We start from the raw sequence: 230,686 nt of genomic DNA, 5'->3' as shown, positions 1-230,686 counted from the left end.
CCCAGCCCGACCACAGCGGCGCCATGCAGGTCACCCTGCACCAACGCAAACGCCTGATTGCGGCGCAGCTGGGCATTGCGCCCGAAACCTTCTCGCGCGTGCTGCGCCACCTGCGCGAGCTGGGCCTGATCCACGGCACCGGCAATGTGCTGGCGCTGCCCCAGCCACGGGCATTGCAGTCGATGGCGGGCTGCTGACACAGCGTTCTTGACACCGCGCTCTTGACGCCCTGCGGCGGCTGTCAGGTTGCGCCTGCCGGCAGCCACGGACTGCCATTGCGTTGCATTTGCTGACAAGCCTGCACCCCGGGGCGATGCGCCTTGGGTGGTGGCACGTTCTGCTTGGCCGTGGGAGGTGGTACCGCGCTGCGGGGCCCTTGCCGCAGTCCGCTTTCATCCCTCCACACACCCTTCCCGTACCTTTCCCGCACCCCGACGGGCTCAGGGTTTTTCCTTGGCTTTACCCAAGGGTTCCACCCAAGCCCCCGGGCACAGGCCCTGCGTATATTTGTTGGGACATGTCTGCCATGACCCGTCCCCATGCCGAACTTTGAGCGTGCCCATCAGCCTGCAGGGGGGAAGCGTCCATGACGCCGCCGCCCGGCCCCAAGGCAGCCCCGGACCTTGATCCGGGCTGGCTGGTGCCCGGCGCCCTGGTGCTGCGGCTGATGCTGGTGGCGGCGCTGGCGGTGGCGCTGTCGGGGGCGGTGGCCGCCTGGCTGGTGACTCGGGCCTCCGGGCAGGAGGCCATGCGCCGGGTGGTGAGCCAGCAGACCGACGAGGTCGAGGTGGTGGCCCGGCTGCTGGCCAGCAAGATCGAACAAAGCCAGAAGGTGCTGCGCACCGTGGCCGCAGGCATCACACCGGCGATGCTGGAGTCACCCTCGTCGCTGGAATGGCTGCTGCAGCAGGGCCTGCCTGCGGTGCAATTCTTCGACACCATGCAGGTCGCCCGCGACAACGGCGAACTGCGCCTGAATTTGCGCGCCGGTCAGATCGAAAAGGCTGCAGACCTGGACCCCACCGAACGCGATGCCCTGCGCCGCACCCTGGTGGATGGCAAGCCCCTGGTGTCCGAGCTGATCGCCGGCCGCAGGGGCGAGGCGCGGGTCATGTTCACCATGCCGCTGCACCGCGAAGACGGCACGGTGGTGGGCGTGGTGGCAGGGGCGTTGCGCCTGCAATCCCAAAGCCTGCTGCCACCGTCGATGACGCTGCCTGCGCGCGATGACTCGCAGCTCATCGTCTTCACCCGCGACGGCACCATCCTGTCGCACTCCGACCCCACCCGCGTGCTGGGCCAGGTGCGTGACGAAGTGGGCCTGGCCCCGGTGTACACGCGCTGGCAAAGCCAGGCCCAGCCGGTGGTGGGGCGGGGCATGACCCATGTGCAGTCCGACCACATCGTGAGCATGGCGGGCATGCCTCTGCCGCAGTGGATCGTGGCGCGCGTGAGCCAGTCGCAGGCGCTGCTGGCACCGCTGCGCGGCGCCCAGCGCGAAGCCTGGTGGCTGGCGGTGGCCAGCATGGTGCTGTGCATGCTGCTGGCGGTGGCGCTGATGGGCTGGATGGCCCAGCCGCTGGCGCAGCTGACCTTCAAGGCGCGCCAGTTGCTCAGGACCAGCGCGCGCCAGCAGCCTGCGCAAGACGTGCATTGGCCCCGTGCGGGCGGCGAGGTGGGCGAACTGGTGCGGGTGTTCCAGGGCCTGGTGCAGCAGGGCAGCCTGCAGCAGTCGCGCAAGGACACGGTGGTCGGCCAGTTCCAGGCCGTGCTGGACAGCGCCCCGGTGGGCATCGTCATCACCCGCCACGGCATGCTGGAGGTGGTGAGCCACCAGGCCTGCGTGATGCTGGGCTACAGCGCGCAGGAGCTGCAGGGCCGCCCCGCGCGCATCCTGTACGCCAGCGACGCCGACTATGCCCAGGTGGGCGATCGTGTGCGCGCCGAGGTGGCGGCGCATGGCGCGTTCGACGGCGATGTCTGCTTTTTGCGCAAGGACGGCACCCCCGTGTGGGCTCGCGTGCAGGGTCAGGGCGTGCGCCCCGAGGAGGTGCACGGTGGCACCGTGTGGATTCTGGAAGACATCACCGCCGCGCGCGAGGCCCAGGTGCAGCAGTCCTGGGGCCGCGCGCACGACGCGCTGACGCAGCTGTACAACCGCGCCGCGTTTGACGAGCGCCTGGGTCAGCTGATGGCGGAGCGCTCTGCCCGTCAGCGCCCTGTGGCACCCGCCGCCGATGAGGAGGGCGGTGAGACCCAGGGCGATGGGGTGGTGCTGTTCCTCGACCTGGACCATTTCACCGTGGTCAACGACATTGCGGGCCACGACGCGGGCGACGATGTGCTGCGCCACGTGGCCCGGCTGTTGGCGTCCCATGTGCGCCAGATCGGCTGGGCGGCGCGCCTGGGGGGGGACGAGTTTGCGGTGGTGTTGCCCGGCTGTGCACTGGCACGCGGGCAGGCCGTGGCCGAGCAGTTGCGTGCGGCAGTGCGTGCGTGGGAGCCGTCGTACCAGGGGCGCAGTTTTACGCTGGGGGTGAGCATCGGGCTGGTGGTGCTGGACGCCAGCTTGCAGGATGTGCCGTCGGTGTTGTATGCGGCGGACATGGCTTGTTATGACGCGAAGCGGGCGGGGCGCAACCGGGTGGAGACGCGGCATGCGAGGGATGCGTCGGTGACTTCTTCGGGGCGGATGGCTTTGGGGCCTGTTTGAGGGCTTTTGGGCTGGATGCGCCAGTGGTATATGCGGTGGTAGCTATTGATTTTGTAGTGTTGGTTCTTGTGCGCTGATTGGGTGGCGTGCCTTTGTTGAGGTCGGAGGCCGGGAGTCGCCCCGGCGGGCGAGGTACTTTTCTTTGCTTCGCCAAAGAAAAGTACCCAAAAGAAAGGCGACCCCCAGTCTGCGACCCCTGCGCTGCGCTACGGGGCAAACCTGCGGTGGGGCGGTTGCGGGGTGCGCCGTGGAACTCGCTTTGCGCTGCGCGCGCCGCTCAGACATCCACGGCGAGTCAGTTGACGAGGCATGGGCGCTCCGACGCCCATGCCACCCCGCAACCGCCCCGCCGCAGGCGCAGCCAGCAGGGGTGGGGAGCCAAACAGCCAAGCAGCCGAACAGCCGAACAGCCGAACAGCCGAACAGCCGAACGGGCCATTGCTGCGCTCGGCCCCACCTCGCGGGCGCAAGCGCCACGCGCTGCGCAGCCTGGGCCGAGCGAAGCAATGGCCCGTGTGGATGTTCTGTCCCCCGTGCCCCTGTGGATGCGCCGAGGAGCGCAGGGTTTGGCGGATCAGGGCTCGCGTGTGTCTGAGCGACGCGCAGCGGCGCGAGTTGAGCGAGACCCCGCCAAACCCGAGCACCGCAGGTTGCCCCGTAGCGAAGCGCAGGGGACGCAGACAGTGGGGTCGCCCTTTCTTTGGTTCCTTTCTTTCGGCGACGCGAAAGAAAGGGACTCGCCTGCCGGGCGACTCCCGGCCTCCGCCCTCAACCCAGGCATGCAGTCACACCGGCACACCAACCTCCGAATAACGACGTTGATACAAAACGATAGCTGCCAGCGCATATCCCACTAGCGCCAGCAGCCCAAAACATCACTCTCCCAACCGTCCCAACGCCCTGAGCACATTCTCCGCAGTCGCCGGCGCCGTCAACACCACTGGCGCCGCAGCATCCACGCCGCTACGCCCTGCTGCCACCGCATTGCGCAGCGCCTCATACACACTGATCGCCAGCATGAACGGTGGCTCCCCCACCGCCTTGCTACCACCCACGTTGTCTTCCCGATTCGCCTCGGGCCACAGGTGGACGTTGAAGTGCGCCGGGATGTCGCCCGTGGCGGGAATCTTGTAGGTGCTGGGCGCGTGGGTGGCGAGGGTGCCCTTGTCGTTCCATACCAGCTGCTCGGTCGTCAGCCAGCCCATGCCCTGCACAAACCCGCCCTCGATCTGGCCGATGTCGATGGCCGGGTTGATGCTGTGGCCCACATCGTGAAGGATGTCCACCTTCAGCACGCGGCTCTCGCCGGTCAGGGTGTCGATGGCCACCTCCGTGCAGGCGGCGCCGTAGGCAAAGTAGTAGAACGGGCGACCGGTGAGGGTAGTCTTGTCGTAGTGGATCTTGGGCGTGCGGTAAAAGCCGTCGCTCCACAGCTGGATGCGGTTGGCATAGGCGGCCTGCACCACCTCTTCAAAACTGCGCACCGTCTTGGGCGAGATCACCTGGCCGCCCGCAAACCGGATCGCGCCTGCGCCGCAGCCGTCCAGCCCGCACACGAACGAGGCCAGGTTGTCGCGCACGTTGCGCGCAGCGTACTGGGCGGCGCGGCCGTTCAGGTCGGTGCCGCTGCTGGCCGCCGTGGCGCTGGCGTTGGGCACCTTGCTGGTGTCGCTGGCCGTGACCAGCACGCGGTGCAGGGGCACGCCCAGCTCGTCGGCCACGATCTGCGCCACCTTGGTGTGCAGGCCCTGGCCCATTTCGGTGCCGCCATGGTTCACCTGCACGCTGCCATCGGTGTACACGTGCACCAGCGCGCCCGCCTGGTTGAACAGCGTCGCCGTGAAGCTGATGCCGAACTTGACGGGCGTGATGGCCAGGCCGCGCCTGATGACGGTGTTGTGCGCGTTCCAGTCCGCAATCTCGGCCTGGCGCTGGCGGTAGTGCGAGGTCTGCTCCAGCGTGGGCAGCAGCTCGTGCAGGATGTTGTCTTCCACCGCCATCTGGTAGTGGGTGACGTGGCGGCCGCTGCTTGCGTCCTTGCCATACAGGTTGGCCAGGCGCACGTCCTGCGCATCGCGGCCCAGCGCGCGGGCAATGTCGCCCAGGATGGCCTCGATCACGATCACGCCCTGCGGGCCGCCAAAGCCGCGGAAGGCGGTGTGGCTTTGCGTGTTCGTCTTGCAGCGATACGACGCGATCTCGACATCGCTCAGGTAGTACGCGTTGTCGGCATGGAACACCGCGCGGTCGGCCACGGGGCCCGACAGGTCGGCGCTGAAGCCGCAGTTGGCGGCCATCTGGAGCTTCAGGCCCGTGATGCGGCCCGTGTCGTCAAAGCCCACGTCGTATTCGTACGCAAACGGGTGGCGCTTGCCGGTGACCATGAAGTCCTCGTCCCGGTCCAGCCGCAGCTTGATGGGGCGGCCCAGCTTGTTGGCGGCCACGGCGGCCCACACAGCCAGGTGCCCGGCCTGGGTCTCCTTGCCGCCAAAGCCACCGCCCATGCGGCGGCATTCCACCTTGACCGCATGGTTGTCGATGCCCAGCGCGTGCGCCACCCAGTGCTGCACCTCGCCGGGGTGCTGGGTGCTGGAGTAGATCCACCACTGCTTCTGCTCCAACGGCATGGCGTAGGCGATCTGGCCCTCCAGGTAGAAATGTTCCTGGCCGCCGACTTCAAACGCTCCCTGCATGCGGTGCGCCGATTGCGCGAGTCCCGTGGCTGCATCGCCCCGGCGCACAAACACCGGCGGCAGCACATAGCTTTGCGCTTTGAGCGCGTCCTGCACCGTCAGCACGGCGGGCAGAGGGGTGATGTCGAGCTTCACGGCGCGCACCGCGCGGCGCGCCTGCATGACCGAGTCGGCCACCACCAGGCCGATCACCTGGCCGACGAACTGCACGCTGTCCAGCGCAAACACGGGCTCGTCGTGCCCGAACGCGGCCAGGATCTTGTCGCCGGGCACATCACTGGCCAGCACTACGCCGCGCACGCCGGGTAGGGCCAGTGCAGCGGTGGCATCCACACTGTTCAGGGTGCCGTGGGCCACGGTCGAGAGGATGGGCGCTGCGTACAGCGTGCCCTTCACCTCCGGCAGGTCGTCGATGTAGTGCGCAGCGCCGGCCACCTGGGCGCGGGCGCTCTCGTGGATGTGCGACTGGCCCATGGCGGCGTGGGTGGGCGCGGGCAGGGTGGTCTCTGCGATGGTGTGGGGGGCGTTCATACGGCGGCCTCCAGCGTCAAGGTGTCCAGGCTGACCGAAGGTCGGCCCTGGCTCTCCAGCCAGTAGCGCTGCAGCAGGCTGCCCAGCACCTCGCGGCGGTAGGCGCCGCTGGCGCGCATGTCGGAGATGGGGCTGAACTCGGCCTGCAGCACCGCAGCGGCGCGCAGCGCGGTGGCTTCGGTCCAGGGCTGGCCGGTCAGAGCCGCTTCAGTCTGCCGCGCACGGGCCGGGGTGGCAGCCACGCCGCCCGCGCCAATGCTGGCGCGTTGCACGGTGCCGCCCGCGATGTCGAGGTTGAGCACCAGGCAGACGGCTGAGATATCGTCGTCAAACCGCTTGGAGATCTTGTACGCCCGCAGCTGTTCTTGAGCAGAAGGGCGGGGTACCACGATGCGCACCAGCAGCTCATCCGGCGCCATCACGTTTTGCCGGTAGCCGGTGTACAGGTCTTCGAGCGGCAGCTGGCGCTCGCCCCGGGCCTGGCTGGCCAGCACCACCTGGGCGCGCAGCGCGATCAAGAGGGGCATGGAGTCGCCAATCGGCGAGCCGTTGGCCACATTGCCGCCCAGCGTGCCCGAGTTGCGCACGGGCAGCCCCGCAAACCGCGTGGCAAAACGGTGCAGCTGCGGCCACTGTGCGGTGAGGGCTGCAAACGCGTCGGTCAGCGTGACGGCAGCGCCGATGTGGATGGCGTCGGCGTGCTGTGCCACCTGCCGCAACTCGGCCGCGCGGGTCACGTCCAGCACCTGGGTGTACTGCTTGTGCTGCTTGGTCACCCACAGCCCCACATCGGTACAGCCCGCCACCACCTGGGCGCCCGGGTGGGCGGCGCGGGCTGCGAGCAGCTCCGGGAGTGTGGAGGGTGCGATATAGGCCGAATCGGCCGCATGCGCCAGTGCATCATGCCTCAGCAGCTTCAGTTTTTGTAGCACTTCGGATTCATTGACCGCCATGCCGGGCAGTGACGCCATCTGCTGGGCGGCATCGAGGATGGGGCGGTAGCCGGTGCAGCGGCACAGGTTGCCCGAGAGTTCTTCCTGGGCCAGTTCGCGGGTGATGGGTTGGCCGTGGCAGACATGGTTCTGGTACATGCCGAAGAGGCTCATCACGAAGCCCGGCGTGCAGAAGCCGCACTGCGAGCCGTGGCACTGGACCATCGCCTCCTGTGCTGGATGGAGCGTGATGGTTTGTTGTGCAGCGGGTGCTGTGTCGCCCACGGGCTGGATCAGCGGATCTTCCGCCAGGTCTTCCACCGTCCACAGCGCCATGCCATCCACCGAACGGGCCAGGCGGATACAGCTGTTCACGGCGCTGTAGTGCAGCTGGCCGTCGCGTTCTTCACCCAGCACCACGGTGCAGGCGCCGCAGTCGCCTTCGCCACAGCCTTCCTTGGTGCCGGTGTTGCCCAGGTCTTCGCGCAGCACCTCCAGGAGGGTGCGGTCGGGTGGTACATTGCCCAGCGCCACGGGCTGGCCTCGGCGCAGGAATTGCAAGGGTCTTGTTGTCATGACAAACGCCACTTCGATCTTTGATGGAAAGGTTCAGCAGAGGGTAGAACGCAGTACCGTTACCGGCATATGCGCAAGCTTATGGCACCCATGCCCCCACCGCTATGAGAGACCACGCCCTTTTCGACAAGATAGACCTCCATCTCATAAGGGTCTTGCACACCGTGCTCACAGAACGCAGCGTATCGAGGGCCGCCGTCCGCCTGGGCATGCACCAGCCGGCGGTGTCGGCTGCGCTCAAAAGGCTGCGCGACCTGTCGGGCGACCCTCTGCTGGTGCGCTCCGGCGCCAGCATGATGCCCACCGACGCCGCGCTGCGCATGGTGGAGCCCGCCGGGGCCATCCTGCGGGCGGCGGAGGCCCTGTTTTCGGATGCGCGTGGGTTTGACCCGCGCACGGCCACCCGCACCTTCCGCGTGGCCGCCAGCGATTACCTCGACCCCCTTTTTCTACCCCAGCTCGTGGCCCGCATCAAGGTCGAAGCGCCCTTGTGCCCCATCGAAATCCTGCCCCTGTCGGCCGACACGCACTACCACGCCCATCTCGCGCAGGGCGAGGTGGATGTGGTGATTGGCAACTGGCCCCAGCCGCCGGACGACCTGCACATGGGCCGCCTGTTTGGTGACGAGGTGGTGTGCCTGGTCGGCAAAGACCACCCCGCCGTGCGGCGCGGCTGGGACGTGGAAAGCTGGCTGGCCGCCGAACACATCGCGCCCACGCCCACCCACCCCGGCGCGCGCGGCGTGATCGACGCCCACCTGGACAGCCTGGGCATGCAGCGCCACATCACGGCGCGCTGCGCACATTTCAGCCTCATCCCCAGCATCGTGGCATCGAGCTTGCTTGTGCTGACCACCGGCCGCCAGTACTGCGAGCGGTATGTGGAGCAACTTCCGCTGGCTATATTGCCGTGCCCGGTGCCGTTTCCTCGGCTCATGTACTACCAGCTGTGGCACGCCCGCACGCACCACTCGGCGGCGGCCGCCTGGCTGCGAGATTGCGTGAAAACCGTGGCTGCTTCGCTACGAAAAGAATAGCTGCTTGAGCATGCTGAACAAGCGCCATGAGGTATTTTCATTCTTATAACAAGTTGTAAAACTGAGAGACAATCCCCGCATGAGTTCTCCCCCCAATCCTTCAGCGCCTGGTGCGGCGCCGCCACGGCTGCAGCTGGTGGGCATCACCAAGCGCTACCCGGCCGTGGTGGCCAACAGCGGCGTGTCGCTCACGGTGCTGCCGGGTGAAATCCACGCCGTGCTGGGCGAAAACGGCGCGGGCAAGTCCACGCTGATGAAAATCATCTACGGCTCGGTCAAGCCCGATGAAGGCAGCGTGTTCTTCAACGGCCAGGCCGTGCAGGTGCGCAACCCGCAAGAAGCGCGGGCCCTGGGCATCGCCATGGTGTTCCAGCATTTCAGCCTGTTCGACACCCTCACGGTGGCCGAGAACGTGTGGCTGGGCCTGGACAAGAGCCTGACGCTGGCCGAAGTGACCGGCCGCATCACCGCCAAGGCCGCCGAATACGGCCTTGACATCGACCCCCTGCGCCCCGTGCACACGTTGAGCGTGGGCGAAATGCAGCGGGTGGAAATCATCCGCGCGCTGCTCACCAACCCCAAGGTGCTGATCCTGGACGAGCCCACTTCGGTGCTCACGCCCCAGGCGGTCGAAAAGCTTTTTGTGGTGCTGCGCAAGCTGGCCAGCGAGGGTTGCAGCATCCTCTACATCAGCCACAAGCTGCACGAAATCCGCGCGCTGTGCACTGCCTGCACCGTGCTGCGTGGCGGCAAGGTGACGGGCGTGTGCAACCCGGCCGAGGAATCCAATGCATCGCTGTCGCGGCTGATGATCGGCGCCGAGCCGCCGGCGCTGGAACACCGTGCCGTGCAGACTGGCGCCACGGTGCTGCGCGTGCAGGGCCTGTCGCTGCCGCGCGCCGACCAGTTCGGGGTGGATTTGATCGACCTGCAGTTCGAGGTCAAGGCGGGCGAGGTGGTGGGCATTGCCGGGGTGTCGGGCAACGGGCAAAAAGAATTGCTCTATGCGCTGTCGGGCGAAGACCAGCGGGCTGACGCGGCCTGCATCCAGGTGTCCGGCCAGAACGCGGGCCGCATGGGTCCCGGCCAGCGCCGTGCACTGGGCCTGCATTTTGTGCCCGAAGAGCGCCTGGGCCGGGGCGCCGTGCCCACCATGGGGCTGGCGCACAACCTGCTGCTCACCCGCACCAATTCGGTCGGCGGCAGCGGCTGGATCAAGGTGGGCGCGCTGCAGAAACATGCCGAGGACATTATCCGGCGCTTCAATGTGAAGGCGGGTGGACCCAACGCAGCGGCCAAGTCGCTGTCGGGTGGCAACCTGCAGAAGTTCATCGTGGGGCGCGAGATTGACGCCAACCCCAAGCTGCTCATCGTCTCGCAGCCCACCTGGGGCGTGGACGTGGGTGCCGCCGCACAGATCCGGGGCTCCATCCTGGCCCTGCGTGACGCAGGCTGCGCCGTGCTGGTGGTGAGTGAGGAGCTGGACGAATTGTTTGAAATCTGCGACCGGCTGCATGTGGTGGCCAAGGGGCACCTGTCGCCTTCGGTGCCGCGCGCCGAGGCCACGGTGGAACGCATCGGTGAATGGATGAGCGGGCTGTGGCATGCCGATGTCCAAGCGCACCTCGCACAACAGGCCAAGGCAGCGGAGGTGCAGCATGCTTAAGCTGGAACCACGCCCCCAGGCTTCCAAGCTCTGGACCTACGGTTCGCCCCTGCTGGCGCTGGCCTTTACCGTGTTGATCGGTGTGGCCTTGTTCATTGCGCTGGGCAAAGACCCGGTGCGCGGGCTGCAGGTGTTCTTCTGGGAGCCCATCAAGACGCAGTACGCCATTGGCGAACTCATGGTCAAGGCCACGCCCCTGTTGCTGATTGCGCTGGGGCTGGCCGTGTGTTTCCGCTCCAACGTGTGGAACATCGGTGCCGAAGGCCAGTTTGTCATCGGCGCCGTGGTGGCGGGTGGCGTGGCGCTGCTGGCCGACAAGACCACGGGCCCCTGGATCGTGCCCGCCATCCTGCTCGCCGGGGTGCTGGGTGGCATGGCCTGGGCGGGGCTCACGGCGCTGCTGCGCGACAAGTTCAATGCCAACGAAATCCTGGTCAGCCTGATGCTGGTCTATGTGGCCACGCTGGTGCTGGGCTACCTGGTCTATGGCCCGTGGAAGGACCCCATGGGCTACAACTTTCCGCAGACCAAGACGTTCGAGAAGGTCACGCAGATCCCGCGCCTGATGCAGGGCTCGCGCGTGTCCATCGGGTTGCTGCTGGCGCTCGCAGGCGCTGGGGCCTTGTGGGTGTTCCTGTTCCGCACGCGGGCGGGCTTTGCACAGCAGGTGGGCGGGCTGGCACCGGCAGCGGCGCGTTACGCGGGCTTTTCGTCGCGCCGCGCGCTGTGGACGGCGCTGCTGATCTCGGGCGGTGCCGCTGGCCTGGCCGGTGCGTTGGAGGTGGCAGGGCCCATCGGCCAGCTCACCCCCTATGTGCCTGCGGGCTACGGCTTCGCGGCCATCATCGTGGCCTTCGTCGGACGGCTGCACCCGGTGGGCATGATCCTCTCCGCCATCCTCATGAGCATGTTCTACATCGGTGGTGAACTGGCGCAGTCGCGCCTGGGCCTGCCCAAGTCGCTCACCGGCGTGTTCCAGGGCCTGCTGCTGTTCACGCTGCTGGCCTGTGACACGCTGATTGCCTACCGCATCCGCTGGGTCGGCAGCAAGAAAGGAGGTGTCTGATGGAGTCTTATGCACTGCTCATCGGCGCCACGCTCAGCGCGGGCACCGTGCTGGCCATTGCGGCCCTGGGCCTGCTCATCAACGAAAAGGCGGGCATCGTCAACCTGGGGGCCGAGGGCATGATGCTCTGCGCCGCCATTGCAGGCTTTGCCACCGTGGTGCACACGGGCAACACCTGGCTGGGCTTTGCGGCAGGCATGGCGGCCGGTGCCGTGCTGGCCGCCATCTTTGGTGTGCTGGTGATCTGGCTCAACACCAACCAGTACGCCACGGGGCTGGCGCTCAGTCTGTTCGGCGTGGGCTTCTCCGCGTTTGCGGGCATCAGCTATGTGCAGGCCAAGCTGCCCGAGCTGCCCAAGTACGCCGTCCCGGTGCTGGGCGATGTGCCGCTCCTCGGGCCAGCGCTGTTCCAGCAGCACCCGCTGGTGTATCTCACCATGCTGCTGGTGGCGGGGTTGATCTGGTTTCTGTACCGCTCGCGCGCCGGGCTGGTGCTGCGGTCGGTGGGCGAATCGCCTGAGTCAGCCCATGCGTTGGGCTACCCGGTGCGGCGCATCCGGCTGGCGGCCGTGGTGGTGGGCGGGGCGCTGTGCGGGCTGGCCGGGGCTTACATCTCCACCGTCTACACGCCGCTGTGGGTCGAGGGCATGGTGGCCGGGCGCGGCTGGATCGCGCTGGCGCTCACCACCTTCGCCACCTGGCGCCCGGCACGGGTGTTGCTTGGTGCTTATCTGTTCGGCGGCGTGACCATGCTGCAGTTCCATTTGCAGGCCACGGGCGTGCAGGTGGCCAGCCAGTTGCTGAGCATGCTGCCGTATGTGGCCACCATCGTGGTGCTGGCGCTGATCTCGCGCAATCCGGCGTGGATCCGCATCAACATGCCGGCCTCGCTGGGCAAACCGTTTTATCCGGGCTCCTGAAAGGGCTAGCCCACCGGAAAATCTGGTTACCCTGCGGTAGATCGCACCATAATCATTGTTTTCGTCCCCCAACCTTTGCAAGTCCTACTTCTTCGATAAGGAAACCGACATGACTGATCTGCAGAAACGCTCCCTGCTCAAGGTGGCAGCGCTCTCCGCTGTGGCTGCTGCTGCCCTGGTGGGCTGTGGCAAGAAGGAAGAACCGGCACCGGCCCCTGCGCCTGCACCGGCCCCTGCCGCAGAAGCACCGGCACCCAAGCCCGAGCCACTGAAGATCGCGTTTGCCTATGTCGGCCCGGTGGGCGACGGCGGCTGGTCGTTCGCGCACGACAACGGTCGCAAGGCCATCGAGAAGGAATTTGGCGACAAGGTCGTGACGAGCTTTGTGGAAAGCGTGCCCGAGTCTGCTGACGCAGAGCGCGTGCTGCGCGATCTGGCCGGCCAGGGCAACAAGCTGATCTTCGGCACCACCTTCGGCTACATGGAGTCCATGCTCAAGGTCGCGGAAGACAACAAGGGTGTGAAGTTCGAACACGCCACCGGCTACAAGACGGCCGAAAACCTGCGCACCTATGACAGCCGCACCTACGAAGGCGCGTACATGGCCGGCATCATCGCTGGCGCCATGACCAAGTCCAACACGCTGGGCGTGGTGGGCTCGGTGCCGATCCCTGAAGTGATCCGCAACATCAACAGCTTCACGCTGGGTGCGCAGTCGGTCAATCCCAAGATCAAGACCAAGGTGGTGTGGGTGAATGAATGGTTCAGCCCACCGAAGGAAACCGAAGCCGCGACCAGCCTGATCAACGGTGGCGCCGACATCCTGTTCCAGAACACCGACTCTCCCGCCGTGCTCAAGACCGCCCAGGAAAAGGGCAAGCGCGCCTTCGGCTGGGACAGCGACATGACCGCCTACGGCCCCAAGGCCCACCTGGCATCGGCGGTGATCAACTGGGGTCCGTACTACGTCAAGGCCACCAAGGACGTGCTGGACGGCACCTGGGCTTCGGGCCAAAGCTGGTGGGGTGTGAAGGAAGGCGCTATCGACATCGTCTCCATCGCCGAAGACGTGCCTGCTGACACCAAGGCCAAGGTCGAAGCCGTGAAGAAGGGCCTGGCCGACGGCAGCTTCAGCATCTGGAAGGGCCCCATCGTGGGTCAGGACGGCAAGCCCGTGCTGGAAAAGGACGCTGTGGCTGACGACAAGTTCCTGGGCGGCATCAACTTCTACGTCAAGGGCGTGGAAGGCAAGATCCCTGGCGGCGACAAGAAGTAATTCGCACCGCGTTCATCAGCAGTTCTTGCGAGCTGCTGTGACAAAGGGCCGCCCTGGGGTGGCCCTTTTGTTTTGCAGGGGCATTTTGTGACCTGCAGTCTTTTGAGGAGCAGGGACGATGGTGGAATCAACTTTGTGGCATCCGGTGGCCCTGTCAGGGGCCGTGGCTGGGCAGGCACCGCTGGCGGTGCAATTGCTGGAGCAACCCGTGGTGTTGTGGCGCGACAGCGAAGGCGCCGTGCTCGCGCTGGCCGACCAGTGCCCGCACCGGGGCGCCCGCTTGTCGCTGGGCCGCGTGACGCCCCAGGGCCAGTTGGAGTGCCCCTACCATGGCTGGCAGTTTGCGGCCGGTGGGCAATGCACGCACGTGCCTGCACTACCCACCTTTGTGCCCCCGGCCACGCACTGCGCCCGCCATTTCGAGGTGCAGGAGGCCTATGGCCTTGTGTGGGTGCGCATCGCACCAGGCGAGCAGGGACTGCCCGTGTTTGCGGCGGAGGGGGATGCTCGCCTGCGCAAGCTCAACTGCGGTCCCTACGACGTGGCGGCCAGCGCGCCGCGCATCGTCGAGAACTTTCTGGACATGTCGCATTTCGGCTTTGTGCACGAAGGCTGGCTCGGCAGCTGTGAGGCAACGGCCATCGACGATTACCGCGTGGAGCCCACGCCCACGGGCCTCCTGGCCACGGGCTGCAAGGCCTGGCAACCGCAATCCAACCTGCATTCCACGGCGGCCGCCCAGGTCGAATACACCTACGAAGTCACCGCCCCCTATGCAGCCGTGCTGACCAAGGTGCCCGAGGCGGGCACCACGGCGGTCGATGGCTGGCGCGAGTCCATTGCGCTGTTCATCTGTCCGGTGACGCCGGTGCGCAGCCGGGTGTGGTTCCGCCTGGCCGTGGCGGATTTCGATTCGCCGAACGAGAAACTGCAGGCCTTCCAGCACACCATCTTCACGCAGGATCAACCCGTGCTGGAGTCGCAGACGCCACAGTGCCTGCCGCTCGACCTGCGCGCGGAGTTGCATACCGCTGCCGACAAGGCATCATCTGCGTATCGCCGCTTTCTGCGCCAGAGTGGCATCACCTTTGGAGTCTGCTGATGTTCAAGATCCCCCCCATCTCCGCCGAGCGCCTTCCCAGCCTGCTGCGTGCCATGCCCAAGGCCGAGCTGCATATCCACATCGAGGGCTCGCTGGAGCCCGAGCTGATCTTTGCGCTGGCGCAGCGCAATGGGCTGACGCTGCCCTATGCCAGCGTGGACGCCTTGCGCAGCGCCTACGCATTCACCAATCTGCAGAGTTTTCTGGACATCTACTACGCCGGTGCGAGTGTGCTGCTGCATGAGCAGGATTTTTACGACATGGCGCGCGCATACCTGGGCCGTGCGGCGCGCGACAACGTGCTGCACACCGAACTCTTCTTCGACCCGCAAACCCATACCGCACGTGGCGTGGCGATGGAGACCGTCATCAACGGTCTGCACCGTGCCTGCCAGGATGCCCGCGCCGAACTCGGAATCAGCGCCACGCTGATCCTGTGCTTCCTGCGCCACCTGAGCGAGGAGTCGGCATTCGAAACGCTGGAGCAGGCCATGCCGCTGCTCGACAAGATGGTGGGTGTGGGTCTGGACTCCAGCGAACTGGGGCACCCGCCCGAGAAGTTTGCCCGCGTGTTCGCCCGCTGCCGCGAGCTGGGCCTGCACCTGGTGGCCCATGCGGGCGAGGAGGGCCCCCCCGCCTACATCTGGAGTGCACTCGATGTGCTCAAGGTCGAGCGCATCGACCATGGCGTACAGGCCGTGCACGATGCCGCGCTGATGCAACGCCTGGCGCAAGACCGCATTGCGCTCACGGTGTGCCCGCTGTCCAACCAGAAGCTGTGCGTCTTCCCCAACCTTGCGGACCACAACCTCGGCAAGCTGCTTGATGCCGGGCTGGCTGCCACCGTGAATTCGGACGACCCTGCCTACTTTGGCGGCTACATCAACGAGAACTTCACCCAGGTGTTTGCGGCCACGGGGCTCACGGCCAAACATGCCTACCAGTTGGCTTTCAACAGTTTTGAAGCCAGCTTTGCAGGCAATGCTGACAAGCGGGTGTGGGAGCACAAGCTCAAGGAAGCGTTTGAGCGGTGCGTGGAGCACGACTACTGAGCTTCGGGTAGCGCGCGCAGTGGGCTTGGGAAATGGCGCCAGAGGGACTGTCGCCAGTGCGGCAGGGGCCTGATCTGGGTAAACCCTTAAAATAGTAAGTATTCGTTCGAATTGCGTCCGGCCCAGGCCCAAGGGGTGATCCACCACCATGGCCCTTACCCTGCGCTCCCCTGTGGAGTGCACGGGTGCCGTGTTGCCCCCTTTTTTGGAGCCTTCCATGTTTCTCAGTCAAATCTCCATTGGCAAGCGCCTGACCCTGGTGCTTGGCCTCATCCTGGCGCTGTTTTTTGCCAGCAGCGTGGTGGCCGTGGTCAAGCTCAGCCAGCTGGGCAGGGAGATCGACGCCATGGTCAACGACAACATCAAGACCGAGCGCGCGGGCTCGGACTGGCTGCGCCACACCACATCGGGCGTGCAGCGCGCGGCAGCCATTGCCAAGAGCAGCGACGCGAGCCTGATCCCCTACTTTGCGCCCGCCACGGCCGCGTCGATCCGCGATACCAACGAGCTGCAGAAATTCATCGAGTCCAAGATGGACACGGCGGAGAAGAAGCAGCTTTTTGCCAAGGTGGGAGACTTGCGCAAGGACTACCTGGCGGCCCGCGAGGAAGTGAGCAAGTTCAAGCAGGCGGGCGATGCCGAGAACGCCAACAAGGTTTTCACCGAGCGGTTTGAGCCCACCTCCCGCAGCTATCTGGCGGGTGTGCAGCAGATGGTGGATGGCCAACGCGCCGAGCTCGATGCGGCCGGCAAGCGCAGCGAAGAACTGCGTGCCCAGACCACGCTGCTGCTGCAGATCTGCACCGGCGTGTCGCTGCTGCTAGGCGCCTTGCTGGCCTGGCTGCTGACCACCAGCATCACGCGCCCGCTGCGCAAGGCCGAGGCCATTGCAGAGACCATCGCCAACATGGACCTGACGGGTGCCCCCCAGGCGAGCTATGCCAACGATGAAACCGGCCACCTGCTGCGCGCGCTGGATGCCATGCGCAGTGCGCTGCACCGGTCGCTGCAGCAAGTGCGGGGCGTGGTGGACAGCATCTCCACCGCCAGCACCCAGATCGCGATCGGCAACCAGGACCTGAGCGCACGCACCGAGCAGACGGCCAGCAGCCTGCAGGAGACCGCCAGCTCGATGGAAGAGCTGACCAGCACCGTGCGCCAGAGCGCCGATTCGGCCGTGCAGGCCAACCAATTGGCCGTGTCGGCGGCGCAGGTGGCCCAGCGCGGTGGCGATGTGGTGGCACAGGTGGTGACCACCATGGACGAGATCAACACCAGCAGCAAGAAGATTGCCGACATCATCGGCACCATCGACGGCATCGCGTTCCAGACCAACATCCTGGCCCTCAACGCCGCCGTGGAAGCCGCCCGTGCGGGCGAGCAGGGTCGTGGCTTTGCCGTGGTGGCCAGCGAAGTGCGCTCGCTGGCCCAGCGCTCGGCCCAGGCGGCCAAGGAAATCAAGACGCTGATCGGCGTGTCGGTGGAAAAGGTTGAGTCGGGTGCTGCCCTGGTGCAGAACGCCGGCACCACCATGGGCGAGATCGTGAGCTCGGTGCGCCGCGTGACCGACATCATTGGAGAGATCAGCGCAGCCGCTTCGGAGCAGAGCCAGGGCATTGGCCAGGTGAATGTGGCGGTGACCCAGCTGGACCAGATGACCCAGCAAAATGCAGCCTTGGTGGAAGAGTCCACCGCTGCCGCGGAAAGCCTGAAGGACCAGGCTTCGCGCCTGGCCGAAGTCGTCGGTGCCTTCCGCCTGGGCGCAGGCCCGCAGGCGCTGCGGCTGAACTGAAAATTGCTCACGGGGCTCTGCGCGCTGCCGCAACGCCCCTCCCGTGCTTGAAAGCGCTTTTTTTCCGACAATCTTTGCAACATCGCTTCATGTAGTTTTCGCACAGTCTGACCTTCCCGGTGGCACCGTCGTCCTGCGGTGCTTCCGGTCCATTTCATCAGGGCCATGTAGAGGAACACCATGTACAAAAACCTCGCTGCCACGCTCGTGGCCGCCTGTTTTTTCTCCCCCGCTTTTTCCCAGACCACGTCCGCCAAGGGCAGCGTCGCCGAGCCCGTCAAAGCCGGTTTTGTCTATGTCTCGCCCATCACCGAGGCAGGCTGGACGCGCCAGCATGACGAAGGCCGTAAGGCCGTCGAGGCCGCGCTGGGCAACCAGGTGAAGACCACGTTTGTCGAGAACGTGGCCGAAGGCGCCGATGCCGAACGCGTGATCCGCGACCTGGCCGCCACCGGCCACCAGATCATCTTCACCCCCAGCTTTGGCTACATGGAGCCCACGCTCAAGGTGGCGCAGGACTACCCGCAGGTGAAGTTCGAGTCCATCACCGGCTACAAGACCACACCCAATGTGGCCGCCGCCAATGCGCGCTACTACGAGGGGCGTTACCTGGCGGGCATCGCCGCGGGCCGCATGAGCAAGACTGGCGTGGCAGGGTTCGTGGCCGGGTTTCCCATCCCCGAAGTGCTGCAGGGCATCAACGCCTTCACGCTGGGCATGCGCTCGGTCAACCCCAAGGCCACTGTCAAGGTGGTGTGGCTCAACGTATGGTTCGATCCACCGAAGGAGCGGGATGCCGCCATGGCACTGTTCAACCAGGACGTGGATGTGATTGCTTTCCATACTGGCTCCACCGCCGTGATGGCGGCTGCGCAAGAGCGCGGCAAGATGGCAGTGGCCTATCACTCGGACATGCGCAAGACGGGCCCGGACGCGCAGATCGTGGCCGTGACGCACCAGTGGGGCAGCTACTACACCGAGCGCGTGCGCGCCGTGCAAAACGGCACCTGGAAAAGTGCCAATGTGTGGGGCGGCGTGCGCGAGGGCATGATCCGCGTCGGTGACTTTGGCACCCGGGTGCCAGCGGCCGTCCAGCAGGAGGTGCTGAATGCCCAAAAGGCCGTGGGCGCGGGCAAGCTCCTGCCCTTCCGTGCGGGCAAAGTGCCGGTGCGCGACAACGAAGGGCAGGAGCGCATTGCTGCTGGCCAGGCACTGCCGGATGCCCAGATATTGCAGATGAACTGGCTGGTGGAAGGCGTGGTGGGCAAGGTGTCCCGCTGATCCTGCAGGGCATATCGCCCATCGTTTCCACTGATCGGCGCTCCCCGAACCCCATAGCCACTATGGGGTGCTGCATATACAAACGGCGCCCCCTGCCGCTAAGCTTGGCGCCATGCCTGTTTACCGTTCCGCTCTTTTGCGTTTTGCCGACGACGGCAGCGCCCTCTATGACGAAGATGGCCTGCTGGCCGTTGGCCCTGACGCTCAGGGCTGCCAGCGTGTGCTGGCGGCAGGCGCTTGGCAGACTCTCGCGCCACAATTTGCCGGGGAGCCTGTAGTGCATCTGCCGGGGCGCATCCTGGCGCCGGGGTTTGTGGACATGCACATCCACTTCCCGCAGACGGACGTGATCGGCTCGCCAGCCGATGGCCTGCTGCCCTGGCTGGAGAACTACACCTTTCCCCACGAATCCCGATTTGTAGACCCCGGCTACAGCGCACAGGTGGCCGAATTTTTTGTGGCCGAGCTGCTGCGCAACGGCGTGACCACAGCCCTGGCGTTTTCGACCTCACACCCCGCATCGGTGGATGCCCTGTTCACCGAGGCCCAGCGCCAGCGGATGCGCCTCATCACCGGCAAGGTGCTGCAGGACCGCCACTCGCCCGATGGCGTTCGCGACGACACCGAGCAGAGCCTCCTCGACACCGAGGCGCTGATCCAGCGCTGGCACGGCGTGGACCGCCTGGGGTATGCCATCACCCCGCGTTTTGCGCCCACCAGCACGCATGAACAATTGCGCGGCGCGGGCGAGCTGGCTGCGCGCTACCCCGATGTGTGGATCCAGTCCCACGTGGCCGAGAACCGCGACGAGATCCGCTGGGCGCGCGAGCTGTTCCCCGCCGCGCGCAGCTACCTGGGCGTGTACGACGACTTTGGCCTGATGCGCGAACGTGCGGTGTATGCGCACTGCATCCACTTCGATGACGACGACCGCGCGCTGATGCGTGACACCGGCGCGGTGGCGGCGGTCAGCCCCACCAGCAATCTCTTTCTGGGCAGCGGGTTCTTCGACTACGCCGGTGCCGACCGCGTGGGGTTTGGCTATGGCCTGGCCAGCGACGTGGGCGGAGGCACCAGCTTCAGCCCGTTCCACACCATGCTGGCCGCGTACTACGTGGGGCGGGAGGGGCAGACCAAACAGGGCCTGAGTCTGTCACCCCAGCAACTGTGGTGGCAACACACCGCCGGTGCTGCGAAGGCCCTGGGTCTGGCGGGTGTGGTGGGCAATCTGCAGCCGGGCTGCGAGGCCGATTTTGTGGTGCTGAACCCCGAGGCCACGCCGCTTTTGGCGCGCAAGACCCGCCAGGCGCGCAACCTCGATGAGCTTTTGTTTGCGCTGATCGTGCTCGGCGACGACCGTGTGGTGCAGCAAACGGTGATTTCTCAAGCAAAATACGGCTCTAGCGCTTGATATTCATGCGCTACCAGCTACGTATTTAATAGCGCCCGGCAGTCCACCACTGAGCGGGCCACAGCGCAGGGAGTTCTGCTATGAGCATCAAGAGCGACAAATGGATCCGCCGCATGGCGGCCGAGCACGGAATGATCGAGCCCTTCGAGCCCGGCCAGGTTCGCGAGGTCGAAGGCCGCAAGATCATCAGCTACGGCACCAGCAGCTACGGCTACGACATCCGCTGTGCGCCCGAATTCAAGGTGTTCACCAACATCCACAGCACGGTGGTGGACCCGAAGAACTTCGATGAAAAGAGCTTTGTCGATTTCGAGGGTGACAGCTGCATCATCCCGCCCAACAGCTTCGCGCTGGCCCGCACGGTCGAATACTTCCGCATCCCGCGCAATGTGCTCACCATCTGCCTGGGCAAGAGCACCTATGCGCGCTGCGGCATCATCGTCAACGTGACGCCGTTCGAGCCCGAGTGGGAAGGCTATGTGACGCTGGAGTTCAGCAACACCACGCCGCTGCCAGCGCGCATCTACGCAGGCGAGGGCTGCGCACAAGTGCTGTTCTTCGAGAGCGACAAGGACGACGTGTGCGAGGTCAGCTACCGAGACCGGGGCGGCAAGTACCAGGGCCAGGTGGGAGTGACACTGCCCAAGGCCTGACCAAGCGCACATGGCCGGCGGTGGCAGGGGTTGTGTCCTACACGCGCCATGCGCCTTGGCTGAAATGCAAGCATCGGTAAGTTTTCTAGCATCGGTGACACGCCTCCCGGGAGATGGAGGCTGATGGAGTTTCACCATGCTGATGTCCGCTGCCGCCTCAACCTTGTTCTTTGCGCCCATCCGCGTTCTGGCGCCAGCGCTGGCCGATCCCGCTCCAGCCCCTGCGCCTTCTGTCATCCCGCCGCCCCGGCGCCCAGACGCTGCGCCGCATTCCGCCGACGCCGACTGCCAGGCACACCACACCTACTGGCCCTGTGAGTTGCTCAATGCCTTTGTGCTGCGCATGGCAGCACACGGCCACTGCGTGAACATGTCGATGATGCTGGGCCACCGGCCCTATGCCCTGGAGCGATTGGCGTTGGCGGCTGGCGCTCCGGACGCTGGCCTGCAAGAGCTGTCAGCCCAGCTGCAGCCGTATTTTGAGGCACCCGTGCTGCAAGCCTAAAGCCCGGAGCCACGGCCCGCAACACCGGGGGACGGCGCCAATGCGGGCTCGGGCAGCCCTCACGCCTCCACGCAGACCCTGTTGCGTCCCTGGCCCTTGGCCTCGTAGAGCGCTGCATCGCCCCGACGCAGCATGGCGGCGCCGTTGTCGTCTGCGCTGCGCATGGTTGCGACACCCGCGCTGACGGTGATGGTGCCCACGACCGGGTTCTGTTGCTCTGCCATGGCGGTGACAAGGGCCTGCGCAATGGACTGGGCGCCCTCCAGGTCGGTGTCGGGCAGCAACGCCACGAACTCTTCTCCCCCCAGTCGCGCCACCACATCGGAGCCACGCAGGCGGGACTCCAGCGTGCGTGCCAGGCGCCGCAGGACCTCGTCTCCGGCTTCATGCCCGTAGGTGTCGTTCACCCGCTTGAAGTGGTCCACGTCCACGGTGATCAGGCTCAGCGGACGGCTGCTGCGCCGCGCCAGCGCCACCGCAAAGGCCATTTGTGTCTCGAAGCCGCGCCGGTTCAGCAACCCGGTGAGGGCGTCGGTGCGCGCCTGCAGGTCCAGCGCGCGGTTCGCGGCCTCCAGCTCCAGCGTACGCAGGCGCACTTTTTCTTCCATCGCCTCGCGGGCGGCCAGCAGGCGGTGCGTCATGCGGCCCAGAGACTGAGACAGCTGTTGTACTTCGCGGCTGCTTTGCATGGTCGGAATGTCGCTGCCGGGGCGCCCGGCCTCCACCGCGCTGGCCGCGTCGGCCAGTGCATACAGGTCCACGCTCAGGCGCCGGGCGGCCAGCCAGGCCAGGGCCGATGCCAGCAGCGCGGCCGTCAGGCCAATCACCAGTGCCAGTTGCACGGTGTTGTCTGCCTCCGCGAAAGCCAGCTCCACAGGCTGGCGTGCCACGATGCGCCAGCCCAGATCGCTGGCCGCGTTGCGCGGTTGCAGCTGCGTGGCAGCGGTCAGGTAGCGCTTGCCATCCCTCCACCGGACCACGGTGGTCTGCGTGCGGTCGCCATCACGGTTGTTGTTGACACTGATGTCCTCGGGCAGTCGCTGCCCGGCAGACCGCATCGCCTCGGTCTGTCCGCCAGGCGCAAAAATCAACTGGCCTTCGCGGTCAAAGATGAACAGTTCCAGCGCGCTTTCATCGGATGACGCAGGGGTCAGACTCTCCAGTACCTCGCGTGTCCACTGCCAGCTGCCGTGGATGCCCAGCACGCCCACCGTGGTGGGGCCGACGCGAATGGGCGCTGCAAAGTCCACAAACCGGTGTGGTTCACCAGTGGCGGTGGGGGGCAGCAGGGACTCCAGCAGCTTGGCGGGGTGGACGTCGCCCACATGCACCCCTTCGAGTCCGTGTTGAAACCAGGGCCGCTGGGCCACGCTCTGGCCCACCAGCAGGCCGCGTGTGGCATTGCGCACTACGCCTTGCGCATCGGCCACACCGATCCAGATGTTGGTGGGCTGCATGGCCTGGCTGCGGGCCAGCATGTGCTGGGCCTCGGCAGAGTCGAGCCCCTTGGACCACACCACTTCGGCACTGGCCATCACCTCGGCCTCCAGGCTGCGCTGCATGAGGCCCAGGGCCAGAAGCTTGCCTGCGTTTTCGGCGACCACCTGCAAGGAACTGCCTGCATCGCGCTGAATGCGGTGCTTGAGCAACTCGCCAAACCCCAGCGACAGCAGCACTGACAGGGTCACGACCAGCGTGCCAAACACCAGCGCGATCTGCATGCGCAGGCTGTGGTCTGAAAAACGTGTGATGAGCATCATGCGGAAGGGTCTGCCAAGTGTGCCGTCGCGGCCGGTGCCGGGCTGGCGCGGCGCAGGGCCAGCCGGGCTGCTGCCAAGTCCCAGCCTGCCCAGCCGCAACTCTTGAACAGCACCGGGCCCGAACGCCGCTCGGGGGCTGTGGCACCGAGGCTGCGGACCATCTCACCCAGCGTCGGCAGCGCTGCCACATCCAGGCCTGCCTGCAGCAGGTCACCTGCCTCATGGAGTGCATCGCTGGTGTCCACCACGATGCGTCCGTGCCGCGCCACATGCTGGCAAAGGGCAGGGGCCAGCTCTGCCATGGCGGGCGTGAAAGCGCCCACGGCCGCCAAAAATGCGTCGGGCCGGGGCGGGGCGCTCAGCACCAGTGCGCTGGCCGTGGTGCAGGTCGCTATCAGCGGGCAGTGGGGCACGGCGGCATCGGCATCGGCCACCACCTGCACGTCGACGCCCAGGTCGCGAACCTGCGCTGCCAGGGCCTGGGCGCTGGCGCTGCTGCGCGAGGCAATCCACACCTCGCGCACGCCCAGGCCGTGGATGAATGCCTCGGCATGTGCCAGGCCCTGCACCCCTGCGCCGACGATGAGCAAAGGGCCCTGTGGCACCTGCGCCAGATGCCGGGCGGCCAGCAGAGAGACCGCGGCGGTACGCCGTGCGGTGACAGTGGGCCCGTCCAGCACCAGCCGACGCTCGCCCGTGGCGATGTCAAACACCACCACATCGCCCTGGATCGACGGGCGTCCTGTGCCCGCGTTGCCCGGGGTAAAGGTGATGAGCTTGGTCATGGCCACCGATTGATCCGTGGCGGGCATCACAAACAAGCTGCCGCCTTGCGCCAGCGGCAGCACGGCGCGTTGCGGCACCACGACTGTGGAGTCCTTCAGCAAGGCCGCTATTTCGTCAGCCAGATCTGACCAGGGCAACCGCGCAGCGGTGGCTGCTGCATCCAGCACGCCCGAGGGGGCTGAAGAGGGGGCAAAAAGCATAGGCGGACTGTACACAGCATGCCGCTCTCGTGGGAGCGGAGAAGCCCTCACCTGTGCAGTGACCAAGGTCACCCAGCGTGTGATGCGCGCGGGATCAGGTTCGCCATGGCTGCCATGCCCATCAATGCGTGGCCCCCGCCTGCAGCGCGATGTCCTGCGGCGTCAGCACCGCAGCCCACAGGGCGGCATGGATGCCGCGCACCATGTCGCGCAGGGGCAGATGGGGGTCCCCTTGGCCACTGAGCCAGGGCACATGCACAAAACCACCCCGTGCGCCCTCTGGGCCTATGCCTTGTGCCAGCAGATGCATGAGGCCGTACAGCACATGGTTGCAGACAAAGGTGCCAGCGGTTTGCGACACCTCGCAGGGCACGCCTGCGCGTTGCACGGCGCGCAGCATGGCCTTGATGGGCAGGCTGGCAAAGTAGGCGGCAGGTCCGCCGGGTTGCACCGGGGTGTCTATGGGCTGTGCGCCACCGTTGTCTGGAATGCGCGCGTCGTTGATGTTGATGCCGATGCGCTCGATGGACAGCGCTGCCCGACCGCCTGCCAGGCCCAGGCACAGCGTGGCGGTGGGCCGGTGTTCTAGCAACAGCGACTGCAGCCGCTGCAACGACTGCCCGAACACCGTGGGCAATTGCGCAGCCACCACCTGGTGTCCTGCGATGCGCTGCCCGTGCAGCGCTTGCGCAATGAGCCAGCTGGGGTTGTGCGCGCCACCACCAAACGGATCAAAACCGGTCAGAAGAATGGTTGGCCCGGCATGGGGCGCGCCATGGTGTGCGGCAGATGTCATGAAAGGTAAGCAAAAGCGGGGTGGAACACATCGTAAATCGTCCGCACCAGGGCGCCCCCGCGCGTAACATGCAGGCTTGGCCGCCCCACCTGGAGGGCGCTGGAGAGACGCAATGAAATGGGAAGGCAATCGCGAGTCCGACAACGTGGAAGACCGCCGTGACGAGGGCGGCGGCGGTGGATCGCCGGTGTTTGGTGGGCGCAGCATCGGCATTGGCACCATCGTGATCGCGCTGGTGGGGGGCTGGGTGCTGGGCATCAACCCCTTGACCATCCTGGGGCTGCTCAGCGGCGGCGGCCCGGCGCCCCAGGTACAGACGCAGCCCCATGCCCCGGCCCACCGCCCACCAGCCGATGACACCATGGCACGTTTTGTGTCCACGGTGCTTGCCGACACGGAGGACGTGTGGGGCGAGGTGTTCCGCCAGGGCGGCGGGCGCTACCAGGACCCGCGGCTGGTGTTGTTCCGGGGCGCTACGCCCACCGCATGTGGTACGGGGCAGGCAGCCATGGGGCCGTTCTATTGCCCCGCTGACCAGAAGGTCTACATCGACCTGGGGTTCTACGAGACTCTCAAGACCCGGCTGGGTGCCCCGGGCGACTTTGCCCAGGCCTACGTGATTGCCCATGAGGTGGGACACCACGTGCAGAACCAGCTGGGCATCAGCGCCAAGGTGGACCAGATGCGGGGCCGTGTGAGCAAGGTGGAATACAACGCGCTGTCGGTGCGGCTGGAGCTGCAGGCCGACTGCTTTGCGGGGGTGTGGGCCCACCACGCCCAGAAGTCCCGTCAGATCCTGGAGCAGGGCGATGTGGAAGAAGCCATGAACGCCGCCGCCAAGATTGGTGACGATGCGCTGCAGCGGGCCAATGGCGGCGCGGTGGTGCCCGAGAGCTTCACGCATGGCACGAGCGCCCAGCGGCAGCGCTGGTTCAACAGCGGCCTGCAAAGTGGCAGTGTCAAGACCTGCGACACCTTTGCGGCGCGCAGCCTGTAGGCGCGCAATGTCCGGGGCTTATTAGACCTTCTCCATGCCGCCGACCGCACCCGTGACTGCCTCGCTGCATCGCCGTGCCGGGCCTTCGGCGGGGGCTGAGGTCGGGCCTTCGGCGCCGCAGCCCTCGGGCGCAGCGGCGGCGTGGTCTGCGGCAGCGGTCACCGTGCCCCACGCCGTGGGGCTGGGGCTGCTGGCATTTGCGCCGCTGGCGGGCGAACATTCGCTGGCCGCGCTGGCTTTGTGGTCGGCTGCATTGCCCGGCCTGCTGCTGACCCTGGCGACACCCCGTGCCGGGGTGGTGTATGCACCGACCACGGTGGTGGCCCTGCTGTTTGCCGCCGTGCTGGCGACTGCCCACGGTGCGGCCCCGAGCCTGGGCCTGAGCGCGCGCCAGGTGCTGGCGGTCAGCGGTGCCACGGTGGCTTTGGCCTTTGTGTTCCAGTGGCTGCTGGGGGTGTTGCGGCTGGCGTCGGTGGCGCGGTTTCTTCCCATCTCGGTCACCCACGGGTTTGCAGCGGGTGTGGGCTTGTCGATGGTGGTGGGACAGGTGCGCAATGGCTTTGGTGCGGGTGCCGATGCGCTGTGGGACGCACGCACCGGCTGGCACCTGCTGGCTGCGCTGGCCGTGGTGGGGCTGGCCTGGGGGCTGCGCCGGCGCTGGCCCCGCATGCCAGGGCTGCTGTCGGCCGTGGCCCTGGTGGCACTGGCCGTGGCGCTGGCGGGGGTATGGGGTGTGGGGCTGGGCAGTGTGTTCGTGCCGGCCGTGCCGCCCAGCGTGTTTGCCTGGCCCATGCTGCCCGACTGGACGGGCATCCCCTGGATGGCCCTGGCCCGGCAGCAGGGCTCCGCTCTGGTGGTGTTGGCGGTGCTGATGGCGCTGGTCAACAGCCTGGAGATTCTGGTATTCAACCAGGAGTTGGAGCTGGACCATGGCCTGCGTGGCAATGCCAACCTGGCGCTGCGCCGCGAGAGTTTGCTGGGTGCGCTGTGTGGGCTGATGGGCATGATTCCCGCATCCACCAGCGCGTCGCGTTCGCGCATTGTGCTGGCGCAGGCGGGAGCCTCGCGAGATGCCCCGCGCTGGCACGCCGCCATCATGCTGGGGGTGGCGGTCACCGGGGCGTGGTGGCTGCACTGGGTGCCCATGGCCTGTCTTGCCGGGGGGCTGGTGCTGGCGGGGCTGATGCAGGTGCCGGGCCTCATGTGGTCGTTGGGCTATGCCCGCCGGTCCCGGGTGACCTGGGCGCAAAGCTGGCTGGTGGCGCTGGTGTTTGCCGTGATGGGGGGCTTGGGGGCGCTGGTGGCTGGCCTGGTCGTCGCCACGTTTGTGCTGCTGCACGACTCTGCCGCCACGGTGCTGCGCCATGTGCGTCTGGATGGCGAGCTGCGCTCGCGGCGCTTGCGCCGTGCCGGGTCGGACAGCTGGCTGACGCCGCGCATGAACCAGGTGGCGGTGTTTGAACTGCAAGGCGTGATGTCTTTTGGCGTGGCTGCCCACCTGGCCGAGCAGGTGCGCATGCTGCTGCTGCCGCGCCATCGCTGGGTCATTCTGGACGCGGGCCGCGTGCCCGCGTGGGACAGCACGGCAATGGCCCAACTGCGGGCGCTGGTGCGTGACCTGGACCAGCAGGGCATCGCCGCGGCCGTGGCAGCCCTGGACCCCATGGCCGCCGAGCATGCGGGGGAGCATGTGCGCGCCTTTGCCGACCTGGACCGGGCGCTGGAATGGGCCGAGGTGGGTATCTTGTCGCAGCGGCCCATCGAGCAACGCCCCGCGCACCCCGAGCGCGATGTGCTGGGCGAGGTGGGCGAGGGCGTGCTCAAGGCCGCTGCCGAGGCCTTGCAGGCGCTGCTGGTGTCCCAGGCCGTCCCGCCCCACGGCGTGGTGTTCCATGCGGGGGATACGGACCATGACCTCCTCGTGGTCAAGTCCGGCCACATCACGCTGGTCACCCAGTGGCCGCCCGACAAGGGCTTGCGCCTGGCCACCGTAGGCCCCGGCATGGCGTTTGGCGAAATGGCCTTCCTCAATGGTGCGGCCCGCAGTGCCTGCGCGGGCGCCGAACGTGGCCCGGCGCATCTGGTGCGTTTGTCGCGCGCACATTTTGATGCCTGGGCAAGGCAGTACCCCGAGGCGGCCCTCACGGTGATGAACAATCTGGCCCAGATCGGCGCCCGGCGCTTGGCGGTGACCACGCGGCAACTGCGGGCGGTGCTGGAGTAGCAGGGCAGGGCATCGGGTGTCGGAGTGCGGCTGTCCCAAGGTCCCACAAGGCGAATGAAAGGCCCTTGATTTCTATAATCAAAAGCTTCCCGACACCGCCTGGCAACCTCTCCTTGCCAACCCCATGGAATCCACCCCCTCGTCCTCCGCCGCAGATGCCCCCGTGGCCACCACCCCTTTTGAATGGATCGGCGGCGAAGAACGCGTGCGCGCCTTGACCGAGCGCTTCTATGACCTGATGGACCTGGAGCCCGGCTACACCGAGCTGCGTGCCGCCCATGGCAGCGACCTCGGCCAGGCGCGGCAAAAGCTGTTCATGTTTCTGTGCGGATGGCTGGGTGGCCCCTCGTACTACACCGACCAGTTTGGCCATCCGCGCCTGCGCGCGCGCCACATGCCGTTTGCGATCGGCATCAAGGAGCGCGACCAATGGGTGGCCTGCATGGACCAGGCCATGGGCGAGACCGGCGTGCCCGCCGACCTGCGCGTGCGGCTGAAAGAAAGCTTCATGGGCACGGCGGACTGGATGCGCAACAAAGGGGTGTAGCCCGCCCGCGAGGTGGTGCCCGTTTGCGCCGTTGAATCGCGCCCTGGTATGTTTCCTGGGGCCGCCTCCACAGGCTCTAAGATGCTCCCTCCAACAAATACAGGAGGTGGGGTATGTCGGCAACTGCATGGGTCGTGGTCGTTGTGCTGGTCGCGTTGGGCTTGTGGGCGGTGGCGGTCTACAACCGGCTGGTGCAGTTGCGTAACCGCATTGCCAACGCGTTTGGCCAGATCGACGTGCAGCTCAAGCGCCGTTATGACCTGATCCCCAACCTGGTAGAGGTGGCGCGTGGCTATCTGGCGCACGAGGCCGCCACGCTGGAAGCCGTGATCAAGGCCCGCAGCCAGGCGCAGGGCGCGGCTGCGGCGGTGCGTGCCGCACCGCAAAGCGCCAGCGCCATGGGCGCGCTGGCGGCGGCAGAGGGTGTACTCGGCGGCAGCTTGGGCCGCCTGATGGTGGTGGCCGAGAGCTACCCTGAACTCAAGGCCGACGCCTCCATGCAGTCGCTGTCCGAAGAGATCACCAGCACCGAAAACCGCCTGGGGTTTGCACGTCAGGCCTACAACGACCAGGCGCTGGAGTTCAACGACGCGGCGGCGCAGTTCCCGGACCTCATCGTCGCGCGCCTGCTCGGTTTTGCGCCCGCGCCCATGCTGGCATCCACGCAGTCCGATGAAGAGCGCGCCGCACCCCGGGTGAAGTTCTGACCCTTCCGCTTCCATTCGCATGAAGTTCTGGGATCACCAGCACAACGCGCGCAGCGAGACGCGTCGCTTGCTGCTGGGTTTTGCCTTCGCTGTGGTCGTTCTGGTAGCGGCTGTGCACGCTGCCCTGGCGTTGGCCTGGTGGCTGATGGTGGCGGTGTTGCCCGTGCACTTGCCCTTTCCACAAGGGTTTCTGGCCGCCAATGTGGGTGTCTCGCTGATGCTGGTGCTGGGCGGCTGGTGGGTGGAGACGTCCAACTTGCGTGCAGGCGGTGTCAAGCTGGCGCAGCGTGTGGGCGCGCGCGAGTTGCGCCCGTCGCTGTCGCACGCCGAGCAGCGGCTGTCCAACATCGTGGACGAGCTGTGCATTGCCGCGCACATGCCGCGCCCGCAGATCATGGTCATGCCGCGCACCGATGCCATCAACGCGTTCGCTGCCGGGTGGGACGAGAGCGACGCCGTCATTGCCGTGACGCAGGGTGCGCTGGACTACCTCACCCGCGAAGAGATGCAGGGCATGGTGGCGCACGAACTGAGCCATCTGCACGAGGGCGACACGCGCCTGAAGATGCGGCTGGCGGGCATGGTGTTCGGGCTGGAGCTGGTCTACAACTTTGGCGACACGATGCGCGAGCGCCGCGGCCTGGCCTGGTGGTTCGGCTCGGCCATCATGGCGGCGGGCTTTGCGGGCTGGCTCACCGGCCGCATGCTCAAGGCCGCCGTATCACGCCAGCGCGAATACCTGGCCGATGCACGCGCGGTGCAGTGGACCCGCAGCCGCGATGGCCTGGGTGGCGTGCTGCGCAAGGTCATGGCCCAGCGTCGTGACACCCTGGCCGGGTATGCCGAGAACCCCGTCCACACCGGCCTGGCCCACCCGGCCGTGCAACACATGCTGCTGGTGGACGTACCCGGCCGCAGCCGCATGGAGCGCTGGCTGGATACCCACCCCACGCTCGACGACCGCGTGCAGCGCCTGTATGGCCGCCGCATGCAGCCTTTGCCCGCCGTGCCCGTGCATGCAGGGCATGAATCGGCGCGGCGTGACGAGGGTGGGGCGCCCGGCACCGTGTCGATCGCCTCGCTGGTAGACCCTTTTGCGCGCTTCATGTAGCCCGCTGCGAAGGCCGCAGTTTTTTCAGGAGACCCATGTCCATGTCACGCGACGCGAGATTTCAGGAACAAGCCCAGGTACTGGGCTACTGCTTTGATGGCGAGATCAAGATTGGTGGCAACTACGTCCCGCTCGTGCGGGACGGCCACCACATCTACCTGAGCGGGCAGATCCCGCGCGTGGGCGACACCGTGGTGGTCACGGGCGCTGCCGGGGCGGTCGCCGCGCTGGCCGATGCGCAAAAAGCCGCGAAGGTGTGTGTGATGCGGGCGCTGGCCCTGCTGCAGCGTTCGCTGGGTTCGCTTGATGCCGTGCAATCCATTTTGCGCATCACTGTGTACGTGCAGTCGGCGCCCACCTTCACGCAGCAAAGCGAGGTGGCCGATGGTGCCTCCGAGGTGCTGTTTGCCGTGCTGGGCGAGGCTGGTGCCCACACCCGCACCTCGGTGGGTGTGCTGCAGCTGCCCAAGAACGCGACGGTGGAGGTGGACTTGATCGCGTCGGTGGCGCCATGACGACGGCTGCTGCTGTGCACCGAGGCAGTTGCCTGTGTGGTGGCGTGCGTTACGAAACCACGGCGCCATTGCAGGGTGCATCGCACTGCCACTGTTCGATGTGCCGCAAGGCGCATGGTGCGGCGTTTGGCAGCTATGGCAGCGTGTTGCGTGTGCACCATCGCTTCGTGTCTGGGCAAGGGCTGACGCGCACCTACCGGTCTTCGCCCTCGGTCACGCGCACGTTTTGCTCGGTGTGTGGCTCGCCCTTGCTGTGGCACAGCGAAGGCCCCTATGCCGAGTGGGTGGCAGTGCCGCTGGGTACCTTGGACACCGCCTACGAGACCCCGCCCCAAAAGCACATCCATGTGGCCTCCAAAGCCGCATGGGTAGTGACCTGTGATGGTTTTCGGCAAGAGGCCGAAGGATAGATCGGTACCCCATGGCAGCACCGTTGAACGCTCACCCCCGTTTTAATGTTTTCGGTCGCATCGTCGAAGTGCGCCGCGAAGGTGCGCTGTGGCAGGCCTACCGAGTGGGCGCAGATGGCAAGCGCTCGCCGTCGGGCTTTGTGATCCCCGACTTTGTCGAAGAGCATGAGCTGGCACAGTTTCTGGAAGACCTGTTCCACGAAAGCGCCTCGCCGCACAACGGCGACGTGTACCGTATCGATTGACTCGCTGCAAGGCGCGCTGACCGCAGCACGAGACACAAGTGTTGCGGCCACGTTGCCGCGTCACACCGCTGTCAAACCCGGCCCAGACACTCGGTCCCTTGTTTCCAACAGGGACTGTTCATGTCTGAACGTATTCTGGGTTTTCTGATTTTTCCTTCGCAGGTTTCACGCCGTGTCGCCACACTGGGTGTGGTGGCGCTCGCTGCGTCGCTGGCCGCCTGCGGCGGCAGTAGCGACAACGCCAGCAGCAACGCGGGCGCCACGGCCACGCTGGCTGTGCTGGAGACCACCGACCTGCACTTCAACGTGCGCAGCTACGACTACTTCAAGCTGGCCGAAGACAAAAGCTACGGCTTTGAGCGCACGGCCACGCTGGTGCGCGCGGCCCGCAAGGAGTTTGCCAACACGCTGCTGGTGGACAACGGCGACACCATCCAGGGCACTGCGCTGGCCGACTACGAGGCCAGCATCAGCCCTATCCCGTGCACGCAGCAGCTGTCCATGTACAAGGCTATGGGCGCGCTGGGCTTTGATGCGGGCACGCTGGGCAACCACGAGTTCAACTACGGCCTGCCCTTCCTGAACCAGGTGCTGGGCGGCGGGCTGGATGTGGACGGCGTGGACCCCTCCAAGAAATGCGCAGGCGCTGGCTACCCCGCCGTGCTGGCCAACGTGTACAGCAATAAGACCAAGAAGCCGCTGGTGCAGCCCTACACGCTGCTGGAGCGCACGCTGGTGGCCAAGGGTACGGATGGCAAGGAAGTGAAGCTGCCGATCAAGATCGGCGTGATCGGCTTTACCACCCCCGGCATCATGAACTGGGACAAGCGCTACCTGGAAGGCAAGGTCTACACCGAAGGCGCCGTTGAGTCCGCCAACAAGTACGTGCCCGAGCTGCGCGCCAAGGGGGCTGACATCGTGGTGGCTTTGTTGCACGGCGGGCTCGACAGTGCCGCCTACTCGGCCACCATGGAGAACCCGGGCCTGTACCTGTCGAAGGTGGCAGGTATCGACGCGATGGTGATGGGCCACCAGCATGGCGTGTTCCCCGACACGGCCGCCACGCCCAGCTTCAACCTGGCCGGTGTGGACCACAAGGCGGGCACCATCAACGGCGTGCCTGCCGTCATGGCCAGCTCCTGGGGCAAGGCCCTGGGTGTGGTGCAACTGGCGCTGCAATGGGACGGCAGCAAGTGGGTGGTCAACAAGTCCGCCAGCAAGAGCGAGCTGCGCAACATCCAGAACAAGAATGCCGCAGGCGCCACGGTGACCGTGGACGCCGACCCCGCCATCGCCCCGCTGATCGAGACCCAGCACCAGGCCGCGATCCAGTACGTGAAGACACCCATCGGCCAGACCGACTTCCGCATGAGCACGTTGTTTGCCGACGTGGGCGACCCCGGCGCGATCCAGATCGTGAACCAGGCGCAGCAGGCTTATGTGGCGGCCTACATCAAGGCCAGCCTGCCGCAGTATGCGCAGCTGCCGGTGTTGTCGGTGAGCGCACCGTTCAAGAGCGGCTTTCAGGGCGGGGCCGACTACACCGACGTGGCCGTGGGCCCGCTGGCCATCAACAACGCGGCCGACCTGTACCTGTACCCCAACACCGTCTACGCGGTGAAGGTCAACGGTGGCGACATCAAGAACTGGCTCGAAGCCGCCGCCAAGCGCTTCAACCAGATCGACCCGGCCAAGACCACCGAGCAACAGCTCATCAGCACCTTCCCTGGGTACAACTTCGACATGTTCACCACGGCGGACATGCAGTACGAGATCGACGTGACCCAGCCCGTGGGCAGCCGCATCAAGAACCTGACGTACCTGGGCAAGCCCATCGATGTGGCGCATGAGTTCGTGATCGCCACCAACAACTACCGCGCCACCAGCGGCAAGAGCTTCATCGACAAGCTCGACGGCTCGGGCACCATCTGGGCCTCGCCCGACGCCAACCGCGACGTGGTGATCGACTACATCCGCAAGAACCCGGCAGTGACGCGCGCGGCCAACGGCGCTGCCAAGAGCTGGCGCTTTGCCAAGGCCACGGTGGCGGGTCCGGTGGTGTTCAGCTCAGGCGCCAATGCCCTCAGCGTGGCGCAGGCGGCCGGGCTGGGCAATGTGTCGCTGCTGGCGGCCGATGACGGCTCGGGCAAGGGCACGTCTAAGTACGGGATCGACCTCTCGAAGTAATGCGGGAGTGAAGGAGCGGGCGCTCTCCCCAGTTCCCGCTTTCCGGTTTGGCCGAGGGCGGGGCTGTTCTGCGACTGCCTACGGGTGGCCGAACGGCAGTTTCGGTGCACGGAATCTCCTTGACGGTGTTGTCAGCGGCGGCTCATGATGGGCACAAACACCGTCTCTTGGAGACAAAGTGTTACGTGTTAGAGTGACCGTCATGGGCGAACCATGGCTCCCCATCGGGGCCCATCTCCCGCAATTCTCTTTTGGAGTCACTATGAACCAAATCGCCATCCGCCAATCGGCCTGCGCAGGGTTGGGGCTGTTTTCCTCGTTTGCGGTGCTGGCCCAGCCGGCTTCCGGCGGAGTCATCAGCTTCGGATTGGGTTCCTCCATTCCCACCTTGTCGGATTGGGGGATGATGGCTTTGGTCGGTGCCTTGGGACTGTTTGCCTGGAATGCCTTCCGCCGTGCGGGGCACGGAGCCAAGTTCTACTCTCTGTTGGCTGCGGCGGTGGCGGTGACCCTGGTATTGGGTAGTGTCTTTGGCGCACGCAATGCCTACTCTAATGGCAGCATCAATGCTGCCAACTACATTGGGTCTTCGTACAACTTCCCGGCCAATATTGACGAGGTGGTCTACAACGCCGGGGATAAAGATGTGTTTATCCTGAGCATTCAGGCGACTCCCGGTTATACGGTCGTGACGCCCAATACCCTGCCCCAATGCCAGGTAGGAATGAAGATCCCAGCCCATAGCGCCATTCCCTTTTGCTACGTCCGGGTTCAGGGTGGTCCGGTTTGAGCGGAAGCTTTACGGTCAAATCTTCGAAGAGTATCGTGCGGGTGATGCCGTACGGTTGCTCTGAAATATATAGCGATCAGTGCTTTTCTGGCAAGCGCTAGGGCCTATTTCGCAGCATCTTCCGCGCTGAGCGTAGCAGCACCACCAACGCACCTGCTCCACCTTCATCCCCCCGGGCTTGCACAAAGGCCAGGACTTCGTTTTTCTGCACCAGCCAGCTGTGTACCCGACCTTTGAGCACCGGACTTTTCCCCGGTGAACCAAGGCCTTTGCCGTGCACCACGCGCACGCAGCGCTTGCCTTGCTTTTGCGCGTCGCGCAGGAACTGGCCCAGGGCCTCGCGGGCTTCATCGGTGCGCAGCCCGTGCAGGTCCAGCTGGGCCTGCAGTGTCCACTCTCCCTTGCGCAGCCGCCGCGTGATGTCCGGCCCCACGCCGGGGCGGCGAAAGCTCAGGGCCTCGTCAGTTTCGAGCAGAGAGCTCACATCAAAGTCGTCGCTGATGGATTCGAGCAGCACGCGCTGTTCGTCCAACTGGTGTTGCACGGGGATGGGAGGGGGCAACTTGGGCTCATGCTCCACGGTGCCGGGGGGGCGCATGCGGTGCACCGGGCCCACAGCCAGTTCGAAGAAGCGGTGGGCATCGCGGGCGCGGCGATCGGCCTCCTGACGGGCCTTCTCGTGTGCGGCGGCCTCGGCGCGGTCTTGTTCCAGTTGCTTGCGGATCTGCTTCAGGTCTTGCAGCGAATGTATGACATTGGCAGCATTGGCCACCGAGGTGTCAGCGATGGAGGAACGAGATGGCCGAGGGCTCATACCAAGCCCTTTTCTGCCATCGACAGCGCCTGGCCCGGCGCCACGATCACATGGTCGAGCACGCGCACATCCACCAGGGCCAGCGTGGTCTTCAGGGTCTGGGTCAGCGCCTCGTCGGCGCGGCTGGGTTGCACGCTGCCGCTGGGGTGGTTGTGGGCCAGCACCACAGCGGCGGCCTGGTGGTGCAGGGCGCGCAGCACCACCTCGCGCGGGTACACACTGGTCTGCGTGAGAGTGCCGCGAAACAGCTCTTCCAGCGCCAACAGGCGGTTTTGTGCGTCCAGAAACAGCACCGCAAACACCTCGTGCCCCTTGGCGGCCAGGTGCAGTTGCAAATAGTGCTTGACGGTATCGGGCGAGTCGAACACCTCGCGTTCGCGCAGCTGCTGGGCCAGGGCGCGGCGGGCCAGCTCCAGCACCGCCACCAGCTCGGCGCGTTTGGCGGGGCCCAGGCCCTTGATGCGTTCCAGGTCGGCCGCGCTGGTGTGCAACAGCCCGGCAATGCCGCCAAAGCCGCCGGTGACGGCGCCCGTGTCCGGGTCAATGCCGGGCGGGTCCAGCAGCTCCTGCGCCATCTGCAGCACGCCCTTGCCCACGATGCCCGTGCGCAGCAGGATGGCCAGCAGCTCGGCATCGGCCAGGGCGGTGGGGCCGCGTGCCAGCAGTTTTTCGCGGGGCTGGGCGTCGGCGGGCAGGTCTTTGATGGCCATGGAAGAGGAGGTGGGATGCGCCAGCAGCGGTGGCTGCGGTAGGGGTTTGCCCGGTTTTCTACAATCGCGGCAGTTTATCGGGACTCTCATGACCTCTATTTCCACCTCCCTTCCCACTGTTCAGCCGGGCTCCTTCCTCACGCTGCACTACCGCCTGGCCGGCCCGGCGGGGGATGTGATCAACACTTTTACCGACAAACCCGCCACCCTGTCGCTGGGCACGGGCGAGCTGTCGCCCGCCATGGAGCAGCGCCTGTTGGGCCTGGCCGAGGGCACGCGCACCACGTTCGAGCTGCCTGCGGGCGAGGCTTTTGGCGAGCGCAACCCCGACATGCAGCAGTGGGTAGCCCGCAAGCTGATGAACGAACTGGGCGATCCCGACGAGAAGTACAACGTGGGCGATGTGGTGCAGTTCCCTACGCCCGACGGCCAGGGCAGCTATGCCGGTGCCGTGATGCAGGTGCGCGAAGACGGCGCCGTGCTGTTTGACTTCAACCACCCGCTGGCGGGCCAGCCCGTGACCTTTGAAGTGCAGCTGATCGGGATCCTGTGATGCTGGCGCCGAAAGAAATCCTGCTGGCCGAGCCGCGTGGCTTTTGCGCCGGTGTGGACCGCGCCATCGAGATCGTGGAGCGCGCCATCCAGAAGTTTGGCGCCCCCATCTATGTGCGCCACGAAATCGTGCACAACACCTACGTGGTGAACGACCTCAAGGCCAAGGGCGCGATCTTCATCGAAGAGCTGTCGGACGTGCCCCCGGGGGCCACGCTGGTCTTCAGCGCCCACGGCGTGAGCAAGGCGGTGCAGCAAGAGGCCGAGGCGCGTGGCTTCAGCATCTTCGACGCCACCTGCCCGCTGGTGACCAAGGTACACGTCGAAGTGGCCAAGCTCGCCAAAGAGGGCTACGAGTTCATCATGATCGGCCACAAGGGCCACCCCGAGGTGGAGGGCACTATGGGCCAGCTGGACCACGGCATCCACCTGGTGGAAGACGTGGAAGACGTGGCACGCGTGCAGCCTGCGCAGACCGAAAAGTTGGCCGTGGTCACACAGACCACGCTCTCGGTGGACGATGCGGCCGAAATCTCTGCCGCCGTGCGCGCGCGCTTCCCCAGTGTGCGCGAGCCCAAGCAGCAGGACATCTGCTACGCCACGCAAAACCGGCAGGACGCCGTGAAGGTGCTGAGCCCGCAGGTGGATGTGGTGATCGTGGTGGGCAGCCCCACCAGCTCCAACAGCAACCGCCTGCGCGAGTTGGCGGCCAAGCTGGGCACCACCGCCTACATGGTGGACAGTGCTGACGAGCTGCAGGGCGAGTGGTTCAAGGGCCGTTCGCGCGTGGGGCTCACGGCGGGCGCATCGGCGCCTGAAATCCTGGTACAGCAGGTCATCGACCGCATCAAGGCGCTGGGCGCTGTGTCGGTCCGCACCATGGCGGGCATCGAGGAAACCATCAAGTTCCCGCTGCCCAAGGGGCTCAAGATCGACGCGGCCACGGGGCTGGAGATTCGTGAGCGCACGCCAGAGACAGGTCCATCGGCCCACTGACGGTGGCGTGAAGGGCCGCCGGTGATCGTGCAAGGGCGCTAACAGGCGCCCTTTTTACTAACTCCTGAATTGATAGCGGCTGGCGCATATTCTTCTAGCGCCAGCGGCCATTTTTATTCAAATATCCCTTTACAAGGGCACGGCGGGCCCGCTCCACAGGTCCAGCGGCGGGTCGGCTGCCACGGCGCGCAGGATGTCGGTGCGCGAAATAAAGCCCGACAGCACGCCCGCCTCGTCCGTCACCGGCAGGCCGGGCAGGCCCGTGTCCAGCAGCACGGCAGCCACGCGGCGCAGCTCGGTGTCAGGGGACACCGTGGGCACGGGGCTCACCATCACCTCGGCCACCGGGCGGCGGGCCAGGTCGATGGCCTGTTTGACGGCGCCGGGCTCGGGCAGCAAGTCCAGTGGCGCCATGTCGGCCCTCAGCAGCAGTCCGATCACGCGGCCCAGCACATCGACGACGGGCGCCTGCGCCACTTTGTGCTCGGCCAGGGTCTGCCAGGCATCGTTCACACGCACGTCGGGCGCCACACTCACGCCGCCGGTGGTCATCACATCGCTCACCTTGGTCAACGGCTGGCGGGTGCTGGCCTGGGGGCCTTGCTCGGTCTGTGCGTAGGCGCTCACCGCGTCGTGCATGCGCAGGTTGACGATGGCTGCAGGCGCAGCAGCGTTGGTGTCGGCCGCAGTGGGGCGGGGCGGGGCCGTGAAGACGGGCCCTGGCTGGCCATCTTGTGCGTCCATGGCCCGCGTGCGCAGGGCCTGCGGGCGCTGCACGCTGCGCACCGCAGAAATACGTGCCAGGTTTTCGGGGCCGCCCCGGTACATCTGGCCTGACGGGCCGAACACAAAGAACATGGTTTTTCTCCTGCGCGCAGGCCGGCCAGCGCGGTGGGGTGCGGACTGCTCTGCCCATGTTATCGGCAGTTGTGCGGCGCGCGCGCAGTCAGCGTTGTGTCTGCATGTTGCGGGCAGCCCCTACACTGCCCCCTTCTTCTGACATCACCTGCCATTCGGAGCCCCTGCATGATCGACCGCGCCGCCATTGCCGCTGCCCGCCGCCAACTGGCCACCCAGCCCGACTTTCTGCGCACCACGCCGCTGATGCGCCTGTCCGGCAAGTCCTTGGGCGTGGACTGTGCCGAGGTCTGGCTCAAGCTGGAGCATTTGCAGGTGGGCGGCAGCTTCAAGGCGCGCGGCATGTTGTACCGCCTGCTGGCCAACCCGGTGCCCCAGAGCGGCGTGATCATTGCCTCCGGCGGCAACGCCGGCATTGCTGTGGCGGCGGCCGCTCAGGCCCTAGGGGTGCGCTGCGAGGTCTTTGTGCCTGAGGTCTCGCCCGAGGCCAAACGTGCCCGCCTGCGCGCGCTGGGGGCCGAGGTGGTTGTCACTGGCGCCGCATATTCCGAAGCGTTTGAAGCCTGCGTGGCCCGCCGGAAGGCCACGGGTGCGCTGCAGGCCCATGCCTACGACCAGCCCGAAGTGGTATCGGGTGCGGGCACGCTGGCGCTGGAGATGGAAGAGCAGGGTGGCCGCCTGCCCGACTCGGTGCTGGTCAGCGTGGGTGGTGGCGGCCTCATTGGCGGTGTGGCCGCGTGGGTGGAGAGTCGCGCCCATGTGGTGGCACTGGAGCCCGAACGCGCGCCCACGCTGTACGCCGCGCGGGCTGCTGGCCAGCCGGTGGATGTGGGGGTGGGCGGCGTGGCTGCCGACTCGCTGGGCGCGAAGCGCATCGGCGCCATTGGCTGGGAGGTGAGCCAGCGCCATGTGCACGATGCACTGCTGCTGCCCGACGATGCCATCCGCGCGGCCCAGCTGTGGCTGTGGAAAGAGTTGAAACTGGCTGTGGAACCCGCCGCCGCGCTGGGCCTGGCCGCACTGCAAACCGGCGCCTACAAGCCCCAGCCACAAGAAACGGTGGCCCTGATTCTCTGCGGCGCCAACTTTGATCCGGCAAATCTGTAGCCCCCTGAGCCGCTGCGCGTCTTCCCCGTCAAGGGGGACGCCCTCTGCGCGGTGGGGCGGCACTTGCGCGGGGGTCCTGCTCTGGTGCGTGCCAGTTGCCAGGGCTCTGCACGACAGCTGTGCCGTTGCTCTGAACTTGGCTTTTCTGCCAGCCCTCTAAAATCGACCCCATGCTTGACATTCTTCTCCTCCGCAAAGACCTCGACACCGCCATCGCGCGGCTGGAAACCCGCAAAAAGCCCCAGGCCTTCCTGGACGTCTCCGCTTTCCAGGCCCTGGAGTCCGAGCGCAAGACGCTGCAGACCCGCACCGAAGAGCTGCAGGCCCAGCGCAACCAGCTGTCCAAGCAGGTCGGCATGCTGATGAGCCGGGGTGACAAGGACGGCGCCGAAGCCGTCAAGGCCCAGGTGGCTGCAGGCAAGGTGGAGCTGGAGCAATCCGCCGCACGCCTGGAGCAGATCCAATCCGAATTGTTGGCCATGCTGGTGGCCGTGCCCAACCTGCCGCACGAATCGGTGCCCGTGGGCAGTGACGAAGCTGGCAATGTCGAAGTGCGCCGCTGGGGCACGCCTGCCAAGTTCGATTTCGAAGTGAAGGACCATGTCGATGTCGGCACCCCGCTGGGCCTCGATTTCGACATGGGCGTCAAGCTCTCAGGTTCGCGCTTCACCGTGATGAAGGGCCCCATCGCCCGCCTGCACCGCGCATTGAGCCAGTTCATGCTGGACGTGCAGACGCAAGAGCACGGCTACACCGAGTGCTACGTGCCCTATGCCGTGAACGCCGACTCGCTCAAGGGCACCGGCCAGTTGCCCAAGTTCGAAGGCGACCTGTTCGCTGCCAAGAAGGGTGGCCAGGATGGCGAGCCCGTGCCCGACAACGCGGCCCTCTACCTCATCCCCACCAGCGAAGTGCCGCTGACCAACTTTGTGCGCGACGTGGTGGTGGCCGAGTCCGACCTGCCCATCAAGCTCACGGCCCACACGCCATGCTTCCGCTCTGAAGCGGGCAGCTACGGCCGCGACACGCGCGGCATGATCCGCCAGCACCAGTTCGACAAGGTCGAGATGGTGCAGATCGTGCACCCCGACAAGAGCTACGAAGCGCTGGAAGAAATGACCCGCCACGCAGAAGCCGTGCTGCAAAAGCTGGGCCTGCCCTACCGCGTGATGAGCCTGTGCACCGGCGACATGGGCTTTGGCGCCGCCAAGACCTACGACCTGGAAGTGTGGCTGCCCGCGCAGAACACCTACCGTGAGATCAGCTCGGTGAGCAACTGCGAAGCCTTCCAGGCCCGCCGCCTGCAAGCCCGCTTCAAGAATGCCCAAGGCAAGAACGAACTGCTGCACACCCTGAACGGCTCGGGCCTGGCCGTGGGCCGCACGCTGGTAGCGGTGCTCGAAAACTACCAGCAGGCTGACGGCAGCGTGACGGTGCCCGAGGTGCTGCGCCCCTACCTGGGCGGCACCGCTGTGCTCAAGCCCTGAAAATCTGGCTATAATCGAAGGCTTCGACACACAGGAGAGGTGGCAGAGTGGTCGAATGTACCTGACTCGAAATCAGGCGTAGTGGCAACACTACCGTGGGTTCGAATCCCACCCTCTCCGCCAGCATCAAGGCCCTGTAGCTATCTAATCAATAGCACAGGGCCTTTTTCTTTGGGTCTGTTGGAACAATTCAGGCGGCTCGCTGACCCGCTTCGCATGCTTCAGGTGAAGCGGCTCGCAGATTCGCCATGGTGTTCGTATCGCTGTGCGGACGCAGGACGGGTAGGGTATTCGTTGCAATGCATGGCCGCGTTCCGCGCAGCGCCAGAATACGGGTAGCGCGCCCCGCGCCTGACGCCACGAAAGAACCTCGCATGCTTCCTGAGACCCTGACAACATCCCCCATCCGCCTGACCCAGTACAGCCACGGCGCGGGCTGTGGCTGCAAAATCAGCCCCAAGGTGCTGGACGTGATCCTGGCGGGCAGTGGGGCGCAGCACCTGGACCCCAGGCTCTGGGTGGGCAACACCTCGCGGGACGATGCGGCGGTGTATGCCCTGGATGCAGAGCGCGGCGTGGTGTCCACCACCGATTTCTTCATGCCCATCGTGGATGACCCGTACGACTTCGGGCGCATTGCTGCCACCAATGCGATCAGCGACATCTACGCCATGGGTGCCGATCCGCTGATGGCCATTGCCATCCTGGGGTGGCCGGTGAATGTGCTGCCGCCGGAGGTCGCGCGTGAGGTGGTGCGCGGTGGGCGTGCGGTGTGCGATGCGGCAGGTATTCCGCTCGCGGGCGGTCACTCCATCGATGCGCCGGAGCCCATTTTCGGCCTGGCGGTGACGGGCATCGTCGAAAAGCGCCATCTCAAACGCAACGACATGGCCACGGCGGGTTGCCGCCTGTATCTGACCAAGCCCCTTGGGATCGGCATCCTGACCACCGCAGAAAAAAAGGCCAAGCTGCGGCCCGAGGATGTGGGCGTGGCGCGCGACCTGATGTGCACGCTCAACCGGCCAGGGAGCCGATTCGGCCGGCTGGCAGGCGTGGCAGCCATGACGGATGTGACCGGCTTCGGCCTGTTGGGGCATCTGGTCGAAATGGCGGAGGGCAGCGGCTTGAGCGCTGTGATTGACTACGCGACAGTACCCCGCCTGGAGGGGGTGGACTACTACATGGACCAGGGCTGTGTGCCTGGAGGCACGCTGCGCAACTTTGACAGCTACGGCGCGAAGATTGCGCCCCTGACGGAGGTGCAAAAGCACCTGCTGTGCGACCCTCAGACCAGCGGGGGGCTGCTGGTGGCCGTGAGTCCGGAGGGCGAGGCCGAGTTCCTGCAGGTGGCCGCGGAACTGGGCCTGGCGCTGCAGCCCATCGGCCAGCTCACCCCGCGACAGGCCTTTGCCGTCGAGTTGCGCTGATGCCCGACAACCTGACGGACTACCGGCACATCTTCCTGAACGATGTGCCCATGATGGATGTGCGCGCGCCGGTGGAATTTGGGCAGGGCGCGTTTCCTGGGGTTGCCAACTTTCCCCTGATGGACGATGGCGAGCGTCAGCAGGTGGGCACCTGCTACAAGCACAAGGGCCAGGAGGCCGCGATTGCGCTGGGGCACCAGCTGGTATCTGGCGGCATCAAGCGCCAGCGCATTGAGGCGTGGGCGCAGTTTGCGCAGGCGCATCCACAAGGCGTGCTGTATTGCTTTCGTGGCGGGCTGCGCTCGCAGATCGTGCAGCAATGGTTGCTGAACGAAGCGGGCATGGACTACCCCCGGGTGGTGGGGGGCTACAAGGCCATGCGGGGTTTCCTCATCGGCACCACGCAGGCTGCGGCGGCGGAGTGTGGGTTTGTGGTGCTCAGTGGCCTGACCGGCACCGGCAAGACCGAGGTGATTGCGCAACTGGCCAACGGCTTGGACCTGGAAGGTCATGCCAACCACCGTGGCTCCAGTTTTGGTCAGCGCGTGAGCGGCCAGCCGACGCAGATCGATTTTGAGAACCGGCTGGCCATCGACGTGCTGAAGAAACGAGCACGGGGCCATGCGACTTTTGTGCTGGAGGACGAGGGACGCCATGTGGGCAGCTGCTCGGTGCCCCTGGAGCTGCGGCAGCGGCTGGAGCAGGTGCCCATCGTCTGCCTGGAGGACGCTTTCGATGCCCGTGTAGAGCGCATCTTGCGCGACTATGTGTGGCAGCAGTGCGCAGATTTTGTGGCCTGCCATGGCGAGGTAGCGGGTCTCGACCTGTTTGCAGCGCGTTTGCTCGACAGCCTCGGCAAACTCGCCAAGCGCCTTGGGGGCGACCGCTACCAGGCGCTTCGTGGGTCAATGCAGGCTGCGCTGGTACAGCAACGCAATCAGGGTGACCTGTCTCTGCACCGCGGCTGGATTGCTGCACTCATGCGCGACTATTACGACCCGATGTATGCCTACCAGCGGCAAAGCCGGGCTGATCGCATCGTTTTCCAGGGCGACCACCGGGCGGTGCTCGATTTCCTGCAGTCGCAGTCAGCCCCTCGCCGCTAGCTATTGCTCGTCGTCGTCCGACAGCGCATCCAGCCGCTGCGGCAGCACCAGCCGGAACTCGGCCCCCCGCCCTACGTCGCTGTCCACCTCCAGCGCACCGCCGTGGCGCAGCACGACGGTCTGCACCAGTGCCAGGCCCAGGCCGACCCCTGCGATGGCCGGGTGGCTGTGGTCGTGCAACCGCTGGTAGGGCGTGAACAGGCGGCCTTGCTGCTCGGGGGCAATGCCCGGGCCCTGGTCCCGTACCGACACCACCCAGTGCGTACCCCGTGCCACGATGGCGCATTGCACCGTGCCGCCATCGGGGCTGAACTTGATGGCGTTGTGGATCACGTTGGTCAGCGCGCGGGACAGCAGGGCGCGGTCGCCCAGGCAGGGCGCAGTGTCTGGGGTGGACACCGTGCGCACGTCCACGTTGCGGTCACGGGCCAGGGTCCAGAGGTCGTCGGTGGTTTCGGATAGCAGGGCAGCCAGGTCCAGCGGCGCCATGCGGTATTCCTGCGTCTGCGCGCTGGCCAGTTGCACAAAACTTTCGGCCATGCCCAGCGAAGCCTGTGCATAACGTTCGATGCGCTCCAGCAACTCGTGGTCCGACAGGCGGCCGGGGTAGGCACGCTGCATCTCCAGCAGCGTCAGGATGGACGCGTTGGGCGCGCGGATGTCGTGCGAGATGAAGTGCATCGCCTGGTCGCGTTGCTGCAGCGCACGGCGCATCTCGGTCAGGTCCACCAGGGTCAGCAGCCAGCCTGCATTGGCCAGGTTGGTGAAAGGCTTGCACTGCACCAGCAGACTGCGGCCCCGGGCGTCGGTGCCCTCGGTCTGTTCTGGCAAGGCAGCATGGTGCAAGGCTGCCTGGGTAACGATCGGCTCTTGAGTCCCTGTCTGCACCAGGTCGGCCAGCAAGTCCATCACGGACAGGCCCTGCAAGGAGGGCTGGGCGGGCCCACCCAGGTGTTGGCGGGCCGCCTGGTTGGCCAGCAGGATTTCACCGTCGGGGGCGCAGACGATGGTGGGTGAGGGCAACTGCTGCAGGCTTTCGCTCACGAACTGGTGCAGGTCACGCAGCTGGCGGGATGCGCGCTCCACGGCGTTGATGCGGCGTTCCAGAAAGTCGGCGGAGTCTCCGGGCCGTCTGCGCAAGCGCATGGCCAGGCCTTGGCGTTGCAGGTTCTCCATCTCCAGCCGCAGAAAGTGCGCAGCCGCGCTCAGGCGCCGCCAGCTCCACAGCGGGTAGGCCAGCGCCAGGCCCAGCAAGGCGGCGGCCGGAGCGAACTGCAGACCTGCCCACCAGGGCAGGGCCATGCTCAGCAGCAAGGTGGCCAGGGCCAGCCCGGCGCTGGTCAGCAAGGCGGTCAGGGGGCCGATGAGCAGCAAGGCCACCAGCGCACAGGCCACAGGCACCAGGTTGAAGGCGATGTTCAAGGCCTGCGGTGCGCGCACGAAGTGTTCGCCGGCCAGGCGGGCATCCAGCACATGGGCAACCACCTCCACGCCCGGCATCAGGCGCGACTGCTGGCTGACGGGCGTGGCAAACATGTCGCCCAGCCCCGACGCTGCAGCGCCGACCAGCACGTACTTGCCCTCCAGTGCTCCGGCTGGCACCTGACCACGCAGCACATCAATGTAGGAGTAGGTGGTGAAGGGCGATGGCCCGGCGGCGTAGGCGATGAGCGTGGGGTCATTGCGTTGCCAGGGGCTGGTATCCGATACGCTGGCAGGCGAGGGCGCGCAGGCGGCCACAGATTGACGGTCTGCCACGCACTGCAGCGCCATGCTGAAGTGGTGCCAGGGGGCGGCTGCCGGGCCTTCCTGCAGGTACAGGCTGCGCACCACGCCATCGCTGTCGGGCGCCACATGCACATGGCCCAGGCCGGCGGCAGCCTCGGCAAAGGCGGGCCAGGGCAGGTCGGTCTGGTTGCTGACCGGGCCATAGCCGCGTCGCAGCACGGGCAGCACCACACGGGCGCTGCGCCGGATGGCGTCGGTGAGCAACAGGTCATCCTCGGGATAGTCCAGGTCGGCTTCGTTGAACAGCACGTCCATGCCGATGGCACGGGGGTTCTGGGCGGTCAGGCGCGAGATCAGCTCGGCATGCAGCGCCCGGCGCCAGGGCCAGCGGCCGATGGCAGCAATGCTGGCGTCGTCGATGGCCACGATCACGATGTCGGGGTGTGCGGGCCGCGAGACCAGTCGCATGCCTGCATCCTGCACCAGGTGGTTGACGCGGCTCAGGCTATCAGCGGTGCCGAGCCAGGCCACCAGCGCCATCAGCGCGCAGGCCAGCAGCGCCCATTCCAGGCGGCGTCGGCGGCGGCGCAGGTGGGCGATGGTCAGCATGAAAGGGGTGGTGGGATGCGGGGCGTCTGCTCAGCGCATGCCAGGGCCGCTGCGCGCGCTGGTGCGACCCGCAGGGCTGGGCTGGACGGGCTCCATGCCCCGCTCAAGGGCGCCCCACGGGCGTGCCGCTGCTGGTGGATACCGGCAAACCCGCACCGGTGCGGATGCCAGTGCCCACGCGGATCTTGCGCGGGGGGGAGAAATCGCTCTCCAGCCCACTGGCGTCCAGCACCTGGATGCGCACCAGGTACTCGCCGGCAGCGAGGTTGCTGGCCGTCCAGGTCGGAGCGTCGAGCACGGTGTCCTCTGCGACCTTGGCAAAGTCCAGATCGGTAGCCACAGTGCGCTGCAGCCGGAAGCGCTGGCCCGCCTGGGCAGGCCAGTGCAGGCGCACGGTCGGGTCTCCGTCCTCCGCCTGCAGAGCTTGCAGGGACAAGGCGGTCGGCCGGTCGGCCACCGTGAAAGGCTGTGGCGGTGCAAACGGTCCCTGGTCTGCTTGCCCGTCGGGCAGCGCCAGCAGGCTGGCGATGCGCCAGAAGTAGCTGCCTGCGGGCAGCGCCCCCAGGGGCAGGCGGCATTCGGTCAGGCGCTGCTCGTCGCGCAGGGGCTGGGTGAACTGGGCGTCGGCGGCCACCTGCACGCGGTACCAGCGCACGCCGGGGACTTCCGTGCAGCGCAGCTCGGCCGCGCCGCTGGGGACCACCGCGCCGGGTGCAGGGTGCTGGTACAGCGGTGCGACCGGGCGTGTCTTGACGGTGAACGGCTGCACGGCGGGCAGGCCCGCGATGCCTGCATCGTCCAGTGCCCGAACGGCCAGGTAGTAGCGCCCATCGTCCAGCGCCTTCCAGCGCAGACGGCCGTCGGGGAAGCTGCCATGGCGCAGCACCTGGGTGAACGCCGGGTCCTGTGCCACCTGCGCCACATACCGGGTGGCCCCGGAGGCCATGGGCAGGTCGATGGCCAGCAGTCCCGCATCGCCCAGTGTGGTGGGCATGCCGGAGGTATCGGGGGCGGGCAGCAAAGGACGGGGGGCGCCCACCGTGCCATCCGTGGCCACTGCCAGACCCTGGCCCGGAGCCAGCAGCGCGGTCGGCGCCTTGAGTGCAGCGCCGGGCTCGCTGTCAGTGTCGCGCCGCGATTGCACCGCGACCGAGCCATGCTCTACCGACGCCGTGGTCTGGCCCGAATCGGCCAGTGCCACGCTGAACTGCGTGCCCCGCACGCTGGTCACTGCCAGCGGTGTGCGGATCTCCATGCGCCGCAGGGGCTCGGCGCTGGGGGGCACGGTCGATTCCACGCCGCCCTTGTGCATCTCCAGCACTGACTGCACGCTGCCTGCGCGCCCCCGCCGACGCAGCTGGCGCAGCTGCAGCTCGGACTGCGCTTGTACCCGCACCACCGTGCCATCGGCCAGCTGCACTGCCACGAACGACTCGGGGCCCACCTTCAGCTCGGTGCCTTCTTCCAGCTTGCTGCCGGTCGCAATGGGGGCGGGCGTGCCGCTGCCCCGCGCCTGCGCCGTGACCTCACCCTGCACAAACTGTACGGTGGCCGATTCGTTGGGCTGCAGCCGCACGGGGATGAAGATCAACGAGCCTGGCTGCAGACGCTTGGGGTCGGCCACCTTGTTGCGAGCTTGCAGCAACGGCCACTGGCGCGGGTTGGCGAGGTAGCTGCGGGCCAGTCCTTCCAGGGTGTCACCCTCTTTCACGGCGTGGGCAATTTCATCGCCTTGTTGGGGGGCTGCCGGGGCAGCGACCGGCTGGGCCGAGAAGGCGGTGGTTGCTGCCAGACACAACAGGGCTGCAGCACTTGAGTGCATGCGAAATGGCAGGGGGGTGATCAAGTCATGTCTCCTTCATGGGGCACGGTACGGGCAGGCTTGCTGGTGGCAGAGCCCGCCGGACTCTATCGCGGCCTTCAGCCTTTGTGCTGGGCTTCGACGGCTTCAAAACGGTAGCCCACGCCATACACCGCTGTCACGATGAAACCGTTGGCGGGGCGCAGGTCGAGCAGGGTGCGCAGGCGCGAGATGTGGGTGTCCAGCGAGCGCGACATCACATCGGCCACCTGGCCCCAGACGACTTCCTTGAGGTGGTCGCGCGACAGCAGTCGCCCCATGTTCTGGAACAGGAACAGGGCGAGGTCGTATTCGCGGTTCTTCAGCTCCACCGCCACTCCGTCCATTTCGATGGACCGGGTGTCGGGCAGGAAGCGGTAGCGGCCAAACTCCATAACGCCGCCGGTGTTGTCGGGGTAGGCGCGGCGCAGCAGGGCGGCCACGCGGGCATTGAGTTCGCCGATGCGCACGGGCTTGACCATGAAGTCATCCGCCCCACTGCCCAGGCCTTCCACAATATCGCGCTCCTCCTGGCGGTGCGTGACGAACAGGATGGGCACGCGGGCCGCAACGTTCTGGCGCACCCAGCGCACCACCTCGGGCCCGGTGGTGTCGGGCAGGTGCCAGTCCACGATCAGCAGATCAAAGGTTTCGCGGCGCAGCGTACGCATCAGCTCCGCACCGGTCAGGTGGGTATGGCACACATGGCCCATCGCCTCCGTGGCCTGCTTGATCAGATCCAGCTGAAGCGCATCGTCGTCCAAAGCGGCTATGCGCATGGTTCTCCCCATCCAAAATCGAACTGCGGATTATTGGCCATAACTACCACGGCGCGGGCTCGCGCCGAGCGGAGCGAGAGGGGATTTGACATTTGTTAACCCTCTCGGCCCCTGGTGGTCACCGCGCGGGGGGCTCTGCCGCAATCTCACGCACCAGTCGCATGCCGACCAGCGTGTAGCGGGTCTCCGGGCTGTTCCAGTTGCGGTAGCCGCAGCGTGCATAGAGCGCCCAGGTGTGCCACGAGCCGCCCCGGCGCACACGCACACTGCCCTCGGCCGGACCGGTGGGGTCATTGCGTGGAGACTCTGCGTAGTAGGTGTCGCCATGCCAATCGCCCGTCCACTCCCAGGCGTTGCCCAGCATGTCGTACAGCCCGAAGGCATTGGGGGCAAAGCGGCCTACCGGTGCGGTAAACGCGTATCCGTCGTTGCCCGCCAGCGCATGCTGGCGCCAGCGTGACCACTGAGGGGCTGCGGCCTGGTCGAAGGTGTTGCCTGCGGAGACCAGCTCTTGCGGGTTGTCCCCATGCGGGTACAGGCTGCGGCTGCCCGCACGGCAGGCGTATTCCCACTCCGCCTCAGTGGGCAGCCGGTAGCGGTGGCCCTCGGTGCGGCTGAGCCACTGGGCCATGGCCTGCGCGTCGTTCCAGGTCACGTTCACCACCGGATGATCCGGCCCTTGCGCAAAGCCGGGGTTGCGCCACGAGTAGCGCGGGTCGCGCCCCTCGAATGCATCGCCGCGCCGCGTGGTGGCCGGGTCGTAGGCGGGGTTGTAGCCATAACCCCCGGTGCCGTCGGCCTCAGACTCCGGCCGGTAGCCGGACGCCTCCAGGAAGCGCTGGAACTGCCCCACCGTGACCTCGTGCTGGCCGAGGTAGAAATCACGGGTGATCTGCACCTCGTGCGCTGGCGATTCATCTGCCAGGTCGGTCAGGCGCTTGCGCTCCAGCAGCGGGAAGTTCTTTTCCAGCGTTTCGACGGGAGGCACGCCCCCCATCCAGAAGGTGCCCGCAGGCACACGGACAAAGGCCATGCCCAGGCTGTTGACCCAGGGCGATGTGGCCGTGCCCGCCTGGGTGGACGGTGTGTGCTGGCAGCCTGCCAGCAGCGCGGACAGCGCCAGCAAGGCCGCACCGCTCGCCCAGCGGCGGCACGCTGGTGGGGCGGCTGGCCTCAAGGCTTGTCCTGCAACTCGCTCACGCATTCAAACACCAGACGCGAGCCATCGTTGCGCAACAGTTTGGCGTGCAAGGCCATGCGCTGGCATTCGCGGCTGGCCGCCGCATACGCCTGGGAAGTGTCGGGCCCGTAGACCGGCACGCTGAAGGTGCGGTCGCGGCCCGAGGCCATGGGGCCTGACGGGCCGTAGGGGTTGGTGGCATTGCAGCCGGCCAGCAGGGCCAGCACTGACATCGAGGCACACAGCAGTTTCATGGGAGTCTCCCGAGCAGATCAGGGAACCCAGTTTACGCACATGCCCTGCACGCCGGGCATGCTGCGCGCCCTTCAGAGTCGATGTACGACGCGATTTTTGCCATTTCAGGCCAGAGGCGCAATCAGTATATGTCTTCTTTGCTATCGAAAAATGAGCGTGTGCGTGCAGGGCGCTGGCGCGGGCCACGTGCCTGGTTTATGCCGCTGCCTCGGCCAGCGCCTGCAGGGCGGCCGTCACTTCGGCAGCTTCCACGCCTTCCACTGGCGCCAAACGCGGGGCCAGGGTCTGGAGGGCTGCGCTGTCCTTCTGCAACTGGGCAATCGCCTGGCCGGCCTCCTTGGGGGCGTCAAAGCCCGTGCTCTGCAGCAGCAGGCGGCCGTCGGCGGCCACGAGCTTGAAGTAGAACTTGCCGTCGGCCTCGCGGTACTGCTTGAAAGCGGGCAGTGCGGCCTTGGCGGCCTTGGCCGGTTTGGCGGCTGTGCTGGCCTGCACCAGGCTGCGCAGGCCCACGGCGCTGCGCAGTTCGCGGATGAACGGCGTGGCCAGAGCGCGGGCGCGCTCGGCTCCAGCCAGCAGGGTCTGTTCGATGCGGGCGGGGTTGTGGATGAGTTCTTCGTACTGCGCGCGCATGGGGGCGATCACCTGGTCCACGCGCTCCAGCAGCAGGTGCTTGGCGTCGCCCCAGGCAATGCCGTCGGCATAGGCCCTGCGCAGGGCCTCGGTCTCTTCGGGCGTGGCAAAGGCCTGGTAGATCTGGAACAGGGCCGAGCCTTCGACCTCTTTGGCCTCGCCGGGCGCGCGCGAGTCGGTCAGGATGCCACCGATGAGCTTTTGCAGCTGCGCGCGCGAGCTGAACAGCGGGATGGTGTTGTCGTAGCTCTTGCTCATCTTGCGGCCGTCCAGCCCGGGCAGTGTGGCCACGTGGTCGTCGATGGCCGCCTCGGGCAGCACAAAGTGCTCGCCGTACAGGTGGTTGAAGCTGGCCGCCATGTCGCGGGCCATCTCGATATGCTGGATCTGGTCGCGGCCCACCGGCACCTTGTGGGCCTTAAACATCAGAATGTCCGCGCCCATCAGTACCGGGTACATGAACAGGCCTGCGGTGACACCGTCGTCATGCTCGCGCCCGGCGGCGGTGTTCTTGTCCACGCTGGCCTTGTAGGCGTGGGCACGGTTCAGCACGCCCTTGCCGGTCACGCAGGTCAGCAGCCAGGTCAGCTCGGGAATCTCGGGGATGTCGGACTGGCGGTAGAAGGTGACCTTTTCAGGGTTGAGCCCTGCGGCCAGCCAGCTGGCCGCGATCTCCAGCGTGGAGCGCTGGATGCGCACCGGGTCTTCGCACTTGATGAGCGCGTGGTAGTCGGCCAGAAAGTAAAAGCTCTGCACGCCGGGCGTGAGGCTGGCCGCCACCGACGGGCGGATGGAGCCGACGAAGTTGCCCAGGTGGGGGGTGCCGGTGGTGGTGATGCCGGTGAGAAAACGGGTGGTGCTCATGGGAAACAAAAACTCAGCAGATCAAATGAACAGGAAGTGGCGGGCTTCTGCTGCGCTCAGCGCAGCAAGGCCGTCAGCGGGGTGAGCAACAGGTTGATGGCGGTGTAACCCACGGCCATCAGGGGGCGCAGCCACAGCGTGCCCACCACCCCGGCGATCACCAGGCCCATCACGATGAAAAAGCCCCAGGGCTCGATGCGCGACACCATATGGGCCTGTTTCCAGGGCAGCAGGCCCACCAGAATGCGCCCGCCATCGAGCGGCGGCAGCGGAAACAGGTTGAAGGCCCACATCACCAGGTTGACCATGACCCCGGCGCGTGCCATTTCCAGGAAGAAGCGCTCCTCAATCCCCGTGCCCACAAGCACTACCAGCAGCACGGCCCAGGCGATGGCCTGGATGAAGTTCGACGCGGGCCCCGCCAGGGCCACCCACACCATGTGCTTCTTGGGGTTGCGCAGATTGCCGAAGTTGACCGGCACCGGCTTGGCGTAGCCAAACAGGAAGGCGCCCGAGGTCGCAAAGTACAGCAGCAGCGGCATCAGGATGGTGCCGACCGGGTCAATGTGCTTGAAAGGGTTGAGCGTGATGCGCCCCATCATGTACGCGGTGTTGTCGCCAAAGTGGCGCGCCGCGTAGCCATGGGCCGCCTCGTGCACGGTGATGGCAAACAGCACCGGCAGGGCGTAGATCAGAACGGTTTGGATGAGATTGGAGGTGTCCACGTAGGGATTGTCTCAGACGCTCCGCTGTCCCCGGCGTTGCCAGGGTGACCCGGCGGGTGTTCATGCGCCCAGGGGTTGGCGGGTGTTGTGGGTTGTACGTATGCCGATGGGCCTCCATGCGGGGGTGTTCGTTGCTAGCATCAGCCTATTGCCTGCAGCCCGTGCCAGTTCATGCCCTTTGGCATGCAGTGCTGCGCGGCGGCCCCTCCCACAACGACATACAACAGGCCTGGAGACATTGAAGCCATGTGGAACAACTTGAAGATCGGAACGCGCCTGTTGCTGGCGTTTGGCGGCCTCGCACTCGTCGTGCTGCTGCTGATGGTGATGGCACTGTCCGGCATCGGCGGTGCCGAGCAGGCGCTGCAGGGCGCCACACCCCCGGCCCAGGCGGCGCTGGCGCAGTTGCAAAGTGCGCGCACCTGGGTGATCGGTTGCAGTGTGGTGGTGTTTGTGCTGGCTTTGGTGGCCACGCTCAGCCTGCGCGCCAGCATCGTGGCGCCGCTCAACCAGGCCATCCTGATTGCCGAAACCGTGGCGTCCGGCGACCTGAGCCAGGAGTTCAACTCCGACCTGGAGGGCGACTTTGGCCGCCTGCTGGGCGCGCTGGGCACCATGGAGGACACGCTGACCGACCTGGTGTCCCGCATCAAGCAAAGCACCGATTCGATCACGGCCTCTGCGGCAGACATTGACCATGGCAACACCGACCTGTCGCGCAGGGCGGAAGACCAGGTGTCGTCCCTGACCGAGACGGCAGCCAGCATGGAGCAACTGACAGCGACCGTGCGCCAGAACGCCGAGCGCGCCCATTCGGCCAGCGGCCTGGCCGTGCAGGCGTCGGCGATTGCCGAGCAGGGCGGGTCGGTGGTGGGCGAGGTGGTGCAGACCATGCAGGCCATCAGTGGCAGCTCGCGCAAGATCGTGGACATCATCCAGGTGATCGAGGGCATCGCCTTCCAGACCAATATCCTGGCACTCAATGCTGCCGTGGAGGCCGCGCGTGCCGGCGAACAGGGCCGGGGTTTTGCCGTGGTGGCCAGCGAGGTTCGCAACCTGGCCCAGCGCAGCGCGGTGGCGGCGCGCGAGATCAAGGCACTGATCAGCGCGTCGGTCGAACAGGTGGAAAGCGGCGCCGGTCAGGTGGGCAAGGCGGGCAAAACCATGGAAGAGATCGTCGGCGCCGTGGGACAGGTGAGCGCGCTGCTGGGCGAAATCTCCACCGCCCTGCGCGAGCAGAGCGAAGCCATCAGCCATGTCAACGTGGCGGTGTCGCACATGGACGGCAGCACGCAGGAGACGGCCTCGCTGGTGCAGCACGCGGTGAGCACGGCGTCGGCATTGTCGGCACAAGCCCGCGACCTGGAGCAGGCGGTGGGGGCGTTCAAGCTCTGACGAATCCCTGAGCCGCTGCGCGGCTCTCCCTCCAAGGCTCGCTACTGGCGGCTGAGCGAAGCCCGCTGCACCGCAGCGAATGTATTGGGGGTGGCGCCGCTTCGGCGGGCTCTTACAGCCCCAGCGCCTGCAGGCTGCCCCGGCCTTCGCGCACCACCACCGGGTCGCCGCCGGTGCCCATGGGGGTCAGGTCCACCACCGTGGTGGGCTCCAGGGGGCAGGCCCCGGCATCGACGATGGCATCCACCAGCTTTTCGTAGCGCTCGCGGATTTCCTGCGGGTCGTTCAGGGGCTCGGTCTCACCCGCAGGGATCAACGTGGTGGCCAGCAGCGGGGCGCCGTGCAGCTCCAGCAGCAGCTGCAGGCCTTTGCGGTCGGGCACCCGCAGCCCAATGGTCTTGCGCGAGGGGTGGCTCACGCGGCGGGGCACTTCCTTGGTGGCTTCGAGGATGAAGGTGTACGGGCCTGGCGTGCCCAGCTTGAGCAGGCGGTACTGCCGGTTGTCCACCCGTGCGTAGTTGGCCAGCTCCGACAGGTCGCGGCACAGCAGCGTGAGGTGGTGCTTTTCGTCCACCTGGCGGATGCGGCGCAGGCGGTCCACCGCGTCCTTGTCGTCAAGGTGGCAGACCAGCGCGTAGCTCGAATCCGTGGGCACGGCCACGATGCCGCCCTTTTGCAGCAGCAGTGCGGCTTGCTTGAGCAGCCGGGGCTGCGGGTTGTCGGGATGGGCTTCGAAATACTGGGCCATGGGGCAGGTTCTCAGTGATGCGTGGCGCTGCGCTTGGGTGCCTTGCCTGGTGGCAGGTCGTCCAGAGGGCGGCTGGCGCGGCTGCGGCAGCGCGGGGTCATCGCAAAATTCGGTCGGACAGCAGTTCCCACACGGGGGTCAATGCGCCGGGCAGCAGCGGCAGCGTGCCCAGGTCGGTGTGCGACTCGTCGGGGCTGTGGAAGTCGCTGCCACGCGATGCGGCCAGGCCAAACTCCTGCGCCATGTCGGCGTAGGTCACGTACTCGGCGGCGCTGTGGCTGCCCGTGACGACCTCGACCGCCCGGCCACCATGTTGCTTGAATTCGGAGAACAGCGCGAATTCTTCATTGGCGCTGAACTTGTAGCGCGCCGGGTGGGCGATCACCGCCATGCCCCCGGCCTGTGTGATCCAGCGCACGGCATCCCCAAGGCTGGCCCACCGGTGGGGCACATAGCCCGGTTTGCCTTCGGTCAGGAATTTGCGAAACACCTCGGAGGTGTCCTTGCACACGCCGGTTTCCACCAGAAAACGCGCGAAATGGGTGCGCGAGATGAGTGCCGGGTTGCCCACAAACTGCAGCGCCCCTTCGTAGGCGCCCTTGATGCCGACCTGGGCCAGCTGGGCCGCCATCTCCTGCGCCCGCTCGCCGCGCCCGCCGCGTGTGGCGGCCAGGCCCTGGGCCAGCTGGGTATCGTCAGGGTCAAAGCCCAGACCCACGATATGGACGGTGGTGTCGGCAAAGGTGACCGAAATCTCAGTGCCGGTGAGGTAGGCCATGCCTTGGGCGCGGGCGGCAGCGGCCGCACGGTGCTGGCCGCCGATCTCGTCATGGTCCGTCAACGCCCACAGCTCCACCCCGTTGGCCTTGGCCCGCGCGGCCAGGTCTTCGGGCGTGAGGGTTCCGTCGGAAACGACGGAATGGCAGTGCAGGTCGGCGTTGAGTATGGAGGTCACCGATTCATTTTAGGGCTTGTACTGATCAAGCGCGCCGTAGAATCCATTAACACTTGTTACATCGACACTGCGCTTGTCGACGGCTGTTCTGCCGGGCTGAGTGCTGGCGGTGGGGTGGTTTTCCTTGGGCAAGATACAACAACGCGGAACCTCGGGGTTTTTGCAGAGCATCAGGAGCAACCATGAAATTCAATGACCTGCGCGTCGCCCACAAGATGTGGAGCGTGATTCTGGGTCTGCTGGCGCTGATGCTGGTGGCCGCCGTCTGGACCCAGTGGTATGGGCGGCAGGTCACTGCTGCGACCGAAGAGTCCGTCAACAAATACGAGTCCGCCATCACCACGGCGGTCAGCTGGCGTGGCCTGGCGGAAGTGGCGGTCACCATGTCGATGGCCGGGTTTGTGACCACCGACCAGGCGCTCAAGGCAGATTTCGATACCCGGGTGGCTGCGCTCACCGCACGCATCACCCCGGTGCAGGAAAAGATCAACAAGGCGGCGGTGTCCCCCGAGGACAAGGCGGCATTGGCCGCGGTGGCCGCTGCGCGTGCCGATGTCCGGGGCCAGACCGACAAGCTCAAGGAGCTGACCGATGCGGGCGATGCCGCCGCCAAGCAGGCCTATGTGGACAAGGTTTACCGGCCCAAGGTGTTGGCTTATCTGGAGTCGATCGACAAGTTCGTGGCCGTGCAGGAGCGCCAGCGTGACGATGCGGTGCAGGCCGCACGTGCCACGCGCGGCAACCTGGTGCTGATCGGGGCTGCCGCAGCCATCGCGGTGGTGGCCCTGGGCATGCTGCTGGCGGCCCTGCTGGTGCGCTCCATCACGCGGCCGCTGGATCGGGCCGTGGTGCTGGCCGAAGCCATTTCGGCCGGGGACCTCACCCAAGACATCCACGATGACCGCAAGGATGAACTGGGCGTGCTCACCCGGGCGCTGTCGGCCATGTCGGCACGGCTGCGCGGTGTGGTGAGCGAAGTACGCCAGGGGGTGGACTCGGTCTCGTCGGCCTCGGTGGAGATTGCCAACGGCAACCACGACCTGTCGGCGCGCACCGAGCAGACGGCCTCCAACCTGGAAGAGACGGCAGCCAGCATGGAACAGCTCACGGCCACCGTGAGCCAGTCGGCCGACACGGCCCGGCAGGCCAACCAGCTCGCCGGCACGGCAGCCCAGGCGGCAGCGCGGGGCGGCGAAGTAGTGGGCCAGGTGGTCACCAGCATGCAGCAGATCACCGACAGCAGCCGCAAGATCAGCGACATCATCGGCACCATCGACGGCATCGCCTTCCAGACCAACATCCTGGCGCTGAACGCAGCGGTGGAAGCCGCCCGGGCCGGCGAGCAAGGCCGTGGGTTTGCGGTGGTAGCCAGCGAAGTGCGCAGCCTGGCGCAGCGCAGCGCCGAGGCGGCCAAAGAGATCAAGACCCTGATCAGCGCCAGCGTGGAGAACGTGGAATCGGGCTCGGCCCAGGTGGCGCAGGCAGGGCAAAGCATGCAAGAGATCGTTGCCAGCGTACAGCGCGTGAGCGACCTCATCGGCGAGATCACGGCCTCCTCGACAGAACAGCGCGACGGCATCGCGCAGGTCAACCAGGCCGTCACACACCTCGATCAGATGACGCAACAGAACGCGGCGCTGGTGGAGGAGTCCACGGCGGCAGCCGCCTCGATGCGTGACCAGGCACAGCACCTGGCGCAGGTGGTGTCGGTATTCAACGTGGGAGCGGTGGCCACCCGGGCGCCGGCAGCGGCACCCCGTGCTGCAGCACCGGCGCCTGCGCCACGGCCCGCGCCGGCCGCCAAGGCCCCACTGGGCAACAAGCCTGCCACCGCCAGTAAGGCGGCCGCCAGCGCGCCCAAGGCCCCGTCACGGCTGGCGCCGCCAGTTGCACCCGCAGTCACACAGTCGGCAGCCCCTGCACCCAAGGCTGCGGCCAAGGGCGGGGACGACGACTGGGAAAGCTTCTGATTCCTGGCCCTTGCGTGCCCTGAAGGCTCAGGGGCGAAGGCCTGTCAGGGCCAGCAATAGTGGGATAAATGGCGTGGGGGTGGCGGGCTGGGACTTGTGTACCGGTCTGGCCCCGTCAGGCCGTGGGTTCTAGCGCCTGTTCGATCTGTCTTCGTTCGCGCATTCCTGGCGGGTTTTGGATGCGGGTTTTTCCCGGTGGGGCATGAGTCCGCTGGTGCCTTGGGCTGGCGTAGGCTATGGCCTGTTGTTGATGTAATCGAATGCGTCTTGCACGCCATGCGCAGACCATGGAGACATCACCGATCCACGAGGAAAAACCAACCATGCAATTTGACAATATCCGCGTCTCCCGCAAGCTGTGGGGCGCCTTTCTGGGGCTCATGATTGCCATGTTGCTGCTGTCTGCGTTTGCGCAGAACCGGGGCAACTCTTCGATGTCAGCGGCCATGGACGCCGTGGTCGAGATCGAGGCCCGCATCTCGGCTGCTGTGCGCTGGCGGGGCGCCACCGAAACGGCTGTCACCATGGTCATGGGCGGCGCGGTGACCACCGACTCGGTGCTGGCCGAGCAATACGGCGCCAAGGTCAAGGAGATCATTGGCAACATCAACAAGGTGCAGGAAGGCATCGTGGCCTCAGCCACCGCGCCCGAGGAGAAAGCCTCGCTCGACAAGGTGCTGGAGGCGCGCAAGGCCGTGCTGGCGGCCACCGCCAAGACCTGGGAGCTCAAGGGCGCAGGCGATGCCGTCGCCACCCAACGCTATGCGGACGACGAGTTTGCCCCCCTGGTCACCAAGTACCTCAAGGCGCAGGATGAGTTTGTGGCCACGCTCGAAAAGCGCCGCGACGTGATCCGTGCCGAAGCCACCCAGCGCCGCATCGAATACGCCATCACCGGCATCATCAGCTCCATGGTGCTGATGGCGGCGGGCCTGTTCCTGGCCTGGAAGCTGGTGCGCTCCATCACCCTGCCGCTGAACGAGGCCGTCGAGACCATCGATGCCATTGCAGCAGGCGATCTGACGCGCGAGCTGCAATCCACCCGCAAGGATGAGTTTGGCCACATGCTGCGTTCGCTGTCGGCCATGTCGGCACGGCTGCGCGGTGTGGTGAGCGAAGTACGCCAGGGGGTGGACTCGGTCTCGTCGGCCTCGGTGGAGATTGCCAACGGCAACCACGACCTGTCGGCGCGCACCGAGCAGACGGCCTCCAACCTGGAAGAGACGGCAGCCAGCATGGAACAGCTCACGGCCACCGTGAGCCAGTCGGCCGACACGGCCCGGCAGGCCAACCAGCTCGCCGGCACGGCAGCCCAGGCGGCAGCGCGGGGCGGCGAAGTAGTGGGCCAGGTGGTCACCAGCATGCAGCAGATCACCGACAGCAGCCGCAAGATCAGCGACATCATCGGCACCATCGACGGCATCGCCTTCCAGACCAACATCCTGGCGCTGAACGCAGCGGTGGAAGCCGCCCGGGCCGGCGAGCAAGGCCGTGGGTTTGCGGTGGTAGCCAGCGAAGTGCGCAGCCTGGCGCAGCGCAGCGCCGAGGCGGCCAAAGAGATCAAGACCCTGATCAGCGCCAGCGTGGAGAACGTGGAGTCGGGCTCGGCCCAGGTGGCGCAGGCAGGGCAAAGCATGCAAGAGATCGTTGCCAGCGTACAGCGCGTGAGCGACCTCATCGGCGAGATCACGGCCTCCTCGACAGAACAGCGCGACGGCATCGCACAGGTCAACCAGGCCGTCACACACCTCGATCAGATGACGCAACAGAACGCGGCGCTGGTGGAGGAGTCCACGGCGGCAGCCGCCTCGATGCGTGACCAGGCACAGCACCTGGCGCAGGTGGTGTCGGTGTTCAACGTGGGCGCGGTGGCCACCCGGGCGCCGACAGCGGCACCCCGCGCTGCAGCACCGGCGCCTGCGCCACGGCCCGCCGTGGCCAAGGCAGCGGCCAGCGCGCCCCGCGTGGCGTCGTCCGCCACCCCGAAGGCACCTGCGCCCGCCCCGGCGCGCCTGCCTGCGGCCAAGGCACCCGCCCCCGCACCTGCTGCCAAGGCAGCGGCGCAGGGTGGCGATGACGATTGGGAGAGCTTCTAAATCGATAGCGGCCAGCGCATGACCATCAAGCGCTGGCGGCTATTTTTTGTGGTCGGTATTCCGGCCGATTTGACAGCAAGGCAGCGTGAGCTGCCTTTTGTTTTGGTGCACCTTGAAAGGATTCTCCGATGCCCCTGGTCAACATCCGCCTTGCGCGCCGCGACCTGCCGACTACCGCAGCCCAGAAAGCCGCCCTGATTGCGGGCGTGACCCAGCTCATGCAGCAGGTGCTGGACAAGCGGCCGGAAAGTGTCACCGTCATCATCGACGAGGTGGATCCCGAGAACTGGGGTCAAGGCGGCGAGCCAGTAACGGAGATCAGGCGGCGAAGCAGGGGGCCGACGCAGGCTTGAGTTGTGGTGCGTTAGACCTGCGCGCCTTCGACCAGAAACTGCACCTTGCGCTCGCCCTTCCACTCGTTCACATCCAGGCGGAAGGCCAGCAGCACCCGGGCAGGCAACTGCTCGGTGTGGCCGAACCAGATGGCATCCACTGGGTTGCCCTGGTGGATGAGCTTGAGCGACAGGTGGTTCTTGGCCTCGCCCACCAGGCGCTGGCTCACGATCTGCACCTCTTCGCTGAAGGTCGGGGGCGCAAAGCCCTGGCCCCAGACCTCGCGGTGCAGGGTGTCCACGATGTCTGCGCGGCAGTATTCAGGGGCCAGCGGGCCGTCGGTTTCGATGCGGCGGGTGAGGGTGGCGGCGTCCAGCCATTCCTGCGCGACCTGTGCAAACGCCTGCTCGAACACGTCGAACGACTCCTCGGCCACGGTGCAACCCGCCGCCATGGCGTGGCCGCCAAACTTCAGGATCACGCCCGGGTGGCGCTTGGACACCAGGTCGAGTGCGTCGCGCAGGTGAAAGCCGGGGATGGAGCGGCCCGAGCCTTTGAGCTCATGCTCCTTGCCCGGCGCGCTGCTGGCTGCAAACACGAACGTGGGGCGGTGCAGCTTGTCCTTGATGCGGCTGGCCACGATGCCGACCACGCCTTCGTGAAAGTCGGGGTCGAACACGCTGATCGCGGGCGGGGGCTCCTCGCTCTCGTCAAACAGGCTCTCGGCCATCAGCATGGCCTGTTCGCGCATGCCGCTTTCAATGTCGCGGCGCTCGCGGTTGATACCGTCCAGCGTGGCGGCCAGCTCGGCAGCGCGGGCGGTGTCGTCGGTCAGCAGGCATTCGATGCCCAGCGTCATGTCCGCCAGACGGCCTGCGGCGTTGATGCGTGGGCCTAGGGCAAAGCCAAAGTCGAAGGTAGTGGCCACCGGCGCCTTGCGGCCGGCGGCGTGGAACAGGGCGGCGATGCCCGCGGGCATCTGCCCCGCGCGGATGCGCTTGAGGCCCTGGGCGACCAGGCGGCGGTTGTTGGCGTCGAGCTTGACCACGTCGGCCACGGTGCCCAGCGCCACCAGCGTGAGCAGCGGGTCGAGCTTGGGTTGGCTGGCGGCGTCAAACACGCCACGCGCACGCAGTTCGGCGCGCAGGGCCAGCAGCACATAAAACATCACACCCACACCGGCCATGGACTTGCTCTCGAACGGGCAGCCGGGCTGGTTGGGGTTGACGATGGCGTCCGCCGCAGGCAGCTCGGTGCCGGGCAGGTGGTGGTCGGTCACCAGCACCTGCAGGCCCAGCGCCTTGGCCTCGGCCACGCCGTCCACGCTGGCGATGCCGTTGTCCACGGTGATGAGCATGTCGGCACCCCGCTCGGCCACGCGGCGGGCGATCGAGGCGGTGAGGCCGTAGCCGTCGGTCACGCGGTCGGGCACCAGGTAGTCCACGTTCTGGGCGCCCAGCAGCCGCAGGCCGCGCACACCCACGGCGCAGGCGGTGGCGCCGTCGCAGTCGTAGTCGGCCACGATGATGAGCCGTTTGTGGTGCGCCATGGCATCGGCCAGCAGGCGGGCTGCGGCGTCAATGCCCTTCAAGCCCTGGTCGCCACTGGGCGGAAGCAGGCGGCCCAGGCCATCGTCCAGCTCGTCCTTGGCCCGCACGCCACGCGCGGCGTACAGGCGTGCCAGCAGCGGGTGCACGCCGGCCTGCTCCAGCGCCCAGGCGGCGCGGGGCGGAATGTCTCTTGCTATTATTTTCATAGCTGCACCAGCATATTCGACCAGCGCATGGGGCGAAAAAGACCTTGAAACCGCTGTGCAAGGCTGCGTGGAGCGGTGTGGAAGCCCAGCGCATTGCGTTCGCCGCACAGGGTCAGTTGCACGGGTGTGCCGCTTTCGGCCCGGCGCAGCAGGTCGGCCACGGGGCCTGCGTCCAGCGCGGCCCAGGCGCTGGCCCAGGTGCGCCAGTCGTCGTGCAAGGCGGCGTCCCGCAGGGGGGTGGGCATGTGGGGTGGCACAGTGGCACGCGGTGGGCCAGCCAGTGTGCCCGTGCCATGCACCCAGAACGAGTTGACGATGGGCAGCCCGCGCGCTGAGCGCTCGTCGTTGAAGGCATGGGTGTACAGCAGCATCTGCATCTCGCTGTGCAGGCGGTGCAGCGTGCGGGCTTGTTTCGCATCGGGCATCCAGGCGCGCACATCGCGCAGCAGCACACGCTCCAGCGACGCGGTGGCCAGGTCGGCAAACAGCGGCCCGCTGGCCAGCCAGCGCGTGGGCTGGTCGTAGTGCAGGGTGATGCCGTCCTCGGCAAACCAGGGCGCCACGATGGCCAGCAGCGCGCGGGACGCGGCTTCGTCCAGACCCAGCTGTTCAGGGTCGCGCAGGGTGACGTGGTCGGTGCTGACCTGCCACTGGCAGGGGGTGACGAAGGCCCAGGCCTCGCCGTGGGTCGTCAGGCCTTGCTGTTGGCGGTGCCAGGCGGCCCAAGGGATGCGGCCGTCCTGCGCGGGCAGGCCCAGGGCGCGGGCCAGGGCGCGTTCATGGGGGGCAGAGAAGCTGGTTTCTTCGCCACTGTCGCTCTGGGCGGGATGGGGGCTGAGCCGGGCCAGCAGCCGGTCCAGGTGGGGCAGGGCCAGGCCCTGTTGGGCTTGCTGGCATCCCGGCGAGGCGCTGGCGGCGTAGGGAATGAGCAAATGGGTGGTGTCCGACATGGCTAGAGCGAGTGAAACACTTTTACGTGCCCACGAAAACCGGGGAAAGGCCCGGCAACAAGGCGCAGGACGCGCAGCGGTTGGGATACCGCAAGCGGGCTGCAACGCAGTGGCCGGGCCTTTCCCCGGCTTTCCCGAAGGGTTGGGCCTCCAGGCCAGCGCTCGCGGCGTTGTGGACCTTGCCAAGGCGTCCAGCCTTGGCGGCGGCCCGCGCCTTGCGATCACTGGCCTGGAGGCCCAACGTGGGTATGTAAAAGTGTTTCACTCGCTCTATTGTCCGGGATGCCACAATCGGCCCGGCCCGTAGCGTGCATTCCGCACCGTACAGGTCCTTCTTTCCTAATCCATGCAAATTCCCTACGAACTGGCCCTGGGCTGGCGCTACACGCGCGCGGGCCGCGCCACGCGGCGCAATGGCTTCATCTCGTTCATCTCGGGCGTGTCCATGCTGGGCATTGCGCTGGGGGTGGCGGCGCTGATCATCGTGCTGTCGGTGATGAACGGCTTTCAGAAGGACGTGCGCGACCGCATGCTCAGCGTGGTCTCGCACATCGAGATCTTTGCGCCCCTGGGGGCCGCACTGCCGGACCCGGCGCTCACCCTGGCCGAGGCCAAGAAAAACCCGAATGTGATCGGGGCTGCACCTTTTGTAGCGGCCCAGGCCCTGCTGGCGCGTGGCGAAGACATGAAGGGTGCGCTGGTGCGCGGCATTGACCCGGCCCTGGAGGGCGCGGTGACCGACCTGGCTGCCACCAATGAGAAAACGCTGAACCTGCTGGTGCCCGGCGAGTTCCGCGTGGTGCTGGGGGGCGAGCTGGCCCGTGCCCTGGGCGTGCGGGTGGGCGACCCGGTGACGCTGATTGCGCCCGCCGGCCAGGTGACGCCGGCTGGCGTGGTGCCACGCCTCAAGCAGATGACGGTGGCCGGCACGTTTGACTCCGGCCACTACGAATACGACTCGGCCCTGGTGTTGCTGCACCATGAGGACGCGCAGCGCATCTTCCGCCTGGAAGGCCCCACGGGCGTGCGCCTGAAGCTCAAGGACCTGCACCAGGCCCGCGAGGTGGCGCAGCAGCTGGCGCAGTCCCTGAGCGGCCAGCTGCTGATCCGCGACTGGACGCAGCAAAACCGCACCTGGTTCGCCGCGGTGCAGCTCGAAAAACGCATGATGTTCATCATCCTCACGCTCATCGTGGCGGTGGCCGCGTTCAACCTGGTCTCCACGCTGGTGATGACGGTGACCGACAAGCGCGCCGACATCGCCATCCTGCGCACGCTGGGTGCCAGCCCCAAAAGCATCATGGGCATCTTTGTGGTGCAGGGCGCGATGGTGGGCGTGATCGGCACGCTGGTTGGCCTGCTGCTGGGCCTTGGCATCGCGTTCAACATCGACGTGATCGTGCCGGCCATCGAGCGCGCGCTGAACGCGAGCTTTTTGCCCAAGGACATCTACCTCATCAGCAAGATGCCCAGCGAGCCGCAGAGCAGCGACATCGTGCCCATTGCGGTCATCTCGCTGGTGCTGGCCTTTGTGGCCACCCTGTATCCCAGCTGGCGCGCCAGCCGTGTGAACCCTGCCGAGGCGCTGCGTTATGAGTAACCCCACTCCCCGTAATAACAGCCACCCGGTGGTGCTGGAAGCCAAGGGCCTGACCAAACGCTTTACCGAAGGCCGCCTGGATGTGACCGTGCTCAAGGGCGTGGACCTGCAGATCCATGCGGGCGAAACGCTGGCGATCGTGGGCGCCTCGGGCTCTGGCAAGAGCACCTTGCTGCACCTGCTGGGCGGGCTGGATGCACCCACGGCGGGCACGGTGCGCCTGAAGGGCGAGGAGATGTCGTCGCTGTCGGCGGAGCGCCAGGGGCAGCTGCGCAACCAGCACCTGGGGTTTATCTACCAGTTCCACCACCTGCTGCCGGAGTTCAGTGCGCTGGACAACGTGGCCATGCCGCTGCGCATCCGCCGCCTGCCGTTGGCCCAGTGCCATGCGGAGGCGGAGCGGGTGCTGGCGTCAGTCGGTTTGAAGGAGCGGCTGATGCACCGGCCGGCCGAGCTGTCGGGCGGTGAGCGTCAGCGGGTGGCGATTGCGCGGGCGTTGGTGACGCGGCCTGCTTGCGTGCTGGCGGACGAGCCTACGGGTAATCTGGACCGGAGTACGGCTGATGGGGTGTTTGACTTGATGCTGCAATTGGCGCGGGACCAGGGCACGGCGTTTGTCATGGTGACGCACGATGAGTCGCTGGCGGCCCGGTGTGACCGGGTGGTGAGGCTGGTGTCTGGGGTTTTGGGGTGATTTTGGCTGGATGCGTCAGTGGAATCTGGGCTGGTAGCTATTGATTTTGAAGTGTTGGTTCTTGTGCGTTGATTGGGTGGCGTGCCTTTGTTGAGGGCGGAGGCCGGGAGTCGCCCCGGCGGGCGAGGTACTTTTCTTTGCTTCGCCAAAGAAAAGTACCCAAAAGAAAGGCGACCCCCAGTCTGCGACCCCTGCGCTTCGCTACGGGGCAAACCTGTGGCGGGGCGGTTGCGGGGTGCGCCGTGGAACTCGCTTTGCGCTGCCGCGCGCCGCTCAGACAGCCACGGCGAGTCAGTTGACGAAGCACGCGCGCTGCGACGCGCGTGCCACCCCGCAACCGCCCCGCCGCAGGCGCAGCCAGCAGGGGGTTGGACAGCCGAACATCCAAACAGCCGGACATCCACTCGGGCCATCGCTGCGCTCGGCGGCGCTTGGGCAGCGCGAGGCGCTTGCGCCTGCGATGTGGGGCCGAGCGCAGCAATGGCCCGTGTGGATGTTCTGCTCCCCTTGCCCCTCTGGATGCGCCGAGGAGCGCAGGGTTTGGCGGATCAGGGCTCGCGTGTGTTTGAGCGAGGCGCAGCGGCGCGAGTTGAGCGAGACCCCGCCAAACCCGAGCACCGCAGGTTGCCCCGGCGCGCAGCGGCGGGGACGCAGACAGTGGGGTCGCCCTTTCTTTGGTTCCTTTCTTTCGGCGACGCGAAAGAAAGGGACTCGCATGCCGGGCGACTCCCGGCCTCCGCCCTGAACCCAGGCATGCGGCCAACTCAGCGCCCACAAGAAAGCACTGCAAAATCAATAGCTACCAGCCCATATCCCACTAGCACATCCAGCCAAAATCACTCAAAAAAATCACATCACCCGCCCATACCACCACACTGACAACCCCGCCGCCACCAACGCCAGCACCGCCCCCAGCAACGCCAGCAAAGAAGAAATCTCCGTCTCCTTCTTCTCCACCGTCAGCCGCGAGCTCAGCGTCTCGTACACCTTCTTCAAGTCTGCCGCCGTCGCCGCATGAAAGTATTCGGCATTGGTCCGCGCAGCCACGGCCTTCAGGGTTTCTTCGTCCAGCCGTACCCGCATCGACCAGCCCTCAAAGCCAATGGTCTCGCCCTGCACCGTGCCCACCCCCACCGTGTACACCCGCACCCCCCGGTCGGCCGCCCACTTGGCGGCTTCCAGTGGGTCCACGCCCGTCGTGCGCTGGCCGTCCGTCAGCATGATGATGGCGGCCGAGTTGTACGAGCCCGGGGCCACGGGCGTGAAGGTCTTGGCGGGGTCCTGTTGCTTGCCCAGCTCTTCGATGGGCTTCGGGCGCATGGCCTGGCGGCCGCCCAGAGCGGCGATGTCGATACCCGCATCGGGAAAGATCGTGGCCAGGGACAGCATGATGCCGTTGCCCGTGGCCGTGCCGCGCTGCAGCTGGAAGCTGTCGATGGCTTTCACCAGGTCTTCACGGCTCTGGGTGGGCAGCTGGGCCAGCTGGGCGCTCCCCGCAAAGGCCACGATGCCCACGCGCACATGGCGCGGCAGGTCGGCAATGAAGGCCTTGGCGGCGTTCTGGGCGGCGGTGATGCGGTCGGGCTCCACGTCGGCGGCGCGCATGCTGCCCGACACGTCCATGGCCAGCATGATGGTCTGGTCCTGCGAGGGCAGGGTGATGACGGCCAGCGGGCGCGCAGCAGCCAGCAGCAGCGCCACCAGGGCCAGCAGAAACAGCGCGGGCGGGATGTGGCGGCGCAGGTGCTGGCCGGGGCCCATGGCCTCGCGCACCAGGGAAAGGCTGGAGTAGGTCAGCGCTGTCTTCTTGCGCCGGTGCAGCAGCCACCAGTACAGCAGTACCAAGAGGGGCACAGCCAGCAGCAGCCAGAGCAGGGTGGGCCAGAGAAAAACCATGGTGTGTGTCCTTGGTGGCGAGTACAGCGTGTGCGGCGGGTGATCAATCGATCGGTCAGGCGGTGGCAGCCGTTGCGGCAGGGCCTGCGGATGCCGATGCGGGGACGAGGGGGTGGCTGTGCGCCCGCACCCGGCGCTGGCGCAGGTCCATGAAGCGCAACAGGGCGTCAACCAGGTCGTCGTCGGTGCACAGCTCCAGCGTGTCGGCACCTGCCCGCGTCAGGCCTTCACGCAATGCGGCCTCGCGGTCGGCGGCCAGCTGGGCAAAGCGGCGGCGAAAGCCCGCGTCGTGCGTGTCCACCTGCAGTTGCTCGCCGCTTTCGGCATCGCGCAGCGTGACCAGGCCCACGTCGGGCAGCTCCAGCTCCAGCGGGTCGAGCAGGCGCACGGCCACCACGTCATGCCTCTGGGCCAGCTGGGCCAGGGGCTTTTCCCAGCCGGGTGCGCTGATGAAGTCGGACACCACAAATACGGTGGACCGGCGCTTGAGCGTGGCCAGGCCGGTCTGCAGCAGCCGGTGCAGTTCGGTGGCGCCGCCACCCGTCTTGTGCGGTGGCACCGGGGTTTTGGACGGCAGCAGTTTGTGCACCAGGTGCAGCACATGGGCGCGGCTGCTGCGCGGGGGCAGCACGGCGTCCACTGCGCGTTCGGCCTGCGGACTGGCACCGCCGTAGAGCACGGCGCCCACACGGTTGCCGTGGCGGGTGAGCAGGCGCGAAAGCACGGCGACAAAGCCGGTCAGGATGTCGCGCTTGGCATGGCCGGTGGGGCCAAAGCTGATCGACGGACTCAGGTCCAGCAGAAACCAGGCCGACATTTCGCGGTCTTCGGTGAACACGCGCACATGGGGCGTGTTCAGCCGCGCGGTCACGTTCCAGTCGATGTGGCGCACGTCGTCATGCGGCTGGTATTCGCGCAGGTCGGTCAGGTCCAGACCTGCGCCGCGCATCAGCGTGCGGTAGTCGCCCTGCAGCAGGCCGTCCAGGCGGCGGATCACCTTCCACTCCAGCTCGCGCAGCAGCCGGTCGGCCTGCCCGGGCAGCGTGGGCAGGGTGTGCACCGTGGCGGATGGGACGGATGTGGCGGGCGGCTTGCTGGTCATGGCGGGTGGACTCAAGCGGCTTTTTGTTCGTGGTGCAGGGGGCGCGCCGGTGCCGGGATCTTGGCCATGATGCGCTGGATGAGCGCGTCGGCATCCAGCCCTTCAGACAGCGCCTCGTACGACAGCGCCACGCGGTGGCGCAGCACGTCGGCGGCCAGGTCCACCATGTCTTCGGGCAGTACATAGTTGCGCCCGCGCAGCATGGCCAGGGCCTGCGCGCCCTCGGCCAGGGCAATGGTGGCGCGCGGGCTGGCGCCGCAGCTGATGTAGCCGGCCAGGTCCTTCAGGCCATGGCGCGCAGGCTCGCGCGTGGCCGCCACCAGCTTCACGGCGTATTGCAGCATCGAGGGGTCCACATACACCGTGCGGCATTCGGCCTGCAATGCCGCCAGCTGCGCCGTGGTGGCCACAGGTAGCACCTGCACGGGTACATCAAGCGCGCGCTGGGCGATCACAAATTCTTCTTCCTCGGTGGGGTAGCCCAGCAGCACCTTCATCATGAAGCGGTCCACTTGCGCCTCGGGCAGCGCGTAGGTGCCTTCGGTCTCGATGGGGTTCTGGGTGGCCATCACCAGGAAGGGCTCCGGCACCTTGTGCGTTTCGCCCGCAATGGTCACCTGGCGCTCCTGCATCACCTCCAGCAGCGCGCTTTGCACCTTGGCCGGGGCGCGGTTGATTTCGTCGGCCAGCAGCAGGTGGGTAAAGACGGGGCCCAGCGTGGTGCTGAACTCGCCGGTTTTCTGGTTGTACATGCGCGTGCCCACCAGGTCGGCGGGGACCAGGTCGGGCGTGAACTGGATGCGCTTGAAGCTGCCCTGGATGGTGCTGGCGAGTGTTTTCACCGTCAGCGTCTTGGCCAGGCCCGGCACGCCCTCGACCAGCAGGTGGCCCTGGGCCAGTATGGCGACCATGACGCGCTCCAGAAAGCGGTCTTGCCCGACCACCACGCGTTTGACCTCGTAGAGCACCTGTTCCATCAGCGTGGCGGTGGCGGCGTTCGATGCATTGGGCGACGTGCTGGATGACATGGGGCTCCTTGCGATGACGAGTGGAATGGTGGGGCGGTGTGCGGTCAGAACGGCGGCATGCCCACGGCGGACGCCGCGTTTTCGATGGGCACCGCAAAACCGATGCCGATGAAGGTGCGCGCCTGCGTGGGGTTGAGGATGGCGGTGACGATGCCCACCACCTCGCCGTCCATCGTCACCAGCGGGCCGCCAGAGTTGCCAGGGTTGGCCGCTGCGTCGAACTGGATCAGATTGCTGAGCTGGCGCTTGCCCTCGGGCGAAGTGAACTCGCGCTGCAGGCCCGATACCACGCCCGCCGAGGCCGACGGGCCGATGCCAAAAGGAAAGCCCACGGCCACCACATGGTCGCCCGGGCGCAGGTTCTGGGTGGACCGCAGGGTGGCGGCCTCCAGGTCGTCGGGCACCTTGTGGGCCTGCAGCACGGCCAGGTCGTTTTCGGGTTGCACGCCGGTGATGCTGGCCGTGGTTTCCAGTCCGTCGTGGAAGGTGATGCCGATGCGGTCTGAGCCCGCCACCACATGCAGGTTGGTCAGGATGACGCCTTTGTCCACGATGACCACGCCCGTGCCGATGCCGCGCTCGACCTCTTCCTTGCCGTTCTTGCTGCGCCCGTAGCCCACCACGCGCACCACCGAGGGGCCGATGCTCTCCACGGCGCGCGCGGCGGCAGAGGGCGGGGTGGTGGTCTCCAGCGTGCGCAGCACCGCGGCGTCGATGTCGTCCTGGGTGATCTTGCGGGCGGGGCTGCGGGTGTTGTGCCAGGCGCTGGCTACCAGCAAGGCGGCCAACAGCACCACGATGGTCCACAGGGCAACCAGCTGGCGTTTGAATGCCCGGGAATTCGGGGGCGTGGCGGCTGCGGTGGCGGCGTTCGTCGCTGGCGAATCATCTGCGGGCGGCGCTGTGGAGGCCACGGCTTCGGTGGCATCCACCGCCGCAGGCGTGCGGCTGCGGGCGGGGCGGGAGCTGCTGTAGAGGGCGGGCCGGGGCATCCTGTCACCTTTGCTCGTACACGCCAGGGCCTGGCGCACGCAAATGACAGTAGCACGGTTTGCGGGCAAATGCACATGCAGGGCTACACGGGCCCACCGTCCCCTGCGACCGCAGCCTTTGCAGGCTGCATCGGGCATCATCGGCGCATGACCGCCTGGATCGATACCCACTGCCACCTCGACGCCCCCGAGTTCGATGCCGACCGCAGTGCGGTCCGTGCACAGGCTGCGGCGCAAGGCGTTTGCCATTGCGTGATTCCGGCCGTGGAGCGCAGCAACTGGGACACCGTGCGGGCGCTGGCGCACCAGCATGGGGACAGCTATGCGCTGGGCATTCATCCGCTCTACACAGGGCGCGCCGAGGAGGAGGACTTGCAGCATCTGGCCGGATACCTGGAGCAGCACCACGCCGACCCGCGCCTGGTGGCGATTGGCGAGATCGGCCTCGATTATTTTGTGCCGGGCCTCGACCCGGCGCGCCAGGAGCGGTTCTACCGCGCACAGCTGCAGCTGGCCCGGCGGTTTGACCTGCCGGTGATCCTGCATGTGCGCCGTTCTGCCGACAAGCTGCTCAAGGGCCTGCGGGATTTGCCGGTGCGCGGCGGCATTGCGCATGCCTTCAACGGCAGCCTGCAGCAGGCGCAGGCGTTCATCGGCCTGGGCTTCAAGCTGGGATTTGGCGGTGCGGTGACCTATGACCGCGCCCTGCAGCTGCGCCGTCTGGCCACCGAGCTGCCCGGCGATGCCCTGGTGCTGGAGACCGACGCGCCTGACATTCCGCCCCACTGGCTCTACACCACGGCGGCTGAGCGCGCTGCAGGGCGGCCCCAGGGCCGCAACAGTCCGGGGGAACTACCCGGCATTGCGGCCGTGGTGGCCCAGTTGCGCGGCGAGTCTGTGCCGGCGCTGGCTGACAGCACCAGGGCCAATGCCTTGGCCGCCTTGCCCCGGTTGGAGGGGCTGCTGACAGACTGGTAGCCATTGCAGGGTGGATGAGGGATCGGCAAGCAAGATGAATGGGGAGAAATTTGGGAGCTTGACGCCCTGTGGCAAAGGGCCGACAGCTATCTTTTTTGTGCTGCCGGACGGGGCTGACGGCCCTTTGGGGCCAAAATTGCCCCATGTCCTCAGTCCCTGTTGCCGCCGATCCGTCTGTGGCCGCCACTCCTGACGCCGTCGGCCCATCCGCGCGCTGGCTGGGCCTGCCGCCGGTGGCAGGTGCGTGCACCGTGGTGCTGGTGCTGGGCAGTTTCCCGGGGGCTGCGTCATTGCAAGCCCGCCAGTACTACGCGCACCCCCAGAACCACTTCTGGAAGATCCTGCAGGCCTTGTGGCCCCAGCATCCCTTGCCCCCGGCGGGGCTGGATGGCTATGCGGGCCGCTGCGCCTGGCTGCTGGATCGCGGCCTGGGCCTGTGGGACGTGTACCAGAGCTGCCAGCGCGAGGGCAGCCTGGACACCAGTATCCGTAACGCCCGGCTCAACGACTTTGCGGCGCTGCGCAGTGTGTGCCCCCTGCTGGCCGCGCTGGCGCACAACGGTGCGGAGAGTTTTCGGCACGCGCCGGCGGCGCTTGCCGCGCTGGGAGCTGCCGGGCAGCCGACGCTCTTGCCGCATGATGTGGGCACGTCAGGCGCACGTGCCATCGAGGCCGTGCGGCTGCCATCGACCAGCCCGGCCAACGCCTCCTGGAGTTTTGAACGTAAATTGACCGCCTGGGCCGATGTGATGGCCCGGCACGGATTGCTGTGAATGGCCCGTAAAAAAGAAACCTTGCAAGAACTGCCCGAAGTCAGCGTGTCTGACGACGGCGAAGTGCGTCACCTGCACCTGGGCACACCCTGGATCCAGGGCTCCATGCGCATCGACGAGCCCTTTGCCCTGGAGCTGGAGTACGTGCAGCGCATGATGGCCTGGCTGCTGTTTGCCGACCTGGCGCAGGTGTCCAAGGGCCATGCCATGCAGTTGGGGCTGGGGGCGGGTGCCATCACCAAGTTCTGCCACAAAAAGCTGCGCATCTGCACCACCGCCATCGAGCTGAACCCGCAGGTGCTGGCCGTGTGCCGCCAGTGGTTCAAACTGCCGCCCGACGGCCCCAAGCTGCGCGTGGTGCTGGCCGACGCGTCCAAGGAGATCCAGAACCCCATGTGGCTGGGCACGGTGGATGCGCTGGCTGTGGACCTTTATGACCACGAGGCTGCGGCCCCCGTGCTCGATAGCCCCGATTTTTATGCCGACTGCCGCGCACTGCTCACGGAGACGGGCTGCATGACCGTGAACCTGTTCGGCCGCGCGTCGAGCTTTGACCGCAGCCTGCAGAGCATGTCCCAGGCGTTTGGCAGCGATGCGCTGTGGGCGTTCAAGCCCACGCGTGAAGGCAACACGGTGGTGCTGGCCCAGCGCACCCCCACGCGGCCCAAGCGCGCGGAACTGGCCGAGCGGGCCGAGGCGATTCAGGCGCGGTGGGACCTGCCCACCACCAAATGGCTGCGGGTGTTCAAGCCTGTGAACCCCTGAGAGGAATCTTGCAATGAATGCTCCTGTCGTGACCCCTGACCGGCTGAAGTCGGCTTCATACATTGGCCCGGTGGACTGGCGCCGCATGGTGCAGTGGCTCAGCGATGACAAGGTGATCTCGCGCGAGGAAGCGCAACGCACCATCGCCCGCTGTTCGCAGGCCGAGAGCTCCCAGCATGCCCTGGTACGCCTGGCCAGTGTGGCCATGGAGCGCGTCAGCGATAGCAAGCCGCTCGACATCGAGGCGCTGTCCGAGTATCTGGCGCAACGTGCGGGCCTCGCCTACCTGCGCATCGACCCCCTCAAGGTGGATGTGGGGCGCGTAGCAGACACCATGAGCGCCACTTATGCGGAACGCCACAAGGTGCTGCCTGTGCAGGTGACCAGCAAAGAAGTGGTGGTGGCCACGGCCGAGCCTTTCATTGATGACTGGGTGGCCGAGGTGGAGCGCCAGTCGCGCCGCTCGGTGCGCCGGGTGGTGGCGAACCCCCAAGACATCCACCGCTTCACGGCTGAATTTTTTGCGCTGGCCAAGTCGGTGCGCGCCGCGCAGAAGGCTGGCGGCAACTCGGGTGGCAGCAGCTTTGAGCAGTTGGTGGAGCTGGGCAAGAGCAACAAGCAGCTCGATGCCAACGACCAGGGCGTGGTCAAGGTGGTGGACTGGCTCTGGCAGTACGCGTTTGACCAGCGCGCGAGCGACATTCACCTGGAGCCGCGCCGCGACCAGGGCGTGATCCGTTTTCGCATCGACGGTGTGCTGCACCCGGTCTACCAGATGCCCATGGGCGTGCACAACGCGATGGTGGCGCGCATCAAGTTGTTGGGTCGCATCGACGTGGTGGAAAAACGGCGCCCACAGGACGGCCGCATCAAGACCCGCAACCAGCGGGGCGAAGAGGTGGAAATGCGCCTGTCCACCTTGCCCACTGCGTTTGGCGAAAAGATGGTCATGCGCATTTTTGACCCGGACAACGCGGTCAAGGACCTTGATGCCCTGGGGTTTGCGCAGCACGATGCGCAGCGCTGGGAGGCGTTGGTCAAGCGGCCGCACGGCATCATCCTGGTGACTGGCCCCACGGGCTCGGGCAAGACCACCACGCTGTACTCGACCCTGAAGCGCGTGGCCACCGAAGAGGTCAACGTGAGCACGGTGGAAGACCCCATCGAAATGATCGAGCCCAGCTTCAACCAGACCCAGGTGCAGCCGCAGCTCGACTTCAACTTTGCCGAAGGCCTGCGCGCCCTGATGCGGCAGGACCCTGACATCATCATGGTGGGTGAGATCCGCGACCTGGAGACCGCCGAGATGGCCATCCAGGCGGCGCTGACAGGCCACCTGGTGTTCTCTACCCTGCACACCAACGATGCCCCCAGCGCCATCACCCGCATGATGGAGCTGGGTGTTCCGTCGTACCTCCTCAATGCCACCTTGCTGGGCGTGCTGGCCCAACGGCTGGTGCGCACGCTGTGCAAGCAGTGCAAACAAAAGGATGAGGCCGCGAGCCGCGAAGCCCTGACCGAGGTGGTCAAGCCCTGGAAGATCAGTGGTAGCTACCACCCGTACAAGCCGGTCGGCTGCGTGGATTGCCGCATGGGCGGTTTCAGGGGCCGCATGGGGCTCTATGAATTGCTCACCGTCAGCGAGGCGCTCAAGGACAAAATCACCCAGGCGCCTTCCATTGATGTACTGCGCCGCCAGGCCGTGCAAGACGGCATGCGTCCCTTGCGCCTGGCGGGTGCGTTGCGCGTGGCGGAGGGGCTGACCACCATGGAAGAGGTGATTGCGGCCACACCGCCCCTGGAGTGAGAAACGGGGCGGGCGAGATTGCGTTCTGGGCAATCTTCTCCGTTGGCCCTTCTTTTCTGGTCTCTGAGAGGGGCTGCGGGGTGAGGGTGCTGTTGTCAGTGTGGGCAGAGCGTTACCGGATGTAGGTGGAATCCACATCGCGCCGCCCGCTCCTTGCCAGCACAATCGCGCAGTCGAGAATTCCGTCAAGGAGACAATTCGTGAAAATCAAGAGTAATAAAGACTTTGCGTCCGGGCTCATGTTCATGGGCGTAGGGATCGCATTTGCGTGGGGTGCCACCACTTACAACGTGGGCACGGGCGCGCGCATGGGCCCTGGCTACTTCCCGTTGTTGCTGGGTATCTTGCTGGCCCTCATCGGCAGCGTGATCACCTTCAAGGCGCTGACCGTGGAAACCGCCGACGGCGACAAGATCGGCAAATGGGCCTGGAAGCCGCTGTTCTTCATTTTGGCTGCCAACTTTGCCTTCGGCATTCTGCTGGGTGGCCTGCCCAGCATGGGCATCCCGGCCATGGGCCTCATCGTGGGCATCTATGCACTGACCTTCATCTCCAGCCTGGCTGGCAATGAGTTCAATGCCAAGGGTGTGTTTGTTCTGGCCACCGTGCTTGCCATCGGCAGCTACGTGGCTTTTGTGTGGGCGCTCAAGCTGCAGTTTCCTGTGTGGCCGAGTTTCATCGCAGGTTAAGCAGGAGCACCGACCATGGAATTATTCAATAACCTCGCGCTGGGTTTTGGCGTTGCTTTCACGTTCCAGAACCTGATTTACTGCTTCGTGGGCTGCTTGCTCGGCACGCTCATTGGCGTGCTGCCAGGCATTGGCCCGGTGGCGACCATCGCCATGCTGCTGCCCGCCACCTATGCGCTGCCCCCGGTGGCGGCGCTGATCATGCTGGCTGGTATTTACTACGGTGCCCAGTATGGTGGTTCCACCACCGCCATTCTGGTGAACCTGCCAGGCGAGTCCTCGTCGGTGGTGACCGTGATTGACGGTTACCAGATGGCGCGCAAGGGTCGAGCGGGGCCGGCGCTGGCGGCTGCAGGTCTGGGTTCGTTCTTCGCGGGCTGCGTGGGTACGCTGATCCTGGCAGCCTTTGCGCCTCCGCTGACCGAAGTCGCGTTCAAGTTCGGTCCTGCCGAGTACTTCTCGCTGATGGTGCTGGGTCTCATCGGTGCAGTGGTGCTGGCATCGGGCTCGTTGCTCAAGGCGGTGGCCATGATCGTGCTGGGCCTGCTGATGGGTCTGGTGGGTACCGACGTGAACTCGGGCGTGGCCCGCTTCAGCTTCGATATCCCTGAGCTGACCGACGGCATCGGTTTTGTGACCATCGCCATGGGCGTGTTCGGTTACGGCGAAATCATTGCCAACCTCTCGCGTCCTGATGACGAACGCGAAGTGTTCACTGCCAAGGTCGAGGGTCTGTTCCCGACCAAGGACGATTTCAAGCGCATGATTCCCGCCGTGCTGCGTGGTACCGCGCTGGGTTCTGCACTGGGTATCCTGCCTGGTGGCGGTGCGCTGTTGGCTGCTTTTGCTGCCTACACGCTGGAAAAGAAGACCAAGCTGCAACCCGGCGAAGTGCCTTTCGGCCAGGGCAATATCCGTGGCGTGGCTTCTCCGGAAGCTGCCAACAACGCCGGTGCACAAACCTCGTTCATCCCGCTGCTGACGCTGGGCATTCCTCCCAACGCCGTGATGGCGCTGATGGTGGGTGCCATGACCATTCACAACATCCAGCCTGGTCCCCAGGTGATGACCAGCAACCCCGAATTGTTCTGGGGCCTGATTGCTTCGATGTGGATCGGCAATGCGATGCTGATCATCCTGAACCTGCCGCTGATCGGCATCTGGATCAAGCTGCTGACCGTGCCTTACCGCTGGCTGTATCCGTCCATCGTGCTGTTCTGCGCGGTGGGTGTGTACTCCACCAACAACAACACCTTCGACATCTGGATGGTGGGTGCGTTCGGTCTGATTGGCTACATCTTCTACAAGCTGGGTACCGAACCGGCACCGCTGCTGCTCGGCTTCATTCTGGGCCCCATGATGGAAGAGAACCTGCGCCGTGCGCTGCTGCTGTCGCGTGGTGACTGGAGCGTGTTTGTGACGCGTCCGTTGTCGGCTGGCCTGTTGGCGGCTGCGGCACTGCTGCTCATCATCGTGCTGCTGCCTTCAGTCAAGAACAAGCGCGAAGAAGCGTTTGTGGAAGACTGATCGGTTCCGATTCTTTTCTCACCCTGATCAACGGCACCTTCGGGTGCCGTTGTTTTTTGGGCAGTGGCGTCCACGTGGTACGGCTGTCGCCAGTACACAATTGCGGGCAGAGGTCCGCATGTCTACACCGTTTCATCCCACGCAGCACCCGCACCGGGCGATGCTGCACAACGAAATCCACGCCCGCCCGCCCGAGGCGATGAATGCCCCGCTGGCCATCGCGCACATCGTGATGCTGGCCGATGCGGCAGGGCGCGAGGCCAGCCGGGCCCATGTGGCCGCGCTCCTGCGGGACCACCACATGGCGCTGCCCGACGCCCAGACCACCCACTTACGGATGGACTTGGGCGCTTTTCGGATGCGCTGGGAGATGCACACCGAATTCGTCACCTGGACCTTCATGGTCCCGGCTCCAGTGGAGGCTTTTGGAGAGCGGGAGCCGGTCAGTGCCGTGGATTCCGTTCCGCACGACTGGCTTGCAGCTTTGCCCGGCCAGTGCCTGTGCAGCCTGAACCTGTGGGTGCTGCCCACACACACCTTTGGATCGGGCTCTCTGGTCAAGCATGTTCTGCACGAAGACACATTGGTAGCCTCTACCGTGGCCGACGGGCATGGTGAGGTGTACACCGACTTTGCGATCCACGCCGACGGCTTTTCGCGCATGGTGCTGCTCGCAGGGGGCATGACACCACGGCGCCTGGGGCGTTTGGTGCAGCGCCTGCTGGAAATCGAGACCTACCGCATGGCAGCCTTGCTCGGTCTGCCTGCCGCTCGCGAGGCTGCCAGCGTGCTGGCCTTTGCTGAGCGCGAACTAGCGGCGCTGGCTGAAGCCATCCGCACTGCCAACCGTGATGACGAGCCCGCCTTGCTCGACCGGCTGACGCGCCTGGCCGGGCAGGTGGAAAGTCAGTACGCAGCCACGCACTCGCGCTTCTCGGCCAGCAGTGCCTACTTTGAATTGCTGGACCGCCGTATCCAGGACATTGCCGAGTCCCGCCTGGCGGGCATGCAGACCATCCGGGAGTTCATGGACCGGCGCCTGACCCCCGCTCGGAGTACCTGTGAGTGGGCAACCCGTCGGCAGGATGCGCTGTCGCAGCGCGTATCGCGCATGAGCAACCTGCTGCGCACCCGGGTAGAGATCGAACAGCAGCAAAGCAGCCAGGCGCTGCTGACCACCATGAACCACCGGCAGGATCTGCAGTTGCAGATGCAGTCCACCGTGGAGGGGTTGTCTGTGGCGGCCATTACCTATTACATCGTCGGGCTCGTCAGCTATCTGGCCAAGGGCGCGCAGAAACTGGGCTGGCCGTTGTCGCCGGAGACTACGGCAGCCCTCGCGATTCCGGTGGTGGCGGCAGGGGTGTGGTGGTCACTGCGGCGGCTGCACCAGCGGGTGTTCCACAAACACCGCTAAGGCGGTTGGCCCACCGATCTGTCGAGCGGCACGGGGTGCACTTTGGCTTGTCAGCCATCGTTGATGAAGGGGGCGCCCGCGCAGAGGTTCGATGGCCTGCACCAGCCTTGCCGTGTCACACTGGGCGCAACGCTCCGGCGACCACTGTCCGGCAGATACTTCAGCAGGCGCTTTGCGTCCCTTCGTACCCGTGACCACTGAAAAGAAGAGCATTGCCTCCGGCCTTGTGCTGGCATTCCTGGGCTCCATCGCCTTTAGCGGCAAGGCCATCATCGTCAAGCTGGCCTACCGCCATGGGGTGGATGCGGTCACGCTCATCATGTACCGCATGCTGTTTGCGCTGCCCATCTTTGCCGTGATGGCCTGGTGGGCCAGCCGGGGCAAACCGCCGCTCACCCGCAAGGACTGGCTGGGCGTGCTGGGCCTGGGTGTCACCGGCTACTATCTGGCGAGTTTTCTCGACTTTGCAGGGCTTGCCTATATCAGCGCCAGCCTGGAGCGCCTCATCCTGTACCTCAACCCCACGCTGGTCGTGTTGCTGGGCTGGGTGTTGTACGGACGTGGTATCCGCTGGACCCAGGCGGCAGGCATGCTGGTGAGCTACAGCGGCGTGGTTCTGGTGTTTGGCCACGAGGCCAACCTGCAGGGTGCCAATGCTGCCTGGGGCACCTTGCTGGTGTTCCTGAGCGCAGTCAGCTATGCCATCTACCTGGTTTACAGCGGCGAGATGGTGCAGCGCCTGGGCGCGCTGCGGTTGGTGGGGCTTGCCACCACCGTGGCTTGCCTGTGCTGCCTGTTGCAGTTTGTGGTGCTGCGGCCGCTGAGTGCGGCAGTCGTTGCGCCTGAGGTGATCTGGCTGTCGTTGCTCAACGCCACCTTGTGCACGGCCGCGCCCGTGCTGATGGTGATGATGGCCATTGAGCGCATCGGCGCAGGCATGGCCGCGCAGACGGGCATGGTGGGCCCGTTGTCTACCATCCTCATGGGCGTGTGGATTCTCGGCGAACCGTTCACGGTGTGGGTCGCTGCCGGGACGGTGCTCGTGGTCGCGGGTATCTTCATTTTTACCCGCATGGCGCGCAGGGCCTGACAGCCCACATCCCGCAGCCCTTTGGGCCGCCGTGACAAGGGCCGCCCTGCTTGCTTTTATGACGTCTTCTTTTTGGGGGCTGCCTTGCTGCGGGCTGGTGCCTCGGCCGGTGCTGCAGGCGACGGCACCGCAGCTGCTGCGGGTGCAGTCTTGGGATTCATGCGCTGGGCCACCGTCACGGGGGCCGTGCCGGTGAATCCATCGAGGTTCTTGCCCATGGCCAGCTCCAGTTGCTCCAGGCGCGCCTGTGCCGGCGGGTGCGTGGCCAGTGCCAGCGTGAAGGCCGGGTTGTCAGGCGTAGCGGTGCGCAGGTGCTGGAGCACCGACACCAGTCCATAAGGATCAAACCCCGCGCGGGTGGCCAGGGCCACGCCCGTGCGGTCGGCATCGTACTCATCGGTCTGGTCCAGGCCGCGTGCGTACAGGTTGCGCCCCAGTGCCAAAAATTGCGAGGCCACCACGTTGCCCACGGCGTTGGTCTTGATCTGCGAAGCCACCAACTGGGTCAGCATGCCCGACTGTGCCGTCTTGCGAATGGCCAGCAGGTGGTGTTTGGCGGTGACGTGGGTGATTTCGTGGGCGAGGATGCCAGCCAGCTCGGCCTCGTCGGCGCAGCGGTCGATCAGGCCCTTGGTCACGAACACATACCCCCCCGGGGCCGCAAAGGCGTTGTACCCCGAGTCGTCCAGCACCACAAAGGTCCACGGCAGGTTGGGGCGGGGCGATTGCAGGCTGATCCAGCGCCCCAGCTGATTCACATACCGCTGCAGTGCCATGTCCGGGTGCAGGGGTTTGCTGCCCAGCAGCACGGCCGAGAGTTGGCGGCCGATTTCGATCTCGCGGGGCTCGTCGATGCTCTCGACCGAACGGGTGAGCATGCTGATGAGGTCATCCCCCTGGCCTGCGGGGCTGCCTCCACCGGTGATGGCGCCCAGCAGGCCTCCGCCGGTGTTGCTGGTGGAGCTGCCACCACCCAGGGCGTTGAGCAGATTCATGACCCCCTGGCTCTGTCCCTGGCTGGGGAGCAGGGTCAGGGCCAGGGCGGTGCACGCCGCAGCGAGCAGCCGGATGCGGGAGAGGGATGGGGGCAGACGCATGGCAGCTCTCGCTCAGTTGGGGCTGAAATTGGGGTCGGACGGATTGTTGGACGAGCCTGTCGCCCCCGATCCGCTGCTGGAGGAGGGCCGGGGCGGCTCCGCCAGGGGTGCCACGTTGCGTGGCTGCAGCGACGCATTGCTGGCGAACTGGCGGGCTTGGTCGGCGTTGACCCGCAGCCCCTCGGCCTGGGTCACGGCTGCAGGGTTGGGTTGCGCCTTGGCGATGTCTTCGGCTCCCAGACCCCGGATGCCCACGGTGGAGGTGGCGGTCGTCGTGCTGCCGCTGTTGCTGCCAAACAGGCCGCCCAGGCCGCGCATGCCGCTGGTGGCTGCATTTCCACTGGTAGGAGCAGCGCCAGACTGCGGGCTCAGGTCAAACATATGCACCCAGCCCGTGGCGCCTTGTTGCGTACTGACCTTGGTCCAGGGGCCCTTGCGCTCACTGGTGCGCGTGACCACCGCGTTGGCTTCCAGGGGCGCCACACTGGCGCCGTTTTCTGTGGGACTGTCGCGCAGCTGGGTGGCGCGTTTGACGACGGCTGCCTCCTGGGCATGTGCTGTGCCTGTCAGAAAAGGCGCGAGAGCCATCACGCCCGATGCCAGCCAGGGAGTCAGGGCTCTGCAGTGCAGCCGGATCATTTTTGTAACTCTCCACTTATGATTTGTTGTGGCTGCGGCATGCAGCGTGAAACCGGAGATTGTTATGGATTTGGGTATTGCAGGCAAATGGGCGCTGGTGTGTGGCGCGAGCAAGGGGCTGGGCTATGGCTGCGCGCAGGCTTTGGTGCGCGAGGGTGTCAATGTGGTCATCAACGCCCGCAGTGCCGAGGCGCTCGAACAGGCTGCTACTCGTTTGATAGCTGAAAGTGCAAACAAGACCGGCGCCAGCGGCCAAAAGGGTGCCTCACCCCAGGTGCTGGCTGTGGCGGCCGACATCACCACGCCCGAAGGGCGTGCGGCGGTGTTCTCGGTGGCCGGAGGACCGGGCCGTGACTTCGACATCGTGGTCACCAACGCAGGCGGCCCACCCACCGGCGACTTCCGCGACTGGAACCGCGACGCCTGGATCAAGGCTGTGGACGCCAACATGCTGACCCCTATCGAGTTGATTCAGGCCACGGTGGATGGCATGGCTGCACGCGGGTTTGGCCGCATCGTCAACATCACTTCCAGCGCCGTGAAGGCGCCCATCGACATCCTGGGCCTGTCCAACGGCGCGCGCAGTGGTCTCACGGGGTTTGTGGCGGGTGTGTCGCGCAGCAAGATTGCAGCGAGCGGGGTGACCATCAACAACCTGCTGCCTGGCAAGTTCGACACCGACCGGCTCGCAGCCACCGTTACGGCAGCCGCCAGCAAGGCGGGCAAGAGCGTCCAGGATGTGCGCTCCGCGCAGCAGGCGCAGATCCCGGCAGGGCGGTATGGCTCTGCCGAAGAGTTTGGTGCCATTTGCGCCTTCCTGTGCAGCGTGCACGCGGGCTACATGACGGGGCAGAACGTGCTGGCCGACGGTGGTGCCTACCCCGGTACGTTCTGACGCAGGCCGGGCCCGACGAGGCCCGGCTGGTGGGCTGTGTGGCGCAGTGCTCCCGCAGAACGGAAGCTGGCGTGGTGTTTTGCCGACAGCTTTACCGGAGCGCTGAATAATTGGTGGAATACTGCGGGCCAGCGCCTGCCACTGTCCGCCGCCATGCAATCTGTCCACACTCCCTTTCTGCCGCGCCTGAAACGCCACTGCACCCTGCTGTGTCTGGCGCTGTGCGTTGGGGCTGCTGTGCAGGCCGCCGATGCGGCCAGCGCGGCGGGTGCGGGCACCACAGCGGCAGCTCCGTACCGGTTGCGCATCGTGGGCGGTCTGGCCGGTATCAGCCAGTACGTCCGGCAGGAAGAGCCCTTCTGGACCAAGGAGCTTTCTCGCCTGAGCGCCGGGCGCTTCCAGGCAGAGATCGTGCCCTTTGACCGGGCCGGCGTGCCCGGGGCCGAGATGCTGCGTTTGTTGCAGCTGGGCGTGGTTCCTTTTGGCACCACCCTGATGAGTTCGTTCACCGCGCAATACCCCGAATACACAGCGCCTGACCTGGCCGGACTGAACCCCGACCTTGCCACGCTCAAGACCACGCTGGCGGCGTTTCGCCCCTACCTCGAAAAGGCGTTGCGTGAGCAGCATGGTGTCGAGGCACTTGCCATCTATGTGTACCCGGCGCAGGTGGTGTTCTGCAAGAAGCCACTGCGCACGCTGGCCGAACTCACTGGCCGCCGCGTGCGTGTGTCGTCGGCCAGCCAGGCCGACTTTGTGGGCGCCTTGGGCGGGGTGCCCGTGCTGACCAGTTTTTCGCAGATCGTGCCGAGCTTGACCGCGGGCAATACCGAATGCGCCATTACCGGCACCATGTCGGGCAACATGCTTGGCCTGCCGTCGCTCACCACCCACGTGCACACCCTGCCGGTGACCTGGGGGCTTGCCGTGTTCGGTGCCAACCAAGCCGCCTGGGCGGCGCTGCCGGCCGACCTGCGCACGCTGCTCAAGCGCGAACTGCCCCGCCTGGAAGCCGCCATCTGGGCCGAGTCCGAGCGTGAAACTGCCGACGGGCTGGCTTGCAACCGGGGTGCCTCCACCTGCAGCGCTGGCACCAAGGGCAGCATGGTGGTGGTGCCCGTGTCGCCCCAGGATGAGCGCAGCCGCCAGGAGATCCTTGAATCCACTGTGTTGCCGCGCTGGGTGCAGCGTTGCGGCGCTCGCTGCGCGCAGGTCTGGAACCAGACCATCGGGCCAGCGCGTGGGCTGCAGGCAGCGCCTGCGAAATGACAGAGTCCGCCGCACCTTCGCGCATCAAGGCCTATGTTTGGGCGGGCGCTGCAGTGTTTGTGGCGGCCGTGGTGGCGGTGGCCGGCACCCTGGCGTGGAATGCCCGCCAGGCCGCGCTGGCCGATAGCGAGGCCCAGGCCACGCGCTTTGTGGCGGGCGCAGAGGCGGCACTCAACCGCTCGCTGCTGGCCGTGGACGTGCTGCTGGCCAGCATGGACGAGCTGCTGGGACTGTCCAATGCCATGCCCAAGTGGCTGGATGCCGATACGGCCAGCCAGCGGCTGCGGGGGTCGGCGCGGCAGAACCTCATGGTGCGCTACGTGGCGGTGCTCGACAGCACGGGCAAGGCGTTGGCGTCGTCCGACCCCGCAGGCGCCAGCCTGTTGGTGCAACTGCCGGCCGGTTTTCTGGAGAGCGTGCTGGAGCAACCTGTATCCACCCTGATGGTCAGCGCGCCGGTGGTGAGCTTTGCCAGTTCCGAGAAAGTGTTGTACTTCGCTCGCCACCTGCGCATGGCGGACAGCTCGCGGGTGGTGGCTGTGGCCGAGCTGCCGGTGTCGGCCCTCAGCTCGGTGCTGGTACAGGGCGTGGACATCAGCGGCCTGCAGGTCACGCTGGAGCGCGCCACCGGGCAACTGCTGCTGAGCGTGCCCAACCGCGAAGACGTGACCGCGCCCACCCTCACGCCGCCCATCGGAGATTTGGTCGACCGGGGAATGGCCTGGCAGGCCCCTGCGCGATTGACCGGCGAGCCATCGCTGGTGGTGTTCCGGCCCATCCTGTACCAGGACTTGCGCATCGCGGCCAGCATTCCGCTGGATGCGGCACTCGCCGGCTGGCGCGACCAGCGCGATGCCATTGCGCTGACCACCGCACTGTTCATCGCCATGATCTTTGCGGCGGGGGTGCTGGCGCTGCGCTATGTGGACCGGATGTCCCAGGCCCGCCTGGCCATCGCGCAGTCCAAGGCCACGCTGGACCAGGCGCTGGAGTCCATGGTGAGCGGTTTCTTGCTATTGGACAGCCAGCATCGCGTGGTGCAGTGGAACCGCCAGCTGGAGACGATTCTCCCGTGGCTGCAGGGCGTGATCACACCCCTCATTCCGTTCCGAACGGTGCTGGAGGCCACGGTGGAGCACCATGTGCCCCGCCTGTCCGACGATGAGCGCAAGCGGTGGGTGAGCCAGCGCCTGGAGCGGCAAAAGCACCAGCCCGAGCCGCGTGAACAGTCGTACGCCAACGGCAGCACCATCCAGATCACCGAACGCGCCACGCCCGATGGCGGCCTCGTCATCAGCTACCACGACGTGACTGCGCTGCGCAAGGCCAGCACGGAGATTGAGAGCCTGGCCTTTTACGACCCGCTGACCAACCTGCCCAACCGCCGTCTGTTGATGGACCGCATGCAGCAAGCCATTGCCGCCAGCGTGCGCAGCGGGCAGTACGGCGCCTTGTTGTTCCTGGACCTGGACCACTTCAAGACCCTGAACGACACGCGGGGCCATGAGGTGGGCGACATGCTGTTGCGCCAGGTGGCCCAGCGCCTGAAGACCTGCGTGCGGCGCGAGGACACGGTGGCGCGCCTGGGGGGCGACGAATTCGTGGTCATGCTCAGCGACCTGTCGGTGCACCGTGATGAGGCCGCCGCCCAGGCGCGCCGGGTGGGCGAGAAGATCCTGCGCAAACTCAACGTGCCATACACGCTGGGGGGGAACACGCACCACAGCACGCCCAGCATTGGCGCCACGCTGATGGGCGGCAGTCTGCAGTCGTCGGTGGACCTGCTGAAAGAGGCTGACATCGCCATGTACCAGGTCAAATCGCAAGGGCGCAACGCGCTGTGCTTTTTTGACCCCCAGATGCAGATCGTCATCAGCATGCGCGCGCAGCTGGAGACCGACCTGCAGATGGCGCTCACAGCGCGGCAGTTTGTGCTGCATTACCAGCCGCAGTTCCACCTGGATGGCCGCATGGTGGGCGCCGAGGCCCTGATCCGGTGGCAGCACCCCGAGCGCGGGCTGGTTGCGCCCGGCGAGTTCATAGGCGTGGCCGAAGAAAGCGAACTCATCGTGCCCATGGGCCACTGGGTGCTGCGCACGGCCTGCGAGCAACTGGCGGCCTGGCAGGGGGACGAGCGGTACCGGCACCTGCAGGTGTCGGTCAACGTGAGTGCGCGGCAGTTCCGCCAGCGCGACTTTGTGGCCCGGGTGGTGGAGGTGCTGCGCGAGACGGGCGCCAAGCCGCACCTGCTCAAGCTCGAACTCACCGAATCGCTGGTGCTGGACAACGTGGACGACACCATCGCCAAGATCGGCATGCTCAAGACCAAGGGCGTGCGCTTTTCGGTGGACGACTTTGGCACCGGCTATTCATCGCTGGCGTATCTCACGCGGCTGCCGCTGGACCAGCTCAAGATCGACCAGTCCTTTGTGCGCAACCTGGGGGTGCGGCACACCGACGATGTGATCGTCCAGACCATTCTGGGCATGGCACGCAACCTGGAGCTGGATGTGATTGCCGAAGGGGTGGAAACCGAGGCACAGAAGGACTTCCTGGCCCGGCACGGCTGTGTGTACTTCCAGGGCTATCTGCTGGGGCGGCCCACCCCGGTGATGGACCTGGAGGCGTTGATGGAGTCGGCCACCACGGTCACTGCCCCGGGTTGATGGGCCCAGAAAAGCCGCGCCGTTTGCTATTTTTTGTGTAGCAATTGGGGCAATAAATACTAGCGCTACCGCCGGTTTGAGCCAAAAATGAAACCCGTCAACGTCGTGACGACACCACAATGCCACCCACGATCAGCGCGAACGCCACGGCATGGAACGCCTTGGGCGTGTCGCCCAGAAAGGCCGCCGAGAGCACCCCGGCAAACAGCGGCGTGAGGTTGATGAAAAACCCGGCAGCTGCGGGCCCGGCGCGTTGCACGCCCACCCCCCAGCAGCGGTAGGCCAGCACCGCAGGCCCCACGGCGATGAAGGCCAGGGCGGCTATCAGCGGCCATCCCCATGCGATGTGCGTGCGCCCGCTGGCCCATTCGGCCCCCGCAAAGCTGCCCGACCAGGCCAGTCCAAACACCATTTGTGCCATCAAAAACGCAGCCCAGTCGCCCCGGATGCTGGTGGGCTCGCTAGTGCGCGACAGCAGCCAGCTGTAGAAAGCCCATGAGATGGTGGCCAGCAGCATGAACAAATCGCCCGGCACCAGGCGGAAGGCCAGCAGCTGCGACCACTCGCCCCGGCTCAGCACCAGCAGCACACCACACACCGACAGCAATGCCCCCAGCACCTGCCGCCGCGTGACGGTGGCCCCGAAGAACAGCGCGCCCACGGCCAGCATCCACACCGGCATGCTGGAGCCGACCAGCGTCACGTTGATGGGGGTGGAGGTTTGCAGCGCCATGTACTGCAGCGCGTTGTAGGCCCCGATGCCGAGCAGGCCCAGCAGCGCATAGCGGCGCCAGTGCGGCCACAGCGGGCTATCGGCGCGCAGCACGCCATGGGCCAGGGGCAGCAGGATGGCAAAGGCCAGCACCCAGCGGATGAAGTTCAGGGTGATGGGGGGAATCAGGTCATGGACCAGCCGCCCCACCACAGCGTTGCCGGCCCACAGCAGGGGCGGAATCACCAGCAGCACGGCCGTGCCGGGTGTGATTTTTTGAGTCATGGGGCTGCACTGTAACGGTGCAGCCCGGGCCCTGCTGCGCCCGGGGCACAAGGCCCCAGCACGCACCGGTGCCGCAAGGGCCGTCGGCAACCGCGTGCGATTCGTGGCAGGATGGCCGCCGTTGAGACATCCCCCCCTTTTTTTGTTTGAGGAGACGTTAGCCATGAGCCTTGCCGTCCAGATCCGCCAGCACGGTGGTCCCGAAGAACTCCACGTCGTTGACGTCCCTGTGGGCGAGCCTGGACCCGGTGAGGTCCGCATCCGCCACCACGCCATCGGCCTGAACTTCATCGACGTGTACCACCGCACCGGCCTGTACCCCTTGAGCATGCCCGCCACCATCGGCATGGAAGGCGCGGGCGTGATCGAGGCGGTGGGCGAAGGCGTCACGCACCTGAAGGTGGGCGACCGCGCCGCCTATGCCAGCAACCCTCCCGGCGCCTACTGCGAAGTGCGCGTGATGCCCGCCAAATGCGTGTGCAAGCTGCCCGACGCCATCAGCTTCGAGACTGGCGCGGCCATGATGCTCAAGGGCCTGACGGCGCAATACCTGCTCAAGAAAACCCGGCCTGTGGAAGGCCTGCATCCTGGCGACCATGTGCTGTTCCATGCCGCAGCGGGCGGTGTGGGCCTCATCGCCTGCCAATGGGCCAAGGCGCTCGGCCTGCAGCTCATCGGCACGGCGGGGTCTGATGCCAAGTGCCAGCTGGCGCTGGCCAACGGCGCGGCGCATGCCATCAACTACAGCACCGAGGACTTTGCGGCCCGTGTGAAGGAGATCACCGGCGGCAAGGGCGTGAAGGTGGTGTATGACTCGGTGGGCAAGGACACCTGGGACAAGTCGCTCGAATGCCTGCGCCCGTTCGGCCTCATGGCCAGCTTCGGCAACGCGTCGGGCCCGGTGGCACCGTTTGCGCCCGGCAGCCTGGGTGCCAAAGGCTCGCTGTACGTCACGCGCCAGACACTGTTCACCCACATCGCCACGCGCGAGGCCACGCAAGCCATGGCGGACGACCTGTTTGCCGTGGTCGCCAGCGGGCAGGTCAAGATCCACATCGACCAGCGCTACCCGCTGGCCGATGTGCAGCAGGCCCACCGCGACCTGGAAGCCCGCAAGACCACCGGCTGCACCATCCTCACGCTGTGAACGCGGCTGCACAGGCGCCCACCTTCGACCAGTGGCTGGCAGGGGCACGCCAGGCGGCGCAGCAGCCACCGGCCCAGCCGCGCCAGCCCCTGGTGGTGGCGGGGCAGGTGGTGGGCTCGGTAGCGCCCGGGTTTTTTAGCCAAATCAGCCTGGAGCGCTTGATGAATAAGCGCTACCTGCTATCAGAAGAAGAGCATTCTCAGGGACTTGCTTGGCATTTGCAGGCATCGCCCACCGACACCACGGATGCCCTCAACACCCTGGCCGCCGCGCTGCGCGATGCGGGCCTGTGTGGCCCCTGGCGCGACGAGCAGCTGGCGGTCACCAACCCGGCGGGCGAGGTCATCGGCACCGTGGAGCGCGGGGCGGTGCGTGTGCTGGGCGTGGCCACCCGCGCCGTGCACCTGGTGGGCCTGGCGCCTGACGGTCGCATGTGGGTGCAAAAGCGCTCCCTGACCAAACCCAACAACCCCGGACTGTGGGACACGCTGATGGGCGGTATGGTCTCCGCTGCCGACTCTCTGCCGCAGGCCCTGGCCCGCGAAACCTGGGAAGAGGCCGGTTTGCGGGTGGAGGCATTGGCCAACGTGGCGCACGGGGGCCAGGTGCTGTTCAGCCGCCCCAGCCGCGAGGGCGGTGGCGCGGGCTTCATGGTCGAGCGCATCGACTGGTTCCGCGCCCAGGTGCCTCAGGGCATGGAGCCCGACAACCAGGACGGCGAGGTCGAGCGTTTTGACCTGCTGCCTCTGGAGGTGGTCCGGGAGCGCGTCGCCCAAGGGGCGTTCACGTTGGAAGCCGGGCTGGTGATTGCGGGGTTCCTGGGGGTGTAGTTGCCGGCGCGGCGTGGGCGTGCCCGCTCCCGCTGCTACCGGAGCAGGCTGGCAGGCAGCCCAGGCCCTGCAAGGTGGCCTGCACCGCCTCGTCCAGCGGGGTGTGTGGCTCCTCGCCCAGCGCCGTCCGCAGCCGGTCGTTGGCCATGCGCACCGGCTGCTGCCACAGGTAGCGCATCTCGCGCATTTCACGCAAGGTGGTCACGAACGGCGAGACCAGCGTGACCAGCCACCACGGAAAAGCCTGCACGCGCGGCGCCTGGCCGCCCCGCGCCACCACCACACGGCCAATGGCAGCCGTCATCTGCGTGCCGTCGGCATCCCAATGCCCAGCCATGTGAAAGCGGGCAAATGCGGGCAGCTCGGCGCGCCGCTCCAGCAGCAACACCATGGCGCGCGCCACGTCCGGCAAGTACGACCACTGGTGCCCGACGCCGGGCGCGCCTGGCTGCTTTACCGTGGCCACCGGTCGGCCCGGCTGGATGAGGCCCTGCGCAAACCAGCTGTTGCCCGCCTGCGGGCCAAAGAAGTCGCCCGCGCGCACGATGATCACGCGGCATGCTGCCTCCAGCGGGTGTGGCACGGTGGCTTGCTGCAGGCGGCGCTCCAGCTCCACCCGCACGGCGCCCTTGCGCGTGCGGGGGTGTTGGGGGGCGTCTTCGTGCAGCACCGGGAAGGCATCCGGCCCGTAGTTGTAGACGGTGCCTGGCAGCACCACCGTGGCGCCGTGCGCCCGGGCTGCTGTAATCGTGTTGTCGATCATCGGCAGCACCAGCTCGCTCCAGCGCCGGTAGCCGGGCGGGTTGACCGCGTGCACGATCACCTGGCAGCCGGTGGCGGCGGCCATCACGTCGGCCCGGATCATCGCGTCGCCCCGAACCCAGGTGAACCCGTCGCGCTGTTCTCTGGCCTGCGCAGCGTTGCGATGCAGTGCCACCACCTCCCACCCCCGGTCACGCAGCTGGCGCGCCACCTCGCCGCCAATGCCGCCGGTGGCGCCCAGAACCAGTACCTTGGGGCGGCTGCCCGCGGGGTTGTTGCTCATCGCGATACTCCTTCAAAAACCTGTGGATGGAGGCAGTGTCTGCGCCAGGGCGATCCAATGGAATTGCTGAAAATGAGTGCTTGGCTATACATTTATGTATGGACCAACCGGATCGCCATGACATTGGCTGGGAGCTGTACCGTTCGTACCTCGGCGTGCTGCGAGAGGGCTCCTTGTCGGGCGCCGCGCGGGCCCTGGGGGTGACGCAGCCCACCGTGGGCCGCCACATTGCCGCGCTGGAGCAGGCCCTGGGGCTGGTGCTCTTCACGCGCTCTCCGCAGGGCCTGCTGCCCACCGAGGCCGCGTTGGCCCTGTGCAGCTACGCCGAAGCCATGGGCCACTCTGCGGCGGCGCTGGTGCGCGCGGCTGACAGCCAGGGCGACGGCGTGCGCGGCACGGTGCGCGTGAGCGCCAGCGAGGTGATGGGGGTCGAGGTGTTACCGCCCCTCCTTGCACAGTTGCAGGCCGAGCACCCCGCATTGACGGTGGAGCTGGTGCTGAGTAACCGCGTGCACGACCTGCTGCAGCGCGAGGCCGACATCGCCATCCGCATGACCGAACCCCGGCAGGACGCGCTCATCGCCCGCCGCGTGGGCACCATCCCGCTGGGCCTGTATGCCCATCCGCGCTACATCGCCGCCCAGGGCATGCCCGCCACCCTGGCCGAGCTGGCGCAGCACCGCCTGATCGGCTTTGATGCAGAAACCCCTTTTTTGCGTGCGGCCCAAAAGGCCCTGCCTGTGTGGCGGCGAGATCGGTTTGCCGTGCGCAGCGACAGCGATGTGGCGCAGCTGGCCTTTGTCCGCGCTGGCGCCGGCATCGGCATTTGCCAGGAAGCACTGGCCCGGCGCAGTGCCCCCGCACTCGTGCGGGTGCTGCCGCAGCAGCTTCAATACGGGCTGGAGACCTGGGTGGTGATGCACGAGGACCTGCGCACCAGTCCGCGCTGCAGGCGCATGTTTGATGCGCTGGTGGTTGGGCTGGAGCGGTACCTTGTCGAAGGACTAGGCAGCGACGAATCGGCCGACTAGTCCGCTGAATCGGATGGGTGTGGAAGGCGGCGATCTATTGGGCAGCTGAAGATGCCCATGGAAGTACCTTGGGAGCCGTTTTTTCAACGGCCTTTGTTGCTAATAGCCTGCGTGCCATTGCGCTGCACCGCCACCGTTTTCACCAGGTCCCAGGCCGCCTGCGCCACGGGCGAGAGCGCGCGGTGCCTTCGGTGTACCAGCATGATCTCGCGGTCCACGCGCGGCACCAGGGGGCGCACCGCCAGCTGTGTCAGGCCTTCTGGCGGGAGCGCCAGGGTGGGGATCACCGAGATGCCCAGGCCTGCGTCCAGCATGCGGAAGATGGTGGTGGGGTGGCCCACCTCCTGAGCCACCGCGCACGTCACGCCGTGCTCGGCCAGGGCGCGGTCGATCAGGCGGCGGCTGCCGGATTCGTGATCCAGCAGCACCAGTGCTTCGCCCTGCAGGTCGGTCCAGCGCACCTTGCGTTTGCCCGCCAGCCGGTGGTCGGGCGGGCAGGCCAGGCAGAAGGGTTCGGTGAGGATGGTCTCGCAGTGCAGCGCCTCGCGCTCGCTGGGGTCGATGACCACGCCAAAGTCCACCTCGCCCGACAGCACGCTGGCCAGCACTGCGCTCTGGATGCGGTCCAGCAGCACCAGCTCCAGCCCAGGCAGGGTGCGCTGGCAGTCGGCGATGCAGTCGGGCATGAGGTTGGCCGACAGCGTGGGGCTGCTGGCCACACGCACGCGGCCGCGCCGCTCGGTGGCCAGTTCCCGCACGTCCAGAAGCGTGTTCTCCAGCTCCTCCAGCACACGCGGCAGGCGTGCCGACAGGCGCTGGCCTGCATCGGTCAGCGTCACTTCGCGCGTGGTGCGGTTGAGCAGCTTCAGGCCCAGCTGGGCTTCCAGCTCGGTGATGCAGCGGCTCACGGCCGGTTGGGTCAGTCCCACCGCATCGCCGGTGCGGCTGAAGTTGCGGGTGGCGGTCACCGACTGAAACACGTGCAGCTGGCGCAGGGTGATATTCATGCGCTCGAATCATAAATCCATCAGAGAAATCCATTTCTCTTTGGAATCAGGCTGCGGTCCAATGCGTGTCTTTGGGGTTTGTGTGCCCCATGTTCTTTTGCATTTTTTGCGCTGCTGCTGCGCTGTCACCCATGGCCCGTTCCCGTTTTCTCCCCGACAACTTCACCCTGGCCTTGCTGGGCACCGTCACCCTCGCCAGCGTGTTGCCTGCATCGGGCGTGGCGGCCCAGGCGCTGGAGGGGATCACCGTGGCTGCGGTGGCGCTGCTGTTCTTCTTGCACGGGGCCAAGCTCTCGCGGGACGCCATCGTGGCGGGGCTCTCGCACTGGCGGCTGCACCTGGTGGTCGTGGGCACCACGTTTGTGCTGTTCCCGCTGCTGGGCTGGGCGCTGCGGCCGGTGCTGCTGCCGCTGGTCACGCCCGGGCTTTACACCGGCATCCTGTACCTGTGCGTGCTGCCAGCCACGGTGCAGTCGGCCATTGCGTTCACGGCCATGGCGCGCGGCAACATGCCGGCGGCCATCTGCAGCGCGTCGGCATCGACCCTGCTGGGCATTGTGATCACACCGCTGCTGGTGGGGCTGTTGCTGCCCGAGGCGCAGCAGCAGGCAGGCGCTGCGCAGCATGACACGCTGGCCAACATCGGCCGCATCACCTTGCAGCTGCTGGTGCCCTTTGTGGCGGGCCACCTGCTGCGTCCGTGGATTGGCGGTTTTGTGCAGCGCCGGGCGGCAGCGCTCAAGCTGGTGGACCAGGGCTCCATCCTGCTGGTGGTGTTCACCGCCTTCAGCGCTGCGGTGGTGGAGGGGCTGTGGCGGCAGCTGCCAGCGTCTGCGCTGCTGGGCCTGGTAGTGGTGTGCGCCGTGCTGCTGACCCTGGCGCTGGTGACCACCACCTGGGTTGCGCGGCGCATGGGGTTCTCCAAGGAGGACGAAATCACCCTGGTGTTCTGCGGCTCCAAGAAGAGCCTGGCCAGTGGTGTGCCTATGGCCAAGGTGCTGTTTGCGTCGCACGCGGTGGGCGCCATCGTGCTGCCCATCATGGTGTTCCACCAGATGCAGCTGATGGTGTGTGCGGTGTTGGCGCAGCGCTATGCGCGGCGCAGTGCGTAGACGCTAGTTTGCTATCTTTTGTATAGCTGCAGGCGCATAGGGAATATGCGCCTGCAGCCCAATAGGCTTCAACTTTGTTCGTTGAGCGTGCGTAGGCGGCTGGGCGCCAGGGCGCCGGCCGATTCCAGAATGGGGTAGGCCACCGAGCACAGCAGCGAGTTGATGCGCTTGAGCTCGCTGATCAGGTCGATGTGCAGTGAACTGGTCTCGATGCTCTGCACCGTGTTGTCTGACAGGCGTGCCAGGTGGGTAGCCGAATAGGCGTGTTCCAGGTCGCGAAAGCGCGCTTTTTCTTCGAGCAGCTTTTGTGCGTCGCGCACGCTGCCGTTCAAGAACACGCTCATCGCCAGCCGCAGGTTGTCGATCAGGCGGGCGTGCAGCTCGTTGATCTCTTCCATGCCTGCCTCGGAGAACTGGCGGCCCTTCTTGATCTTCTTGTCCTCGATGTCGATCAGCACCCGTTCGATAATGTCGCCGATCTGCTCCATGTTGATGGTGAAGCTGATGATGTCGGCCCAGCGGCGGCCCTCGCGTTCGTCCAGGGCCTCGCGCGAGATCTTGGTCATGTAGTACTTGATGGCCGAGTACAGGCCGTCCACCTCGTCATCGAGCTTGCGCAGGTCTTCTGCCAACTGCAGGTCGTCCGTGCGGATCACCTTGTGCAAGCCCAGCAGCATTGATTCGACCACGTCGGCCTGATGCAGGGCTTCGCGCGCCGCGCATGAGATGGCGAGCGATGGTGTGCCCAGGGCGGAGGGGTCCAGATGCTGGGGACGGGTGCCTGCGGCAGCCTGCGCCTTTTCAACCGGCAGCAGGCGCTGCACAGCCCGCGCCACCGTACCTGTCAGGCCAATGCAGACGATGCCCACCACGATATTGAAGGCCAGGTGGAACAGCACCACCAGGGCGGCGGTTTCGGGCACGTAGGGCCGCACATGCTGCAGCCACAGGCCGGTGAGCGGCGTCATGATGAGCACGCCAATGATCTTGAAGAACAGATTGCCCAGTGGCACCTGGCGTGTCTGCACATTGGACTTCATGGTGGTCAACACCGCCAGCACACCGCTGCCCAGGTTAGCGCCCAGCACCAGACCCAGCGCCACATCCGCCGGAATACCGCCCGAGCCCGCCAGCGCCGCTGTGAGCAATACGGTGGCGAGGCTGGAGTACGCCACGATGGCCAGAATGGCGCCGGTAAAAATCTCCAGCAGCAGATCGCTGGTGAGCGCGCCCAGCAGGGTGCGCACGGTGGGCGACTGGGTGAGCACCGTGGTCGATTCGGTGATGAGGCGCAACGCCAGCAGCATCAGCCCCAGGCCGATCAGCACCCGGCCCACGCGGCCCACGGCGGTGTCCTTGCGCGAGATGAACAGCACCACGCCCACAAAGATGAACAGGGGCGACAGCCACGACAGATCCATGGAGAACACCACGGCCATCACGCTGGTGCCTACGTCAGCGCCCAGCATCACGGCCAGTGCCGCAGGCAGGCCCACCAGGCCCTGGCCCACAAAGGACGACACGATGAGCGCGGTGGCCGTGCTGGACTGCACCACCGCCGTCACGCCAATGCCGGAGAGCACAGCGGTGAAGCGGCTGCTGACGCTGTGCGCAATCAGCTGGCGCAGGTTGGCGCCGAATACGCGCAGGATGCCGGTGCGCACCAGGTGGGTGCCCCAGATCAGCAGCGCCACGGCTGCCAGGAGATTGAGGAGATGCTTCATGAAAACCGTTGTTTCTTCTTCTTGTGATGGGCGCAAACCCTGCGATGACCAGACCCAGGGGCCAATGCAAGAACCGCGCACACCGGGCTGTCATAAAACTGACACATAAGCATACTCCTGATTCCATAGCGCTGGAGCAGGTGCCCATGTCGGCGCTGGGTGCGTTGCTGCGCACAAACAGCACGGCCCGCATGCAGCGGGCCGTTCAGGGGGAACAAAGCCAGCGTGGCCTCAACGCTCGCGCCGCACCCGCAGCAGCTCGTCCAGGATCAGGCAGGCCGCACCCACCGTGATGGCCGAGTCCGCCAGGTTGAACGACGGGAAGTACCAGCCCGCGTAGTGGAACTGCAAGAAGTCCACCACATAGCCGTGCATGAGCCGGTCCACCACGTTGCCCACTGCGCCACCCAGAATGCTGGACAGCGCAAAGCTGAACAGCTTCTGGCCCGGGTGCGCGCGCAGCTGCCACACGATGAAGATCGTGGCCGCCACGCCGATGCCGGTGAACAGCCAGCGCTGCCAGCCGCCCGCGTCCGACAGGAACGAGAACGCTGCGCCTGTGTTGTGCGCGCGCACGATGTTGAAGAAGCTGGTGATGAACGTGGAGTCGCCCAGCTGGTAGTGGTTGAGGATCAGCGTCTTGGTGATCTGGTCGGCGCCCATCAGCAACACCGCCCATGCCAGCCATGGCCACATGCCCGCGCCGGTGCGTCCGGCCTGTGCTGTGCGCGTCATCACGCGTGCGCCCGGCTTTCGCCGTCGCCGTGGAGGTTGCTGGTGCAGCGGCCGCAGATGGTGGGATGGGCGGCATCGCTGCCCACATCACTGCGGTAGTGCCAGCAGCGCTCGCACTTCGCGTCGGAGCTGGGCTTGACGCTGATCTGCAAAGCGCTACCAGCTACTAATTCAATAGCGGAGGTGATGAAGACGAACTTGAGGTCATCGCCCAGGCTGGCCAGCAGTGCGCGGTCCTCCGGCGCAGCCGTGAGGGTGACGGTGGCCTGCAGCGAGGAGCCCACCTGACCGGCGGCGCGCAGCGCTTCGATCTCCTTGTTCACCGCATCGCGGATCTCGCGGATGCGCGCCCACTTGGCCAACAGGCCTTCGTCGGCACCCGCACCCACGCCCGCCACGTTGCCGTAGGTCTCCAGGAAGATGGAGTCGGAGCTGCCAAAGACCTTCCACGCCTCTTCGGCCGTGAACGACAGGAACGGCGCCATCCAGCGCAGCATGGCGTGCGTGATGTTGTAGAGCGCCGTCTGCGCACTGCGGCGCGGCGGGCTCTTGGGCGCCGTGGTGTACAGGCGGTCTTTGAGTACGTCGAGGTAAAAGCCGCCCAGGTCTTCCGAGCAGTACAGCTGCAGCTTGGCGACCACGGGGTGGAACTCGTACACCTTGTAGTGCGCCAGCACCTCGGCCTGGAACTCGGACGCGCGCGTGAGCGCGTAGCGGTCGATCTCGAGCATCTGGTCAAACGGCACGGCATCCTTGGCCGGGTCGAAGTCGCTCACGTTGGCCAGCAGGAAGCGCAGCGTGTTGCGGATGCGGCGGTAGGCGTCCACCACACGCGCGAGGATCTTCTCGTCGCCCGCGATGTCGCCCGAGTAGTCGCTGGCGGCCACCCACAGGCGGATGATCTCGGCGCCCAGCTTCTTGTTGATCTCCTGCGGGTCGATGCCATTGCCCAGCGACTTGCTCATCTTGCGGCCCTGGCTGTCCACGGTGAAGCCGTGGGTCAACAGGCCGCGATACGGCGCGCGGCCTTCCAGCGCGGATGCCAGCAGCAGCGAGCTATGGAACCAGCCGCGGTGCTGGTCATGGCCTTCGAGGTACAGGTCGGCCTCAGGGCCGGTGTCATGGTGCACCTCGGGGTGCGTGCCGCGCAGCACATGGCTGAAGGTGGACCCGGAGTCGAACCACACTTCCAGGATGTCGGTGCTCTTGGTGTAATGCGGCGCGTCTTCGGCGCCCAGGATCTCTTCGGTCGTCACGCGGCTCCAGGCCTCGATACCGCCCTTTTCCACGATGTCTGCGGCCTGGTCCATGATTTCCATGGTCCGCGGGTGCAGCTCGCCCGAATCCTTGTGCAGGAAGAACGGGATGGGAACGCCCCAGCTGCGCTGGCGTGAAATGCACCAGTCCGGCCGCCCGGCGATCATGTCGTGCAGGCGGGCCTTGCCGTTCTCGGGGTAGAAACTGGTGTGCTCGATGGCATCCAGGGCGATCTGGCGCAGCGTCTTGGCGGGCTTCATGCCGGGCTGGGTGAACACGCCTTCGCCTTCGTCCATGCGCACGAACCACTGTGCGGCGGCGCGGTAGATCACCGGCGTCTTGTGGCGCCAGCAGTGCGGGTAGCTGTGTGTGATGTCCTTGGTGGTCATCAGGCGGCCTGCGTTGCGCAAGGCTTCGATGATCACAGGCACGGCCTTCCAGATGTGCTGGCCGCCGAACAGCGGGAAGTCGGCCGCGTAGGTGCCGTTGCCCTGCACGGGGTTCAGAATGTCGTCGAGCGCCATGCCATGCGCGCGGCAGGAGTTGAAGTCTTCCAGACCGTAGGCGGGCGAGGAGTGCACGATACCCGTGCCGTCGTCGGCCGTGGCGTAGTCGGCCAGGTACACGGGCGAAAGGCGCTTGTAACCCTGGGTTCCGTCCTCGCTCTTCACGTCGTACAGCGGGTGTTCAAATTCCAGGCCGCCCAGGTTCTTGCCCAGGGTGGTAGCCAGCACGCTGCCGGTGAGGCCGTAACGCTCCAGGCACGACGCCACCAGCGGCTCTGCCACGAGCAGGATGCGCTCGCCCGTGTCCACCAGCGCGTAGCTGATCTCGGGGTTCAGGTTCAGCGCCTGGTTGGCAGGGATGGTCCAGGCAGTGGTGGTCCAGATGACCACAAACGCATCCTTGGCCAATGCGGGCAGGCCAAAGGCGGCTGCCAGCTTGGCGGGGTCGTGCGACTTGAAGGCCACGTCCAGCGTGGTGCTCTTCTTGTCCTGGTATTCGATCTCGAACTCGGCCAGCGAAGAGCCGCAGTCAAAACACCAGTACACGGGCTTGAGGCCTCGGTACACGAAGCCACGCTCCATCACACGTTTGAACGCGCGGATTTCGCCCGCCTCGTTGGCGGGGTTCATGGTCTTGTAGGGGTTGTCCCATTCGCCCAGTACGCCCAGGCGCTTGAAGTCCACCATCTGCTGCGCGATTTGCTCGGTGGCAAACGCACGGCTCTTGGCCTGCATGTCGTCGCGGCTCAGGTTGCGGCCGTGTTTCTTCTCGATGGCGTTTTCGATCGGCAGACCATGGCAGTCCCAGCCAGGTACGTACAGCGCGTCAAAGCCTTCCAGCTGGCGCGCCTTGGTGATCATGTCCTTCAGGATCTTGTTGACCGCGTGGCCCATGTGGATCTGGCCGTTGGCGTAGGGCGGGCCATCGTGCAGGATGAACTTGGGCGCGCCCCGGCGGGCGTCGCGCAGGCGCTTGTAGACGCCCTGGTCTTCCCAGTCCTTCACCCAGCCCGGCTCGCGCTTGGGCAGGTCGCCGCGCATGGGGAAGGGGGTGTCGGGCAGGTTCAGCGTGCTGCGGTAGTCCGTGGCGGTGGATGCGGGGGTACTGGCGTTGTCGGACATGAAGGAGCCTTAAAACGGGGCATTCCGGGGCAGGCCCGGAGCAATGCGGGGAAACAGGGGGCGAAACGCGGGAGGTGTAGTGCCTGCAGGGCAGGCGCTGCGCAGGCAGCCCCCTAAATTCGGTCGCGCGTGGTCTGGCGCCGGGTCTCGGTGTGGTTGGGAGCGGCGTGGGCCGATGCAAAGTAGGCGCGCGCATCCGCACAGTCTTTCGCGATACCCGTCGTCAGGGCGTCCAGACTGTCGTACTTCAGTTCGTCGTGCAGTTTGTGCAGTAGTTCCACACGCACGATTTTACCGTACGCCCCTTCGGCACCCAGTTCGGCAGGCCAGTGCAGGCAATGGGTTTCTAGCAGCACGCGGCCGCCGTTCACGTCATTGGGGTCCAGGGAGGGGCGCACGCCCAGGTTGGCCACACCCGGCAAGGGCTCGCCAGCGAGACCATGCACCAGTACGGCAAAGATGCCGCTGGCGGCGGGTTTCCAGTGCGCAAACCGCAGGTTGAGGGTGCGAAAACCGTCGCCCGCGCCTTCTGCCGTAGCGCCCAGTTCGCGCCCCAGCTTGCGGCCATGCACCACATGGCCGCTGATGGTGTAAGGCCTCCCCAGCAGGCGTGCGGCCGCTTCCATGTCGCCCACCGCCAGTGCCTGGCGCACGGCGGAACTGGACACGCGCAGGCCGTGCACCTCGTAGCTGTTCATGCGCGCTACGTCGAAGCCCTTGGCTTGCCCGGCCGCGTCCAGCATGGCGTAGTCGCCCGCTCGCTGGCGGCCAAAGCGGAAATCGTCGCCCACCAGCACGTAGCGGGCGCCCAGGCCGCGCACCAACACCTCGTCGATGAAGGCCTCGGGCGACTGTGCGGCCAGTCGCGCGTCAAACGGTAGCACCACAGTCTGCTGCACACCGCAGCGTGCCAGCTCGGTGAGCTTGTCTCGCAGGGTGCCGATCCGGGCTGGTGCGAGTTCCGGCTTGTGGTGTGCACCGGCAAAGTAGTCGCGTGGGTGGGGCTCGAAAGTGAGCACACAGCTCTCCACCCCCCGGTGTGCGGCCTCGCTGTTCAACAGGGCCAACATGGCCTGGTGACCTCGGTGTACGCCATCGAAATTACCGATGGTCAGCGCGCAGGCGTCAGCGATGCCAGGGTGGTGGAATCCGCGAAAGATCTTCATCGGTTTGTTATCTTTTTGATAGCGGTCTGTGCAAGCGCAATAAGCGCAGGACGCCAATTTGTCATGAAAACGGAGTATATTGTGACCCACGGCTGGCCCCGCGCAGGGCTGCCCGCGAGACATCTGCGTTCCGATCCTTGTGTACTTTGTGTTCCAGGAGGCGTGTTTTGAAGGTCTTGAAGCTGTCAGCCCAAGGGCTGCCCCAATCGTGGATTTCGCTGGAGCAGGCGGTCATTCATTACGCCGCCGGGGAAGTGCGCTGGGAGTCTGGTGCACAGATCGCCCGGTTCCGGGGCGGGCACAACGCCATCTCGGGTGAGCAATCGGTGATCGCCATCAACAGCATCATCGGTACCAAGGGCGTGCCCAGCATCAATCCGTTCGAGCTCAAGCCCAGCCTGACCAACAGCAAGCTTTTTGCCCGCGACCGCAATGTGTGTGCCTACTGCGGCGGGCACTTTCACGAAGAAGACCTGACGCGCGAACATATCGTGCCCTTCGCCCGCAATGGCCAGGACCACTGGATGAACGTGGTCACGGCCTGCCGCCCTTGCAACCACCGCAAGGGCCCCCGCACCCCAGAGCAGGCGCACATGCCGCTGCTGTATGCGCCCTATGTACCCAGTCTGTGGGAAGACTTCATCTTGCGCAACCGGCGCATCCTGGCCGATCAGATGGAGTTCTTGATGGCGCACGTGCCGAAGTCATCGCGCCTGCTGGCTTAGGGCTCCTTTCGCGCGTCCTTGCAGCCGCTGACGTGGCTGCCGTGGTTAGCCGTTCGTGTAAGTGGTTCATTTCAGAGAGATTTGCGTGCCATTGCTACGGGACCGTAGAAGGGGCGTCATAACCTGTGCTCTGGGTGATTTCACTTGCCACCCCCAATCGGTATCAGCCCATTTTTCGAGTCAATCGAGCAAAACTGGGGCCTGGCCGGGCGCGACCGGCAGGAGCTCACCCAGTCGAACCAATGCCTGCATCGTGTTGTCTGCGTTTTATGACAGTGCCCCCTCCTGAAAAGGATGCATGCGGATTCCGAGACATCGATATGCGGACCCGGTCGCGCGTCAATGCAGCACGCTGATACCTGTACATCCGACGCGTTCGCGAGCCTCGGTCGGGGCTTGAGGTTGGAGGGGGCGCTATGGCTTCCATCTCAAAAGGAGCGCGGCGGATGGCTGGCGCTTGCCAGGTTTCGCGTCTGCCCTGCTAAGGCGTTCGGCTGGCTTCCGGCCTGGAAGTATCGAGCACCGTGCGTGAAGGGGTTTCACCTTGTCCACCAGCGCTTGTCCGCCTGCTCTGTGTGTGTGCACCGGTCAGGGTGTTGTTATCTGCGGGATTGAATGTTAACTATTGTCAAACATGTATCAATAGTTAATTGAATCTCGCTATGCTCCCGTGGCGGCCCCTTTTTAGAGGCCGTGGCTCCGTGAATGGGCTAGCTCAGCGCTAGCCGTCGGGGGCAATTGGGAGGGGCGCCTGCAACTGGGTGGCCTGATCGAAAACAAGAAACGAAAGAGCGAATTCCATGAAGGACGACTGGATGCCGGTGCAGGTTGCACGCGGTCGCGGGCTGCTGCGCGATTTTTCTAACGTATTGCGGAGCGCCGCAGTTGCGTTGCTTGGCGGTGTGATGATGACCCAGGCTGCTATGGCTGGTGTGGTCAACGGGGGGTTTGAAGACTCCACTGATTTTGCGGGATGGACCAAGCAGTCCTACAACTTGCAGACGGGGGGGATCGCCACATTTCCACCGACGCAAAAGTCGCATCTGAACTTGTCGGCGCCCGTATCCACGTTTGATCTGTCTGCGGTTCTGCGCGGCTCCTCGGAAAGTCTGAACGACGCCAACACCAATGGGTTGTTGAAATTTCCTCGTTGGGGCAATGCTGTCGCGCGCGTTCACAACCAGTTCGGGGCTGATCCCGGCTCTAACCAGGACAAGGCCAGTTCGATCGAGCAGACAGCCACGATGACGCTGGCGGATGTGGATCCTTCTGACGGCAAAATCCACTTGCGTTTTGCCGCCGCACCCGTTTTGCGTGCACCCGCCCACGCTGACAACTTGCAGCCGTACTTCTTCATTCAGGTGACCAATGTCACCAAGGGAACTACGCTGTTCACTACTTTCAATTTCTCGAATCAGCCCGGCATTCCCTGGCAAAGTGGCGTGGGCGACTACAAGTTCACCGATTGGCAGGGTTTTGATATCGCGCCCGGCAATGGTTTCCTGGACGTAGGGGACTCCGTCAAGATAGAAGTGATTGTCGCCGGGTGCCAGCCCAGCGGGCACGAAGGTCATTTGTACCTCGATTCCGTCGGCGCGTTCATTCAAGGTCTGGCTGTTACCGCAGTGGGGCCCACCACGGCCAAGCCGGGTGACCAGATTACTTACACCTACACCTACACCAATAACAGTGGGGTGATATCCAACAACACGACGGTGACAGCAGTGATGCCCAAATCGGGCAACAACCTGGATACCACCTTTGTGTCCATCCAGCCGAATGGCGGTACTTGCTCGCTGCCGACCGTGGGGACGGCAGATGCGCCGGTGGTTTGCAATTTCGGTACCCTCAACAACGGGGCCAGTGGTTCGTTCACGCTGACAGTCACGATTCCGTCGGGTGCGAGTACCTCCAGCCCGACCAACGTGGTCAACAACGGCAACTACAAGATCGCATCTGACGGCACCAGTGCGTTCCTGGGGCCTCTGTTCCAGACCCAGGTAGTGCCGTTGGCAAGTTCTTTGACCGATCTGGGTATCACCATTTCTGATGGAGGCGTCTCAGCTGTGGCGGCGGGCAGCACAGTCACCTACACCGTGGTGGTGACCAACAACGGACCTACCGCTGTGGTGGCTGCGCCCGTCTCGCAAACTGTGTCCGGATTGGGCGCGGTCGCGTGGACCTGTGTGGCCAACTCTGGCGCAGCTTGTGGTGCCGCTAGCGGGGCGAACTCCATCACGGACGCCCCCTCATTGCCGGTCGGCGCCTCCGTCACATACACGGTCACAGGTACTGCAGGTGCCGCAGGAACCACGACATCCACCACGGTGAATGTCGCGGCTCCCGCGGGTGTCACGGACAGCAATGCAGCCAACAACGCCGCAGCGGATACCAATGCCGTAGGCACCCTGTACGCTGTAGGCCTTTCGAAAAGTGGCACGGGTACTGGCACCGTGACCAGCGTTCCAACAGGGCTCAGCTGTGCAGCTGCGTGCACATCTGCATCCATGAGCGTGGCAAATGGAACCACGACGATTCTGTCTGCAGTCGCTGCACCGGGCTCCGTTTTCACCGGTTGGTCGGGGGCGGGATGCTCGGGAACGGGGACTTGCACTGTCAACGTGTCGGGCGCTAGTGCCAACGTCATCGCTACTTTTGCGCTGGTTCGTACGGTCACACCAGTGGTGGGCGCTAACGGCACCATCACGCCGGGTACACCTACAACGGTGGTATCTGGCTCCACGGTGACATACACCATCAACCCCGATCCGACCTACGCTCCGCTGATCACCGGGAACTGCCCTGGTGTGCTTTCTGGCAACCAGTACACCATATCCCCCGTGAATGCTGATTGCACTTTCAACGTGGCATTCACCAACGCAACGGCCACCGTGACTTCATCCGTCAATGGTGGTAACGGTGGCATATTGGCTGCTGGTGCACAGACGGTGGCACTGGGTTCGCAACACACGTTCACCCTGACGCCCAATGCGGGCTACGTGGCGCGTATTTCGACAAGTGGAACCTCTTGCCCGGGAAGCCTGGTGGGGAATACCTTCACCACGAATGCGATTGCAGGCAGTTGCACAGTGGTTGCTTCGTTCGTGTCCGCCTCCAGCATTCCCACCTTGTCGGAGTGGGCGCTCATCGTGATGGCCCTGGCGCTTGCTGCTCTGGGGTTGCAGCGACTGCCTGCAGGTCGCAGACTCACGCACTGATCCGTCTATTCTTCATTGCTGCGGCATGCCCGATGCCCACCTCGATCGCAGGTGGGCATTTGGTTTTTGGTCTGTCCGCAGCGCACTCGGATGCAAGTATGAAAACTTTCGCCACCTTGGCCCTGGCTGTTGTTGTGAATCAGGCCGCGTGGGCGCAGACTCTGCCCACACGCAAGGCAGGACTCTGGGAGGTATCTATCCGCCCCGAGGGTGCTGCAGATACTGCGGTGCTTAAAGTATTGCAGTGCACGGACCGCGCAACCGATGCGCTGACGTTGATGTCGATTGCGCCGGGGCAAGAAAACTGCGGCAAGCCTGGTGTTGCGCGGCTCAAGGAAAAAGGACATCGCATTCGCACCGCCTGCCATGTGCACGAACAGCGCGTGGATACCGTCATGGAGTTGAAGGGTGACCTGATGTCACGCTATGAAGGGCGTCTGGAAACTCGATACCCCAGCATGGTCTCCCAAACACCACCGCCCAAGGTGTTTGAAGGGCGGTGGCTGGGTGAGTGTCGCGCAGGGATGCGGCCCGGCGACATGCTCTTGCCCAACGGTGTCACGGTGAACGTGGTCGATGATCGCAGGCGCGCAGAGGAGCGTCAGGACCATCACGACCACAAGGGACACAAACACTGAATGTGCCTGGCTCCCGTTGCCACACACTTGGTTGCTTGAATGAAGGGCCTGTCGGCAGACAGGCGGTGGGCAATGGGTGTGTTGCCCATTCAGCCTTTTGGAGGCAGCCCCTGCGGGCTGCTTTTTGCTTTTATTGGCTGACTTCCAGCATGACGACGTGGCCTTGCGCAGCAGGCCAAGTCTGCCCCGCCACCCGTTCTCCGTTGAATTCGCCCGCAATGCTGCGCACGCCCCCAGCGGGCTTGACCTTGGCAGATGCCACGCCGGCGCCAGCGGGCACGCCCGCAGGCACTGCACCATCCAGCAGCATCTTGTCGCGCGCCGGGTCCAGGTAGCCGCGCGGGCGGGTCAAGGTCACAACGCTCTCGGCGCCCTTGTCGGCATCGGCCATGCGTTCTGCGCGCAGATGGATGAGGTCACTACTGCGCGGAAAGCCGCTGCGGTAGATGTGGGTGGTGGCATATCCAGGTGCGGTGATTACGAACTCGATGGGTGCGCCGGGTGAAACCGTCAGTGGACCCCATTGGCCATCTGCACCCACTGTCTTTCGCAGCAGCGGGTTGCCCGTGCGAGCACCAGTGGCGGAGTCGGTGGCGTACACCTCAAGCTGGGCACCCGCCAGGGGCAGGTTGTTGCTGAAGTTGCCGGTCTTGGGGTCGGCAGAGTCCACCCCCAGGCCCGTGACCTTGCCGTTGAGCACTACGGATTTTTCCGCGGCGATCTCGGTCCGTGCGGGGGCCTTGCCGGTGATGAAGCGGTAGGTGGCTTCAAACGCAGCGGGGGAGTACGAAGTCTCGCGGTGGTCGATGCGCGGAATCACTACGTTGGTGGCGCCCTTGAGTTCGGGGCCGGTGGCGGTCACGTTGGTGGGTGTGCCTTTCTGGCCGATCCACAGTCCGTCGGGCTGGGCGAACTTGTCGTTGTTGTCCGAGCGGATGGTCAGCCATTTCACCGGGCCGCTCACTTCGTCGCCCGCAGCGTTCTTGGGGGCATTCAGCGCTTTGAGGAACGGGCCTGTGCCCGAGAACTCGTTGCCTTCTCGGAACCCCGGTATCGCCCACACGCCGTGGTTGGGTGTGCCGCCGAGGATTGCGTGGCTCACCGTCTTGTCGCCGCCCCCGTTGTAGATGTAGTTGCGGATGGCATTGCCGCCGCGCGAGTTGCCGACCAGCACGACCTGGCGGGCGCCTGTGGCTTTGAGCACCTTGTCCACTTCGGCCTTGAGGTAGGCCATGTGCTCTGCGGCCGAGGTGCGGCCCGGCTGGGGCTTGGCGTCCTCATCGCGCGACAGGGGGTAGGGCACGTCGATGGCGTGCAGGCGCTCGCGGGGCCAGCCGTTGGACTCGAACCGCCAGACGGTGGTCTGCCACAGCGCGGCGGTGTCGCCGTTGCCATGCACAAAGACGATGGGCGGTGCTTCTGCCAGGCTGGGGCTCTGGGTGGCGCAGCCTGCCAGCGCCAGGCCGGCGGCCGCAGCGGCTGCCAGCAAGAGGGATCGGCGTGGCAACAGGAATGCGTGATTCATGGGGGAGTCTCCAAAAAGAAAAAATGCCCGTGGACTGGGTAATCCACGAGCATCGTTTGCGGGTGTTACGCGCCTGCGTCAGTTCACATCAGGCAAACACGCCCGCCGTGTCTTGCATGCGGGCGGATACTTCGCCCAGATGGTGCAGCGTGTCGCCAAAAGTCACTTCCAGCTGCGTGAGCTTCTTGAAGTAGTGGCTCACGATGTATTCGTCCGTCACGCCAATGCCACCATGCAGTTGCACCGCTTGCTGGCCGACAAAGCGCATCGATTGGCCCAGCTGTACCTTGGCGCGGGCCATGGCAGCACGGCGTTCGGCGGCGGGGGCGCCCAGCTTCAGGCTGGCGTAGTAGCTCATCGAGCGGGCCAGCTCCAGCTGCATCTTCATGTCGGCCACGCGGTGGCGCAGCGCCTGGAAGCTGGCAATGAACACGCCAAACTGCTTGCGCTGGTTCATGTATTCGACCGTGATGGCCACGGTCTTGTCCATCACGCCCACGGCTTCGGCGCAGGCGGCGGCAATGCCGGTGTCCACGGCCAGTTCCAGCGCGGCCAGGCCGTCGGTGGTGATGAGCGTGGCGGGCGCGTTGGCCAGCTGCACTTCGGCGGCGCGGCTGCCGTCTTGCGTGACGTAGCCCTGCGTGGTCACGCCGCTGGCAGTGCGCTCGACCAGGAAGAGTGCAATCTTGCCGTCGAGTTGCGCAGGCACGATGAAGGCGTCGGCCTTGTCGCCAGTGGGTACTACGCTTTTGATAGCTGTAACCGCATATCCTGATTGCGCTTTGTCCGCTTTTGCATCGCAAACGTCCAGGCGGTAGCGCGCCTTGCGCTCCTGCTGGGCCAGCACCAACAGGGCTTCGCCGCTGGCCACGCGGGGCAGCCAGGCGCCTTGTACGTCGGCCGGTGCGTAGTGCGACAGCACGCTGCTGGCGATGAAGGCTTGCGCAATCGGCTCCAGCACAATGCCGCGGCCCAGTTCTTCGGCCACGACCATCGCATCAATGGCGCCCTGGCCCATGCCGTCGTGCGCTTCGGGCACGGTGAGGGCGGTCAGGCCCAGCTCGGCCAGTTCGCCCCAGGCGGCGCGGTCAAAACCGCCTGCGGCCACGGCAGCGCGGCGGCGCTCAAACGTGTAGCCCTTGTCCACCCACTTGCGCACGGCGTCGCGCAGTTGTTCCTGGTCGTCAGAAAAATCGAAATCCATTTGTCTCTCCTTGTGCCGGTTGTGGCGCCATGGCGCCCTCAACAACCAGCGAAGCTCTATCGGGAACCCCCTCCCGGAGGGGGCACGGGGGAGCAGTCCTGTCGCGCAAGGCGCGGACCGTACTGGGCGTCAGCCCAGAACGGTCTGCGCGACGATGTTGCGCTGCACTTCGTTGGAGCCACCGTAGATGGTCGTCTTGCGCAGGTTGAAGTAGGTGGATGCCAGCGGTGCGTTGGCGGTGACGCCGCCGGGGAAGTTGCCCTGCCAGCCGGCTTCCATGGCCTCTTCGATGAAGGGCATGGCAAAGGGGCCAGCGGCCAGCATCATCAGCTCGGCGTAGCGTTGCTGGATCTCGCTGCCCTTGATCTTGAGCAGGCCCGCGATGTCGAGCGAGTTCTTGCCCGACTTCTCGGCGGACAGCACGCGCAGCACCAGCATTTCCAGAGCGACGATGTCCACTTCGAGCAGGGCGATCTGGTCCCGGAAGCGCAGGTCATCCCACACACCTTCGGTCTTGGCGATGCGCTTCAGGCGTTCCAGTTCGCGCTTGCTGCGGTTCACGTCGGCGATGTTGGTGCGCTCGTGGCTCAGCAGGTGCTTGGCGTAGGTCCAGCCCTTGTTCTCTTCGCCGATCAGGTTCTCGGCGGGCACTTCGACGTTGTCGAAGAACACTTCGTTCACTTCGCACTCGCCGTCCAGCAGCTTGATGGGGCGCACAGTGACGCCCTTGGACTTCATGTCCACCAGCAGGAAGGAGATGCCGGTCTGGGGCTTGCCCTCGGTGCTGGTGCGCACCAGGTTGAACATCCAGTCGCCATGCTGGCCCAGGGTGGTCCAGGTCTTCTGGCCGTTGACGATGTACTTGTCGCCCACGCGCTCTGCGCGGGTCTTGACGCTGGCCAGGTCCGAGCCCGAGCCCGGTTCGCTGTAGCCCTGGCTCCACCAGACTTCGCCGCTGGCGATGCCGGGCAAAAAGCGCTTTTGCTGCTCGGCGTTGCCAAACGCCATGATCACCGGGGCCACCATCACGGGGCCGAAGGGGATGATGCGGGGCGCACCGGCCAGCGCACACTCTTCTTCAAACAGGTGCTTTTGCACGGCCGTCCAGCCCGGGCCGCCAAACGCTTTGGGCCAGCCAAAGCCCAGCCAGCCTTTTTTGCCCAGAATCTTGGCCCAGCCCTGCATGTCCTCGCGGGTCAGGCGCAAGGCGTTGTGGACCTTGTGAGAGATTTCTTTGGGCAGATTGGCGTGAACCCAAGCGCGAATCTCTTCGCGAAAGGCCTGCTCTTCGGGGGTGAATGCGAGATCCATGCGGTGCGTCTCCTAGTGATACTGCATTTGTAGCACGGTCGTTCGTTTTATTCCTGTCCGGGTGGCGACATTGGACTGAAGTCAGGGGAAATGCCCAGCTCGGCGCACAGGCGCTGCACGGTGTTGCGCAGGCTTGCCACTTCGGCCTCCAGGGCGTCCACACGGGCCTGCAGCGCAGGCGATGGGCTGGCGCCCGCACTGCCTGCGGGCGCATGGCTGGCGGTGGTGTCCACCGGCCCGCACATCAAATGCGCCCAGCGTTGCTCGCGCGCGCCGGGAGCGCGGGGCAGCTGCACGACCAGCGGGCCACCCTTTTCGGCACTGCGCTCCTGCAACTCGTCCAGAAAGGCTTCGACCGACGAAATGTCCGCAAACCGGTACCAGCGCTCAGCGTTGATGCGCAGCTCACCCGCCGTCTGCGGGCCGCGCAACATCAGCAAGCCCAGCAGCACGGCCGACTGCTCGGGCACGCCCACGCCACGCTGAAAGTTGTGCTCCCAGCGTGTGGTGCGGTTGCCGCTGCTCTCAAACGCCAGCGTCAGCAGCTTGAGTGAATCCAGTGCCTCCTGCGCCTCGGCGTCACTCAGGTTCATCACCGGGTCGCGGCTGGTTTTCTGGTTGCAGCCGGTGACCAGGCCGTTGAGCGACATGGGGTAGCTGTCGGGCACGGTGCGCGCCTTTTCCATCAGGGTGGCGAGCACGCGGGCTTCGTTGGGTGTCAGGGGACGGGTGGTGGGGTCGAAGGGCATGAGGAGGCTGTCGGGCTTGGGGTTGGCGCTGCGTTGTGCGACAGAGTATGCAGGCTAGGCGCCCAGCGCAAGCTGCACTGGCTGTGCAGCGAGCATGGGCAACGCCGCCTGCGTGCTCTGTCGCACAACCCTTCGGGCCGCCGCCTGGGGCCGCCATGCTGCGTTGCGGGTTCGTTGTGTGGCTGGGCCACACGGCCTCACCCGCGCCTTGCCTGGCACCCCCAGGCGGTGGCGCAGCGCCAACCCCATGCTCGACAGCCTCCTAGATAATCCGTGGCAATTTATGAAGAACATCGTCATTTTGATCTCTGGCGGCGGCTCCAACATGGCCACCATCGTCCGCACGGCACAGCAGGAGCGCTGGGAGCAGCGCTACGGCGCCCGCGTGGCGGCCGTCATCAGCAACAAACCGGAGGCCGCCGGGCTGGTGTTTGCGCGCGAGCAGGGCATCGCCGCCGAGGCGCTGGACCACAAGGCGTTTGCCAGCCGCGAGGCTTTTGATGCCGAGCTTGCGGCCACCATCGACCGCCACCAGCCTGCCCTGGTGGTGCTGGCGGGGTTCATGCGCATCCTGACGCCAGGGTTTGTGGCGCACTACGCCGGGCGGCTCATCAATATCCACCCTTCGCTGTTGCCGGCCTTTACCGGGCTGCACACGCACCAGCGCGCCATCGACGCGGGCTGCAAGTTTGCGGGCGTGACGGTGCACCAGGTGACGGCCGAGCTGGATGTGGGCCCCATCCTGGACCAGGCCGTGGTGCCGGTGCTGCCGGGCGACACCGCCGAGACGCTGGCCGCCCGGGTGCTGACCCAGGAGCATGTGATCTACCCCCGCGCCGTGCGGGCGCTGGTGCGCTCCCTGTAGGGGGTGAGGTCGGGGCGAGGCAGGGCCGTGCGCGTGGGGTGCCCACCGCTCCCACGCTGGCAGGGAATTTGCTACTGAATTTATAGCAACCAAGGCATGATGCACTAGCGCATCTGGCCGATTTGGATCAGATTTCGTGTCCCAGGGCCCATCCACCAGCCCCCGGGGCCGGTTTCTGGCTCGCACAGCTCGTCAACTGACGGGCGAATCGCACTGTGCGGCCAGAAATCAGGGGTGCCCGGAGGGCGCCGCCGGGTCGTTCACACCTTGTCAGGCCACGGCGCTCAGACTGCTGGTATTCGACGCCGTGCGCCAGTCGCTGGCGGCGCGTTCGTACTGCTGCCGCGCAAAGTCGGCCAGCCGCGCCAGGTCGTTGCGGCCGGTGGACTCGGTCCTGGTGGTGGACTGCACCTGGCTGGTCAGTTGGTCGATGAACGCCTTTGACTCGCTGGCGCTGATGCTGGCATCGCCGTCGGTGTCGATGGCGTTGAACAGCGCGGTGATGGCGTCCTGCTCGGCTGTGCTGGTTCCGCCCGCCAGGCGCTCGGCGGCGGAGACCTTGCCATCCTCGTTGGTGTCCAGGGGGTCGTAGCTGGTCGCCGAGCTGCTGTCGGATGCGGCTCCTGCGCCACCTGCACCCCTCGGACCACCCGGACCACCCGGAGGTGCTGGCATGCCGCCCATGGCCTGCATGCCATCGGCACCCGCGCCGGGGCCTGAGGGGCGACCCGCATCGAACTCGGCCTGCGTCAGGCTGCCATCACCATCGGTATCCAGCTGACTGAACACGTCGTCGCTGCTTACGCCGGTCTGGCTGGCGGTGCCGCCGGACATGGCCTCCAGCAGGGCCTGCAGCTCGGTCTTGCTCACGGCGCCATCGCCGTCGCTGTCCACTTTGCCAAACAGGTCGTCGCCCGCCTGGCCGGTGGCGCTGGTGGCCGAACTGCTGCCTTCGCCACCGCGCGACTGGGCAAATGCCATGGTGGAGGGGGGCGGTGGCAGCACGCTTTGCAGAGTCTTGCCCAGCTCGTCGGCGTTCAGGCTGCCGTCGCCGTTGGCGTCGTATTGCTTCACCAGGTCGGCCGCGCTGGTCTGGCTGCTGACGCCGGTTTTCTTCGCCACGTTGTCCAGCAGGCCCTGCAATTCGGTGTCGCTCACGCCGCCGCTACCGTCGGTATCGATCTTGGACAGCAGCCGCTCCGGCGAAGGCCCCGGGCGCGATGCCCGCTGCACGCTCGCACTGGACCAGGCACTGCTGACGCTACTGATGGTCGTCATCGTTGTTCCTTTCGTTCCAAAGGTGGACCGGTGCCGGGCCCTCCACTGCGGAAGCCCTCAGCCATGGCCCGATCCCATTCTTGGGTGCGCGTGTCTCCAGGGTTTGTCCGCTTTGTACCAAGGCCGATACAAAGGGCAGATGCAAGGCATGAACAGGGGGGCAAAGGCCCGCCAGATTGCCCCGAGCAGGGTGCGCAGCCTCCCTAAACTTGGTGCGTTCTTTTGTGCCTGTGCCTGCCCATGCAACACATCCTGGTGGTGGACGACGATGTCGAGATCACCACACTCCTCACCGACTACCTGACCCGCTTTGGCTATGCCGCCCACGCGGCCTGTGACGCGCAGACGATGCGCGCCCAGATGGCCGCCCAGCCCATCGGCCTGGTGGTGCTGGATGTGATGCTGCCCGGCACCGACGGGATCACGCTGGCAAGGGAGCTGCGTGAGCGCTCGCGGGTGCCCATCATCATGCTCACCGCGCGCGCCAACCCGTATGACTGCGTGCTGGGGCTGGAGATGGGCGCGGACGATTACATGGGCAAACCCTTCGAGCCGCGTGAGCTGGTAGCCCGCATCCAGACTGTGCTGCGCCGCACGCGCGGCGCCGAGGCGCCTGTGCGGCAGGGCCCCGACGAAGTGGTGCGGTTTGATGGCTGGACGCTGCACAGCCTGGAGCGGCATCTGGTGTCGCCCGGGGGCATGGTGGTGCCCTTGTCGAATGCCGAGTTCCGTTTGCTGTGCACCTTTTTGCGCATGCCGCGCCGCGTTTTCAGCCGCGACCAGCTCATGGAGCAGGCCCGCGGCCGGGCCATGGATGCATTCGAACGCAGCATCGACCTGCTGGTGTCACGCCTGCGCAGCAAGCTTGCGGACGACCCGCGGTCGCCTTCCATGATCCGCACCGTGCGCGGTGCCGGGTATCTGTTCAACGTGCAGTCGCTGCAAGGGCAGGTAGGGTGGCCCCACTGACGCCCACGCAATCGCAGCTGCGCGCTGCAGTCCAGCGCTGCACGCCTGACACCCTGTTTGGCCGGCTCGCTCTGCTGCTCATCGCCGCCGTCATCGTGAGCCATGTGCTGGCGCTGACGCTGATGTTCGAGCTGCGCCCTGCCCATCCAGGCCACCCGCCTGGCCCGCCGCCGCACGCATTGGCGGCCGATGGGCGCCCATTGCCGCCGCCGGGGCCCGCACCGGGCTTGTGGAACGCACCACCGTCGCTGCAGCTGGGCCTGTTGCTGGACATCAGTGTGCGCCTGGCCGCATTGGTGGCTGCAGCTTGGTGGGCTGCGCGCTGGCTGTCGCGCCCCATGCGCCGGCTGGCCACGGCCGCACAGGAGCTGGGGCGCGACATCCACCGCACCCCGTTGCCCGAGGACGGCACGCTGGAATGCCGCGACGCCAGCCGTGTGTTCAACCAGATGCAGGCGCGCATCCGCCAGCAACTGGCCGAGCGCGACCGCTTTGTGGCTGCCGTGTCGCACGATTTGCGCACGCCCCTGACGCGGCTGCGGCTGCGCACCGAAGGCCTGGGCGACGCCCAGGCGCAGCAGCTGTTTCGGCGCGACATTGCCGAAATGGACGCCATGATTGCCTCCACGCTGGATTACCTGCGCGGCGTGGCGGGTGCGGAGGCTTGGGTGCATCTGGATGTGCAGGCCCTGGTGGACAGCATGGCGGACGACCAGGTGGCGATGGGCCACTCCGTCACCGTGGCGGGGCAGGCTGCCCCCTTGCGCGTGCAGGCCGTGGCACTGCGGCGTTGCCTGGACAACCTGGTGGGCAATGCCGTGCGCTACGGCGGCAGCGCCGAGGTCACGCTGCACGATGCGGCAGACGCCCTGACCATCGAGGTGCGTGACCACGGCCCGGGCCTGCCGCCCGAGGAGCTGGACCGGGTCTTGGAGCCCTTCTACCGTGTGGAGGCCTCGCGCAATCGCCAGAGCGGCGGGGTGGGGCTGGGGCTCACCATCGCCAGCGACATCGTGCGGCGCCACGGTGGCCAACTGGCGCTGCGCAATGCACCGGGCGGTGGGCTGGTGGTGGCCGCAGTGTTTCCGCGCGCTGTCGCCGGATATCAGTAGGGCTCAGGCTGCGGGAGCTTCGCCCTCCCATTTTTCAAACCGGGGGCGCAGCACGCCATCGATGAGCACTTGCTCCTCAAACATGGCGGCGGGCCGCACCCACAGGCCGCGCCGGCCATACAGCGCGCGGTACAGCGTCATGGGCTCCAGCGTCTCGCTGTGGCGCACGGTGTCGATCACTTCGTAAAGCATGCCCTTGTAGTGGCGGTACAGGCCGGGTGGCGTGCGGATGAGCTCGGGCAGGTCGTCGTCGGTCATGGTATTGCGGTGGCGTGAATGGTTAGGATGGCGGCTGAAAAAAATCAACCAGAGTGAGGGACGCCCGTGGATCAGGCAGATTTTGTGCACATGGTGCGCATGAGCGAGCATGCCAGCGCCGAGAACAGCCGCGCCTATCGCCGCAGTGTGGCTGCGTTTGCCGCCCTGGGTTATGCATGGGTGCTGGGGTGTATGGCACTGGCCGTGGGTATTTTGCTGTGGGTGGTGCCCCAGTTGCTGCAGGGGCGCTTTCGTTTCGCGATGCTGTGGGCCCTGCTGGGTGCAGGGGGGCTGCTGTGGGTGAGCCTGCGTGCGCTGTGGGTGCGGTTTGATGAGCCCCAGGGCGTGGAGATCACAGCACTGGATGCCCCCGACCTGTTTGAAGCGCTGGCGCGCATCCGCCGCAAGATCAAGGGCCCCCCCATCCACAAGGTCACGCTGACCGACGAGTTCAATGCCAGCATCCAGCAACTGCCGCGTTTTGGGCTGCTGGGCGGCGCTGTCAATCACCTGAGCATTGGCCTGCCGCTGTTGATGGCACTTGACCGGCCGCGGTTCCTGGCGGTGCTGGCGCACGAGTATGGCCACCTGCGGGGCGACCATGGCCGCTTTGCGGCCTGGATCTACCGCACGCGCCTGTCGTGGATGCGCCTGAACCACAGCCTGGCCGACGATGAAGGCCCGGTCGCTGCCGCCACCCAGATGTTCATGCGCTGGTACTTTCCGCGTTTCTCTGCCAAGACCTTTGCGCTGGCCCGCCAGGATGAATACGAAGCCGACCGGATCGCTGGCAAGCTGCTGGGCCGCGACGTGACCGCTGCGGCCCTCGCCGAGATCGAGATCCGGGGCGCGTGGCTGCAGGCAGAGTTCTGGGGCAGCCACTGGTGTGCAGCGGCGGGCAATCCGTTGCCGGTGGGCCCTTACCGCAGCATGCGCCGTGCCCTGGCCAAGGCCCCCGATGCAGCCTTTGCCAACGACGCCTTGCGCCAGGCGCTCAAGCGCCTGAGCAATCTGGACGACACCCACCCCGGCCTGCGCGACCGCATTGAGGCACTGGATGCCACGCCCACGCTGCCCGACTGGTCGCGCGGCAACGCTTTGGCCCTGTTGGGGCCGGATGCCAAGCGCTGGGTGGCACATTTCGACAAGCAATGGTGCCGCGACAATGCCAGCGAATGGAAGCAGCACCACGCCTGGCTGGGGCGCGTGCGCGCACGCGCCGAGGCCCTGGGTGCATCGACGGCACAGAGCAGTGCGGCCGACCTGGTGGAACTGGCCCGCCTCAAGCGCCACCTGGACCCGCATGCCGATGTGCGCGCCCTGTACGAGCTGGCCTTGCAGCGCAGCCCCGAATACCCCGCTGCGCTGCGTGGACTGGTGCCTTGCCTGGCGGACGATGATCGGGAGGGCAAGCTCCAGCTGCTGCACCGGTTGTGGGAAACAGGCAGCAGCGACCGCTACTGGGCCGCGCGCACGGCATTGGCCGAGCTGGAGACCCCGCGCCTGGGGCTGGACCACGATGCAGCCGCCTTCAAGCAGTGGCGCAAGCGGCTGGAACGCGCGCAAGAATCCGAAGAGCGGGCCTGGGAAGAGCTGTCGGGCACCTCGTTCTTCAGCCAGATCGTGCGGCATGACCTCAGCTCCTTCGAGCTGGCCGAACTGCAATCCGAACTGGCCCGCTGCGCTCCTCTGGCCCGCTGCTGGCTGGTGCGCAAGAACCTGCGCGAGTACCCCCAGCGCAGGGCCTACCTGGTGTTTGTCGAGCTGCCGGGCATGGACGATGAAAGCCGCTATCACCTGTGCCGCGCGCTGGAGCGCAACCTGAGTCTGCCGGGGCCGGCGCTGGTGCTGTGGGCGGGCGAGTCACCGACGCTGCAGCAGATCGAGCGCTCGGCGTTCGAGCCGATCTATACCCGTTGACGCCCAGGCCGCGCATGGAGCGAATTGGCCGTTGAGGTTTGGCTCCCGCACTGGGCGGGTGGGGGCGATGTCGCCAGGTTGGCAGGGAATGGGACAATCGCAGGATGCATCCCAAAGTTCTTCTCGACGCCTGCGCCGAACTGGTCAGGCTCACCCTCACGTTTGAACACCCCGCCGACGCGGTGGTGTCGCGTTTCTTCCGCGACAACCGGGGCCTGGGGCCGCGCGAGCGCGCCACGCTGGCTGAAACGGTTTACACCGTTCTGCGCAAGAAGCTCCTGTTTGACCACATGGCCCCGTCAGGCTCGGGTCCCAAGGAGCGCCGCCTGGCCATCCTGGGTTTCTATGGCCCGCGCGATTTCCTCAAGAGTGCGTTGACCGACCAGGAGAAAAACTGGCTGGATCAGTGCGATGCGGTCACGGTCGATGACTTGATGGAGCGCCATCGCCACAACCTGCCCGAATGGATGGTCAAGCCCCTGAAGGACCAGCTGGGCGATGGCTTCTGGCCGCTGGTGGAAAGTCTGGCCCAGAGCGCCCCCCTGGATTTGCGCGTCAATGCCCTCAAGGACAAGCGCGCCGATGTGCAAAAGGAGTTGGCCAAATCTGGTATCAAGGCGCATCCCACACCGTATTCACCCTGGGGCCTGCGCATTGACGACAAGCCCGCGCTGACCAAGCTCGATGCCTTCACTAGGGGCGCCATCGAGGTACAGGACGAGGGCTCACAGCTGCTGGCCCTGCTGCTCGACGCCAAGCGTGGCGAGATGGTGGTGGACTTCTGCGCTGGCGCTGGGGGCAAGACGCTGGCCATTGGCGCGAGCATGCGCAGCACTGGGCGGCTGTACGCCTTTGACGTGTCAGCTCACCGCCTGGATGCGCTCAAACCGCGTCTGGCCCGCAGCGGCCTGTCGAACGTGCACCCTGCCGCCATCGCCCACGAGCGTGATGACCGCGTCAAGCGCCTGGCGGGCAAGATCGACCGCGTCCTCGTGGACGCGCCTTGCTCGGGCCTGGGCACCCTGCGGCGCAACCCCGACCTCAAATGGCGCCAGTCGCCCAAGGCCATCGAGGAGCTGGTGGCCAAGCAGACGGCCATCCTGGACAGCGCAGCCCGCCTGCTCAAACCGGGCGGCCGTCTGGTGTATGCCACCTGCAGCATCCTGCCGCAAGAAAACGAGGCCATTGCCGAGGCCTTCAGCGCAACACACCCCGACTTTCAGCTGCTGGATGCTGGTGAACTGCTGGAGCAGCTCAAGGTCGAGGGGGCCAAGGGTTTGTGCAGCGGGGGTGCATCGGGCAGTGGTTATTTGCGCTTATGGCCCCATCTGCATCAGACCGACGGGTTTTTTGCCGCCATCTGGGCCAAAAAGGACTGAAACGCTGGAGGTAGGGCTCTAAACACCCTAAACCAGCGTAAATACTGTGGATTCCCCTGATCCGTTCAGAAACGGGCCATCTAAAATTAATGACCTGTTTCGTTGGTAAGCGGGTTCTCTGTAGTAAGGTTTTTGTGAATATGCTGTTACCCGACTGGGCTGTACTGAACGCCGCCATTGACTGGCTGGGAAATGGGTTGTGGAACCTGTCCTGGTGGCAGATCGTGTTGTACACCCTCGCCACGACCCACATCACGATCGCGGCGGTCACGATCTTCCTGCACCGCGCGCAGGCACACCGCGCGCTGGACCTGCATGCCATCCCCTCGCATTTCTTCCGCTTCTGGCTGTGGATTGGTACCGGCATGGTGACCAAGGAATGGGTGGCCATCCACCGCAAGCACCACGCCAAGTGTGAAACCGTGGATGACCCCCACAGCCCCCAGACCCGCGGGCTGGACACCGTGATGTGGCGCGGCGCCGAGCTGTACCGCGCCGAGTCCAAGAACATGGAAACCATCAAGAAGTTCGGTCACGGCACGCCCGATGACTGGATGGAGCGCAATGTGTACACCCGCTACGGCTGGCAGGGCGTGGGCCTCATGCTCATCCTGAACCTGGCCCTGTTTGGCGCCCTGGGCGCTGCGGTGTGGGCGGTGCAGATGCTCTGGATTCCGTTCTGGGCAGCAGGGGTGGTCAATGGTGTGGGCCACTACTGGGGCTACCGCAACTTCGAGGCGCAGGACGCCAGCACCAACCTGTCGCCCTGGGGCATCATCATTGGCGGCGAAGAGCTGCACAACAACCACCACACCTACCCCACGTCGGCCAAGTTCTCGGTCAAGCCGTATGAATTTGACATTGGCTGGGTGTACATCAGCCTCATGAAGAAAATCGGCTGGGCCACTGTGAAGAAGGTGCCGCCCAAGCTGCAACTGGGCGATGTCAAGCCGGTGGCTGATGAAAAGACGCTGGAGGCCTTGATCGCCAACCGCTATGAAGTGATGGCGGGCTATGCGCGTGGTGTGCGCAAGGCGTGTAAGGATGAGATTGCCGCGCTGCAGGCCCGTCAGGCCGATGTATCGGTGCTCAAGGCCGCCAAGCGCTGGCTGCATCGCGATGCCGAGAAGGTGCCGGCGGGGGCCTTGCCCCAGCTGGCTCAGGCCCGCGCTGCGCATCCGGCCCTGGACAAGATGGTGACCATGCGCGAAGAACTGCGTCAGCTGTGGCTCAATACCTCGCAATCCCGTGAGCAACTCACTGCCGACTTGCAGGCCTGGTGCCGCCGCGCCGAGGAGAGCGGTATTGCCACTCTGCGCGAGTTCTCCATCAGTCTGCGCGCTGCACGGGCCTGATGTAATGCCTTGGTGGCGCTGTCGGTCGGACCACTGACCCCGGCGCACCTCCCCATATACCGCTGCAGGGCTTTGTGCCTTCAGCGGTTTTTTGTTGGCTGTGGACCTGCTGGCGCGCGCAGTTGGTGGGGAACAAGTCGTCGATGGCGGGAGGCGGTGCTGTAGTCATCGGGCTGCATGCATGGATTGCAGCCATGAAAAAAGCCGCCGGGCTGAATGCCGGGCGGCTTTTCGAATGACAAGAAAGAGACTGAATTACTTCAGCTTCATTTCCTTGTATTCCACATGCTTGCGAGCCTTGGGATCAAATTTCATGATCAGCATCTTCTCGGGCATGGTCTTCTTGTTCTTGGTCGTGGTGTAGAAGTGACCGGTACCCGCAGTGGATTCCAGCTTGATCTTGTCGCGTCCGCCTTTGCTTGCCATGGTGCTTCTCCTTAAGCCTGACCACGTGCACGCAGGTCTGCGAGCACCGAGTCGATACCGTTCTTGTCGATCAAACGCAGGGCAGCGCTCGAAACACGCAGGCGCACCCAACGGTTTTCGGTCTCGACCCAGAAACGGCGGTATTGCAGGTTCGGCAGGAACCGGCGCTTGGTTTTGTTGTTGGCGTGGGAAACATTGTTCCCCGTCATGGGCTTCTTGCCCGTTACGTCGCAGACGCGTGCCATGAGGACACTCCGATACTGATTAACGGCCGTTCGCTGAGCCCTGGGCTGTGTGCCCAGGTTGGCTTGCGGCCTCACCTCGCCAGAAAGGGTGGCGGTAACCCGATTTGCCTGTTTCGGAGGACCGCAAAAACGGGCCGAATTCAGCAAAGCCGCAGATTATAACCTGCGGCTCATTTTTTCATCAAGACTCTTGTTCGAGGAAGCGCTGGGCGTCCAGCGCGGCCATGCAGCCGGTGCCCGCGCTGGTGATGGCCTGACGGTACACATGGTCCTGCACGTCGCCTGCGGCAAACACGCCAGGCACGCTGGTCTGTGTGGCAAAACCCTTGAGCCCACCCTGGGTGATGATGTAGCCGTTTTCCATCTCCAACTGGCCCTGGAAGATCTCGGTGTTGGGCGCGTGGCCGATGGCGATGAAGCAACCTTGCAGCTTGATGTCTTCCGTGCTGCCGTCTTTCGTGCTCTTGATGCGGATACCTGTCACGCCCGTGTTGTCGCCCAGCACCTCGTCCAGAGTGTGGAACAGCTTGAGCTCGATCTTGCCCGCTGCCACTTTCTCGTTGAGCTTGTCCACCAGAATGGGTTCGGCCTTGAACTTGTCGCGGCGGTGCACCAGGGTGACCTTGCGGGCGATGTTCGACAGGTACAGCGCTTCCTCCACCGCCGTATTGCCGCCACCGACCACGCAGACATCCTGCTCGCGGTAGAAGAAGCCGTCACAGGTCGCGCAGCCGGACACGCCCTTGCCCATGAAGGCTTCTTCCGAAGGCAGGCCCAGGTATTTGGCCGATGCGCCAGTGGCCAGAATCAATGCGTCGCAGGTGTAGGTACCGCTGTCGCCGGCGAGTGTGAAGGGCCGCTTGCTGAAATCGACCTTGTTGATGTGGTCGAAGATGATCTGGGTCTTGAAGCGTTCTGCGTGCTCCAGAAAACGCTGCATCAGCTCCGGTCCCTGCACGCCGTGCACGTCGGCAGGCCAGTTGTCCACCTCGGTGGTGGTCATCAGCTGGCCACCCTGGGCCATGCCGGTGATCAGCACCGGGTTCAGGTTGGCACGGGCGGCATAAACCGCTGCGGTGTAGCCCGCAGGGCCCGAGCCGAGGATCAGAACTTTCGCGTGTTGGGTGGTGGACATGGTAAAAGCCTGTGTTTTGCGCCCGCTACATGGGGCGCTGTTGGGAAAGCTGGGGGTTGAGCCGCCGAGTATCAACCGGCGTCCGCTCGCGAGAGTGGCCCCGTTTTCAATCACGGTGATTGTAAGAACCCATTGATAACCCGTTGCGGCTCCGGTTGGGTCGCACCCCTGAAAGGAGATGTTTGCATGTCCACGATGTTGTCCAACCTCGACCTGCTGCGCCGGGTACCTTTGTTTTCGCTGCTGACGGTGGCGCAGGCCGAGGTGATCAGCGGCGCAGTGATCAAACGCCGCTTCAAGCGGGGCGAGGCGCTGGTGGAGCAGGGGCAAAAGTCCAATGCTCTGTTCATCCTGCTCACAGGGCGCGCCCGGGTCATGACCTCGGACAGCCGGGGGCGTGAGGTGATTCTGGCCACCCTCGCCCAGGGCGACTACCTGGGCGAGATGAGCATCATCGACAACGAACCCCACTCGGCCACGGTGCGTGCCGAGGTGCAGACCGACGTGCTGATGCTGGGGCGCGCGGAGTTTGCACGTTGCCTGACCGAGAACGCGTCCATGTCGCTGGTGGTGATGCGCGGGCTGGTCAAGCGGCTGCGCCATGCAGATCGCAAGATTGAGTCACTCGCGTTACTGGATGTGTACGGCCGTGTGGCCCATGCCTTGCTGGACTTTGCGGTGCCCGATGCGCAGGGGCAGCTGCTGATCAAGGACAAAATCTCCCGCCAGGACCTGGCCAAGATGGTGGGAGCTTCCCGCGAAATGGTCAGCCGCGTGATGAAAGACCTGGAGGAGCGCGGCTTCATCGAGGCGCTGCCCAGCGGGGCTACCCTGCTCAAGGACCGGCTGAACGCGCTGGGCTGAAATCCGGGGGGCGGACCCTGCGCCGGGTGGTGCGCCCAGCGCAACGCATGGGGTAAGCTCACCCCGCACGTTTATGACCTATTCCCTCAATACCCTGAATGCATCGGCGGCGGCCAAGTCGCCGCCCCGCACGGGCGCCGCCCGTTTTGGCCACGAAATTGCCCTGGTGGTGGGCTTGCTGGCCCTGGTTTTCTGGCTGCTGGCGCTGGTCAGCTATTCGGCACAGGATGCGGCCTGGTCCACCTCGGGTGCCCGCGACGCGCGCTCCGTTGCTAACTGGGCGGGGCGCTTTGGCGCCTGGCTGGCCGATGGCAGCTACTTTGCGCTGGGGTTTTCAGTGTGGTGGTGCGTGGCGGCTGGCGTGCGGGCCTGGCTGTCGTCGCTGGCGCGCTGGATGCGCGGAGGCGAAGTGGTGGCAGGCGCCGCCAGCCCTCTGGTGCGCCGGGCCACGTTCTGGGGTGGACTGGTGGTGCTGATGTGTTCCAGCACGGCGCTGGAGTGGTCGCGTTTGTACCGGTTTGAATCGTTCCTGCCTGGGCATGCGGGTGGCGTGCTGGGGTACCTGGTGGGGCCAGCTGGCGTGAAGTGGCTGGGATTTACGGGCTCCGGCTTGTTGGCGATCGTGCTGGCGGTGGCGGGGGCGGCGCTGGTGTTCCGCTTCTCGTGGGGCCATGTGGCGGAGTTTCTCGGAGGGCGCCTTGATGCGCTGGTACAGGCGCGCCTGGCAAAACGCGAGGTGGCCAAGGACGTCGCCGTGGGCCGCAAGGCGGCTCGCGAGCGCGAAGTGGTGGTGTTGGAGGAGCGCACCGAAAGCGAGGTGCAACACCCCGAGCCCGTGCAAATCATCGAGCCGATTCTGGTGGATGTGCCACAGAGCACCCGTGTGGTGAAAGAGCGGCAGAAACCCCTGTTCACCGAGATGCCGGACAGCAAGCTGCCGCTGGTGGACCTGCTTGACGGACCCCTGCAGCGCCAGGAAACCGTGGCCCCCGAGACGCTGGAGATGACCAGCCGGCTCATCGAGAAAAAGCTGAAGGACTTTGGCGTGGAAGTGCGCGTGGTCGCGGCCATGCCCGGCCCGGTGATCACGCGCTACGAGATCGAGCCCGCCACGGGCGTGAAGGGTTCGCAGATCGTGGGACTGGCCAAGGACCTGGCGCGCTCGCTCAGTTTGGTGTCGATCCGCGTGGTGGAGACCATCCCCGGCAAGAACTACATGGCGCTGGAACTGCCCAACGCCAAGCGGCAGTCCATCCGCCTGTCCGAAATCCTGGGATCGCAGGTCTACCATGAGGCCAAGAGCATGCTCACCATGGGCCTGGGCAAGGACATCGTGGGCAACCCGGTGGTGGCCGATCTGGCCAAGATGCCGCACGTGCTGGTGGCGGGTACCACGGGCTCGGGCAAGTCGGTGGGGATCAACGCGATGATCCTCTCGCTGCTGTACAAGGCCGAGGCGCGCGATGTGCGTCTGTTGATGATCGACCCCAAGATGCTGGAAATGTCGGTCTACGAAGGCATTCCGCACCTGCTGGCGCCCGTGGTCACCGACATGAAGCAGGCGGCGCATGGCCTGAACTGGTGCGTGGCCGAGATGGAACGCCGCTACAAGCTCATGTCCAAGCTGGGCGTTCGCAACCTGGCGGGCTACAACACCAAGATCGACGAGGCCAAGGCCAAGGAAGAGTTCATCTACAACCCTTTCAGCCTCACGCCCGAAGAGCCAGAGCCGCTGCAGCGCCTGCCGCACATCGTGGTCATCATCGACGAGCTGGCCGACCTGATGATGGTCGTGGGCAAGAAGATCGAAGAACTGATCGCCCGCCTGGCGCAAAAGGCGCGCGCGGCCGGCATCCACTTGATCCTGGCCACCCAGCGCCCCAGCGTGGATGTGATCACCGGCCTGATCAAGGCCAACATCCCCACCCGCATCGCGTTCTCGGTGGGCTCCAAGATCGACAGCCGCACCATCCTTGACCAGATGGGCGCCGAGGCGCTGTTGGGCATGGGCGACATGCTCTACATGGCCAGCGGCACCGGCCTGCCGATCCGGGTGCATGGCGCCTTCGTGTCGGACGAAGAAGTACACCGTGTCGTCAGTTACCTCAAGGAACAAGGGGAGCCGGACTACATAGAAGGCGTGCTCGAAGGTGGAACTGTGGATGGCGAGGGTGATCTGTCAGGGGAGGGTGGTGGTGGCGAAGGGGGCGAGAAGGACCCCATGTACGACCAGGCCGTCGAAGTGGTGCTCAAGGACCGCAAGGCCAGCATCTCGTACGTGCAGCGCAAGCTGCGCATTGGCTACAACCGCTCGGCGCGGCTGCTGGAAGACATGGAGAAGGCCGGACTCGTCAGTGGCCTGACCACCAGCGGCCAGCGTGAAGTGCTGGTACCCAACCGCAGCGAATGATCGGCCGGACTACAAGGCCGGACCCTACCCCACAGGAGTTTCTGTTGAAAAAGATCGCTACTGCAATTTTGATAGCTGCTGCGGCAAGCATGGCTAGCGCTGACGGGCTGAAAAGCCTGGAATCCTTCATGAAGGGCACGCAGACGGGCAAGGCCGACTTCACCCAGACTGTGACCTCGCCCCCCAAGGACGGCCAGACCGCGCGCACCAAGACATCGAGCGGCAGCTTTGAGTTCCAGCGCCCCGGGCGCTTCAAGTTCGTCTACAAAAAACCTTTTGACCAGACCATCGTGGCTGACGGCCAGACGCTGTGGCTGTACGACGTGGACCTGAACCAGGTCACGCAGCGCTCGCAGTCCCAGGCGCTGGGCAGCACGCCCGCTGCGCTGCTGGCGTCAGCGCCAGACCTGTCGGCGCTGAAGGCCGAGTTCACGCTGGAGGCCTCGCCGGATGCGGACGGCCTGCAGTGGGTGCTGGCCAGCCCCAGGACCAAGGACGGCCAGCTCAAGAGCGTGCGTGTGGGCTTTGCGGGCGAGCAGCTGGCGGCCCTGGACATTCTGGACAGCTTTGGCCAGCGCTCGCTGATTCGCTTTACCGGTATGCAGGCCAATGCGGCGCTGCCTGCCAGCACGTTCCAGTTCAAGCCTCCGGCAGGGGCTGATGTGGTGAAGCAGTAGTTTCTGCTCTTGAAACAATAGCTGCCAACGCATGATTTTTGGGCGCTAGAAGCCAATTTGGCTTGAAAATCGGCGTACTGTAGACAGGATACGAACATGGCAGCACGCGGTGCCTCCGCCCCTTCTCCGGCTCACCCCTCCACCCACCAGCCCCTGGCAGAACGTCTGCGGCCCCGCACGCTGGGCGAGGTGATTGGGCAGCAGCACGTGCTGGGCCCGGGCATGCCGCTGCGCCTGGCCTTCGAGTCAGGCCGGCCGCACAGCTGCATCCTGTGGGGCCCACCTGGAGTGGGCAAGACCACCATTGCGCGCCTGATGGCTGATGCGTTCGATGCGCAGTTCATCAGCATCAGCGCCGTGTTGGGCGGGGTCAAGGACATTCGCGAGGCGGTGGAGCAGGCCCAGGCCGCGCGCGATGGGTTGATGCAGCAGCGCACCATCGTGTTTGTGGACGAGGTGCACCGCTTCAACAAGAGTCAGCAAGACGCGTTCTTGCCACACGTTGAATCAGGCCTGTTCACCTTCATCGGCGCCACCACCGAGAACCCTTCGTTTGAGGTGAATTCCGCGCTGCTGTCGCGAGCGGCGGTCTACGTGCTGCAGCCGCTGTCTGAGCAAGATTTGAAGCAGATTGTGGCCCTGGCGCAGGAGGAAGATGCGCTGCCTGCTATCGAAGGTGTAGCAATCGACCGCCTGGTGGCCTATGCCGATGGCGACGCGCGCCGCCTGCTCAACACGCTCGAAACCCTGGCCATGGCGGCTGCGCAGGAGAAGCTTTCCGAGATCACCGATGCCTGGCTGCTCAAGGTGCTTGGCGAGCGCATGCGCCGCTATGACAAGGGCGGCGAGCAGTTCTACGACACCATCAGCGCGTTGCACAAATCGGTGCGGGGCTCTGACCCCGACGCTGCGTTGTACTGGCTGGTGCGCATGCTCGACGGCGGTGCTGACCCCCGCTACATGGCGCGCCGGCTGGTGCGCATGGCAGCCGAGGACGTGGGCCTGGCCGACCCGCGCGCATTGCGCCTGGCACTGGACGCGAGCGAGGTGTACGAGCGCCTGGGCAGCCCTGAGGGCGAGCTGGCGCTGGCCGAATGCGTGGTGTACCTGGCGGTGGCGCCCAAGTCCAACGCGGTCTACAAGGCCTACAACGCGGCGCGGGCCTGGGTCAAACAGGATGGCACACGCCCGGTGCCCATGCACCTGCGCAATGCGCCCACCAAGTTGATGAAAGAGCTCGACTACGGCAAGGGCTACCGCTACGCCCATGACGAAGAGGGTGGCTTTGCGGCGGGGGAGAACTACCTGCCCGAAGGCATGCCAGAGCCCGGCTTCTACCAGCCCGTGGAGCGGGGTCTCGAAATCAAGATTGCCCTGAAGCTGCGTGAGCTGCGCGAACGCAATGCCGCAGCAGCCACGCCAGGCCTTCAGGATTCAGACAACGCCTTCTGATCGCGGGGAGCGGGGGGGGGGGGGCTGGTCGGTGGGGCGAGGTGGCCGCGCATGTCCTGCGGCAGTCCCAAGGTGCTGCGCAGCCTGCTTTATGCCGATTCTGCATGATCAAGGTAATAAGTTTGCACATCAATTATCTTGCGTGCATCAAAATTCCTTATGCAGTGCGTGGCGCGCTGATGTGACCAAAACCCGAGGGAAAACCCCGCCCGGCTTGGATTGGGGCGGTTGTGACTACTCGCTACAATCCCGTCCACAAACCCGCACAGCTGCATTCCTGGCGGGTTTTTTGCTAGATGGCAGTCGGGCCCACAAGGCTGTACCGATTCCGGTGCCAAAGCGGTGGGTACGTCACAAACGAAGGACTTCTCTTATGGACATTTTGCTGCAACAGATCATCAACGGTCTGGTACTCGGCAGCATGTACGCCTTGATAGCCTTGGGCTACACGATGGTGTACGGCATTATTCAACTCATCAATTTCGCCCACGGCGAGGTGCTCATGATCGGCGCCCTCACCAGCTGGAGCTGTATTGGAATGATGCAGGCTGCCATGCCCGGCGCGCCGGGTTGGGTCATCCTGCTGCTGGCCACGCTCATCGCCTGCGTGGTCGCTGCCACGCTCAACTTCGTGATCGAAAAGGTGGCCTACAAGCCACTGCGCACCAGCCCCCGTCTTGCCCCCCTGATCACTGCCATTGGCATGTCGATCCTGCTGCAGACGCTGGCCATGATCATCTGGAAGCCCAACTACAAGCCCTATCCCACGCTGCTGCCCAGCACGCCGTTCCAGTTGGGTGGTGCCTACATCACTCCCACCCAGATCCTGATCCTGGGGGTGACGGCGGTGGCCCTGGCTTCCCTGGTCTATCTGGTCAACCACACCAACCTGGGCCGCGCCATGCGCGCCACGGCGGAGAACCCCCGCGTGGCCTCCCTGATGGGCGTGAAGCCCGACATGGTGATCTCGGCCACCTTCATCATCGGCGCCATCTTGGCGGCCATCGCCGGCATCATGTATGCCTCCAACTACGGCACGGCGCAGCACACCATGGGCTTCCTGCCGGGGCTCAAGGCCTTCACGGCGGCGGTGTTCGGCGGTATCGGTAACCTGGCCGGTGCGGTGGTGGGCGGCATCCTGCTGGGCCTCATCGAAGCCATCGGCTCCGGCTACATCGGCACGCTCACGGGCGGTTTGCTGGGCAGCCACTACACCGACATCTTTGCGTTCATCGTGCTCATCATCATCCTGACGCTGCGCCCCTCGGGCCTGCTGGGTGAGCGTGTGGCCGATCGCGCCTGAGGAGCCTCACACCATGAAGAACACCAAAACCAACTGGATCATCGGCGCCGTCGCGCTGCTGGTGCTGCCGCTGATTCTGCAATCCTTCGGCAACGCCTGGGTGCGTATCGCCGACCTGGCCCTGCTGTACGTGCTGCTGGCCCTGGGCCTGAACATCGTGGTGGGCTACGCCGGCCTGCTGGACCTGGGCTACGTGGCGTTCTACGCCGTGGGCGCCTACCTGTTTGCCTTGATGGCTTCGCCGCACCTGGCGGACAACTTTGCGGCGTTTGCCGCCATGTTCCCCAACGGGCTGCATACCTCGCTGTGGATCGTGATACCGGTGGCGGCGTTGTTAGCGGCGTTCTTTGGCGCCATGCTGGGGGCGCCCACGCTGAAGCTGCGCGGTGACTACCTGGCCATCGTGACGCTGGGCTTCGGCGAAATCATCCGCATCTTCCTGAACAACCTGGACCACCCGGTCAACCTGACCAACGGCCCCAAGGGCCTGGGCCAGATCGACTCGGTCAAGATCTTTGGCCTGGACCTGGGCAAGCGACTGGAGGTGTTCGGTTTCGACATCAATTCCGTCACCCTGTACTACTACCTGTTCCTGACCCTGGTGGTGGTGTCCATCATCATCTGCTACCGCCTGCAGGACTCGCGTATCGGCCGCGCCTGGATGGCCATCCGTGAAGATGAAATCGCTGCCAAGGCGATGGGCATCAACACCCGCAACATGAAGCTGCTGGCCTTCGGCATGGGGGCTTCGTTCGGCGGCGTGTCGGGTGCGATGTTCGGTGCGTTCCAGGGCTTTGTGTCGCCCGAGTCGTTCAGCCTGATGGAGTCGGTCATGATCGTCGCCATGGTGGTGCTGGGCGGTATCGGCCACATTCCTGGCGTGATCCTTGGCGCCGTGCTGCTGTCGGCCCTGCCCGAAGTGCTGCGCTATGTGGCAGGCCCTCTGCAGGCCATGACGGACGGTCGCCTGGACTCCGCCATCCTGCGCCAGCTGCTGATCGCGCTGGCCATGATCATCATCATGCTGATGCGTCCTCGTGGTCTGTGGCCTGCGCCCGACCATGGCAAGAGCCTCACGCAGAAGACCTGAACACCGCAGAAAGTTAGAACATGGCAGAGAACATTCAGAAATCAGCCAGCGACGTGGTGCTGCGGGTTGCGGGCATTTCCAAGCGCTTCGGCGGCCTGCAAGCCCTCTCCGACGTGGGCATCACCATTGAGCGAGGCCAGGTGTATGGCCTGATTGGCCCGAACGGCGCAGGCAAGACCACGTTCTTCAACGTGATCACCGGCCTGTACACCCCCGACAGCGGTACCTTTGAACTGGCTGGCAAGCCTTACGAGCCGACGGCCGTGCACGAAGTGGCCAAGGCAGGCATTGCGCGCACCTTCCAGAACATCCGCCTGTTTGCAGAAATGACGGCACTGGAAAACGTGATGGTGGGCCGCCACATCCGTACCAAGTCTGGCCTGCTGGGCGCTGTGCTGCGCACCAAGGGCTTCAAGGAAGAAGAGCTGGCCATCGCCAAGCGCGCACAGGAACTGCTCGACTACGTGGGCATTGGCAAGTTTGCCGACTACAAGGCGCGCACTTTGAGCTATGGCGACCAGCGCCGCCTGGAGATCGCCCGGGCCCTGGCCACCGATCCGCAACTGATTGCGCTGGACGAGCCCGCCGCCGGCATGAACGCCACCGAGAAGGTGCTGCTGCGCGAGCTGATCGACCGCATCCGCAAAGACAACCGCACCATCTTGCTCATCGAGCACGACGTGAAGCTGGTGATGGGCCTGTGCGACCGTGTGACGGTGCTCGACTATGGCAAGCAGATCGCCGAAGGCAACCCTGCCGAAGTGCAGAAGAACGAAAAAGTGATTGAGGCCTATCTGGGCACCGGAGGACATTGAGAATGGCCGAAAAATCCAACAAGGTACTGCTGCAGGTCAAGGGCCTGAAGGTCGCCTACGGCGGTATCCAGGCCGTGAAGGGCGTGGACTTCGAAGTGCGTGAAGGCGAGCTGGTCTCGCTGATCGGCTCCAACGGTGCGGGCAAGACCACCACCATGAAGGCCATCACTGGCACCCTGGCCATGAACGACGGCGACATCGAGTACCTGGGCGAAAGCATCAAGGGCAAGGGCGCCTGGGACCTAGTGAAGAAGGGCCTGGTGATGGTGCCGGAAGGCCGTGGCGTGTTTGCGCGCATGACCATCACCGAAAACCTGCAAATGGGCGCCTACACGCGCTCCGACAAGGCCGGCATCCTGGCTGACATCGAGAAGATGTTCACCATTTTCCCGCGCCTGCGCGAGCGCAAGGACCAGCTGGCCGGCACCATGTCGGGCGGTGAGCAGCAGATGCTGGCGATGGGCCGAGCGCTGATGAGCCAGCCCAAGGTGCTGCTGCTGGACGAGCCCTCGATGGGCCTGTCCCCCATCATGGTGGACAAGATCTTTGAGGTGGTGCGCGACGTGTACGCGCTGGGCGTGACCATCGTGCTGGTCGAGCAGAACGCCAGCCGCGCGCTGGCGATTGCCGACCGCGGCTACGTGATGGAGTCTGGCCTGATCACCATGTCGGGCCCTGGCCAGCAGTTGCTCAACGACCCCAAGGTGCGCGCTGCCTACCTGGGCGAATAAGCGACCGCAAGCCTGCGCGCCGCTGGTGTGGTGCGGCGGCTGTCCAGCAAGGCACTCCCTCGGGAGTGCCTTTTTTTGTGTCTGTTGGTGGGGGTGGTGTTGCAGTAATTTGCTATTAAAAATATAGCTGACAAGGTATGTAACACCAGCGCAATCGATCGGTTTTGTTCATAATCGGCCGCTTCGTTCACTTCCCCAGCCTGCCGCTCCACCATGAACGCGCTCCAATCCCTGCCTATTTCTTTGCAAACGGTATTGCTGCTCACTGCCAGCAATATCTTCATGACCTTTGCGTGGTACGGCCACCTGAAGAACCTGGCGTCTTCGCCGTGGTATGTCGCGGCCCTCGTCAGCTGGGGTATCGCGCTGTTTGAATACCTGTTGCAGGTGCCGGCCAACCGCATTGGCTTCACCCAGTTCAACGTGGGGCAGCTCAAGATCATGCAAGAGGTCATCACGCTGGGCGTGTTTGTGCCCTTCGCCGTGTTCTACATGGGGCAACCCCTGAAGTGGGACTACCTCTGGGCGGGGTTGTGCCTGGTGGGGGCGGTGTATTTCATCTTTCGGGGCGCCTGAAGACACAAAGCCTGAACGGCCAGCGTGTCGCCGCCCTCGGCACCGTGCGCATGACTGCATGAGGCAGTGGCATCAGTCCCTGCAGGGCGCACGGTTAAACTCGCCGGGTCACGAAAGCGTCATGGTTTTGTCATGGCGCGGCCTTTTCTCACCATTCGTTCCCGATCCAGGAGTCTCCATGCTGTTTGCCAAGCTGTTGCCACGCGAAGGCAATTTTTTCGAAATGTTCAACCAGCATGCGGACCGCATCGTCGAGGCGGCCCGGGCCTTCTCGCAACTGGTGGCCAACTACAGCGACCCGCACCTGCGCGACAAGTACAACCAGGACGTGGACAACGCCGAGCGTGCCGCCGACCGTGTGACGCACGAGGTGAACAAGGCCATCCACAAGACCTTCATCACCCCCATCGACCGTGAGCAGATCCACACGCTGATCAACACCATGGACGATGTGGCCGACCTGATCCAGGACTCGGCTGAAACCATGGCGCTGTACGACGTGCGGCACATGACGGAAGAAATCACCCGCCTCACGGACCTGAGCCTCAAGTGCTGCGAGCGCCTGCGCGATGCCGTCAAGCTGCTCGACAAGATCGCCGACCCGGCCGTTGCCGAGGCCGCGCTCAAGACCTGCGAGGAGATCGACAAGCTCGAATCCGACGCCGACCGCGTGATGCGCAGCGCCATGAGCAAGCTGTTCCGCGAGGAGCCCGATGTCCGCGAGGTGATCAAGCTCAAGGCCATCTACGAACTGCTGGAGACGATCACCGACAAGTGCGAGGACGTGGCCAACTGCATCGAGGGCATCGTCCTCGAGAACTCCTGATCCGCGCAGGCTGACCAGTATGGAAACCGTACAGACGGCCCTCTGGGTTGTGGTTCTGCTTGTGGCCCTGGCAATCCTGTTCGACTTCATGAACGGGTTCCATGACGCGGCCAATTCGATCGCCACGGTGGTCTCCACCGGCGTGCTCAAGCCCGCGCAGGCGGTGCTGTTTGCCGCCTTCTTCAACTTTGTGGCGATCTTTGTCTTTCACCTGAGCGTGGCAGCGACGGTGGGCAAGGGCATCGTGCAGCCCGGCATTGTGGACACGCATGTGGTGTTTGGCGCCCTGGTGGGCGCGATCACCTGGAACGTGATCACCTGGTACTACGGCATCCCCAGCAGCTCCTCGCACGCCCTCATCGGCGGCATTGTGGGCGCTGTGATTGCCAAGGCTGGTGCGGGTGCGCTGATCTCGGCGGGCATCCTCAAAACCGTGGCGTTCATCTTTGTCTCGCCGCTGCTGGGTTTTGCGCTGGGCTCGCTCATGATGGTGGCCGTGGCCTGGATCTTCAGGCGCACGCGCCCGAGCAAGGTGGACAAGTGGTTCCGCCGGTTGCAGCTGGTATCTGCCGGCGCCTACAGCTTGGGGCACGGCGGCAATGATGCGCAAAAGACCATCGGCATCATCTGGCTGCTGCTGATTGCCACGGGGTATGCGTCGGCGTCTGATGCCTCGCCCCCCACCTGGGCCATCATCAGCTGCTACGTGGCCATTGGCCTGGGCACCATGTTTGGCGGATGGCGCATTGTGAAGACCATGGGCCAGAAGATCACCAAGCTCAAGCCTGTGGGCGGCTTCTGTGCCGAAACGGGCGGGGCGCTGACCTTGTTTCTGGCCACCACACTGGGCATTCCGGTGTCCACCACGCACACCATCACGGGCGCCATCGTCGGTGTGGGCTCCACGCAGCGCGCCAGCGCCGTGCGCTGGGGCGTGGCCGGCAACATCATCTGGGCGTGGATTCTGACCATCCCAGCAAGCGCCTTTGTGGCCGCCGTCGCCTACTGGATCAGCCTGCAGCTGTTCTGACGGCGGAGCTGTTGTGGGTGCTATTAAATATATAGCATTCAAGGCAATCAGTACTAGCGCATACGCCCCATTGAGTGTGAATTCGATGGGGCGTTTGCATTGGCGCCTGCCAGCGGATCATTGCGAGATCTTGCGCGCTTCCTCGATCTGGTACTCAAAGTACCGCTGGAAACTGAACGCCAGGCTGGCCATCAGTACCGTGGTCCCGATCAGCAGGGACACCACGATGGCGCCCACGGTGATCCATTGCGTCCTGCCCGGCGCGGCGTCCGGTGCGGCGCTGGGGTTGTAGCGCGCATTCCATGCCTCGGGTGTCATCAGCGCGTACAGGATGGCGCGCAGCGCACAGGCGGCAATCGTGAAGCCCAGCAGCGGTATCAGCACCCAGCTGTAGTGGTCGTCCTGGCCGAGTTGTTGCACCCGCTGAATGCCATAGATGCCCAGCGCCGTGGGGATGGGCAACAACCAGCCGAGCATGTCGGACAGGCCATGAAGGTAAAAGCGGTGCAGGCCCAAGGGTCCGCCGACAAAGGCGAGCCAGGCGGCTACGGTTTTGTTTTTCATGGGTGCCGCGCTATTCGGGAGAAGTGGTGTCGCCCGCGCCCAGGGTCTTTTCCATGAGCACGATGTCGCGCCAGGCGCCGAACTTCCAGCCCACCGAGCGCATGATGCCCACATCGGTGAAGCCCAGGGCCCGGTGCACGCCGATCGAGCCTGCGTTGGCAGAGTCTCCAATCACCGCCAGCAGCTTGCGCACGCCAGCCGCTTCGGCCTGTACCGCCAGCTCGGCCAGCAGCTTGCGGCCCAGGCCCATGCCGCGGGCCTGATCGGCCACGTAGATCGAGTCTTCGGCCGAGAAGCGGTAGGCCGGGCGGGGCTTGAACCAGTTGGCATAGGCAAAGCCCAGCACTTGACCGTCTTTCTCAGCAACCAGCCAGGGCAGGCCACGCGCCAGCACGTCAGCGCGGCGGCTCGCCATGTCGGCTTCGGAGGGAGGATCTATCTCGAAGGTGCCCGTGCCGTGGAGCACATGGTGTTGGTAAATGGCCGTGATGGCAGGAATATCGCTGTCAGTGCTGGGGCGGATAGAGGGCATTTTGGGGAAATGGATATAATCGCAGGCTTTGCAGCGTGTCGCTGGCCGGGTGGCCATGTCGCGTGTCTCAAGCGTTGCGAATATGGTTGCGAACACTGTGGCTTACGGCAAATGTTGCCGGAGTTCACCACCCGAAGGATAAATCATGGTCGTCATTCGACTCTCCCGCGGCGGCTCCAAGGGCCGTCCTTTCTTCAACATCGTCGTTGCTGACAAGCGCGTGCGCCGTGATGGCCGCTTCATCGAGCGCATCGGCTTCTACAACCCCACCGCCAAGGAATCTGAAGAAGGCCTGCGCATCGTGCAAGACCGTCTGGCTTACTGGGTGGGCGTTGGCGCCCAGTCCTCCCCCACGGTGGACCGCCTGATCAAGCAAGCCGCCAAGAAGGCTGCTTAAAGCTCCCTGAAAAGGGCGGGTTCCGTCGGCTGGTCTGGCGGAACCCGCCCTTTTCTCATTCTGGACTCACTGCCATGGCCACCACACCGTTGACCCTCGAACCCGCAGAACTGCCTGCCGACGCCGTTGAAGTGGGGCGCATCGCAGATGCCTGGGGCATCAAGGGCTGGTTCAAGGTGCTGTCGCACAGCAGCAATCCCGAGGCGCTTTTTTCGTCCAAACGCTGGTATTTGCAGCCCTCCGAGCGTGGTGCCAAGACCTTCAGCGGCACCGTGCTGCTGCCCATCCGCCAGGCCAAGGATCATTCGGACTCCGTGGTGGCCTGGGCGCAGGGCATTGATGACCGCAATGGTGCTGAGGCGTTGCGCGGTGCGCGGATTTTTGTGCCGCGATCCAGTTTTCCATCCACCTCCGAAGACGAGTACTACTGGGTCGATCTGATCGGTCTGTCGGTCTTCAACCGTGAAGGTGTGGCGCTGGGCGAGGTGCGCGAGTTGATGTCCACCGGTCCCCAGACCGTGCTGGTGCTGGCCTATGAGCAGGACGGCAAGGCACAGGAGCGCATGATTCCGTTTGTCTCGGCCTTCGTGGACAAGGTGGATCTGGCCGAAAAACGCATCACTGTGGACTGGCAGCCCGACTACTGACCGCGCCGTCACGACCCGCGCCCTATGCGCTTTGACATCATCACCCTCTTTCCCGAGCTGTTCGTGCCCTTCCTGGCGAGCGGTGTGACCCGGCGCGCCTATGCCAGCGGCCAGGTCGATGTGCGCCTGTGGAACCCGCGCGACTACGCCGACGGCAACTACCGCCGGGTGGATGACCGCCCGTTTGGCGGTGGCCCGGGCATGGTGATGATGGCTGAGCCCCTGGCGCGGTGCCTTGCGGCCATCCGGGCAGAGCGTGGTGAGCCCGAGGGCGGCGAGGCGCCGCTGGTTCTTTTTTCTCCCATTGGCGAGTCGCTGAACCACGCCGCCGTGGAGCGCTGGTCTGCCAGCGAGGGGGCCGTGTTGCTGTGTGGACGCTATGAAGGCATAGACCAGCGGTTCATTGACACCCATGTGAATGTTCAGATGAGCCTGGGCGACTTCGTGCTCTCGGGCGGCGAGATTGCCGCCATGGCGCTGCTGGACGCCGTGGCGCGCCTGCAGCCCGGGGTGCTCAACGATGAGGGCAGCCACCAGCTCGACAGCTTCAATCCCGCGCTCGATGGCCTGCTGGACTGCCCGCATTACACGCGGCCCGAAGAGTGGGCAGGGCAGCAGGTGCCAGCGGCCCTCATGTCGGGTCACCATGCGCAGATCGAGCGCTGGCGGCGTGATCAGCGCCTGGCCACCACGGCCCGCCACCGGCCTGATCTCATCGATGCCGCGCGCAAAGCGGGGCGTTTGGCACCCGCCGATGAAGCCGTATTGGCCAAGCTCGGCTGAATTGCTATAATCAAAGGCTTTTCGATCCTCTGGCCGGCCGTTTTGACTGGGAGTTCTCCCGCAAAACACTGAGACGTCAATCCCGACGCAGCCATTTTTGGCGCGGACAAGATCACTAGGAAAATCACATGAACCTGATCCAGACCCTGGAAGCGGAAGAAATTGCCCGCTTGAACAAGACCATCCCCGAATTCGCCCCTGGTGACACCGTCATCGTGAGCGTGAACGTGGTGGAAGGTACCCGCAAGCGTGTGCAGGCTTACGAAGGCGTGGTGATTGCCAAGCGCAATCGCGGCCTGAACAGCGGCTTCACCGTGCGCAAGATCTCCAGCGGCGAAGGCGTGGAGCGTACGTTCCAGACCTACAGCCCGCTGATCGCCAGCATCGAAGTCAAGCGCCGCGGTGATGTGCGCCGTGCCAAGCTGTACTACCTGCGTGACCGCAGCGGCAAGTCGGCACGTATCAAGGAAAAGCTGCCTTCGCGCGTCAAGGCTGCTGCTACCGCCGCTTAATTCAAGCAAGGCGAGGGCCTGTCCTGACAAGCCGCTACAGCATCTGCCTGTAGCGGCTTTTTGTTTTTTGGTCCGTGGAACCTGCTTTTTGTGAACCCTTCTTCTCCTCCTGCTGTCTCATCGGTCATTGCGCCTCTGTCGAGCCTGCCCGACTTTGACCCTCGCACGGTGCCGGTGGTCGGGGTGGATGCGCACCTGCCCGCCGTGCCCCTGGCTGTGCAGACGCCCGATGCGCTGCGTGCGCGTTTTGCACAGCCACCCCAGTGGGAGCCGGAGGTAGTGCTGGAAAAGAAGTTCATGAACCGCGAGCCAGCCCATGCGTCCGTGTTGCTGGCGATCGTGTTGCGCGAGCAACCCATGGTGCTGCTGACGGAGCGCACCGCACATCTGTCCACCCATTCCGGGCAGGTGGCCTTTCCGGGTGGGCGGGCTGATCCGGAAGACGCCAGTGCTGCTGAAACCGCCTTGCGCGAAGCGCAGGAGGAGGTGGGCCTGGACCGTGAATTTGTCGAGGTACTGGGGACCTTGCCCACCTACGTGACCGGCTCGTCATTCATCATCACCCCGGTGGTCGCCCTGGTACAGCCGGACTGTGTGCTTCGGCCCAACCCGTATGAGGTGGCCGACCTGTTTGAGGTACCGCTGGCCTTTTTGCTCGACCCAGCTCACCATCGCCGCCATGTGTTTGACCGTGATGGCGTGCACCGCGAATGGTTCTCCATGCCCTACCAGCAAGGCGACAAGACCCATTTCATCTGGGGCGCCACGGCTGGCATGCTGCGCAATTTCTATCGGTTCATGATGGCTGAATGAAACACCTCTGAGGCGCTTCGCGCGGACGCACCCGGTACGGCAGCGCGACCCTCACATGGGGCTCTGGCTTCGGCCATGTGGGCTTTGAGGGCTGCGGGTGGGGTTCCCGCTTCATTGGAGGATGTGTCGCTGAGGTTCGGCGGAATCACGTGCTCCCGTGGCTTGGCGCCAGTATCATTGCCCCCCATGAGTTTCTTTGCCATCCTGTTCGCTCTGCTGATCGAGCAGGCACGCCCTCTGGCTCGCAGCAATCCCATCCACGCGGGGCTGCGTGCATGGGCCTTGTCCGTGAGCCGCAATTTCGACGCGGGCAAATCGCACCACGGGTGGGTGGCGTGGAGCCTCGCGGTACTCGTTCCTGCACTGGTCACACTGGGCATCCACTGGCTGCTGCTGTGGGGTCTCGGCTGGCCGTTTGCGGTGCTCTGGAGCGTGGCGGTGCTATATGTCACGCTGGGTTTTCGGCAGTTCAGCCACCACTTCACCGGCATCCGCGATGCGCTGGAAGAGGGGGACGAAGACGCGGCGCGCGAGCGCCTCGCGCACTGGCAACAGGTGGATGTGGGCGCGCTGCCGCGCAGCGAGATCGTGCGCCATGTGATCGAGTATTCGGTGCTGGCTGCGCACCGGCATGTATTTGGCGTGTTGGCGTGGTTCTCGGTGCTGGCTGCGCTGGGTCTGGGGCCGACGGGGGCGGTGCTGTATCGCCTGGCTGAATTTGTCTCTCGCTACTGGCATTACAAGCAGCGCACCGGCGCATTGCCCGCCAGCGAGTCCTTGCAGCAGGCGTCTGCCCAGGCCTGGACTGCCATCGACTGGTTGCCTGCGCGCCTCACGGCACTGAGCTTTGCGGTGGTCGGCAGTTTTGAAGAAGCGATTGAAGGCTGGCGTTTTCATGCGCAGCGGTTTCCCAATGACAACGATGGTGTGGTGCTCGCTGCGACGGCTGGGGCCATCAATGTGCGCCTGGGCGGTGAGGCGTTGAAGGCGCGCACTGAGCTGCATGCGCCACAGGGTCTGGAGATTGATGCCGACATGGGCGACAGCGACTCCACCCCCGGCCGCGAGCCTGAAGTAGGCCACCTTCGTAGCGTGGTGGGCCTGGTGTGGCGCTCGGTGGTGGTCTGGATGCTGCTGCTGGCGCTGCTGACGCTGGCCCGGTTGCTCGGCTAGCCCGTTCACCTGTCGCGCCATCTCGCGTGGCGCCGCTGGCATACGCCGGTCAATACCGGGTGTGGCTCAGCTCTTCAAATAAATCGCTATATATTTTGTAGCGAGAAGGGCTTATTCCTCCGGCGCCTTGGCCCTTTTTGACTGCATCCAGCACACCGCACCCCGGCTCATGCAGGTGGGTGCAGTTGTAGAACTTGCAGGCCGTTGCATGCTCGGCGATGTCGGGCATACAGGCCGCCAGCTGCATGGGGGCGATATGGTGCAGCCCGAATTCCTGGAACCCTGGCGAGTCGATCAGTGCCGTGGTGCGCGCCGCATCCATCCAGTACCAGTGGGTGCTGGTGGTGGTGTGTTTGCCTGAATTCAGGGCCTGCGAGATTTCTCCGGTGAGCACCGAGGCGCCCGGCACCAGCAGGTTGATCAGCGTGCTCTTGCCGGACCCCGACGGGCCCAGCACCAGCGTGGTCTTGCCCTGCAAGTGTTCCATGAGCAGGGCGCGGTCCACATCGCTGGACAGTGCCAGAGATAGCGGCAGCACGCCATAGTGTTTGCCTGCGCCCATGTGCCGGTACGGCAGCAGTCGCTCCCATGCGCGGGCGAAGGGTTCGACCAGATCACTCTTGTTGAGTGCAATGATGGGTTTGATGCCCTCCGCCTCTGCAGCAATCAGTGCCCGTGATAGCTGGCTTTCGGAGAATACCGGTTCCGCCGCAATCAGGATGAGTACCTGATCGAGGTTGGCGGCGAAAGATTTGGTGCGAATCTCGTCCTGTCGGTAGAACAGGTTGCGCCGTTCCTTGACCTTTTCGATGGTGCCTTCTTCGCCTTGCCCGGGCGGCGGTGCCTGCCATAGCACATGGTCGCCAACGACGGCCTGGCTTTTTTTACCGCGGGGGTGGCAGATGCGGCGCTCCCCATCCGGGGTCTCGACCATGCAGTGGCGCCCATGGCTGGCCACCACGGTACCTTCCATGAGGGCGCTGCGTTCAGCCATGGTGGGCCTGCCTCACAGTGCGACCAGTGCGTCGAACTGGGTGGCGCACTCGAAGTCGGTGCTGGAGATGCCATGCACGTCGTGCGTGTTCAGTCGCACCACGCAGCGGTTGTAGTGCACAGACAGATCGGGGTGGTGGTCTTGCGCATTGGCGATGAAAGCCAATGCGTTCACGAACGAGATCGTCTCGTAGTAATTGGCAAAGTGGTAGGTTTTCTCGATGGCGACGTTGGCGCCGTCGCCGCTGAGGCTCCAGCCCTCCAGTTTGGCCAGATTTGCTACTATTTCTGTAGCTTTCAGGGCGCGGCGGGTCAGCGTGGACCAGTCTTTTTTCTTCAACATGGTAGTCATGGGTGAGCAGGGGTTTGCATGCGCGCCAGCCGTTCTGTGGCGGGTGGATGCGAGTAGTAAAACTTCACGTAGACCGGGTCTGGAGTGAGCGTGGAGGCGTTGTCTTCGTACAGCTTGAGCAAGGCCGACGACAGGTCTGCGCCGCTGGCCTGGGCCGCGGCATACGCGTCTGCCTGGAACTCATGGCGACGCGATTGTTGCGAAAACAGCGGCGAGATGAAGAAGGTAAATACCGGAACGACCAGCATGAAAAGCAGCAGTGCCAGCGCATCATTGGGTGCGGCGGCCATGGCCGGGTCCAGCGAGATGTTGGGCCGCACACCCAGACCGGTGTAGAACCAGACCTGTGTGGAAAGCCAGCCCAGCAGCGCAAAGCCCGCCAGGCTGAGCGCTAACATCATCACGATGCGCTGGATGATGTGGCGGTGCTTGAAGTGGCCCAGCTCATGGGCCAGCACAGCTTCGACCTCGCCAGGTGCCAGCTGGCGCAGCAGGGTGTCGTAGAACACCACGCGCTTGGCGGCACCAAAGCCTGTGAAATAGGCATTGGCGTGGGCGCTGCGGCGGCTGCCGTCCATCACGAACAGGCCTTTGGCGGAGAAGCCGCAACGCTGCATCAGCGCAGTCACGCGGGCTTTGAGCGATTCATCTTCAAGTGGCTGGAATTTGTTGAACAACGGTGCGATGAAGGTGGGGTAAATCACCATCAGCAGCAGGTTGAAACCCATCCAGAAGCACCAGGCCCACAGCCACCACAGCGGGCCTGCAGCGCCCATCAGCCAGAGGATCAGCGCGGCAATGGGCAGCCCGATGATGGCGCCCACCAGCAGGCCCTTGAGGGCGTCCGCCAGCCACAGGCGCCAGGTCATCTTGTTGAACCCAAACCGTTCTTCCACAACAAACGTCTGGTACAGCGACAGGGGCAGGTCGATCAGGCCGCTGATGGCAGCAAAGGCGACCAGGAATGCCATCTGTTGCCACATGCCGCCGCCCAGCACGCCAAGCAGCGCCTGGTTCAGTGCGTCCAGGCCGCCCAGCAAGGTCCAGCCCAGCAGCACGGCCGCGCCCAACGCCATCTCCAGCATGCCCAGCCGGGCCTTGGTGATGGTGTAGTCGGCCGCCTTCTGGTGCGCCGCCAGGGCGATGCGCTCGGCAAACGGTACCGGGACCGCAGCGCGATGGCGTGCAACATGCCGGACTTGGCGCGTCGCCAGCCAGAACTTGAGGGCCAAGCCCAGTAGCAGCGCGGCTGCAAAGGCCAAGGTGAGCAGCAAAGAGGGGGAAATGTCGTCAGAGGTGGGCATGTGCGGCGAGTTTAGGCCATCGGCGACAATGCGCGCCATGTCAGAAGCCAACAACCCCACCCCTGCCACGCTTGCCAAATCCGACCAGAACCTGGTCTGGCTGGACTGTGAAATGACCGGCTTGGAGCCCGACACCGACCGCCTGCTGGAGATCGCCGTGGTCGTGACCGGTCCGAGCCTGGAGCCCCGCGTCGAAGGCCCCGTATTTGCCATTCACCAGCCGGATGAATTGCTGAACAAGATGGATGCCTGGAACAAAGGCACGCATGGCCGCAGCGGCCTGATCGACAAAGTGAAGGCGTCCACGGTGACGGAGGAGGAAGCGGAACAGAAGATCCTTGCTTTCCTGGCCCAGTACGTGCCCAAGGGCACTGCGCCCATGTGCGGCAACAGCATCGGTCAGGACCGGCGTTTTCTGGTGCGTTACATGCCCAAGCTCGAGCGGTTCTTTCACTACCGCAATGTGGATGTGAGCACGCTCAAGGAGCTGGCCAAGCGCTGGAAGCCCGAGGCATACACCAGCTTCAAGAAAGCGCAAAAACACACGGCCTTGGCCGATGTCCACGAGTCCATCGACGAGCTGGCGCATTACCGTCAGCACCTGTTGGCCGTGGATGTGAAAACGTCTTGAGCCACTGCTTCCCATCCCTTTGTGAGGGGCGGGGGAGCCCTGTTGAGATCCGCGCCTTTGGCGCGCGTGTTTTACGGCGGCGCGGGACTGGATTCCTGGCAGTGAAGGCATTGCTACTGGCGAAAAGCGAAGGGGGTATTGCGGGCAAACCCTTAATCGTGCAATAATCGATGGCTGCGTAGGAATCCCTCGCAGATTGTGCATCTCCCCTCACACACCGGGCTTGCCAGCCGACTGTCACCAGACAGTGCAGGACTGGCGAATAACGCCCACCCGCTCCGGCCTTCTCTGAGCCAGCGCAGGTTTCGTTTGATGGTTGATGTTTTTTAACCATTTGACGAAGCCAATCGTGGGCTGCGCCCGCGACCGTCTTCGTGAGAGAAAATCATGACCGACACCTCTTTGGTGCAGGGCGAATTCGCGCCTGCAGACACTTCCTTTGCTGCCGACATTTCCGTGCAGTCTTCTCCCCTGGACGCCGTGGTATCGGCCGTCGAAGCCGATGCGGCTGTGACCGCTGAGCCCAACGGCTTCATCGAGCTGGGCCTGGCCCCTGAACTCGTGCAAGCCGTGGCTGATCTGGGTTACACCCAGCCCACCAGCGTGCAGCTCAAGGCGATCCCTCTGGCGATGGGCGGTGGCAACGACTCCACCAAGTTCATCGACCTCATGGTCTCCAGCCAGACGGGCAGCGGCAAGACCGCCGCCTTCCTCCTGCCTGTGCTGCACACACTGATCAACCAGCAAGCTGCTGCCGAAGCCGAAGAGCGCGCCGCTTTTGAACGCGCCGTGGCCGAAGCCGCTGCCCGTGGCGAACCTGCTCCCAAGCGCGCCAAACGCAAGGACCCTACCAGTTCGCGCAACTTCAAGGCTGCCACCCCTGGTGCCCTGATCCTGTGCCCGACCCGTGAACTGGCGCAGCAAGTCGCGCACGATGCCATCGACCTGGTCAAGCATTGCCGTGGCCTGCGTGTGGCCAACGTGGTGGGTGGCATGCCTTACCAGTTGCAGATCGCCAAACTGCAAAACGCTGATCTCGTGGTGGCGACCCCTGGCCGCCTGCTGGACCTGCAGCGCTCGATGCAAATCAAGCTCGACAAGGTGCAGTTCCTGGTCGTTGACGAAGCGGACCGTATGCTCGACCTGGGCTTCTCGGATGACCTGGCTGAACTGAACCAGCTGACCGCGCAGCGCAAGCAGACCATGATGTTCAGCGCCACATTTGCGCCCCGCATCCAGCAACTGGCCATGCGCGTGATGCACGACGGTGGTTCGTCTGTGCAGAAGGTGACCATCGATTCTCCGCAAGAAAAGCACGCCAACATCAAGCAAGTTCTGTACTGGGCCGACAATGCCCAGCACAAGCGCAAGATGTTGGACCACTGGCTGCGTGACACCACGATCAACCAAGCCATTGTCTTTGCCAGCACCCAGGTGGAGTGCGACGGTTTGGCCAACGACCTGCAGCAAGAAGGCTTCTCGGCCGTCGCGTTGCATGGCGCCCTGAGCCAGGGCCTGCGCAACCGCCGTTTGATGGCGCTGCGCGCTGGTCAGGTGCAGATTCTGGTGGCTACTGACGTGGCCGCACGGGGCATCGACGTGCCTACCATCACCCACGTGTTCAACTTCGGCCTGCCCATGAAGGCTGAGGATTACACCCACCGCATCGGTCGTACCGGCCGTGCGGGCCGCGATGGCCTGGCCATCACGTTTGCCGAGTTCCGCGATCGCCGCAAGATCTACGACATTGAGTCGTACAGCCGCCAGCAGTTCAAGGCCGAAGTGATTCCGGGCATGGAGCCTTCGCAGCGCGCTCCGCAGGCACCTCGCGGTGGCGATTTTGGTGGTGGCCGTGGCGCCCCGGGCCGTTCGTATGACAACCGTGATAACCAGTCGCGCGGTCGCTTCGGTGGTCCCGCACGTGGTGGCAATGATCGTGGTGGATTCGGTGGTGGCTTTGGCGGCGGCTTTGCTGGTCGTGACAACCGTGGCGCCCCTGCCCGTGGTGAAGGCGGCGGTTTCGCTGGCCGTGATGACCGTGGCGGCGACCGTGGTTTTGCGCCGCGTCGTGACGGTGACGGTTATGGCCGCAAGCCTGGTTTTGGTGATACAGGCCGTGGTGGCTTTGCTCCTCGTGGCGATGCGGGTGCACCGCGCGGCGATTTCGCTCCTCGCAAGCCTGCATTTGCCAAGCCTGCCGGTGGTGGTGGCAAGCCCTTTGTGGCCCACGACGCCCGCAAGCGTCCTGCACGCCCCGCGCGCTGATTGTTGTGTGGCGCTAGCGCCGCCCTTTGTACAAAGGCCAGTACCGTAAGGTGCTGGCCTTTTTTCATTGGGGAGGCCATTTCAGCAGCGGATGCCAACGGCGCCTCGTCAATAATGGCCGCCGGAGGAATCTGCTGTGTTGTCTTCTTTATCTTCGGGTGCGGACTTTGAGCACATGTTCGGGCTGGCGCCAGTGTCGCTCTGGTTGGAGGATTACAGTGCGCTCAAGCAGCTTTTTGAGCAGTGGCGCGCCGAAGGCGTGACCGACATCCGCCAGTTCCTGGCAGAGGACCCGGCCCGCCTGCGGGCCTGCAGTGCAGCCCTCAAGGTGCTCAAGGTGAATCAGCGCACGCTGGATCTGTTTGCCGCCGAGAGCCAGCAGGTACTGGAAGCCAATCTGGATAAGGTCTTCAGGGACGACATGCACGACGCGGTGTCGCATGAGCTGTCACAGTTGTGGGACGGGCAGCTGGAGTTTTCTAACCAGACAGTCAACTATGCGCTCGACGGACGTCGGCTGGATGTGCAGATCCGTGCGCGCATCCTGCCCGGTTACGAGGACAACTGGAGCCGTGTGCTGGTGTCTCTGGAGGATGTTACGGCCACCGTGCGTGCAGGTGCCGAGCTGCGCCGCAGCGAACGGTACGCACGCGATTTGTTCGAGCACTCACCCGTGTCCTTGTGGGTCGAGGACTTCAGTGCGGTCAAGAGCCTGCTCGATGGTGTGCGTGCGCAGGGTATTGATGATTTCAAGACATTCATCCAGGTGCATCCCGAGTTCGTGACACGCTGCATGCACGAAATCCGGGTGATCGATGTGAACCAGCAGACCCTGCGCATGTTCGGCGCAGAGAGCAAAGAAATGCTGCTGAACAACATTGGCCGGGTGTTTCGCGGTGAGATGCACGAGTCCTTTGCGGAGCAATTGCTGGACCTGTGGGAGGGCAAGACCTTTCAGCAGCGCGAAGTGGTTAACTACGCACTGTCCGGGGATGCCGTGCATATCCATATGCAGTTCTCGGTGCTGGCCGATCACATGAGCGATTGGGGCCTGGTGCTCCTGTCGCTGGTGGATATCACGGCACGCAAGAAGGCCGAGGCTTATCTGGAGTACCTGGGCAAGCACGATGTGCTCACGCAATTGCGCAACCGAGCCTTTTATGCAGAGGAGCTCAACCGCCTGACCCGCAAGGGCCCTTGGCCGCTGTCCATCATCGCCATCGACCTGAATGGTCTCAAGGTGGTGAACGATGAGCAAGGCCATGCGGCGGGGGACTCCATGCTGCGCCGCGTTGGCGAGGTCTTGGCCAAGGCCGTGGATGCTCCGGCCTGCGCAGCCCGTATTGGTGGTGACGAGTTCACGGTGTTGTTGCCGGGCACGGATGAGCGCGGAGCCATGGCTTTGCAGGAACGCATTTTGTCGATGCTCGAACTCAACAACCAGTTCTACCCTGGCCAGCATCTCAGTCTGGCGATGGGGATTGCCTGCTGCCAGTCTGGAGATGCGGTAGAAGCGGCGATTCACCGCGCAGACCAGGCGATGTATGCGGAGAAGAACCGCTATTACCAGCAAAAGAGCGTGGACCGGCGGCAGCCCAGTCCTTGATCAGTCGGGTATTGATCAGAGGTGGACCGGCGTACGTCCGATCTCGGGCCAGCGATGGTGCAGACAGATCCAGGACAGCATGCCAATGCACAACATCAGGAGTGATGACAGCGCCAGCAAAACGGTAGAGTGCATCACCAGCGGAGCGATGACGCCTGCCACCAGGCCATTGGCCGAAGAGCCGACAAATGCCTGCATGGATGAGGCCATGCCTCGGCGCTCCGGGTAGAGGTCCAGCACCAGCAGCGTCACCACCGGCACCATCAGTGCCCAGCCAAAAGAGAAGACCGCAATGGGCGCCAGAGCCCACCAGGCGTGGGGTGTGAACAGCAGATTGGCGACCAGGTTCAACACAGCCACCGAAAACATGATGACAAATCCGTGGCGGATCTGGCGCTTGGGCGGGATACGCCCTGCCAGCCGTCCACTGAGCCACGCACCGCCCATGATCCCCGAGATGGTCAGGACAAAAAACCAGAAAAACTGCGTAGGCGCCAGCGACAGGTGATCGCCAAGAAATGCTGGGGCCGAGAGAACGTACAGGAACATGCCATTGAAGGGTACGCCACTGGCCAGCGCCAGCAGCACAAAGCGCGCACTGGTGCCCAACTGCACATAGCCGCGCATTAGATGGCGCACATGAAAGGGCTGGCGCTGCTCCACATGCAAGGTCTCTGGCAGCAGCCTGAAGTTGGCGGTCCACAGGGCCACTCCCACGAAGGTCAGGAACCAGAAAATGCTGTGCCACCCGGTGTGGACAAACAGCCAGCCTCCGATGATGGGAGCAATCGCTGGAGCCACTCCAAAGTAGATGGTCACCTGGCTCATAACCTTCTGTGCTTGTGCTGGAGGGAACATGTCGCGGATCACCGCGCGGGAGACCACGATCCCTGCTCCCGTGGACAGGCCTTGCAGTGCCCGGAAAAAAACCAGTTGCCCGATCGTTTGCGACAGCGCACACCCTGCGGAAGCGAGCGTGAACACGGCGATGCCCCACAAGATCACGGGCCTGCGCCCAAAGCTGTCTGCCAGCGCGCCGTGGAACAGGCTCATGAACGCAAAGCCGAACAGGTAGGCGGACAGCGTCTGCTGCATTTCCACCGGTGTGGCTCCCAGCGCTGCAGCGATGCCTGAGAACGAGGGGATGTAGGTGTCGATGGAGAAAGGCCCGAGCATGCCCAGCACAGCCAGCAGGATCGCGAGCGCCCAGCGGGGTGCTTTCCAGAGCAGATGGGCTTGTGGGTTCATGGGTGGTGACAGATGGGGGTTGCGGGCACGCGAAGGACATCGCACCGCCGTGGCATCGCGGGATGACGCGGTAGTGCGGATGGATTATGCGGGACGCATGCGGCAGGGTGTGGAGAAGGGGTCTGTCGCGCAGCCCCCTCGTCACACGCCCTTAGGGCTGTAAGCCAACGCAATCAATAGTTGTAGGGAACCCATTCACCGTTCCCCGAGCGCATCACGTACTTGCCTTCCATGTTGCGCATCACGATCACATCGGCGTTCTCTGACACAAAGGGAGTAGTGGCCGGGGCCGCGAGCCGCTCCGCCAACGGGCGCGCGGAGTCGGCGTAAGGGTTGTCGCGAATCAGATCGCCTAGCAAGGTGTACAAGCCCAGGTAGCTCATCGGCTGGTTCACGATCACGGGCGCTGCTGGGGCGGATGCCTCAGATGGCTTCATGCCCACCAGCTTCACCGCAGCAGGGACCAGGGTGATGCGGGGGCCAGGAATCTCCCGCATGCCCGACATCTGGATCTTGTCGCCGCGCAGCGATGCGCCGTGCTCAGGGACCAGCATCACGACCACAGGGTGGCCTGCTGCCTCCAGTTCGGAGATGAACTTGTCGAAGTCGGCGAGCAGCTGTACCAGGCGGGGCTTGAACGTCTCCAGGCTGTTGCGCGAAGCCATGCCCGGCACGCGATTTCCGTCGTGCAGGGAGATGGTGTTGTAGTACAGCGCCACGGGCCCGGTGCTGCGGTCAGTGCTGCGCTTCTTCCACCATTGCGCCAACAAGGCGTGGTCGTTATAGATGGGCGAGCCGTCAAAATTCTGCATGTGCACGGGCGCGCCCTGATTGGACTGCAGCTTGCCAGCAAGGCCTCCGCGCTGCTCAAGCGCATGGGCAAACTCTTCGTACACCCCGTCGTGGTTGAGCAGTGCAGCGGTCTGGTAGCCCACCTTTTCCAGGTTGGGAAACACGTAGCACTGCGGATCAATGCCCTCGTACAGCTTGTTGTGTGGTGTTTGCCCACAGGTGCCGTGCAATACCCGCAGCGAGGCTGGCCCGCTGTAGCTGGCGGCACTGTTGAAGTTGGTGAACAGCACATCAAAACGCTTGAGGAACGGGTTGTCCCGCTGTCCTACAAAGTCCATGTCATCCCACGACAAGGAGCACACATGCAGCAGGATGATGTCGAATGCCGGGGGGGCATTGGGCGCGGTGAACTGGACGCGCCTTTGGCTTTCGCTGGCGTAAAAGCGTTGCAGCAGAGCGTCTGGCGACGTGTCCTGATTGTCGTTGGGCGCAGCGGCCGAGTTCAATCCGCTTGCTGCGGCCATGGTGGCCTGGGGCGTAGCCGCCTGCTCCTGCAGGGCCGCTACCACCGGTACGCTCAACAACGCCAGCAATGCAAAAGTCCCCGCACGGACCCGCCGGGCCAGTGCTGCATAAAGCACGATGCCGACCAGTCCCACCAGCAGCATTTCAGGGTTGAACACCCGCTGGGCAAGTTCCAGCCAGTAGTCCGCGCTGAAGCCACTCAGCGCTTTGAGCTGCGACAGCACGCGTCCTGGGCTGGGAAGGTAAGAGTCGGCATACAGCAGTGCGATGGCAGCCGGTATGGCAACTGCAGCGCGTACACGGCGCCACCCCTTGTGCGCAATGGGGGGCAGCATGGACGCCCACAACAGCAGGTTCAGCCACCAGTTCAAGCCGATATAGCCACCAAAGTACAGGCCCACCTTGGCAAGGAAAATCAAATGCCAGAAGCTCATGCCGGCAGCCTTTCTTGCCCGCGCTGCTTGCGAAGGGGCCATCGGCTGCGTGCCGACTCCACCAGCGAAGTCCAGAACTTGCGGTAGCCCAGCACGCCCAGCTGCGCGATTTCCTGCAGGCCATGCAAAGGTCGGTCGGTATCGTGGCTGTCGTTCCATTGCCTCCAGGTGTCGGGGCGGGCAAAGGTGCACTGCACCAGGTCGATTTGTTGTTCGCGCGTCATGGGGTCAAACTGAAAACCGGTGGCACTCTGGCCTCTGTGCAACATCACCGTGGCTGGAAAGGTGCATTCCGTATCGTTGCGCCACAGTCCCACCTGCACCTTGTCTCCCACGGCCAGTGGAGTGCCTTCAGGTAATTGCAGGCCTACACCAGTCATGGAAAAGTCGAGGCAAATGGCCCTCAGCACGGTTCCGTCGTCCTGGTACAAGGTCGCGGGCAATTGCGTGGCCACGCGGTGCATTCGCCGCACCTGGCGTGCTTCAGATGCCACACCCAACGCAGCACCCAGCATGAGGATGCTGTAGACCGTCCATAGCAGATTGAGGAGTACGGTGGCGGTTTCCTCGGTATTCCAAAAGAACAGGCGCAGCAGCCCCATGCCGAAGGCTGCGAAGTTGAGCAGGACCAGCACGGTGTAGGGGCGGGAGATCACCCAGTCGAAGTACGGCTCATCCACCAGCCCGCCCTTGGCTGTCACGTTGAACTTGCCAAGGCGCGGATTGATCAGAGCCACCGTGGTGGGCAGGGCCACGTACCAGGCCAACACTGTTTCGTAGACCTCAGCCCAGAACGTGTGCCGGTGCTCGCCTTGCACGTGCGCATTGGCGATGTTGGACTGCAGGATGTATGGCAGCACATACAGCGCGATCATGATGGCGCCCGCGTTGATGATGTGCCATTCAAAAAACAAGAAGGCCATGGGCGCGGTGAGGAACACCAGCCGCGGCAGCCCGAAGAAGAAGTGCACCATGGCGTTGGCATAGCAGATGCGCTGCCACAGCGTGAGGCCCTTGCCCAGGAAGGGGTTGTCCACGCGGAAGATCTGCGCCATGCCGCGCGCCCAGCGGATGCGTTGGCCCACATGGGCCGACAGGCTCTCGGTGGCCAGGCCAGCTGCCTGCGTCTCGTTGATGTAAGCCGTGGTGTAGCCGCGCCGGTGCAGCTTGAGGGCGGTGTGCGCATCCTCGGTCACCGTTTCCACGGCGATGCCGCCCACCTCCAGCAGTGGGCCGCGGCGTATTACGGCGCAGGAACCGCAGAAGAAAGTGGCGTTCCAGAAATCATTGCCATCCTGGATCAGACCGTAGAACAGGGCACCTTCGTTGGGCACACGGCGGAAGGTGCCTAGGTTGCGCTCAAACGGGTCTGGTGAGAAGAAGTGGTGCGGCGTTTGCAGCATGGCGCACTTCGGGTCGCGCTGGAACCAGCCCACGGCCGTGGTCAGGAAGGAGCGTGTGGGAATGTGGTCGCAGTCGAAGATGGCGACCAGCTCACCATCGGTCTTGCCCAGCGCATGGTTCAGGTTGCCAGCCTTGGCGTGGTTGTTGTCGGGCCGCACGATATAGCCCACGCCCATGGATTCGGCAAAGGCACGGAATTCCTCGCGCCGCCCGTCATCCAGGATGAAGACCTTGACCTTGTCTTTGGGCCAGTCCAGTGCCATCGACGCCAGCACTGTGGTGCGCACCACACTCAGCGGCTCGTTATAGGTGGGTATGTACACATCCACCGTGGGCCAGGACGCGGGCGCGCCTTGCAGCTCCGCCGGACTGCGGTGCAGGGGCCAGGCAGTCTGTATGAAGCCCAGCACCACCACCAACCAGGTGTAGGCCTCTGCCGCCAGCAGGCCGTAGCCCAGGAAGGACTCGATGACCGAGTCGAATTCAATCGATGAAGTCAGGCGCCACCAGGCGTAACGCCCCATCGCCAGCAGGCTGATCGCTGCAAGCGCCAGCGAAGGATAGCGGCCTGGCAGGCGCCGGAGCACCAGTGACAGCCCCCAGCAGAGCAGCATGAACAACAGTTGCCCAAACCAGTTGAATGGGGTGGTCATGACGACCAGACCGGTGACCGCCCCCACCGCCAGGATCACCCAGCGCAGACCAGGAATCTCCAGGGCCGGTGTGAGCCACTGGTCTGCCAGTCGCATGCCCTTGCCCACGTTGACGTGTGTGGCCAGGCGGTCCATGGCACGCAGGAAAAGCCGGATGGGCCAGAAAACCAGTGTCAGCGCCAGTGCCAGGACTCGCCAGAGCCAGCGCATGGCCCAGCCTAGGCCTTCCCATAGCCCGCGCACTGGGCGCAGCAACCAGGGGCGCAATGCGCGTTGCGGCGAGGGTGGTAGAACGAAACAGCGCCATAACCACATCCACCAGGGAGCCTCATGCTCGACCTCAAGCTGGCGCTCAAGCCACATCAGCGCCTTGCGAGTGGGCACCAGTGCGTCCGCTTGTTCGGTGGCCGGTGTGGGTGTGGTGGTGCCCAAGGGCGCCTGGTCTGTCATGGTGCGACCACTCCAGCTGCAGGCGCAGGCAGCGGCGGCAACGGAGGCACTGCCGACAGCCAATGGAAGATGCCCTGGAGATCGTGCGCGGACTGTGCATGCGGTGCCATGCCGTTCACGCATTGCGATGCGGCCAGTGCACGTGAGAGGTTCTCGTCTTCATGCACGGTATAGGGCAGCAATTGGCTTCCCCACTGCTGGCGCAAAGTGCTGAGCGCCTCCCGGTGCGATGCGCGGCGCGGGTCAAAACGCGTGACTGCGATGCCCTGCACGTTGGGCGCTGCTGGCGACGCCTGCAGCATGGCGCGTACGGCGTCCGTGCTGGCACATCCGCGCGCAGACGCTTCCATGACCACCAACACCGCATCTGCGCAGCGCAGCGCTGCCTGGGCCAGCGGCGAAGGCCATTGCGGTGTGTCCAGCAGTATCGTGCAATCCTCTGGCACGTCGAGCAGTTCCAACTGGTCTTGCAGCCACTGTGGGTGGGCAGCCAGCAACTGGTGGAGCGTCGTGATGGTTTCTGGCGTCGCTGGGCCAAAGGGCAGAACGCAGACGCCGTCCGTGTTGTCGAAGCTGCCGTCCGCCCACCAAGAGCCTGTGGCCGCAAGTGCTGCCCATCCCTGGCTGGCGGGGCGGGGCATGCCCAGGTGTATGCCCAGCAGATTCTGGGCACAGAGTTCTACGGCCAAGGTGTGCTGGCCTTGACGGGCACCAATGGACGCCAGGTGGGCGACCATGGTGGTGCGCCCGGACCCGCCGAGCGGCGAAACGACAGCAATCACGCGCATGCAAACTCTTTGTTCATGGGGCTTTGGTCATCCCACCTTTTGGGGTAATGGGCGATTCGCTTTGCGGAAGGTTTGGCTGATAGGGCTGCACGCAGCGTAACGGCTGGCGCGCCTTCAGCACGCGGCGCAGCAGCCAACCACACGGCCAAGCCAGCAAGACACCCAGCAGCACGTAAACAAGCATCCATGCCGTCATGCAGACGTCCTTCCAAGGGGGCGTGGCGCGGCGCGCCGTCCGATAGGGCGTGGTCGCATTTGCGGTCTTGTCACAACGAGCGGCGAGGCCGCGGGCTGTTGGCTCTCTGCGTTGGTGTGCTTTGGCAGCGCCAGCGCATCCTTTCGTACCTGCGCCAAGGGCGTGGCAGGAGGAGCCTCCAGGGCGGCAGTTGTGGGGGTGCTGTTTGCTGCCAAGATGGCACTGTAGTCAGGTACGCCCTTGCGCAGGGATTCTTGCAACTGTTCAGTCATCGCGCGTATGCCCGGCTCTGAGCAGTCCGTAGCTTGCGAAGTGAAAAGCTGGGTCAGTGGTAGCGCGAATACCCGTTGCAGTGCCAGCTCTACATCGGGCTCCCGGCAGGCGAACAGGAACACGTAGATCGCTTCGTGGTCGGCCGTGAACAAGTCGCCATCGCGCGAGGTGTGGCAGGCGCGCAAAGCATCGAGGTGCGGCATCCGGTCCAGCATGTTGAGCCGTACCAGACTGTGCGACAGGCCAATGTCATGGGTGCGGTCGAGCATGCCGCGTACTAACGTACAGAATCGTCCCGGGGCCTGGTAGCCCCGCTCGCGGGGGGGCATGAAGCTGTCGAGCGCCTGAGCGTAGTCGGGGTGGACTTTGCGGGTGTGGCTCTGAGCGTTGATGTCCTGCAGTAGTTGCAGCAGTCGCGAGAAACCCACCTCTTTGTAGACCACCGCGCTGGCGCCCAGTTGCAGCAGTGCCTGTTCGCTGTGGGTGCGCAACTTGCCGAGGTTCTCGCGCACCACAATCTTGAGCGTTGGGGGGCGCGAGAGACGCAGGTGGTGCACCAGGCGTGCGCGGGATTCAAAATCGCCCGCAGAGCCCGCGTCGATCAGCACCGTGGAGGCCACGCAGGTCGCAGCAGCCACTTCGATGTCCTCCAGCCCATCGACGATGCGCCAGTGACCAGGGATACCGCGTTGCCCCTCCACCGATGCCCGGGTTGCTAGCACGCCCCATTGGTCGGCTGCAGTGACCAGTTCGGGGGTAGCGCCTTGGGTGCGCGTGCCGTCGGCAGTCAGTCGGTGTGTGCTGGCTTCTTGCACCAGGCCAAAGCCGGTCTGAAACAGCGCCCCGGTGTCCGAACCCCAGCGGTCCAGGCTCAGGCGCCAGCGGTCAGCGTCAGCATGCAAGGTGGCGATGTGCATGGACATCTGGCACAGGTTGCGCAGCGTTGGCAAAAGGGCAGTGGCATCCAGCGGCGGGGTGAACCCCAGTACCACCGGGCGCTGCCGTTGGCGGCACAGGGCGCTGAGCTGGTCGCTGACATGTGCGAGTTGGGCGACGTTCAGTCCGGACAGCAGGTTCTGTGCGTCGCACAGATACAGTGCGTGCTGTGGCTGCAGGCCGGTCCGCTCAAGCTCCTGCACGAGTGGACTGAGTCCATGGCGCTGTACTTGCGCCTGCAACCCAGGCGATAGCACCCAGAGCTTGAGCCGACCAGCGCGGTAAGCCGCTCGCAGCTCGGGGTACTCCAGCAACTCGTCCAGCCACTGCGTGCTGGACGCCACCAACCCCAAGGGGCCAGCGGCCAAAGCGTCTTCGATCAGCGCGGGAAACCATGCCGCAGCACTTCTGCTGTCGGCGGCAACCAGAGAGACGGGCACATGGGATGGCAACTGGCCAATGCCGTCTGGCAGGCCTGCAATGCCGATGCTTGTCGGTCGCTGGATGGCGCTGGCTGTACCCAAAGAGGGCCGAAGGCGCTGGGCGAGCGAGTGCAGCACACCTGTTGCGGGTGGGCTCTTGCGTGGGGATGAAGGGGCGGGGGACATGTCAGAAGCTGGAATAGGTTTGCACCGGCCGTGGGCGGTTGTCCAGTGGAGCGTTCCCGGGCTCAAAGCGGTAGCGGCCATACACCATGAAATTGGTGGGCGCGTAGTAGGCCGAGCGATCCAGCTCCAGCTGTGCACCCAGTGCGAGATGGGGCGTGACCTGGTATTCCAGTGCCCCCCGGAACGAACGCCCGAAACCCGAGCCCGAACTGCCCGCGTACACCGGAACGCCACCGTCGGCCGCCAGCCGGGCACGCGCCAGGGCCTGCAGGAGTGCGCTCTGCGGAAAATAGTCGCTGCCGCCACTGCTACTGCGCGATACAGAGACGGACCCGCGGGCCAGCCAGGTCAGTGCGCCGCGGCGTCCACTCCATTCCAGTGGCAAGGCGACGGATACGTAGTTGCGTGGGCTGTAATAGCCGCCGTGGCCGAAGCTGAATTCGGACAGGTCTTTGCCATAGTGCCAAGCTGAGACGGCAACACCGAGGTTGACCACGCTATCGCTATGGCGCCATACATCGCGGTCCAGTGCCCACCGCAGCTGGGCGCGGGTGTTGGTTGCCACATTTTTGCCGGTGAGGGCGGCCAGGCTCAGGCTCAGCGAGGTGCTGTAGGGCCCAATGTCGGTAGAAAGACGGCCTGCAGCGCCCGTTGCTACCACGCCGCCCCATACCTGGCCTGTGATGGGATCGCGTGCCCCTGCGTACGACAGCAGGCTGCCAGTGATGGGGCGCCGATACGCTTCGAGTTTGTAGCTGTAGCGGCCCAGATCGCCGGTTTTGGACAGGCCCCCTACGACATTGGTCACCGGAAATCCAACCCCAGTGGTTCCGATGTCCCACTGGACATCGTCTCCCACATAGCCGAAACCCAGGTTGGTGCCCTGGCCCCGTTGGCGTCGCTCGGTGGCAAAGGAGGACCCGGGTGGTAGTGCCGCCACCTGCCCGTAAGTGAGCAGGTCTGGACCATCGGCGGGGAGATCGCCCGCATCCAGCTGCACCCGATCCACGTGCAAGAAATAGTGCCCGTCGTAGCCACGCGGCATCCACGCCACCACAGGACGTTCCCAGCCGCGCAGGCTGGAGATTCCGTCCGTGGAGCGCTTGCTCAGCGCCTGGTGTCCCGCTTCGATTCGCGGCTGGCGCCGTGCCTCGATAGCGTCGATCTCGCCCTGAATCTTGGCGACGACTGCAGGGTCCGCCGGCAGGGACAGCGTGTAGCTCTGCTGGAGAACCAGCGGGCTGTCTGAATCACTCGACGACCGGGTTTGTCTGTTGGGTTCCGTTGCGGGAGGGGCTTCCCTTCCGCGCGTCTCCAGCAGGAGGGCGCTGCGGAAGAACACCATGGCCTGCGTATAGTTGCGGTTGGCCCGCTCCAGGCGCGCTGCATGCAGCAGCACGTCACTGTCTTGCGGAAAGCGGTCCAGCAAGCGGGTCGCCAATGCCCGCGCTTCGTCCATGCGGCCAATGCGTTGCCAGATGCGCAACACTGCCAGTTGCTGCCCCACATCGTCCGGTGGGATACGGTCTTTCAACCAGTCTGCCTCATTGGCCGCGGCCCGCCTGTCTCCGGTGTCCTGCAGTCGTGACAACGTGTCAGCCAGCGCCATGCGAACGGACAGATCGTCAGGTTGTGCGGATGCCAGGGGCTTGAGCAATTGGGCGGCATCGGCATATTCGGCCGCAGCCATGAGCAAGCGGGCCTGAGCCAGGCTGCGTTGGCGCGGTGTGGAGAGTGTGTCCGGCAGCCGTGTCGCCTGGCGTGCCAGCCGCGAGGCTTCGTTGGGGCGTCCAGCCTGCTGCTGCTTCTCGATGAGCCGCTCCTGGTGCGCGGTGTACAGCGCTACCAGCCGGTTTTCTTGCTCGGCGCTCCAGCCCTTGGTTTGCAGCAGGCGAGGCAATTGCTCGGCGAGGCCGGCCTCATCCTCGGCCCGGTTGAGCAGCTGTGCGTAGTCCAGTTGCGTGTCTGGCGCCAGTGTGGGAACGCGCGTTGCCAGGCGATGGAAGACTGCCACGCCCCGTGCGGGCTGTGCACGGCGAAACCAGGCATTGGCTACGCTGTAGAGCAGGTCTGCTTCATTGCCCGCTTCTTGTTCCGCTTGCTGTAGCAGCGCATCGACCTCTGCGGCAGGCAGGGGCTTCAGAGTTTGGGCGACGAGCGACTTGACCTGAGAGCGCCGCACCAGCGCGCGCATGGCGTCTGTCTGATCGGCGGAGGGTATCCGCTGCATGTCTGCGAGGGCAGCGCTGTCATCGTCCAGGGCAGAGCGTATCAGGGCGCGGGCATACAACATCTCTGCGCCGACGGTGCCGGACGGAATGCGCGCCACACCCTCATCCACGACGTGCAGTGCTTCTTGGGGACGGCCCAGGCGCAAGTAAAAACGTGCGAGGCGGTGCCGTATCCACGCATCGTCGGGGGTGAGTACCACAGCCGACTCCAGTGCACGCAGCGCGGGGCCGAGGCGCTGGGCCTGAAGGTCGTCCTCGGCCTGGGCCACCAGCACATCCGCCTGGGCACTGGCGAGTTTTTCGGCAAGTGTCGTGTCACGTGCGGCAGCCTCGGCCAGCAGGGACAGCGCTTTGGTCACCCGCCCGGTGCGGGCATAGAGACTTGCCAGGCCTTTGATGGCGGAGGTGCTGTTGGGCTCCTGTTGGAGGGCTTGTTGGTAGAAATTTTCTGCCAGCGCATGGTCCCCTTGCAGGTCGCGAATGCTCGCCAGGGTGGTCAATGCGTCAGCACTTTGGGGCTGCATCTGCAGCGCGCGTTCGGCCAGGCTGGCAGCGGTGACCAGTTCGTTCTGTTCGACGGCTCTGTCGGCCTGTCGCAGCAGTCCCCAGAATCTGGCGGTGGCCTGCAGGTCCTTCCAGTGGCTCTGGCGTGTGAGCGCATAGGCCTGGCTGAAGAGGTCCTGCGCCTGTGCATGCTGGCCTTGGCGCAGGCGGATCAATCCCAGGTTTCCCAGGCTTTCTCCGTCCTGGGGGCGCAAAGCCAGCGTCGCCTGGACCTGCTCTTCCGCCAACTCCATATCGCCTTGGTCAAGGGCAGTGCGCGCTGCCTGGCGGGCGATGTTGGCGGGGTCACGGGCCGCGCGCTCTGCGCGCTCGACCGCCTGTTGCATGGCGGCCAGTCGTTCCACCATGGCGCTGTCAGCCGGGTAGCGCTGCAGAAATGCGCGCACGCGGGGCTGGTTGGCTGGGGTGTTGGCCAGCCGGTCCAGGGCGCGACGCCAGAGGTCTTGCAGCTGTTGGGCGTTGGTATCGGGCTGCTTTGCCAGGGCCTCGATCTCCTGCACCACGGCCGTCGGGTTGCCCCCCTGGTACATGCGCAGCTCCAGTTGTGCAAGCCGGTAGCGGGACTCCCCGGTCTGCTGGTACAGCTTGGCCAGCTGGCGCTGGGATTCGGTGCTCTGTTTGGCGGTGGAGCCCATGATCTGGTGGTATTCCAGCGCCAGTCCGCCGAGCGTGGGCGGGCCTTGCGGAAACAGCTCGCGTGCCAGATCGGCGGCCTCGGCCTTGCGGCCTGCGCGTGCCATCAAGCGCATCTGGGCCAGTTTTTCGCGGTCGGGGCCATACACGCGCACCAGGGTTTCCAGTTCCTGGGTCAGCACATGGCCGGGGTGGCGTGCACGCAAGGTGGCCAGCACGCGCTGGGCCTCGTCGCTTTTCTTTTCGCGCAGCGCCAAGTCGCCCAGCGTTGCCAGGCCTTCGGGAGAGTTCGGGTCCATGGCCAGCAGCTTGTCCACCAGTTGGCGGGCCATATCCGGCCGGTTTTTGCTGGCCCACAGGCGGGCGCCGCTGAGCAGCTCAGCTTCGATGGCGGGTGGGGTGCTGGCGTGCACGCCGTGCTGGCCGGGCAGGCAGGCGGCGGCGAGCAAGGTCAGGGAGGGGAGCCAGCGGTGTGTGCGGCGTTTCACGGTTTCCATCGCACAGTGAGTTGGCCGTTTGCAGTGAAGCGATATTGCCCCTCCATGGCGCCCAGCCCAAACAAGCCGAGCACCTGCTCGTAGTAGGCCGTGGGACGCAAGGGGCGGGCCTCCAGGCGCATGCGCTGCGATTGCAGGGTGCTGTCGTCGCCCACTGCCCGCAAAAATGGCAGGACTGCAGCCGAGAACCCGGAGGGGGCGGGGCCCGAGGCTTGGGTTGTCAGGATGTCGATGGACTCAGGCGGGTATCCCTGTTCGCGCACGAAGCGCGCCATCGGCTGCAGGCTATCCAGCAAGGCCTTGCGGCCGGGAGCGTTGGCGTGCAACGTGCCCGCCCACAGATAGACGCGGATGGCGTTGTAGCTGCCCTGGCCTTTTTCCTTGCCCTTGTCATCCACCAGAAAGCCCTGCTTAGGGTCGTACACGGTCCAGTCGGGCGTGAAGCCCTTGGGTGAAGCGCCCTGGATGACCTTGAGCGAGCTGTCCACCAGTTGCTTCCATTCGGGCTGCGGGTCCACTGCTGCCAGCCAGTGCATGAGGTGCATGGGCATGTAGCTGGGGTTCAGGCGCCAGCGTCCGTCCTTCTGTGCAAAGCCCTGGGGCGCTGGCAGAAGGGTCAGTCCCAGGCCGGGCAGTTGCGCGGTTTCTTCACGCAGGATGCGGGCCGCCAGCAAGGCAGAGAGTGCGCGGTAGCTGCGCACGTTCCACAGGCGGCCTGCCTCGCCCAGCGCGTAGGCCATCCAGAGGTCGGCGTCCGATGCGGCGTTGCTGTCGATGACACCCCAATTGCCATCGGGGCGTTTGCCCCATAGCCACGCCGGGAGACGGGCGGTCATGTCCCCATCACAGAGGTTGTTTTCGGTCCAGCGCAACAACTTGTCGAAGGTGGTTCGGTCATTGGCCACCAAGGCAAAGAATAAGGCGTATGCCTGACCTTCGGAGTAGGTCTGTCCTCCTCCCGCATCATCCGAGATGACGCGGCCGCCTTCGTTGATGAACTGCGCCTTGAACGCTTCCCAGGCGGGCCACCCGGGGCGTTCTGCCGTGGATTGGGGTTGCGCGCGAAGGCCTGGCAGCCAGGACAGCAGTGCAGCACCGCCGCCAGCCTGCAGGGCCGTGCGCCGACGAAGGGACTCAGTCATGCTGGGATGCCAGTCGGCGGCGCGCCATGGTGCGCAAGGCGCCATAGACGATAAAGGTCAGCAGAAGGCCGGTGGCGATGCCCGCCAAGGCCAGCAGCAAGGGGTGGCTGTGCAGGTGGAACCACAGGCGTTGCCACCACGGCAGGTCGCCCACGTAGTACACAGGCTTGATGCGGAAGCTTTCGATGGCGTCGCCGCGCATCAGGCCCAGATCTCCGCGCAGGCTCTTGATCTTGCCTGCATCGTTCAGGCTCTGGCTCAGCAGCCCCATGGCTTCCTTGTCAGTGGCGGTGAGCGCCACCACGCTGCGACCACTGTGCAAGGGCGATTCAAAGCCGGTGACTGCTGCCAGCGGCCCTGTGCCTTGCAGCACAGCTTGCCCGCCAGAGGCGGACAGGCGGTGTTCGGATTCCAGGTTGAACAGTTCAATGAACGATCCCAGTGCGCGTTCCAGGGGCTGCACCGACCGGGCGCCAGCGGCCAGCAGGGCTGGGAGGTGGTTCTTCCACTGCTCCAGCAAACCATCGGCGTCGGCCTGCGACACGATCAGGATGTCCGTGTCACCCGCCTTGTTGGCGTCCGCAGCACGCAGCAGCTGAAAGCGGGTGCCCGGATAGCCGGTGGAAGCGCTCATGCGGCCTACGGAGGTCAGGAAGACCTCGACGTCTGCGGTGCTGGGCTGGTTGGGCAAGATGATGGAGGTCTGGGCCAGGTCGGGCACCCGGGTGAACGGAAAGCCGCTGTTGGCATAGGCCGCCAGATTGGGCATGGCCAGGTAGTGGCGAAAACCCGTGAGGTCGATGGTGGACTGCGGATCAATGGCCGCAAACAGTTCGGTGGGCGGCGCGGACTTGCAACGGCCCAGGTCGTTGGGCGGGATCTGGAATGCGAACTGCAGCTGGTTGTCGCCGCCAATCATGAAGGCAGGAATCTTCAGGTCCGAACGGTTCTGGGCGTTCCCGTCATCGAACAGGGGCAACATCACCGTGTTCTTGCCGCTGGTGCGGTCGTCTCGCGACTGCAGTGGATAGGACTGGATGAACTGGTTGTTGATGGAGATGTTCAGACTGCCATGGTCCGAAACGCTGCTGGGGGTGTAGCGATAGGCCAGGTCCAGCGGCACGCCTTTGGCGTTCCAGGTGAACAGGTCCGGGGCCATGCGGGTGTAGATGTTCACCGTGTCGTTGAGCACCGTGCCACGCAGTTGCAGGTCCGAAGGACTGCCCACCAGCTCGGCCAGTTTCACGGGCCTCTGGGTGGTGATCCAGCGAGGCGCGTCATAGGGCTTGGTCAGCGCGGGATAGTCCAGCGATTTGACAGCAATGGTTTGCCCGGACAGAACCGCTTTCCCCAGGGCCAGGGCATCTGCCGCCATCTGCAGCTGAGCATCGTCTTTGCCCAGCACCAGCAGCAGTTTGGCGCCAGGCACTTCGGGGTGGTTGACCATCGAGATCGTGGGCTCGGTCACAGGTGCCATGTCCTGCAGGAACGCGGGACGGTGGCTGTTGGTGGCCAGCACCACGGCGTGCGAGCGGGGCAGCTGGTTTTCCAGCACCGGGAACTGGTTGCCTCGGTAGCCTGCCAGCATGCCAATCCAGCTGGCGATGGAGCCTGACGCCTTGAGCGTACCGGTGCTGGGTTGATTGCCGAACACAAACGGCAGCTTGACGGGGCGGTTGTCCCGGGGGTCGAAAAACGGCGCAGGCAGCAGCGCGAGGTCATTGCGCAGAGGGATCTGCCGCAACGAAAGCTCCAGCTGGCTGTCGTTGCTGATGGTTGCCCACAGGCTGGAATGGGTTGGCGTCTCACATTCCATCGTGTAGTGGCCGATGAACTGGAAGCGGAACCGGTTGTAATCCGTGAAGTAGCGCGGGTCGATATTGAGCTCGACCGTCTGCGGGGTGCCCAGGCGCTCCTTGTCTAGCACCACGGTCTGCAGGGTTTCGTCATTGAGCATCAGCTTGAGATGCGACAGTGACGGGATCAGCGCAGGTGACAGTGTGAAGGTCAGGCGCAGCTTGGCGGCTTCGACGATCTCGTCGCGCCGCACCCCCACACCCACACTGGCCTCACTCTCCACGCCTCGCAAAGAAACAGGGCGCCCCACGCCCAGTTCCTTGAGGCTGACTTTCCATTGCCGTGCGGGCAGCGTAGGAGTGTCCGATGGGCTGGCTCCGATCGCGCTGTCGCTGGCCTGCACTGCCCGGGCTGACTCGCGCTCCTGGCGGGGCAGAGCCTTCTCTTTGGCCACAGTGCTACGGGCCTTGCTGGTCTGGGCATTGGCTTGCGGGGCTGGGGCTGAGATCAGCCCGGCAGTGATCAGCGCGACAAAAAGAGGGAGCGCGCGGGTTGCAGATGTGGATTTCACAGTGTTCTTTTTTGCTGGCTCGTACCTGAAGGATGGGCGCATCGGACCCATGCCTGGTTGGTGTCACTTGTATGGCAAAGTGTATCGATGGGACCGGGGCATGACGTTCCGCAGGACATTTGTTTGCAATTGCTTTGCCAGCAGTGTTGTTGCCCGACTGCAGCAGGTACGTGAAGAGTAAGTGCCTGGATTCATGGTTCGAAAAAACGGTGCGCGTCTGTAGCACTGTCTGGGCACCATGGCATGGCGGATGGCATGTTCCATGGCGGGCCGACGGCGGACAGAACACGCGGTGGTTCTTGCAAAGACACATCCGTTGCCACCCGTGGAGGGTGGACACCAGGGCCGTGGGCCCCAGGCGGCCAGACGATGGTGCTGCCGGCGGACGACTCCGGGCCAGGGGGCCGGGTTGCCGCGAGCGGAGAAACAATCGGTCTGGAAACAAAAAAGCCTGCTACTTATGGGTAGCAGGCTTTTTGTGCCTTGCGGCTTGATTTGGTGGGTCCTGAGTGACTCGAACACTCGACCTACGGATTAAGAGTCCGCTGCTCTACCAACTGAGCTAAGAACCCAAATCTTTAAAATTTGTCTGCATCGCTGCAGAGCCTCGAATTATGCACTAGTTTTTGGACACTCTGCAAGTCGTGCTCAAAAATTATTGCATTGCGTTGCGGCTGGCCAGCTCGACGAAGAGGCCGCTGTGGTCCAGCTCGCCCAGGCCGTGGTCCACACCCTCGGCATACAAGGCCTCAAACAGGGCTGTGATGGGGGCGTCAAAACCTGTTTCCCGGGCGGTGGCCAACGCATTGCGCATGTCCTTCAGTTGGACCGCCATGCGGCCCCTGGGGGCGAAGTCACGTTCCACCATGCGCTGACCATGCAGCTGCAGGATGCGGCTGTCGGCAAAACCGCCGCTAATGGCCTCGCGGACCTTGGCCATGTCGGCACCACCCTTGGCGGCAAACAGCAGCGCTTCGGCCACGGCGCCAATCGTAATGCCCACGATCATCTGGTTGGCCAGTTTGGCTAGCTGCCCGGCACCATGTGGCCCCACATGCGTGGCGTGCCCCAGGCAAGCAAACACGGGCTGGGCGCGGACATAGTCCTCGGGCCTTCCTCCGGCCATGATGGCCAGAGTGCCGGCTTCGGCGCCAACGGTGCCCCCAGATACCGGTGCATCCAGGTGGGTCAGGCCCAGCTCGCCCAGGCGGGCTGCGTGGTCGCGGGCCTCGCTGGGCTGAATGGAGGCCATGTCAATGAAAAGAGCGCCCGGGCGCATTGCCCGCGCGGCGCCCTGTTCAAAGAGAACCTGGCCCACGACAGGACCGTTTTCGAGCAGGCTGATGACAATGTCCGCGTCCTTGACGGCATCGGCAGGGCTGCCGTGCACGGTGACACCCCACTGCGCCAGCGGTTCTGCTTTGGCGCGGGTGCGGTTCCATGCGTGCACCCTGTGGCCTGCTTCGCTGAGCCGCCTGGCCATGGGCAACCCCATCATGCCAATGCCAAGAACGGCGATGCGAAGCGGTGTGGTGGTCATGGCGTTGTTCTGCTGCAAAGAGGGATGCAAGGGTGTCTCTGTTGTCATCATGTGCCTTTTTGGCGCTCCAGTCTGTCACGGAGCTTGCAGCGTGTAGCGATTGGCCAGATGATTCTGCAGCGCCAGCGCCGTTCCTGCGTCTGCCGAGCCTGTTGGTCGGGCTGCGGCATGGCACCGAAGGCAGCCCACATAACTCGGAGACCCTTGCCCATGACCTTGCCCCTGTACGACCCTGCCTGGCTGGAGCGCATGTACAACAATCGCGCCCTGGTCCCTGACCATATGGACTACTTCCAGCGTTGGGCTCAAGACTCTGCCCAGGTGCGAGCCACTGTCCCCTGTGCGCTGGATGTGGCCTATGGCACAGGTGCCGGGGAAACCCTGGACGTGTTCCCTTCAGCCCGTGCCGCCGGTAGGCCGGTGCCGGTGCTGGTGTTCATCCACGGCGGTTACTGGCGGTCACTCGACAAATCGGATCACTCGTTCATCGCACCGCCTTTCACCCAGGCCGGGTTTTGTGTGGTGGTGGTGAACTACGCGCTGTGCCCGGGCACCCCCGATGCGCCGGTGACCATTCCCCACATCGCGCGGCAGATGGAAAAGGCGCTGGGCTGGGTGTGGCACCAGATCGCCGCACATGGTGGCGACCCCCGGCGGATCACCGTAGCAGGGCATTCTGCCGGCGGGCAACTGGCGGCGCTGTTGCTGACCAGCGTGTGGCCGCTCATCGGAAAGGGTTTGCCAGATGGCCTGGTGCGCAATGCGCTGTCGATCTCCGGGGTGCACGATCTGGAACCCGTCATGCACACGCCCATGTACCAGTCGGTGTTGCACCTGACCGAGCAGCAGGTGCTGCAATGCAGCCCGGCGCGTTTGCTGGAGCCGCCCACTGGCACGTTGTATTGCGCCGTCGGGGCGGATGAAAGCCCCGAGTTCCTGCGCCAGAACCAGCTCATGCAGGATGCCTGGGGCAGCCATTTTGTACCCCGCAGCGTGGCCTTGCCGGGGTTGAACCACTTCAGCATCGTCGATGCCCTCGCCAAGCCCGGGCATGACCTGCACCACATGGCGCAGAACCTGCTGCGGGCCTGACCGGGCGACGATCCGTGCCCGGGTGCTGAGTTACATCAGCAGGTGTTCGCCTGCGTTGTCGCCGCCCAGGATCACGTAGTTCACCTTGCGCACGTCCATCAGCTTGGTGCCGCCCGCGTAGCTGATGGAGCTTTGCACGTCCTGCTCCATCTCGATGAGCGTTTCGGCCAGTTTGCCCTTGATGGGCTCCAGGATGCGCTTGCCTTCGACATGCTTGTATTCGCCCTTGTTGAAGTCACTGGCCGAGCCGTAGTACTCCTTGAACAGCGCGCCGTCCACTTCCACCGTCTTGCCGGGTGATTCCTCGTGGCCCGCAAACAGCGAGCCGATCATCACCATGCTGGCGCCAAAGCGGATGCTCTTGGCAATATCACCGTGGCTGCGGATGCCGCCGTCGGCAATGATGGGCTTGGTGGCCACGCGGGCACACCACTTGAGGGCCGACAGCTGCCAGCCGCCCGTGCCAAAACCGGTCTTGAGCTTGGTGATGCACACCTTGCCCGGGCCCACGCCCACCTTGGTGGCGTCGGCGCCCCAGTTTTCCAGGTCGATGATGGCCTCGGGGGTCGCCACATTGCCTGCGATCACGAAGGACTTGGGCAGCTTTTCCTTGAGATAGCCAATCATGTTCTTCACGCTGTCGGCATGGCCGTGGGCGATGTCGATGGTGATGTATTCGGGCGTGATGCCCTGTGCCACCAGCTGGTCCACGGTGGCGTAGTCGGGTTGCTTCACGCCCAGCGAGATCGATGCATAGCAGCCCTTGGCATGCATATCCTTGACGAACTGGATGTTGTCCAGGTCAAAGCGGTGCATGACATAGAAGTAACCGTTCTGCGCCATCCAGGTGCAGATGGTTTCGTCCACCACGGTCTTCATGTTGGCGGGCACCACCGGCAGGCGAAAGCGGCGACCGCCCAGCTCCACACTGGCGTCGCATTCCGAGCGGCTTTCCACGCGGCACTTGCGGGGCAGCAGCAGGATGTTGTCGTAGTCGAAGATTTCCATGAGATTCCAAGCTCCATAAAGGGACGCCGCCAAACGATTTCGACGGCGGTGGGCGCTTGGCTGTCAGACCGGCTTTGCGGGAGTGGACGTGACAGTCACTCCGAACCCTGCTGAGCGCAGGCACAAAAAACCGGGCGTCAAGAAACTTGGGCCCGGTGCTTGATTCTACCCGCCTGCCAAAGGGCCGTCATAACGGCACCGGTATTACCTGCATACGGATTGGGCGGCCGCCACGATGCTGCCCGAGGCATCCTGCACCCAGCCAACCAGATGCAGCCTGTCGGCCTGTGCGCCATCGGGGATGCGCATGGAGCGGGTTTCCATCCATGCCCACGGCTTGCCCTTGCTGCGTGCGGGCCGCTGGGCCTGGGGCCAGGCACCCTCGAACTGATTGCGTACTATGTAACGGGGCACAACGGTGCCTTCAGTACCTGCGGGTATGGCCTCTACCAGCAACAGGTAAAAGGCGAGGGGCGTGGCAGCCGCAGTGCGCTGTGGCGCCGCAGGGGAGGGGGTGAAGGCGATGCCTGTGCCCACATAGTCATTGAACGCCACCCCATGGGCCACCCGCAACCGGCCATGCGCGGCTAAACCGACCGGGGTGACGTACACATCGGTGGAGATGGGGGGCTTGCGCCCCAGGGCTTGCAGGCGGGGCAGCGCGTCGGTCGAGGCCGCAGCCGACAGGGGGGCGTCGTCGCCCGCCTTGCCCGGCACGATCCAGTCCAGTACCACGGCACCTGCCTTGGCTGACGGTGCCGGGGTGGCCGCATCGCCCCAGCAGGACTCGCAGTCGGCGCTGATGAAGCGCTCGAACACGGCCACAGGCCTGGGGATGCCGTCGCTGCTGCAACTGGCCTGGGCCATCGCCTGGGGGGCGTGCGCCAGGGCCAGCCACAGGCTGGCCAGGGTGAGGGCAATGTTTTTCATGGTGCGAGGCGGCGTGGGGCAGGGTGCTTTCTACAATGGCTGGATGTTCCCACAAGACCCGTTTTCGGGTGCGCCAGATGCCCTGGTGCCCCCACACTCCGGTGCGCCCTCGGCTGCATCCCCCCTTCTGGCCCACCTGAACGATGAACAACTGGCTGCGGTGACCTTGCCCGCAGGCCATGCGCTCATCCTGGCGGGGGCGGGGTCGGGCAAGACCCGGGTGCTTACCACCCGCATTGCCTGGCTGCTGCAAAACGGCTACGCCACGCCCGGCGGCATTCTGGCCGTCACATTCACCAACAAGGCCGCCAAAGAGATGGTGGCCCGCCTGTCGGCCATGCTGCCGGTCAACGTGCGTGGCATGTGGATTGGCACCTTCCATGGCCTGTGCAACCGGCTGCTGCGCGCGCACCACAAGGCAGCGGGGCTGCCGCAGTCGTTCCAGATCCTGGATACGCAAGATCAGCTCTCGGCCATCAAGCGCCTGTGCAAGCAGCACAACGTGGACGAGGAGCGCTTTCCTCCCAAGCAGCTGTCGTACTTCATCGCCAGCTGCAAGGAAGAGGGCATGCGTCCCGGCGACGTGCCCACGCACGACAGCGACGCCCGCAAGAAGGTCGAGGTCTACCAGCTGTACGAAGAGCAATGCCAGCGCGAAGGCGTGGTGGACTTCGGCGAGCTGATGCTGCGGTCTTACGAGCTGCTGCGCGACAACGACCCGATCCGCGAGCACTACCAGCGCCGGTTCCAGCACATCCTGGTCGATGAGTTCCAGGACACCAACAAGCTGCAGTACGCCTGGCTCAAGCAACTGGCGGGCAACGACGTGGGCGGGCGCTACGAGGCACGTGGCAGCGTGATCGCTGTGGGCGACGATGACCAGAGCATCTACGCCTTCCGTGGCGCGCGCGTGGGCAACATGAGCGACTTTGTGCGCGAATTCGATGTGCAGCGCCAGATCAAGCTGGAGCAGAACTACCGCAGCTACAGCAACATCCTCGACTCGGCCAACCACCTCATCAGCCACAACAGCCGCCGACTGGGAAAGAACCTGCGCACCACGCAGGGCGCGGGCGAGCCCGTGCGTGTGTACGAGGCCAGCTCCGACCTGGCCGAGGCGCAGTGGATGGTCGATGAGATCAAGCAGCTGGTGCGCAACGATGGCTTTGAGCGCAAGGAAATCGCCGTGCTCTACCGCAGCAATGCGCAAAGCCGGGTGATCGAATCGGCGCTGTTCAATGCATCTGTGCCCTACCGCGTGTACGGCGGCCTGCGGTTTTTTGAGCGTGCCGAAATCAAGCACGCGCTGGCCTATCTGCGCCTGTTGGAGAACCCGCATGATGACACCAGCTTCACGCGGGTCGTCAACTTTCCTCCGCGCGGCATTGGCGCGCGCAGCATCGAGGTGCTGCAGGACGCGGCCCGCGCTGCCGGTTGCTCGCTGCACGACGCGGTGAGCGCCGTGCCCGGCAAGGCGGGGGCCAACCTGGGCGCGTTCGTGGCCATGGTGGATGTGCTGCGCGAGCAGACCCAGGGCCTGAACCTGCGCGGCATCATCGAGCAGATGCTCGAATCCACGGGGCTGGTGGAGCACTTTCGCACCGAGAAGGAAGGCGCCGACCGCATCGAGAACTTGGAGGAACTGGTCAACGCCGCCGAGAGCTTTGTCACGCAAGAGGGCTTTGGCCGTGACGCGGTGGCGCTGCCGCTGGACGAGCACGGCACGCCGCTCACCCAAAGCGTGGTCAGCCAAGGGCTGGACCCGAACGCGCCCGTACTCGACGAGCCTTTGAAACCCGCTGTGCCCGGCATCGTGGACGCCGACACCGGCGAAACCCTCTCGCCCCTGGCCGCCTTCCTGACCCACGCCGCGCTCGAAGCCGGTGACAACCAGGCCCAGGCTGGGCAGGACGCTGTGCAGCTCATGACGGTGCATGCCAGCAAGGGGCTGGAGTTTGACTGCGTGTTCATCGGCGGCATGGAGGAGGGCCTGTTCCCCCACGAGAACTCCGCCAGCGACCGCGACGGCCTGGAGGAAGAGCGTCGCCTGATGTACGTGGCCATCACCCGCGCCCGCAAGCGCCTGTACCTGAGTCACTCGCAAACGCGCATGCTGCACGGGCAGACGCGCTACAACATCAAGAGCCGGTTTTTTGACGAGCTGCCCGAAGCCGCCCTCAAGTGGATCACGCCCAAGCAGCAGGGCTTTGGCTCGTATGCGCCCAGTTTTGCTACTAATTCAGGAGCTGGTGGCGCATATGGATCTAGCGCTAGAGGCCAATTTGGCTTCAAATCCGAGACGTTTGCCAGTCCCCCAGTGCCTGTGCAGAAGGCGGCGCCATCGCACGGCCTGCGCGCGGGCATTGCCGTGTTCCACACCAAGTTTGGCGAGGGCAAGGTGCTGGCCATTGAAGGCACCGGCGACGACGCACGTGCACAGGTCAACTTTCCGCGCCACGGTACCAAGTGGCTGGCGCTGTCGGTGGCCAAGCTGACGGTGGTGGAGTAGTGGGCCTTGGCTGGGCTTGCACCGCAGCCCATGATGAGGCACTGAAGGATTTACGCGGTGCGAGCATGGGGTTCCAGAGCGGGAAGACCTGTGGGGACTTCTCGTGGGCGCTTCAGTGACAGGGGTTATGCCGCGGACTCGGTCGGAGCTTCATCGGCAGCCACTGCTTCAGCAGCTGTCCCTGCGAAGTAATCTTCGAGTGAGACAAATTCCCGCCGCTCGCACAGCAAATGGCCAAGATAAGCGGCTGCTCCTACGCCGGCGGCCATCGCCGCCGCTGTTTGGGCCGAGGAGCGGCGCTCGTAGGATGCATGCCGTTCGTATTTTTTGCGGCCACCCGGCGCCAGCAGGACGTAGACCACGATGGCAATGAGACCACCTATTGCCAATAACGTGTACTTGGCGAAAAAGGAGCTTGCGGTCATCCAGAACGAATGGTTCGTCCGGGCCGTATGAACCAGAACAATGCCGGCAGCACCCACGACAAGAAGCCCTCCGATCAACTTCGCAGCGGTGTCCGGGATTCCAAATACCGCCAGAAGAATCGAAATGACGAAGGCGGCGATGGGTGAGCCTATCAACAGGGTAATGTCTGTGTAGCTTGAAAAAAGCACCAGGCGGTTCTGCTTTCGTGCCATGTAGGCAACCATCAGATTGATCGCCAGCAGGGCCAGGACGATGCGGGACACCCAGGTGGTGATGAGAGCATTTCGCTTTTGCGCTTCTTCGCTCTCGATTCTCTGCGCCTCCTTGCGTGCTCGTTCTTCGGCTGCGAGCTGGTCGGCTTTCGCCTTGCTTTCGCGGACTTGGCGTTCGCGCTCTTCATTGGCGATCCGACTGGCTTCCTGCTCTCGAGCGTATTCCTGAGCGGCTTGCTCCTGCGCCTCGCGCCGGGACGCCGCTTCAGCATCTCGTTGAGCGTAGGCCTGCGCCACGGCTTCGTCCATGCTCAGGCGCGGCTCGGCGGTTGAGAGGACCCTCCCCGGCGCTCCACTGGCCAGGCGGGTCGATGAATCGTTTGTAGAGTCCACCTGCTGCGGTATTCCGTGACGAGGGTTGCTTCGACCGTACCGCGCCGAACTGTGGCCTTCTGCTCGTGCTTCAGTCGCTGGTTTGCTCGCAGGCGCGGCAGCAGCAGTGCTTTCGGAATACAACTTGTCCAGTGCGTCCTTGCGTTCCTTCATCTTGCCGTAAAGACAGTACTCACTAGCACAGGAGTCGAGCAGGAGTTTCTCCCACTGGGCTTGGTTGTCTGTGAGAGCCGCTGCCTGGGTAGGAACTGCATCCTTCACGCGGTTGAGCGCACCTTCCATGGTCTGGTACATGCCCCGCAACTGTGCGCTTCTGCAGAATGATTGCTCCATCGCGGGGCGGTCCCTGCCGCTGCTGCAATCGATTTTGTCAATCACGCCTGCATAAGCTGCCGAGGCCCCCATCAAAGTCGCAAGCGAAAACATCAGATTCCGCACGTCGAACATTCACCCCTCCATTGTTACGAGTTGTATGCGCATTATCGGGGTGGGTGAATCGTTTCTTTTGCACCCAGGTGCCCCTGAGCTACTTTCAAACGCCCTACAACATCAAGAGTTGATTTTTCGTCGAATTGCCTGAAAGCGCTCTCAACTAGATCACGCTGCTCCTACGCGCCGAGTTTGGCTCCTGATTCAGGAGCTGGTACCGCTTGCGGAAAAAGCACTAGAGGCCAATTTGGCCTGATTGGCAACATACCTCAGCCAAACCCCGTTCGCCCTGAGCCTGTCGAAAGGGTTTTACCGAGAGGCGCCCTGGCTTCGACAGGCTTAGCCCGAACGGTTGGCAGGTATCTCGGAGGCATGTAAATAGTCAGGCAATTTGGCTTCAATTCCGAAACATTTGACAGCACCCTGTGCCTGTGCAGAAGGCGGCGCCCTCGCACGGCCTGCGTGCGGGCATTGCCGTGTTCCATACCAAGTTTGGCGAGGGCAAGGTGCTGGTCATTGAAGGCGCCGGCGACGATACGCGTGCGCAGGACAACTTTCCACGCCACGGCACCAAGTGGCTGGCGCTGTCGGTGGCCAAGCTGACGGTGGTCGAATAAGCGAAGGTTTGGGGGCTTTGCGCAGAAAGTGTGAGGCGGTGTGTGAAGGGGGCGGGTATGCTGCCCACTCGTCTCAACGTGCGACTCCCCCCAGCCTTCATGAGTGCAAGCAACTTCAGCTTTCTGGTTTCTCATTCGCCCTTGTTGGCCGAACTGGGCGCCACCGCCGAACGTCTCTACCCCTACGACCCCGCCAGCTGTGTCCTCAAGCTGCGCCTGCTGGCCGAAAGCCTCACGCAAGAGGTGGCAGACCGCATCGGCCTCAGCGCGGGCCCAAGCACCCAGGCCGAGCTGCTGCGTGCTGTGGACCAGCGTTTGGGTTTGGACCCTCAGGTGCGCCAGATACTGCACGCGCTTCGCCAGCGCGGCAACGACGCCGCGCACCAGGTCAACCACCGCATTGGCTACCGCGAAGGGCTCGAATCGCTCAAGCTGGCCCGCGAACTAGCCCTGTGGTTCCACCGGACTTTTGGCAGTGCGCCGCAGTTCAAGCCCGGCCCTTTTGTCTTGCCCGACGACCCTAGCCAAAAGCTCGTTACCCTGCAGCAGCAAATCGCCGCGTTGCAAGGCCAACTCCAGCAAACCCAAACTGCCCAGGCGGCGCAGGCAGAACTGACCCAACTGCTCGAAGCCCAGGCCACGCAAGAGCGCGACATGGCCCAGCGCGCACAAGAAGAGCGCGCCATTTATGAGCAGCTGGCCGAAGAAGCCAGTCAGCGCCTGGCCGAGTTGCAAAAGGCGCTGGACGAGCGCCCGCGCAACCCGCCCGACACTGACCCTGCCAAGGGCGACGCCGCCGCCCTGCGCCTGTGGGCCGAGCGCTCAGCCCAGGCCGCCCAGCAGGTGGCGATGGACGAAGCCTCCACCCGCCTGCTCATCGACCAGATGCTGCGCGATGCAGGTTGGGAGGCCGATAGCGCCCGCCTGACCCACGCCCAGGGCACGCGCCCCGAGCGTCACCGCCATCTCGCCATTGCCGAGTGGCCCACCCAGGGCCGTCAAAGTGCCGACTACGTGCTGTTTACGGGCCTCACGCCTGTGGCAGCGGTAGAGGCCAAGCGCCTGAACGTGAACGTGGCCGGCAAGATGGCCCAGGCCGAACGCTACGCACGCGGCCTGCCCATGGATGCCGAATGGGCCGCCCCCTGGGTTGCCGAAGGCCGCGACCAGCCTTGGCCCGATGGCGCGGGGCAGCACTTTGCGTTGCCGTTTGCCTACTCGTGCAACGGCCGCCCGCTGGTCAAGCAAAGCCCCGAGGCCAGCGGCACCTGGTTTCGTGACCTGCGCCACCCCGCGCAACTGGCCCGCCCGCTGCAAGGCTTTCACACACCCGATGGCCTGCTCGACCTGCTGCGGCGCAGCCGCGCGACGGCCGAGGCCAAGCTCCAGCAAGAAGGCTATGCCTACCTGCGCCTGCGCGACTACCAGCAGCACGCCATTGCGGCGGTGGAGCACGCCCTGGCGCAAGGCCAGTCGCAATGCCTGCTGGCCATGGCCACCGGCACCGGCAAAACGCGCACCATCATTGGCCTGATGTACCGGTTTTTGAAGGCCGAGCGCTTTCGCCGAATTCTGTTTTTGGTAGACCGCACCGCGCTGGGCGACCAGGCGCAAGACGCCTTCAACGAAGCCCCGCTCGAAGGCGGCATGCCCCTGTCCAAAATCTACAACGTGGCCGAGCTGGGCGACATGGCCGCCGAGGCCGAAACCCGCGTGCAGGTTGCTACCGTGCAGGCCATGGTGCGCCGAATTTTTGCCAGCGATGCACCGCCCCCGCTCGATGCGTTCGACTGCATCATCGTGGACGAAGCCCACCGGGGCTACACGCTCGACCAGGACATGACCGAAGGCGAGCAGGCCCTGCGCGACCCGGCCCAGTACCTCAGCAGCTACCGCCGCGTGCTCGACTATTTCGACGCCGTCAAGATCGGCCTGACGGCCACCCCCGCCAAGCACACCACCGACATCTTTGGCAAACCCGTCTACACCTACAGCTACCGCGAAGCCGTGGCCGACGACTGGCTCATCGACCACGAGCCGCCCATCCGCTACGAAACCCTGCTCAGCCGCCATGGCATCCACTTCGACAAAGGCCAGCAGGTCGAGGCGCTGAACCTCTCCACCGGCGAAGTCGAATCCGCCGAGCTGGAAGACGAGCTGCACTTCGAGCTCGAATCCTTCAACCGCCGCGTCATCAACGAAGACTTCAACCGCGTCATCTGCCAGCAGCTCGCGCAAGAGCTGGACCCGATGGGCGAGGAAAAAACCCTGATTTTTTGCGCCACCGACGCGCATGCCGACATGGTCAAACGCCTGCTGGGCCAGGCCTTTGCCGACCTGTACGGCGACAGCTACAACCAGGCGGCGGTCGAAAAAATCACCGGCGCCTCGGACAAGGTCGATCAGCTCATCCGCCGCTACAAAAACGAGCGCTTTCCCAGCATTGCCATCACTGTCGATCTGCTCACCACCGGCATCGACGTGCCCGCCATCAGCCACCTCGTGTTCATGCGCCGCGTCAAGTCGCGCATCCTCTACGAGCAAATGATTGGCCGCGCCACCCGCCGGTGCGACGCCATCGGCAAAACAGTGTTCAAGATCTACGACCCCGTCGATCTGTACGCCACCTTGCAGGCTGTCAACACCATGCAGCCCCTGGTCAAAGACCCAAAGGTCACGGTGGAGCAACTGCTGGACGAGCTGAACCACCCCACCGCCTACACCACCTCCGGCAGCAGCCCCGGCCGCACCCATGCGGACGACGTGCTCGACCAGCTCGGCCAAAAAGTGATGCGCGTGCTGCGCGACGCCGAACACAAGGCCGACAAGAAACCCGCCCTGCGCGAGCGCCTGGCCCAACTGCAAGAGCAGTGGGGCGTGCCCCCGGCGCAACTGCACCGCCACCTGCACCAGCTGGGCAAAGAGCAGGGCACCGCCGGAGCGGCAGACTTTTTGCGCCGCAACACCCGCCTGGTGCAGCAACTGGCCGAAGTGCGCCAACTGCTGGGCACCGCCTACATGCCCGTGCTGTCAGGCCATACCGACGAACTGATGGTGCGCGAGCAAAGCTGGGGCAGCTACATCAAGCCTGCGGATTACCTCGACAGCTTCACCGCCTTTGTGCGCCAGCAGCTCAACCAGTCGGCCGCGCTGTCGGTGGTGGTTAACCGCCCCAAGGACCTTACCCGCGCACAGCTCAAAGAAGTGCGCCTGCTGCTGGACGAAGCGGGCTACACCGAAGCCAAGCTCAAAGCCGCCTGGCGCAACCAAAGCAACCAGGACATTGCCGCCGGCATCATGGCTTACATCCGCCAGGCCGCCCTGGGCGAGGCGCTGGTGCCGTTTGACCAGCGCGTGCAAGCCGCCATGCAAACCATCCGCCAGTCCCGTGCCTGGACGCCCGTGCAACTGCGGTGGCTGGACCGCCTGGCCAAGCAACTGCGCCACGAACTGGTGCTGGACCACGCCTTCGTCAACGATGCCTTCGCCACCGATGGTGGCGCCAAACAGCTTGACAAACTGCTGGGCGGGCAGCTCGATGGCGTGATGGATCAGCTGGCCGAATCGCTGTGGCCGAGGGCGGCGTGAGAGGCTGTTTGAAGAGGGCTTGATTCCAGATTGGACGCTTGCCCACGGTGGGTTCGCGCGGCATTTTGGCTACGCTTCACTTTGTTTATTGCACGTTCTTTTCAGCTTGATGGATCGCTACAAGTCATCGTGTTGATTGCTGGCATCCGTTGAGTCTGCTTATTCAGTATTCAAAATGACAACTTCTTCGACCCGCTCGGCGCCCCTACAGAACAAGGTGGACCCCACCGGGGCTTTGCACGCAGTGCGCGCGCGCGGCACCCTCATGGGCAATCGGGGCATCCTGCACGACGAGCGCGACCAGATCGTACGCCGCTGGGCCAACAAAAGCTGGGTGACTTGCTGTTTGGACGCCAGCTTTCAAAAGCGCTCACCTTTCACTCAGGGCACTTATTCCGAACTGTTCTTTTTGGACGAGGCCACTGCCTACGCTGCGGGCCACCGTCCGTGCCGTGTTTGCCAGCGTGAAAAACACGATGCGTTCAATCGCCTTTGGACTGCTGCCAACCGCCCCGAGCATGTGGTGGTAACCGCGCAGGCTCGCCTGCCCATCGCCCAAATCGATGCAGCCTTGCACACAGAGCGCGTGAGCCCTGACAAAGCCAAGCGCACCTACGATGCCAGTGTTAGCGAGCTGCCCGTGGGGACGATGGTGCAAGAAGGTGATCGCACCTTGTTGTTGGGTACAGGTGGCCTGTGGCATTGGTCATTTCACGGGTACAGTCCAGCGCCCGCATTACCAGCAAACGCCCGCGTACGAGTGTTGACGCCACCGTCCATCGTGGCTGCCTTTCGCATGGGCTTGACGGCCGAGGTCCACCCATCCGCAGCCATGCCCAGCTAGGCTGGGGCAAACAACCCCGCCGCGTTTTATTCGCTGGGCACATTCCGCCGGTCTGGCCCTCTTTCCCATTCAATCGAGTAAAACTTCATGGAAGTAAAAGCACAGGTTCACACCATCGAAAAGCTCAAGGACTACCATTTTCTGGTGCCCGACTACCAGCGCGAATATGTGTGGGAAGTTGAAGATCAGGTAGAGCAGTTTCTGGCAGACATTGCCAATGAATTCGACCCGGACGCCAAAGCGCCCAGCAGCTACTTCATCGGCTCCATCATCATTGTCAAAAACGGCAGTAAACATGACGTGATTGATGGCCAGCAACGGCTCACCACCACCGTCATCACCATGTGCGCGCTGCGTGACCTGCTGACCGGCCAGCCGCTGGATGCAGTCCAGGAGCATTACCTCAAGACCATCCAGGCTTGGTTGTCCAGCTTTGACATGCAATCCAAGCAAGTGCAAGTGCGCTTGGAATTACAGTACGAGGAAAGCAAAGACTTCCTGCTGCAGTTGATCCTGGGCAAGCCGCTCCCGCCTAGCAGTACCCTTTCCATCGAACGTATGCATGCCGCTTACGAGCGCATCAAGCAGCATCTGCAAAAGTATCTGGATGCGGGCCTGGGGGTGTTGGCAGAGTACGCGTACTACTTCCTCACCAAGATTGACCTCGTTGTCATCGAGTCTGAAAACCTCAGCAGTGCCCTGAAGATCTTTGAAACCATCAACCAGCGGGGTGCGGGCCTCAACGCGATGGATCTGGTCAAGAACCTGCTTTTCAAAGAGGCCAAAGGCAACGATTTCGACCGCATCAAAGGCAAGTGGAAAGAACTCACGGGCCACCTGGAGCGCGCCCGCGAAGGAGACAGCCCGCTGCGGTTCCTGCGCTACTTCCTCATGGCGCGCTACTACGAAGGCATCTTGCGCGAGGACGAGATTTACAAATGGATCATCTCGGCTGAAGGCAAGCAGCGCCTGCGCTACGAACAGGCGCCTTATGAATTGGCCGTGGAGCTGGAGAAGGGCGCGCGTCGCTATGCCGATCTGGTGCGCGCCACCGAACTGATGAACGATGGCGGCGATTACCCCTCCGTCACCCGCATTGGGTTCATGAACAAGGTCAAGTCGCGCCAGCACCTGATCTTGCTGCTGGCGCTGGACCACACCAGCACCGCAGAAGCCATCAACTACCTTGCCCAGCAGATTGAAAGCTTTTTCTTCTACAGCAACACCCTGGGCATACAGGCCAAGAACAACGAGCGGTTGTTTGTGCAATGGGCTGCCAAGTTGCGCGGCCTGAAATCCGAGGCGGAGATCGCCCCCGTCATTGAAACCACGCTCGTGCCGTACCTGAAAGACAAGCTGGGCGAGTTTCGTCAGCGCTTCCTGGCCCTGCGCGACAACGACTACCACCCCCTGTACCGCCTGCGCTACGTGCTCGGTCGTATGGAGAACCAGTTGCTCGCCCTGTGCAACACCCCGCAAAAAGGCCTGCGCTACATCGATGGTTTGCAGATCGAGCACATCCTGCCCCAGACCCCCCGTGATGGCGCCATTCCATCGGCTTTGGCCGTGAGCCGTGCAGACTATGAAGGCCACGTGTACCGGCTGGGCAACGTCACCTTGCTAGAGAGCGTGATCAACCAGGCCGTCAACAAGCACAACGACCTGCACGGCACCTGGTTCACCGACAAGCAAGCCGAATACGCCAAGTCAGGCTTGCTCAGCACCCAGCTGCTGAACCACACCTTCGCCATCGGTGTGAATACGGCTGTCAACCGTTTAGCTTCCCTGCCTGCGGTCAACTTCCGCACCGCCCAGTGGGATGGCTCTGCCATCGCACATCGCCAGCAAGCCTTGCTCGACCTGGCCTTAGCCACCTGGACTCTGAACCACCAACGGCTGGACGCGTGAACTTCTGCAAACCCCAAGCCCAACTACGCCCGCTGGACCCGGTGCTGACTGAAATCACGTCGTATTTGTAGCCGCAGGCGGTATGAATACAAGATTGGACGCATTCATGCTGCATAATTGGACGCAAAGTAAATGCAAGATTGGACGATACTCCAATGCTCAATTGGACGAGCACCAGTACCCAGCAATCAGCCCCCATGAACAGCCCTCCATCCCCTTCGGCTGACTGGATACCGCGCCACCTCACCCACAACGTTCAGGAATCCTTGCTGGACACGCGGGTGGTGCTGGTCAATGGCCCACGCCAATGTGGCAAGACCACACTGGTGCGCCAGCTCGGGGGCGACATGCGCTACATCACGCTGGACGACCCCAACATGGCCGCTCTTGCGCAGCAAGACCCGGTGGGGCTGATTCGCCAGCTGGATAGGGCCATCATCGATGAGGTGCAGCGAGCACCGCAGCTCATGCTGGCCTTGAAAATGGCCGTCGATGAAGACCAGCGCCCAGGTCGCTTCCTGCTGACAGGGTCTGCCAACGTACTGGCCTTGCCGCAAATGGCCGACAGCTTGGCGGGGCGCATGGAGGTCCACACCCTGCTCCCCCTGTCGCAGGCAGAACTGCAACGGCGCCCCAACGACTTTTTGCAACGCGCACAACAGCAAGACTGGCCAATCACCCATGCCGACTGGGCCATCCCCCCCGTTGCAGGCAAAGCCAACATGGTGGAGCATGCACTTGCGGGCGGCTACCCGGAAATGCGGCGCCGAGCCACCAGCGCAAGGCGCCAGTCCTGGGCGCGGGACTACATCACCACCTTGGTGGAGCGCGACGTGCGCGACATAGCACACATTGAGCACCTGAGCCAAATGCCACGCCTGCTGAGCGTTCTGGCCACCCAATGCGGTCAGCTCCTGAATGCCACACAAACTGGGGCGCAACTCGGGCTCAACACGCGAACGCTGGACAAATACATCACCATCCTTGAACGCCTGTTTCTGATTCAGCGTCTGCCAGCGTGGAGCCGTCATGAAGGCAACCGCCTCATCAAAACGCCCAAGCTGCACTTTCTGGATGCCGGGCTCCAGGCAACGCTGCAACGCCTTTCCCCAGATCTTTTGCTCACGCTGCGTGATCGCTGGGGCGCAACCCTCGAAACGTGGGTGTATGCCGAGTTGCGCAAAGCCATAGCCCTCAGTGCCGACATGTGGTTCCTCTCACATTTCCGCGACAAAGACCAGGTGGAGGTGGACTTTGTGCTGGAAGACTCGCTGCGCCAAGTGATCGGCGTTGAAGTCAAGGCTGCCGCTCAGGTCAGCCCACAAGACTTCAAAGGCCTCAAACGCTTGCAAGCGCTGGCGGGCAGCGACTTCATCACCGGCATCGTGCTGTACGACGGCACCCATGCCCTGCCATTTGGCAACGGCCTGTGGGCCATTCCTCTCTCTGCACTCTAAAAAACCATGACCACCCAAGACATCGTCCAGAAACTCTGGAACCTCTGCGACGTGCTGCGCGACGACGGCATCAACTACAGCGACTACGTCACCGAGCTGGTGCTGCTGCTCTTCATCAAAATGGAGCACGAAAGCACCGAAAGCGGCGTGCTGCAGCGGCACAAGCTGCCCGACTACGCCCGCTGGGGCGAGTTCACGCGGCGCAGTGGCATGGACCTGCTGCTGTACTACAAAGAAGCGCTGCTCAAGCTCAGCCAAAGCACCGACCCCCTCATTGCCGCCATCTATGCCGACGCGCAAACCAGCCTGAAGGAGCCGCGCCACCTCGAGCAGCTCGTCAAAAGCCTCGACGGCATTGACTGGTTCAGCGCCGAGCGCGACGGCCTGGGCGATTTGTACGAAGGCCTGCTGGAGAAGAACGCTAGCGAAACCAAAAGCGGCGCGGGCCAGTACTTCACCCCGCGCCCGCTCATCGACACCATCATTCAGGTCATCCAGCCCCAGGCGGGCGAGACGGTGCAAGACCCCGCCGCAGGCACCGGCGGCTTTTTGATTGCAGCCGATCGCGCCATCAAAGAACGCACCGACAACCTGTACGACCTGACCGAGCGCGAGCGCCAGTTCCAGCGCAACCACGCCTTCATTGGCATGGAGCTGGTCACCAGCACCCGGCGCCTGGCGCTGATGAACTGCCTGCTGCACGGCATGGAAGGCGACGACCAGGGCGTGGTGCACCTGGGCAACACCCTGGCCAGCGCAGGCAGCAGCCTGCCCCGCAGCGACGTGATGCTGAGCAACCCGCCCTTTGGCACCGCCAAAGGCGGCGGCGGCCCTACGCGAGATGACCTCACGTTTGCCACCAGCAACAAGCAACTGGCCTTCTTGCAGCACATCGTGCGCCACCTCAAAGACGGCGGCCGCGCCGCCGTGGTGCTGCCCGACAACGTGCTGTTTGAAGCCGGCGTGGGTGCCGACGTGCGCCGCGACCTCATGGACAAATGCCGCCTGCACACCATCCTGCGGCTGCCCACCGGCATCTTCTACGCCCAGGGCGTCAAAACCAACGTGCTGTTTTTTGAGAAAGTGAGCCAGGCCGCCACCGGAAGTACACAGGAAGTGTGGGTGTACGACATGCGCGCCAACGCCCCCAAGTTTGGCAAACGCACCCCGCTCACCAACGCCCACTTTGCTGACTTTGTGGCCGCCTACGGCACCGACCCCAATGGCAAGGCTGAGCGGCAAGAACAAGGCGAACAAGGCCGCTTTCGCCGTTTCAGCCGCGAATGGATTGCGAACGAGCGCGGCGACAGCCTGGACATTGCCTGGCTCAAAGACGACAACGCCGAAGACGCGGCAGATTTGCCCGAACCCGCCGTGCTGGCGCGCGAGGCGGTGGAGGAGTTGAATGCGGCCGTGGCGGAGTTGGAAGCGATATTGGTGGAGTTAGGAGAGGTGGCTGAATGAGCGATTTGCCTATCAACTGGACTTCAGCACCACTTGCCGATCTGACGAGCAAAGTTGGTAGCGGCGCCACACCACTCGGTGGTGAGAGAGCCTACAAATCCGCCGGAACACCTCTCATCCGCTCAATGAACGTAGTGTTCTTCGGATTCAAGCGCGATGGTTTGGCGTATCTTGATGACACCCAAGCGGCCGCCCTTGACGGCGCAACCGTAGCAGCCAGCGACATATTGTTGAATATCACTGGTGCATCTATTGGACGCGTGACCGTAGCGCCAACGGATTTGCATGGTGCAAGAGTTAATCAGCACGTTTGCATTGTTCGTCCCAAGCGTGGACTGGACTATCGTTACCTCAATGCATTTCTTTCGAGTCCTAAAGTTCAGGCAATGATTTGGGCTGACAACACAGGGACCACGCGACAAGCATTAACGAAGCAACAGATTCTTGGGTTTGAGGTGCCACTAGCACCGTTTGCTGAGCAAAAACGCATCGCCGACAAACTCGACACCGTCCTCACCCGCGTAGACGCCGTCAACACCCGCCTGGCCCGCGTTGCCCCCCTGCTCAAACGCTTCCGCCAATCCGTCCTCGCCGCCGCCACCTCGGGGCGGTTGACGGAGGATTGGCGAACTGCCGGAAACTCAGATCCTGCTACAGCGAATTCCCTCACAAAGGTACCGCTACCGAGCGGTTACAAACGCTTGGCAAAACAGTCGTTCAAACCAACCAAGATTCCTTACGACGCATCAGACTTACCTGCGAACTGGTTAACTTGCACAATTGGTGAGCTGTATGAAACGAACATACTCATTGATTTCGCTGATGGTAATCACGGAAGCTTGTACCCTCGCAAAGAGGAATTTGATCTGAAGGGCGCACTTTTCCTGACTGCGACACAGATGAGCGATAGCTGGGAAGTCGATGTGTTGGGTTGCCCTCGCCTGAAATCAGAAAAGGCAAATCAGTTAACTAAAGGCTGGGCAACACATGGTGATTTACTGTTGTCTCACAACGCGACTGTCGGCAGGGTGGGAATACTCGACTCGCCCGGGGAAGATGTATTGCTGGGCACTTCGGTGACGTTTTACAGATTCAATACAAACTATTTTTCGGCACAGTTCGGACGTATTGTTTTTTCAAGCTTGTTTTTTCAAGATCAATTGCGATCCGTGATGGCGCAAACCACTCGCGATCAGGTTCCAATCACTAAACAAGTTTCACTGAATCTTGTTGTTCCTCCGCTCAAAGAACAAGACGAAATCGTCCGCCGCGTAGAAACCCTGTTCGCCTTTGCCGACCGGCTCGAAGCCCGCTTGGCCCAGGCGCAGACCGCCGCCACGCGCCTGACCCCCGCGCTGTTGGCCAAGGCGTTTCGTGGCGAGCTGGTGCCGCAAGACCCGAACGATGAGCCCGCCGCCGAGCTGCTGCGCCGCCTGCAGGCCGAGCGCGCTACGGGCGCACCGGCATCCAAAACCGGCGCAGGCCGGGGCCGGGGGCGCAAGGCGGCGCTCGCAGCCGATTTGTAGCGAAAATGGCCGCAAGCGCTAGTGATTAAAGCGCTGGCAGCTACACATTTGATAGTGAATGGGTGTTGTCAACAGCACAGGGGCCATGTGGCGTAGGCGACCACCCTGGCCGATCTGGATGCGGCCCAGCGCTGCATTGCGCGACACGCCAAAGGCTGGGTGGGCGCTGCGCTGTAGCCTTGGCCACCGGTCGTGCAGCGGCGTGTAGATGCGTGTAGATGCTTGCAGACAGTGGCACCAGCAGCAAAACCAACGGGGCCCTGAGGCCCCGTTGGTTTTGGAAGCGGGCCGCACCGGGTGCAGCCCTGTTGGCCCTTCGCTCAGGCTGAGTTCAGGCCTGGTTCAGGCTGGGCTGCTTGGCCGCTGCCGTCAGGTAGCCCACGGCCGCACCGTTCTTGTTCTTGTAGTTGGCCTTGATCATCGGGTCCAGCGTGTCCTTGACCACGCTGTGGATGGCGCCCCAGTCACCGGCGTGCTGGAAGTTGCTCATGATGTATGTCCAGCCGTTGATCTCGTCCACGGCGTGCAGGCCGGTGGACTCGCCGCCCGAGGGGATCGACATCACGCGCGACAGCTGCTTGGTGTCCACGTTGTAGGCCCACAGGAAGTTGTTGACGTGCTGGCTGCTGTCTTCGCCGATGAACAGGGTGCGCATCTTTTCGGAGAACTTGAGGTTGTCCGGGTTGGCGATGTTGTTGGGGTTGGCGGTGTTGCCCTGGGCGTCGGCGGTGATGTCTTCACCGGCCAGCAGCACCTTGGTGTCCACGGGCATCCATTCGCTGTTGATGGTGCCGCCAGCGGTGTCCTTCTGGCCACCCTTGAGGTTCAGCGCCATCACGGCGCCGGCCACCAGTTGCTTGGGCACCGAGATGCCGTTGCCCGGCACGTTGGCGGCATTGCCTGCCACCATGGACGACTGGATGTTCTGCAGCGCAGAGTAGGCAATCTTGTCCTTGGCGTTGACCGTGGTGCCTTCCATCTTGGTGAAGCCCAGGCTGGCGCCGAGGTAGGCGGCGTAGCGGTGGGTTTCCAGGAAGGCAGCGGCCTTTTCCATGCCGGGGTTCAGCTTGATCCACTCGGTCTTGCCGTTGGCCACGATCTTGGTGTAGCTGGCATCGGCCGGGTCGGTGGTCTTCACGGTCATGATGTCCGTGGGCTTGAGCGTGTTGGCCAGGTTCTCGATCTCGGCGCTGGTGGCCGACCCCATCTTGATCCAGGTGAGGGGCGCCGCCGTGCCCACCTTGGGGTCGATGGAGAAGCCGCTGCCCACCTTGGCCACGTACAGCGTGCCGGACGACAGGTCTTTTTCCTTGTCGGCCACGAACACGAAGTAGCCGCTGTTGGTGGCGTCGTCGCCCATCAGCGCCGTGCGGTTGTCAGGCATCACCTGCACCAGTTCGTGCGAGATGCGGCCCATGCAGAAGTGCTTCTTGATGCTGGCAGTGCCGTCAGGGTTCACCGTCACCTCGGGCATGTGGCCGTAGTGGTAGGGGTTGGCCTTGGTTTCGTCGCCAAGCAGGTTCTTGCTGTAAGCCTTGAACATGGCGTTGCTGGCGATGCTGAACGCATCGGGTTCGTACTCTTCGCTCGACAGGTGGGTGCCCCAGGGCGACAGGCTGGCGCCGCAGGTGATCCACAGGCCATGCACCTTGGAGGTGTCCACGTTGTGGTACTTCACCAGGCTCAGCTTGCCGGTGGTCTGGTCCTGGTCCAGCGTCAGCACGGCGATGGGCGATGGCAGCTTGCCGTACATGTCGGTCTTGCCGTCTTGCGCCCAGGTGGTGTATTCAAACTGCACCACGGCAAACACGGCCTTGCCCTTGAGGCCGGTCACGGTGGGGTTGGCCACGGTCAGCAGCGAGGTGCCGTCGGGCGAGTCCGAGAAGTACTGGCGCTCCTTGCCAGCCACCGTAGCGTCGATGATGGGCTTGTTGTTGATGTCGTAGTAGCCACCCGACAGGATGGTGCCGCCCTTGCCGTCGGACACCATGTCGCCCGTCACGAAGAACGGCTGGTAAGCCAGCTGGTACGAGCGCACCGAGTCGTCGCTGAGCTTGATGTTGAGCGTGGAGCCCACGGTGGTGGTGGCCATGGCAGCGGCGTTGGCCAGGGTGGGGGCTGCCATCGACGTGAAGCTGGCCGACACATAGCCGGGCGCGGCGGAGTCGCCGCCACCGCAGGCGGTCAGCAGTGCAGCCGAGGCGCTGGCGCTGAGCGGCAGCATGGGAACGCCGGCCAGCAGTTGCAGGGCCTTGCGGCGGGTGGGCATCGTCGGTTGGGTCATTTTCGGGGTGTTTCCAAGTGGGTATGCGAACGGGCATGCCACGCCCTGATCCGACCGGGAGCCTTGTTGGAAAAGGCGTAGTAGGCGGGTGGCATGGAGTCCAGCCCGCGATCCTAGGAACGCCCCGTGACAGTGGTTTGACGTTTGTGTGACGGTTTGACGCGGTGCCTTGCGCAGCGCGTGACGCCCGCCCAAGGCGCGCCGCGCAGGCATGGCTGCACGTGCGCTGCGGGACGGGCCCTAGTCCCGGGAGCCGGGCGGGCCGTAGGAGTTGCCGCTTCCGTAACTGTTGGCCGGTGCGGCCGCGCCACCGCTGCCGTCCTTGATGCCCTTGCGGCCCGACACCTGCCACGCGGTGCGTTGGTTGACCAGCCCCGCCAAGAACTCCATCTCTTCGTCCGTGTGGTTGATGGCACCGGCCGGTGTCAGCAGCCGGCCATTGCGGGGCGCGGGCTCGGCCCAGAACGACTGGTGGTAGCTGGACTGGCTCACCAAGCGTTCGCCGCCCGCCGTCAGCTCCACCGTGCCATAACAGTTGCAGAGGTAGCCGCGCTGGTCCTGGTCGGCAAATACCTCGGCGTACACGCCGGTACCTCGAATGCCTGCGGTAGCCGTGGGCAGCGCAATCTGCCGGTCGGGGCCGCGCCCCCACACGGTGGCCACCGCACCGCTGAGCAGGCGCAGCAGCTTGACGGCGGTGGGGGTGTCGCTCTCCATCGCCATGCGCGAGTTCTGCCGCACCATGAAGGCGCTGTCGCCCACCGAGAACACCAGGCTGGCGCCCGGCCCGGTCTCAATCCGGTCGTTGGCGGTGATGGTGTGCTGCGCCGTCAGGGGCTCGCCATTGCGCAGCACCTCGCCGCGCACTTCCACGATATTGCTGCGCGCCTGTGCATGGGCCGCAGCCCAGCCACCGCCTGCCACCCACAGCGCCGCGGCCTGCACCACGCTGCGGCGTTGGAACCAGACCAGCTCGTCGTCAGAGCGGCCCTGCAGGTGGTGCGCCGGGGGGGCTGGGGGGCGGGTTGTCATGGGGCGCCTCTTCTTGCTGGGGGGTGTAGGGGGGCTCGAAGCAGTCGCGGAAGGTGAAGACCACCGAGGTGAAGAACATCGCCGCCATCATCATGGCAGCGCCTACCATGATGCCACCGGCCATCGATCCCGCAAGCCCCGCCACGGCCAGCAGGGCCGACACGATGCTGACCACCAGCCCGCCCAGCAGAAACACACCCAGCCAGCCCAGCCCGTAGACCAGGAACGCACCAAAGTTGCGCACGCAGGCCACGATGGAGAAGAACAGCGCCTTGACCGGCGGCACGCCATGCCAGTGCACGAGGCCCGGTGCATGCCAGAACAGCAGCGACAGCGGCAGGTACAACAGCATCGACAGCCACATGGCGCGCTGGAAGTCCGGGTTCTCGGCAATCTCTCGGGTCATGGGCGCGCCACCCAGGTAAACCTGCGCAAACTGGCCGCCGTCCAGCAGGGCCGACAGGCCCATGATGCCGAGAAAAGCCACCGCATACAGCACACCTAGTGTGAGCATGTCGCGCAGCCGCTCGCGCCCGGTGCGAAAGGCCACCAGCAGCACCGTGGGCATCGGAAACCGCCCTTGCGATGCCTGCGCTGCCGCCACCATCATGGCCAGCGTGGCAGACGGCAGCAGTGCCAGCGCAATGGCCGGACCCACCAGCGGGATCATGGTGGCCAGCGACATGGCCGCCATGGTCATGAAGAACAGCGCAGCCAGCGCCATGGGCTGCCGCCAGAACGCCCGAACGCCGAGCTTGACCCAGGCCATGCCGGTGCGCGCGGGGACGATATGGAGTTTCATGAATACGTTGGAAAGGAAGAGGGGCCCGCACCGCCGACTGCGCCCCAACGCCCATGGGGGGGGCGCCGAGCGGCATCGGATGTCGAGTGGGCGAATAAGGTCGAATTTACCCCACTGCCCCAAAACCGGTGGCTGGGCCAGGGGTTAGAGGCTGCTCGCCTGTGGTGGGATCAGCCCGCGTGTACGGGTAGGGCCAGGCGCCCGCGCAGCACGCGCTCGAAGTGTGTGGGGTCGTGGGGTTTGAGCATGGAGGCCTCGCGCGGCAGGTAGAAATCCCACAGGCGCGAGATCCAGAACCGCAGCGCCCCGGCGCGCAGCATGGCGGGCAGCAACTCGCGCTCGGCGGCTGTCAGCGGGCGCACGGCCTGGTACGCGTCGAGCATGCGCGTGGCGCGCTCGGCATCGTGGGCGCCGGTGGGCAGGTCGATGCACCAGTCGTTCAGGCATACGGCTAGGTCAAACAGCCAGGTGTCCACCCCTGCAAAGTAGAAGTCGAAGAAGCCCGTCAGCTCTTCACCCTCGAACATCACGTTGTCGCGGAACAGGTCGGCATGCACGGGCCCGCGCGGCAGGGCGGCATAGGCGGAGCTGGCGGCCACATGGTTCTGGTAGGCCAGCTCGGACCGCAGCAATGCGGCCTGTGCAGCGTCAATGTGTGGCAGCACCACCGGCACCGTCTCGTTCCACCAGGGCAGCCCGCGCAGGTTGCGCTGGTGGCGGTCAAAGTCGCGGCCCGCAAGGTGCATGCGGGCCAGCATGGTGCCCACGGCGGCGCAGTGCACGCCCTGAGGGGCCAGCTGGCTCTTGCCGCGCAGCTTGTTGACCACGGCGGCGGGTTTGCCACACACGGCGTGCAGGATGTCGCCGTTCTTGTCGGCACGCGGGTCGGGCACGGGCACGCCGCCGTGCGCCAGGTGCTTCATCAGGTACAGGTAGAAAGGCAGCTGCTCGGCCGTGAGGCGTTCGAACAGTGTCAGCACGAACTCGCCCTGGTCGCTGGTCAGAAAGTAGTTGGTGTTCTCGATGCCGCCCTCAATGCCGCGCAGCTCCACCAGCTCGCCCAGTTGCAAACGGCGCAGCAACTCGCGCGCCTCGGGATTGGAGACTTCGGTAAAAACGGCCATCGCTCAGGGGGTCGAAGAAAAGAGAAGGGGAAGGGGCGGGACAACGGGCGGGGCTCAACCGGTGGCAACGCAGTGCATGCGCGCCACCCTGCCACCCATCAGAACTTGAACACGTTCCAGACGCGGGGCGCGGTGGTGGTTTCAGCGCCATTGTTGCCACCGGCGCGGCTGCGCGCGCCATCAGGCGACTGCACTTCGTAGGCGGGCAGGTTGCCGGTCTTGGGCTGCACCGAGATGTTCTGGGTTTGCCCGCCGACCCGCAGCTCGTCCACACGGCTGCCTGCGTCTTCGATCTGGATGCGTTCCGTGCGCTGGTTGGTGCGACCAGACAGGGGCTCGGGATCGGGCAGCGCATCGCGCTGGTTACCAGCGCCTGCGGTGGTGGCAGCAGGGGATGGGGACGGGGTTTGGGCCAGGGCATTGCCGCAGGCCATGCCCAGCAGCAGGAGAAGGTGAACAGCGCGCATCGGGCGATTGTAGAGCGCCGCCCGGCGGGCGCTGCCCGTGCACAATTGCCGGATGAGCAACAAAAAGACCCTGGTGCTGGTGGACGGCTCCAGCTACCTCTACCGCGCCTTCCACGCCATGCCCGACCTGCGGGCCGTGCCGGGCGACCCTACAAGCCCTGCCACCGGTGCCATTCGCGGCATGATCAACATGATGCAGGCCCTGCGCAAAGAGGTGGTGGCCGACTACGCTGTGTGCGTGTTCGACGCCTCGGGCCCCACCTTCCGCGATGCCTTGTACACCGAATACAAGGCCACGCGCTCGCCCATGCCAGACGACCTGCGCAGCCAGATCGAGCCCATCCATGAGGTGGTGGACCTGCTGGGCTGGAAGGTGGTGGCCGTGCCCGGCGTGGAGGCCGACGACGTGATCGCCACCTTGGCCCACGTGGCGGCCGCACAGGGCATTGAGGTCATCGTGTCCAGCGGCGACAAGGATCTGAGCCAGCTGGTCAACGAGCACATCACCATCATCGACACCATGAGCGGCAAGCGCCGCGATGTGGCGGGCGTGACAGCAGAGTTTGGCGTGCCACCCACGCTGATGGTGGACTACCAGGCGCTGGTGGGCGACACCGTGGACAACGTGCCCGGCGTGACCAAGGTGGGCCCCAAGACGGCCGCCAAGTGGCTGGAAGAATACGGTTCGCTCGACAACCTGATCGCTAACGCCGACGCCATCAAGGGCGTGGCAGGCAACAACCTGCGCGAGGCGATTGCCAGCGGCCAGCTGGCCTTGAGCCGCCAGCTGGTCACCATGAAGACCGACTGCGGGCTGGCCGACTACATCCCTGGCCTGCCCGTGTTTGACGACATCACGCTGGACGCGCCCGACAACACCGGCCTGCTGCCGTTCTACGAAAAGTATGGCTTTAAGGGCCTGGCCAGCGCGATCAAGGGTGCAGCGGCCCCCGCCGCTACAGCCCCCACCGTCGCCATGCCCGGCCAAAGCGGCGATCTTTTTGCCGACCACTCCGCCAGCACCGTGGCCGAAGAAGCCCAGCACCGCACCGTGGTGTACGACACCATCCTGAACTGGGCGGACTTTGACCAGTGGCTGGAGCGCCTGCACAAAGCCGCGCTCGCGGCCATCGACACCGAAACAGACTCCCTCGACGAAATGCGCGCACAAATCGTCGGCATCAGTTTCAGCGTACAGCCCGGCGAGGCCGCCTACATTCCCCTGCGCCACGAAGGCCCCGATGCGCCCGCGCAACTGCCGCTGGATGAAGTGCTCGCCCGTCTCAAACCCTGGCTCGAAGACCCCAAGCACCACAAGCTGGGCCAGCACATCAAGTACGACCGCCATGTGTTCGCCAACCACGGCATCGAGGTGCAGGGCTATACACACGACACCATGCTGCAAAGCTATGTGCTCGAAGTGCACAAGCCCCACAACCTGACCAGCCTGGCCGAGCGCCACACGGGCCGCAAAGGCATCACCTACGAAGATCTGTGCGGCAAAGGCGCGCACCAGATTCCGTTTGCCCAGGTGTCTGTGGACAAAGCCGCTGCCTATTCGTGCGAAGACTCCGACCAGACCCTGGACGTGCACAACGCCCTGTGGCCCCTGCTGCAGGCGGATGACAAACTGCGCTTCATCTACGAACTGGAGATGCAAAGCAGCGAGGCCCTGTACCGCATCGAACGCAACGGCGTGCTCATCGACGCCCCCACGCTGGCCGCCCAAAGCCACGAGCTGGGCCAGCGCATCCTGCAGCTCGAAACCGAGGCGTACGAGATTGCAGGCCAGCCCTTCAACCTGAGCAGCCCCAAGCAGCTGGGCGAAATCTTCTTCGACAAGCTGGGCATGCCGGTTGTGAAGAAGACCGCCACCGGCGCGCGCAGCACCGACGAAGAAGTGCTGGAAAAGCTGGCCGAGGACTACCCCCTGCCCGCCAAGCTGCTGGAGCACCGCAGCCTCGTCAAGCTCAAAGGCACCTACACCGACAAGCTCGCGCAACTGGCCCTGCCACGCACCGGCCGCGTGCACACGCACTACGCGCAGGCCGTGGCGGTGACTGGCCGCTTGTCCAGCAACGACCCCAACCTGCAGAACATCCCCATCCGCACCCCGGAAGGCCGCCGCGTGCGCGAGGCCTTCGTGGCCCCCGCAGGCCGCGTGATTGCGAGTGCCGACTACTCCCAGATCGAGCTGCGCATCATGGCCCACCTGAGCGGCGACCACTCGCTGCTGCACGCCTTCCACGCCGGGCTGGACGTGCACCGCGCCACCGCTGCCGAAGTGTTTGGGGTAGAGGTGGATCAGGTCACCAGCGAGCAACGCCGCTACGCCAAGGTCATCAACTTTGGCCTTATCTACGGCATGAGCAGCTTTGGCCTGGCCAAGAACCTGGGCATCGAGACCAAGGCCGCTGCCGCCTACATTGACAAGTACTTCCAGCGCTATCCCGGCGTGAAGCAGTACATGGATGACACCAAGGCTTCAGCCAAGTCCATGGGCTATGTCGAAACCGTGTTTGGCCGCCGCCTGTACCTGCCCGAAATCAACTCCCCCAACGGCCCTCGCCGTGCCGGGGCCGAGCGCGCCGCTATCAATGCCCCCATGCAGGGCACGGCGGCAGACCTCATCAAGCTGGCCATGGTGGCGGTTCAGAAGGAGCTGGACACGCACAAGCCGGGCATCCAAATGATCATGCAGGTGCACGACGAACTGGTGTTTGAGCTGCCTGAGAGCGAGGTGGACTGGCTCAAGACCCACATCCCGCGCCTGATGGCAGAGGTGGCGGCGCTGAAGGTGCCGTTATTGGCGGAGGTGGGGGTGGGGCCGAACTGGGATAAGGCGCACTGAGCTTGCGCGCAAGTGTGGAAGGCTGGAGCCTTAGTCGTATTGCCAATCGGGCTTCACTACACATAACCTCAGAATCGCGCGGCACTCCCCCCCAACTCTTAACATTCATTAGAAAAGTCATGTCACTGTTGCACCTGCCGGAAGCAGCTATCGGTTCTATTGCTGCGGCAGTAATAGGCGCCTTCTTTGCATTCATTGGGTTAGTAATTGCAAAGGAGAGCAAGGTTTCTGAGTTTCGGCAGGCTTGGATTGATGAACTGCGCACCGAAATCGCTCTGGTTATCGCAGCACTTAACAATCTTCGAGGGATTTCTGTTGTCCAGATTCCGTCTCAGCTAGAAGCGTTCAAGCTCACGGAATCTTTCTTTATGGAAGCCAACAAAGCATCATCCGCAATCAAATTGCGTTTGAACCCAAATGAAGAACGTTGCAAAGAAGTGCTTCGGCTGCTGAATAACCTTGAATCGCTGCACATGAAGGGCTTTCCTATCGACATACAGGCCTGTCGGAAGTGTGAGGACGATTTGCTTGCTGCATCGCAATTACTTCTTAAAGCTGAGTGGCGGCGGGTGCGAACTGGAGAGCGTGTATTCAATGTCGCAAAGTGGAGTGGCCTCGCGGTGTCCATTGCGCTTGTCGTTCTTTTACTGTTCAGCGTCGCTAACTCATCGGGCAAAAAAGCCGCGGTGAATGATCCGGTAGACGCAAAAGCTCCATTGCTTGGAGCTTCGGTACCTTTGTCAAGCACTGCTCGTTCGGTTGCGCCGGAAGCTGCCAAGCAATAGGAGTCATTCTGTGAGGACTCGTTGTTGAGTGGTCGCGATTCGTTCGAAACTCAGTATGTTGGGGACTTGATGACGCCATGGAATACGTGAACGCGAACAAAGAAATGGCCATGGGCACTGATCGCAAAATTTAGGTTGGTGCAGAGAGAGTTCGAGTAATTTCAGCATGAGTAACATGACTCCCTTCGCGGTGGCCTTTTGGAAATTGGATGGGACCGCGCGCTCTTTTAACGGACCTACCGGGAACTCTAAATGTCTGATCTCACCCCCTACACGCCCCCAGCCATCTGGCAATGGAACAAAGAAAACGGCGGCCAGTTCGCCAGCATCAACCGGCCCATTGCCGGGGCTACGCACGACAAAGAGCTGCCCGTGGGTAAGCACCCGCTGCAGCTGTATTCGCTGGGCACGCCCAATGGCGTGAAGGTGACCGTGATGCTGGAAGAGCTGCTGGCGCTGGGCCACAACGGGGCGGAGTACGACGCATGGCTGATCCGCATCAACGAGGGTGAGCAGTTTGGCCGCGGCTTCGTGTCTGTGAACCCCAACTCCAAGATCCCGGCCCTGCTGGACCGCACCGACCCGGCCAACCCGGTGCGGGTGTTCGAGTCCGGCGCCATCCTGATGTATCTGGCCGAGAAGTTCGGCAGCGCCTTCTTGCCCAAAGACGGCGCTGCGCGCGCCGAGTGCCTGTCATGGCTGTTCTGGCAGATGGGCAGTGCGCCGTTTGTGGGCGGCGGGTTTGGGCATTTTTATGCCTATGCGCCAGTGAAGATCGAGTATGCGATTGACCGCTATGCGATGGAGGCCAAGCGGCAGCTGGATGTGCTGAACCAGCGCCTGGCGGTGACTGAGTACGTGGCGGGCGATGAGTACACGGTGGCCGACATTGCGATTTGGCCCTGGTATGGCTTGCTGGTGAAAGGGCAGGCCTACAACGCAGGCGAGTTTTTGCAGGTGCAAGAATACACGCATGTGGTGCGCTGGGCCGAACAGGTGGCCAAGCGCCCGGCGGTGCAGCGGGGGCGCAAGGTCAACCGCGTCAACGGCGACCTGGCCAGCCAGTTGCGCGAGCGGCATGACGCCAGCGACTTTGACACCAAGACGCAGGACAAGATCGAGGCGGCGGCAGCGGCAGCTTCTTCCCCCGCACGCTGAGTGTTTTTGCAAGGCGTCACCATGATTACTTTGTATGACTGCGCCACGGCGCCCAGCCCGCGCCGTGCGCGCATCCTGCTGGCAGAAAAGGGTGTGGCCCACGACACCGTGCAGGTGGACCTGCGCAATGGCGAGCAACTGGGCGAGGCCTACCGCCAGATCAACCCGCAGTGCACGGTGCCCGCGCTGCGCACTGAAGAGGGTCTGCTGCTGACCGACAACGCGGCGATCACGGCGTATGTGGAGGCGCGCTACCCGCAGCCTGCACTGCTGGGCGAGACGCCTGCAGAAAAGGCCGAGATTGCGAGCTGGAACTGGCGCATGGAGTTCGAGGGCCTGCAGGCCATTGCCGAGGCGCTGCGCAACAGCGCGCCCGCCATGGCCAACCGGGCATTGCCCGGCGCGGTGGACTACCCGCAAATCCCGGCCCTGGCTGAGCGTGGACTGGTGCGTGTGGGGCAGTTCTTTCAGCTGCTCAACGAGCGCCTCGCGGACCGCGAATTCATTGCCACTGACCGCTTCAGCGTGGCCGACATCACGGCGGTGGTGGCGGTGGACTTTGCGCGTGTGGTCAAGCACAAGCCCGGCGAGCAGCACCCGCACTTGCTGCGCTGGCGTGCGGCCATGGCGCTGCGGCCGTCGATGTCGCTTTAGCTGCAAGCGCGTGCGAGGCGCGCGGTTTGAGTGCGCGATTTCGCAATGGGTACATGCAAGGATTGCGCTTGCGGCCCATTCCTTGCATCGTCAGCATATGCGCCTTCGCCACATAGAAGTCTTCAACGCCGTCATGCTCACCGGCAGCGTGAGCGCGGCGGCCCGCCTCATCAACGTCACGCAGCCTGCGGTCAGCCGCATCCTGGCGCATGCTGAATTGCAGCTGGGCTTTCCGTTGTTCCACCGGCTCAAGGGCAAGCTGGTACCCACCACCGAGGCACAGACCCTGTACCCGCACATCGAGCGCCTGTTCACCCAGCTCGATGATGTGCAGCGCCTGGCCAACAGCCTCAAGAGCGACCGGCGTGAGGGTGAGTTGCATATCCTGAGCGTGCTGGCGCTGAGCTACGAGGTGCTGCCGCGTGCGTTGCGTTTTTTCAGGAAAAAGCACCCGGATGTACAGGTGACAATCGACGCGCTGCACTCGCCCCAGATCGTCTCAGCCCTGGTTCTGCAGGAGGCGGATGTGGGCTTTGTGTTCAGCGCCATCGCCCACCCCGCGCTCACGCAGGAGCATCTGGCCGATGGGCGCATGGTGTGTGTGGCGCCCAAGGGCATGCTGGGCGCTGCGCTGGTGGCGGCCGGGGTGGTGCATCTGGCCGACCTGGCAGACACGCCGGTGGTGCGCCTGGATGTGCGCGACCCCATCGGCACGGTGGTCAACCACGCGTGCCGCGAGGCTGGCGTGGGCCTGCAGACGGCGTTCACGGTGCAGACCTACCATGCGGCGCTGGCGCTGGCGCACCATGGTCACGCGGTGGCGCTGGTGGACGCCTGCACGGCGGCATCGGCCGACCGCAGCAAAGTGGATGTACTGGCGCTGGCGCCGCACATTGCCGTGCCCATCAAGTCGCTGCGCACCGTCAACCGCCCCAGCTCACTGCTGGCCAGTGCCATGACGCAATGCATGCGCCAGGCGGTGGCAGAGACTCTGGAAGCGGTGGGCCTGCAGCCCGAGGCGGAGTGAACGCACCACCTGCCGAGGCGGGTGGTGCCTTGTGCGGCTGCAGAGCGTGGGAGTGCGGGAGAGTTAGGCGGGCGCCAGCAGCTCGGCCACCTGCGCCGCCGTGCCGAACGCTAGCGTGAACCCCAAAGAGCCATGGCCTGTGTTGAGCAGCAAGTTGTCCGGTGCCCCCACCCAACGGCCTACGATCGGCAGCCCGGTGGGCGTGGCGGGGCGCATGCCGGTCCAGGCATGCAGCTCTCCGCCTTGATGGCAGGTCGGGAAAACGGCGCGGGTGGCATCGCACAGGCTCTGGATGCGTGCCGCAGGTATGCGTGCATCGTGCCCCACCAGTTCGGCCATGCCCGCCACCCGCAGGCGCTGGCCGATGCGCGCAAACACCACTTTGCGTGCAGCATCGGTCACATTGACGCGAGGCGCTGCCGATGGTGCGGGGTTGGTATCCAGCGTGATGCTGTAGCCCTTGAGGGGGTATACAGGCAAGCGCAACCCCAGCGTTTGAGCCACCTGGTGGCTGCGGCTGCCCAGGGCCAGCACAAACTGCTGCGCCTCGATGGCTCCTGCGCTGGTCTGCACCGCAGCAATGCGGGATCCCTCGCGCACAAAGCCTTGGACCGTGGCGCCCAGCACGAAGCGCACCCCCCGTGCGGCCAGCACGGCCTGCAAGCCTTGACAGACCTGGAGGCAGTCGGCAGCGCATTCACTGGGGGTATAGATGGCTCCGGCAATGCGCGGCTGGTAGTGCAGCAGCGCGGGCTCAAGCTCCACGCAACGCTGGGCCGAAACCGCCTGCTGTTCGCTGCCCCACTGGCGCTGCAGGTCCATCTGGCGTTGGGCAGCGGCCAGGCCGGCTGCGGTGTCGTACAGCACCAGCTTGCCGGTGCTGGAGAAATTGCAGTCCAGAGACTCTGCCTGCAGCATGGTTTCCAAATGATGGCGGCTCAGGGCGGCCAGGGCCAGCAGTTGTGCGGTGCTGCGTTCGGAAGTCTGCCGGTTGCAGGCGCGCAGAAACTCCAGCCCCCAGCGCCACTGGTGGGTATCCCACTGCAGGCGCAGCTTGAGTGGGGAGGTGGGCGAGAGCAGCAGCCGGGGCAGCTGCCGCCAGATGCTGGCGTCCGCCAGCGGTTGTACATAGCTGTAGCTCAGTTGCGCGCCGTTGCCACCGCTGGCGCCAGTGCCGGGCTGCGCTTGGTCGATGACGGTGACCTGCAGGCCGCGCTGTTGAAGTTCATATGCCGTGGCCAGGCCGACGATGCCTGCGCCCAATACACATACCTGCATCGGAGAGAGTGAAACGGTTGGAGGAGATGACAACGAATGTAGGCGGCAGTGCACCTGCTGAACAATGCCAAAGCAGTGCCTTGCCATGCCAGGAAGTTATGCACTGGTCAGCGCCTGGTGTTTTCAGGATGGGCCGGCGGGAGAGGGGTGGGGGCACCGGGATGCAAGGGCCGCAAAGAAGGCAGGACGATCCACGATGGTGCGCGGAGGTGCACCGAAACAGAGCCATAACTTTTCATCATGGTGGACCCGCGCAAATGAATTGTTCAAGACGGCCGCAAATTTTTACAGTGCCCCTGCATCTTGCTTTCTCGTCTGTCCGACTGTCTGTTCACCTGATTTTTTGCAAAGGGATTCCCATGAAGCTCTCCGCTGTCACCGCTGCTGTCCTCGTGGTCGCCGGTGTGCTGGCCAGTACCGTGGCCAGTGCCGACACCCTCAAGAAGATTGCCGACTCCGGCAAGATCACGCTGGCCTACCGCGAGTCGTCGGTGCCCTTCAGCTATCTGGCGGGCCCGGGCAACCCGGTGGGCATGTCGGTGGACATCTCCAACGCTGTGGTCGACGCGGTGAAGAAACGGTTGAACAACCCTGCCATCAAGGTGGAGCTGCAGGCCGTGACTTCGCAAAACCGCATTCCGCTGCTGACCAACGGCACCGTGGACCTGGAGTGCGGATCGACCACCAACAACACGGCGCGCGGCAAGGACGTGCAATTTGCCATCAACTATTTCTACACCGGCACCCGGCTGCTGACCAAGAAGGCCTCGGGCGTCAAGAACTACGCCGACCTCGCCAAGAAAAAAGTGGCCAGCACCTCAGGCACCACCAACGCGCAGGTGATCCGCAAGTACAACCGCGACAACAACCTGGACATGGACATCGTGCTGGGCAAGGACCACGAGGACTCGCTGCTGCTGGTGGACACCGGCCGTGCAGAGGCCTTCGCCATGGACGACATCCTGCTGTTTGGACTGATGGGCAACACGCGCAACCCGGCCGACTGGGTGGTGGTGGGCGACTCGCTGCAGGTCGAACCCTATGCCTGCATGCTGCGCAAGGACGACCCGCAGTTCCAGACGCTGGTCAACGGCGTGATCGGCGGGATGATGAAGTCGGGCGAGTTCGACAAGCTCTACACCAAGTGGTTCATGTCGCCAGTGCCCCCGCGCGGCCAGAACCTCAACCTGCCCATGAGCAAGGAGCTGCGCGACAACCTGGTGGCCCAGAGCGACAAGCCTGCGCTGTGATGGGTGTGAGCATGTTGCCGTCGACCCCGCACCCTCCGGCCCCGCAGGTGGTGGGCATTCTGGGGGGCATGGGGCCTGCTGCGGGTGCCGACTTTGTGCGCCTGTTTGTGCAGGCCTGCACTGACCGCATGGCGGCGCTGGGCATCCCTGTGCACGACCAGGCTTACCCTGAGCATTGGCTGGCGCAGGTGCCCATTCCCGACCGCACGGCGGCTTTGCACGACACCCGCCCCGGGGCCCACCAGCCTGCAGACCCGATGCTGCAGGCCACGGGCCGCCTGGCGGCCCTGGGCGCGCGCGTGGTGGCCATTGCCTGCAACACGGCGCATGCCTGGCATGGCCTGCTGCAGCAGCGCTTTCCTCAGTTGATGGTGCTGCATGGTGTGCAAGAGGTCGCTGCAGACCTGGCGCTGCACAAGGTGCATGGCGTGGGCCTGTTGGCCACGCAGGGTGCCTACGAGGCGGGCTTGTACCAGCGCGAACTGGAGCACCGCGACATCGACTGCTTTGTGCCCGAACCCCGTGAGCGCGATGAGCTGATGCAGGGTATCTACGACGGTGTGAAGGCCGGCAACTACGCGCTGGCCCGCCAGCGGTTCGAGTCCGTGTCGCTGGTGCTGCAGCAGCGCTATGGGGTCTCCACGCTCATCATGGGCTGCACAGAAATTCCACTCGCACTGTCAGAGCACCCCCGGCTGGAGGGGCTGACGCTGGTCAACCCGTCCATGGTGTTGGCGGCTGCCTTGGCGCGGCATGCGTACGGAAACACGGGCATGGAAGCCCCGCCCCCCACTGGGCCTTCAGCTTCGCGGGCTGCGGTATAGCGCTGTAGAGCCCTGGTGCCGCTGCGCCCTGGTACGCCAGCCAGCGCACAGGCCATTGCCCAGGCGGCATCACGAAAACTTCGAAGAGGCAAGCCATGACATGTGAAGCGAATCCCGCGAGATTTGGGATGGTGCGTGCGCTGGCTGCTGCCTGCGCTGCGTGTGCGACGGCGGGAGTCATCGCGCAGAACACGGGGACCGCTGCGGGTTTATCGACCTCTGCGAAGGCGGAAGTGCCAAGCCCCGCCTTGGCGCGCACAGCGGAGCCTCTGGGCCAGACGCTGCAGCGCATCCAGGCCACGGGAAGAGTGGTCATCGGCCACCGCGAATCTTCTCTGCCGATGTCCTATGTGGTCAATGGGGTGCCCCTGGGCTACAGCGTGGACGTGTGCCTGCAGATCGCACAGGCCATCGGTCGCCATCTGCAGCGGCGCGATCTGCGGGTGGACTACCGTCAGGTCACGTCGGGCAACCGCTTTGAGGCCATCGAGCGCGGCGTTGTGGACCTGGAATGCGGCTCCACCACCAACACGGCTGCGCGCAGGCAGCGGGTGGCTTTCACCATTGCGCACTTCATTGCGTCATCACGCATCGTGGTGCAAAGCCAGCGCCCCTTCGAGCGTATCGAAGACCTGGACGGCAAGACCGTGGCTTCGACGGTGGGCACCACCAACATCGATTCGCTGGCGCGCGAGGCTGCCAACAAATCAGTGCGCCTGCGCATCGAGCCCGCTCGTGACCATGCCGAGGGCTTTGGCTGGGTGGTGGATGGCAGGGTGGACGGCTTTGCGATGGACGATGTGCTGCTCTATGGCCTGCGTGCCAGCCATGCCCGCCCGCAAGACCTGAAGGTGATTGGCAAGCCCATGACCATCGAGCCCTATGCGGTAGCGTTCGAGCGCAACGACCCTGCGCTCAAGGCCGTGGTCGATGCGGAGCTGCGGCGGCTCATCCAGACGCGGGAGCTGCACCGCCTGTACGACAAGTGGTTCACCCGGCCCATTCCTCCCCATGGCATCAATTTGGGCATGCGCATGTCGCACCTGCTGGTGGATTCGCTGCGGTATCCGTCGGACTTCGTGCCCCAGTGACGAGGGCACAGACGTTGCACGTCAGCGCCAGGCGGTCGCCACCAGCTGGCTGTAATGCACCGCCTTGCGGCCCAGCAGCTGCTCGAACACGGCGGGGTTGCCCACGTTGTCGCTGCCCAGCATGGTCAGGGTTTCGGTGCACCAGGGCACGCTGGGCACTGAGTCGCCGAGGCGGGCGCTCAGCTGGGTGAGCGGGTCGGGCAGGCGCAGCACATGGGCTTTGCCATGGCCCAGTTGCTGGCGCAGGCTGGCAATGAAGTCGCCCATGGTCAGGGCCTCCGGCCCAGCGCACTCGACGATGCCCTGGGTGGAGATGGCGGGCCCCAGCAGTGCAACGATGGCGGCGGCCAGATCGTGCACCGACACGGGCTGCACCCGCGCCGTGAGCATGGGGCCGGGGAACAGCGCCACTGGCAGGCGCGCCAGGTTCATGAACAGCGCACTGCTGTCGCCGCCTTTGCCAAACACCACACTGGGGCGCAGGATGGCGGGGTGCAATGCACCTTGTTTGGCCAACGCCAGCAGGTGCGTGTCTGCCGCGCGCTTGGTGGTGGCATAGCGGGTGGCACTGCCCTCAATGCCCAGGGCCGAAACATGCACCACGCGCCGCACACCCGCCTGGGCGCACGCATCAAACAGCGCGACGGGCGTGTGCTGGTGCACGGCGTCGATGGGGCGCGCACGGCTGTCGCGCAGCACCCCCACAGCATTCACCACGGCATCGATACCCGCCAGGCGCGGCAGCCAGGCCTGGGCCGAGGTGTCGCGCGCAAAGTCCATGGGCACCTGCAAGGCGCCGTGTGACTGGTGCCGGGGTGATACGCCGCCGTGCACCTGGTGTCCTGCACGGGTGAGTGCGGAAGCCACGGTGCGGCCCACAAAACCGGTGGAGCCGGTGAGCAAAATGTTCATCAGCGTCGTCCTGCAAAGAAGGTGAAGCGTGCAAAAACCGGAAGGCCCGGCGCGGACCTGCTCAGGCCGTCGCCACCCCCGCAGGGCAACACCGTCACTGCGCAGGCGTGAAGACCTCGAAGCGGTTGCGGCCGCCGTACTTGGCGCGGTACAGAGCCGCATCGGCCGCGTGCACGAGTGTGTCAGAACTGGTGCCGGGGCGTGGCACCAGGCTGGCAATGCCCATGCTGAGCGTGATGTAGGGCGCCGTGGGGGAGCGGGGGTGGGCCAGGGCCGCCTCGCGCAGGCTGGCCATGCAGCGCTCTGCCACCGTCACTGCCTCTGGCAGGGGCACATCGGGCAGCAGCAGCACAAACTCCTCGCCGCCGTAGCGTGCGGCCACCTCGTCGGCCCGGCGGATGGTGCCCTGCAGTAGCTGCGCCACTCGGCGCAGGCATTCGTCACCGGCCAGATGGCCGTAGTGGTCGTTGTAGAGCTTGAAGTGGTCGATATCGATCAGGATCACGGCCAGCGGTAGCTGGTGCCGCCCGCAGCGCATCCATTCGGTGGCCAGCCGCTCGTCAAAGCGCCGGCGGTTGCCAATGCCCGTCACACCGTCGGTGGTGGACAGAAGGGCCAGCTTGGCGTTGGCGGCGGCCAGTTCCTGCTCCTTGCGCACCAGTTGGGTCACGTCGGTGCGCACACCGGCGATGCCGCCCTGGGGGGTGCGCCGCTCGTCGGCCTGCAGCCAGCGGCCCTCGGGCAGGCGCTGCAGCACGGCATGGTTGGCCGCGCGGTGGTCGGCCATGCGCTGGGCGAGCCAGGCCTCTTCGTTGCCAATGGCGTCGGGGTACTGGCCGCGCTCGGCGCCGTAGCGCGCGATCTGTTCAAACGTGCTGCCGGGCACGATCATGGGGGCCGAGATGGGGTACAGGCGCCGGTACTGGGCGTTGCACACCACCAGCTTGTCTTCTGCATCGAACAGGGCAAAGCCTTCTGGCAGGGACTCCACGGCGTCTTGCAGCAGCTGGCGGGCCTGCTGCGCCGCTTGCTGCGCGGCCTCCAGGGCCTGGCGCTGCTCGATGAGGTTGGTGATGTCCAGCCGCACGGCCACGACGTAGTTCTCCGGGGTGCGGGTTTCGTAGATGTTGATCCAGCGGCCATCGCTCAGACGCTGCACCAGGGTGGATGTGCTGCTGCCGTGCTCTGACAGGCGCTCTGCGATCCATGCCTCCTCGCGCCCCTTGGCCGAAGGGATCAGGCCGCGCGAGACCGAATAACGCAGGATGTCCACAAAACCCTTGCCCAGGTGGTCCGCATAGTTGATGTACGGATACATGCGAGACAGCTGCTGGTTGTAGAGCACCAGCCGGTCCTGCTCGTCGAAGATCTCGATGCCCACGGGCAGGGCCTCCACCGCGCGCTCCAGCAGCTGGCGCATGCGCTGGCTTTCCTGTCGGGCGGTCTCGACCTTCTGGCGCTGTTCGATCAGGTCGCTGATGTCCAGGCGCACGCACACCGTCATGCCGGACGGGGTGCGGCATTCGTGCATGTGCATCCACGTGCCGTTGGGGTAGTGGCGCACTTCGGGGCCGGGCCGATGGCCCCGGATGGCCAGCTCATGCGCAAGCCAGAGCTCTTCCTGGTCCTTGGCCTCCTCGGGGATGCCGTAGCGCAGGCCCTCGCGCAGCAGTTCCTCATACGTCTTGCCCAGGGACTCAGCCACGGGCAGGTGCGGACGCAGGCGGGCCATCTGGTCATTGCACAGCACCAGCCGGTCTTGCTCGTCATAGATGTCCAGCCCGGCGGGCATGGCATTGACGGCCTCGCGCAGGCTGCGTTCGGCTCGTTCGGCGTCATGCAGGGCCTGCTTGAGTGCGCGTTCCTTGTGCACTGCGTCCGTGATGTCGGCGCGCAGTACCACCATGCCGCCCCCGTCTTGCAGGCGCTCGGTGATGAGCATCCAGCGGTCGCCCTCGACCTCCTGCACCTCGGGCTGGCCGGGCGAGCGATGGCGGGCCATGCGGTCGGCCAGCCAGGCATTGGTGTCCTGCCGCGCAGCCACGATGTGGCCCGATTCGGCAGCGCGGCGCAGCACGTCTTCAAAGCGGGTGCCGTAATCGACGGCCATGGTGGTGCCAGGGCTGACTTCCCGGTACCGGGGATTGCACAGCACCAAGCGGTCGTCAGCGTCGTAGATGGCCAGCCCGTCGGGCAGGATGTCCAGCGTGGCGCACAGCTGGTTGGTGGCCCGCTGCGCAGCATCCTGGGCGGCCCTGGCGGTGGCATGCATCGCCAGCAACCGGAGGCTCAGCCACCAGCACAGCACCGCACTGGCCACCAGCGCCAGCCCGGCACCCGCGCTGGCCAGTCGCATGGCCGGGTCCATGCTTTGGCGGGCCAGCGCCCAGGTCAGCAACCCCAAGCCCCCCGCGCCGCAAATCCCGACCACCAGTCGGACCAGCAGCTGTCCGCGCAGGGGGAGTGGTGTGGGATGAGGGGGCATGCGCTCGGGCCGGTGCGGGTGGTCTGCGGGAGGTGGGCGGGTGGATGAAGAAAGAAAAAAGCAAATGTGGGCGGGCGAGCAGGCGTTTGCGCGGTAGCGGGTTGGTGGCGCATGCCCACGGCGACGATGCTCGCGGAAAGTCTAGCAGTGCTCCCCGTTTTTCGGTATCCGAAAATGCGGAGGCGGTGCAAACCCCATAGACTCCGGGGCTGGCAGTTTCCACCCCGTGGCCCATCCCCCTTTTTTTGGAGAAAACCGATGTTCAATGACGACCTCCATGCCGACGCCCAGGCGCTGTTGCCGGGCCGCACCACCGAAGCGGGCGCCACGCGCCGCACTGCGCTGCAGGCAGCGCTGGGCCTGGGTTATGCGGCGGCGGCCGCCCCCATCATGGCGCAGACGGCCATTGCCACGCCGGCAGACGGTCTGACGGTGGGGGAAGTGAGCTTCACGGTCAATGGCTTCAAGGTGCCGGCCTATCGCGCAGCACCGGCTGGCAAGACCGGCCTGCCCGTGGTGCTGGTGATCCAGGAAATTTTTGGCGTGCACGAATACATCGCCGACACCTGCCGCCGCTTTGCCAAGGCGGGCTACCTGGCCATTGCCCCACAGCTGTACGCGCGCCAGGGCGATGCCACCACCTATACCGACATTGCCAAGCTGATGGCTGAAGTGGTGTCCAAGGTGCCCGATGCCCAGGTGATGGCCGACCTGGACGGCGCTGTGGCATGGGCCGCAGCCAACGGGGGCGATGGTGCCCGGGTGGGGATCACCGGCTTTTGCTGGGGTGGCCGCATCACCTGGCTGTATGCCGCACACGGCCCCGTCAAGGCCGGCGTGGCATGGTACGGGCGGCTGGTGGGGCAAGCGAGCGAGCTCACCCCCAAGCACCCTGTGGACCTGGCGCCCATCCTCAAGGCGCCGGTGCTGGGCCTGTATGGCGAAAAAGACACCGGTATCCCTCTTGACACGGTTGATAAGATGAAAGCGGCCTTGTCCAGTGGCTCGCCACAGGCCAAGGCGTCGGAATTTGTGGTGTACCCCGATGCACCGCATGCCTTCCATGCCGACTACCGCGCCAGCTACCGCAAGGAAGCGGCCGAAGACGGCTGGAAGCGTGCGCTGGCCTGGTTCAAGACGCACGGTGTGGTTTGATGCACAAACCCCCGGCCCACCAGGCCACCCGCAGCCGCCCCATACCCGGGGCGGCTTTTTTCATCTTGCATCGGGCGTGCAGATTCTGAATAAAAAATGAGCCAAGGCTTAAAGATAAAGCGCAACAAGCTATGACTTTGGTAGCAATCATTCTGGCCACACTGGCCGCTGGTATCGGCAGCGTGTGGCTGGCCGCCTTGCTCATGCGGCTGGGTCTGGGTGGGCGGAGCGACAGCGTGGGGCCGCAGCACCTGCTCAGCCTGGCCGCGGGTGCCTTGCTGGCCACGGCCTTCATGCACCTGCTGCCCGAGGCGTTCGAGAGCCAGGCGGGCGCCCATGACCTGTTTGCCACCCTGCTGGTGGGTGTGGTGTTCTTCTTTTTGCTGGACAAGGCCGAACTGTGGCACCACGGGCATGAACACAGCCACGCAGAGACCGCTGCCCATAGCCATGCCCACCATGCCCACCATGACCATGGCCACGAAACCGGCCATGACCACGGCCACGCGCACCACCACCACGGCCCGCGCTCGGGAGGCTGGGCGGTGCTCACGGGTGACAGCGTGCATTGTTTTGGCGACGGCATCCTGATTGCCTCGGCCTTCATGGCCGACATTCGCCTGGGGGTGATTGCCGCCGTGTCGGTGCTCGCGCATGAGGTGCCGCACCACATGGGCGACCTGGTGGTGCTGCGCCAGACCAGCCCCAACCGGCGCATGGCGCTGGTGAAGGTGTCGCTGGCGGGGGCCGTGACGGCGCTGGGCGGGGTGGTGGGCTACTTCCTGGTGGGGCAGTTGCAAGACTTTTTGCCGTACTTCCTGGCCGTGGCGTCGAGCAGTTTTGTGTACGTGGCGCTCGCCGACCTGATCCCCCAGCTGCAAAAACGCCTGACCGCGCGCGAAACCGTGTTGCAGATTGCCTGGCTGATTGCCGGCATGGCGGTGGTCACGCTGGTGAGCGGGGCGGCGCACGCGCACTGAAGCACTTGACCTGGCTCAAGGCCGTGCCGGACGGTTCTGCCATGCTGGGCCCATGACTGCCCCACACGCCACTCCGATCTCCCTCGGGCTGCTCGCCCAGCCCACGCGTTTCCTGTTCTTCACGGGCAAGGGCGGGGTGGGCAAGACATCGCTGTCCACGGCTGCGGCCATTGCCCTGGCAGATGCGGGCCGCCAGGTGCTGCTGGTCAGCACCGATGCGGCCTCCAACCTCGATGAAATGCTGGGCGTGCCGCTGTCCAACCAGCCGGTGGCCGTGCCCGGGGTGCCGGGGCTGCACATGCTCAACATCGACCCCGATACCGCCGCCGAGGCCTACCGCCAGCGTGTGCTGGCGCAGCTGGAGGCCACCGCCAGCAGCGATGAACGCGCGACAGTGCGCGAGCAACTCTCGGGCGCCTGCACCACCGAGATCGCTGCATTTGACGAATTTGCCGCGCTGCTGGCCAGCGAGGGCAATGACACCGGCCATGTGTTCGACCATGTGGTGTTCGACACGGCCCCCACCGGCCACACGCTGCGCCTGCTGAGCCTGCCCAAGGCCTGGACCGGATTCCTGGCGGGCAACGACCGGGGGGCGTCGTGCCTGGGCCCGCACTCGGGCCTCAAGATGCAGGAGGCCCGCTTCAACGCCGCCCTGGCCGCGCTGAGTGACCCGGCCCTGACCACCGTGGTGCTGGTCACCCGCCCCGACCCCCGACCCATGCAAGAGGCCGCGCGCACCGCGCTGGAGCTGCGCGCCCTGGGCCTGGCCAACCAGCGCCTGGCCATCAACGGCGTGTTCCATGCCAGCCGACCGGGGCAGGACGCGGTGGCCGACGCCATCGAGGCTCTGGGCCGTCAGGCCATGGACCAGATGCCCGATGCGCTGGCGCATTTGCCGCGCGACGAGGTGCCGCTGCGTGCCTTTGACACCGTGGGCCTGCCCGCGCTAAGGGCATTGCTGGGCGGTGGCGATGTGCCATTGGGCGCGCCTGCCGCCACGGCGGGTGTGCTGTTGCAGGCAGAACCGCTGTCATCCCTGGTCGACGCGCTGGCCGCCAAGGGCCACGGCCTGATCATGGTGATGGGCAAGGGCGGCGTGGGCAAGACCACCATCGCCGCCGCGCTCGCTGTGGGCCTGGTGCAGCGCGGGCACAGCGTGCACCTCACCACCACCGACCCGGCGGCCCATGTGCAAAGCCAGCTCGACGGTAGCCTGCCGGGGCTGAGGGTGGGGCGCATCGACCCGCGCGCCGAGACCCAGGCCTACATCGACAAGATCATGGCCACGCGCGGCAAGGCCCTGGACGACGCGGGCCGCGCCCTGCTGCTGGAAGACCTGCAATCGCCCTGCACGGAAGAGGTGGCCGTGTTCCATGCCTTCAGCCGCGTGGTCAACGAAGCGCGCAGCGCCTTTGTGGTGCTGGACACGGCGCCCACCGGCCACAGCTTGTTGCTGATGGACGCCACCGGCGCCTACCACCGGCAGATGACGCAGCAGTACGAAGGCAACGTCAACGCCAAGCACATCATCACGCCGCTGATGCGCCTGCAGGACGCGGATATGACCCATGTGGTCATCGTCACGCTGCCCGAGGTCACGCCCGTGAGCCAGGCCGCTGCGCTGCAGGACGACCTGCGCCGCGCCCGCATCGAGCCCTGGGCCTGGGTCATCAACAAAAGTGTGGCGGCCACCGGCACCAGCGACCCCTTGCTGCAGGCCCGGCTGGCGGGCGAGCAACAGCAGGCCGCGCGCATCGCCAGCGGTCTGGCGCAGCGTACCTACGTGCTGCCTTGGCTGGCACAGCCGCCTGTGGGCGTGGAGGCGCTGGGGCGGCTGGTGGCCGCACCGCCTGCAGTCACAGGAGATTTGCTATCTCATTGATAGCTGCTCAGGCATATGGAACTGGCACTGGCGGCCAAAATGGCTCAAAAAAATCCGTAGGGGTGTTCCAAGGCCCCCACAGGCCTGTGCAGCCCTGCGGCTAGCGCGCCAGTTCCTCGCGCACGGCCGCCACCTGCCGCCGCGACACCGCCAGCAGCTCGGTCGATCCCTGCAGCCGCACCGCCCAGCCTTCGCCCTCCTCTGGGTCGTAGTGCTTTTCCAGCGCGCGCACGGCGCGGCGCGCCACCAGCGCATTGCGGTGGATGCGCAGGAAGCGCGGTGCAAACTTGGCTTCCAGCTCGCTCAGCGAGCCGTCCATGATGTAGCTGCGCGTGGTGGTGCGCACGGTCACGTATTTCTGCTCGGCCTTGAAGTACAGCACCTCGGTCAGCGGCAGGCGTTCGGTGCGGCCCCGGTCCTGGATCAGCAGGGTTTCGCCCTCGGGCAGGCTGGGCACGGCGCTGGGCCCTGCGGGGCGGCTGGTGCGCTGCACTTTGGCCAGGGCCTGCTGCAGGCGCTCACGGCGCACGGGTTTGGTCAGGTAGTCCACGGCATCCAGCTCGAAAGCGCTCACTGCGTGGTCGGCGTGGGCCGTCACAAACACCACGGCCGGTGGCTGGGGCAGGGCCTGCAGTGCATGGGCCAGGGCCAGGCCGTCCTGGCCGGGCATGTGGATGTCCAGCAGCACCAGGTCGTACCCACGCCCCCCGGTGGGACCCAGCAGCGCCATGGTCTCGGCGGCGTTGGAGGCCTCTGCCACCGTGCAGCGCTGGATGTCCGAGCAGTCGGACAGCAGGGTGCGCAAGCGGCTGCGCGCCAGGGCTTCGTCGTCAACGATCAGGATGTTCATGGGGTTTGGGGGGGGTAGGTTCGGTCGGGGCCACCGCGCCTCGGCGGTAGCCGCCCCGCAGGTCGCCACGCCCGCGCAAGGGCGTGCGCGGGCGGGCGGCAGGGGTGGGGTCGGCGGCGGGCAGGGTGATGCGCACCTGGTACAGCCCGTCCTGCACGCCAGCGGTGAATTCGCCCTGCACGTCATGCAGCAAGGCCAGCCGCGCGCGCACGTTGGCCAGTGCGATGCCATGGCCCCGCGTGCTGGGCTCGTCGTGTTTGCCGGTTTTGCCCTCTTTGGGGGGCAGGGTGTTGGTGATGCGCACCACCACGCGGGTGCCGCGCAGCTCGGTCAGCACGCGCAGCTTGCCGCCCCGGGCGCTGGGCTCCACGCCATGTTTGACGGCGTTTTCCACCAGCGGCTGCAGCAGCAGCGGCGGCAGGCGCGCGCTGTCGGTGCGTGGGTCCAGGTTCCACTGCACCTGCAGGCGCTTGCCAAAGCGCACCTGCTCAATGCCCAGGTAGCGGCGCGCCAGGGTGATCTCCTCGGCCAGCGTGGTCGATTCGCCCTGCTCGATGAGGGCCACGCGGAACAGGTCCGACAGGTCTTCGAGCAGCGACTCGGCCTTGGCCGGCTCCTCACGCACCAGCGCAATGGCGCTGTTGAGTGTGTTGAACAAAAAATGCGGGCGGATGCGCGACTGCAGCTCGGTCAGGCGCGCCGTGGTGGCGGCCGGGGTGCGGCCCCGGGCGCGCAGCACCAGCGCAGCCACCAGCATGGCCGCCAGCAACGCGCCTGTCGCTGCGCTGGCCAGCCAGGGCGGCGATGCCGACAGGCCCACCAGCGCCAGCATGGCGCAGGCATAGGCACCGGCCACGGCCCCCAGCAGCACCCCGGCGGCATATTGCTGCGCGGTGGACAGGCGCTGCAGCACCGTCTTGAGGCTGCAGGCCGTGATCAGCCACACCAGCGTGGCCGGCAGCGCGCCGCCGGTCAGCAGCGCCAGGCTGGCCAGCCATTCGACGGGGCTGCCGGCGCCATACATGGCACCCACGCCCACCACCACCTCCACAAACAGCACGGCCCGCAGCACCACACCGACCTGGCAGGCATCGAACACCAGGGCCCGCCCACGTGGCGGCTGCCCGCCCGGCCCGGCGCCCGCAGCGGCCCGCACGCTGCGCGCAGGCCTGTCTGGCAGGGCGGAATCCGGCGGCGGGGGCTGGGTCGATAAAATTTGGGTGTTTTGCATTGCGGCATCCGGACAGTCCGGGTGTCTGAACCACCGGATTATTGCCCTCCTTATGTCCAAAGCCCAAGCCACCAGCGCCGACTCTGCGCCGTCCCACAACCAGCTCGACACCAAGGCCCAGGCCTGGTCGGCGCTGTTTTCCGAGCCCATGAGCGACCTGGTCAAGCGCTACACCTCCAGCGTTTTCTTCGACAAGCGCCTGTGGCAGGCCGACATTGCGGGCAGCCTGGCGCATGCCGAAATGCTGGCCGCACAGGGCATCATCGGTGCCGAAGACCACGCCTCCATCCAGCGCGGCATGGCGCAGATCACGTCGGAAATCGAGTCTGGCGCCTTCGAGTGGAGGCTGGACCTGGAAGACGTGCACCTGAACATCGAAGCCCGCCTGACGCAGCTGGTGGGCGACGCTGGCAAGCGACTGCACACCGGCCGCAGCCGCAACGACCAGGTGGCCACCGACGTGCGCCTGTGGCTGCGCGGCGAGATCGACCTGATCGGCGACCTGCTCAAAGAGCTGCAGGTGTCGCTGGTCGATGTGGCCGAGCAGAACGTCGAGGTGATCCTGCCCGGCTTCACCCACCTGCAGGTGGCCCAGCCCGTGAGCTTTGGCCACCACATGCTGGCCTACGTGGAGATGTTCAAGCGCGACGCCGAGCGCATGGCCGATGTGCGCCGCCGCACCAACGTGCTACCCCTGGGCAGCGCGGCCCTGGCCGGCACCACCTACCCGCTGGACCGCGAGCGCGTGGCCAAGACGCTGGGCATGGTGGATGCGAACGGCTCCCCCGCGGTGTGCCAGAACAGCCTGGACGCCGTGAGCGACCGCGACTTCGCCATCGAATTCACCGCTGCCGCCAGCCTGTGCATGGTGCACGTGAGCCGCTTGTCCGAAGAGCTCATCATCTGGATGAGCCAGAACTTCGGCTTCATCAAGATTGCGGACCGCTTCACCACCGGCTCGTCGATCATGCCGCAGAAGAAAAACCCCGACGTGCCGGAACTGGCGCGCGGCAAGACGGGCCGCGTGGTGGGCCACCTGATGGGTTTGATCACGCTGATGAAGGGCCAGCCCCTGGCCTACAACAAAGACAACCAGGAAGACAAAGAACCGCTGTTCGACACCGTGGACACGCTCAAGGACACGCTGCGTATCTTTGCCGAGATGGTCGGCGGCCAGTTGAACCCCGCCACGGGCAAGAAAGAGGGCGGCATCACCGTCAACGCCCAGGCCATGGAGCAGGCCGCACTCAAGGGCTATGCCACGGCCACCGACCTGGCCGACTACCTGGTCAAGAAGGGCCTGCCCTTCCGCGATGCGCACGAGACGGTGGCCCACGCCGTGAAGGCGGCCACCACCCATGCGTGTGACCTGTCGGAGCTGCCCCTGACCGTGCTGCAGGGCTTTCACCCCGCCATCGAGAAGGATGTGTACGAGTGCCTGAGCCTGCGCGGCTCGCTCAACGCCCGCAACACGCTGGGCGGCACGGCCCCGGCGCAGGTGCGTGCCCAGCTGGCGCGCCACCGCGCCCGCCTGGCCTGATCTTTGCACTGCCGCTTGACCTTCTACCCTGGAGCTTTTTCATGACAACTCCTCGCCGCAGCCTGCTGTCCCGCCTTGTGCGCACGGGTGCCTTTGTGGGGGCCGCATTGGCCGTGGGCCTGGCGTCTGCCCAGCAGGCCAAGCCCATCCGCATGCTCGTGGGTTTTCCGCCCGGCGGCGGTACGGACGCCATCGCGCGCACGCTGTCCGAGAAGCTCAAGGACGAGCTGGGCCAGCCCGTGGTGGTGGAAAACCGCCCCGGCGCGGGCGGCCAGATTGCCGCGCAGACCCTCAAGGCCTCGGCGCCCGATGGCACCACGCTGTTCCTCACGCACGACCACACCATCTCCATCCTGCCCCAGGTGGTGAAGAACCCCGGCTACGAACCCGCGCGCGACTTCGTGGCGGTGGGCGGTTTTGCCACGTTTGTGAATGCGTTTGCCGTGTCGGGCGGCACGCCGGCCAAGTCGTTCTCCGAGTACGTGCAGTGGGTCAAGACGGCCGGTGGCAGCAAGGGCGCGGTGGGTATTCCTGCGCCAGCTTCCACTCCAGAGTTTCTGGTCAAGCTGGTGGGGCAAAAGTACCAGCTGGACCTGGTCTCGGCACCGTACCGGGGCAGCGCCCCCATGATGGCTGACATGCTGGGTAACCAGATCAGCGCGGGCGTGGCCTCGGTGCAGGACTTCATGGAAAACCACAAGGCCGGCAAGGTGCGCGTGGTGGGCGTGCTGGGCACCAAGCGCCAGGCCTCCATGCCCGATGTGCCCACGTTCGACGAGATGGGTCTCAAGGGCTTTGAAGACCTGCCGTACTACGGCATCTACGCACCCACCGGCACGCCGCAAAAGTTCATCACCGACTTCTCGAACGCGCTGGCCAAGGTGGTGGCCCAGCCCGATGTGCGCGAGCACCTCACCGCCATGGGCCTGACGGTGGGCTACATGTCGCCCCAGCAACTGGCCACGCGCGAGAAGGCCTACACCGAGGCCTGGACGCGCATCATCAAGACCAGCGGGTTTGTGGCGCAGTAAGGGCCGTCGAGCGGGCGGCGGGTCATACACCTGACCGCCGCCCGGATTCGCAGCGCGGGCGGTGCGTCCCCTGAGGGGCCTACGTGAGGCCCTTGCACTGACCGACCTGGATGCCATCCCAGCGGCCAGCCCCAGCGCAGTCGGTGCTGGCCGGTCTGCACAGACCATGGCACCATCCGGCACCCATCCCGGACCTTCTTCATGCCCACCAGCCGCCTTCCTTCGAACTGGATCCATCACCGGTACCTGCCCCTCGCGGTGGGTGTGTGCAGCAGCATGCTGGCCGCCTCGCTGGCCTGGGTGGTCATCGATATCTCACACACCAAGGCGCGGACCGAGATTGCTGCGCAGGCGCAAAGCCACCTGCTGCAGATCCGCGACCGCCTGGACAGGCAATTGCAGAGCACGCTGTCGGTGCCCGAAACGGTGTCCGCCTTCATTGCCGCACAAGGCAGCATGTCGCCCGACATCTTTGCCACCGTGGTGGGCCGCCTGCTGGAGCACCAGCGCAATATCCGCAACCTGGCTCTGGCGCCCGACAACGTCATCAGCGATGTGTACCCGCGCGTGGGCAATGAGCGAGCGATTGGCCTGCGGTACCTGGACAACCCGCAGCAGCGTGGTGCGGTGGAGCGGGCCATCCAGACCCGCCGCACCGTCGTTGCAGGTCCCATTCCGCTGGTGCAAGGGGGGCTCGGCATCATCAGCCGCACGCCGGTGTTTCTGGCGCATCCGCCGGGGCGTGCACCGGTGGGTGGGCCCCGTTACTGGGGCATCGTGTCGCTCACCGTCAATGCCGACACCCTGTTCGCCGACGTGGGCCTGAACTCGGACCAGATGGGTTTTCAGGTGGCGGCACGTGGACTGGACGCCATGGGCGCGCAGGGCGCGGTGTTCATCGGCCGCCCTCAGTTGTTCGACGAGGAGCCGGCCACGCTCGATGTGCCCTTGCCGGGTGGCGGCAGCTGGATCCTGGGCGCGGTCCCCACGGGCGGGTGGGGGGCCGCAGGCCGTGCACCTGCGCTGGTGGTGATGCTGGCCTACGCGTTCGCGCTGGTGCTGGGGCTGTTGAGCGCTCGGCTGGTGCGCGCCCACCAGCAGGTGCTGGCCCTGGCCAGCCATGACCGCCTGACGGGGCTGCCCAACCGGCGCCTGTTTGAAGACCGCTTGTCGCAGGCGGTGCTGACGGCCTACCGTGACCACCGCGCTGGCGCGTTGTTGCTGGTGGACCTGGATGGTTTCAAGGCGGTCAATGACAGTCTGGGGCACGGCAGTGGCGATCAGGTGCTGGTGCGTGTGGCGCAGCGTCTGGCCGGGCTGGCCCGTGCCAATGACACCGCCGCCCGACTGGGCGGCGACGAATTTGCCCTGGTGCTGAACGCTGTGGCGTCCCCGGAGGCCGCCATGGAACTGGCCCACAAGGTGCTGGCAGCGCTGGTGGCGCCCATCGGACTCGACAGTGGCCAACACGTGCTGACCGGCGCAAGCGTTGGGGTCGCTTTGTTCCAGGGCCCTGCTGTGGAATCCATGCCCGCGCTCATGGACCGGGCGGACCGGGCGCTGTACACCAGCAAGCGCAGCGGCAAAGGGCTGGCCACATTGGCCGAAGCCCCCGGCGCTGCAGAGTTGCCGCAGGAGACCCCGCCCTTGGCCTGAGAAGCATGTTTTGCATGGAAATCAAGCAAAAATAGCTGCAGGCGCTAGTAAATAAAGCGCTTGCAGCTATATTTTTAGGAGCGTTTGCTGCCACGGGGCCTGTCGTCGTGCAGCCCCGCAACCCGGTCACAGCATGGCCGTGCGCTGCTGCTCGGCGCGCGATGCGCCAATGGCGGTCTCCACGTTCTTGACCTCCTCGGGCGGGGGCAGCACGGCGGGCATGCCCAGGGCCTGAATGGCCAGCTCGCGGCACCAGCCTTTGGTGTGGTACAGGTGGTGGTCCTCGTCTTTTTCCACGGCCTTGTGCGCTACCTTGAGGGTGTGGCCCACATCGCCCGTGGCCACCTTGGCGACCTGGCCCAGCAGTTCCCAGTTGGCGTGATCCTTGGTCTCCGCGTGCACCACACATTCGCAGGCCACCAGCTGTGCGGCGTCGGGGCTGCCAGACTTTTTGGCCAGCTGCATCGCCTGCACCAGGGACGTGCCAATGTGCTTGACCACGGCCCGCGTGGGCGACTGCGTATCAGGGTCCAGGCCCAGCGCATCGCAGATGCCGCGCACCACGTTCTGGTGCGCCAGCGTTTCTTCCAGATAACCTTGCCATTCCTTCTTCAGGTCGGGGTTGATGGCGCAGGTGAGGGCGGTGCGGTACACCTGTTCGCCGCCGAGTTCGGTCTCCATCATCTGCAGGACGAGGTCGTCGAGTTGATGACTGTCGTAGTGGCTTTTGGGCATGGGGGCTCCTTGGGGTGGTGGGGTGAACGAAAAGGTGGTGCTTCAGGCCAGCGTGCGCACTTTGGGTTCGCGCTCCCACTGGCGGGTCTGGGCGGCGGCGATGAAGCCCTGGGCATCGGCCGGGTCCACCACGCCTGCATCGGGCTCGATGCCCCCGGCCTGCAGGATGGCCCGCGTGCCCTTGCAGGCGGCAATGGCCTTGAGGTGGCCGAACGCGTCGCGGAACCAGTCCACAGCCGCCGCCTCCTTGGCCAGCTGTGCGCCCATGTCGGGCGACAGGATGGAGGCCACGGCGTCAAACACCACCGATGGTGTACCCGCCAGCTGGCCATCGGCGGGCAGCAGCGTGCCGTCTTTCAGCACGGCACCGCCCACCTTGGGGGCCACGATCTTCACGGTGGCGCCGACTTTCTCCAGCGCCTTGCGCAGGTTGGCCACCGAGCCGCCGTTGGAGCCGTCGGCCACCAGGATGCCGATGCACCGGCCCTGCAGCGTGGGCTTCATGCGGTCGATGATGCGCAGGGCGGGCGACAGGGGCAGGTCCTGCACCGGCTCGGTGGTGGCCGGGGCAGGGGGCAGTGCTGGCAGCCCCAGGCCATCGGCCACGCGCTGGGCCAGGTCTGCGTCCACATGCAGCAGATGTCCCACCACGGCTTCGCGCACATGGGGTGTGCCCACCTTGGACAGCTCGAACACCAGCGCCGAGGCCATGTGGGCCTGCTCCAGCGGGCTCTGGCTGCGGTAGAACATGCGCGCCTGGCTGTAGTGGTCGGCAAAACTCTCGGCGCGCACGCGGCCCTTCACGCCATCGTCGGCCTGCGCGAAGTGGCGAAAGCCTTGCGCGAGCGAGGCGCGGGGCGTGTCAGGCTGCAGGCTGCTGGGTTCGTAGTTGACGCGGCCCTTGGGCACCTGCATCTGCATGTGCCCGTCGCGCTGCATGTTGTGGAACGGGCACTTGGGGGCGTTGATGGGGATCTGCGCAAAGTTGGGCCCGCCCAGGCGCGACAGCTGCGTGTCCAGGTACGAGAACAGGCGGCCCTGCAGCAGGGGGTCGTTGCTGAAGTCGATGCCGGGCGGCACGTTGGCGGGGCAGAACGCCACCTGCTCGGTCTCGGCGAAAAAGTTGTCGGGCCAGCGGTTGAGCACCATGCGGCCGATGGGCTGCAGGGGCACCAGTTCTTCGGGGATGAGCTTGGTGGGGTCGAGATGGTCAAACGGAAAGCGTTCGGCATCCTGCTCAGTGAACAGCTGCACAGACAGCTCCCACTCGGGAAAGTCGCCCGCCTCGATGGCTTCGAACAGGTCGCGCCGGTGGTAGTCGTTGTCGGCCGATTGCAGCTTGACGGCCTCGTCCCACACGGTGGACTGGATGCCCAGCTTGGGCCGCCAGTGGAACTTCACAAACGTGCTCTCGCCCGCCGCGTTCAGCAGGCGGAAGCTGTGCACGCCAAAACCTTCCATCATGCGCAGGCTGCGGGGAATGGTGCGGTCGCTCATGGCCCACATCACCATGTGCAGGGTTTCGGGCATCAGCGAGACAAAGTCCCAGAAGGTGTCGTGCGCGCTGGCCGCCTGCGGAAAGCCCCGGTCGGGCTCCATCTTCACGGCGTGCACCAGGTCCGGGAACTTCATCGCGTCCTGGATGAAGAACACGGGGATGTTGTTGCCCACCAGGTCCCAGTTGCCTTCGGGTGTGTAGAACTTGACGGCAAAGCCGCGCACATCGCGCGGCGTGTCCACCGAGCCTGCGCCCCCGGCCACGGTCGAAAAGCGGGTGAATACAGGGGTCTGTACACCGATGTCGGTCAGCACCTTGGCGGTGGTGTACTTCTTGAGCGAGTGCGTGAGTTCAAAGAAACCATGGGCTGCCGTGCCCCGTGCATGCACGATGCGCTCGGGAATGCGTTCATGGTCAAAGTGCGTGATCTTCTCGCGCAGGATGAAGTCTTCGAGTAGCGTGGGGCCGCGCGGCGCAGTGCGCAGCGAGTTCTGGTTGTCGGCAACCGGAATACCCTGCTGCGTGGTCAGCACCGGGTGTTTGCCGCCCGCCTGTTGCTGCAGCTCGCCCGCGTTGCCGCGAAAGTTATCGGACTGGGTGGAAGAAGGCAGGGCAGAAGGCGATTTGTGGGCCGCGCTGCGCGAGGTAGGGGGTCGTGCCATGGGCGCTCCTGGGTGGTGCGTGGGGTAAAACGAAGCCACCATCTTTGGGCGCTGAGCGTTCCCAGCGGGTAGGACATGGCCCCATCGGCGCGTCGTCGGGCGCGCGTGATGACGGCTTGCCCGGCCGATACGTAAGTGCTTGCAACACACACCCGGGCGACATGGCACTTTGTTACGCTTGCTGGTTCCTTCGTAGGGGATAGCGTGAACGCAAAAAAATGGATGTTGGCCGCCAGCCTGTCTCTGGTGGCCTGGGGGGCCCAGGCCCTGCAGATCACCAGCTTCTCGCCCCAGGGCGAGGTGGCGCGCGTGCGCCAGGTGGTGGCCAAGTTCGACGCTGCAGCGGTCAATTTTGGGGACCCCAAGGCGGCCGCTCCCCTGAGCCTGAGCTGCAGCGACGCCAGTGTGACCAAGGGCACGGGCCGCTGGACTGGCGAGCGCGAGTGGGTGTTTGACTTCGAGCGCGACCTGCCGCCAGGCGTTCGTTGCACCGCCAGCGTCAAGCCGGGCTTCAAATCGCCCGCTGGCGCAGAACTGACGGGCGCCAAGAGCTATCAGTTCAATAGCGGTGGGCCATTTGTGCAGAACCTCCGCCCCAGCACCTACGAGCAGATCGACGAAGAGCAGTTCTTTGTGCTGTTCCTCAATGGTCCTGCCACCACGGCCAGCGTGCAGAGCAACGTGTGGTGCACGGCCGAAGGCGTGGGCGAGCGCATCCCCGTGCGTTTGATCGAAGGGGCGCAGCGCGCCGAAATCCTCAAGGGCCTGGGCCTGGAGAAAGACGCAGCACGCGAGCCCCTGTCCTTTGCCACGCTGGCCTGCAACCGCCGGTTCACCTCGGGCTCGCGCATGCAGATCGTGTTCGGCAAGGGGGTGGCCACCCCCAGCGGAGTCGCCAACACGGTGGAAAAACGCTTTGACTTCAAGGTGCGTGAGCCGTTCTCGGCCGAGTTCAGCTGCGAGCGCGAAAACGCCCAGGCTGCCTGCCTGCCGATCCGGCCGATGATGCTGTCGTTCAATGCGCCCGTGCCGCGCAAGCTGGCGGCTGCCATTCGCCTCAAGTCCGCCAAGGAAACCCTCAAGCCCCAGATCGATGGCGGCGCAGAAGGTGCCCAGGCCGATGCCCTGGTCAACAGCCTGCAGTTCAACGCGCCGCTGGCCGAGAACACCGCTTTCACCATCGAGCTGCCCAAGGACTTCAAGGACGCCTCGGGCCGCGCGCTGCGCAATGCGGACAACTTCCCGCTCAAGGTGTCCACCGGCGGCATGCCGCCGCTGGCCAAGTTTGCAGCGGCGCCTTTTGGCATCGTGGAGCGTTTTGCCGAAGGCCCTGCGTCGGACAACCCGCCTGCGCTGCTGCCCGTGACGCTGCGCAACGTGGAGGCTGCCCTGCGCGTGCAGGGCCTGCAAGCAGGTGTTGGGACAGCCACCGTACCGGCGGGCAAGGTGAGCACGCTCAAGCCCCGCACCGACGCGGACATCATTGCCTGGTTTCGCAAGGTGCAGCGCTATGACAGTTACGTGGTCAACCGCAAGCAGGCGCGCCAGGACGTGACCGGCCCCCTGCCCAAGGTGCTGGATGACGACAAGGAATACGTGCAGTCGCGCATGCTGTCGCTGCTGGCAGGCAAGGGCGGCGTCAAGACGCTGGACCTGCCCAAGCCATCGAGCAACGACCCGCGCCCGTTCGAGGTGGTGGGCATTCCGCTCACACCCGGCTTCCATGTGGTGGAGATCGCGTCGCAAAAGCTCGGCGCCTCGCTGCTGGACGACCGCCATGGCGAAGGCCGCACGATGTACGTGCGCACCTCGGCGCTGGTGACCAACCTGGGCGTGCATTTCAAGCTGGGCCGCGAAAACGCCATGGCCTGGGTCACCACGCTGGACAAGGGCCAGCCCGTGCAGGGCGCCACGGTGCGCGTGTCGGACTGCCGGGGCAATGAACTGGCCAACGCCACCACCGATGCCCAGGGCGTAGCCCGTATCGAAGGGCTCTCGCCAGAGCCGCCGGGCTGCAATTCCAATTCTGAGGAGGAGGTCGGCCAGTCGTACTTTGTGAGCGCCCGCCACAAGGGCGTGGATGGCGTGGAAGACATGGCCTTCACCTGGAGCGACTGGCAGCGGGGCATCGAGCCCTGGCGCTTCAATGTGCCCACCAGCCGGGCACCCTCGCCGGACGAGCGTGTCCACACCATCTTTGATCGCACGCTGTTCCGCGCGGGCGAAACCGTGTCGATGAAGCACCTGCTGCGCGCTGAAACGCGCCAGGGTTTTGCCCTGTCGGCATCGCGTCCCGACACCCTCGTCATCACCCACTTGGGCAGCGGCCAGCAGTTCACCCAACCCCTGGTGTGGCGCGGCACGGCCACCGGGGGGCTCAGTGCACAAAGCACCTTTGCGATTCCGCCCGCTGCCAAGCTGGGCGTGTACCAGGTCGAGCTGGGGGGCAACGGCACGGTGAATGGCAGCCTAGCGTCGGGCTCGTTCCGCGTGGAGGAGTTCCGCCTGCCCGTGCTGGAAGGCCGCATCGCCCCGGTCGAGAAAAAGGCACTGGTGCGCGTGCGGTCGGTGCCCACCGACGTGCAGATCAACTACGTGGCCGGTGGCGGCGCGGCCAACCTGCCGGTGCGCGTCTCGGCCCTGGTGCGTGGCAAGTCCCTGGAGTTCAGCGACTACGACACCTTCCGCTTCAACCCGCCCCGCAAGCGCGAGCAGAGCAGCGCCAATAGCGACGACGAAGAGGCCACCGCCAGTCAGGATGCACGCGTGATTGCCGACAAGCTGCCCCTCACGCTGGACAAGAACGGTGCGGGCAAGGTCACCATCGACAATGTGCCCCAGGCCCGCCAGCCGCAGGAACTGCTGCTGGAGGCCACCTACGCCGACCCCAATGGCGAGGTGCAGACCCTGCGCAGCACGCAGACGCTGTGGCCCTCCGGTGTGGTGGCAGGCATCAAGACCGAGGGCTGGGTGTCTGCGCGCCAGAAGATCCGCTTCCAGGCGCTGGCGCTGCAGCACAACGGCAAGCCGGCGGCCGACACCTCGCTGCAGGTGCAGGCCATGGCCCGCATCACCACCACCACGCGCAAGCGCATGGTGGGTGGCTTCTACAGCTACGACAACCAGACCGATACCAAGGACCTGGGCACGCTGTGCAGCGGCAAAAGCGACGCGCGCGGCCTGTTGCTGTGCGAGGCCAAGCTCGACGAGGCGGGCGAGGTGGAACTGGTGGTCACGGCCACGGACAAGGACGGCAACACCAGCGTGGCCGCTTCGTCGGTGTGGGTCACGCGCCAGGGCGAGCTGTGGTTTGGCGGCGAAGACCATGACCGCATCGATCTGCTGGCCGAGAAGAAGAGCTACCAGCCCGGCGAGACCGCCAAGTTCCAGGTGCGCATGCCGTTCCGCTTTGCCACGGCCCTGGTAGCCGTGGAGCGCGAGGGCATCATCGACACGCAGGTGGTGCAGCTCAACGGCCAGGACCCCACGGTGAGCCTGAAGGTGCAGCCCGACTGGGGCCCCAATGTCTACGTGAGCGTGCTGGCCTTGCGGGGGCGCCTGCGCGAGGTGCCGTGGTACAGCTTCTTCACCTGGGGTTTCAAGGCGCCGCGCGAGTGGTGGACCTCGTTCTGGTACGAAGGCAAGGAATACCAGGCGCCCACCGCGCTGGTGGACTTGTCCAAGCCCGCCTACCGCCTGGGCGTGGCTGAAATTCGCGTGGGCACGCAGGCCCACCAGATCGATGTGAAGGTGCAGGCTGACAAGGAGAGCTATGCCGTGCGCGGCAAGGCCCAGGTCACCATCACCGCCACGCTGCCGGGCGGCAAGCCCGCCGCCAATGCCGAAGTGGCCCTGGCCGCTGTGGACCAGGCGCTGCTGGAGCTGATGCCCAACAACAGCTGGAACCTGCTCGAAGCCATGCTGCAGCGCCGCAGCTGGGGTGTGGAGACATCGACCGCGCAGATGGAAATCATCGGCCGGCGCCACTACGGCAAGAAGGCCGTGCCCGCCGGCGGCGGTGGGGGCAAGTCGCCCACGCGCGAGCTGCTGGACACGCTGCTGCTGTGGGAGCCCGCGCTCAAGCTCGACGCCAACGGCCAGGCCAAGGTCACCGTGCCGCTCAACGATGCGCTGACCACCTTCAAGATCGTGGCGGTGGCCGATGCGTCCACCGGGCTGTTTGGCACCGGCAGCACCAGCATCCGCGCCACGCAAGACCTGCAGATCATCAGCGGCCTGCCGCCGCTGGTGCGTGAGGACGACCAGTTCCGCGCGCAGATCACGCTGCGCAACACCACCAAGGCCGCGATGAAGGTGGAGGTGGCGCCGCGCGCCACGCTGCTGGAGCTGAAGCCACAGACCATCGACATCCCGGCGGGAGAGGCGCGTGAGGTGGCCTGGGACGTGACGGCCCCAGCGCAACTGGCGCAGACGCGCGCCGAGGCCATCCTGTGGGAGATCGAAGCCAAGGACCAGGTCAGTGGCGCCCGCGACGCCCTCAAGGCCCGCCAGCGCATCGTGCAGGCGGTGCCGCTCACGGTGCAGCAGGCCACGCTGGTGCAGGTGGACGGTAGCTACAACCTCGATGTGAACCCACCTGCCGACGCATTGCCCGGCCGGGGCGGCCTCAAGATGTCGCTGCAGCCCAAGCTGGCCGAAGGCCTGCCCGGCGTGCGCGACTGGTGGGCGCGCTACCCGTTTGCCTGCCTGGAGCAAAAGACCAGCAAGGCCGTGGGCCTGCGTGATGGCGCGCTGTGGCAGACCGTGGTGGCGCAGTTGCCCACCTACCTCGACAGCGATGGCCTGGCCAATTACTTCCCGCCGCGCGACGGCGACGCCAACCGGGGCAGCGACACCCTGACGGCCTATGTGCTGGCCGCCACGCACGAGGCCGCCAGCATCAACCCCGCGTTTGCACTGCCCGACGAGGCCCGCGCGCCCATGGAGCGTGGCCTGATCGCGTTTGTGGAAGGCCGCATCCAGCGCAACTTCTGGAGCCCGCGCAAGGACCTGGACATGCGCAAGGTGGCTGCGCTCGAAGCGCTGTCGCGCTACGGCAAGGCCCAGGGCCGCATGGTGAGCAGCATCACCATCGCGCCCAACCAGTGGCCCACCCACACGGTGATCGACTGGGTCAATGTCTTGAAGCGCGTGGCCGATGTGCCCGAGCGCGACAAGCGCCTGGCCGAGGCGATGCAGATCCTGCGCGGCCGCCTGTCGTTCCAGGGCACCAAGCTCATCTTCAGCAACGAGCAGGACGACTATTGGTGGTGGCTGATGCAGAACGGCGACGTGAACACTGCCCGCCTGATGCTGGCCGTGATGGACGACCCGGCCTGGAAGGACGACATGGGCCGCCTGGCCAACGGTTTTATCAGCCGCCAGCAGGCAGGCGCCTGGCACACCACCACCGCCAACCTGTGGGGCGGCCTGGCGCTGGAAAAATTCAGCGCCAAATTCGAGGCCACACCCGTGTCGGGCACCACCAAGGCCAGCATGGGTGGCAACACCGCCAGCGTGGACTGGAGCAAGGTGGACCGCGTGAAGGCGTCGGACGCCACCGGCGCCCCCAATCAGATCACCTGGTTTGGTGCACCCGCATCGCCCGGCAACCTCAAGAACAACGGCATGTTCCTGCCTTGGGCAAGTGCTGCGGGCAAGGCGGGCGGCAAGGAGCAGCTGGCCGTCACGCACCAGGGCCCGGGCAAGCCCTGGCTCACGCTGCAATCCGTGGCGGCCATTGATCTCAAGGCCCCGTTCGCGGCGGGCTATGCGATCAAGAAGACCATCACCCCGGTGGAGCAGGCCAACAAGTCGCTGCCCGCCGGCCAGTACACGCGGGGCGACGTGCTGCGGGTGACGCTGGAGGTCAACGCCACGGCCGACATGACCTGGGTGGCCATCACCGACCCCATCCCGGGTGGCGCCACCATCCTGGGCAGCGGCCTGGGCCGCGATTCCGAGATCGCCACGCAGGGCGAGAAGAAGAGCGGCGCCGGCTGGTCCGCGTTCGAGGAGCGCAGTTTTGAGTCCTTCCGCAGCTACTACGAGTACCTGCCCAAGGGCACCGTCAAGATGGAGTACACCTTGCGCCTGAACAACGCGGGCGACTTTGCGCTGCCACCGAGCCGCGTCGAGGCCATGTATGCGCCCGAGATGTTTGGCGAGTTGCCCAACGCACGGGTGAAGGTGCAGGTGGCCAAATAAGTCGCCACACCCCAACGCCACTTCGTCATAACGTCGCCATGCACCGCTACGCCCATCGCCCACGCCAGGCCTGCATGCCATGAGCCTCAGCGTTTTTCTGGAGCTGCGGTTCTGGCTGCTGGTGGGGTTCTCGCTGGTGCTGCCGGTGGGCATTTATGCGCTGCTGCTGGTCACCCGGTCGATCTCGCGCTGGGCGGTGCTGGGGTTTGGTGTGGCCCTGGTGCTGATCGCGGGGGTGGATGTGTACCTGCTGCAGTCCATGGCAGCACAGGCCAAGAGCACGCCGTCGCTGGCCGACGATGTGTGGTTCAGTTCCGAGCTGACGATTGCGCTGTACCTGCTGCCGGTGGTGTTCGGCGGCATCGGCGTCAACCTGATCTCGCACGTGCTGCTGCGCCACCTGACCGAGGCCGAGGGGCGGTTTGACCGTGAGCACTCCGATCGTTGAGTCGTGAGGCGCTTACGATGTTCAGATCCCTTCGTTTTCAGAAAGTCACCCCACCATGATCCTGGGTCTCGCTGCCAACCGCCTGCACCACCACACCGAAGACGCGGCGCTCTTTTCCTGGTTGCGCGCCTGCGAGGCGGGCATCCGGGAACTGCAGCTGGGGCTGCACGCCGTGGGTCGCACGCACGATGCCATCGTCGCTGCGGGCATGCTGCAGGGGTACCGCCCGCTAGTGCGCTATCCCTACGGGCGCGACGGTGGGCTGATGAAAGTGGTGGCAGAGGTGGTGGGCATGGGGGAAGGGCGCACGCTCGATGGCGCGATCTACCTCACCGACCCTGTGGACCCTTCTTCCATCTTCCCCGAGGCGCTGGCCCTCAAGCGGCAGTGCGTGATCCATGGCAAGCCGTTTCTCTCCACCGTGGCCAGCGCACGCGACTGGATCGAGATGGAGCGCATCCACGCCGGGCTGGCGCCCGACCCACAGGCCGACCGGTTTCATGACCATGGCAACCAGACGCTGGCGCTGATTGCGCACGACGCGTGCAAACAGGCCATGCTCGACTTCGCGGATCGCAACTTTGATGTGCTGTCGCGGTTTCGCCACCGGGTGGCCACTGGCACCACGGGCCAGCGACTGAACGCCCTGGCGTGGAGCAAGGGTTGGCCCGAGGGGCAGCCCTGGGTGCAGCGCTTCAACAGCGGGCCGCTGGGTGGCGACGCGCAGATTGCCGACCTGGTGCTGGAGCGCCGTTGCCACCGGGCGGTTTTCTTTGAGGACCCGCATGTGGCGCGCCAGCACGAGGCCGACATCCAGCTGCTGGAGCGCGCCGTGACCACCGCCACGCACGACGCGGTGTGTGTCACCGTGCCGGGCGTGGCGCAGCGCTGGTGCGACGCCGTGCGCCTGCGCGCAGCGCGCTGATGGCGCTTTCATTTCTGTGCGTTTGTGTTCTTTCCTTTCGCTTTCTTCGTCACCTTGCGCATGCGCACACAGGCCGCCGCTCTGGTGCTGGCGGCCTGCGCCTCGGGCGCCTGGGCCATTCCCACGTTTGACGAGGTGCGCGCGGACTTCAAGCCCTCGGACACCCTGATCCTCTCTCGCGAAGGCGAGGTGCTGCAGCGCTTGCGCACCGACGCCACCGTGCGGCGTGGCCAGTGGGTGCCACTGGCCGATGTGTCGCCCGCGCTGCGCCAGGCGCTCGTGCTCAGCGAAGACAAGCGGTTTTTTGAACACAGCGGCGTGGACTGGCGTGCGGCCTCGGCCGCCGCCTGGGGCAACCTGTGGAACCAGCGTACACGCGGGGCCAGCACCATCACCATGCAGCTCGCGGGTCTGCTGGATGGGGACTGGCGCCAGGGTCCCGGGGGGCGCACGGTGGTGCAGAAGGTCGGCCAGACCGTGGCCGCCCAGGTGCTGGACCGGCGCTGGCGCAAGGACCAGATCCTGGAGGCGTACCTCAACCTGGTGCCGTTTCGCAGCGAGCTGGTGGGCATCGATGCCCTGAGCCGCACCCTGTTTGGCAAGGCGGCACACGGTCTGGACGACCGCGAAGCCGCGGTGGCAGCGGCCCTGGTGCGCGCGCCCAACGCAAGGCCTGCGCTGGTGGCACAGCGTGCCTGCGGCGTGCTGCGCGACATGCAGCAGCGCCCTTCCACCCCCGCCTCGCCCGCTGCACCGGCGGTGCGCGTGGATTGCGATGCGCTGGATCTGTTCACCACGGCCGCACTACAACGCCGTGCCTTCGAGGCGAGCGAGGGGGTGGCGCCGCACTTTGCACGCTACCTGCTGCGCCAGCGGGAAAAGGACAGCGTTGTGCCCGAGCGGGTGGCCACCACCCTGCGCGCGCCGTTGCAGCGTTTTGCCATGCAGAGCCTGCAGCAGCACCTGCGCGAGTTGCGCGGGCGCCACGTGGAAGACGGCGCGGTGCTGGTGCTGGACAACGCCACGGGCGCGGTGCTGGCCTGGGTCGGCTCGTCCGGCCAGCTCAGCCAGGCCAGCGAGGTCGATGGGGTGCTGGCGTTGCGCCAGCCGGGCTCCACGCTCAAGCCGTTCTTGTACGCCCAGGCGATTGCGGAGCGGCGGCTCACGGCGGCCTCGCTGGTGGAGGACTCGCCCGCGCAGATCACCACGGCGGGCGGGCTATACATTCCGCAGAACTATGACCGCCAGTTCAAGGGCTGGGTGTCCGGGCGCACGGCACTGGCGGCGTCGCTCAACGTGCCCGCCGTGCGCACGCTGGTCATGGTCACGCCCGATGCGTTCCACCGGCAGCTCGGGGCCATGGGATTGCCGCTGCGTGAAAGTGGCGACTACTTTGGCTACAGCCTGGCACTGGGCAGCCCCGAGGTACCGCTGCTGCACCTGACCAATGCCTATCGCACGCTCGCCAACGGCGGGCGTGCCAGTCCTGTTGCAGTCACGCTCGCCAACGGCGGGCGGGCGAGTCCTGTTGCAGCCACGCTTGCCAATGGCGGGCGGGTGAGCGCCGCGGCCCCGGCCATCGACCCACGTGCTGCCTACATCGTGGGCGACATCCTGTCCGACGGCAATGCACGCGCCCGCACCTTTGGCACCGACAGCGTGTTGGCCACCCGCTTCTGGACGGCCGTGAAAACCGGCACCAGCAAGGATATGCGCGACAACTGGGCGGTGGGCTGGTCCGAGCGCTACACGGTGGGCGTGTGGGTGGGCAATGCGAGTGGCGCGGCCATGCACGAGGTCAGCGGCACCAGTGGTGCAGCGCCCATCTGGGCAGCGGTGATGGGCTTTCTGCACGCCCGCGAGCCCAGCCGGGCCCCCAAGGCCCCTGGGGGCCTGGTCAGGGCGGCTGTGCGGTTTGGTCCGGGCCAGCCGCCGTCTGCAGGCGTCCCCCAGCCACTGGAAGCTGCGCGCGACGAATGGTTTGTACCTGGCACGCAGCAGTCTTTGTTTGCTATTGATTCAATAGCTTCCGAGCCATATTCCGCTAGCGCATCCGGCCAAAAATCCTCCAAAAACGCTGCCTCGAACCCTACGGCGCCTCCTGCCGGTGCCTCTGCCCGCATCACCGCCCCGGCGTCCGGCACGGTGATCGCGCTGGACCCGGACATCCCGCCGATGCGCCAGCGCCTGCAGTTCACCGCCACGGGCGACGCGGTGCAGTGGCGGCTGGACGGCAAAACCCTGGGCCGGGGGCCTCGGGTGGCCTGGATGCCGTGGCCTGGGCGGCATGTCGTGCAGATCACGGATGCCCAGGGCAAGGTGCTGGACGAAGTCCGGCTGGAGGTGCGTGGTGCTGGTGTGGTGGCAGCGCCCCCCCGGGCAGGTGCGCATTGACGCTGACAAATCCGAGGAATACGGTGTGAATTCGGGCCAAGTCCCGGTTAAGGCGACTGTTTAAAATAGTTACAAACTATCCCTATGCCCTCGCTTCGCCAGTTTTTCTCTCACCGCCTGATCTGGCTGGCTTTGCTGGTGGCTTTGGGTATTGGGGCATTGTTCGCCCGCACCATCTGGACCATTCGCGACGACGAGTGGAACTACGCGGTGCAAACCAACGCCAACCTGGCCCGCACCCTGGAGCAGGGCCTGGCCTGGTCGCTCGACACTTTTGACAAGTCGCTGGAAGGCGTGGCCCGCGAGGTGTCGCGCCCGGAGGTGTGGGCGTTGCCCCCCGACCTGCGCTCGCGGGTGGTGTTTGACAACTCGCTGCGCGCGCGCGGCGCGGGTGATGTGCTGGTGCTGGACGCGCAGGGCAACGTCATCCTGGACTCGGGCGCCAATGCCCCCCGCCGGGTCAACTTTGCCGACCGCGACTACTTTCTGGCTTTTCGCGACCGGGGCGAACAAGGGCTGTTCTTCGGCAAGCCTGTGCCTTCGCGGGTGACGGGCCTGAACATCCTGCCCATCTCGCGGGGCTACTACAACGTAGACGGCAGCTTTGCCGGGGTAGTGGTGGGCGCGATCCGCCTGAGCTATTTCAACGAACTGTTTGGCTCGCTGGACCTGGGCCCCAACAGCGGTATCAACCTGTTCCGACAGGACGGGGTGGTGATCTCCCGCTTTCCGTACGGTGATTCGGATGTGGGCAAAACGATTGCCGGCTCCCCCAACCTGCTGCGCTTTCAGAAGGAGGGCTCGGGTTCTTTTATGGGCAAGGCGGCGCTCGACGGCGTGGAGCGCCTCTACTCCTTCCGGCATGTGGGCGACTACCCGCTGATCCTGAACGTGGCGCAGTCCACCGACACCATCCTGGCCAAGTGGCGGAGCAGCGCCTGGGTGCTGGGGGGCTTTGCCGTGCTGCTGATGCTGGGGAGCCTGGGACTGGCCCTGCTGTTTGTGCGCGAGCTGCTGCTGCGCCAGCAGGTGTCGGCGCGCCTGACCGAGGCCGAGCACGACCTGCGCACGACGCTCGACAACGTGCCCTCGATGATTGCCTACTGGGATGCCGGCATGCGCAACCGTTTTGCCAACCGCGCGACGCTGGAGGAGTTCGGCACCTACCCGGCACCGGTGCGGGGCCGTCACATCAGCGAGCTGCTCAGCGAGGCGCGCTATGTGGCCAGCAAGCCCAATTACGACTTGGCGTTGGCAGGAATGCCACAGCGCTTTGAGCGGACGGACGAGGACGCACGGGGTCAGCCGCGTCACAGCATCGTCTCGTACCTGCCTGACACCGATGCGCGCGGCGTGGTCACCGGACTCTTTGTGCAGGTGACGGACATCACCGAGCGCAAGCGCATGGAGAACGAGCTGTTCGATGAGAAAGAGCGCGTGCGCCTCACCCTGCAATCCATCGGCGATGCCGTGGTCTGCTCGGACGCCAAAGGCATGGTGACCTACCTCAACCCCGTGGCCGAGCGCCTCACGGGCTGGCAGGCGTTTGATGCGGCCGGGCACAACGCGGACGAAGTGGTCAGCCTGCGTTGTCCCGACAACGACGAACCCTTGCCCAACACCTTGCGCACCGCCATTCAGCAAGGCGCGGCCACAGAGCCCGTGCGGGGCGTGCTGGTACACCGCACCAGCGGCCAGCGCTTCCAGGTGGAGGAGACGGCCAGTGCCATCACCGACCGCCATGGCGTGGTGACGGGCGCGGTGGCGGTGCTGCGCGATGTGACCGAGGCCGTGGCCATGGCCGAGCGCATGGCCCACCTGGCCCAGTACGACGCATTGACCGACCTGCCCAACCGCGTGCTGCTGCAGGACCGCGCCCATCTGGCCATGGCCCAGGCACGGCGTGACGGCAAGTCGCTGGCGGTGATGTATCTGGACCTCGATGGCTTCAAGGAAGTCAACGACCGCCTGGGCCACGATGTGGGCGATGTCCTGCTGGTGCAGTTTGCCCAGCGTCTGCAGGCAGCGGTGCGTGCGTCCGACACGGTGTGCCGGCAGGGGGGCGATGAGTTTGTGGTGCTGCTGCCGGGGCTGGATGGGGTGGAGCCCGCCTGCCTGGTGGCGCGCAAGATCCTGGCGGCCTGCGACGCAGCATTTGATCTGGCTGGGCAGCCGGTGCGGGTGGGCGTGAGCGGCGGCATTGCGCTGTTCCCGCAGCACGGCAGCACGTTCGATGAGCTGTCGCGCCATGCTGACGGCGCCATGTATGCGGCCAAACGCGGCGGGCGCATGCGCTTCATGCTGTACCAGGGCCCGGATGCCGATCCCGAGGTGGTGTTGCCCGAGCCCTCTCAAGTGGCCGCGGCCCAGTAGTCCACCTGCTGAAGCCGGGCGTCCGGGTGGCATGGCGCTGTCCGTCGCTGGAAATTTGTTGCAAGCCGTCGAAAAAATTTTGATGGCTGGCCCCCGCGCCACCGCCTACCATTCGGCGCATTCCCCATCCTGGAGAGCCTGCGTGCCCAATCTGTCCAAAATCACCTGCATCGAAGACCTGCGTGTCATTGCCCAGCGCCGCGTGCCGCGCATGTTCTATGACTACGCCGATTCGGGCTCGTACACCGAGGGCACCTACCGCGCCAACGAGAGCGACTTCCAGCGCATCAAGCTGCGCCAGCGCGTGGCCGTGAACATGGAAGGCCGCACCACCCGCACCACCATGGTGGGGCAGGACGTGGCCATGCCCGTGGCCATTGCACCCACCGGCCTCACCGGCATGCAACATGCCGACGGCGAGATCCTGGGGGCCAAGGCGGCCAAGGCGTTTGGCATTCCGTTCACCCTCTCGACCATGAGCATCTGCTCCATCGAAGACGTGGCCGAACACACGGGCCGCCACCCGTTCTGGTTCCAGGTGTATGTGATGCGGGACCGCGACTTCATCGAACGCCTGATCGACCGCGCCAAGGCGGCCAACTGCTCGGCGCTGCAGCTCACGCTCGATCTGCAGATCCTGGGTCAGCGCCACAAGGACATCAAGAACGGCCTCTCGGCCCCGCCCAAGCCCACCATCGCCAACCTCATCAACCTGGCCACCAAGCCGCGCTGGTGCATGGGCATGCTGGGCACAAAACGCCGCAGCTTCGGCAACATCGTGGGCCACGCCAAGGGTGTGGGCGACCTGTCGTCGCTGTCGTCGTGGACGGCCGAGCAGTTCGACCCGCAGCTCAACTGGGGCGATGTGGAGTGGATCAAGAAGCGCTGGGGCGGCAAGCTGATCCTCAAAGGCATCATGGACGCCGAAGATGCGCGCCTGGCCGTCAACAGCGGTGCCGACGCACTGATCGTCAGCAACCACGGCGGGCGCCAGCTCGATGGCGCGCCATCCTCCATTGCCGCACTGCCAGGCATTGCCGCAGCAGCGGGCAAGAACATCGAGGTGTGGATGGACGGCGGCATCCGCAGCGGGCAGGACGTGCTCAAAGCCCGCGCTTTGGGCGCGCAGGGCACGCTGATTGGCCGCAGCTTCTTGTACGGCCTGGGGGCCTACGGCGAGGCGGGCGTGACGCGTGCGCTGCAGATCATCCAGAAGGAACTGGACATCACCATGGCGTTCTGTGGCCATACCAACATCAACAACGTTGATTCGTCGATCCTGCTGCCCGGTACCTTTCCCACGGCCTGAGCGGCTGAAAGCCCTTCACCGCGCGGCCGTCGCTGACGCCGGCAGGCGTTTGAGTGTGGCCAGGTAGGCCACCACGTCCTCGCGGCCCTGTGCATCGTCGAGCTGGTAGTCCATGCCCTGGCCGGGGATCAGCGCCTCGGGGTCGGTCAGCCAGGCCTTGAGCGTGGCACGCGTCCACAGCAGCTTGCTTGCGCGCAGCGCGGGCGAGTAGTCAAAATCCTTCAGTGCGCCCGCGCGGCGCCCCACCACGCCCCGGTGCGCCGGGCCGTCTCCATGCTGGTCCGGGCTGTGGCAGCTGCTGCAATGCGCCGCGTACAGCGCAGCGCCACGCTCCACCGACTGGGCCGCAACGGGGCTGTGGGCCCCCCACACCAAGGTGGCCGCAACGGCAACCCAATGAACAGGGAACAGTGGGCGAGGCAGAGGCATGGCGGGGAGCATGGGGTGGAAAGCGCGAGCGTTGTGGGCAGAGGTGACTCTTGCAGTACGGACGATCCCGCCGCCTGGATTCATGCCCGTTGCGGTTGGGGTGCCCGATACCCCGACTACACCAATTTGCCGAGCCAGGGCACTGTTTTTGTGCCCGGCCGCATCCAAAGCGCCCGCAGTGGCGTATTCACACACAGCAAAGCCCCGCAGGCACCTCCCACCCAACCAATCCCCGAGAATGGGCGCATGAGCACCCTCCACCCAGACAGTGAACTGATGGACCTCCTAGACCGCATCGCCGCGCAGGACGACTCCGCGCTGAAAAAGCTGTACGAGCGCACCTCGTCGCAGCTTTTTGGCCTGGCCCTGCGCATCGTCCGCAACCGCGACGCGGCGGAGGATGTGCTGCAGGAGGCGTTTTTGACCATCTGGCGCGGCGCGGGCAACTACCGCGCATCGCTGAGTCCGCCCATGGCCTGGATGGGTTTGATCGTGCGCAGCCGGGCGCTGGATGCCCTGCGCAAGCGCACCACCGACCGGTCCGATCTGATGAACGAGCTGGATGACGAGATGGCGCAGACGCTGGAGGGCGATACGCCCAACCCCATGGACGCCGCCGATGCCAGCGAGCAGGCCTTTGCGCTGCACCACTGCCTGGGAAAGCTCGATCACAAGCAGCGCGAGGTAGTGAGCCTGGCCTACCTGCGCGACCAGAGCCACGGCGAGCTGGCCGAGCAACTCAAGCTGCCGCTGGGCACCGTCAAGACCTGGATCCGCCGGGGTCTGGAACAGCTGCGCACCTGCATGGCGCGTTTTGCGTGAGGTTGCCATGAACATTAACCAACACCCCGAACTGCTCGACCGCCTGGCTGCCAGCTATGCCCTGGGCACACTGCGTGGCGGCGCCCGCCGCCGATTTGAAAGCTTGGCCCGCGAACACGCCACCGTGCGCGCTGCCGCGCTGGTCTGGCAGACCCGCTGGTCCGGCCTGACCGAGTTGCAGCCCGCCATCCACCCCGCGCCCGCTGTGTGGACGCGCATCGACAACCTGGTGCAGGCCGACCGGGCTGCGTCCGCCATGCAGGCGGCCCGTGTGTACCAGGCCGCAGAGGCCCCAGGTGGCTGGTGGCGCAACCTGCTGGTGTGGCGCGGTGCGGCGGCTGCGGGCGCCATCGCCACGCTGGCGGCTGTGGTGGTGGGCGTGCAGGTCAATGGAGGCCTGCGTGCCACCACGGGCGCGCAGATCGCCGCACTGCAGCAACAACTGCAAGCCACACCCCAGATCCAGTACGTGGCGGTGCTGGCCGATGACAAGGCCGACGCGTCGATGCTGGTGACGTTCGACCCCAAGAACAACCAGCTTGTGCTGCAGCGCGTGGGCGGTTTCCAGGAGGGTGCGGACAAGTCCTTGCAACTGTGGGCGCTGCCGCCCGCTGGCGGCCCGCGCTCATTGGGCGTGCTGGGGCAGGACAAGCTGCTCAAGCTGGTGGCCCAGGAGGGCGATGTGAAAGAAGTCCCCACGCTGGCCATCAGTCTGGAGCCCAAGGGGGGTGTGCCCAGCGCCACAGGCCCGACCGGGCCGGTGCTGTTCAAGGGCGCTCTGATCCGCAAGGCCACCTGACACCCGGGGTCCAGGCAGTTGCGTACAGGTCTGGAAGAACCGGTGGCAAAAGAAAAGAATAGTCGCCACCGTTGAATCCACGGGTTTCTCTTCGTCGTATTCAAGGTGGGGTGCTTGGCACCCCTCCATCCACCTACGAGGAGATCCCCATGCCATTGAAAAAAATCAGTCTGGCCGTGCTGGCTGTTCTGGCTGCCAGCGCAGCGGGCGTCAGTCTGGCGTCCAGCCACCGCGAGGCGCCGTTCATCACGACCCAGCCCAAGGTTGACGGCAGTGACTTCTACCTGTTCAACAGCTACGAACCGGGTCGGGCGGGTTTTGTCACCATGATCGCCAACTACCTGCCGCTGCAGGATGCCTATGGCGGCCCCAACTACTTCAGCCTGGACTCGAATGCGCTGTACGAGATCCACATCGACAACAACGGCGACGCAGCGGAGGACATCACCTTTCAGTTCCGCTTCAAGAACACGCTGAACAACGGTGGCAACGGCATCACGCTCGATATCGGTCCTGATGGTGCCCGCAAGAAGGTGGCCATTCCGCTGCGCAACGCCGGTGGCATCAGCGGCGCAGCGGGCGACCCGCTGGCTTACCGTGAAGAGTACGAGATGTTCATCGTGCGCGGTGACCGCCGTACCGGCAAGCGCGAGCAGATCACCATGGCCGGTGGGGGTGCCACCTTCACCAAGCCCATCGACTACATCGGTGAAAAATCGCTGGGCAATGCGGCCGCCTACGACGCCTATGCCGGCAAGTATGTATATGGCATCAATATCCCCGGCTGCTCCACCCCCGGCAAGGTGTTTGTGGGCCAGCGGCAGGACCCGTTCCCGGTGTCGCTGGGCACCATCTTTGATCTGGTGAATGCACCTGCCGCCGTCATCACCAGCGAGTCGAATGCTGCGGCCTTCGGCGCGGGTCAGATTGCCAACAAGAACGTGACGTCGCTCGCGGTGGAAGTGCCCACCAACTGCCTCACGGCGGCATCGGGCGAGAAGGTCATTGGCGGCTGGACCACTGCCAGCCTGCGCCAGGCCCGCTTGCTCAATGGCAAGCCAGACTCGGGCCTGCAGGCCAGCGAGAAGGCCGGTGGCGCATGGACGCAGGTCTCGCGCCTGGGCATGCCGCTGGTCAACGAGGTGGTGATTGGCCTCAAGGACAAGGACAAGTTCAATGCGTCCAAGCCCAAGGATGATGCGGCCAACTTTGCGGACTACGTGACGCACCCCACGCTGCCCGCACTGGTCGAGACGCTGTTTGGCGCCAAGGCCCCCACGAACTTCCCGCGCACCGACCTGATGACGGCCTTCCTCACGGGGCTGCCCACCGTCAATCGCCCCGGCAACATCACCGGCCTGGGTGCCGGCGGCCCCCTGGCCGAAATGCTGCGCTTGAACACGGGCATTGCCGCCACGGCTGCAGCTGCGCAGAACTCGCTGGGGGTGGTGGCAGGGGACGCGGCCGGCTTCCCGAACGGCCGCCGCTTGGGCGACGACGTGGTGGACGTATCGCTGCGCGTGGCCATGGGGGCGCTTTGCACGGTGACGGGTGCCACGGACACGCTCAAGGTGGGCTGCAAGCCGGGTGATGCCCCGGCAGGAGGGGTAGCGTTTGTGGACGGCTCGCGCACCAAGGCGACGGACTACCGTACGGCGTTTCCGTATGTGAACCCGCCGCTCCCCGGTGCCAAGAACTTCTGATCCGAAGGAGCCACACCATGCAAAAGAACCTTCGGATTCAGCACCTGGCCCTTACTTCGGTGGCGGCATTGGCCATCACCGGTTGCGGCGGGGGCGGTAGCGGCGACAACACGGCAGACCCTGGCAATGGGGGCCCCGTGATGGTGAACGCGTTCGCGTATGTGCAGCCCATTGTGGCCAGCGGCGCATCGGACACCACTGAACCTCAGGCGGTAGACCAGCTGGTGCTGTCCAGCACCGAGGCTGAAGAGCCCGATTCGCGGCTCTGACCCTCGCGCGATGTCCTGACTGCGCCCTGAAGGGGTGTGGCCAGGGCGTGCGTGGGTGATTGTGTCTCTTTCGATATCCGCTGTTGTCACGAGCCCATGAAGAAACCTCATCACTGTTTGTGCGTGGCCTTGTGCCTGGTGTTCTGGGCGGGCACGGCCCTGGCGGCCTTGCCGCAGGACTTGCCACCTGGCCTCAATGCCGATGTGGTCGAGCGTCTGCCCGAGCGTGTGAGCGCAGCCCCCGCCACGCCCCAGGCCGCTGCCGCCACGGCCCGGCGCTGGATCACGCTGTCACGCGAGACGGCGGACCCGCGTTACCTGGGCCGGGCACAGGCGGCCCTGGCTCGCTGGTGGGGCCAGGCGGACGCCCCGGCCGATCTGCTGGTGTTGCAGGCCACCGTAGAGCAAGGGCGCCATGAATTTTCAGCCGCGCGCGCCACGCTGGAGCGCGCCTTGCAAACCAA

The 230,686-nt window shown here is 65.1% G+C and carries 185 protein-coding genes, 2 tRNA genes and 1 pseudogene (2 of these 188 cut by a window edge); 115 read left to right on the top strand and 73 right to left on the bottom strand.

Annotated features, from left to right (window positions below; genetic code table 11):
- Both C8C96_RS21485 and C8C96_RS21480 read left to right on the top strand, forming a co-directional pair.
- On the top strand, window positions 1–197 hold the 3' end of the coding sequence (locus tag C8C96_RS21485) for a Crp/Fnr family transcriptional regulator (RefSeq protein ID WP_056060781.1). Its footprint begins 427 nt before the window's first position; 197 of the gene's 624 nt are visible here — the last part of the coding sequence; its start codon lies off the left edge, out of view; it ends in the stop codon at window positions 195–197.
- Window positions 198–586: 389 nt separating this feature from the next.
- Window positions 587–2,713, top strand: a complete 2,127-nt coding sequence (locus C8C96_RS21480; protein ID WP_121943582.1) for a diguanylate cyclase domain-containing protein — start codon at window positions 587–589, stop codon at window positions 2,711–2,713.
- An 875-nt stretch (window positions 2,714–3,588) separates the two neighbouring features.
- Here the strand turns inward: C8C96_RS21480 and xdhB are convergent.
- Both xdhB and xdhA read right to left on the bottom strand, forming a co-directional pair.
- Window positions 3,589–5,937, bottom strand: a complete 2,349-nt coding sequence (xdhB, locus tag C8C96_RS21465; RefSeq protein ID WP_121943579.1) for a xanthine dehydrogenase molybdopterin binding subunit — start codon at window positions 5,935–5,937, stop codon at window positions 3,589–3,591.
- A complete protein-coding gene (gene xdhA, locus C8C96_RS21460) occupies window positions 5,934–7,445 on the bottom strand; it encodes a xanthine dehydrogenase small subunit (protein ID WP_121944129.1) in 1,512 nt (503 codons plus the stop codon). The genes xdhB and xdhA overlap by 4 nt, the downstream gene beginning before the upstream one ends.
- A gap of 104 nt (window positions 7,446–7,549) precedes the next feature.
- Between xdhA and C8C96_RS21455 the strand changes: the two genes are divergently transcribed.
- From C8C96_RS21455 to C8C96_RS21400, 12 genes are all read left to right on the top strand, one after another.
- Window positions 7,550–8,482, top strand: coding sequence for a LysR family transcriptional regulator (locus C8C96_RS21455; protein ID WP_121943578.1), 933 nt, complete (start codon window positions 7,550–7,552; stop codon window positions 8,480–8,482).
- A 79-nt stretch (window positions 8,483–8,561) separates the two neighbouring features.
- A complete protein-coding gene (locus C8C96_RS21450) occupies window positions 8,562–10,148 on the top strand; it encodes an ABC transporter ATP-binding protein (RefSeq protein WP_121943577.1) in 1,587 nt (528 codons plus the stop codon).
- Window positions 10,141–11,214 (top strand): ABC transporter permease, encoded by a 1,074-nt coding sequence (locus tag C8C96_RS21445; protein ID WP_116749156.1) that lies wholly within the window; start codon window positions 10,141–10,143, stop codon window positions 11,212–11,214. Before C8C96_RS21450 ends, C8C96_RS21445 begins: the two co-directional genes overlap by 8 nt.
- On the top strand, window positions 11,214–12,134 hold the full coding sequence (locus C8C96_RS21440) for an ABC transporter permease (protein ID WP_121943576.1): 921 nt from the start codon (window positions 11,214–11,216) through the stop codon (window positions 12,132–12,134). Before C8C96_RS21445 ends, C8C96_RS21440 begins: the two co-directional genes overlap by 1 nt.
- A 109-nt stretch (window positions 12,135–12,243) precedes the next feature.
- The gene (locus C8C96_RS21435) at window positions 12,244–13,410 is read left to right on the top strand and encodes a BMP family ABC transporter substrate-binding protein (protein WP_056060802.1); all 1,167 of its coding nucleotides are present in this window, start codon (window positions 12,244–12,246) and stop codon (window positions 13,408–13,410) included.
- A gap of 118 nt (window positions 13,411–13,528) precedes the next feature.
- Window positions 13,529–14,512, top strand: coding sequence for an aromatic ring-hydroxylating dioxygenase subunit alpha (locus tag C8C96_RS21430; protein ID WP_121943575.1), 984 nt, complete (start codon window positions 13,529–13,531; stop codon window positions 14,510–14,512).
- Window positions 14,512–15,564 carry an adenosine deaminase gene (locus C8C96_RS21425; protein WP_056060809.1) on the top strand — a complete coding sequence of 351 codons (1,053 nt, stop codon included), beginning with the start codon at window positions 14,512–14,514 and terminating at the stop codon, window positions 15,562–15,564. The genes C8C96_RS21430 and C8C96_RS21425 overlap by 1 nt, the downstream gene beginning before the upstream one ends.
- A gap of 217 nt (window positions 15,565–15,781) precedes the next feature.
- Window positions 15,782–17,356 (top strand): methyl-accepting chemotaxis protein, encoded by a 1,575-nt coding sequence (locus C8C96_RS21420; protein WP_056060812.1) that lies wholly within the window; start codon window positions 15,782–15,784, stop codon window positions 17,354–17,356.
- 180 nt (window positions 17,357–17,536) lie between these two features.
- Entirely contained in the window at window positions 17,537–18,637 is a 1,101-nt protein-coding gene (locus C8C96_RS21415) for a BMP family ABC transporter substrate-binding protein (RefSeq protein ID WP_121943574.1), read from the top strand.
- 112 nt (window positions 18,638–18,749) lie between these two features.
- Complete coding sequence (guaD, locus tag C8C96_RS21410) at window positions 18,750–20,048, top strand: guanine deaminase (protein ID WP_121943573.1); 1,299 nt, start codon at window positions 18,750–18,752, stop codon at window positions 20,046–20,048.
- A gap of 80 nt (window positions 20,049–20,128) precedes the next feature.
- Window positions 20,129–20,701 (top strand): dCTP deaminase, encoded by a 573-nt coding sequence (gene dcd, locus C8C96_RS21405; protein ID WP_015012892.1) that lies wholly within the window; start codon window positions 20,129–20,131, stop codon window positions 20,699–20,701.
- A 136-nt stretch (window positions 20,702–20,837) separates the two neighbouring features.
- The gene (locus C8C96_RS21400; protein ID WP_121943572.1) at window positions 20,838–21,206 is read left to right on the top strand and encodes a hypothetical protein; all 369 of its coding nucleotides are present in this window, start codon (window positions 20,838–20,840) and stop codon (window positions 21,204–21,206) included.
- Window positions 21,207–21,265: 59 nt separating this feature from the next.
- Here the strand turns inward: C8C96_RS21400 and C8C96_RS21395 are convergent, their stop codons facing one another.
- From C8C96_RS21395 to pcp, 3 genes are all read right to left on the bottom strand, one after another.
- Window positions 21,266–22,966 carry a sensor domain-containing diguanylate cyclase gene (locus C8C96_RS21395; RefSeq protein WP_121943571.1) on the bottom strand — a complete coding sequence of 567 codons (1,701 nt, stop codon included), beginning with the start codon at window positions 22,964–22,966 and terminating at the stop codon, window positions 21,266–21,268.
- Window positions 22,963–23,952 (bottom strand): delta(1)-pyrroline-2-carboxylate reductase family protein, encoded by a 990-nt coding sequence (locus C8C96_RS21390; RefSeq protein ID WP_121943570.1) that lies wholly within the window; start codon window positions 23,950–23,952, stop codon window positions 22,963–22,965. The genes C8C96_RS21395 and C8C96_RS21390 overlap by 4 nt, the downstream gene beginning before the upstream one ends.
- 121 nt (window positions 23,953–24,073) lie before the next feature.
- The gene (gene pcp / locus C8C96_RS21385) at window positions 24,074–24,748 is read right to left on the bottom strand and encodes a pyroglutamyl-peptidase I (RefSeq protein ID WP_121943569.1); all 675 of its coding nucleotides are present in this window, start codon (window positions 24,746–24,748) and stop codon (window positions 24,074–24,076) included.
- 112 nt (window positions 24,749–24,860) lie between these two features.
- On the opposite strand from pcp, the gene C8C96_RS21380 reads away from it, so the two are divergent.
- The 10 genes from C8C96_RS21380 (at window position 24,861) to C8C96_RS21335 (ending at window position 34,481) form a co-directional block, all read left to right on the top strand.
- Window positions 24,861–25,745, top strand: coding sequence for a neutral zinc metallopeptidase (locus tag C8C96_RS21380; protein ID WP_056747416.1), 885 nt, complete (start codon window positions 24,861–24,863; stop codon window positions 25,743–25,745).
- 34 nt (window positions 25,746–25,779) lie between these two features.
- Window positions 25,780–27,969, top strand: a complete 2,190-nt coding sequence (locus C8C96_RS21375; protein WP_121943568.1) for a cyclic nucleotide-binding domain-containing protein — start codon at window positions 25,780–25,782, stop codon at window positions 27,967–27,969.
- A 124-nt stretch (window positions 27,970–28,093) separates the two neighbouring features.
- Window positions 28,094–28,516, top strand: a complete 423-nt coding sequence (locus C8C96_RS21370) for a group II truncated hemoglobin (RefSeq protein WP_121943567.1) — start codon at window positions 28,094–28,096, stop codon at window positions 28,514–28,516.
- Between the two features lie 113 nt (window positions 28,517–28,629).
- Window positions 28,630–29,223, top strand: coding sequence for a LemA family protein (locus C8C96_RS21365; RefSeq protein WP_056060837.1), 594 nt, complete (start codon window positions 28,630–28,632; stop codon window positions 29,221–29,223).
- A 19-nt stretch (window positions 29,224–29,242) separates the two neighbouring features.
- Window positions 29,243–30,334, top strand: a complete 1,092-nt coding sequence (locus tag C8C96_RS21360) for a M48 family metalloprotease (protein WP_121943566.1) — start codon at window positions 29,243–29,245, stop codon at window positions 30,332–30,334.
- 41 nt (window positions 30,335–30,375) lie between these two features.
- Window positions 30,376–30,849: a RidA family protein gene (locus C8C96_RS21355; RefSeq protein ID WP_199737561.1), complete on the top strand. Its 474-nt coding sequence runs from the start codon at window positions 30,376–30,378 to the stop codon at window positions 30,847–30,849.
- Window positions 30,846–31,259 (top strand): GFA family protein, encoded by a 414-nt coding sequence (locus C8C96_RS21350; protein ID WP_121943564.1) that lies wholly within the window; start codon window positions 30,846–30,848, stop codon window positions 31,257–31,259. The genes C8C96_RS21355 and C8C96_RS21350 overlap by 4 nt, the downstream gene beginning before the upstream one ends.
- 11 nt (window positions 31,260–31,270) lie before the next feature.
- Window positions 31,271–31,504, top strand: a complete 234-nt coding sequence (locus tag C8C96_RS21345) for a hypothetical protein (RefSeq protein ID WP_056060848.1) — start codon at window positions 31,271–31,273, stop codon at window positions 31,502–31,504.
- Window positions 31,505–31,624: 120 nt separating this feature from the next.
- Window positions 31,625–33,691, top strand: coding sequence for a bifunctional 2',3'-cyclic-nucleotide 2'-phosphodiesterase/3'-nucleotidase (locus C8C96_RS21340; protein WP_121943563.1), 2,067 nt, complete (start codon window positions 31,625–31,627; stop codon window positions 33,689–33,691).
- A 262-nt stretch (window positions 33,692–33,953) separates the two neighbouring features.
- Window positions 33,954–34,481, top strand: coding sequence for a midcut-by-XrtH protein (locus tag C8C96_RS21335; protein WP_158605779.1), 528 nt, complete (start codon window positions 33,954–33,956; stop codon window positions 34,479–34,481).
- A 97-nt stretch (window positions 34,482–34,578) separates the two neighbouring features.
- Here C8C96_RS21335 and C8C96_RS21330 read toward each other — a convergent pair whose 3' ends face one another.
- Both C8C96_RS21330 and radC read right to left on the bottom strand, forming a co-directional pair.
- Complete coding sequence (locus C8C96_RS21330; RefSeq protein WP_121943561.1) at window positions 34,579–35,295, bottom strand: Smr/MutS family protein; 717 nt, start codon at window positions 35,293–35,295, stop codon at window positions 34,579–34,581.
- On the bottom strand, window positions 35,292–36,005 hold the full coding sequence (radC, locus tag C8C96_RS21325; RefSeq protein ID WP_121943560.1) for a DNA repair protein RadC: 714 nt from the start codon (window positions 36,003–36,005) through the stop codon (window positions 35,292–35,294). Before radC ends, C8C96_RS21330 begins: the two co-directional genes overlap by 4 nt.
- Window positions 36,006–36,093: 88 nt before the next feature.
- Here radC and C8C96_RS21320 point away from each other — a divergent pair, with 88 nt between their 5' ends.
- On the top strand, window positions 36,094–36,558 hold the full coding sequence (locus C8C96_RS21320) for a peptidylprolyl isomerase (RefSeq protein ID WP_121943559.1): 465 nt from the start codon (window positions 36,094–36,096) through the stop codon (window positions 36,556–36,558).
- Complete coding sequence (gene ispH / locus C8C96_RS21315; protein ID WP_056747430.1) at window positions 36,558–37,553, top strand: 4-hydroxy-3-methylbut-2-enyl diphosphate reductase; 996 nt, start codon at window positions 36,558–36,560, stop codon at window positions 37,551–37,553. Before C8C96_RS21320 ends, ispH begins: the two co-directional genes overlap by 1 nt.
- A gap of 129 nt (window positions 37,554–37,682) precedes the next feature.
- On the opposite strand, the gene C8C96_RS21310 is transcribed toward ispH, so the two are convergent.
- The gene (locus tag C8C96_RS21310; RefSeq protein WP_056060861.1) at window positions 37,683–38,411 is read right to left on the bottom strand and encodes an HPP family protein; all 729 of its coding nucleotides are present in this window, start codon (window positions 38,409–38,411) and stop codon (window positions 37,683–37,685) included.
- A 168-nt stretch (window positions 38,412–38,579) separates the two neighbouring features.
- Between C8C96_RS21310 and C8C96_RS21305 the strand changes: the two genes are divergently transcribed.
- The 5 genes from C8C96_RS21305 to mnmH all read left to right on the top strand — a co-directional run bounded on the left by C8C96_RS21305 (window position 38,580) and on the right by mnmH (window position 43,538).
- Entirely contained in the window at window positions 38,580–39,518 is a 939-nt protein-coding gene (locus C8C96_RS21305) for a threonine/serine dehydratase (RefSeq protein ID WP_121943558.1), read from the top strand.
- A gap of 170 nt (window positions 39,519–39,688) precedes the next feature.
- A complete protein-coding gene (gene serS / locus C8C96_RS21300; protein ID WP_121943557.1) occupies window positions 39,689–41,005 on the top strand; it encodes a serine--tRNA ligase in 1,317 nt (438 codons plus the stop codon).
- A 33-nt stretch (window positions 41,006–41,038) separates the two neighbouring features.
- Window positions 41,039–41,128 (top strand) — tRNA-Ser (locus C8C96_RS21295).
- Window positions 41,129–41,379: 251 nt separating this feature from the next.
- Entirely contained in the window at window positions 41,380–42,432 is a 1,053-nt protein-coding gene (gene selD / locus C8C96_RS21290) for a selenide, water dikinase SelD (RefSeq protein WP_121943556.1), read from the top strand.
- Window positions 42,432–43,538, top strand: a complete 1,107-nt coding sequence (gene mnmH, locus C8C96_RS21285) for a tRNA 2-selenouridine(34) synthase MnmH (protein WP_121943555.1) — start codon at window positions 42,432–42,434, stop codon at window positions 43,536–43,538. The genes selD and mnmH overlap by 1 nt, the downstream gene beginning before the upstream one ends.
- Here mnmH and C8C96_RS21280 read toward each other — a convergent pair whose 3' ends face one another.
- The 7 genes from C8C96_RS21280 to C8C96_RS21250 form a co-directional block, all read right to left on the bottom strand.
- Window positions 43,539–45,875: a CHASE2 domain-containing protein gene (locus C8C96_RS21280; RefSeq protein WP_121943554.1), complete on the bottom strand. Its 2,337-nt coding sequence runs from the start codon at window positions 45,873–45,875 to the stop codon at window positions 43,539–43,541.
- A 103-nt stretch (window positions 45,876–45,978) separates the two neighbouring features.
- Window positions 45,979–47,721: a FecR domain-containing protein gene (locus C8C96_RS21275; RefSeq protein ID WP_121943553.1), complete on the bottom strand. Its 1,743-nt coding sequence runs from the start codon at window positions 47,719–47,721 to the stop codon at window positions 45,979–45,981.
- Window positions 47,722–47,795: 74 nt separating this feature from the next.
- Window positions 47,796–48,494 (bottom strand): response regulator transcription factor, encoded by a 699-nt coding sequence (locus C8C96_RS21270; RefSeq protein ID WP_121943552.1) that lies wholly within the window; start codon window positions 48,492–48,494, stop codon window positions 47,796–47,798.
- Between the two features lie 118 nt (window positions 48,495–48,612).
- Window positions 48,613–49,620, bottom strand: coding sequence for a formylglycine-generating enzyme family protein (locus C8C96_RS21265; RefSeq protein ID WP_199737559.1), 1,008 nt, complete (start codon window positions 49,618–49,620; stop codon window positions 48,613–48,615).
- Between the two features lie 47 nt (window positions 49,621–49,667).
- The gene (locus tag C8C96_RS21260; RefSeq protein WP_121943550.1) at window positions 49,668–49,928 is read right to left on the bottom strand and encodes a hypothetical protein; all 261 of its coding nucleotides are present in this window, start codon (window positions 49,926–49,928) and stop codon (window positions 49,668–49,670) included.
- A gap of 196 nt (window positions 49,929–50,124) precedes the next feature.
- Window positions 50,125–51,423, bottom strand: a complete 1,299-nt coding sequence (locus C8C96_RS21255) for a tryptophan--tRNA ligase (protein ID WP_121943549.1) — start codon at window positions 51,421–51,423, stop codon at window positions 50,125–50,127.
- 56 nt (window positions 51,424–51,479) lie between these two features.
- On the bottom strand, window positions 51,480–52,148 hold the full coding sequence (locus C8C96_RS21250) for a site-2 protease family protein (protein WP_056060897.1): 669 nt from the start codon (window positions 52,146–52,148) through the stop codon (window positions 51,480–51,482).
- 246 nt (window positions 52,149–52,394) lie between these two features.
- On the opposite strand from C8C96_RS21250, the gene C8C96_RS21245 reads away from it, so the two are divergent.
- Window positions 52,395–53,543, top strand: coding sequence for a methyl-accepting chemotaxis protein (locus C8C96_RS21245; RefSeq protein ID WP_099729567.1), 1,149 nt, complete (start codon window positions 52,395–52,397; stop codon window positions 53,541–53,543).
- Between the two features lie 112 nt (window positions 53,544–53,655).
- On the opposite strand, the gene C8C96_RS21240 is transcribed toward C8C96_RS21245, so the two are convergent.
- Window positions 53,656–54,291: an L-threonylcarbamoyladenylate synthase gene (locus C8C96_RS21240; protein ID WP_056060901.1), complete on the bottom strand. Its 636-nt coding sequence runs from the start codon at window positions 54,289–54,291 to the stop codon at window positions 53,656–53,658.
- A gap of 97 nt (window positions 54,292–54,388) precedes the next feature.
- On the bottom strand, window positions 54,389–55,246 hold the full coding sequence (locus tag C8C96_RS21235; protein ID WP_056060904.1) for a 3',5'-nucleoside bisphosphate phosphatase: 858 nt from the start codon (window positions 55,244–55,246) through the stop codon (window positions 54,389–54,391).
- A 182-nt stretch (window positions 55,247–55,428) separates the two neighbouring features.
- Between C8C96_RS21235 and C8C96_RS21230 the strand changes: the two genes are divergently transcribed.
- The 3 genes from C8C96_RS21230 to C8C96_RS21220 all read left to right on the top strand — a co-directional run bounded on the left by C8C96_RS21230 (window position 55,429) and on the right by C8C96_RS21220 (window position 59,665).
- A complete protein-coding gene (locus tag C8C96_RS21230) occupies window positions 55,429–57,216 on the top strand; it encodes a methyl-accepting chemotaxis protein (protein WP_121943548.1) in 1,788 nt (595 codons plus the stop codon).
- 323 nt (window positions 57,217–57,539) lie between these two features.
- The gene (locus C8C96_RS21225) at window positions 57,540–59,312 is read left to right on the top strand and encodes a methyl-accepting chemotaxis protein (protein WP_121943547.1); all 1,773 of its coding nucleotides are present in this window, start codon (window positions 57,540–57,542) and stop codon (window positions 59,310–59,312) included.
- 128 nt (window positions 59,313–59,440) lie between these two features.
- Complete coding sequence (locus C8C96_RS21220; RefSeq protein ID WP_121943546.1) at window positions 59,441–59,665, top strand: 4-oxalocrotonate tautomerase family protein; 225 nt, start codon at window positions 59,441–59,443, stop codon at window positions 59,663–59,665.
- 11 nt (window positions 59,666–59,676) lie between these two features.
- Here C8C96_RS21220 and recJ read toward each other — a convergent pair whose 3' ends face one another.
- Window positions 59,677–61,401 carry a single-stranded-DNA-specific exonuclease RecJ gene (gene recJ / locus C8C96_RS21215; RefSeq protein WP_121943545.1) on the bottom strand — a complete coding sequence of 575 codons (1,725 nt, stop codon included), beginning with the start codon at window positions 61,399–61,401 and terminating at the stop codon, window positions 59,677–59,679.
- Window positions 61,398–62,351: a phosphoglycerate mutase gene (locus tag C8C96_RS21210; RefSeq protein ID WP_121943544.1), complete on the bottom strand. Its 954-nt coding sequence runs from the start codon at window positions 62,349–62,351 to the stop codon at window positions 61,398–61,400. Before C8C96_RS21210 ends, recJ begins: the two co-directional genes overlap by 4 nt.
- Window positions 62,352–62,697: 346 nt before the next feature.
- Between C8C96_RS21210 and C8C96_RS21205 the strand changes: the two genes are divergently transcribed.
- Complete coding sequence (locus C8C96_RS21205; RefSeq protein ID WP_056646585.1) at window positions 62,698–63,951, top strand: lipoprotein-releasing ABC transporter permease subunit; 1,254 nt, start codon at window positions 62,698–62,700, stop codon at window positions 63,949–63,951.
- Window positions 63,944–64,645 (top strand): lipoprotein-releasing ABC transporter ATP-binding protein LolD, encoded by a 702-nt coding sequence (gene lolD, locus C8C96_RS21200; protein WP_121943543.1) that lies wholly within the window; start codon window positions 63,944–63,946, stop codon window positions 64,643–64,645. Before C8C96_RS21205 ends, lolD begins: the two co-directional genes overlap by 8 nt.
- A gap of 849 nt (window positions 64,646–65,494) precedes the next feature.
- Here the strand turns inward: lolD and C8C96_RS21195 are convergent.
- The 4 genes from C8C96_RS21195 to C8C96_RS21180 are packed head-to-tail and all read right to left on the bottom strand — an operon-like array spanning window position 65,495 to window position 69,663.
- On the bottom strand, window positions 65,495–66,541 hold the full coding sequence (locus C8C96_RS21195; protein WP_056060921.1) for a VWA domain-containing protein: 1,047 nt from the start codon (window positions 66,539–66,541) through the stop codon (window positions 65,495–65,497).
- A 55-nt stretch (window positions 66,542–66,596) separates the two neighbouring features.
- Window positions 66,597–67,643 carry a DUF58 domain-containing protein gene (locus C8C96_RS21190; RefSeq protein WP_121943542.1) on the bottom strand — a complete coding sequence of 349 codons (1,047 nt, stop codon included), beginning with the start codon at window positions 67,641–67,643 and terminating at the stop codon, window positions 66,597–66,599.
- Between the two features lie 11 nt (window positions 67,644–67,654).
- Window positions 67,655–68,671, bottom strand: coding sequence for a MoxR family ATPase (locus tag C8C96_RS21185; protein ID WP_121943541.1), 1,017 nt, complete (start codon window positions 68,669–68,671; stop codon window positions 67,655–67,657).
- A gap of 44 nt (window positions 68,672–68,715) precedes the next feature.
- Window positions 68,716–69,663 (bottom strand): S1C family serine protease, encoded by a 948-nt coding sequence (locus C8C96_RS21180; protein WP_121943540.1) that lies wholly within the window; start codon window positions 69,661–69,663, stop codon window positions 68,716–68,718.
- A gap of 147 nt (window positions 69,664–69,810) precedes the next feature.
- Here C8C96_RS21180 and C8C96_RS21175 point away from each other — a divergent pair, with 147 nt between their 5' ends.
- The 8 genes from C8C96_RS21175 to C8C96_RS21140 all read left to right on the top strand — a co-directional run bounded on the left by C8C96_RS21175 (window position 69,811) and on the right by C8C96_RS21140 (window position 78,709).
- Window positions 69,811–70,641 (top strand): TatD family hydrolase, encoded by an 831-nt coding sequence (locus C8C96_RS21175; RefSeq protein WP_121944128.1) that lies wholly within the window; start codon window positions 69,811–69,813, stop codon window positions 70,639–70,641.
- A 143-nt stretch (window positions 70,642–70,784) separates the two neighbouring features.
- Window positions 70,785–71,414, top strand: a complete 630-nt coding sequence (locus tag C8C96_RS21170; RefSeq protein WP_121943539.1) for a DNA-deoxyinosine glycosylase — start codon at window positions 70,785–70,787, stop codon at window positions 71,412–71,414.
- Entirely contained in the window at window positions 71,415–72,179 is a 765-nt protein-coding gene (locus tag C8C96_RS21165) for a spermidine synthase (protein WP_121943538.1), read from the top strand.
- A 13-nt stretch (window positions 72,180–72,192) separates the two neighbouring features.
- Window positions 72,193–73,986: a GspE/PulE family protein gene (locus C8C96_RS21160; protein WP_121943537.1), complete on the top strand. Its 1,794-nt coding sequence runs from the start codon at window positions 72,193–72,195 to the stop codon at window positions 73,984–73,986.
- 200 nt (window positions 73,987–74,186) lie between these two features.
- A complete protein-coding gene (locus tag C8C96_RS21155) occupies window positions 74,187–74,675 on the top strand; it encodes a tripartite tricarboxylate transporter TctB family protein (protein ID WP_056747453.1) in 489 nt (162 codons plus the stop codon).
- Window positions 74,676–74,690: 15 nt separating this feature from the next.
- Window positions 74,691–76,202 carry a tripartite tricarboxylate transporter permease gene (locus C8C96_RS21150; RefSeq protein ID WP_056747454.1) on the top strand — a complete coding sequence of 504 codons (1,512 nt, stop codon included), beginning with the start codon at window positions 74,691–74,693 and terminating at the stop codon, window positions 76,200–76,202.
- 118 nt (window positions 76,203–76,320) lie between these two features.
- A complete protein-coding gene (locus C8C96_RS21145; RefSeq protein WP_056060948.1) occupies window positions 76,321–77,619 on the top strand; it encodes a DUF3422 family protein in 1,299 nt (432 codons plus the stop codon).
- Window positions 77,620–77,809: 190 nt separating this feature from the next.
- Complete coding sequence (locus tag C8C96_RS21140; protein ID WP_121943536.1) at window positions 77,810–78,709, top strand: DMT family transporter; 900 nt, start codon at window positions 77,810–77,812, stop codon at window positions 78,707–78,709.
- A 56-nt stretch (window positions 78,710–78,765) separates the two neighbouring features.
- Here C8C96_RS21140 and C8C96_RS21135 read toward each other — a convergent pair whose 3' ends face one another.
- Both C8C96_RS21135 and C8C96_RS21130 read right to left on the bottom strand, forming a co-directional pair.
- Complete coding sequence (locus C8C96_RS21135; RefSeq protein WP_121943535.1) at window positions 78,766–79,806, bottom strand: M48 family metalloprotease; 1,041 nt, start codon at window positions 79,804–79,806, stop codon at window positions 78,766–78,768.
- Window positions 79,807–79,818: 12 nt separating this feature from the next.
- Window positions 79,819–80,445, bottom strand: a complete 627-nt coding sequence (locus tag C8C96_RS21130; protein WP_121943534.1) for an SH3 domain-containing protein — start codon at window positions 80,443–80,445, stop codon at window positions 79,819–79,821.
- 64 nt (window positions 80,446–80,509) lie between these two features.
- Between C8C96_RS21130 and C8C96_RS21125 the strand changes: the two genes are divergently transcribed.
- The 3 genes from C8C96_RS21125 to C8C96_RS21115 all read left to right on the top strand — a co-directional run bounded on the left by C8C96_RS21125 (window position 80,510) and on the right by C8C96_RS21115 (window position 85,275).
- Window positions 80,510–81,340, top strand: coding sequence for an SDR family oxidoreductase (locus C8C96_RS21125; protein ID WP_121943533.1), 831 nt, complete (start codon window positions 80,510–80,512; stop codon window positions 81,338–81,340).
- 153 nt (window positions 81,341–81,493) lie between these two features.
- Window positions 81,494–82,609, top strand: coding sequence for a TRAP transporter substrate-binding protein (locus tag C8C96_RS21120; protein WP_233584286.1), 1,116 nt, complete (start codon window positions 81,494–81,496; stop codon window positions 82,607–82,609).
- Window positions 82,606–85,275, top strand: coding sequence for an EAL domain-containing protein (locus C8C96_RS21115; protein WP_121944126.1), 2,670 nt, complete (start codon window positions 82,606–82,608; stop codon window positions 85,273–85,275). Before C8C96_RS21120 ends, C8C96_RS21115 begins: the two co-directional genes overlap by 4 nt.
- Window positions 85,276–85,372: 97 nt before the next feature.
- On the opposite strand, the gene C8C96_RS21110 is transcribed toward C8C96_RS21115, so the two are convergent.
- A complete protein-coding gene (locus C8C96_RS21110; protein WP_056747460.1) occupies window positions 85,373–86,272 on the bottom strand; it encodes a DMT family transporter in 900 nt (299 codons plus the stop codon).
- Window positions 86,273–86,435: 163 nt separating this feature from the next.
- Between C8C96_RS21110 and C8C96_RS21105 the strand changes: the two genes are divergently transcribed.
- Window positions 86,436–87,419 (top strand): quinone oxidoreductase, encoded by a 984-nt coding sequence (locus C8C96_RS21105; RefSeq protein ID WP_121943532.1) that lies wholly within the window; start codon window positions 86,436–86,438, stop codon window positions 87,417–87,419.
- Window positions 87,416–88,249 carry a DUF4743 domain-containing protein gene (locus C8C96_RS21100; RefSeq protein WP_121943531.1) on the top strand — a complete coding sequence of 278 codons (834 nt, stop codon included), beginning with the start codon at window positions 87,416–87,418 and terminating at the stop codon, window positions 88,247–88,249. Before C8C96_RS21105 ends, C8C96_RS21100 begins: the two co-directional genes overlap by 4 nt.
- On the opposite strand, the gene C8C96_RS21095 is transcribed toward C8C96_RS21100, so the two are convergent.
- On the bottom strand, window positions 88,203–89,294 hold the full coding sequence (locus tag C8C96_RS21095) for an SDR family oxidoreductase (protein ID WP_121943530.1): 1,092 nt from the start codon (window positions 89,292–89,294) through the stop codon (window positions 88,203–88,205). The genes C8C96_RS21100 and C8C96_RS21095 overlap by 47 nt on opposite strands.
- 98 nt (window positions 89,295–89,392) lie before the next feature.
- Between C8C96_RS21095 and C8C96_RS21090 the strand changes: the two genes are divergently transcribed.
- A complete protein-coding gene (locus C8C96_RS21090) occupies window positions 89,393–90,325 on the top strand; it encodes a LysR family transcriptional regulator (RefSeq protein WP_121943529.1) in 933 nt (310 codons plus the stop codon).
- Window positions 90,326–90,408: 83 nt separating this feature from the next.
- Here the strand turns inward: C8C96_RS21090 and C8C96_RS21085 are convergent, their stop codons facing one another.
- Window positions 90,409–91,332, bottom strand: coding sequence for a LysR family transcriptional regulator (locus C8C96_RS21085; protein WP_121943528.1), 924 nt, complete (start codon window positions 91,330–91,332; stop codon window positions 90,409–90,411).
- Window positions 91,333–91,463: 131 nt separating this feature from the next.
- Here C8C96_RS21085 and C8C96_RS21080 point away from each other — a divergent pair, with 131 nt between their 5' ends.
- A complete protein-coding gene (locus C8C96_RS21080) occupies window positions 91,464–92,444 on the top strand; it encodes a bile acid:sodium symporter family protein (RefSeq protein WP_121944125.1) in 981 nt (326 codons plus the stop codon).
- 68 nt (window positions 92,445–92,512) lie between these two features.
- On the opposite strand, the gene C8C96_RS21075 is transcribed toward C8C96_RS21080, so the two are convergent.
- The 4 genes from C8C96_RS21075 to C8C96_RS21060 all read right to left on the bottom strand — a co-directional run bounded on the left by C8C96_RS21075 (window position 92,513) and on the right by C8C96_RS21060 (window position 98,954).
- Complete coding sequence (locus C8C96_RS21075) at window positions 92,513–94,168, bottom strand: Na/Pi cotransporter family protein (protein WP_121943527.1); 1,656 nt, start codon at window positions 94,166–94,168, stop codon at window positions 92,513–92,515.
- Window positions 94,169–94,399: 231 nt separating this feature from the next.
- The gene (gene lspA / locus C8C96_RS21070; protein WP_121943526.1) at window positions 94,400–94,903 is read right to left on the bottom strand and encodes a signal peptidase II; all 504 of its coding nucleotides are present in this window, start codon (window positions 94,901–94,903) and stop codon (window positions 94,400–94,402) included.
- Entirely contained in the window at window positions 94,903–97,788 is a 2,886-nt protein-coding gene (gene ileS / locus C8C96_RS21065) for an isoleucine--tRNA ligase (protein ID WP_121943525.1), read from the bottom strand. The genes lspA and ileS overlap by 1 nt, the downstream gene beginning before the upstream one ends.
- Before the next feature lie 113 nt (window positions 97,789–97,901).
- Window positions 97,902–98,954, bottom strand: coding sequence for a bifunctional riboflavin kinase/FAD synthetase (locus tag C8C96_RS21060; RefSeq protein ID WP_121943524.1), 1,053 nt, complete (start codon window positions 98,952–98,954; stop codon window positions 97,902–97,904).
- 167 nt (window positions 98,955–99,121) lie between these two features.
- Between C8C96_RS21060 and C8C96_RS21055 the strand changes: the two genes are divergently transcribed.
- The 3 genes from C8C96_RS21055 to C8C96_RS21045 all read left to right on the top strand — a co-directional run bounded on the left by C8C96_RS21055 (window position 99,122) and on the right by C8C96_RS21045 (window position 103,535).
- Window positions 99,122–99,679, top strand: a complete 558-nt coding sequence (locus tag C8C96_RS21055; RefSeq protein WP_055401504.1) for an HNH endonuclease — start codon at window positions 99,122–99,124, stop codon at window positions 99,677–99,679.
- An 800-nt stretch (window positions 99,680–100,479) separates the two neighbouring features.
- A complete protein-coding gene (locus tag C8C96_RS21050) occupies window positions 100,480–102,897 on the top strand; it encodes an IPTL-CTERM sorting domain-containing protein (protein ID WP_121943523.1) in 2,418 nt (805 codons plus the stop codon).
- 98 nt (window positions 102,898–102,995) lie between these two features.
- Complete coding sequence (locus tag C8C96_RS21045; RefSeq protein ID WP_121943522.1) at window positions 102,996–103,535, top strand: DUF3617 family protein; 540 nt, start codon at window positions 102,996–102,998, stop codon at window positions 103,533–103,535.
- Between the two features lie 130 nt (window positions 103,536–103,665).
- On the opposite strand, the gene C8C96_RS21040 is transcribed toward C8C96_RS21045, so the two are convergent.
- From C8C96_RS21040 to C8C96_RS21025, 4 genes are all read right to left on the bottom strand, one after another.
- Window positions 103,666–105,060 (bottom strand): alpha/beta fold hydrolase, encoded by a 1,395-nt coding sequence (locus C8C96_RS21040; RefSeq protein ID WP_199737507.1) that lies wholly within the window; start codon window positions 105,058–105,060, stop codon window positions 103,666–103,668.
- Window positions 105,061–105,148: 88 nt separating this feature from the next.
- A complete protein-coding gene (locus C8C96_RS21035; RefSeq protein ID WP_121943521.1) occupies window positions 105,149–106,264 on the bottom strand; it encodes an acyl-CoA dehydrogenase family protein in 1,116 nt (371 codons plus the stop codon).
- Between the two features lie 129 nt (window positions 106,265–106,393).
- On the bottom strand, window positions 106,394–107,575 hold the full coding sequence (locus C8C96_RS21030) for an acyl-CoA dehydrogenase family protein (RefSeq protein ID WP_121943520.1): 1,182 nt from the start codon (window positions 107,573–107,575) through the stop codon (window positions 106,394–106,396).
- Window positions 107,576–107,622: 47 nt separating this feature from the next.
- Entirely contained in the window at window positions 107,623–108,324 is a 702-nt protein-coding gene (locus C8C96_RS21025) for a YceH family protein (protein ID WP_121943519.1), read from the bottom strand.
- Window positions 108,325–108,607: 283 nt separating this feature from the next.
- On the opposite strand from C8C96_RS21025, the gene purN reads away from it, so the two are divergent.
- Entirely contained in the window at window positions 108,608–109,189 is a 582-nt protein-coding gene (purN, locus tag C8C96_RS21020) for a phosphoribosylglycinamide formyltransferase (protein ID WP_056061020.1), read from the top strand.
- A gap of 270 nt (window positions 109,190–109,459) precedes the next feature.
- Here purN and xopAW read toward each other — a convergent pair whose 3' ends face one another.
- On the bottom strand, window positions 109,460–110,467 hold the full coding sequence (gene xopAW, locus C8C96_RS21015; protein WP_121943518.1) for a XopAW family type III secretion system calcium-binding effector: 1,008 nt from the start codon (window positions 110,465–110,467) through the stop codon (window positions 109,460–109,462).
- 240 nt (window positions 110,468–110,707) lie between these two features.
- Here xopAW and C8C96_RS21010 point away from each other — a divergent pair, with 240 nt between their 5' ends.
- Window positions 110,708–111,436, top strand: a complete 729-nt coding sequence (locus C8C96_RS21010) for a response regulator (RefSeq protein ID WP_056061026.1) — start codon at window positions 110,708–110,710, stop codon at window positions 111,434–111,436.
- Window positions 111,424–112,548, top strand: a complete 1,125-nt coding sequence (locus C8C96_RS21005) for an ATP-binding protein (protein ID WP_121943517.1) — start codon at window positions 111,424–111,426, stop codon at window positions 112,546–112,548. Before C8C96_RS21010 ends, C8C96_RS21005 begins: the two co-directional genes overlap by 13 nt.
- Before the next feature lie 3 nt (window positions 112,549–112,551).
- Here the strand turns inward: C8C96_RS21005 and C8C96_RS21000 are convergent, their stop codons facing one another.
- Window positions 112,552–112,806, bottom strand: a complete 255-nt coding sequence (locus C8C96_RS21000; protein ID WP_121943516.1) for a DUF1653 domain-containing protein — start codon at window positions 112,804–112,806, stop codon at window positions 112,552–112,554.
- 66 nt (window positions 112,807–112,872) lie between these two features.
- Here C8C96_RS21000 and C8C96_RS20995 point away from each other — a divergent pair, with 66 nt between their 5' ends.
- The 3 genes from C8C96_RS20995 (at window position 112,873) to C8C96_RS20985 (ending at window position 117,460) form a co-directional block, all read left to right on the top strand.
- The gene (locus C8C96_RS20995; protein ID WP_121943515.1) at window positions 112,873–114,726 is read left to right on the top strand and encodes a M48 family metalloprotease; all 1,854 of its coding nucleotides are present in this window, start codon (window positions 112,873–112,875) and stop codon (window positions 114,724–114,726) included.
- A gap of 104 nt (window positions 114,727–114,830) precedes the next feature.
- Window positions 114,831–116,105, top strand: coding sequence for an RsmB/NOP family class I SAM-dependent RNA methyltransferase (locus C8C96_RS20990; protein ID WP_121943514.1), 1,275 nt, complete (start codon window positions 114,831–114,833; stop codon window positions 116,103–116,105).
- 140 nt (window positions 116,106–116,245) lie between these two features.
- Entirely contained in the window at window positions 116,246–117,460 is a 1,215-nt protein-coding gene (locus C8C96_RS20985) for a fatty acid desaturase (protein WP_056061039.1), read from the top strand.
- Between the two features lie 255 nt (window positions 117,461–117,715).
- Here the strand turns inward: C8C96_RS20985 and rpmG are convergent, their stop codons facing one another.
- From rpmG to trxB, 3 genes are all read right to left on the bottom strand, one after another.
- Entirely contained in the window at window positions 117,716–117,886 is a 171-nt protein-coding gene (gene rpmG / locus C8C96_RS20980; RefSeq protein ID WP_008904999.1) for a 50S ribosomal protein L33, read from the bottom strand.
- 11 nt (window positions 117,887–117,897) lie between these two features.
- Complete coding sequence (gene rpmB, locus C8C96_RS20975) at window positions 117,898–118,131, bottom strand: 50S ribosomal protein L28 (RefSeq protein WP_010463481.1); 234 nt, start codon at window positions 118,129–118,131, stop codon at window positions 117,898–117,900.
- Between the two features lie 181 nt (window positions 118,132–118,312).
- Window positions 118,313–119,266: a thioredoxin-disulfide reductase gene (trxB, locus tag C8C96_RS20970; RefSeq protein ID WP_121943513.1), complete on the bottom strand. Its 954-nt coding sequence runs from the start codon at window positions 119,264–119,266 to the stop codon at window positions 118,313–118,315.
- Window positions 119,267–119,452: 186 nt separating this feature from the next.
- Between trxB and C8C96_RS20965 the strand changes: the two genes are divergently transcribed.
- From C8C96_RS20965 to C8C96_RS20915, 11 genes are all read left to right on the top strand, one after another.
- Window positions 119,453–120,130 (top strand): Crp/Fnr family transcriptional regulator, encoded by a 678-nt coding sequence (locus C8C96_RS20965; RefSeq protein ID WP_056061043.1) that lies wholly within the window; start codon window positions 119,453–119,455, stop codon window positions 120,128–120,130.
- A gap of 73 nt (window positions 120,131–120,203) precedes the next feature.
- Window positions 120,204–122,540 (top strand): DNA translocase FtsK, encoded by a 2,337-nt coding sequence (locus C8C96_RS20960; protein ID WP_121943512.1) that lies wholly within the window; start codon window positions 120,204–120,206, stop codon window positions 122,538–122,540.
- A 44-nt stretch (window positions 122,541–122,584) separates the two neighbouring features.
- Window positions 122,585–123,217: an outer membrane lipoprotein chaperone LolA gene (gene lolA / locus C8C96_RS20955; protein WP_121943511.1), complete on the top strand. Its 633-nt coding sequence runs from the start codon at window positions 122,585–122,587 to the stop codon at window positions 123,215–123,217.
- A gap of 96 nt (window positions 123,218–123,313) precedes the next feature.
- Window positions 123,314–124,669 (top strand): replication-associated recombination protein A, encoded by a 1,356-nt coding sequence (locus tag C8C96_RS20950; protein ID WP_121943510.1) that lies wholly within the window; start codon window positions 123,314–123,316, stop codon window positions 124,667–124,669.
- 373 nt (window positions 124,670–125,042) lie between these two features.
- On the top strand, window positions 125,043–125,972 hold the full coding sequence (locus C8C96_RS20945; protein ID WP_056061051.1) for a branched-chain amino acid ABC transporter permease: 930 nt from the start codon (window positions 125,043–125,045) through the stop codon (window positions 125,970–125,972).
- A gap of 13 nt (window positions 125,973–125,985) precedes the next feature.
- Entirely contained in the window at window positions 125,986–127,062 is a 1,077-nt protein-coding gene (locus tag C8C96_RS20940) for an ABC transporter ATP-binding protein (RefSeq protein ID WP_056061055.1), read from the top strand.
- A 20-nt stretch (window positions 127,063–127,082) separates the two neighbouring features.
- Window positions 127,083–127,877, top strand: coding sequence for an ABC transporter ATP-binding protein (locus C8C96_RS20935; protein ID WP_056061058.1), 795 nt, complete (start codon window positions 127,083–127,085; stop codon window positions 127,875–127,877).
- Window positions 127,878–127,879: 2 nt separating this feature from the next.
- Window positions 127,880–128,608 carry an ABC transporter ATP-binding protein gene (locus tag C8C96_RS20930; RefSeq protein WP_056061060.1) on the top strand — a complete coding sequence of 243 codons (729 nt, stop codon included), beginning with the start codon at window positions 127,880–127,882 and terminating at the stop codon, window positions 128,606–128,608.
- 213 nt (window positions 128,609–128,821) lie between these two features.
- Window positions 128,822–129,184, top strand: coding sequence for a DMT family protein (locus C8C96_RS20925; RefSeq protein ID WP_015013099.1), 363 nt, complete (start codon window positions 128,822–128,824; stop codon window positions 129,182–129,184).
- Between the two features lie 178 nt (window positions 129,185–129,362).
- Window positions 129,363–130,010, top strand: a complete 648-nt coding sequence (locus C8C96_RS20920; protein ID WP_055403060.1) for a DUF47 domain-containing protein — start codon at window positions 129,363–129,365, stop codon at window positions 130,008–130,010.
- A 19-nt stretch (window positions 130,011–130,029) separates the two neighbouring features.
- Entirely contained in the window at window positions 130,030–131,040 is a 1,011-nt protein-coding gene (locus C8C96_RS20915) for an inorganic phosphate transporter (RefSeq protein WP_056061065.1), read from the top strand.
- Between the two features lie 117 nt (window positions 131,041–131,157).
- Here C8C96_RS20915 and C8C96_RS20910 read toward each other — a convergent pair whose 3' ends face one another.
- A complete protein-coding gene (locus tag C8C96_RS20910) occupies window positions 131,158–131,604 on the bottom strand; it encodes a TM2 domain-containing protein (protein WP_056061068.1) in 447 nt (148 codons plus the stop codon).
- 10 nt (window positions 131,605–131,614) lie between these two features.
- Window positions 131,615–132,136: a GNAT family N-acetyltransferase gene (locus tag C8C96_RS20905; protein ID WP_056061071.1), complete on the bottom strand. Its 522-nt coding sequence runs from the start codon at window positions 132,134–132,136 to the stop codon at window positions 131,615–131,617.
- A 145-nt stretch (window positions 132,137–132,281) separates the two neighbouring features.
- On the opposite strand from C8C96_RS20905, the gene rpsP reads away from it, so the two are divergent.
- The 6 genes from rpsP to C8C96_RS20875 all read left to right on the top strand — a co-directional run bounded on the left by rpsP (window position 132,282) and on the right by C8C96_RS20875 (window position 136,461).
- Window positions 132,282–132,533, top strand: coding sequence for a 30S ribosomal protein S16 (rpsP, locus tag C8C96_RS20900; protein ID WP_015013104.1), 252 nt, complete (start codon window positions 132,282–132,284; stop codon window positions 132,531–132,533).
- 74 nt (window positions 132,534–132,607) lie between these two features.
- Window positions 132,608–133,180 (top strand): ribosome maturation factor RimM, encoded by a 573-nt coding sequence (gene rimM, locus C8C96_RS20895; RefSeq protein WP_116749217.1) that lies wholly within the window; start codon window positions 132,608–132,610, stop codon window positions 133,178–133,180.
- A gap of 24 nt (window positions 133,181–133,204) precedes the next feature.
- Window positions 133,205–133,963, top strand: coding sequence for a tRNA (guanosine(37)-N1)-methyltransferase TrmD (trmD, locus tag C8C96_RS20890; RefSeq protein WP_121943509.1), 759 nt, complete (start codon window positions 133,205–133,207; stop codon window positions 133,961–133,963).
- Between the two features lie 128 nt (window positions 133,964–134,091).
- Window positions 134,092–134,475: a 50S ribosomal protein L19 gene (rplS, locus tag C8C96_RS20885; protein ID WP_056061081.1), complete on the top strand. Its 384-nt coding sequence runs from the start codon at window positions 134,092–134,094 to the stop codon at window positions 134,473–134,475.
- Window positions 134,476–134,565: 90 nt separating this feature from the next.
- Window positions 134,566–135,288 carry a CoA pyrophosphatase gene (locus C8C96_RS20880; RefSeq protein WP_192418523.1) on the top strand — a complete coding sequence of 241 codons (723 nt, stop codon included), beginning with the start codon at window positions 134,566–134,568 and terminating at the stop codon, window positions 135,286–135,288.
- A 186-nt stretch (window positions 135,289–135,474) separates the two neighbouring features.
- Window positions 135,475–136,461 carry a CobD/CbiB family protein gene (locus C8C96_RS20875; protein WP_056747487.1) on the top strand — a complete coding sequence of 329 codons (987 nt, stop codon included), beginning with the start codon at window positions 135,475–135,477 and terminating at the stop codon, window positions 136,459–136,461.
- Window positions 136,462–136,510: 49 nt separating this feature from the next.
- Here C8C96_RS20875 and rsgA read toward each other — a convergent pair whose 3' ends face one another.
- The 3 genes from rsgA to C8C96_RS20860 are packed head-to-tail and all read right to left on the bottom strand — an operon-like array spanning window position 136,511 to window position 139,110.
- Window positions 136,511–137,455 (bottom strand): ribosome small subunit-dependent GTPase A, encoded by a 945-nt coding sequence (rsgA, locus tag C8C96_RS20870; protein ID WP_056747488.1) that lies wholly within the window; start codon window positions 137,453–137,455, stop codon window positions 136,511–136,513.
- 12 nt (window positions 137,456–137,467) lie between these two features.
- Window positions 137,468–137,806, bottom strand: coding sequence for a 4a-hydroxytetrahydrobiopterin dehydratase (locus C8C96_RS20865; RefSeq protein WP_121943508.1), 339 nt, complete (start codon window positions 137,804–137,806; stop codon window positions 137,468–137,470).
- The gene (locus C8C96_RS20860) at window positions 137,803–139,110 is read right to left on the bottom strand and encodes a M48 family metallopeptidase (RefSeq protein ID WP_121944122.1); all 1,308 of its coding nucleotides are present in this window, start codon (window positions 139,108–139,110) and stop codon (window positions 137,803–137,805) included. Before C8C96_RS20860 ends, C8C96_RS20865 begins: the two co-directional genes overlap by 4 nt.
- A 37-nt stretch (window positions 139,111–139,147) precedes the next feature.
- Here C8C96_RS20860 and orn point away from each other — a divergent pair, with 37 nt between their 5' ends.
- The 3 genes from orn (at window position 139,148) to C8C96_RS20845 (ending at window position 143,612) form a co-directional block, all read left to right on the top strand.
- Complete coding sequence (orn, locus tag C8C96_RS20855) at window positions 139,148–139,741, top strand: oligoribonuclease (protein WP_056062110.1); 594 nt, start codon at window positions 139,148–139,150, stop codon at window positions 139,739–139,741.
- A 387-nt stretch (window positions 139,742–140,128) separates the two neighbouring features.
- Complete coding sequence (locus C8C96_RS20850) at window positions 140,129–142,006, top strand: DEAD/DEAH box helicase (protein ID WP_121943507.1); 1,878 nt, start codon at window positions 140,129–140,131, stop codon at window positions 142,004–142,006.
- A 136-nt stretch (window positions 142,007–142,142) separates the two neighbouring features.
- Window positions 142,143–143,612, top strand: coding sequence for a GGDEF domain-containing protein (locus C8C96_RS20845; RefSeq protein ID WP_199737506.1), 1,470 nt, complete (start codon window positions 142,143–142,145; stop codon window positions 143,610–143,612).
- A gap of 15 nt (window positions 143,613–143,627) precedes the next feature.
- On the opposite strand, the gene C8C96_RS20840 is transcribed toward C8C96_RS20845, so the two are convergent.
- The 11 genes from C8C96_RS20840 to C8C96_RS20795 form a co-directional block, all read right to left on the bottom strand.
- Window positions 143,628–144,860: a multidrug effflux MFS transporter gene (locus C8C96_RS20840; protein ID WP_116749223.1), complete on the bottom strand. Its 1,233-nt coding sequence runs from the start codon at window positions 144,858–144,860 to the stop codon at window positions 143,628–143,630.
- Window positions 144,861–145,033: 173 nt separating this feature from the next.
- Window positions 145,034–146,611, bottom strand: a complete 1,578-nt coding sequence (bcsG, locus tag C8C96_RS20835) for a cellulose biosynthesis protein BcsG (protein WP_121943505.1) — start codon at window positions 146,609–146,611, stop codon at window positions 145,034–145,036.
- The gene (gene bcsA / locus C8C96_RS20830; RefSeq protein ID WP_370107403.1) at window positions 146,608–149,031 is read right to left on the bottom strand and encodes a UDP-forming cellulose synthase catalytic subunit; all 2,424 of its coding nucleotides are present in this window, start codon (window positions 149,029–149,031) and stop codon (window positions 146,608–146,610) included. Before bcsA ends, bcsG begins: the two co-directional genes overlap by 4 nt.
- An 83-nt stretch (window positions 149,032–149,114) precedes the next feature.
- Window positions 149,115–149,906 carry a cellulose biosynthesis protein BcsQ gene (gene bcsQ / locus C8C96_RS20825; RefSeq protein WP_121943504.1) on the bottom strand — a complete coding sequence of 264 codons (792 nt, stop codon included), beginning with the start codon at window positions 149,904–149,906 and terminating at the stop codon, window positions 149,115–149,117.
- A gap of 13 nt (window positions 149,907–149,919) precedes the next feature.
- On the bottom strand, window positions 149,920–150,102 hold the full coding sequence (locus tag C8C96_RS24695; protein WP_147455699.1) for a hypothetical protein: 183 nt from the start codon (window positions 150,100–150,102) through the stop codon (window positions 149,920–149,922).
- A complete protein-coding gene (locus C8C96_RS20820) occupies window positions 150,099–151,919 on the bottom strand; it encodes a BcsE family c-di-GMP-binding protein (RefSeq protein ID WP_158605778.1) in 1,821 nt (606 codons plus the stop codon). Before C8C96_RS20820 ends, C8C96_RS24695 begins: the two co-directional genes overlap by 4 nt.
- A gap of 1 nt (window position 151,920) precedes the next feature.
- Window positions 151,921–155,844 carry a cellulose synthase subunit BcsC-related outer membrane protein gene (locus C8C96_RS20815; RefSeq protein WP_121943502.1) on the bottom strand — a complete coding sequence of 1,308 codons (3,924 nt, stop codon included), beginning with the start codon at window positions 155,842–155,844 and terminating at the stop codon, window positions 151,921–151,923.
- Window positions 155,832–156,986: a cellulose synthase complex periplasmic endoglucanase BcsZ gene (bcsZ, locus tag C8C96_RS20810; RefSeq protein ID WP_121943501.1), complete on the bottom strand. Its 1,155-nt coding sequence runs from the start codon at window positions 156,984–156,986 to the stop codon at window positions 155,832–155,834. Before bcsZ ends, C8C96_RS20815 begins: the two co-directional genes overlap by 13 nt.
- The gene (gene bcsB / locus C8C96_RS20805) at window positions 156,979–159,354 is read right to left on the bottom strand and encodes a cellulose biosynthesis cyclic di-GMP-binding regulatory protein BcsB (RefSeq protein WP_233584284.1); all 2,376 of its coding nucleotides are present in this window, start codon (window positions 159,352–159,354) and stop codon (window positions 156,979–156,981) included. Before bcsB ends, bcsZ begins: the two co-directional genes overlap by 8 nt.
- Before the next feature lie 496 nt (window positions 159,355–159,850).
- Window positions 159,851–159,926: transfer RNA gene (locus C8C96_RS20800), tRNA-Lys, on the bottom strand.
- Window positions 159,927–160,009: 83 nt separating this feature from the next.
- Window positions 160,010–160,894 (bottom strand): NAD(P)-dependent oxidoreductase, encoded by an 885-nt coding sequence (locus C8C96_RS20795; protein WP_121944119.1) that lies wholly within the window; start codon window positions 160,892–160,894, stop codon window positions 160,010–160,012.
- A gap of 210 nt (window positions 160,895–161,104) precedes the next feature.
- On the opposite strand from C8C96_RS20795, the gene C8C96_RS20790 reads away from it, so the two are divergent.
- Complete coding sequence (locus C8C96_RS20790) at window positions 161,105–161,986, top strand: alpha/beta hydrolase (protein ID WP_121943500.1); 882 nt, start codon at window positions 161,105–161,107, stop codon at window positions 161,984–161,986.
- Between the two features lie 30 nt (window positions 161,987–162,016).
- On the opposite strand, the gene C8C96_RS20785 is transcribed toward C8C96_RS20790, so the two are convergent.
- Together C8C96_RS20785 and C8C96_RS20780 are read right to left on the bottom strand one after the other, a co-directional pair.
- Window positions 162,017–162,994 (bottom strand): GMP reductase, encoded by a 978-nt coding sequence (locus tag C8C96_RS20785; protein WP_121943499.1) that lies wholly within the window; start codon window positions 162,992–162,994, stop codon window positions 162,017–162,019.
- 204 nt (window positions 162,995–163,198) lie between these two features.
- The gene (locus C8C96_RS20780; protein WP_121943498.1) at window positions 163,199–163,924 is read right to left on the bottom strand and encodes a hypothetical protein; all 726 of its coding nucleotides are present in this window, start codon (window positions 163,922–163,924) and stop codon (window positions 163,199–163,201) included.
- A gap of 43 nt (window positions 163,925–163,967) precedes the next feature.
- On the opposite strand from C8C96_RS20780, the gene C8C96_RS20775 reads away from it, so the two are divergent.
- On the top strand, window positions 163,968–166,433 hold the full coding sequence (locus C8C96_RS20775) for a UvrD-helicase domain-containing protein (protein WP_121944118.1): 2,466 nt from the start codon (window positions 163,968–163,970) through the stop codon (window positions 166,431–166,433).
- Window positions 166,434–166,558: 125 nt separating this feature from the next.
- Here the strand turns inward: C8C96_RS20775 and C8C96_RS20770 are convergent, their stop codons facing one another.
- On the bottom strand, window positions 166,559–167,911 hold the full coding sequence (locus tag C8C96_RS20770; RefSeq protein WP_121943497.1) for a hypothetical protein: 1,353 nt from the start codon (window positions 167,909–167,911) through the stop codon (window positions 166,559–166,561).
- A gap of 369 nt (window positions 167,912–168,280) precedes the next feature.
- Here C8C96_RS20770 and C8C96_RS20765 point away from each other — a divergent pair.
- The 7 genes and pseudogenes from C8C96_RS20765 to C8C96_RS20735 form a co-directional block, all read left to right on the top strand.
- A pseudogene (locus C8C96_RS20765) lies at window positions 168,281–168,510 on the top strand (hypothetical protein); the annotation flags it as partial.
- Between the two features lie 99 nt (window positions 168,511–168,609).
- On the top strand, window positions 168,610–172,098 hold the full coding sequence (gene hsdR, locus C8C96_RS20760) for a type I restriction-modification system endonuclease (protein WP_121943496.1): 3,489 nt from the start codon (window positions 168,610–168,612) through the stop codon (window positions 172,096–172,098).
- Window positions 172,099–172,234: 136 nt separating this feature from the next.
- Window positions 172,235–172,942 carry a hypothetical protein gene (locus C8C96_RS20755; protein ID WP_147455698.1) on the top strand — a complete coding sequence of 236 codons (708 nt, stop codon included), beginning with the start codon at window positions 172,235–172,237 and terminating at the stop codon, window positions 172,940–172,942.
- A gap of 87 nt (window positions 172,943–173,029) precedes the next feature.
- Entirely contained in the window at window positions 173,030–174,850 is a 1,821-nt protein-coding gene (locus C8C96_RS20750) for a DUF262 domain-containing protein (protein ID WP_121943494.1), read from the top strand.
- 197 nt (window positions 174,851–175,047) lie between these two features.
- Window positions 175,048–176,307, top strand: a complete 1,260-nt coding sequence (locus C8C96_RS20745; RefSeq protein ID WP_121943493.1) for an ATP-binding protein — start codon at window positions 175,048–175,050, stop codon at window positions 176,305–176,307.
- Between the two features lie 6 nt (window positions 176,308–176,313).
- Complete coding sequence (locus C8C96_RS20740) at window positions 176,314–177,771, top strand: N-6 DNA methylase (protein WP_121943492.1); 1,458 nt, start codon at window positions 176,314–176,316, stop codon at window positions 177,769–177,771.
- Window positions 177,768–179,297, top strand: a complete 1,530-nt coding sequence (locus tag C8C96_RS20735) for a restriction endonuclease subunit S (protein ID WP_121943491.1) — start codon at window positions 177,768–177,770, stop codon at window positions 179,295–179,297. The genes C8C96_RS20740 and C8C96_RS20735 overlap by 4 nt, the downstream gene beginning before the upstream one ends.
- Before the next feature lie 331 nt (window positions 179,298–179,628).
- On the opposite strand, the gene C8C96_RS20730 is transcribed toward C8C96_RS20735, so the two are convergent.
- The 5 genes from C8C96_RS20730 to C8C96_RS20710 form a co-directional block, all read right to left on the bottom strand.
- On the bottom strand, window positions 179,629–181,581 hold the full coding sequence (locus C8C96_RS20730) for a PhoX family phosphatase (protein ID WP_121943490.1): 1,953 nt from the start codon (window positions 181,579–181,581) through the stop codon (window positions 179,629–179,631).
- Window positions 181,582–181,821: 240 nt separating this feature from the next.
- On the bottom strand, window positions 181,822–182,613 hold the full coding sequence (locus C8C96_RS20725; RefSeq protein ID WP_121943489.1) for a FecR domain-containing protein: 792 nt from the start codon (window positions 182,611–182,613) through the stop codon (window positions 181,822–181,824).
- A complete protein-coding gene (locus tag C8C96_RS20720) occupies window positions 182,561–183,415 on the bottom strand; it encodes a BPSS1780 family membrane protein (protein WP_121943488.1) in 855 nt (284 codons plus the stop codon). The genes C8C96_RS20725 and C8C96_RS20720 overlap by 53 nt, the downstream gene beginning before the upstream one ends.
- Before the next feature lie 170 nt (window positions 183,416–183,585).
- Window positions 183,586–184,539: a homoserine kinase gene (locus C8C96_RS20715; protein WP_121943487.1), complete on the bottom strand. Its 954-nt coding sequence runs from the start codon at window positions 184,537–184,539 to the stop codon at window positions 183,586–183,588.
- A 98-nt stretch (window positions 184,540–184,637) separates the two neighbouring features.
- Window positions 184,638–185,006 (bottom strand): hypothetical protein, encoded by a 369-nt coding sequence (locus tag C8C96_RS20710; RefSeq protein WP_056747503.1) that lies wholly within the window; start codon window positions 185,004–185,006, stop codon window positions 184,638–184,640.
- A 52-nt stretch (window positions 185,007–185,058) separates the two neighbouring features.
- Between C8C96_RS20710 and polA the strand changes: the two genes are divergently transcribed.
- The 5 genes from polA to C8C96_RS20690 all read left to right on the top strand — a co-directional run bounded on the left by polA (window position 185,059) and on the right by C8C96_RS20690 (window position 191,481).
- Complete coding sequence (polA, locus tag C8C96_RS20705) at window positions 185,059–187,857, top strand: DNA polymerase I (RefSeq protein WP_121943486.1); 2,799 nt, start codon at window positions 185,059–185,061, stop codon at window positions 187,855–187,857.
- A 119-nt stretch (window positions 187,858–187,976) separates the two neighbouring features.
- Window positions 187,977–188,642 carry a hypothetical protein gene (locus tag C8C96_RS24690; RefSeq protein WP_147455697.1) on the top strand — a complete coding sequence of 222 codons (666 nt, stop codon included), beginning with the start codon at window positions 187,977–187,979 and terminating at the stop codon, window positions 188,640–188,642.
- 252 nt (window positions 188,643–188,894) lie between these two features.
- Window positions 188,895–189,800, top strand: coding sequence for a glutathione-dependent disulfide-bond oxidoreductase (gene yghU, locus C8C96_RS20700; protein ID WP_121943485.1), 906 nt, complete (start codon window positions 188,895–188,897; stop codon window positions 189,798–189,800).
- A 21-nt stretch (window positions 189,801–189,821) separates the two neighbouring features.
- Window positions 189,822–190,454 carry a glutathione S-transferase family protein gene (locus C8C96_RS20695; protein WP_121943484.1) on the top strand — a complete coding sequence of 211 codons (633 nt, stop codon included), beginning with the start codon at window positions 189,822–189,824 and terminating at the stop codon, window positions 190,452–190,454.
- A gap of 97 nt (window positions 190,455–190,551) precedes the next feature.
- Complete coding sequence (locus tag C8C96_RS20690) at window positions 190,552–191,481, top strand: LysR family transcriptional regulator (RefSeq protein ID WP_116749239.1); 930 nt, start codon at window positions 190,552–190,554, stop codon at window positions 191,479–191,481.
- A gap of 63 nt (window positions 191,482–191,544) precedes the next feature.
- On the opposite strand, the gene C8C96_RS20685 is transcribed toward C8C96_RS20690, so the two are convergent.
- Window positions 191,545–192,759 carry a D-amino acid dehydrogenase gene (locus C8C96_RS20685; protein WP_199737505.1) on the bottom strand — a complete coding sequence of 405 codons (1,215 nt, stop codon included), beginning with the start codon at window positions 192,757–192,759 and terminating at the stop codon, window positions 191,545–191,547.
- Between the two features lie 359 nt (window positions 192,760–193,118).
- On the opposite strand from C8C96_RS20685, the gene C8C96_RS20680 reads away from it, so the two are divergent.
- The 3 genes from C8C96_RS20680 (at window position 193,119) to C8C96_RS20670 (ending at window position 195,924) form a co-directional block, all read left to right on the top strand.
- Window positions 193,119–194,009: an amino acid ABC transporter substrate-binding protein gene (locus C8C96_RS20680; RefSeq protein WP_056061154.1), complete on the top strand. Its 891-nt coding sequence runs from the start codon at window positions 193,119–193,121 to the stop codon at window positions 194,007–194,009.
- An 11-nt stretch (window positions 194,010–194,020) separates the two neighbouring features.
- The gene (locus C8C96_RS20675) at window positions 194,021–194,833 is read left to right on the top strand and encodes an aspartate/glutamate racemase family protein (RefSeq protein WP_121944117.1); all 813 of its coding nucleotides are present in this window, start codon (window positions 194,021–194,023) and stop codon (window positions 194,831–194,833) included.
- A 248-nt stretch (window positions 194,834–195,081) separates the two neighbouring features.
- Window positions 195,082–195,924, top strand: a complete 843-nt coding sequence (locus C8C96_RS20670) for an amino acid ABC transporter substrate-binding protein (protein WP_233584282.1) — start codon at window positions 195,082–195,084, stop codon at window positions 195,922–195,924.
- 21 nt (window positions 195,925–195,945) lie between these two features.
- Here the strand turns inward: C8C96_RS20670 and C8C96_RS20665 are convergent, their stop codons facing one another.
- Window positions 195,946–196,836 carry an NAD-dependent epimerase/dehydratase family protein gene (locus C8C96_RS20665; protein ID WP_121943481.1) on the bottom strand — a complete coding sequence of 297 codons (891 nt, stop codon included), beginning with the start codon at window positions 196,834–196,836 and terminating at the stop codon, window positions 195,946–195,948.
- Window positions 196,837–196,930: 94 nt separating this feature from the next.
- Entirely contained in the window at window positions 196,931–199,321 is a 2,391-nt protein-coding gene (locus C8C96_RS20660) for a GGDEF domain-containing protein (RefSeq protein ID WP_121943480.1), read from the bottom strand.
- A 258-nt stretch (window positions 199,322–199,579) separates the two neighbouring features.
- Between C8C96_RS20660 and C8C96_RS20655 the strand changes: the two genes are divergently transcribed.
- The 3 genes from C8C96_RS20655 to arsA all read left to right on the top strand — a co-directional run bounded on the left by C8C96_RS20655 (window position 199,580) and on the right by arsA (window position 203,341).
- The gene (locus C8C96_RS20655; RefSeq protein ID WP_056061167.1) at window positions 199,580–200,476 is read left to right on the top strand and encodes a dienelactone hydrolase family protein; all 897 of its coding nucleotides are present in this window, start codon (window positions 199,580–199,582) and stop codon (window positions 200,474–200,476) included.
- 131 nt (window positions 200,477–200,607) lie between these two features.
- Window positions 200,608–201,456 (top strand): ZIP family metal transporter, encoded by an 849-nt coding sequence (locus tag C8C96_RS20650; RefSeq protein ID WP_056061171.1) that lies wholly within the window; start codon window positions 200,608–200,610, stop codon window positions 201,454–201,456.
- Window positions 201,457–201,508: 52 nt separating this feature from the next.
- Window positions 201,509–203,341, top strand: coding sequence for an arsenical pump-driving ATPase (arsA, locus tag C8C96_RS20645; RefSeq protein WP_121943479.1), 1,833 nt, complete (start codon window positions 201,509–201,511; stop codon window positions 203,339–203,341).
- Window positions 203,342–203,441: 100 nt separating this feature from the next.
- Here the strand turns inward: arsA and C8C96_RS20640 are convergent, their stop codons facing one another.
- The gene (locus C8C96_RS20640) at window positions 203,442–204,191 is read right to left on the bottom strand and encodes a LytTR family DNA-binding domain-containing protein (RefSeq protein WP_056061176.1); all 750 of its coding nucleotides are present in this window, start codon (window positions 204,189–204,191) and stop codon (window positions 203,442–203,444) included.
- Window positions 204,172–205,422 (bottom strand): sensor histidine kinase, encoded by a 1,251-nt coding sequence (locus C8C96_RS20635; RefSeq protein ID WP_121943478.1) that lies wholly within the window; start codon window positions 205,420–205,422, stop codon window positions 204,172–204,174. Before C8C96_RS20635 ends, C8C96_RS20640 begins: the two co-directional genes overlap by 20 nt.
- Before the next feature lie 52 nt (window positions 205,423–205,474).
- Between C8C96_RS20635 and argH the strand changes: the two genes are divergently transcribed.
- The 3 genes from argH (at window position 205,475) to C8C96_RS20620 (ending at window position 209,649) form a co-directional block, all read left to right on the top strand.
- On the top strand, window positions 205,475–206,962 hold the full coding sequence (gene argH, locus C8C96_RS20630) for an argininosuccinate lyase (protein WP_121943477.1): 1,488 nt from the start codon (window positions 205,475–205,477) through the stop codon (window positions 206,960–206,962).
- A gap of 41 nt (window positions 206,963–207,003) precedes the next feature.
- Entirely contained in the window at window positions 207,004–207,993 is a 990-nt protein-coding gene (locus tag C8C96_RS20625) for a Bug family tripartite tricarboxylate transporter substrate binding protein (protein WP_121943476.1), read from the top strand.
- A gap of 201 nt (window positions 207,994–208,194) precedes the next feature.
- Window positions 208,195–209,649 (top strand): diguanylate cyclase domain-containing protein, encoded by a 1,455-nt coding sequence (locus C8C96_RS20620; RefSeq protein ID WP_121943475.1) that lies wholly within the window; start codon window positions 208,195–208,197, stop codon window positions 209,647–209,649.
- A gap of 126 nt (window positions 209,650–209,775) precedes the next feature.
- Here the strand turns inward: C8C96_RS20620 and C8C96_RS20615 are convergent, their stop codons facing one another.
- Window positions 209,776–210,384: a hypothetical protein gene (locus tag C8C96_RS20615; RefSeq protein WP_056061194.1), complete on the bottom strand. Its 609-nt coding sequence runs from the start codon at window positions 210,382–210,384 to the stop codon at window positions 209,776–209,778.
- Window positions 210,385–210,426: 42 nt separating this feature from the next.
- Window positions 210,427–212,544 (bottom strand): catalase, encoded by a 2,118-nt coding sequence (locus C8C96_RS20610; RefSeq protein ID WP_121943474.1) that lies wholly within the window; start codon window positions 212,542–212,544, stop codon window positions 210,427–210,429.
- Window positions 212,545–212,766: 222 nt separating this feature from the next.
- Here C8C96_RS20610 and C8C96_RS20605 point away from each other — a divergent pair, with 222 nt between their 5' ends.
- From C8C96_RS20605 to C8C96_RS20580, 6 genes are all read left to right on the top strand, one after another.
- The gene (locus C8C96_RS20605; RefSeq protein WP_121943473.1) at window positions 212,767–218,751 is read left to right on the top strand and encodes an alpha-2-macroglobulin; all 5,985 of its coding nucleotides are present in this window, start codon (window positions 212,767–212,769) and stop codon (window positions 218,749–218,751) included.
- Between the two features lie 79 nt (window positions 218,752–218,830).
- A complete protein-coding gene (locus tag C8C96_RS20600; RefSeq protein WP_056747520.1) occupies window positions 218,831–219,199 on the top strand; it encodes a hypothetical protein in 369 nt (122 codons plus the stop codon).
- 55 nt (window positions 219,200–219,254) lie between these two features.
- A complete protein-coding gene (locus tag C8C96_RS20595; RefSeq protein ID WP_121943471.1) occupies window positions 219,255–220,124 on the top strand; it encodes a methylglyoxal synthase in 870 nt (289 codons plus the stop codon).
- A 60-nt stretch (window positions 220,125–220,184) separates the two neighbouring features.
- Window positions 220,185–222,518, top strand: coding sequence for a penicillin-binding protein 1C (gene pbpC / locus C8C96_RS20590; RefSeq protein ID WP_121944116.1), 2,334 nt, complete (start codon window positions 220,185–220,187; stop codon window positions 222,516–222,518).
- 84 nt (window positions 222,519–222,602) lie between these two features.
- Window positions 222,603–224,891 (top strand): diguanylate cyclase domain-containing protein, encoded by a 2,289-nt coding sequence (locus tag C8C96_RS20585; protein WP_121943470.1) that lies wholly within the window; start codon window positions 222,603–222,605, stop codon window positions 224,889–224,891.
- A gap of 142 nt (window positions 224,892–225,033) precedes the next feature.
- Window positions 225,034–226,200: an alpha-hydroxy acid oxidase gene (locus C8C96_RS20580; RefSeq protein ID WP_108499988.1), complete on the top strand. Its 1,167-nt coding sequence runs from the start codon at window positions 225,034–225,036 to the stop codon at window positions 226,198–226,200.
- A 15-nt stretch (window positions 226,201–226,215) separates the two neighbouring features.
- Here C8C96_RS20580 and C8C96_RS20575 read toward each other — a convergent pair whose 3' ends face one another.
- The gene (locus C8C96_RS20575) at window positions 226,216–226,629 is read right to left on the bottom strand and encodes a cytochrome c family protein (protein ID WP_199737504.1); all 414 of its coding nucleotides are present in this window, start codon (window positions 226,627–226,629) and stop codon (window positions 226,216–226,218) included.
- 246 nt (window positions 226,630–226,875) lie between these two features.
- Between C8C96_RS20575 and C8C96_RS20570 the strand changes: the two genes are divergently transcribed.
- The 5 genes from C8C96_RS20570 to C8C96_RS20550 all read left to right on the top strand — a co-directional run.
- On the top strand, window positions 226,876–227,451 hold the full coding sequence (locus tag C8C96_RS20570; protein ID WP_099729648.1) for an RNA polymerase sigma factor: 576 nt from the start codon (window positions 226,876–226,878) through the stop codon (window positions 227,449–227,451).
- Between the two features lie 7 nt (window positions 227,452–227,458).
- Complete coding sequence (locus C8C96_RS20565) at window positions 227,459–228,250, top strand: anti-sigma factor domain-containing protein (RefSeq protein WP_121944114.1); 792 nt, start codon at window positions 227,459–227,461, stop codon at window positions 228,248–228,250.
- Between the two features lie 149 nt (window positions 228,251–228,399).
- Window positions 228,400–229,953, top strand: a complete 1,554-nt coding sequence (locus tag C8C96_RS20560) for a DUF4331 domain-containing protein (protein ID WP_121943469.1) — start codon at window positions 228,400–228,402, stop codon at window positions 229,951–229,953.
- A 17-nt stretch (window positions 229,954–229,970) separates the two neighbouring features.
- A complete protein-coding gene (locus C8C96_RS20555; RefSeq protein ID WP_121943468.1) occupies window positions 229,971–230,222 on the top strand; it encodes a hypothetical protein in 252 nt (83 codons plus the stop codon).
- 96 nt (window positions 230,223–230,318) lie between these two features.
- On the top strand, window positions 230,319–230,686 hold the 5' portion of the coding sequence (locus C8C96_RS20550) for a hypothetical protein (RefSeq protein ID WP_133246244.1). Its footprint extends 775 nt past the window's final position; 368 of the gene's 1,143 nt are visible here — the first part of the coding sequence; the start codon lies at window positions 230,319–230,321; its stop codon lies off the right edge, out of view.

The sequence above is a fragment of the Acidovorax sp. 100 genome, from assembly GCF_003688355.1.
Lineage (GTDB): Bacteria > Pseudomonadota > Gammaproteobacteria > Burkholderiales > Burkholderiaceae_C > Acidovorax > Acidovorax delafieldii.
The sequence above is the reverse complement of the archived record's forward strand: the minus strand, read 5'-3'. Positions and strand labels throughout refer to the sequence as shown.

Coding starts and splice junctions, on each gene's coding strand:
- C8C96_RS21480 (WP_121943582.1), top strand. CDS start 587: ATGACGCCGCCGCCCGGCCCCAAGGCAGCCCCGGACCTTGATCCGGGC.
- xdhB (WP_121943579.1), bottom strand. CDS start 5,937: ATGAACGCCCCCCACACCATCGCAGAGACCACCCTGCCCGCGCCCACC.
- xdhA (WP_121944129.1), bottom strand. CDS start 7,445: ATGACAACAAGACCCTTGCAATTCCTGCGCCGAGGCCAGCCCGTGGCG.
- C8C96_RS21455 (WP_121943578.1), top strand. CDS start 7,550: ATGAGAGACCACGCCCTTTTCGACAAGATAGACCTCCATCTCATAAGG.
- C8C96_RS21450 (WP_121943577.1), top strand. CDS start 8,562: ATGAGTTCTCCCCCCAATCCTTCAGCGCCTGGTGCGGCGCCGCCACGG.
- C8C96_RS21445 (WP_116749156.1), top strand. CDS start 10,141: ATGCTTAAGCTGGAACCACGCCCCCAGGCTTCCAAGCTCTGGACCTAC.
- C8C96_RS21440 (WP_121943576.1), top strand. CDS start 11,214: ATGGAGTCTTATGCACTGCTCATCGGCGCCACGCTCAGCGCGGGCACC.
- C8C96_RS21435 (WP_056060802.1), top strand. CDS start 12,244: ATGACTGATCTGCAGAAACGCTCCCTGCTCAAGGTGGCAGCGCTCTCC.
- C8C96_RS21430 (WP_121943575.1), top strand. CDS start 13,529: ATGGTGGAATCAACTTTGTGGCATCCGGTGGCCCTGTCAGGGGCCGTG.
- C8C96_RS21425 (WP_056060809.1), top strand. CDS start 14,512: ATGTTCAAGATCCCCCCCATCTCCGCCGAGCGCCTTCCCAGCCTGCTG.
- C8C96_RS21420 (WP_056060812.1), top strand. CDS start 15,782: ATGTTTCTCAGTCAAATCTCCATTGGCAAGCGCCTGACCCTGGTGCTT.
- C8C96_RS21415 (WP_121943574.1), top strand. CDS start 17,537: ATGTACAAAAACCTCGCTGCCACGCTCGTGGCCGCCTGTTTTTTCTCC.
- guaD (WP_121943573.1), top strand. CDS start 18,750: ATGCCTGTTTACCGTTCCGCTCTTTTGCGTTTTGCCGACGACGGCAGC.
- dcd (WP_015012892.1), top strand. CDS start 20,129: ATGAGCATCAAGAGCGACAAATGGATCCGCCGCATGGCGGCCGAGCAC.
- C8C96_RS21400 (WP_121943572.1), top strand. CDS start 20,838: ATGCTGATGTCCGCTGCCGCCTCAACCTTGTTCTTTGCGCCCATCCGC.
- C8C96_RS21395 (WP_121943571.1), bottom strand. CDS start 22,966: ATGATGCTCATCACACGTTTTTCAGACCACAGCCTGCGCATGCAGATC.
- C8C96_RS21390 (WP_121943570.1), bottom strand. CDS start 23,952: ATGCTTTTTGCCCCCTCTTCAGCCCCCTCGGGCGTGCTGGATGCAGCA.
- pcp (WP_121943569.1), bottom strand. CDS start 24,748: ATGACATCTGCCGCACACCATGGCGCGCCCCATGCCGGGCCAACCATT.
- C8C96_RS21380 (WP_056747416.1), top strand. CDS start 24,861: ATGAAATGGGAAGGCAATCGCGAGTCCGACAACGTGGAAGACCGCCGT.
- C8C96_RS21375 (WP_121943568.1), top strand. CDS start 25,780: ATGCCGCCGACCGCACCCGTGACTGCCTCGCTGCATCGCCGTGCCGGG.
- C8C96_RS21370 (WP_121943567.1), top strand. CDS start 28,094: ATGGAATCCACCCCCTCGTCCTCCGCCGCAGATGCCCCCGTGGCCACC.
- C8C96_RS21365 (WP_056060837.1), top strand. CDS start 28,630: ATGTCGGCAACTGCATGGGTCGTGGTCGTTGTGCTGGTCGCGTTGGGC.
- C8C96_RS21360 (WP_121943566.1), top strand. CDS start 29,243: ATGAAGTTCTGGGATCACCAGCACAACGCGCGCAGCGAGACGCGTCGC.
- C8C96_RS21355 (WP_199737561.1), top strand. CDS start 30,376: ATGTCACGCGACGCGAGATTTCAGGAACAAGCCCAGGTACTGGGCTAC.
- C8C96_RS21350 (WP_121943564.1), top strand. CDS start 30,846: ATGACGACGGCTGCTGCTGTGCACCGAGGCAGTTGCCTGTGTGGTGGC.
- C8C96_RS21345 (WP_056060848.1), top strand. CDS start 31,271: ATGGCAGCACCGTTGAACGCTCACCCCCGTTTTAATGTTTTCGGTCGC.
- C8C96_RS21340 (WP_121943563.1), top strand. CDS start 31,625: ATGTCTGAACGTATTCTGGGTTTTCTGATTTTTCCTTCGCAGGTTTCA.
- C8C96_RS21335 (WP_158605779.1), top strand. CDS start 33,954: ATGAACCAAATCGCCATCCGCCAATCGGCCTGCGCAGGGTTGGGGCTG.
- C8C96_RS21330 (WP_121943561.1), bottom strand. CDS start 35,295: ATGAGCCCTCGGCCATCTCGTTCCTCCATCGCTGACACCTCGGTGGCC.
- radC (WP_121943560.1), bottom strand. CDS start 36,005: ATGGCCATCAAAGACCTGCCCGCCGACGCCCAGCCCCGCGAAAAACTG.
- C8C96_RS21320 (WP_121943559.1), top strand. CDS start 36,094: ATGACCTCTATTTCCACCTCCCTTCCCACTGTTCAGCCGGGCTCCTTC.
- ispH (WP_056747430.1), top strand. CDS start 36,558: ATGCTGGCGCCGAAAGAAATCCTGCTGGCCGAGCCGCGTGGCTTTTGC.
- C8C96_RS21310 (WP_056060861.1), bottom strand. CDS start 38,411: ATGTTCTTTGTGTTCGGCCCGTCAGGCCAGATGTACCGGGGCGGCCCC.
- C8C96_RS21305 (WP_121943558.1), top strand. CDS start 38,580: ATGATCGACCGCGCCGCCATTGCCGCTGCCCGCCGCCAACTGGCCACC.
- serS (WP_121943557.1), top strand. CDS start 39,689: ATGCTTGACATTCTTCTCCTCCGCAAAGACCTCGACACCGCCATCGCG.
- selD (WP_121943556.1), top strand. CDS start 41,380: ATGCTTCCTGAGACCCTGACAACATCCCCCATCCGCCTGACCCAGTAC.
- mnmH (WP_121943555.1), top strand. CDS start 42,432: ATGCCCGACAACCTGACGGACTACCGGCACATCTTCCTGAACGATGTG.
- C8C96_RS21280 (WP_121943554.1), bottom strand. CDS start 45,875: ATGCTGACCATCGCCCACCTGCGCCGCCGCCGACGCCGCCTGGAATGG.
- C8C96_RS21270 (WP_121943552.1), bottom strand. CDS start 48,494: ATGCGCATAGCCGCTTTGGACGACGATGCGCTTCAGCTGGATCTGATC.
- C8C96_RS21260 (WP_121943550.1), bottom strand. CDS start 49,928: ATGAAACTGCTGTGTGCCTCGATGTCAGTGCTGGCCCTGCTGGCCGGC.
- C8C96_RS21255 (WP_121943549.1), bottom strand. CDS start 51,423: ATGAGCACCACCCGTTTTCTCACCGGCATCACCACCACCGGCACCCCC.
- C8C96_RS21245 (WP_099729567.1), top strand. CDS start 52,395: ATGTGGAACAACTTGAAGATCGGAACGCGCCTGTTGCTGGCGTTTGGC.
- C8C96_RS21240 (WP_056060901.1), bottom strand. CDS start 54,291: ATGGCCCAGTATTTCGAAGCCCATCCCGACAACCCGCAGCCCCGGCTG.
- C8C96_RS21230 (WP_121943548.1), top strand. CDS start 55,429: ATGAAATTCAATGACCTGCGCGTCGCCCACAAGATGTGGAGCGTGATT.
- C8C96_RS21225 (WP_121943547.1), top strand. CDS start 57,540: ATGCAATTTGACAATATCCGCGTCTCCCGCAAGCTGTGGGGCGCCTTT.
- C8C96_RS21220 (WP_121943546.1), top strand. CDS start 59,441: ATGCCCCTGGTCAACATCCGCCTTGCGCGCCGCGACCTGCCGACTACC.
- recJ (WP_121943545.1), bottom strand. CDS start 61,401: ATGAAAATAATAGCAAGAGACATTCCGCCCCGCGCCGCCTGGGCGCTG.
- C8C96_RS21210 (WP_121943544.1), bottom strand. CDS start 62,351: ATGTCGGACACCACCCATTTGCTCATTCCCTACGCCGCCAGCGCCTCG.
- C8C96_RS21205 (WP_056646585.1), top strand. CDS start 62,698: ATGCAAATTCCCTACGAACTGGCCCTGGGCTGGCGCTACACGCGCGCG.
- lolD (WP_121943543.1), top strand. CDS start 63,944: ATGAGTAACCCCACTCCCCGTAATAACAGCCACCCGGTGGTGCTGGAA.
- C8C96_RS21195 (WP_056060921.1), bottom strand. CDS start 66,541: ATGGTTTTTCTCTGGCCCACCCTGCTCTGGCTGCTGCTGGCTGTGCCC.
- C8C96_RS21190 (WP_121943542.1), bottom strand. CDS start 67,643: ATGACCAGCAAGCCGCCCGCCACATCCGTCCCATCCGCCACGGTGCAC.
- C8C96_RS21185 (WP_121943541.1), bottom strand. CDS start 68,671: ATGTCATCCAGCACGTCGCCCAATGCATCGAACGCCGCCACCGCCACG.
- C8C96_RS21180 (WP_121943540.1), bottom strand. CDS start 69,663: ATGCCCCGGCCCGCCCTCTACAGCAGCTCCCGCCCCGCCCGCAGCCGC.
- C8C96_RS21175 (WP_121944128.1), top strand. CDS start 69,811: ATGACCGCCTGGATCGATACCCACTGCCACCTCGACGCCCCCGAGTTC.
- C8C96_RS21170 (WP_121943539.1), top strand. CDS start 70,785: ATGTCCTCAGTCCCTGTTGCCGCCGATCCGTCTGTGGCCGCCACTCCT.
- C8C96_RS21165 (WP_121943538.1), top strand. CDS start 71,415: ATGGCCCGTAAAAAAGAAACCTTGCAAGAACTGCCCGAAGTCAGCGTG.
- C8C96_RS21160 (WP_121943537.1), top strand. CDS start 72,193: ATGAATGCTCCTGTCGTGACCCCTGACCGGCTGAAGTCGGCTTCATAC.
- C8C96_RS21150 (WP_056747454.1), top strand. CDS start 74,691: ATGGAATTATTCAATAACCTCGCGCTGGGTTTTGGCGTTGCTTTCACG.
- C8C96_RS21145 (WP_056060948.1), top strand. CDS start 76,321: ATGTCTACACCGTTTCATCCCACGCAGCACCCGCACCGGGCGATGCTG.
- C8C96_RS21135 (WP_121943535.1), bottom strand. CDS start 79,806: ATGCGTCTGCCCCCATCCCTCTCCCGCATCCGGCTGCTCGCTGCGGCG.
- C8C96_RS21130 (WP_121943534.1), bottom strand. CDS start 80,445: ATGATCCGGCTGCACTGCAGAGCCCTGACTCCCTGGCTGGCATCGGGC.
- C8C96_RS21125 (WP_121943533.1), top strand. CDS start 80,510: ATGGATTTGGGTATTGCAGGCAAATGGGCGCTGGTGTGTGGCGCGAGC.
- C8C96_RS21120 (WP_233584286.1), top strand. CDS start 81,494: ATGCAATCTGTCCACACTCCCTTTCTGCCGCGCCTGAAACGCCACTGC.
- C8C96_RS21115 (WP_121944126.1), top strand. CDS start 82,606: ATGACAGAGTCCGCCGCACCTTCGCGCATCAAGGCCTATGTTTGGGCG.
- C8C96_RS21110 (WP_056747460.1), bottom strand. CDS start 86,272: ATGACTCAAAAAATCACACCCGGCACGGCCGTGCTGCTGGTGATTCCG.
- C8C96_RS21105 (WP_121943532.1), top strand. CDS start 86,436: ATGAGCCTTGCCGTCCAGATCCGCCAGCACGGTGGTCCCGAAGAACTC.
- C8C96_RS21095 (WP_121943530.1), bottom strand. CDS start 89,294: ATGAGCAACAACCCCGCGGGCAGCCGCCCCAAGGTACTGGTTCTGGGC.
- C8C96_RS21090 (WP_121943529.1), top strand. CDS start 89,393: ATGGACCAACCGGATCGCCATGACATTGGCTGGGAGCTGTACCGTTCG.
- C8C96_RS21085 (WP_121943528.1), bottom strand. CDS start 91,332: ATGAATATCACCCTGCGCCAGCTGCACGTGTTTCAGTCGGTGACCGCC.
- C8C96_RS21080 (WP_121944125.1), top strand. CDS start 91,464: ATGGCCCGTTCCCGTTTTCTCCCCGACAACTTCACCCTGGCCTTGCTG.
- C8C96_RS21075 (WP_121943527.1), bottom strand. CDS start 94,168: ATGAAGCATCTCCTCAATCTCCTGGCAGCCGTGGCGCTGCTGATCTGG.
- lspA (WP_121943526.1), bottom strand. CDS start 94,903: ATGACGCGCACAGCACAGGCCGGACGCACCGGCGCGGGCATGTGGCCA.
- ileS (WP_121943525.1), bottom strand. CDS start 97,788: ATGTCCGACAACGCCAGTACCCCCGCATCCACCGCCACGGACTACCGC.
- C8C96_RS21060 (WP_121943524.1), bottom strand. CDS start 98,954: ATGAAGATCTTTCGCGGATTCCACCACCCTGGCATCGCTGACGCCTGC.
- C8C96_RS21050 (WP_121943523.1), top strand. CDS start 100,480: ATGAAGGACGACTGGATGCCGGTGCAGGTTGCACGCGGTCGCGGGCTG.
- C8C96_RS21045 (WP_121943522.1), top strand. CDS start 102,996: ATGAAAACTTTCGCCACCTTGGCCCTGGCTGTTGTTGTGAATCAGGCC.
- C8C96_RS21040 (WP_199737507.1), bottom strand. CDS start 105,060: ATGAATCACGCATTCCTGTTGCCACGCCGATCCCTCTTGCTGGCAGCC.
- C8C96_RS21035 (WP_121943521.1), bottom strand. CDS start 106,264: ATGGATTTCGATTTTTCTGACGACCAGGAACAACTGCGCGACGCCGTG.
- C8C96_RS21030 (WP_121943520.1), bottom strand. CDS start 107,575: ATGGATCTCGCATTCACCCCCGAAGAGCAGGCCTTTCGCGAAGAGATT.
- C8C96_RS21025 (WP_121943519.1), bottom strand. CDS start 108,324: ATGCCCTTCGACCCCACCACCCGTCCCCTGACACCCAACGAAGCCCGC.
- purN (WP_056061020.1), top strand. CDS start 108,608: ATGAAGAACATCGTCATTTTGATCTCTGGCGGCGGCTCCAACATGGCC.
- xopAW (WP_121943518.1), bottom strand. CDS start 110,467: ATGACGACCATCAGTAGCGTCAGCAGTGCCTGGTCCAGTGCGAGCGTG.
- C8C96_RS21010 (WP_056061026.1), top strand. CDS start 110,708: ATGCAACACATCCTGGTGGTGGACGACGATGTCGAGATCACCACACTC.
- C8C96_RS21000 (WP_121943516.1), bottom strand. CDS start 112,806: ATGACCGACGACGACCTGCCCGAGCTCATCCGCACGCCACCCGGCCTG.
- C8C96_RS20990 (WP_121943514.1), top strand. CDS start 114,831: ATGCATCCCAAAGTTCTTCTCGACGCCTGCGCCGAACTGGTCAGGCTC.
- C8C96_RS20985 (WP_056061039.1), top strand. CDS start 116,246: ATGCTGTTACCCGACTGGGCTGTACTGAACGCCGCCATTGACTGGCTG.
- rpmG (WP_008904999.1), bottom strand. CDS start 117,886: ATGGCAAGCAAAGGCGGACGCGACAAGATCAAGCTGGAATCCACTGCG.
- rpmB (WP_010463481.1), bottom strand. CDS start 118,131: ATGGCACGCGTCTGCGACGTAACGGGCAAGAAGCCCATGACGGGGAAC.
- trxB (WP_121943513.1), bottom strand. CDS start 119,266: ATGTCCACCACCCAACACGCGAAAGTTCTGATCCTCGGCTCGGGCCCT.
- C8C96_RS20965 (WP_056061043.1), top strand. CDS start 119,453: ATGTCCACGATGTTGTCCAACCTCGACCTGCTGCGCCGGGTACCTTTG.
- C8C96_RS20960 (WP_121943512.1), top strand. CDS start 120,204: ATGACCTATTCCCTCAATACCCTGAATGCATCGGCGGCGGCCAAGTCG.
- C8C96_RS20950 (WP_121943510.1), top strand. CDS start 123,314: ATGGCAGCACGCGGTGCCTCCGCCCCTTCTCCGGCTCACCCCTCCACC.
- C8C96_RS20945 (WP_056061051.1), top strand. CDS start 125,043: ATGGACATTTTGCTGCAACAGATCATCAACGGTCTGGTACTCGGCAGC.
- C8C96_RS20940 (WP_056061055.1), top strand. CDS start 125,986: ATGAAGAACACCAAAACCAACTGGATCATCGGCGCCGTCGCGCTGCTG.
- C8C96_RS20935 (WP_056061058.1), top strand. CDS start 127,083: ATGGCAGAGAACATTCAGAAATCAGCCAGCGACGTGGTGCTGCGGGTT.
- C8C96_RS20930 (WP_056061060.1), top strand. CDS start 127,880: ATGGCCGAAAAATCCAACAAGGTACTGCTGCAGGTCAAGGGCCTGAAG.
- C8C96_RS20925 (WP_015013099.1), top strand. CDS start 128,822: ATGAACGCGCTCCAATCCCTGCCTATTTCTTTGCAAACGGTATTGCTG.
- C8C96_RS20920 (WP_055403060.1), top strand. CDS start 129,363: ATGCTGTTTGCCAAGCTGTTGCCACGCGAAGGCAATTTTTTCGAAATG.
- C8C96_RS20915 (WP_056061065.1), top strand. CDS start 130,030: ATGGAAACCGTACAGACGGCCCTCTGGGTTGTGGTTCTGCTTGTGGCC.
- C8C96_RS20910 (WP_056061068.1), bottom strand. CDS start 131,604: ATGAAAAACAAAACCGTAGCCGCCTGGCTCGCCTTTGTCGGCGGACCC.
- C8C96_RS20905 (WP_056061071.1), bottom strand. CDS start 132,136: ATGCCCTCTATCCGCCCCAGCACTGACAGCGATATTCCTGCCATCACG.
- rpsP (WP_015013104.1), top strand. CDS start 132,282: ATGGTCGTCATTCGACTCTCCCGCGGCGGCTCCAAGGGCCGTCCTTTC.
- rimM (WP_116749217.1), top strand. CDS start 132,608: ATGGCCACCACACCGTTGACCCTCGAACCCGCAGAACTGCCTGCCGAC.
- trmD (WP_121943509.1), top strand. CDS start 133,205: ATGCGCTTTGACATCATCACCCTCTTTCCCGAGCTGTTCGTGCCCTTC.
- rplS (WP_056061081.1), top strand. CDS start 134,092: ATGAACCTGATCCAGACCCTGGAAGCGGAAGAAATTGCCCGCTTGAAC.
- C8C96_RS20875 (WP_056747487.1), top strand. CDS start 135,475: ATGAGTTTCTTTGCCATCCTGTTCGCTCTGCTGATCGAGCAGGCACGC.
- rsgA (WP_056747488.1), bottom strand. CDS start 137,455: ATGGCTGAACGCAGCGCCCTCATGGAAGGTACCGTGGTGGCCAGCCAT.
- C8C96_RS20865 (WP_121943508.1), bottom strand. CDS start 137,806: ATGACTACCATGTTGAAGAAAAAAGACTGGTCCACGCTGACCCGCCGC.
- C8C96_RS20860 (WP_121944122.1), bottom strand. CDS start 139,110: ATGCCCACCTCTGACGACATTTCCCCCTCTTTGCTGCTCACCTTGGCC.
- orn (WP_056062110.1), top strand. CDS start 139,148: ATGTCAGAAGCCAACAACCCCACCCCTGCCACGCTTGCCAAATCCGAC.
- C8C96_RS20850 (WP_121943507.1), top strand. CDS start 140,129: ATGACCGACACCTCTTTGGTGCAGGGCGAATTCGCGCCTGCAGACACT.
- C8C96_RS20840 (WP_116749223.1), bottom strand. CDS start 144,860: ATGAACCCACAAGCCCATCTGCTCTGGAAAGCACCCCGCTGGGCGCTC.
- bcsG (WP_121943505.1), bottom strand. CDS start 146,611: ATGAGCTTCTGGCATTTGATTTTCCTTGCCAAGGTGGGCCTGTACTTT.
- bcsA (WP_370107403.1), bottom strand. CDS start 149,031: ATGTGGCTTGAGCGCCAGCTTGAGGTCGAGCATGAGGCTCCCTGGTGG.
- bcsQ (WP_121943504.1), bottom strand. CDS start 149,906: ATGCGCGTGATTGCTGTCGTTTCGCCGCTCGGCGGGTCCGGGCGCACC.
- C8C96_RS24695 (WP_147455699.1), bottom strand. CDS start 150,102: ATGACGGCATGGATGCTTGTTTACGTGCTGCTGGGTGTCTTGCTGGCT.
- C8C96_RS20820 (WP_158605778.1), bottom strand. CDS start 151,919: ATGTCCCCCGCCCCTTCATCCCCACGCAAGAGCCCACCCGCAACAGGT.
- C8C96_RS20815 (WP_121943502.1), bottom strand. CDS start 155,844: ATGGAAACCGTGAAACGCCGCACACACCGCTGGCTCCCCTCCCTGACC.
- bcsZ (WP_121943501.1), bottom strand. CDS start 156,986: ATGACTGAGTCCCTTCGTCGGCGCACGGCCCTGCAGGCTGGCGGCGGT.
- C8C96_RS20795 (WP_121944119.1), bottom strand. CDS start 160,894: ATGACCACCACACCGCTTCGCATCGCCGTTCTTGGCATTGGCATGATG.
- C8C96_RS20790 (WP_121943500.1), top strand. CDS start 161,105: ATGACCTTGCCCCTGTACGACCCTGCCTGGCTGGAGCGCATGTACAAC.
- C8C96_RS20785 (WP_121943499.1), bottom strand. CDS start 162,994: ATGGAAATCTTCGACTACGACAACATCCTGCTGCTGCCCCGCAAGTGC.
- C8C96_RS20780 (WP_121943498.1), bottom strand. CDS start 163,924: ATGAAAAACATTGCCCTCACCCTGGCCAGCCTGTGGCTGGCCCTGGCG.
- C8C96_RS20775 (WP_121944118.1), top strand. CDS start 163,968: ATGTTCCCACAAGACCCGTTTTCGGGTGCGCCAGATGCCCTGGTGCCC.
- C8C96_RS20770 (WP_121943497.1), bottom strand. CDS start 167,911: ATGTTCGACGTGCGGAATCTGATGTTTTCGCTTGCGACTTTGATGGGG.
- hsdR (WP_121943496.1), top strand. CDS start 168,610: ATGAGTGCAAGCAACTTCAGCTTTCTGGTTTCTCATTCGCCCTTGTTG.
- C8C96_RS20750 (WP_121943494.1), top strand. CDS start 173,030: ATGGAAGTAAAAGCACAGGTTCACACCATCGAAAAGCTCAAGGACTAC.
- C8C96_RS20745 (WP_121943493.1), top strand. CDS start 175,048: ATGAACAGCCCTCCATCCCCTTCGGCTGACTGGATACCGCGCCACCTC.
- C8C96_RS20740 (WP_121943492.1), top strand. CDS start 176,314: ATGACCACCCAAGACATCGTCCAGAAACTCTGGAACCTCTGCGACGTG.
- C8C96_RS20735 (WP_121943491.1), top strand. CDS start 177,768: ATGAGCGATTTGCCTATCAACTGGACTTCAGCACCACTTGCCGATCTG.
- C8C96_RS20730 (WP_121943490.1), bottom strand. CDS start 181,581: ATGACCCAACCGACGATGCCCACCCGCCGCAAGGCCCTGCAACTGCTG.
- C8C96_RS20725 (WP_121943489.1), bottom strand. CDS start 182,613: ATGACAACCCGCCCCCCAGCCCCCCCGGCGCACCACCTGCAGGGCCGC.
- C8C96_RS20720 (WP_121943488.1), bottom strand. CDS start 183,415: ATGAAACTCCATATCGTCCCCGCGCGCACCGGCATGGCCTGGGTCAAG.
- C8C96_RS20715 (WP_121943487.1), bottom strand. CDS start 184,539: ATGGCCGTTTTTACCGAAGTCTCCAATCCCGAGGCGCGCGAGTTGCTG.
- C8C96_RS20710 (WP_056747503.1), bottom strand. CDS start 185,006: ATGCGCGCTGTTCACCTTCTCCTGCTGCTGGGCATGGCCTGCGGCAAT.
- polA (WP_121943486.1), top strand. CDS start 185,059: ATGAGCAACAAAAAGACCCTGGTGCTGGTGGACGGCTCCAGCTACCTC.
- C8C96_RS24690 (WP_147455697.1), top strand. CDS start 187,977: ATGTCACTGTTGCACCTGCCGGAAGCAGCTATCGGTTCTATTGCTGCG.
- yghU (WP_121943485.1), top strand. CDS start 188,895: ATGTCTGATCTCACCCCCTACACGCCCCCAGCCATCTGGCAATGGAAC.
- C8C96_RS20695 (WP_121943484.1), top strand. CDS start 189,822: ATGATTACTTTGTATGACTGCGCCACGGCGCCCAGCCCGCGCCGTGCG.
- C8C96_RS20690 (WP_116749239.1), top strand. CDS start 190,552: ATGCGCCTTCGCCACATAGAAGTCTTCAACGCCGTCATGCTCACCGGC.
- C8C96_RS20685 (WP_199737505.1), bottom strand. CDS start 192,759: ATGCAGGTATGTGTATTGGGCGCAGGCATCGTCGGCCTGGCCACGGCA.
- C8C96_RS20680 (WP_056061154.1), top strand. CDS start 193,119: ATGAAGCTCTCCGCTGTCACCGCTGCTGTCCTCGTGGTCGCCGGTGTG.
- C8C96_RS20675 (WP_121944117.1), top strand. CDS start 194,021: ATGTTGCCGTCGACCCCGCACCCTCCGGCCCCGCAGGTGGTGGGCATT.
- C8C96_RS20665 (WP_121943481.1), bottom strand. CDS start 196,836: ATGAACATTTTGCTCACCGGCTCCACCGGTTTTGTGGGCCGCACCGTG.
- C8C96_RS20660 (WP_121943480.1), bottom strand. CDS start 199,321: ATGCCCCCTCATCCCACACCACTCCCCCTGCGCGGACAGCTGCTGGTC.
- C8C96_RS20655 (WP_056061167.1), top strand. CDS start 199,580: ATGTTCAATGACGACCTCCATGCCGACGCCCAGGCGCTGTTGCCGGGC.
- C8C96_RS20650 (WP_056061171.1), top strand. CDS start 200,608: ATGACTTTGGTAGCAATCATTCTGGCCACACTGGCCGCTGGTATCGGC.
- arsA (WP_121943479.1), top strand. CDS start 201,509: ATGACTGCCCCACACGCCACTCCGATCTCCCTCGGGCTGCTCGCCCAG.
- C8C96_RS20640 (WP_056061176.1), bottom strand. CDS start 204,191: ATGAACATCCTGATCGTTGACGACGAAGCCCTGGCGCGCAGCCGCTTG.
- C8C96_RS20635 (WP_121943478.1), bottom strand. CDS start 205,422: ATGCAAAACACCCAAATTTTATCGACCCAGCCCCCGCCGCCGGATTCC.
- argH (WP_121943477.1), top strand. CDS start 205,475: ATGTCCAAAGCCCAAGCCACCAGCGCCGACTCTGCGCCGTCCCACAAC.
- C8C96_RS20625 (WP_121943476.1), top strand. CDS start 207,004: ATGACAACTCCTCGCCGCAGCCTGCTGTCCCGCCTTGTGCGCACGGGT.
- C8C96_RS20620 (WP_121943475.1), top strand. CDS start 208,195: ATGCCCACCAGCCGCCTTCCTTCGAACTGGATCCATCACCGGTACCTG.
- C8C96_RS20615 (WP_056061194.1), bottom strand. CDS start 210,384: ATGCCCAAAAGCCACTACGACAGTCATCAACTCGACGACCTCGTCCTG.
- C8C96_RS20610 (WP_121943474.1), bottom strand. CDS start 212,544: ATGGCACGACCCCCTACCTCGCGCAGCGCGGCCCACAAATCGCCTTCT.
- C8C96_RS20605 (WP_121943473.1), top strand. CDS start 212,767: ATGTTGGCCGCCAGCCTGTCTCTGGTGGCCTGGGGGGCCCAGGCCCTG.
- C8C96_RS20600 (WP_056747520.1), top strand. CDS start 218,831: ATGAGCCTCAGCGTTTTTCTGGAGCTGCGGTTCTGGCTGCTGGTGGGG.
- C8C96_RS20595 (WP_121943471.1), top strand. CDS start 219,255: ATGATCCTGGGTCTCGCTGCCAACCGCCTGCACCACCACACCGAAGAC.
- pbpC (WP_121944116.1), top strand. CDS start 220,185: ATGCGCACACAGGCCGCCGCTCTGGTGCTGGCGGCCTGCGCCTCGGGC.
- C8C96_RS20585 (WP_121943470.1), top strand. CDS start 222,603: ATGCCCTCGCTTCGCCAGTTTTTCTCTCACCGCCTGATCTGGCTGGCT.
- C8C96_RS20575 (WP_199737504.1), bottom strand. CDS start 226,629: ATGCCTCTGCCTCGCCCACTGTTCCCTGTTCATTGGGTTGCCGTTGCG.
- C8C96_RS20570 (WP_099729648.1), top strand. CDS start 226,876: ATGAGCACCCTCCACCCAGACAGTGAACTGATGGACCTCCTAGACCGC.
- C8C96_RS20565 (WP_121944114.1), top strand. CDS start 227,459: ATGAACATTAACCAACACCCCGAACTGCTCGACCGCCTGGCTGCCAGC.
- C8C96_RS20560 (WP_121943469.1), top strand. CDS start 228,400: ATGCCATTGAAAAAAATCAGTCTGGCCGTGCTGGCTGTTCTGGCTGCC.
- C8C96_RS20555 (WP_121943468.1), top strand. CDS start 229,971: ATGCAAAAGAACCTTCGGATTCAGCACCTGGCCCTTACTTCGGTGGCG.